Source organism: Phytohabitans sp. LZ39 (assembly GCF_059359075.1).
The window spans coordinates 57672-287273 of the sequence record NZ_JCADBM010000007.1; the positions used below are offsets into that span (position 1 = coordinate 57672).

A 229602-nucleotide genomic window follows, 5' to 3' on the forward strand; every position below is an offset into this window, starting at 1 on the left:
GCGCCGGCCGCGGTCCTGCGCGCCGCGTACGTGGCCGGCCTCGACCGGATCTTCCTGCTCAGCGCCGCGCTGGCCGCGGTCGCCGGCGTCACGGTGCTGCTGCTCCTGCGCCCGGCGGCACCCGCGGCGCCGGCGCCGGCGCGGGAACCGGTCGCCGCGGGGGCCGCCCGCGACTGAACGGGGGACCACATCGGACGGCCCGCCCGGTTACGATCCGCTCCGGTTCACCGGGGGAGTGGAGCGGATCGTGACCGAGCAGCGGGCCGCTCTTCGGCCACGGGTGAGGCTCTTCGCGGTCTCGGCGGGCGCCGTCTTCGCGCTGCTGCTCCTGCGCAACCCGGCCGTCTTCGACCGGGTCGTGTACGAGCGCGGCGACTCCGCGGCCAACTCGATCCTCGCCTCCGACGCCAAGCACTTCGAGCTGCTGGTCGGCAACTACTCACGGTTCCGGTTCCACCATCCCGGGCCGGCGTTCCTGTACGTGCAGGGGTTCGGCGAGTGGCTCTTCCACGACCTGCTCGGCGCCGTGCCCACCCCGTGGAACGGGCAGTGGCTCGCCCTGCTCGCCCTCAACTCGGTGCTCCTCGGGCTGTGCCTGGCGATCGTGCACAGCTGGACCTCGTGGCGGGCGACGGTCCTGTGCGGCGCGGCGGGCCTGCTCTACTTCGCGATGAAGCCGGCGATGCTGGCCTCCGCGTGGATGCCCGACCTGTACGTGGCGCCGTTCGTACTGCTGCTGCTCGCCGCCGCCTCGGTCGCCGCCGGCCGGGTGGCGCACCTGCCCGCGCTGGCGCTCGCCGTGGGCCTCCTCGTGCACGGACACGTGAGCTTCCTGATGTTCGGCCCGGTCGTCGCGGGCGCGGCCGTCGCCGTCTCGCTGCGCACGGCCCGCGCGGAGTGGCGCGCCGCCCGGGGCGCGGTGGCCGGTGCCGGCGCGGTGCTCGCGCTCTTCGCGCTGCCGATGGCGCTGCACCTGATCCTGCACTGGCCCGGCGAGTTCGGCCGCTACCTGCGGTACGGCGGGGCCGGCGGGATCCCGCACCCGGCCGACGTCGCCCGCTACGTGCTCGGCTACTACGCCACCGGCACCGTGCTCGGCGCGGTCGCGTTCGTCGGGTACTTCGGCGGCGCTGCCCTGCTCGTGCGCCGGCTGGCGCCCGGACCACCGCGCCGGTTTCTCGCCGCCGGCGTGTGCGCCGCCGCCCTGGCCACGATCCTGTTCCTCGGGTACGTGGTCCGCGGCGTCGACGACCTGAGGCTCACCTACGTCGGGCAGTTCACCCGGGCGGTCCCGCTGGTGCTGCTGCTCGTGATCGTGGCGGCCGCCGCCTCCGCACCCGCCGCGCGCCGGGCGCACCCGTGGCTGGTGGCCGCCGTGCTGATCGGCGCGCTCGGCGTCGGGAGCGGGGCGCCCGCACTGGGCAAGCTGCCCGAGCACGCGCCGGGCATGCCCGTAGTGATGGCCGAGCTGGGTCGCTACACCGGCGGCCGGCCGGCGGTGATCGAGGTGGGACACGAGGCGTGGCCGGCGCTGACCGCACTTGTCGTGCAGGGCGAGCGGCTGGGCCCGCGGGTGTGCGCCCGCGACCCGCGGTGGGAGTTCATGCTCACCGCGCGGTACATCTGCACGCCCGACGACCTCGCCCACGGCCGCCGCGCCCACCTGACGGCGGCCCCGCCCGCGGGCGCCACGGTGATCGCCCCGGTCGACGACTCGGTGCTCGTCGCTTCATGATCGTTAGCCCAACAGCCGGAGTCTCTCCGGCGTGTCGTCCGGTTTCCGGGCTTACGATCACCACGCATTCCAAATCCTGCCCCGATTGTCCCGCCACGTGGGAGCTGCGGCGCCGCGGCGGCCGCATCGCATGATCGTTCGCCCGATACCCGCACTCTTCCCGGCGTGTCGTGTCGTTTTCGGGCGAACGATCATGGCGCCGCCCACATGCTGAGCTACATCCCAATCGGAACGGGTGGTCCGACGATCCGCCGGTCGTTCACGATCCTTGCTGGCACCCCGATCCCCACGGGTCCATGGTGGACGTCCGGAAAGGCTTGTCCGGCGGAGCTGGCAGCGGAGGTCGGGGATTTCGGCGAGCCCTGGCGAGCCGCCGACCGGAGCGGTGCCCGCGGGAGCATACGGTCCGCGGCTGACGCGGACGGGGGCAAATCTGCGTGGAAGCGTCGCCGCGTGACCTCGACTCCGGAAGCTTCCTGGGCCAAGGCGCGGCAGTGACATCGGGCGGTCACAAGAGGAAGATGCGTCGCGGGTTGCCGCACCGCGAGTGAGAAGGAGCGCACTGTCGTGCAGCTGTGGCTTACCACGTCGCCCGGGGGATCCACGACGCGGCGGCTGGTCCGCCTCGCGAAGGCCGCCGAGCACTACGGCTTCGCCGGCCTGCTCGTGCCGGCGCCGGCGACCCGGCGCGGCACCGTCCACATCGGTCGGGACGGTGAGGAGGTGTGGTCGACGATGGCGGCGATCGCGCGTGGCACCCGGCGCCTGCGGATCGGCGTGTTGCTGGAGCCCGCCCATCTCGCCTCGCCGATCGAGGTGGCGCTGGCCGCGGCGGCCGTCGACCGGCGCAGCGGCGGGCGGCTGGAGCTCGGCCTGTCCGCGGTCCGCGCCGGCGGTGGCCGGTCGCGCAGCCTGCTGCCGCCGATGCCGGAGGGGTTCACCCGGCTGGACGAGACTCTCGCGGTGCTCACCGGGCTGTGGTGGACGCCGGGCGACGAGCGGTTCACGTTCACCGGCCGCTACCACACGGTGCTCAACCATCCGGCCGTCGCGACCGCCCAGCGGCCGGGTCCGCCGCTGATCGTGTCCGGGCCGGGCCGGCGTACCACCAGCTATCTGGCCGCCCGCTGGGCCAACGAGGTCAACGTCCCGTTCCGCGGGCTCGACCGCACGGTGCGCATGTTCTGGGACGCCGACGACGCGCGGGCGCACACCGAGCGCCGCAACCCCGGGCGGTCGCCGCTGCGGCACTCCGCCGCGCTCAACGCCTGCCGGCGGCCCGGTGGCGGCCGCCGCGTCGCCGCGCTGCTGGAGCTGCTCGCCACCCTCGGGCAGTACCAGTCGATCGGCACCGCCCGGGTCTACCTGCGGCTGCCGGACAGCGGCGGGCAGGGCTTGGACGTGCTGGCGCGGCAGATCCTGCCGGTCTTCGCCGGCCTCCGCGCCCCGGCCGCCACCCAGCCGCACGCCTGCTGACCCTCAGCAGGCGTCGGTGCCGGGGCAGAGGCGGGCCGCGGCGGTACGCCCGAGGCCTTGCAGCTCCGGCCGGCTCAGGTTGGGCTTCACGAAGAACTCGGCCAGTAGGTCGCCCTGGCGCACCAGCACGTGGTAGGTCCGGAAGCCGCCGCCGTGGTCGACGGCGACGAGCAGCGCCTCCTGGCCGGCGAAGTCGCGGGCGGCGATCGAGATTTCCCGGCCGGCGCCCGGCGCGCAGCCCTCGACCCGCGCCCGCACCTCGGCCAGGTACCGGCTCGCGTCGCCGGGGCGGAACCGGGAGACGGCCTCCGACACCCGGTCGTCGGCCTGCGGCGTGCCCCGGATCAGTGCCCGCTCCGCCGACTCCAGCGGCCGCACCGGCCGGGCCGCCTGACCACAGGCGAACACCGAGGCGCTGAACTCGAACGTCCAGTCGCCCGAGCCGGCGCCGCCGCCCAGGCGGTACCCCGGTCCCAGGTCGGCCGGCCGGAGGAAGAGCGCGTCGCCCAGCGGCACGCTGGCCGGCGGCGTCGTGGGCGCGGGCGGTGTCGTGGGGGCGGGCCGCGGCGACGCCGACCGGGACGGGGCCGGCGGGCTGACCGTGGGGGAGACGCCGGGTGCCGGCGCCGCGCGGTCCCGCTGGGCCACCGCGATGCCGGCGGACGCGGCGAGCACCGCCGCCGCGGCCGCGGCGGCCACCGCGACCCGGGTGCGCCGCTCCCGCCGGCGGGCGCGGTCGCGCAGGTCGGACGCCGGCTGCCAGCGGGTCTCCGCGGTGTCGTCGAACAGCTTCTGGAACAGCGGGTCAGGCATGGCTGTACTCCCCGGGCAGGTCCCTGTCGAGCAGCGAGGCGAGCGTCCGGCGACCGCGTACCAGCCGCGACTTGACGGTGTTGACGGGCACGCCGGTCTGCGCCGCGACCTCCGCCACCGGCAGGTCGAGCAGGTGGTGCAGGGCGATGGCGAGGCGTTCCGGCTCGGGCAGCCGCCGCAACGCCTCGACCAGCGCGACGGTGTCCTCATTGGGCGGTCGCGCGGGTTCGGCGGGGCCGTGCCGGCGGTACGCGACCATCCGGTTGCGGGCCTTGCGCCACCGGTTGACGCACAGCCGGTACCCGACCGTGCGCACCCAGGCCTCCGGGTCGTCGTACCCGGACACCGTCGACCACCGCTGCCAGGCCCGCAGGTACGCCTCCTGCGCCGCGTCCTGCGCCTCGGCGCGGTCACCGCCCATGGCGTACAGGAACGTCACCACCCGGTGCCGCGAACCCAGGTAGAAGTCCTCGAAGGCGTCGTCTCCGGCCACCGCGCGCTCCCCTCCCCGTTCCCCTTCCATGGCTACACCCGCGGCGCGCGTGCCAGGTTGACGCGTTCACAGCAGTGTCGGTTGCCCGATTGATTGTCGACGTCGTCTCCCTAGCCTTCTCGGTATGCGCTGGAGGAGCCTGATCGCCGCGGTGTGCGCCGGACTCGTCGTGCTGCTGAGTGCCGCGCCCGGGGCCGCCGGGGGCGGGTTCCGGCCGGGTGCGCCGGGCCTGGGCGATCCGTACTTCCCGACGTACGGCAACGGCGGATACGACGTCCTGCGCTACGACCTCGACATCCGCTACCAGCCGGACACCGACCTGCTCACCGGCCGGGCGGTGATCCGGGCGCGGGCCACGCAGCACCTGTCGAGCTTCAACCTCGACCTCGTCGGGCTGACGGTCGACGGGCTGCGGGTCGACGGGCGGGCCGCGGCCCACGCGCGGGCCGGGCAGGAGCTGACCGTCCAGCGGAGGGTGCGCGCGGGTTCGGTGTTCACGGTGGACGTGCGCTACCACGGCGTGCCCGAGCCGTTTCCGAAGCAGTTCCCGCGCCGGATCTGGCCGTCCGGCTTCCTGCACACCGACGACGGCGCGGTCGTGGCCGGTTTCCCCGAGGTGGCCGCGAGCTGGTACCCGGTCAACGACCATCCGCTGGACAAGGCGAGCTACTCGTTCGCGGTGACGGTGCCGGCCGGTCTGGAGGCGATCGCCAACGGCGTGCCGCGGGGGCGGGACACGCGGGGCGGCTGGGCGACCTGGCGCTGGGAGCAGCGCACGCCGATGATCAGCTATCTGGCGACGGTGGCGATCGGCGAGTTCGACGTGCGGACCACGTGGCGGGACGGGCGGCCGACCGTCATCGCCGTCGACCCCGACGTGCCACCGGGCCTCGCCGACGACGTCGCCCGCACCGACGAGATCACCGACGTGCTGGCCGGCCATTTCGGCCCGTACCCCTTCGAGGCCAACGGCGCGATCGTCGACGACACCCGCGACCTCGCGTTCTCGCTGGAGCTACAGACCCGGCCGATCTACGACCTGTACAGCCTCGAGCTGGGCGACAACACATACCTGGTGGCGCACGAGGTCGCCCACCAATGGTTCGGCGACAGCGTCGGCATGCGGCACTTCGACGACATCTGGCTCAACGAGGGCTTCGCCACCTACGCGGAGTGGCTGTGGGGCGAGCACCTCGGCCAGTTCACGCCGCGGGACGCCTTCGACTACTACTACAGCCAGCCGCTGGACGCCGCGTACTGGGCGCCGCCGCCCGGCGACCCCGGCCCGGCCGACCTCGACCTGCTCGACGACTCGGTGTACCTCCGGGGCGCGATGACCCTGCACGCGCTGCGGATGACCGTGGGCGACGGCGCGTTCTGGCGGATCGTGCGCGGCTGGTACGCGGCGAAGCGGGACGGCAACGGCTCCACCGCGGAGTTCGTGGCGCTGGCCGAGCGGGTCTCGGGGCAGCGGCTCGGCCCGCTCTTCCAGGCGTGGCTCTTCACGGACACCAAGCCGCCCTACCCCGGCGGCGCCGCTCCGGCCGCCGGCCGCGCCCCGGCGGGGTTGCGCCGGTAACCGTTTCTATCGATGCTGGTCACTGTTTTGAGCCGGTGCGGCACCGCCCCGCCCCGCTAGGCGCTCTAGGCTGGCGGCGTGGCGGACGTGGCAGCGCTGCTCGACCAGGTGTGGCGGGACGAGGCGGGCAGCATGCTGGGGGTGCTGAGCCGGCGCCTCGGTGACCTCGACCTCGCCGAAGACGCGCTCCAGGAGGCGGTCGGCGAGGCGTTGCGGCGCTGGCCCGACGACGGCGTGCCGGGCAGTGCCACCGGCTGGCTGGTGACCACCGCGTGGCGTAAGGCGATCGACCGGCTGCGGCGGGAGCGGGCCGGCCGGGAGAAGCTCGCGCTCGTCGCCGGCGAGCCGCCCGCCGCGCCGACCGGGGACGACCGGCTCGCGCTCGTCTTCGCCTGCTGCCATCCGTCGCTGAGCGAGCCGCTCCAGGTGGCGCTGACCCTGCACGCGGCCAGCGGGTTGCCGGCGGAGGCCATCGGGGCGGCGTTCCTCGTGCCGACCGCGACGATGGCGCAGCGGCTGGTGCGGGCCAAGCGGCAGCTGCGGGCGGGGGGAGTGCGGTTCGAGCTGCCGCCGCCGGAGGAGTACGGGTCTCGGCTCCCGGCGGTGCTCGCCGTCGTCTACCTGGTCTTCAACGAGGGATACCTGGCCAGCGCGCGCGACACACCCCGGCGGCGCGACCTGACGCGGGAGGCGCTCGACCTGGCCCGCCAGCTCGCCACGCTCATGCCGGGAGAGCCGGAGGCGGCGGGGCTGGCCGCGTTGCTGGAGCTGCACGAGGCGCGTGCCGCCACCCGCTTCGACGGTGACGGGCGGCTGGTGCTGCTGGAGGACCAGGACCGTACCCGGTGGGACCGGTCCTTGATCGAGGCGGCGGCCGCGCGGTTGCGGGTGGCGGTGACCCGCGACCGGCCCGGTCCCTATCTTCTCCAGGCGGCGATCGCGGCCCAGCACGCGCTCGCACCCACCTACGCCCGCACCGACTGGGCGACCATCCGCGGGCTGTATGACACGCTCTACGCCGTCCAGCCGACGCCGGTGGTGCGGTTGGGGCGGGCGGTGGCGACGCGGCACACGCACGGGGCGGCCGCCGCGCTCGCCGAGGTGGAGGAGCTGGGGGAGCGGCTGGACGGCTACCGGCTATGGCACTCGACCCGCGCGGAGCTGCTGGCCGACCTCGGCCGGGACGAGGAGGCGACGGAGGCGACCCGGCGGGCGCTCGCGCTGGCCGCCAACCCGGCCGAGCGGGAGCTGCTGGCTCGGCGGCTCAGCCTGCGCGCGCGATGACGGGCCCGCGCCGCGCCGTAGCCGCCTCGGCGTCCGGCGGCGGTGTAGTTTTCTCGCCGTGGAGGAGATCGATCGCGCCATCGTCGCGGCGCTGACCGCGGACGGCCGCCTGTCGTACACCGACCTGGCGGAACGGGTGGGGCTGTCGGTGTCCGCCGTGCACCAGCGGGTGCGGCGGCTGGAGCAGCGCGGCGTCATCAAGGGGTACGGCGCGCGCGTGTCGTACGAGGCGTTGGAGCTGCCGCTGAGCGCGTTCATCGCGATCCGCCCGCTCGACCCGTCCCAGCCCGACGACGCGCCCGACCGGCTTGCCCACCTGCCCGAGATCGACTCGTGCTACTCGGTGGCGGGGGAGGACTTCTACCTGCTGCTGGTGCGCGTGGCCAGCCCGGCCGAGCTGGAGCGGCTGCTCCAGCAGATCCGCACGGCCGCCAACGTCACCACCCGTACGACGGTGGTGCTGTCGACGCCCTACGAGGGGCGGCCGCCGCGGATCACGAGTTCCAGTGGTGGATGACCGGCCGGCGGTGCTCGTACCCCAGGACGGAGATCGTGGCGGTGTCCAGCCGCAGCTTGCCGCCGCCGCTCGGGGGTAGCTCCACCCACCGCGCGCCGGCCACCCGCAGCGCGTGCCCGTGCCCGACGAGCGCCACGTCGCCCCGCTCGGCGGCCACGCGCGCCTTGGCGAGCACCCGGTCGAGGCGGGCGCCCACCCGCTCCGGGGACTCGCCGCCGGGGCAGCCGTCGGTCCACAGGTTCCACTGTGGATCGCGGGTGGCGTGGATCTCGTCGGTGGTGATCCCCTCGTACTCGCCGTAGTCCCACTCGGCCAGGTCCGCGTCGATCTCGCTGACCGCGAGGCCGGCCAGCTCCGCGGTGCGCAGGGCCCGCTTGCGCGGGCTGGAGAACACCGCCACGAACGGCCGGCCGGCGAGGCGGCGCCCGGTGGCACGGGCCTGCTCCTCGCCGTCGGGCGTCAGGTCGATGTCGGTGTACGACGTGTGCCGGTGCGCGGCGCTCCACTCGGTCTGGCCGTGGCGCACGAGAACGACTTCCCCCACGGCGCCAGTCAACCAGAGACGCCACACACCTAGCCTCCTAGGATGCCGTAGAGGGTGTGACCCGCGGGCGCCACATGGCCCCGGATCCGATACCTAGCTTCCTAGGACGCCTTACGGGATGTGCCATGCCGCACAAGGGGAGAGGTTTTCGCCAACGAAGGAGCGGGCACCTCGAAGCGGAGAGACGAGCGCTACTCAGGAGGAGTGACGATGAGCCTCGCAGATAAGGCACGCAACAAGGCCGAGGAGCTCAAGGGCACCGTGAAGGAGCGCGTCGGCGACGCCACCGACAACGAGAGCATGCAGGCCGAGGGCGCCAGCGAGCGCGCCGCCGCCAAGGCGAAGCAGGCCGGCGAGCACGTGAAGGACGCCGGGCGCGAGGCGCGGGACGCGTTCCGCGGCTGACTTTTGATCCATCTGCCATGACCGGGGTGTCCCTTGTGGACACCCCGGTCGCGTGCTATTCGCTCATTTCCTGTTTGCGCCACCACTTCTGGCCGGACTCGGGCAGGGTGTCGATCGGGTCGTAGTACGGGTAGCGGCGGGCCAGGGCCTCGTCGTCCTCCTGCTCGATGGAGGTGCGGTAGTTCTTGGTCCAGTACGAGATGCCGTGCTCGCGGTCGTACTCGGTGACCATGTGTACCCAGCGCTTGCCGACCAGCGGCACGTCGCACACGATGCGGGGCGTGGCGTAGCCGGGCAGGTAGCCCATGATGTCGTGCTGGAGCTCTTGGGCCTGCCACACCGGCACGCGCCAGTGCTCGGCGTTGGGGATCATGTCGCACATGTAGAAGTAGTACGGCAGGATGCCGGCCTCGCCCTGGAGCGCGAAGCACAGGTCGAGCAGCTCGGGCGTGGTGGCGTTGACGCCGCGCATGAGGACGCCCTGGTTGCGTACGTCGCGGACGCCGACTTCGAGCGCGGTCTGCGCGGCGCGCGCGACCAGCGGGGTGAGCGAGTTGGCGTGGTTGACGTGGGTGTGGATGGCGAGGTTGACGCCGCGGCGGGCGGCGGTGCGGGCGACCCGTTCGAGGCCTTCGACGACGTCGGGCTGGAGCCAGTGCTGGGGTAGGCCCATGAGCGCCTTGGTGGCGAGCCGGATGTCGCGGATGGTCTCGATGTCGAGCAGGCGCATGAGGTACGACTCGAGGTGGCGCCAGGGCACGTTGGCCACGTCGCCGCCGGACACGACGACGTCGCGAACGCCGGGGTGGGCGCGCAGGTAGGCGACGTGGGCGTCGTACCGGTCGGTGGGTTTGAGGGTGAGCTTGAGCTTGTCGACGGCGGGTGTGGAGTTGCCGACGAGGTCCATGCGGGTGCAGTGGCCGCAGTACTGCGGGCAGGTGGAGAGCAGCTCGGCGAGCACCTTGGTGGGGTAGCGGTGGGTGAGTCCTTCGGCGACCCACATGTCGTGCTCGTGGAGGGAGTCGCGGGCGGCGTGCGGGTGTGACGGCCAGTCGGTGCGGCGGTCGGAGGCGACGGGGATCATGTACCGCCGGACGGGGTCGCCGTAGAAGTCGTCGGTCGACATCGTGTTGAGCATCTGGGGCGGGACGAGCATCGACATGGTGGCGCGCTCGCGCTGGTCGGCGACGAGGTCGTCGTAGAAGGCGTCGGGGACGAGGTCGCCGAGGACGGCGCGGAGCTGCTTGACGTTCTTGACGCAGTGGACGCGCTGCCACTGCGCGGACTCCCACTGCTCGCGGGTGACGTCGCGCCAGCCGGGGAAGCGGGCCCAGTCGGGCTCCACGAGCTCACGCCGGCGGTACTCGTACGGCTGCCCCACGTCGCCCCCAAACTAGAAATCATCCGGTGATCTAGATAATCTACCGTAAGATTTCCCGTGGGAAGAGGGCAAGGCCAATGACTTCACCGGTGGGGCTGCATCGCGTGCTGGCGCCGAAGGGTGTGTTGCCGCAGGCGGCGGAGCGCCTCGACGCACGGCCGGAGATCGGCGCGGACGAGGTGCGGATCGCGGTCGAGCGGCTCAACCTCGACGCGGCGAGCTTCCGGCAGCTGTCGGAGAAGCACGGCGGCGACGGTGCGGCGGTGCGCGCCGAGGTCCTGGAGATCGTCGGGCGCCGGGGCAAGATGCACAATCCGGTCACCGGTTCGGGCGGGATGCTGATCGGGACGGTCGACGAGGTGGGCCCGGAGTCGCCGCTGGGCCTCGAGCCCGGCGACCGGGTGGCCACGCTCGTGTCGCTCACGTTGACGCCGCTGCACATCGCGGATACGACGTGGGACGGCCGGAGCGAGCAGGTGCCGTGCACGGGTCACGCGATCCTGTTCGCCCGCTCGGTCGCCGCGGTCCTCCCGGACGACCTCGACCCGCGCCTCGCCCTCGCGGTGCTCGACGTGTGTGGCGCGCCGGCGCTGACGGCGCGGGTGGTGCGGCCCGGCGGAGCCGTGGCGGTGCTGGGAGGGGCCGGGAAGAGCGGCTCGTTGTCACTGGCTGCCGCCCGGGCCGCGGGGGCCGCTCGTACCACGGCTGTGGTTTTGGATGACGCGGAGGCGGCGCTGCTGCGCGGAGCTGGCCTGGCCGACCGGGTGGTGGTGGCGGACGCGCGCGATCCGGTCGCGGTCGCGGCGGCCATCGGTGCACCGGTCGACGTGACGGTCGTCTGCGTGGACGTGCCGGGGTGCGAGCACGGGGCGATCCTGGCGACCGCGGCCGGCGGCACGGTGGTCTTCTTCTCGATGGCGACGAGCTTCGCGGCGGCGGCGCTGGGCGCGGAGGGGCTGGCGGCCGACGTGACGATGCTGGTCGGCAACGGGTACGTGCCCGGCCACGCCGACTACGCCCTCGACCTGCTGCGCGAAGTTCCCGCCGTCCGGAAACTATTCGAGGGCAGACTGAGCGCATGACTGCCTCGACCCTGTACCGGAATGGGACCGTCTACAGCCCCGCGGACCCTACGGCGACCGCCCTGCTGGTGCGCGACGGCGCGATCGCGTGGGTCGGCGCGTCCGCCGACGCGCCCTCCGCCGACATCGCCGTGGACCTCGACGGGGCGCTGGTGACGCCGGCGTTCGTCGACGCGCACGTGCACTGCACCGACACCGGGCTGACGCTGTCCGGCCTCGATCTGAGCGGCGCCCGTTCGGCGGGTTCGTTGTTGGACGCGGTGGCGGCGTTCGCGGAGGGGTTGCCGGGCGACGCGATCGTGCTGGGGCACGGGTGGGACGAGACCACCTGGGCGGACCAGGCCAAGCCGGACGCGGCGGCGCTGGAGCGGGCCGCCGGCGGGCGCCGGGCGTATCTGTCGCAGGCTTCCATGCATTCCGCGCTGTGCACGCCCTCGCTGCTGGCGGCGGCGCGGGGCACGCCGGGCTACGGCGAGTCCGGATGGGTTCGCCGGGACGCGCACCACGTGGTGCGGGAGCTGGCCCTCGGCTCGATCCCGGCCGCGCAGCGGACCGGGGCGCAGCGGGCGACGTTGCGGCGGGCGGCGCAGCTGGGCATCGCGGCGGTGCACGAGTGTGGTGGGCCGGGCACGTCGAGCGAGGCGGACTTCACCGGCCTGCTGGCCTTGTCGGGGCAGGGGCATGCCGAGGTGTACGGGTACTGGGGTGAGCTGCTCGCCGCGGCGAAGGCGCGGGACCTGGGCGCGGTGGGGGCGGGCGGCGACCTGTTCGCGGACGGGGCGCTGGGTTCGCAGACCGCCCACCTGTCGGAGTCCTACGTGGACGCCGAGGGGTGCGGCCACGGGTACCTGACCGCCGAGCAGGTCCGCGACCATCTGCTGGACTGCGCGGCGCACGGTGTGCAGGGCGGGTTCCACGCGATCGGGGACGCGGCGATCACGACGGTGCTGGCGGGTTTCGCCGAGGCGGCCCGCAAGCTGGGCGTGGAGCGGCTGCGGGACGCCCGCCACCGGGTCGAGCACGCCGAGATCATGAACAAGCGGCTGATCGCGGGTTTCGTGGAGTACGGGATCGTGGCGAGCATGCAGCCGGCGTTCGACCGGCTGTGGGGTGGCGAGTCGCAGATGTACGCGCAGCGGCTGGGCGTGGCCCGGTCGTTGGAGTCGAACCCGATGGGCGCGATGCACGGGGTGGGTGTGGCGCTGGCGTTCGGTTCGGATTCGCCGGTGACGCCGCTAGACCCGTGGGGCAGCGTGCGGGCGGCGGTGCGGCATTTCAACCCGGTGCAGCGGATGAGCGTGCGGGCGGCGTTCGCGGCGCACACGCGCGGCGGGTGGCGGGCCGTGCACCGCGACAACGAGGGGGTGCTGTCGCCCGGGGCACCGGCGACGTTCGCGGTGTGGTCTTTCGCAGGAGTCCTAGAGAAGGGGCTGCCGGTGCTCGACGAGCTTCCGGTGTGCCGGCGCACGGTGCTGCGCGGCGATGTGATCTACGAGGAGTGAGGCCGATGGGAAAGCTCGACCTGGACCCGGCGGTCGTCGCGCGGGCGCGGGCGCTGGCCGCCGAGGTGGGGCGGCCGGTCGTCGACCTGGCGCGTGGCCACACCACCGTCTCGGTCGAGCGGGCGGTGCTGCGGCTGGCGGGGGTGAGCGGCGCCGACCCGGACGGCATCCCGTGGGTCAACCGGCTCGTCGACGCGGTCACCGCCGACGTGGGGTTGGGGCACGGTGTGGCGGTGCCGGTGTTCGACGCGCTGCTGCGCGAGGGCCTCGACGACGTCACGCTGCTGGCCCAGAAGGCGGCGGCCGGTTCGGTGCGGTTCGCGGTGCCCGCCAGGTCCGCGGCCGCCCGGCGGCTGGCGCGTAGGCATGTCGCGGCGGGGCTGCGGCGGATCGACCGGCGCCGCGCCGAACGCGACCGGCTCGTCAAGCGGCACGGCGACGCGCCGCGCCGCCCGTGGATCTACCTGATCGTGGCGACCGGCGACATCTTCGAGGACATCCCCCAGGCGCGGGCGGCCGCCCGCGCCGGCGCGGACGTGATCGCGGTGATCCGCTCGACCGGGCAGTCCCTTCTGGACTACGTGCCGGAGGGTGCGACCCGGGAGGGGTTCGCCGGCACGTACGCGACGCAGGAGAACTTCCGCCTCATGCGGGCGGCGCTGGACGAGTCGTCGCGCGAGCTGGGCCGCTACGTGCGGTTGACGAACTACGCGTCCGGGCTGTGCATGCCGGAGATGGCGGTGCTGGCCGGCCTGGAGCGGCTGGACATGATGCTGAACGACTCGATGTACGGGATCCTGTTCCGCGACATCAACCCGATCCGCACGTTCGTCGACCAGCGCTTCTCCCGGCAGGTGCACGCCCGCGCGGGGATCGTCATCAACACCGGCGAGGACAACTACCTCACCACCGCCGACGCGGTCGAGGCGGCGCACACGGTCACCGTCAGCCAGCTGTTGAACGAGTACTTCGCGCACGAGGCGGGCCTGGCCGACCGGCAGCTGGGCCTGGGGCACGCCTTCGAGATCAACCCGGACCTGCCCGACTCGTTCCGGTTGGAGCTGGCGCACGCGCTGCTGGCCCGCGAGCTGTTTCCGGACGCGCCGCTGAAGTGGATGCCGCCGACCCGCCACATGACCGGGGACGTGTTCCGGGGCAACCTGCTGGACGGGTTCTTCAACCTGGTGGGCGCGATGACCGGGCAGGGCATCCTGCTGGTCGGCATGATGACCGAGGCGGTGGTCACCCCGTGGCTGTCCGACCGGGACATCGCCCTCCAGAACGTGCGGTACGTGCTCGACGCGGCCGGCGGCCTGCACGAGGACTTCGTGCCCGCGCCGGGCGGGCTGATCCAGCGGCGCGCACACCAGGTGCTGGCCGAGGCCGTCGGCCTGCTGGAGCGGATCCGCGACGACACGCTGCTGGCCGCGATCGGCGACGGCACGTTCGGCATCATGAAACGCCCCGCGGACCGCGGCAAGGGCCTGGACGGCGTGGCCGCCCACGAGCCCGACTACCACAACCCGGCGACCGAGCTCCTGGAGGCGGCGTCATGAGCGGGCAGATCGTGCGGCCGTACGGGGACACGACCGGGGACGGGATGGTGCAGGTGTCGTTCACGTTGCCGGTGCCGCACGACAAGCGGGCCGAGGGTGCCGCCCTCCAGTTGGCCGGGAAGATGGGGCTCGACCCGGCGATGCTGGTGCACGCCAAGCAGATCGGCGACGGCTACACGTTCTTCGTCGTGTACGGGCGGGTGCGCCACCTCGTGGACATGTCCGCGGTGAAGGCCGCCGAGCGGGACTACCCGCTGATGACGGCCAAGGACGTCAACACCGCCGTGAAGCGGCGGCTGCGGCGCAAGCTGTCGGTGGTGGGCGCGTGCATCGGCACCGACGCGCACACGGTCGGCATCGACGCGATCCTCAACGTCAAGGGGATCGCCGGCGAGAAGGGCCTGGAGTACTACCGGGAGCTGAAGGTGCGCAACCTCGGCGCCCAGGTGACCGTGCCGGAGCTGGTCGAGGCGGCCCGCGTGGAGAAAGCCGACGCGGTGCTGGTCTCGCAGGTGGTCACCCAGCGGGACGCGCACCTGCACAACGTGCGGGAGATGGCCGCCGCGTTCCGGGAGGCGTTTCCGGCCGGGCGGCGGCCGCTGCTGGTGGCGGGTGGGCCGCGCTTCGACGAGATGATGGCCGGCGAGCTCGGCGTCGACCGCATCTTCGGGCGGGGCACCACACCGCGCGAGGTGGCCAGCTACCTGGTGCACGCGCTCACGACGGCGAAGGCGGCGGCGGCATGAGTGCGGGTCTGACGGTCACCCACCGGCGGTACGTTCCCTACTCCCACGCCCACTACGCCGGCGACCTGGTCGACGGGGCGTACGCGCTGGGGCTGTTCGGCGACGTCGCCACCGAGGTGTGCATCCGGATGGACGGCGACGAGGGGCTGTTCGCGTCCTATTCGGACGTACAGTTCCGGGCGCCGGTGCGGGCCGGTGACGTGGTCGAGGCGACCGCGACGGTGACCCGGGTGGGCACGCGCAGCCGCACGCTGGAGTTCTCCTGCGTGGTGGTGTGCCGGGGCACCGGCGGGTCGGGGGCGCGGGTGCTGGACCCGCCGGTGGTGGCGGTCACCGCGGTGGGCACCGTCGTCGTGCCGTGAAGGCCGCCGTCTGCGCGGACGTCGGCTCCACCTACACCAAGGCCGCCGTCGTCGACCTCGACGCCGGCCGCCTGGTCGCGACGGCCGCGCACCCCACCACCGCCGACCCGATGACCGGGCTGGCCGCCGCGGTCCGGGCCACCGCCGTCCCGCTCGAGGCCGCGTCGATCCCTTGGTACGTGTCATCCTCAGCCGGTGGCGGACTGCGACTCGCCGTCGCGGGCTACGAGCGGCTGGTCACGGCCGAGGCCGGGCACCGGGTGGGCCTGTCCGCGGGTGCCCGGGTGGTGCACGTGGCGGCCGGGCCGCTGGACCCGGCCGGGGTGCGGGAGCTGCGCGCCGCCCGCCCCGACGTGGTGCTGCTGGTCGGCGGCACCGACGGCGGCGACGCCGACGTGCTGCTGCACAACGCGCGGCGGCTGGCCGGGTGGCGGGTGCCGATCGTGGTGGCCGGCAACGCCGACGCCCGCGACGAGGTCGCCGGTGTCCTTCGTGGAGCCACCATTGTGGACAACGTGCTGCCCCGCATCGGCGTGCTGCGGCCCGGTCCGGCGCGGGCGGCGATCCGGGAGGTGTTCCTGCGGCACGTGATCGGCGGGAAGTTCGGGCGGCGGTTCGCGCGGCTGGTGCGGGCGGCCACCCCGGACGCGGTCCTGGCCGCCGTGGAGTTGCTCGCCGACCGCACCGGGCGCGGGCTGCTCGTGGTCGACGTGGGCGGCGCCACCACCGACGTCTACTCGGCCCTCCCAGAAGGCGCCGACGGCGGCGCGGAGGCGGCCGGGTCGCTGCCGCGGGCCCGCACCGTGGAGGGCGACCTGGGCGTGCGGTGGAGCGCTCCCGGCGTGGTGGCGGCCGCCGCCCTGGAGAAGCTCCCGCACGACGAGGCGCTCGCCGAGGCCGCCCGGCTCCGCGCCGAAGACCCGACCCTGCCCAGCGACGCCCTCGAGAGGGCAGCCCTCTTGGGCGTGAATTCTGAGCAGGGCTCCCGTATACCCGTCCAGGCGGTGACCGGGCTGCCCTCTTGGGGAGCGGGCGGCTCAGGCGGCTCGGCGGACTTGCGGCTGGCCACGCTGGCGGCGGTCGTGGCGGTGCGGCGGCACGCGCGTGGGGAGGCGGGCGGGTTCGGGCGGCGGGACCTGCGCGACGTGTCGCTCGTGATCGGCTCGGGCGGGGTGCTGCGCTTTTCCTCGCGGCGGGACTCCCAGCGGGTACTCGATGCGGTTTTGTCCGATCACGGCGGCGGGTGGCCGCTGCCGCGGGCGGCGACCACAGTGGTCGATCGGGAGTATGTGCTGGCCGCGGGCGGCCTGCTGGCCGCCGACCACCCGGCGGCGGCGTTCGCGCTGCTGCGTGATCACCTGCTGGTCGGATGATCGACGAAACACGCCGGGCTTCGACACGCCGGAGTGGTTGACAGCCCACGGGGGGCGGCACGTACCGTCTTTAGGTCCTACAACGGGGAGCGGCTGTTGTTCGCTTCGTCCCTTCGCCAGCTGGCCAAGCAAGCCGACACCAGGTCCAGCGGGCGGGGGTCGGCGGGGCGGCGCGGACCGGCCGAGGAGCTGAGTCGGTGCTCAGGCAGGGGGGTGACCGCGACCAGTAGACAACGGCGGCGCGTGGGCAGCCAGCGTTCGTCCCGTCGGTCCGAAGGTCGTGGAGATCAACTGTCGCACCGGCCCCGGGTAGGGCCTGGGAGCATCGGGGTGCCGCCACGGCGGCGCCCCGATTTTCCGTTCTACGCCGTTACGCGCGTACCCTTCGGCAGGTGACCATGGTGGAGCCCGCCGAGACCCCGGCCGCCGAGGCCGACTCTCCCGAATCGCAGGTGCGGGAGGCCCCGCACCCCCTGCCGCTGGCCGCCGGCGCGGCGATGGCGGTGGCGGCCGGGGTGGCGCTGCTGCTGTCGTTCCCCACCTATGGGTTGTGGTGGCTGGCCCCGGTCGGTGTCGCGCTGCTGGCCGCGTCCGTGCACCGCCGCCGCTTCCGGGCCGGGCTGGGGTTGGGCGCGCTGGCCGGGCTGGCGCTGTTCCTGCCGCTGCTGAGCTGGACCAACCTGCACACCGGGCTGGCGCCGTGGCTGCTGCTGTCGGGGCTCCAGGCCGGGTTCGTCGCGCTGCTGGGCGGGGCCACCGCCTACGTCAGCCCGCTCGTCGACCGGTTCCGGTGGGCGTGGCCGCCGGCGACCGCGCTGCTGTGGGTGGCGCAGGAGGCGATCCGTGACCGCGGCCCGTACGGCGGGTTCCCGTGGGGGCGGCTCGCGTTCAGCCAGGAGGACTCGCCGCTGGTGCGGCTGGCCGCGGTCGGTGGCGCGCCGCTGGTCACGTTCGGGGTGGCGCTCGCCGGCGGGCTGCTGGTGACCGCCGCGTGGCGGCCGTGGAACCTGTGGCCGGCCCGCCTGGCCCGCGGCCGCCTGGTGCTGTCCGCGGCCGGGCTCGCGGTCGGCGCGGTCGCGGTGACCGCCGCCGGGCTGCTGGTGCCGACCGCGCCGCGCGAGGGCGAGCCGGTGACCGTCGCGATCGTCCAGGGCAACGTGCCGCGGATGGGTCTTGACTTCAACGCCCAGCGCCGCGCCGTGCTGGAAAACCACGTCACCGCCACGATCGCGCTCGCCGGGCGGGTCGCCGCCGGCCAGGAGCCGCAGCCGGATCTGGTGGTGTGGCCGGAAAACGCCAGCGACGTCGACCCGCTGCGCGACGCGACCGCCTCCAGCCGCATCTACGCCGCGGCCGCCGCGATCCGGGCGCCGATCCTGGTCGGCGGCATCCTGCGCGGCCCCGCCCCGGGCGAGGTGCGCAACGTGGGCCTGCTGTGGCGGGCGGACACCGGCCCCGACGTCGCGCAGACGTACGTGAAGCGGCATCCGGTGCCGTTCGCCGAGTACATGCCGCTGCGCGACGTCGCCCGCCTGGTGAGCAAGGAGGTCGACCGGGTCGCCGACATGGTCGCCGGGCAGCGGCCGGGCGTCATCCAGACCGGGCCGGTGGCGGTCGGCGACGTGATCTGCTTCGAGGTCGCCTACGACGGCATCGTGCGCGACACCGTCACCAACGGCGCCGGCATCCTGGCGGTGCAGACCAACAACGCGACCTTCAACGTCGCCGAGGCACGCCAGCAGATGGCGATGGTACGGCTGCGGGCGGTCGAGCACGGCCGCGAGTCGCTGATGGCCTCGACGGTCGGGGTGTCCGGGTTCGTGACCGCGGACGGCGAGACGCACGAGACGACCGGCTTCAACACCCAGGAGGTGGTGGTGCGGGAGATGCGGATCTCCGGCTACCGCACCCTCGCCACCCGTGCCGGTGTGTGGCCGGAGATGTTCCTGGTGGGCCTGGGGCTGGTGCTGCTGGCCGGTGCCGTGGTGGTCCGCCGCCGTGGATGACTACCTGGCGCGGATCGGCGTCGACCGGCCGCCGTCCGGGCTCGACGGCCTGCGCGTGTTGCAGCGGGCGCACCTGGGCACGGTGCCGTTCGAAAACCTCTCCGTCCACCTCGGCGAGCCGATCGACCTGACCGCCCTGCCCGACAAGATCGTGACGCGGCGGCGGGGCGGCTTCTGTTACGAGCTCAACGGCGCCTTCGCCGCCCTGCTCACCGCCCTCGGGTACACCGTGTCGTTGCACCAGGCCCGGGTCTGGGGCGGCAAGCGGTGGGGGCCCCCGTTCGACCACCTGGCCCTGCGGGTGGCGGTGGACGGCGAGCCGTGGCTTGTCGACGTGGGCTTCGGCCGCTTCGCCCACCATCCGCTGTCGCTGGCCTCACGCGCGCCGCAGCCGGACCCGGGCGGGTCGTTCGTGGTCGTCGACCGCGACCTCGGCGACCTCGAGATCGTGATGGACGGTGAGCCGCAGTACCGGATCGACCCCCGCCCGTACGATCTGGCCGACTTCGCCCCCACCTGCTGGTGGCAGTCCACGTCGCCGGACTCGCACTTCACCCGCTCGTTGACCTGCTCGATGCTGGCCCCGGACGGCGGCCGGGTCACGCTCAGCGGCGACCGCCTCATCCGCACCGACCCGGCCGGCGCCCGCACCGAAACCGTGCTGGACGGCGACGACGCGGTGCTGGCCGCCTACCGGGAACACTTCGGGCTGGTGCTGGACCGGGTGCCGCGGGTGGCGGTCTAGTGCGGGGCCACAAACGTTGGCCGGCTTCGCCGGCCTGGGTGAGCGGCGGCCTTCGGTCGCCGCTCACCCAGTGAAGGCCCCGGCGCTATATGGATTTCCCGCCCGCGGGATGGGTCGACCTCGCCGGCCACCGTCTGTGACGCAGCGTCAGCAGGCTCAGCCGAGAACGTCGAGATCTAGGACAGTTAGGGTTGATATGGCGCCCTAACTCTCCAAGATCTCGAATCTTGGGCCGGCGGCGTTTTTGTTGCCTCAGAAGGCGCGCGAGGCAACAAAACAGGGATTTTGTCGGGATCTTGGCCGGCGCGGGCGGGAGCGAGCCTTCCGGCGAGGTGGCGCTCACCGATGCGTCCGGCCGCGTGGCATTCTTGACGGATGGGACGGGCAATCGCGTTGGGCGTGCCGCTCGTAGCGGCCGCGGAGATCGCCGTCTTCATCCTGGTCGGCGGCTGGATCGGATACGGCTGGGCGCTGCTGGCGGTGCTCGCGGCCTCGTTCGTCGGGATGATGCTGCTGCGCCGTGAGGGTGTGCGCGCCTGGCGGGGCTTCGTCGCCGCCGCCAACGCCGGCCAGCACCCCGGCGAGCGGGTCATCGACGGCATCGTCGGCCTGGGCGCCGGCGCGCTGCTGAGCGTGCCCGGCTTCGTGACCACCCTCGCCGGCCTGGTGCTGCTGCTGCCGCCGGCCCGCGCGGTGGCGCGGCGCGGGGTGCAGCGCTGGACCGAGCGCCGGGTCTCCACGGCGGTCGCCGGCGACCTGTTCGGCCCGCGCAAGGTGAAGGTGCACCGGGGCGCCCCGGAGTCCGACGGCGCGATCGAGGGCGAGATCGTCTGAGCGCCCGCAGCGCCGGGGGTCTGAGCCGCCCGCTCAGCGGCGCGGGCGCGCGTTGAGCCGGGCGGCCTGGCGGGTGAGGTGCTCGCGTTCGGGCAGGTTGGGCGCCGACCGGGCGGCCTCGGCGTAGAGCCGGGCCGCGGTGACCGGGTCGCCGTCCCGCTCGTGCAGGTACGCCGCGGCGGCGGTGTAGCGGGGCAGGGTCGGGTCGAGCCCGGCCAGGGCGGCCAGGCCGGCCCGCGGGCCGTCCGCTTCACCGACCGCGACGGCCCGGTTGAGGCGGGCCACCGGATTGCCGGTGAGCCGCACCAGCTCGTCGTACCACTCGACGATCTGCACCCAGTCGGTCTCCTCGGCCGTGCGGGCGTCGGCGTGCAGCGCGGCGACGGCCGCCTGGGCCTGGAACTCGCCCAGCCGGTCGCGGGCCAGGGCCGCCTGGAGCACGCCGACCCCCTCGGCGATCATGCGGGTGTCCCACCGGCGGCGGTCCTGCTCGGCCAGCGGCACCAGGCTGCCGTCCGGGCGGGTCCGGGCCGGGCGCCGCGCGTGGTGCAGCAGCATCAGCGCGAGCAGCCCGGCGACCTCCTCGTGCGTGGTCATGGCCGCCAGCTGGCGGGTGAGCCGGATCGCCTCGGCGGCCAGGTCGACGTCGCCGGAGTAGCCCTCGTTGAAGACCAGGTAGAGCACCCGCAGCACGGTGGCGACGTCACCGGGCTGGTCGAACCGGACGCCCGCGACGGTCCGCTTGGCCCGGCTGATCCGCTGGGCCATCGTCGCCTCCGGCACCAGGTAGGCCTGGGCGATCTGCCGCGTGGTCAGGCCGCCGACCGCGCGCAGCGTCAACGCGACGGCCGAGGCCGGGCTCAGCGACGGGTGCGCGCACAGGAAGTACAGCCAGAGGGTGTCGTCCACCGCCTCGCCGGGGCCGCGCGCGGGCTCGGCCTCGACGAGCTGCTCGCGGTGCCGCCGGGAGGAGTCGGCGCGGGCCGCGTCGAGGAACTTGCGCCAGGCGACGGTGACCAGCCAGCCCTTCGGATCCCGGGGCGTGCCGTCCGGCCACAGGCGCACCGCCTCGACCAGGGCCTCCTGCACGGCGTCCTCGGCCGCCGCGAAGTCGGCTCCGCGACGGACGAGGACCCCGGTCACGGTGGGGGTGAGGGTCCGCAGCAGGGCCTCGTCCACCCGCGCCCTCACTCGGTGATGGTCGGCGGCGCGGCCAGGAACGGGCGCACCTCGAGCCACTCGTGGATCGGCTTGCCACCCACACCGGGCGCCGCGGACAGCTCGCCGGCCAGCTCGATCGCCCGCTCGTAGGTGTCGACGTCGATCACCATCCAGCCGGCGATCAGGTCCTTGGTCTCCGCGAACGGCCCGTCGGTGACCGGCGGCCGCCCCTCGCCGTCGTAGCGGACGAACGTGCCCTCCGGGGACAGCGCCTGGGCGTCGACGAACTCGCCGGTGCCTTCGAGCCGGGCGGCGAAGTCGTCCATGTACCGCATGTGGGCGGAGATCTCCTCCGGGGTCCACTGGTCCATCGGCGCCTCGTTGACCGCCGTCGGGGCGCCGCGGTAGTGCTTGAGCAGCAGGTACTTGGCCATCGTGTTCTCCTCGTCGAGGTACGGCCCATTGTGGCCGTGTCCGCCCCGGGGACGGAGCCGCCCTCGGGTTCTCGACATCCGGCACACGAAAAAGCCCCCGCCATTTTCCGGCGAGGGCCTTTTCGTTCGTGCGTGGTGTCAGGCGGAGCGGCCGCGGCGAGCGCGGACCTCCTCGAGGCGCTCGGCCAGGATGTCCTCGAGCTCGGCGATCGAACGCCGCTCCAGCAGCATGTCCCAGTGGGTGCGCGGGGGCTTGGCCTTCTTCTGCTCCGGCTCGCTGCCGTCCACCAGGCGTGCCACGCTGCCGTCGAACTTGCACTCCCAGGTCATCGGGACCTCGGCGTCAACGGCGAAGGGCACCTCGAACTGGTGGCCCTTGGCGCAGAGGTACTCGCGGGTCTGTCGCGGGGCCAGCTCGGTGTTGCGGTCGGACTCGTAGCTGACTGCTCCCAGACGGCTCCCGCGCAGCATGCGCTCGCCCATGATCGGCTTTCCCCTCGGTCGTGGTGCTGGTCTTCACTTTTGTAACGACAGGGGTCGGTCGGACGATTCCCGACCGGCCCCCAGGTGTTTCGGCTCGGTGAACGCTATCGAGGGTAGCGGGTGGATCTTCGTGGTGAGCGACACCGGCGTGACGCGCGAACGACTACGACCTATTGGTCCAAATTCTCCGTTCTACGGCGGGTGTCAGTTAGCCGACGGTGCCGGCGCCGGGCTCAGGTTGGCCAGCGCCGACGCAAGATCGGTGACCTGGCCGGAGAGCTGCGCCACCCGAGCCAGCGCGGCGTCCCGGTCGGCGAGCGCGGCGGTCAGCCGCACCCCCTGGTCGGCGAGGCGGGCCTCGGCCGACGCGGCGGTCTCCCGCGCCACCCGCAGCTCCGCGGAGAGCCGGTCCCGCTCCGCCTCGGCCTCGGCGGCGCGGGCGCGGGACTGCTCCGCGGTGGCGTTGGCCGCCTCAGCCTCGGCCCGGAACCCCTCCGCCGCCGCCCGCGCCGTCTGCGCCTCGGTGTGCGCCCGCGACGCCGCCGCGGCCGCCGCCTCGCTCTCGGCCCGGAACGCGTCCGCCTGCTCCAGCGACTCGGCCGCGGCCCGCGCCGCGTGCTCGGCCTCGGCGCGCACGGCGTCCCGCTCCCGGATGGTCTCGGCGAGCTGGCGGCGGTCGGCGTCGCGCTCCTGCCGGGTCGCCGTCGCCTCGGCACGTGCGGCGTCGCGGTCACGCTCGGCCTGGAACCGCAGCGCGTCCGCGGCGCTGGCCGCCCGCTGGGCCTCGTCCCGCGCGGCGTCGGCCGCCGCGGCCCGCTCACCCGCCGTCGCGGCCACCCGCGCCGCGTGCGCCGCCTCGGCGAGGGCACGCTCCTTTTCGTGTACCGCGGCGGCCTGCTCCTGCCGCGCCCGCAGCAGCTCCTCGGCGGCGCTGTCGGCGGCCCGGCGGGCGTCGTCGCGCTCGGCCTGCGCGGCGGCGATCTCCGCGGTCGCCTCCGCCCGCACCTCGGCGACCTGCCGCTCGACCCCGGCCGGGGACAGGTCGGCGTGCAACGCCTCGGTCAGCGTCTCCACCGCCTGGTCGAGCCGGTCGACCACCTCCCACGCGCGGGACACCTGCCCGGCCAGGCCCGGGGAGTTGCGGTGGCGCATGCGCACGTTGCGGGAGGCCTTCTGGCAGGCGCCGTCGTTGTCGCGGCAGTACCGGAACGGCCGGCCGGCGGCGGCCCGCTGCGGCACCGGCTTGCCGCAGTGCGTACAGGGGCGGGTCTCGGCTGGAGCGTCCATCGTGGCCCGCAGTCTAGTGCCGTACGGCCACCGGATAGCGCAGGCGCGCGTGGCCGGCGGACGCTACCGTGGCACCGTGATCGGGCGGGGGGCGGCGGGCGTGTGGGCGCTGTTCGGCGCGGCCGCGGTGGGGTCATCGGCGCTGGTGCTGGCCCGACCGGCCGCCGAGCGCCTCTCCGACCTGCACATCTACTACGGCGCCGCCGAGCACGTCGGGGCCGGCCAGCCGCTCTACGAGTACGTGGCGGCCAACGGTGGGCCGTTCACCTACCCGCCGTTCGCGATGGTGCTGCTGCGGCCGCTGACCGCGCTGCCCGAGGGCGCGCTCCAGGTGCTGTGGCTGGTGCTGTCCTGCGCGGCGGTGGCGGCGATCGCCGCGTCGGTGAAGGGCGCGTTCGGCGGGCGGCCGGTCGTGGTCGCGGCGGTCGCGTGCGCGGTGCTGGTGTCCGCGCCGGCGCAGAGCAACCTGCGGTTCGGGCAGGTCAGCTTCTTCGTGGTGCTGCTCGCCCTGGTCGACGCGGTGGGGCTGACCCCGGCCCGCTACCGGGGCGTGCTGGTCGGCGTCGCCGCCGCGGTCAAGCTGACCCCGCTGCTGTTCGTCGGGTACTTCCTGCTGGCCGGCCGCCCCCGCGACGCGGCCCGGGCGGCGGCCGCGTTCGCCGCGTGCGCGGTGGTCGGCGCGGTCGCGCTGCCGGCGGACAGCTGGGCGTACTGGACCGGCACCGTGACGCAGACCTCCCGGGTCGGCAACCTGGCCTGGATGGGCAACCAGTCGCTGCACGGCATGCTGCTGCGCGCCGGCGTCGACCCCGGCACGCTGCCGTTCGTCTGGGCGACGCTGGTCGCGTTGGTCGCCGGCACCGCCATGTGGCGGGCCCGGGCGCTGTGGCGCGGCGGCGAGCCGGTACGCGCGGCGGTGCTCGTCGGCTGCGCCACCGTGGTCGCCTCGCCGGTGTCGTGGACCCACCACCAGGTGTGGACGGTCCTCGCCGCGATGCTGCTCGTGGCCACCCACGGCGTCGCGCAGCGGGTCGCCGGCGCCGTGCTGCTGGTGGTGATGACGGTGTCGCTGGGCGCGGTGCTCGGCGACGTCTCCACGTACCCCGGTGTGCAGTTCCTGTTCGAGAACGCCCGCGCGTTCGGCGTGGCCGCGGTCTGCCTGGCCGGCTGCGGCGGCGTGGTGGCCGCCGCGGCGCGGATCCGGTCCCGGCGGCGGGCGGGTCTGCGGGTCGCGGTGGTGGGCGCGGCGGTGCTGGCCGGCTTCGCGGTGCTGCCGCTGCCGGCCGGCGCCGACCCCACCTTCAAGGCGTACACAATGGACGACGCCGCCAACCCCCGCTACTTCTTCGCCAGCCGCGCCTGGGCCGGCGGTCTGGTGGTCCGCCCCGAGGTCCCGGTGCGCTTCGACGTCGCCCGGGAAAAGACCAAGATGCGGGTGAACGGCGTGGTCGGCGACGCGGTCGCCCGGCTGGAGTACCGGTCCGCGCCCGGCGGCTCGGCCCGCGCCATCCCGCTGCTGGCGGTGGTGGCGCCGGGGCCGCGCGAGTTCTCGTTCCGCGGCGCCAACCTCACCCACGGGCGGCTGACCGCCTACGCCGCGGACGGGCGGGAGCTCGCCGCGTTCACCGAACTGACCGAACGGAGCGACCCGTGACCCCCGACACCGAAACCCTCCTGCGCCGCGCCATCGCCCTCGCCGCCGAGGCACGGCGGGCCGGCAACCCGCCGTTCGGGTCGCTGCTGGCCGGCCCGGACGGCGCCGTGCTCGCCGAGGAACGCAACACCTCCCTCACCGACGACGACATCACCGCCCACCCGGAGCTCAAGCTCGCCCGCTGGGCCGCCAAGCACCTCGACCCGGGTACGGCGGCGGCGACCACCATGTACACCAGCTGCGAGCCGTGCGGCATGTGCACCGGCGCGATCGCCCGGTCCGGGCTGGGGCGGGTGGTGTTCGCGCTGTCGACCGCGCAGCTCGACGCCCTCAAGCCCGGCGGCGGCTGGCCGGTGGTACCGCAGGACGGCCCGGCCCTGCACGACGAGGCCAGCGCGGTCGTCGCCGGCTACTACTGAAGCCCCGCCAGGGCCATCGCCCGCGCCAGCTCCTCGGCCGGGTACGGCGTCGCGCGGCTCTGCCCGAACAGGCGCCGGTAGAAGGCGTTCATCACGTCGGCGACCGGCGCGTAACGGCGCACGATGGGGCCGCCGGCGCCGTTGCGTTCCAGGCGGTTGACCAGCTGGGTCAGCGTATGGCACAGGTCGTGGTGGCGATGCCGCGCGACGAACTCTCCCTCGGCCGCAGACAGCGCGAAGCGCGGTGACGTGGCCAGCCCCAGGTCACCCAGGTAGAGCCGCTCACCGTCGGTGCGGACGTTGCCGAAGTGGGCGTCGAAGTGCAGCAGGCCGGCGCCGTTCATGAACGCCACGTCGGCGCGCAGCCGCCGCTCCACCATCGCGTACGCCTCCTCCGGCTGGCCGCTGAGCCAGTCGTGCAGGTCGTGCGGCAGGTACTCCAGGAACAGCACCAGGCTCGCCGACGCCGCGGCCAGCGCGTGCAGCCGCTCCCGCACGGCCGGCGACCCCTCCCAGTAGGCGACGGCCCGCTCCACGTCCGCCGCCTCCGCCGGCGGCGCGGGGGCGCCGGGCAGGACCCGCCAGTGGTACATGAGCGGGAACGCGGCGGTGCGTCCGTCGAGCACCCAGCCGGTCGCCCACCGGTTGGCGGTCAGCTCCCGCCAGGCGCCGAAGCCGGTGCTGCCGACGCCGTACTGGTAGAACGGCGGCAGCCCGAACAGGTTCGCGGTCGACATGACGTTTTCCGGGCGGCGCTCCAGGTCGGTCAGCGGGATCCGCTTCACGAACACCGGGAAGCCGTCCACGTCCAGGACGGCCGAGGCACCCCCGATCCCGGTGGCGACATCCCGCCCCTCGGCGACCAGCTCGGCCAGCCGCCCGTCAGCGAGCGCCTCCAGCCGCGCGGAGACCTCACGATGCCACGCCAACCGCCGGGACGGCACGGTCATGTCGGCGGTCATAAACGGACACTATCCGCTGGCCGCAACCTCAGGACAGAGCCGCCTACCGATTACCGTATTGCCATTATCGGTAATCCAATAATCCGAAAAAGAGGGTGGGAGCCGCGCATCATAATGACGGTTATTGTTCGTGATGACTCAAGCTGTTGTCGCCATGCCTACGCCACCGTGACCAGCGCCGTCGCGGCGCCGGTCACGTCGAACTGGAGATCCGAGCCCGTGTACCGCAAGTGGGTGACCGTGGTGTCCGCCGGGATCTGGTACGCGACGGCGCTGTCGGCGCTTTTCGCCGAGTGCGTAGGTGCGCTCGTTGTCCGGCGTCTCGGTGTCGGCGGGCGTCGCCTCGGCGTCGACCGGCGCCGGCCGGGGCCGGCGGGCTAGGGTGCGGCGGCCGGTCGGTCCCAGCGGGCTCTCGACTCGGCAAGGCCTGCGGGGGTCATGGAGGCGGCGCGTTCGGCGGCCTGGCGTGCACGCCACCGCTGCTGGGCCTCGGCGTTGCAGGCGCGGCACTGCCGCCGTAGCCGGCCGGTGGCCGGGTCGATCTCCCGCGTGTGGCCGTTGCGGCAGGTGGCCGCCTGGGCGCGGGAGCGGCAGTTTTCGGCGTGGCTGATCTGGCGTAGGTGGGTGGGCTCGATGCAGTCCTTGACGCCGCAGGTGTGGTCGATCTCCAGGTCGGGATCGATCGGGCCGACGAATACCGCGTATGCCACGATATGGGCCCACGCGCGGCCGGCGATTTTCTGGTAGATGCCGCGCTGGGTGCCGTAGCCCTGGACGATGAGGCAGCCGTCCGGGCGGCGGGTCGATCGGGCCAGCAGCAGCGTGCGCAGCGACTCCGGTGTGTGGCGCTTGGACAGTCCCCCGACGTTTTCCAGCACGAACTCCAGCATGGGGCATCGCCGGGAGATGCGTTGACCGCGCCACGGCGGCCGGGAGGCTACCGACCGATCCGGTGCAGCTGGACGTCGCCGATGGCACCGGACGCCACCGTCGCGGTCAGGTAGGTCGCGTACGGCTGGCGGCGCCGGTCCGTCGGCGAGCCGGGGTTGAGCAGGCGCAGCCCGCCCGGCGCCACCGTGTCCCACGGGATGTGCGAGTGGCCGAAGACCAGCACGTCCACGTCGGGGAAGCGGGCGGCGCAGCGGCGCTCCCGGCCGGTGGCGGGGCCGGTCTCGTGCACCACCGCCATCCGCAGCCCGTCGAGCTCCACCCTGGCCACCTCGGGCAGGCGGGCGCGTAGCGCGGGGCCGTCGTTGTTGCCGTACACGCCGACCAGCCGGGCGGCGCGGGCCTCCAGGGCGTCCAGCGCCGCCACCGATACCCAGTCGCCGGCATGGACCACGACGTCGGCCGCGTCGACCGCGGCCCACAGCTGGGCGGGCAGGTCGCGGGCCCGCGCGGGCAGGTGGGTGTCGGAGGTGACGACCAGGCGCATGGGCCTAAGTGTGCGCCTGGACGCGTTCGCGGAACGAGCGCCGGCCAAGCGCGGACAGCACCGCGGTGAGCAGGTCGGCCAGGGGCATCGGCAGCTCGGCGTCCAGCTCGCGCATCGCCGCGGCGGTGGCCGCCCACTCGGCCTCGATGGTCGGCAGCAGCGACTTCGCCAGCGGGGTGAGGGCGACGATGCGCTGCCGGGCGTCGGCGCCGGGCGACAGGGTCACCAGGCCCGCGCGGGTCATCTGGGCGACCGTCTGGCTGGCCGCCGAATGGGTCACGCCGACCGCCGCCGCCAGGTCGCGGATCGACATCGGGCCGGCGGCGACCAGCGCCCGGATCGGCGGGGAGAACCTCGGCCGGTAGTCGGGCAGGCCGGCGTCGCGGTAGACGGTGGCGACGTCGCCGTCGAGCAGCTCCAGCACGTGCCGCATCAGCGTGCCGACGGCGTCACGATCGGGAACCGGAGGGGTCACCGCACCAATGTAACAGCGCTGTTAGATTGGGGGAGTGACCTACCCACACATCGAGCCGTACGCGAACGGCATGCTCGAGGTCGGCGACGGCCACCGCGTGTACTGGGAGACCTGCGGCAACCCCGACGGGCGGCCGGCGCTCGTGCTGCACGGCGGGCCCGGGTCGGGCTGCACGCCGTTCTGGCGGCGGTTCTTCGACCCGGCGGCCTACCGGGTGGTCCTGTTCGACCAGCGCGGCTGCGGCCGCAGCACCCCGTGGGCCGGCGACGCGGACGCCGACCTGTCCACCAACACGACCCACCACCTGCTGGCCGACATCGAGCGGCTGCGCACCCACCTCGGCGTCGACCGGTGGCTGGTGTTCGGCGGCTCGTGGGGTTCCACGCTCGGCGCGGCGTACGCGCAGCGGCATCCCGAGCGGGTGTCGGCGCTGGTGCTGTTCAGCGTGGCGGTGCGGACCCACCGCAACGTGGAGTGGATCACCGAGTCGATGGGGCGGCTCTTCCCCGCCCAATGGGCCGCGTTCAAGGCCGGCGCCGTCGGCGGTGGCCCGAGCGGGGGTCGCCTCGTCGACGCGTACGCGCGGCTGCTGGCCGACCCCGACCCGGCGGTGCGGGACAAGGCGGCCCGCGACTGGTGCGCCTGGGAGGACAGCCACGTCGCGGTGACCGCCGGCCACAAGCCGTCGGCCCGGTACCAGGATCCGCGGTTCCGGCTGATGTTCGCGCGGCTGGTGACCCACTACTGGCGGCACGGGGCGTGGCTCGACGACGACGAGATCATGCGCGGAGCCGCACGGCTCGCCGGCATCCCCGGCGCGCTGGTCCACGGCCGCCTCGACGTGAGCAGCCCGCTCGACGACGCCTGGGAGCTGGCCCGGCGCTGGCCGGACGCCGAGCTGGTCGTGGTCGACGACGCCGGCCACGGCGCCGGCTACCCCGGGATGGCGCGGGCGTGCCTCGCCGCGCTGGACCGGTTCGCCAAGGCGCCCTGACCGGCGCCGCTCAGACCCCCGACCCGGCGCACCTTGCCCTCGGCCAGGCCCGCCTCGCGGCTCAGACCCCCTGACCGGCCACCCGGCGCACGTTGCCCTCGGCCAGGCCGTAGGACAGGCCCACCACGCCGACGCGGCCGTCGGCCAGCCGGTCGGCGATCACCTGGGAGCGCCGGACCAGCAGATCCACCGTGTACCGGATGTGCTCCTCGACGGCCGCGTCCAGGTCGGGCAGCGCCTGGGAGCGGACCGCGAGGACGCTCAGCATGACCCGCTCCACCACGTCGCGGACGAAGCCGTCCGGTGTCGTGCCGTGCCGCACCGCGTCGAACGCCGCCGCGATCGCCCCGCACGAGTCGTGCCCGAGCACGGCGATCAGCGGGGTGTGCAGGGCGGCCACGGCGTACTCGATGCTGCCCAGCACCTCCGGCCCGACCACGTGCCCGGCGGTGCGGACGACGAACAGGTCGCCCAGGCCGCGGTCGAAGATGATCTCGGCGGCGAGCCGGGAGTCGCTGCACCCGAACAGCACCGCGAACGGCCGCTGCGCCGGCGCCAGCGCGGCCCGCCGGTCGGCGTCCTGGTGCGGGTGCAGCCGCTCGCCGGCCACGAACCGCTTGTTGCCCTCGACCAGAAGCTGCAACGCCGAGGCCGGCGACGCCGGAAAGTCCCTGTCGATGCCGTCATCCATCCCGCAACACACTCCCGCCGCCAGTCGGGTCCCGTACACCAAGAGTGTGCCGGTAAACCCTTGACCCTGGACCAAACTCCAAGGTTTACCTTTGCCACATGAGCACGACTACAGCCACGCTGGCGCGTGGACTGCGGGTCGGTGAGCTGGCCAAGCAGGCGGGTGTGGCGACCGACACAGTGCGGTACTACGAGCGGGCCGGCCTGCTGCCCCCGCCGCGGCGCACCGCGGGCGGCTACCGCGCGTACGACGGGGGCGCGCTGGACCGGCTGAAGTTCATCCAGGGCTGCCAGCGGCTCGGGCTGCGCCTGCGCGACATCGCCGACCTGCTGGCCATCCGCGACACCGGCACCTGCCCGTGCGAGCCGGCCGAGGAGCTGCTGCGCCGCCGGCTGGCCGAGGTCGACGCCGAGATGGCCCGGCTGTCCGCGCTGCGGGCCGAGATGGCGCGCATGGTCGACGCGCTGCCGTCGCAGCAGTGCCCGCCGCCGGCGCCGGGGTCCTGGTGCCCGTCCGAGGAAGGGAGGTGAGCGAGATGACCTGTGGTTGTGGTTGTGGCTGCTGCGGCTGCTAGCCAGTAGTGTGCGGACCGCCGAGCGCGCCGGCGGCCCGCGACGCGCGCGCCCCCAACTCGGCCAGCCGGGCGATCAGCTCGGGCGGCTCGTGCACCTCGAAGTCACAGCCGAGCGTCATCAGCCGCCACGCGATGAAGTCGAGCGTGTCGGTGTGGCCGCGCAGCAGGCAGGTGTGCGCGTCGATCGGCTCCACATCGCCGAAGAAGACGCCGGCCATCCGCTCGACCGGCGCGTGCAGCGTCGCCACCGCCTCGTACACCGGGGCCCGCTCGGTCAGCTTGCGGGTCACGAACGCGGCCGCGTCGCCGCCGTCCGGCAGCTCCCGCGCCACCGCCCGGTAGCCGATCACCGCCGGCGCCGCGATCCGGTCCACCCGGAAGATCCGCCAGTCGTCCCGGTCGGTGTCCCAGCCGACCAGGTACCAGCGGCGGCCGGCCGACACGAGGCGGTGCGGCTCGACCCGCCGCTCGGACTCGGCGCCCTCGTGCGTGCGGTATCCGAACCGCACCCGCTCCCGGTTGGTCACCGCGCCGGCCAGCAGGGTGAGCAGCTCCGGGTCGACGGTCGGCCGTTCCCAGGTCAGCAGCGGCTGGGTCGCCGCGCCCAGCGCGCCGACCCGGTGGCGCAGGCGTTTGGGCAGCACCTGTTCGAGCTTGGCCAGCGCGCGGACCGCCGCCTCCTCGATGCCCTCGACCGCGTGGCCGGCCGCGGTGCGCAGGCCCACCGCGATCGCCACCGCCTCGTCGTCCTCCAGCAGGAGCGGCGGCATCGTGGCACCGGCGGCCATCCGGTAGCCGCCGGCCGCGCCCATCGTCGCCTCCACCGGGTATCCGAGGTCGCGCAGCCGCTCCACGTCGCGCCGCACCGTGCGGAGGCTGACGCCGAGGCGGCTGGCCAGCTCGCCGCCCGGCCACTCACGCGGCGTCTGGAGCAGCGACAGCAAACTCAACAGCCGGGTCACCCGCCAACTGTGCCAGATCCTGACCTAATTGGCTTCTAGCGTGGTCCGCATGACACCTTTCCGGATCGACATCCCCGCCGCCGACCTCGACGACCTGCGCGAACGCCTCGCCCGCACCCGGTGGGCCGGCCAGCTGCCCGGCGACGGATGGAGCCGCGGCGTGCCGGTCGACCACCTGCGCGAGCTGGCCGAGTACTGGCGCACCGGCTTCGACTGGCGGGCCCGGGAGGCGGAGCTGAACGCGTTCCCGCAGTTCACCACCGCGATCGACGGGCTGGACGTGCACTTCGCGCACGTCCGCTCGGCCCGCCCGGACGCGCTGCCGCTGCTGCTCACCCACGGCTGGCCGGCCTCGATGGTGGAGTTCGTCCGTACCATCCCGCTGCTGACCGAGTCGTTCCACGTCGTGGTGCCGCACGTGCCCGGGTTCGGCTGGTCGCAGGCGCCGGCGTCGGCCGGGTTCTCCGTGGGCCGGGTGGCCCGCATGTGGGCGCGGCTGATGGCCCGGCTCGGCTACGACCGGTACGGCACGCAGGGCGGCGACCTGGGCGCCTACATAGCGCCGGAGGTCGCGATCGTCGATCCTGAGCACGTGGTGGGTGTACACGTCGACGGCGGGCTGGGCTTTCCCACCCCGGCCGACGTCGCGGAGATGAACGAGGCGGACCGCGCCGAGTACGAGCAGATCATGTCGTGGGCCGGCGCCGGCGTCGACCACCACGGGCTGCTGCGAGCCGCGCCGCAGACCTTCGCGTACGGGTGGCAGGACTCGCCGGTGGCCGCGCTGGCCTGGCTGGCGCAGAAGTTCCGCGACTTCGGCGACGAGGTCGAACGCGACGTGTTCCTCACCAACGCCAGCGTGTACTGGTTCACCGGCACGTTCGGCACCTCGTCGTGGCCGATGTACGACACGCGCGAGTCGACCTGGCCGGTCGGGCAGAAGCAGGTGCCCGGCGGCGTGTACGCGGGCGGCCCGGCGCTGTTCCGCCGGCTGGCCGAGCGGCACAACACGATCGTGCACTGGCCGGAAGGCAACCCAGGCGGGCACTTCGTGGCGATGGAGGAGCCGGCGGCGCACGCGGCCGACATCACCGCGTTCTTCGCGAAGGTGACCGCGTGAAGTGGGAGCAGGTGGTGGCGCGGCGGCTGGAACGGCACGGGCTGGCCGCGCCCACCACCGACCTGGCCGCCACCGTCAGCGCGATGTGCGGGGCGCACGCCCAGGTGATGTCCGCCGCCGAGGCCTCGATCGGGGTGCGGGTCGCCGGCGTCACCCGGGTCGACGTGCGGGAGGCGGTCTGGACCGACCGCACCGTGGTCAAGACCCGCGGGCCGCGCGGCACCGTGCACCTGCTCGCCGCCGCCGACCTGCCGATGTGGGTGGGCGCGCTCGGTGCGCTGCCCTCGCCGCCGTACGCGACCGGCGCCAACGCGCTCATGACCCCCGACCAGGTCGACCAGGTCGTCGCCGCCATCGCCGCCGCGCTGAAGGACGCCGAGCTCACCACCGAGGAGCTGACCGCCGAGGTGGTCGCCCGCACCGGGCCGTGGGCCGGCGACCGGGTGATGGACGCGTTCCAGGACAAGTGGCCGCGGTGGACGCAGGCCATGGAGGTCGCCTCCCGGCGGGGCGCGATGTGCTTCGGCCCCAACCGGGGCCGGCAGACCACCTACACCAGCCCGGCCCGCTGGCTGCCCGGCTTCACCCCGCTGCCGGCGGACGCCGCGCTGCCCGAGCTGGTCCGCCGCTACCTGCACGCGTACGGGCCGGCAACGCCCGCGCACTTCGCGAAGTGGCTGGCGATCGGGCAGCGGTGGGCCAAGGAGCTGTTCGAACGGGCCGACCTGGAGCGGGTCGACGTCGACGGCGAGCCGGCGTGGGTGGCCGCCGGCGACACCGGCGTGCCCGCGGGACCGCCGCGCGGGGTGCGGCTGCTGCCGTACTTCGACGCGTACGGGATCGGCTGCCACCCGCGGGAGAAGGTCTTCCCCGGCCGGGCCGGCGAGCGCGCGCTCAACCGGGGCCAGGCCGGCAACTTCGCGGTGCTGCTGGTCGACGGCACGGTCGCCGGGATCTGGCACCAGAAGCGGTCCGGCAAACGGATCGCGGTGACGGTGGAGGCGTTCGGCACGCTCAGCCCGGCCCGGCTCAAGCAGCTGGGGGAGCAGGTCGAACGCCTGGGCGAGATCCTGGAGGCCACGCCCACCCTCACGCTGGGCGAGGTCACCGTCGGCGGCCACGCCTAGGAGATCTTCCGTCAGTGTCGATGGGTACGGCACCGCCACATGACTACTCGATACCCGCTCGCTCCGAGTCCGACTTGATCGAATCACCCGGCGTGGCTTGTCGGCGGTCGCATAGGCTTCGTTGAACGCGAACCGGCTGCCCGGAGCGGCGGCCGAGCCGTCGTTCGCCGGTCAGGAACGCGGCGACGGTCAACAGATCGTGGTACCGAACCGCCCCTCCAGGGGCAGGAAAGTACCAAGATCTGTTAGCGCGACGACCTTACCCACGTCGATCAAGGAACTCTGCCGCCACGCGGATCGTCTAGGTGTTGTCGAGGTGCTTTTCCAGGCGGTCGAAGCTGTCGGACCACAGCCGCCGGTAGGGGGCCAGCCAGGTGTCGATCTCGGCGAGCGGCTCGGGGCGCAGCTCGTACCAGCGGCGCTGGGCGTCCTGCCGGACCCGCACCAGGCCGGCCTCGCGCAGCACCCGCAGGTGTTTGGAGGTGCCGGGCTGGGTCAGGCCGAGCCGCTCGACCAGCTCGCCGACCGGCCGGGGCCGCTCCAGCAGCAGGTCGAGGATGCGGCGCCGGGTCGGCTCGGCCAGGACGTCAAAGGTCGACAACACCTTCCAAATATAACCGGCCGGGCATATATGCCGCTAGGTCACGACCAGCACCTTCGAGGAGACGAGCGCCGCCGACCGCGAGCGGTTCGCGGGCTACCTGCGGCAACTGGTCCGCGAAAACCCGGCCGGGGTGGACCTGCGCGGCCGGCCCGGGCCCGGCTAGCGTCACCTACCGTGACCGAGTCTCCGACGCAGATCCTCGACCGGGCGGGCGTGCCCTACGAGCTGTTCTCGCACCCGGGCGCCGTGACGTTCGAGGAGGTGCTGCGGGAGATGGGCTTCCCGCCCGACCAGATGATCAAGACGGTGGCGTTCCGGACCGGGCCGGACACGCTGCTGCTGGCCTCGCTGCCGTCGCCGCGCCGGCTGTCGTACGGTGCGCTGGCCCGCGCGGCCGGTGTCTCCCGCGGGCGGATGCGGCCGGCGGACGGCGACGACCTGCGCCTGCTCGGCATGCAGGTGGGCGGGGTCAGCCCGCTGACCCGGCTCGCCGGCGTCACCACCGTCTTCGACGCGGCGATGGTCGACGCGCCGCACGCCTACCTGGGCAGCGGCCGGGCCGGCGAGTCGCTCATGGTGGAGACCAAAGCCCTGGTCGACGTCGTGCGCCCGGCGACCGCGGCGATCACCTAGTGCGGTGGCCCGGAAACGTGGGCTGGCTTCGCCGGCCGGGCTGAGCCGCGGCCTTCGGCCACCGCGCCGATCACCTCGCCGACGTCGTGCGGCGGGCGCGGGCCGCCCAGATCGCGTAGGCCGGGTCGCGGTCCAAGTTGTGCCGGTCGCGGTCGTACCGGCGGGTCGTGCGCGGGTCGGCGTGCCCCATCGCGTCCTGCACGTCTTCGAGCGGCACGCCCTCGGCCCGCGCCGTGGTCGCGAACGCGTGCCGCAGCGAGTGCGGCGACAGCTTCGCCCACGCCGGGATGCCGGCCTGCCGGGCCAGCCGCCGCACGATCCGGAACACCGCGTGCCGGTCCAGCCGCGCCCCGCTGGCGGTCAGGAACACCGCGCCCTGCGCCGGGCCGGGACGGATCGCCAGGTAGGCGTCGAGCGCGTCGGAGGTACCCGGAGTCAACGCCCGCCGGCGCGGACGGCCGCCCTTGCCGACGAACCGCACGCTGCGGTGACCCCGCTCGTACCCGATGTCGTCGAGGTCGAGGCTGACCAGCTCGCCGACCCGCAGCCCCAGGTCGGCCAGGAGCGCGACGGCGGCCCGGTTGCGCGCCGCGTGCGGCCCGGTGTCGGTGTCGGCGGCCGTAAGCAGCGCGTCGACCTCCTCCGCGGTGAGCCCGACGGTGCTGGAGTGGTCGCGGGCGACCTTGGGGCGGTCGGCGCCGGCGACCGGGTTGGCCTCGACCGCGCGCAGCTTGGTCAGGAAGTCGAACCAGCTCGACAGCGCGGACAGCTTGCGCGCCACGGTGGCCGCGCTGAGCGGGCGGCCGCTGCGCGGGTCGACGGTCGCCTCCAGGTCGCGGCCGTACGCGTTGACGTCCAGGAACGAGGCGCGCAGCGGCTCCAGCTCGCGGGCCGCGCACCAGGCCAGCCAGCCGGCGACGTCCCGGCGGTACGCGGCGCGGGTGTGCTCGGAGAGCCGCCTGTTGCGCAGCCACGCCTCGGTGAAGTCGTCCCCACCAGCGGCGACCGGGAGCGCGCTGGGCAGCACAGCCGGGTACATGGGCACGATCATCCCAGCGGCGGGGCGCCGAGCGGGTACCTGACACGCGCTGTCAGGGACCTCGGCTAGTTTCTTCAAGTGTGCGAGCCAGCCGCCTGCTCTCCCTGCTTCTGCTCCTCCAGACGCGGGGGCGGATGACCGCCCAGGAGCTCTCCGACGAGCTCGAGGTGTCGATCCGCACCATCTACCGCGACGTCGAGTCGCTGTCCGGCGCCGGCGTCCCGGTGTACGCGGACCGCGGCCCGGCCGGCGGCTACCAGCTGCTCGACGGCTACCGCACCCGGTTGACCGGCCTGACCGTCGACGAGGCGGAGACGCTGTTCCTGTCCGGGGTGCCCGGCCCGGTCGCCGAGCTGGGCCTCGGTGCGGTCCTGACCGCCGCCGAGCTCAAGCTGCGCGCCTCGCTGCCACCGGAGCTGGGCGCCCGCGCCGGTCGGATCCGCGAGCGTTTCCACCTGGACGCGCCCGGCTGGTTCCGCCGCGACGAGCAGACCCCGCACCTGTCCGCGCTGGCCGGCGCGGTCTGGGACGAGCGCCTGGTCCAGGCCCGCTACCTGCGGTGGAAGGCACCCCGCGAGGTCACCCGCACGCTCGCCCCGCTCGGCGTGGTGCTCAAGGCCGGCCGCTGGTACCTGGTGGCCGCGCCCGCCGACGACCTTTCCCGGCCGTTGACCTACCGGGTCAGCAACGTGCTCGGCGTCGACGTGCTCGACCAGACGTTCGGCCGGCCGGAGGGCTTCGACCTGGCCGGGTTCTGGCAGGCCTGGGCCAAGCGCTACGAGGACAGCGTCTACGTCGACGAGGCCACGGTCCGGATGACCACCGAGGCGCTGGGCCTGATGCCGCACATCTTCCCGCCGGCGATGAGCCGCGCCGCGATCGCCAACGCCGGCCCACCCGGCGACGACGGCTGGCTGCACACCACCGTGCCGATCGAGTCGGTCAAGCACGGCCTGGTCGAGCTGCTCAAGCTCGGCGCCGACGTCGAGGTGCTCGGCCCGCCCGAGCTGCGCGAACGCTTCGCCGAAACCACCCGCGGCATGAGCCGCCTCTACCTGGGGGACCAGTCATGACCATGCCAAGCGACATGAAGGCGCACAACCGCGAGCTCGTCGAGCAGTTCCGGGCCAACGGCGGCACCGCGCCGGACAACCGGCCGCTGCTGCTGCTCACCACCACCGGCCGGCGCACCGGCCAGCGGCGCACGACCCCGATGATGTTCATCCCGGACGGCGACGACCTGCTGGTGATCGCCTCCAACGCGGGCGCGCCGAAGCATCCGGACTGGTTTCGCAACCTGGTCGCCGACCCGCACGTCCTGGTCGAGGTGAAGGGCGAGACCTTCGAGGCCACCGCGGTGGTCCCGGAGGGCGGCGAGCGCGACCGCATCTTCGCCGGCGTCGTCGAGCGGTACGCGTTCTTCGCCGACCACCAGGCCAAGGCCGGCCGCACCATCCCGGTCGTCATATTGCGGCGTGATCGTCCGTGACCTGAAGGACCACATATCCTCTGTTACCGGTGGTCCGGACCGCTGCTCCGGTGATTGCGGACAAGCCAGTTCGGTACCGTCACCCAGCACGGGTTCCCGTCGGTCGGAGGTGCCGCTTTGCACCCTGCTCACTCTCCAGCGCTCCGGCGATGGTTCTTCGCCTCCTTGACGCTCGCTGCGGTGGTCATCCTTCTTCTGCGCTTCCTGCGCTTTCAGGAGTCGGTCGACGCCGATGGGTGGGAACGCACTCTTGGCGAGATTCTCGATAGTCTTCTCGCCGCAACGATCACCGGCCTTGCGATTGGTCTGGCATACGCGCTACTGGTGCCGAAGCGCGAACTGGACAGCATAGAGGTGCTCCAACCCAGGGCGATAGCCAGGGTGATCGAGACGGATGCGAGAGGCTCTACGACGTGGGCGATCCGCGCCAGAACAGCCAGCTATTTCGCCCGCGCCATCCTTCCCGTCCTCAAGGAAAATGCTCTCCGAACGGGGCGAAGCATCAAGATCAGGGTCCAACTCCTAGATCCATCGAATGCTACGGCGCTCGACGCCTACGCGCGGTTCCGGAGCAACCATCCGGGTGCTTCGGCCAAGTGGAACGCGGCAAGGGTACGAACAGAAATTCTGTCCACGATTCTGGCAGCGGCAATCTGTAGGAACGAGGCGCCCAGGCTAGAAATCGAGATCGGATTTAGTCCGGACTTTTGGGTTCTCAGCCTCGATCTTTCGGATGACTCCGCGTTCATAACCGGTCAGAATAGGGGCGAGCCGGCCCTGTGTATCCGCAGGACATCCGAACTCTTCAGTGGATGGGTCGAAGAATTCGACGCCGGATTCTCGATATGTCGGGTGGTCCGGCCGTCGGTCGAGGGTTTGACCTCTCGCGATCTTCGACGACTCTCGCCAGCAACTCTCGGAAAGATGCGAACGCTTTTCGAATCCATCGGCTTTCATGGACTCCAAGATCCTGAGCTTCGGGAGATATCCAACTACATGAAGCGGGACCACAACTATGCATGATGCCGAAGTTGCAGAGTGGCTTGCCAACTGCACTCCTCAAGACGTGCGGTCAATGCTGGAATCCGTTGAGAGGTCATACCGGCATCCGTATGGGTTTTCGGTCCACCGATTGGCGATGCGCCATCTTTTGCCATGGAACCTGCGCGTCCACTTTTGGCCGCGACCGCTGGCCTTTTATGAGCGCCTGCGTCAACACCGAACCGAATCACAGCTTATTCATGCGCACGGATGGGATCTTATTTCGGTAGTTGTCGAAGGCGAGTTGGAGGAACGTGAGTACGATTTCGACGCCGAAGAGGGCGGCCAATTTACGCTTTACGCCACGAATGCCGTCCCCGGTCAAAGTGCCAGCGTTCTCAGGGCTGTGGGTCAGAGGCTGTCAATAGGTCGAATAAAGAAGCGCGAGCGTCGGCCCGAGACGGGTGCCTATCTAATTTCCGCCGGCGCCTATCATTCAACCCTTCCCGCCAAGCGGAGCGTATCCCTCGTGGCAGCCAAGCAGCTGCCCGGACAGAGTTCGCAGGTCGCGGTGTATCGAGGCGCCAAGAATGAGCTTGTGAACGGCGCACCGGAGTTGCCCTCCGCTGAATTCGATTCGCCCCGGGCGTCGACAGAGGACAACTGGTCGTCTTTTGTGTTCTTCCTTCGCGCGAATCAAGTTCTCCTGGTGCGCACAACCGATCGCCCGCATCAGTGGCACCCCATCGGCGGTCGACGCGACGATGGAGACTCCAGCCCCATGGACACTCTTATTCGGGAAGTCGACGAGGAGGTCGGAGCTGGTATCGATCCCAGCATGGCGGTTTGGATAGGATCTCGTGCGGCCGATGTGGGGTCCGGAACGGTGTGCTTTTGGGTAGTAAGGGACCACGATCTGGTCGACCCGTTGCCGTTGCCGAAAGAAGAAATAGTCGAAGCGCAATGGTGGGACGCTTCGCGTGCGACAAAATTGCCAATGTTCTCGGCTACCGCCGCCTCTCTTCGAGAGATACTCGATCCGGCTGCACGGCAATTCATCTAGGCGCTGAGCGTGGCGCGGCGGGTCAGGCCAGGGCGTCCAAATGGTGGTGGGCGTCCACGGCGATCTCCTCGCGGCGCAGCCAGCGGCGCGACCACAGCCGCGCGGCCATCTCGGCCTGCTCGTCGCCGGTGGTGGCGTGCTCGATCAGCAGGGCGGCGGCCAGGGCGTGGCCCATGCGCAGGGCCAGGCCGCGGGCGCCGGCCACCACACCCGCCGCGGTCGGGTCGGCCGTCACGTCGGCGAGGTCGGCGCGGATCGCGGTGGTGGCCTCGTGCAGCTGGTCGGCCAGGGCCGGTGAGATGCCGCGGGCGACGTCCTGTGCGGCGTCCAGGCGGGCGAGCAGTGGGACCGCCGCGTCGTCGCGGACGGTGGCGCGGAGCGTGTCCAGTGCCAGCACGTTGGTGGTGCCCTCCCAGATCGGCAGGACTTGGGCGTCGCGGAGCAGGCGGGGGACGCCGGTGTCCTCGACGTAGCCGGCGCCGCCGAAACTTTCCACGTACTCGCTGGCCGACGCGACCGCTAGCTTGCCGGTGACCAGCTTGGCCAGCGGGGCGACGATGCGCAGCTCGGCGGCGGCCGCCGGGTCGGCGCCCACCTCGACGCGGCCTAGCAACGCGAACGCGTGCGCTGCGAGGGCGAACGCCCCAGCCGCGTCGACCGCGAGGGTGCCGAGGGTGGCGCGGTGCAGCGGGGAGCCGGCGAGGGGGCCGCCGGCGACGGTGCGGCCGGCGGCGAACGCGAGCGCGTACTGGAGGCCGCGGCGCATGCCACCGGCGGCGGCGGCCGCGTTGTGCAGGCGGGTGACCACGACCAGCGTCATCGCGCGGGTGAGGCCGCCGGGGCCGGTCGGGTCGCCCAGCGGCAGCGCGAGCGCCGAGTCCAGGCCGATTTCGGCGGTGGGCAGGGCGCGGGTGCCGAGCTTGTCCTTGAGCCGGTGCACCCGGATGCCGGGCGCGGTCGAGGAGCCGTCGTCGGCGTAGCGGGGGATCAGGAACGGGGCGAGTACCCGGCTGCCCGGCCCGGCGCCCTCCGGTCGGGCCAGCGCGACCGCGACCGCGGAGTCGGCGGCCGAGCAGAACCATTTCTCACCCGTCACATGCCACCGTCCGGAGGCAAGAGACGCCACTGTGGACGATCGGGACAGGTCGGAGCCGCCCTGCGACTCGGTCATCCACTGTCCACTGGTGACCGCGTTGGCGGGGTCGGTGGAGACGAGGCGGGGCAGCCACGCGTCGCGTACCGCGGGGTCGACCTCGGGGCGGGACAGCAGCGCGGCGGCGCCGTCGGCCATGGCGACCGGGCAGGAGAAGGTGGCGGACTCGGGACCGTACAGGTGCAGCAGCGCGTGCTGCACCACCCGCGCCGCCGCGCCCCAGGTGGCCCTGGCCTCGGGCAGGTAGGGCAGTGCCACGACCGCGTGGTGTGCGGCGGCGGCGCGCTGCTGCTCCCACCCCGGGGCGGTCACGATCCGGTCGACCCTCCCGCCCCACGCGTCGTACCTGATGAGGGTTGGTGGGTGTGTCTCGGCGTCGGTGTGCGCCGCGCGGAGGGTGTCCACGACGGCGGCCGCGAGGTCTGTCAGGCGGTCTTTGGCCGCCGCGTGACCGGCGGGGCCGAGGACGCGGTCGAGCCAGGAGCGCAGGAGGGGGTCGCCGGCGTACGGGTCGGCGGGGGCGGGCACGGCCTGTACGAAACGGTCCATGCCCGACCCTAACTAAAGAACGCGCGGCGGCCGGTTGCCGGCGGCCAGGATCGCGCGGCGCAGCGGCACCAGCATCAGCAGCACGAAGCCGACCGCGAAGAACGCGACGAGCGCGACGATGCCGACCCGGTAGCTGTCGGTGATCTGGTAGACCAGGCCGAACGCGAGCGGGCCCAGCCAGCTGGTGCCCTTGTCGCTGATCTCGTAGAAGCCGTAGTACTCGCCTTCCTTGCCCTTCGGGATCAGCTGGCTGAACAGCGACCGGCTCAGCGCCTGGCTGCCGCCCAGCACGATGCCGATCGCGGCGCCGAGCGCGATGAACGGCAGCGGTGCCTCGCCGGGCAGCCAGTACGCGGCGATCACCACCGCGGTCCACAGCACGAGGCTGAGCAGCACGGTGTTGCGGGCGCCGATCCGGGCGGCGAGGCGGCCCAGCGCCAGCGCGCCGAAGAACGCGGTCAGCTGCACCACCAGGATCGTGATGATCAGCGTGTTGGTCGCAAGGCCCAGCTCCTCGGAGCCGAACTGGCTGGCCAGGTTGATCACCGTCTGGATGCCGTCGTTGTAGACCAGGAAGGCGAGCAGGAAGAACAGCGTCAGCGGGTAGGCCCGCATGCCCTTGATGGTGCGGCCGAGCTGGCGGAAGCCGTCGGTGACCACGTTGGCGCCGGTGCTGGCGTGCACCGCCGGGTACTCGCGCATGAACTTCAGCGGCACCAGCGTGAACACCGCCCACCACACGCCGGCCGACACGATCGACCAGCGGGCGATGTCGAGGGTGCGCTGGTCGTCGTCCTCGATGCCGAAGATCTGCACGGCCACCAGGTTGAGCGCGAGCAGGATGAACCCGCCCAGGTAGCCCAGCGCCCAGCCGCGGCTGGAGATGTCGTCGCGCTGGTCGGGGCCGGACAGCTGCGGCAGGTACGAGTGGTAGACGACGATGCTGGCGCCGAACGAGATGTTCGCGATCAGGAACAGCAGCCCGCCCAGCAGGTAGCGCTCGCCGGTGACGAACGCGAACCCGCAGGTGGCCGCGGCGCCGATGAACGCGGCGCCGGCCAGCAGCCGCTTCTTGTGCGCCGAACGGTCGGCGACCGCGCCCATGACCGGCAGCACGAACACGGTGAGCAGCACCGACAGCGACACCACGTACGGGTAGTAGGAGCCGGCCGCGACCGTGATGCCGAACGGGTGCACGTCGCGGTCGCACTCGTCGGCGCCGAGCGGGCAGCCGGCGGCGACCTCGGTGACGGCGGTGAGGAACGGGCCGAGGAAGACCGCGATGACCGTGGTCTGGAAGGCGGAGTTGGCCCAGTCGTAGAAGTACCAGCCGGTGCGCTCGCGGCGGGTCGCGTACTGGCTGGTGGTGTCGGTCGTCGTCACTCGGCCCCTTCGTGCCACACGCCGCGGCTCAGGTAGACGTCGCGCAGCACGTCGACGCGATCCGTCATGATGCCATCAACACCAAGATCAAGTAAGCCGTGCATTTCGGCGGGGTCGTCGATCGTCCACACGTGCACCTGGAGCCCGAGCTTGTGCGCGTAGCGCACGAACCGCCGGTCGACCACCGGCAGCCGCCCGTACCGGGTCGGCACCTGCGCGGCCACCACCGACGGCGGCAGGCTCAGCCGCTGCCCGGTCAGCGACGCCACCCGCAGCCGGGCCACCGCCCGCATCCCCAGCGACGTGGCCACCTTCGGCCCGGCCAGCATCCGCACCCGGGCCAGCCGCGCGTCGCTGAACGACGCCAGCAACACCCGCTCACCGGCGCCCGCGCGGGTCACCGTCTCGACCGTGGGTGCGACGCCGCTGTCCGCCTTCACGTCGATGTTGAACCGGACCTGCGGCCACGCGGCGAGGATCTCGTCCAGCCGGGGTACCGCCGCCGCGCCGCCCACCCGCACGGTGGACAGGTCGGCCCAGGACATGGTGTCGATCCGCCCCGGCCGCCCGGCGACCCGGTCGAGGGTCGCGTCGTGGAAGACCACGGCCACACCGTCGGTGGTGGCGTGCACGTCGGTCTCCACGTACCGGTAGCCGAGCGCGACGGCCCGCGCGAACGCCTCCGCCGTGTTCTCGTCGCCCTCGGCGGCGCCGCCGCGGTGCGCGAACGCGATCGGGACCGGGTGGTCGAGGTAGGTCACGGCGGTTGTCCTTCGTCGGCGGGCTGCCTCGCGGCGCTTGTCGTCGGCCGGCGGGCCGGGCTCACGGCGTGCAGTATGCACGGCGACGGCGACGGTAGGGTGACGGCCATGCGGGTGCTCGGCATCGACTTCGGCACGTCGAACACGGTCGCCATGGTCCGCGGCGCGGACGGGCGGGCGCGGCCGCTGCTGTTCGACGGCTCGCCGCTGCTGCCGTCCGCCGTCTACCTCAACCCCGACGGCAAGCTGCTGGTCGGCCGCGACGCCGAGCGGACCGCCCGGCTCGACCCGGCCCGCTTCGAACCCAACCCCAAGCGCCGCATCGACGACGGCGTGGTGCTGCTCGGCGAGCAGGAGCTGCCGGTGCCCCGGGTGATCGCCGCCGTGCTCGGCCGCCTCGCCACCGAGGCCGCCCGCCACCTCGGCGGCCCGATCGAGGAGGTGCGGGTCACCCACCCGGCCCGCTGGGGCGAACGCCGCCGCGCCGTCCTGGTCGAGTCGGTCCGCGCCGCCGGGCTGCCCACCCCCCGCCTGGTGGTCGAGCCGGTCGCGGCCGCCTCCTACTACACGGCCGTGCTCGGCAGCGCCATGCCGGTCGGCCGCGCGTTGGCCATCTACGACCTGGGCGGCGGCACCTTCGACGCCGCCGTGGTGCGCCGCACGCCCACCGGCTTCGAGGTGCTGGCCGAGGCGGGCCTGTCCGACCTGGGCGGCCTCGACTTCGACCAGGCCCTGGTCGAGCACCTCGGGCGCGGCTACTCCGAGACCCGCACCACCTTGTGGAACAGCCTCGTCGCCCCCGCCGACCCGGGCCAGCGGCGGCAGCGGGCCCTGCTCTACGACGACGTGCGCGGCGCCAAGGAGATGCTGTCCCGCACCACCAGCGCCGACGTGCACCTGCCCGCGCTGGACATCTCCGCGCACATCACCCGGGAGGAGTTCGACGGGCTGATCCGCCCGTACATGCTCCAGACCGTGCACTGCCTGGCCCAGACCATCACCGCGGCCCGGCTCGCCCCGCCCGACCTGGTCGGCATCTTCCTGGTCGGCGGCTCCAGCCGCATCCCCCTGGCCGCGCACCTGCTGCACACCGAGCTCGGCGTCGCACCCACCACCCTGGAGCAGCCGGAGACGGTGGTGGCCGAGGGCGCCCTGTTCTTCGGCGGCCCGGCCAGCGCGGCCGGCCCGGTCCACTCCGGCGTGCCGCGCCCGGTCGCCCCACCCCCGCGCATGCCCGCCCCGCCGGTGGCCCGCCCACCCGCGGCCCCGGTCTCCCGCCCGCCGGCACCCGTGTCCCGCCCGCCGGTGGCCCCCGTGTCCCGCCCGCCGGTGGCCCCGGTGTCCCGGCCGCCGGTGGCGCCGCCGCGCCCCCCGGTGATCGCCCGCCCGTCCGCGCCGCCGGTGAGCGCCACCCCGGTCTCGCCGCCCCGCACGCCACCGCGCCCGCCGGTACAGCACGTGCCGCCCCGCCCGGCCCCGGTCGCCCCACCCCGCCCACCGGTGGTGGCGGCGCCCCGGGCCCGGCGGCCGTGGTTCGAGGAGCCCGCTCTGGTGTGGACGGTCGCCCTGGGCGCCATGGTCCTGATCGCGGTCGTCGTCCTGATCCTCCTCGCCGCCTGACCCCGCCCTCAGCGACGCGGCGGGTCGACGGGGCTTCAGGCGTTACCGACCGCTGCCGTTGCTGTCGTCGACCAGCCGGCCCGGCATGCTTGCCATGCTCTTGGTGGGTGGTTGCGGTGGGAGCCGTGCTCGGGCTTCGCGCGCTGGCTGCGGCTTGGGGGTGGCCGGCCGATCGGCGGGCCCTACCTTCCCACTGGTTGGGGATGTGGCTCAGCATGTGGGCGGCGGCGGACGCCTACCACTGACACGGACCTGGGAAAATCTGTGGGTCAGGTGTCGGGGGACCACCAGCGGGCCAGGGAGCTTGTCGCGGGGTCTTCGGAGGCGGACAGGGCGGTCCACGGGTCGGCGCCGGCCGGCAGGTCCTCGCCGGCGTAGGCGGCCAGCTCGGTCGCCGCCGGGCCGCCCTGGTAGGCGGCGTCGGCGTCGGGCAGCGGGGCCGCGCCGAGCGTGGTGGGGTCGGTCCACGGGAAGCCGTCGACCGGTTCGGGGGCGTCCAGGTCGAGGGGCTCCGGGAACGACTGGTCGGTCCAGGTGTCGGCGTGCGCGTCGAGGTCCGGGTCGGCGCCGACCGGGGTCAGCTCGGGTCCGCTGTCCGCGGGCTCGTCACCGCCGTCGTCGCCGGGGTCGCCGTCCAAGCCGTCGCCGCCGCCGTCGAACGGGCCGTCACCACCACCACCGCCACCACCGTCGAACGGGCCGCCGCCGGTGTCCGGGTCTTGGGCGTCGAGGTCGCCGCCCTGGGCGTCGAACGCCGCGTGTTCCAGGCCGGCGCCACCGTCCACCGTGGAGTCACCGGCGGGATCCAGCGGTGGGTCCGGTGCCGGGTCGAGCTCGGGCGGGCCGTCGGCCAGCGGGTCGTGCGCGCCGCCGTGGTCGAAGCCGCCCAGGTCGGCGGTCTCGGCATCGCCGGGCTCGGGCCCGAGGTCGCCGCCCAGGCCCGCGGTGTAGTCCGAACCGAGGTCGGGGGTGGTGTCGGGGCCCAGGTCGCCGCCGCTGTCCGGGTCGAGGTCGTCGGGCCACTCGCCGCCGCCCCAGCCGTGGTCGCTCATGGCCGTCCTCGTTTCGCCGCGGGCGGGCACGAAGCTCCAAGCGCGCCCTGCCTCATGCTCCGCTCGCTCACTGCTGCTCCTCCGTGGGCCGTGCCGGGGCGAGGGAACGCGCCCTCGCCAGTACCTCGTCGACCTGTTTGACCCGGGCGCGGAGCCCGTCGCGTTCGGCTTGCAAGGCCGCCTTGCGGCGGGCCCGGCTGGCCTTGTCTTCAGCCAGCGCCTTGTCGATCTCGGCGATGTGCGCGTCGAGCTGCTGGAGGCGGCGTTCGATGGCGTCGTCGAGGGCGAGCGTCAGCGCGTACTGAAGGTCGGTGAACCGGTGCATAATCTCGTCGGCCAGGGCGGCGCGGGCCTCGCCGAGCACCTCGCGGAGCCAGATCTTGGCCTGCTGGCGGTCGTTCTGCACGCGCCGGCGGTACAGGATGAAGGCGCCCGCCGCGAGCCCCAGGCCGAGGCCGGCGACGGGCAGCAGCAGGCCGCCGCCGATGATGGCGCCGGCGCCGAGCGCGGAGGCGCCGGCCACCGCGCCGCGCCCGGCCATGAAGGCCATGCCGCCGGCGGACATCGCGATCATCACGTTGTCGGGGCCGCCACCGTCCCGGCGGGGTTTGGTGCTCAGCGCGTGGCGGAGGGTGGCGTTGAGGCGGCGGAGCACGAACTGGAGCTCGTGCGGCCCGAACACCTGGGTGAGCGTGCGTTCGGCGACCTTGCGGAACCGGAACTCCAGGTCGTGCGAGAGCCGGACGGACAGGGCGTGCAGGGCGCGGTCGACCTCCTGCGGCAGGCCCTTGATGTCGTCGCCCTTCGCCTTCTCGATCTTGTTGAGGAAGTCTTCCTGGAGCGCGGTCACGTAGTTGCGCAGCCGGCCGGTGGCCTCCACCCGGGCGCGCTGGGTCTCGGTGTTGAGGGCCAGGCTCCACTGCCGCGACTCGGTGCGCTTGCGGGCGGCGAGCGCGGCCCGGTCGGCCTTGGCCTTGGCCATGTCGCCGGGGTCCGGGTCGGTGGCCTTCATCTTGTCGCCGACCTGGAGGTCGAGGCGGATGTACTCGGAGCGGACCGCGCGCAGCACGTTGGCCTGGCCGAGCAGGTGGCCCTTGCCGGCCAGGTCGATGAGGGCGTGCTGGAGCTCGGCGATCCGCGACTCCTTGATCAGCTCGGGTGCGGCCTCGCGGGGCAGCGTCATGGCCAGCTCGGCCAGCCGCGCGGACACCGGGTACCAGGGCGCGGAGCCGAACCGGGGCGCGTGCGCCTGGAGCTGGGCGCGGTCGTCCTCCCAGATGGTGCGCCAGCCCGGGTAGGCGTCGACCTTGGTGAGGGCGAACACGACGAAGTTGACCCGCTTGCTGGCCTCGATGAGGAACTCCAGCTCCGGCTTGGCGAACGGGGCGGCCGCGTCGACGACGAACAGCAGCGCGGTCGCCTTCTCCACCGCGTCGAGCGCCACCTCGGCGTGGGCCGGGTCGAGGCCGCCGGTGCCGGGGGTGTCCACGAGGGACAGGTACTGGAGCAGCGGCGCGGAGTGGGTCACCTCGATCCGCCGCGGCGGCCGGGCGCCTTCGGGCAGCCGCCCGAACGGGGTGGCCCACTCGCGCAGGTCGGACTGGGCCAGCGGCACCGGGTCCTCCCGGCCGGGCAGCCAGGCCCGCGCGGCGTGGTCGGTGCCGTGGCTGAACTCCAGGTAGGCGGCGGTCGCCACGGCGGCGTCCACCGGGGACAGTCCGGGCACTCCGATGAGGGCGTTGACCAGCGAGCTCTTGCCGCGTTTGGTCTCGCCGACAACCACGATGGCGGGGCGGCCGAGGTCGCGGCGGCGGACCGCGTCGAGGTCGGAGGCGGCGTCCGGGTCGGTCTTGCGCAGGAACGCCAGCGACGTGTCGACCGCGCCGGCCAGCAGCTTCTGCAACGCCTCGGGCTTCTGCGGGGAGCTCACGGCCGTCCTCGCTTCGCTGCGGGCGGCCGCGAGCCACAAATGGCGCTGTGCCTGATGATTCGCTCGCTCCGCTCGCTCATGCGGTACCCCTGACGCGCTGGCTGAGCAGGTAGAAGCCGCGGTGTGCGACGAGGGCGACCCGGGACTGGCTGGGGCTGGCCCCGGCGACCGCGTACACCCGCCATCGGGTGGCGGCGTCGAGAGCGGCCTTGACCAGCTGCTCGGTGCCGGCGGTCGGCAGGTTGAGGATCCACTGTGGATCGTTGGACAGCGCCAGGCGGGTCAGCTCCTGCTCCATCGGCTCGGGCAGCTCGACCGACCCGGTGGAGACCATCTGCGCCACCTCCAGCAGCCGCAGCCGGTGGTAGTCGGGCTGCTGGAGGACCCGTTCGATGGCGTCGCGCAGCAGCTCGCGGTCGAGCGGGCGCTCGGTGTGGCTGGCGATCTTCTCCAGGGTGGACAGTGCCCAGCCGGCCTTGATCGCGTCGGTGCGCCACCGGAACGCCTGGTCGAGGGTGTGCCGCAGCCGCGGGAACCCGGAGGCCTGGAACAGCATCCGGACCAGGTCGCCGCTGGCCAGCTGGGGTCGGGCGGCGAGCTGGGCCATGGCGAACCCGATGCCGTACAGGTCGAGCAGGCGCAGCAGCCGCTCCCGCTGCTCGCGCGGCACCTTGCACTCGCGGGAGGTGAACAGGTCGACCGAGGCCATCAGCACCAGGCGTTCGGTCTCCGGCAGCTGGGCCAGCGACCGCAGGGCCTCGCAGTCGGCGGCGGTGAGCCGGCCCGCCTCGGTGGTCTCGGCCAGCAGCCCGACCACGGGCACGACGTCGGAGACGACCCGGCGCAGCACCTTGGTCTGGTCGGCCGCGAGGGGCCCGGCGACCGGCCACGGGTCGGCGACCCCGGCGACCAGCTTGTCGACCTTGTTGAACAGGCCGAGCGAGTTGATCGGGTTGCTGGCCAGCCGGGCCGAGATGGACCGGAACGCCTCCAGCGCCTGGAGGTCGTCGTCGCGCACCGACTGGGTGAACACGTAGATGATCGCCTCGGCGCCGGAGATCGCGCCGACCGAGTCGTCGTCGATGTCGTCGTCGATGGGTGCCTCGTTGAACAGGAAGCGCCGCGCTCCCGCGCTCACCGACGTGTTGGTGGACGACAGCCCGGGCGTGTCGACGACGGTCAGCTCGCGCAGGTGGTCGCTGGTGAGGGTCACGTCCACGTAGGAGATGTCGTGGCGGGGCACGCCGAGCCGCTGCGGGATCATGCCGGACTCGTCCAGCGGCAGGCTGGAGCGGGAGCCGTCGCGTTTGACGACGTCGACCCGGTCCGCGGTGCCGTACCGGAACTGGGTCACGATTCGCGTGCATTCTCCCACTTCGGTGGGGGCTACGCGGCGGCCGATGAGCGCGTTCACAAGTGTCGACTTTCCGGCTTTCAGGCGGCCGGCGATGGCCACACGCAGCGGCTCGTCGAGTCGCCTGCGCACGCCCAGCACCTGCGTCTGGGCCGCCGGACCGACCCGCGGGCCGACGTCGTCACAGAGCGATGCCACCCGGGCACTGAGCGGACCTGGTCCCATGACTCGTCAGCCGGCGGTACGGTCGGCGACAATGGCGTGGTTCCAGCGGTCGTGCTCGCTCATCGTGTAGGTGTCCCTCCTGCCGGATCCACACTATGAATATCCTGCCGGCGCAGGATCCCATGTTCGTGCCACGGTCTGTCGCGGGAGGCCCAGTTGCGTCACGCGCCCGCCGCCACGCGGCCCGGCGCCCTCGTCGAGGAGGCGACCGCGCTGCTGGCCGCTCCCGCGCTGGTCGTCGTCGCGGGCGGGCCGGGCAGCGGGCGCTCCACCGTGCTCGCCACGCTGGGCGCCGCCTTCCGCGGGCCGGTCTTCGCCGGTGGCGGGCTGGCGATGCTCCAGGCCGTGCCGGCGTTCGCCTTGACCCGCGCGGTGCGGGTGCGGCTGCCGGCCGCCGACCCGGCGCTGCTGGCCGAGGCGGTGCGCTCCCGGGTGCGGGGTGGGCTGCTGCTCCTCGACGACCTTCAGTGGGCCGACCCGGCCACCCTATCCGCCCTGCCGGCGATCGCCGCGCACTGCCGCGTGCTGGTCGCCCTGCGCACCCCGCACCGCCTCCCGCCGGGCGTGGTCGAGGCGTTGCGTGCGGCGGCCGCCGGCTGGCTGCCGGTGCCGCCGCTGCCGGTGCGGGAGGCCACCGACCTGGCCCGCCGGGTCGCGCCGGGCCTGGATCCGGCCGCGGTCACCGCCGTCGTGGCCCGGGCCGGCGGGGTGCCGCTGGCCGTCGAGACCCTCGCCCGGCACGCCGCCGCCCGGGGTACCGCCGACGTGGCGGAGGACGCCGCACAGGTGGAGTACGCGGTGGCGGCGGCCCTGGCCGACCTGACCCGCCCGGCGCGTACCGCGATGGCGGCGCTGGGCCTGCTCGGCCGCCCGGCCACGGCGGCGGTCCTCGGCGCCGGCGTGGAGGAGCTGCTGGAAGCCGGCCTGGTGACCGCGCCGCCGGCCGTCGGCGGCGACCGGCCGGCCGGGGAGGACGAGCTCGCGCCGGTCTCGCCCTACCTGGCCGAGGTCGCGGCCGGGCTGCTCGACCCGCCCGGCCGGCAGGCGTTGCACCGGCGGCTGGCCAGCCTGGTCCCGCCCCGGGAGGCGGCCCGCCACCTCGCGGCCGCCGGTGACGGGCCGGCCGCCTACCAGGTGGCGGTCGCCGCGGCCGGCCGGATGACCACCGCCGGCGAACGGGCCGAGCTGCTGCTGCTCGCCTGCGACCTGTCCGATGTGGACCCGGCGCCGGACGTGCGGGTGGCCGCCGCGTCCGCGGCCCTGGCGTGTGGACGCCCGCGCGCCGCCGTGCACGTGCTGACCGTCTCCGGCGGGCCGCCGCTCGGCGTCGACGCGGCCGTGCTGCGCGCCGAGGCGCTGCTCCAGGTCGGCGACGTGGCCGCGGCCCGCGAGGCGGCCGCGCCGGTGCCGGACGGCGCCGACCCGGACACGGTGGCCGCCCGCGACCGGGTGCTGCTGCTGGCCCGCCTGGCCGAAGACCCGGCCGAGGCGACCGCCGCGGCCGCCCGGATCGCCGGCCGGCACGGCGACCCACCGGCCCACGCCGGCCTGCGCGCCGCCCTCGCCGCGGTACGGGCGCACGCGCGGGCCGACGGCTGGGAGTACGGGCTGGCCTCGGCGACCACCGCCGCGGGCGCCGCCGGTGACCTGCTCGCCGCCCGGTGGAGCGCCTGGCTGCTGGTGGAGACCCTGGCCGCCGACGGGCGCCTGGCCGAGGCCGCGCAGGCCGCCGGCACCGCCGCCCAGGCGTCCGCCGCCGACCTGGCCTACAGCTGGCAGACCCGGTTCCTGGCCGCCGAGCTGTGGTGCACCGCGCTGCGCGGCGCGGCCACCGACGACGTGGTCCGCCGCGCCGGCGACCTGACCGACCGCACCCTGCCGGCCCTGGCCCGCGGCTACGCGACCGCCGCCGCGAGCCTGGTCGAGGCCGACGGCGGGCTGCTGGCCCCGGCCCGTTCCCGGCTGGCCGGCGTGGCCGCGCCCAGCGCGCTGCTGGACTGGGTGGGCCGCGAGGCCGCCTGGCTGGACGGGCAGCCCGACCTCGCCCTGCGCCCGGCCCACGCCGACCTGTCCCGGGCCGGCGCGCTGGTCGCCGGCCTGCACGAGATCACCGCCCGGTGGGCCTCGGCCGACCTGGGCCTGGCCCCGCCCGCCGGCAAGGCGGCCGTCGACCGGGCCACCGCGGTCGCCGCCACCCTGGAGGCGTGGACCGCCGCCGGCGGCTTCGACCGGGCCGCGGCCGCCTGGCACGACCTGGCCGTCCGCGAGGAGGTCCGCTGCCTGCTCGCCCAGGGCCTCCACGAGAGCGACCCGGCCCTGGCGGTCCCGCCGCTGCTGGCCGCCGAGGCGCTGGCGGAGCAGGCCGGCCTGGTGGTGCTGCTGGGCCGGGCCCGGCGGGCGCTGCGCCGCCACGCGGTACGCCGCGACCAGCGCGGCCCGCGCGCCGGCACCGACCTCACCGACCGGGAACGCGACGTGCTGCGCCTGGTCGCCGCCGGCGAACCGACCCGCCGCATCGCCGGGCAGCTGGGCATCTCCGGCGAGACCGTGGAGACCCACATCCGCTCGGGCATGCGCAAGCTCGGCGCGCGCACCCGCACCGAGGCGGCCGCACGGCTGGGCCAGCTGGCATGAGCTCCGCCGGCCCGAGCCAAGCCCCCCGGTACGTGGTGCCGACCTCCGCCGACGCGACGAGCGTGCTGCGCCGGCTGGCCCGCGGCGGCTGGCAGACCCGGGAAGGCTTCGCGCTGGCCGAGGCGGCGTGGGACATGGCCGAGGCGCGGCTGGTGCTGTTCGGCCGGGTCCCGGACGCGGAGACCGCGCACCTGGCCGTCCTGGCCGCCGCGCGCGGCACCGGGATCGTCGCGATCGCCGACCCGGCCGGTGAGCTGGGCCGCGCGCTGGTCGCCGACCTGGGGCGGCTCGGCCCGGTGTACGCGGACCCGGACGCCGAACCGGAGCCGGACGGCGACGACGTGGTCGGGCAGCTGATCCCGGAGCAGCGGGCCCTGCTGGAGCGGCTGGCCAACGGGGAGACGATCGCCGCGGCCGCGGCCGCGGAGTTCCTGTCGCTGCGCACCGCGAACAGGCGGATCGCCCAGGCCCGCGAGCTGCTCGGCGTCCGCACGACCCGCGAGGCGGTGCTGGCCTACCTGCGCCAGCGCGGCCAGCCCGGCTAGCGGCGAGGCCGGAGCCCGGCGCGACCACGCCGGCCCCGGCGGGCGTCGACGTCGCCGTAGGCCGTGGTCGCGGCGCCGGGCTCAGCGGGGGCGGGAGCGGGCCGTGGTCACCGGGCGGGTGGGGTCCAGGTGCCGGGGCAGGTCCGGCTCGCCGGCGCGCAGCGGGGCGAGCGTCGCGGCGATCGCCGCCATGATCTGCTCGGTGGCCTCCCGCGGCGTGCCCGTGACCCGCACCGGGGCGCCGAAGCGGACGTGCACCCGCGGGCGGCGCAGCACCGCGCGCAGCAGCCCCCGGACCGCCCCACGAGGGGCTGAGTAGGGCACCACCTCGTGCGTACCCCATTGTGCGACCGGGACCACGACGGCGCCGGTGGCCAGGGCGAGCCGCGCGGTGCCGGTCTTGCCCTTCTCCGGCCAGAGGCCGGGGTCGCGGCCGATGCGACCCTCCGGGTAGACCAGCACGACGGCGCCGGCCGCCACCGCGGCGGCCGCGTGCCCGAGGGTCGCGGCGACCGTGGCGGTGCCGCGGGCGACCGGGATGTGGCCGGCGCGCCGCATGATCCAGCCGATCGTGCGCATCCGGAACACGGCCGCGTCGGCCAGGAAAGTCGGCGCCACGCCGCGCCGGCCGCAGGCGGCCATCAGCACGGCCGGGTCGATCGGGCTGATGTGGTTGGCGGCCAGGATGAACGCGCCGGCCGGCAGGTCGCCGCTGACCCGCAGCCGCGCGAATGGGACGAGGACCACTCGCGCCACCCCCAGGAGGGCGGACCACAGCGCACTACGATCTACTACGGGACGTAGTAATGATGGAGGTCCCGTATGGACGCGCTCGACGTCGCCCGCTGGCAGTTCGGTGTCACCACCGTCTACCACTTCCTCTTCGTCCCCCTCACCATCGGCCTGTCCGTCCTGGTCGCCGTGCTCCAGAGCGTCTGGCTGCGCACCGGCGACGAACGCTACCTGCGCCTGACCAAGTTCTACGGCAAGCTCTTCCTGGTCAACTTCGCGATGGGCGTGGTGACCGGCATCGTGCAGGAGTTCCAGTTCGGGATGAACTGGAGCGACTACTCCCGCTTCGTCGGCGACGTGTTCGGCGTGCCCCTGGCCATCGAGGCGCTGTTCGCGTTCTTCCTGGAGTCCACCTTCCTCGGCCTGTGGATCTTCGGCTGGGAGCGGCTGCCCAAGCGCGTGCACCTGGCCTGCATCTGGATCGCCGCCGCCGGCTCCACCGCCAGCGCCTACTTCATCCTGGCCGCCAACTCGTGGATGCAGAACCCGGTCGGCTACACCGTCGACGCGCAGACCGGCCGGGCCCGGCTGACCGACTTCGGCGCGGTGCTCACCAACAAGGTCACGCTCGTCACGTTCCCGCACACGATCGCCGGCTGCTTCCTGGTCGCCGGCGCGCTGATGACCGCGGTCGCGCTGTGGCACCTGGTCAAGCACGGCACTGAGGAGTTCCGGCCGGCGCTGCGCCTGGGCGCCTGGGTCACCCTCGCCGCCGCGGCCGCCGTCGCCGTCACCGGCGACACCCAAGGCAAGATCATGACCGAGGTACAGCCGATGAAGATGGCCGCCGCCGAAGCCCTCTACTCCACCGAGCAGCCGGCCGCGTTCTCCGTGCTGACCGTCGGCACCCTCGACGGCGGGCGCGAGGTGTTCGCCATCAAGATCCCCTACCTGCTGTCCTGGCTCGGCACCGGCGACACCCACGGCCGCGTCGAGGGCATCGACGACCTCCAGGCCCAGTACGCCGCCCAGTACGGCCCCGGCTCCTACAACCCGGTCATCCCGGTCACCTACTGGAGCTTCCGCCTCATGATCGGGCTCGGCATGCTCGCCGCGTTCGTCGCGCTGGTGGCGCTGTGGGCGCAGCGCCGCGGCCGGGTGCCACGGTCGCGGTGGCTGGCCCGCGCCTGCCTGGTGCTGCCCCTGCTGCCGCTGGCCGCGAACATCTTCGGCTGGATCTTCACCGAGATGGGCCGCCAACCCTGGCTGGTCTTCGGCGAGATGCTCACCCGCGACGGCGTCTCCCGCGGCGTCTCCCCGGCCGAGGTGCTCACCTCGTTCACCGCCTTCACCCTGGTGTACGCGGCGCTCGCGTTCATCGAGGTGAAACTGCTCGTCCGCTACGCCGCTGCCGGCCTTACGGCGAGCGAGGCCGCCGCCACCGCGAGCCCGGCCAAGGAGGCCTAGGCATGGAGCTCACCACCGTCTGGTTCGTCCTGGTCGCCGCCCTGTTCACCGGCTACTTCGTCCTCGAGGGCTTCGACTTCGGCGTCGGCGCGCTGCTGCCCGCCCTCGGCCGCGACGACCGCGAACGCCGCACCCTGCTGGCCACCATCGGCCCGGTCTGGGACGGCAACGAGGTGTGGGTGATCACCGCCGGCGGCGCCATGTTCGCCGCGTTCCCGGTCTGGTACGCCACCGTCTTCTCCGCCCTCTACCTGCCGCTGCTGCTGATCCTGGTGGCGCTGATCCTGCGCGGTGTCGCGTTCGAGTACCGGGGCATGCGCGACGACCCCGCCTGGCGGGCCCGCTGGGACGCCGCCATCGTGTTCGGCTCGACCGCGCCGGCGTTCCTGTGGGGCGTCGCGTTCGCCAACATCGCCCGCGGCCTGCCGCTCACCCCGGACGGCGACCACGCCGGCGGCCCGCTCGACCTGCTGCACCCGTACGCGCTGCTCGGCGGCCTGGTCACGCTGAGCCTGTTCGTCACGCACGGCGCGGTGTTCCTGGCGTTGAAGACGGTGTCACCGATCCGGGAGCGGGCCGCACGCGTGGCCGGGCGGGCCGGCCCGGCGGCGCTGCTGACCCTCGGTGCCTTCGTCGCCTGGACGCTGACGATCCGCTCGTCGCCCGGCGCCGTGGTCGCCGCCGCCGTAGGGCTGGCCGCGCTGGTCGGCGCGCTGGCCGCCAACCGGGCCGGCCGCGAAGGCTGGGCCTTCCTGGGCACCGCCGCAAGCATCGGCCTGCTGGTGGTGTGCCTGTTCGCCGCCTTGTACCCGGCCGTCCTGCCGCCGCACCTGACCGTCGACAACGCCGCCTCGTCGCCCTACACGCTGCGCCTGATGACCTGGGTGGCCGCGATCTTCGCCCCGCTCGTGCTGCTCTACCAGGGCTGGACGTACTGGGTCTTCCGCAAGCGCGTCACCACCGGCGACGCCTCGTATCACTAACGCCGGATGCGGCGCAGCCCCTGCCCGGCCCGCCACAGCTCGATCACCAGATGGTCGGCCGGCGAGCCCACCCGGGTCCACACCACCTCGTCGATGTCGAGCCGGAACCGGTGCGCGGAGCCGTCGCCGGGCACCTCCACCGCTCGGCCGGACAGCTTCGCCTCACCGGACCACGTCGACGGGTCACCCTCCGGCGGGTCCACGCTCGGGCTGTGCAGCGCGAACCGCGGGTCACGGCGCAGGTCGACCGCCTTGCGGGCCAGCCACATGCTGCCGATCCACAGGTCACCGTCGCGGAACTCGGACTCCGTGCCGCTGATCCGCGGACCGCCGTCGCGGCGCAGCGTCGCCAGGGTCTTGTGCTTGCCCGCCTCGAACAGCCGCCGCACCGCCGCCGCGAACTCCGGCGCGTCGCCCTCGACGTCAGCCCACCGCGCCATGCCGCCTCCCGTGCCCCAGCTCGTGCCGTGCCTCAGGTCCCTGCTGTGCCTCAGCCGACGTCGCGCAGCTCGGCCAGCCGGGCCTCGATCTCGGCCAGCTCGGCCCGCAGCTTTTCGGCCTGCTGCTCGGCCTCGCTGCGCTCCACCGACAGGATCTGCTCGACCGCCTCCTGCACACCGGGCACGTCGACCAGCGCCACCATCTTCAACGCCTCGGCCGGGCGGATCACGTACGGCTTGGCCAGGGACTTGGCGCCCTGCGTCGCCGACACCGTCCACTCACCCTCGGTGTACGACAGGGTGACGGTCAGGCCGGCCGGCGCCTTCGGCTTCGCCGCCTTGGCCGTCTTGCGGGCCGGCTTCTCCGCCGCCGGGGGTGCTTCGTCCACAGTGGTCACTTTCGCCTCCTCGCGCGGCGCCGGCACCGGCGACCTCGTGATCTTCAGCTCGGGCTGGGGTGGAGCCGGCTCCGGCGGCGGCGCGGCCTTCTTCGCCGGCGCCGCCTTCGCCCCCTTCGGCGGGATGATCAAGTCAGTGGGGGAGAAGGGCAGCTCGTCCTTGCCGAACCGCACCACCACCCACTCGTCGGACAGCTCCGGGTCGGTGAGCGCGACGACCTGCCCGATCTGCCCGGCGATCTGCCCGGCCGCCTCGGTGAACATCACCCGCGGCTTACGGCCCGCGGCGAGCGTGTCGCGGACGCTCTTCAGATCGTCGGTGGACAGTCCTCGAACGGCGGAGCGCGCGGCGGCCATCACAACCTCTTCCGTACACGTGTTTGATGACAGTTCCTACCAGCCCGGTCCGACAACGTCCACCGACACGCGGTCGGGCGGCCGGTCAGGATTCGAGAAGCGCCGCCCGGGACCCCGCGCGTAGCGTCTGATCAGGTAGACAGGGGACCGAACCGGTGCCGGACAGATGGAGAGACGATGACCCACCCCGCCGACAGCCACGACCTGATCCGCGTCCAAGGCGCCCGGGAAAACAACCTCAAGGACGTCAGCGTCGAGATCCCCAAGCGCCGGCTGACCGTGTTCACCGGCGTCTCCGGCTCCGGCAAGAGCTCCCTGGTGTTCAGCACCATCGCCGCCGAGTCCCAGCGGATGATCAACGAGACGTACAGCGCGTTCGTGCAGGGCTTCATGCCCACCCTGGCCCGGCCCGAGGTCGACCTCCTCGACGGCCTCACCACCGCCATCATCGTCGACCAGGAGCGGATGGGCTCCAACCCCCGCTCCACCGTCGGCACCGCCACCGACGCCAACGCCATGCTGCGCATCCTGTTCAGCCGCCTCGCCAAGCCGCACATCGGCTCACCCAACGCCTACTCGTTCAACGTCCCCTCGGTGAAGGCCAGCGGCGCCATCACCGTCGAACGCGGCGGCAAGACCAAAGCCGAGAAAGCCACCTTCACCCGCCTCGGCGGCATGTGCCCCCGCTGCGAGGGCATGGGCTCGGTCACCGACTTCGACCTGACCGCCCTCTACGACGACAGCAAGTCCCTCAACGAGGGCGCGCTCACCATCCCCGGATACAGCATGGACGGCTGGTACGGGCGGATCTTCCGCGGCGCCGGCTACTTCGACCCCGACAAGCCCATCCGCAAGTACACCAAGAAGGAACTGCACGACCTGCTCTACCGCGAACCCACCAAAATCAAGGTCGAAGGCATCAACATCACCTACACCGGCATCATCCCGGCCATCCAGAAGTCGTTCCTGGCCAAGGACGTCGAGGCGATGCAGCCGCACATCCGCGCCTTCGTCGAACGCGCCGTCACGTTCACCACCTGCCCCGAGTGCGACGGCACCCGGCTGAGCCCCGAAGCCCGCTCCTCGAAGATCAAAGGCAAGAGCATCGCCGACGTCTGCGCCATGCAGATCAGCGACCTCGCCGACTGGGTCCGCGGCCTCAAGGAGCCGACCGTCGCCCCGCTGCTGGCCGGCCTCCAGCACCTGCTCGACTCGTTCGCCGAGATCGGCCTGGGCTACCTGTCCCTCGACCGGCCCTCCGGCACCCTGTCCGGGGGAGAGGCGCAACGCACCAAGATGATCCGCCACCTCGGCTCGTCGCTCACCGACGTCACCTACGTCTTCGACGAGCCGACCATCGGCCTGCACCCGCACGACATCGCGCGGATGAACGACCTGCTGCTGCGCCTGCGCGACAAGGGCAACACCGTCCTGGTCGTCGAGCACAAACCCGAGGCCATCGCGATCGCCGACCACGTCATCGACCTCGGCCCCGGCGCCGGCACCGCCGGCGGTGAGGTCGTCTTCGAAGGCACCATCGACGGCCTGCGCGGCAGCGGCACCCTCACCGGCCGCCACCTCGACGACGGCGCCGCCCTCAAGACCGAGGTCCGCACACCCACCGGCAGCCTCGAGGTACGCGGCGCCAGCACCCACAACCTCCAAGACGTCGACGTCGACATCCCGCTCGGCGTCCTGGTCGTCGTCACCGGCGTCGCCGGCTCCGGCAAGAGCTCCCTCATCCACGGCTCGGTGTCCCCGCGCGACGGCGTCGTCACCGTCGACCAGACCGCCATCCGCGGCTCCCGGCGCAGCAACCCCGCCACCTACACCGGCCTGCTCGACCCCATCCGCAAGGCCTTCGCCAAGGCCAACGGCGTCAAACCCGCCCTCTTCAGCGCCAACTCCGAAGGCGCCTGCCCCACCTGCAACGGCGCCGGCGTCATCTACACCGACCTCGGCGTCATGGCCACCGTCGAATCCACCTGCGAGGAATGCGAAGGCAAGCGGTTCCAGGCCTCCGTGTTGGAGTACACGCTGGGCGGCCGAAACATCGCCGAGGTGCTCGCCATGCCGGTCACCGAGGCGGAGAAGTTCTTCGCCGCCGGCGAGGCCAAGACCCCCGCCGCGCACGCCATCCTCGACCGCCTCGCCGACGTCGGGCTCGGCTACCTCAGCCTCGGCCAGCCGCTGACCACCCTGTCCGGCGGCGAGCGGCAACGCCTCAAGCTCGCCACCCACATGGGCGAGAAGGGCGGCGTCTACGTCCTCGACGAACCCACCACCGGCCTACACCTGGCCGACGTCGAACAGCTGCTCGGCCTGCTCGACCGCCTCGTCGACGCCGGCAAGTCGGTCATCGTCATCGAACACCACCAGGCCGTCATGGCCCACGCCGACTGGATCATCGACCTGGGCCCCGGCGCCGGCCACGACGGCGGCCGCGTCGTCTTCGAGGGCACCCCGGCCGACCTGGTCGCCAAACGCGCCACCCTCACCGGCGAACACCTCGCCGACTACGTCGCCGCCTAAGACATTCGTTCCGGCCCGGGTCCGCGTCAGCGCCGGACCGCCGCTCCCGCCGGAGACCGCGAGGGTCGGCGGCTCGCAGACCGAGCCGAAATCCCCGACCCCCGCTGCCAGGCCCGCCCGCCAAGCCCAACCGGCGGGAGAGTTTGAGCTCGCGCCAGGCGGTGGTCGACGTTTGTCCACAATGCCTGGTCTCGGATCGGCGCGTCATAGCAGGACGAACGAGAAGTCCCGTGCCGTCTTCCGGTTCAGCGGGATATCGATCTTGACGCGGCGGGCGACCTCCTGCCGGCTCAGGCCCGACGCGTGGGCGATGAGCCACTCGGGACGGACCGGCACCGGATCGTCGAAGGTGACCGTGACCCGCAGCGGCCACGGGTCCTCGGGCAGGGGCGGCGCGAGCAGCTCCCAGCACCCGTCCCAGTCGAGCCCGAACCGGTTGCGCCGGGCCAGCCACGGGTCGAAGAGGGTCCGCGCGACAAGGGACGGCGAGTTGGCGCTGTAGCCGGCCAGGACATCGGCGGGCAGCGACCGGACCGGGACCCGGTCGTGGACGGTGAGCTTGCTGGTCCGGTCACAGTGCACGCAGTTGACCAGGAGCCAGACGTCGAGACGTTTGCCGTTGGCGTTGACGCGGAACTTGCCGTTGCCGACGGTGGCGCGGTCGGACGGGCAGTCCACGCAGCGGACGGTGAGCAGGGGCAGGCGGGTACGCCGCACCACCCAGGGCAGCACGATATGAGGACGCGAAGACATGAACTCTCTCAAGACCTGACGAAGAGCACGGAAAGCAGAGCCGACGCGGGGTCGGCGACCGATGCGCGGAAAAAGTCAGGTCTAGAGAGCAGGTGTCATGCGCGTGCGAAGTCCTCACTTCGAAAGGGCTGGTCCCGGCATCGTATGGGCCGCCGACCGGACCCGGCCACGCATATAACGGCGCCCGCTAGATGTTCGATAATGCACATTATGTCAACTAGAACGGGCGGCCCCGCTCACGCGAAAGGCCCGGCCATGGCGGCCGGGCCTTTCGAGGGGTGGAGCGGTTACGGCTTGAGCGGAGGGTGCTTCGGGTCGAGCAGGTCGTTCTCCTTCAGCAGGCCGTACAGCGGGACCTGCTCCGGGTAGTGACCCCACGCGTGGTCGCCGTCGCCGTCCTCGAGTCCGATCAGCTGCCGCTGCACCGGCGTCAGGCCCGGGAAGTCGTCGGTCGTCTCGCGGGTGTGCACCCAGCGGTACGTGTACCCGAAGAAGACGCCCTTGCGGGTGATCTCCGAGTAGTTGTTCGAACGGGCGTGCCAAATGCGGCGGTCGAAGAAGACCGCGTCGCCCGGGTTGGCGGTGACCTCGATCGCGCCCTCCGGGTTGGGCCACTCCATGTCGCGGCGCGGCGGGCCGTCGATCCAGTTGGTGAGGTGGCTGCCCGGCACGACCTGGAAGTTGCCGCGGCCGGGCTGCGAGACGTCCGACAGCCAGTACGCGATCTTCACCGACAGGCGCGCCCGCGGGTCGGTCTCGATCTCGCGGTTCTGCCGGCCGCCGTCCTGGTGCCACTCGAAGCGGAACGGCTTCTTCTCGGTCAGCGGCGGGTGCACGTCCAGGTGCGAGTGGTACACGTGCACGTTCCAGCCCAGCATCGACCACACCAGGCCGAACACCTTCGGGTGGTCCAGCAGCGGAGCCAGGTCGTGGCAGCTGCCGACCGCGTTGAGCTTGTGCAGCGACCGGTCGGCGGCGAGCTTGCCGGCGGCGGCGTGCTCCTCGTAGACCCGGTCAACAGCCGCCGCGTAGTGGGCGACCTCGTCCTCGGAGAGCACGCCGGGGACGACGATGAAACCGTCCCGCTCGAAGTCGGCGCGCTGCTCGTCGGTCATTGCGGTGCCCGGATGGGGACGGGCCGAGACAGGGGTGGTCACGAAGGGGTCCTTTCCTCCCGTGGACAGTCTTCTACGCTGCGTACGACGAGCCGCCCTCGCCGGGACGTTGCCTTCCAGGCCCATGAAGTTCCTGTGAAACAGCCACGTCTGACGGAGGGTGTCGGGCAGCTGACGTACGGTGCGTGCCGGTCATCGCCGGCGACGACCCGGAAGACTACTCGCATTACGCAACACTGATCAGCCCCGGGAGACGGGCCGTCGCATCAAAATCAGTACGGGCGCGCCGGGCTACTGGATGATCCAGTCCCACTGAGCGGCCGCGCCGCTGGTGGTGACCGTCGTCGCGGCACCAGACGTGGTGGCCGCCAGGTAGCGGGACGTCACCGAGCTGCGGATGAGGTCCCAGTCGCCAGAGACGATCGAATACCATTGGGCCGTCGCGCTGGAGCAGGCCGATGAGGTGACCGCCCCCGTGACCGCGTTGTGGCCAACGCATACCGAGCGCTGGTAGCTGCGGATGGCGTACGTAGCGCCGTCAAGCTCGGTGTACCAGAGCTGGAAGACGCCGCCGTTGCAGCTCTGCACCGAGATGACATTGCTGGTGTTGATGGCCAGGCACTTCCCGGTCAACCTGTTCTTGATCGTGAACAGGACCGGAGCGGCACTGGCCGGCGCGGCCGTCACCAGCACGCCGCCCGCGGCGGTCACCGCCGCCACCCCAAGACCGAGCCACACCCTGAACTGGCGCGCGAACCCCAGCACGATGCCTCCCCCGCGAAATCGATGAAGACATTCAAACACATCGACGCCGCGACTGTCCACTCTAGACCTTGGCGCGCAGCACCGTCACCTTTCTGTCCTTCGTCACCACAGCTAGCACGTCACCGCCGATCGCCAGCTGCTCCGGCGCCTCCGTACCCACGTCGACCGCCTTCGTCGCCTCGCCACCGACAGCCGCGACGTACACCTGCCACCGCAGCTCCGTGCCCGCAAGCCGGGTGTCGCGGATCACCATCCGCCCGCCGTGGAGAGCCTCCATCGACCCTCCGTCCGGAAGCGGCCGCAGCACCTTGCCGTCCGGGCCCAGCACACTCCCCTCGGTCACCGCCGAGAACGTCGCCTTCCCCAACACCAGACCCGCCGGCGTCACATACCAGCTGGCGTCGTCCCCGGACGCGACCAGCGCCTTCCACGCCTCCTTGCCGCTGCGCACGTCGATCGCCGACACCCGGCTCTGCGCGTCCGCGTCGATCGCCACGCACACCAGGAACTCGCCGCACGGCTTCACCCGCTCGACCGTCTGCCCGGCCGGCAGCGGCACCGTCCACGCCTTGCCGAAACCGGACAGCTTGTAGCCGGCCAGAACCTCCCGGCCCTTGCCGACATCGTCGTTCTGGACCCCGATCACCAGCCCGCCGTACACCGTCCAGTACTCGTTCTTCAACGGCAGCGTCCCCGACGACTTCGGCCGGCCGGTCGCGGCGTCCACCACCGCTCCCCTGCCCTCGTCCGCCTCCAGCTCCACCACCGCGCCGGTACCCGCGGTCAGCGCGTCGAACAGCACCCCGTCCACACCCGGCAACGCACCACCCTTGGCACCCACCCACTGCCGCACCGGCTCGACCCGGTGCTCGTCGATGGCCAGGGACTCCTCGCTGCCCGGCACCCGCTTCCACTTCTGCTTGCCGGTACGCAGGTCCACCCGCAGCAGCTGGTGCCCGTTGTGCGAGTCCTCGACGTCGACCACCACGTCGGTGCCCAGGTAGGCGACGTCGGTACGCGACTCCCACCCGCCCTTCCACCGCGGCGCGCCATCCGTGGCGGACAGCACCGCGCGCACGTCGTCGCCGCCGTCGGTGACCGAGTTGTCCCCGTCCACGACGATCAGGTCGCCGACCGCGGTCAGCTTCACACCCTCCGGCTCGAACGACACCCGCGTCGTCCACTTGGCCGTGCCGCCCTTGGCCGGCAACGCCGTCACCTCGGTGAAGCCGCTGCCCACCGCGGCCACGACCACGTTCTCCCCGGACACCGTCACCGCCGCCGCGCCCGGCTGCGACAGCGGGAACGTGCCACCCGAACCCAGGTCGCCCTTCCCGGCGCCGCTGTCGTCGTCCGGCTGCCCGAAGTTCAGGCCGCCGCCCAGGTCGCCGTCGAGCGTGCGGCTCAGCCACCTACTCCCCTGCACCACACCCGCCACCAGCGCACCCACCACCAGGAACACCACACCGGCGAACACCGCCCGGCGCACCGGCCGCTTCTTGCGTTTCACCGGCGGCACCGGGTTGACCATCGGCGGGCGCGGCGGCGGCATCCCCGGCCCCTGGTGCGGCGGTGGCGGTGGCGGAAGACTCGGCGCCGGCGAGGCCGGGATCGGCGCCGACACCACCCCCGCCGGAAACGGCGACGACACCGGATACGGCCCGGCCGGCGAACCGAACGGCCCCGACACCGGAAACGCCGCGCTCGCCGGCGCCGCCGGAGCGGCCGCCATCGCGTGCACCAGCGCCCCGTACGCCACCGGAAGCTCCGGCTGCTCCGGCACCGACGGCGCCACACCCAGGCGCGCGTGCAGCCGGCTCGCCACCATCGGGATCCGGCTCGAACCACCCACCAGCAGCAGCCCCACCAGCAGCCCCGGCTCCACACCAGCCCGCTGGAGCACCCGGCGCGTCTCGTCCACCGCCCGCGCCACCAGTGGACCCCCGACGCGTTCCAGCTCGTCGCGGGTCAGGTGCATCGGCTCCGGCCGGCCCGGCACGTGCACCGGCGCCGTCGAGGAACGGGACAGCATCTCCTTGGCCGCCCGCACCTCCGTCCAGAACGCCTGCCGCTCGCGCCGCTGCTCTCCGTCGCCCGGCTCGGCCAGCCGCCGCCACAGCTGCGGGTCGCGGACCGCGACGAGCTGTCCCAGGTGGGCGACGAGCGCGCTGTCCACGTCCAGGCCGCCCAGGTCGTCGAGGCCACCCGTCGCGAGCACCCGCAGCCCGGCCGGCTCCCGCCGCACCACCGCCACGTCGAACGTGCCGCCGCCGAAGTCGAACACCCCCAGGCAGCCACCCGGCGGCACCTGCTGGCCCAGCACCTGCATGCAGTACGTGGCCGCGGCGATCGGCTCGTCCAGCAGCGTCACCTGACCCAGCCCGGCCCGCCACGCGGCCGCGCGCAACACGTTGCGGCGCGGCTGCCCCCAGTCGGCCGGGCAGGTGAGCACCGTCGCGCCCTCCGGCGAGATCCCGGCGTTGCGCGCCTCGTCCGCCACCCGCCGCAGCGAAGCCGCGAGCAGCTGCTCGACCGGCACCTCGTGCTCGCCGAGCAGCACCGTGCCCTCGTCGACGCGGCGCTTGGGGTGCGGCTCGAACCGCTCCGGCGACGCCCCGCCCAGCCGGGTGCCGTCGCGGCCGGTGTGCAGGCCGCCGGTCGCGTCGACGAAGACGCCCGACGACAGCAGCGGCGTGCCGTCGAACAGCAGCGTCCGCGGCTCCTGCCCGCCCCGGCGTACCACCGCCACGGTGTGGGTCGTGCCCAGGTCCACCGCGAGGCGTACCGATCCGTCCACGCCGCCACCCCTCCCCTGTCGCGCCGCCGCCGGATGGTACCCGCGGGCGTCCAGCCGTCGGCGCTGAGGTCGTGCGCGTCCCGTGGCCGTAGGCACACCCTGTAGAGCGTCCTAGGATACTAGTTTCGGGAAGATGGACGCGTGCACGCCCCCGACCCGGCCGCGACCCTGACCGCGCTGCGCGGCGCCCGGCCGGATCTGGTCGTCCCGTTCGAGCGGGCGCTGCCCGGGGCGCGGGCCGCGGTCCTCGGCCGCCTCTGGGGCGCCTACACCCGCGAGCCGATCCCGGGCGTGCGGCGGCGCGAGCCGGGCGCCGTGCACCTCGACGCGGGCGTGCTGACCGGCCCGGCGGACGCGGCCGAGCCGTACGCGCCGGCACCCGACGGCCTCACCGTGCGCCTCGACGGCGTGCCGTACACCGACCCGGCCGCGCTGGCCCGCGCGCTCGGCCATCCCGGGTTCGCCGTCGAGGTCGACAACAGCGTCGCCAACCTCGCCCTCGCCCGCACCGCGCCGGCCCGCGCGCCCACCCTCACCGGCACCCTCGCCGAGCTGGAGCAGTCCGTCGTGGACGGACACCCCCTGCACCCCTGCTGCCGCACCCGGATCGGCATGTCCACACCGGAGGTGCTGCGGTACGCCCCCGAGCACCGCCCGGTCGTCCGCCTGCACGTGGTGCGGGTGCCACCGGCCCGCTGGTACGGCGGCGGCCCGCCCCTGCTGCTGGTCCACCCGTGGCAGCGCGAGCACGTCCTCGACGCGTACCCGTGGCTGGTGCCGGTGGGACGCCAGCCGGCGCGGCCGCTGATGTCCCTGCGCACGATGGCGCTGCCGGGTGGCGCCGTCCACGTCAAGACGGCGGTCGACGTGACGATGACCTCGGCCGTGCGGACCGTGTCACCCGCCGCGGTCCGCAACGGGCCGGCGGTGACCGCGCTGCTGCGATCCCTCGCCACACCCGGCCTGGACGTACTGGCCGAAGACCGGGCCGGCGCGGTGCTCGTCGACGGGGAGCCGTCGCGCAGCCTCGCCTACCTGCGGCGGCGCGTGCCCCGCCTGGCACCGGGCGAGGTGGCCGTGCCGTTCGCCGCGCTGGCCGCCGCGGTCCGCGCCGGGCACCCACTGCCCGACCCGCTCGGCTTCTTCACCGCGCTCGCCGGCGTCCTGCTCGACCCGCTGCTGCACCTGCTGCGCCACGGCGTCGCCCTGGAGGCGCACGGCCAGAACACCCTCGTCGTGCTCCGCGACGGCCACCCGACCCGCCTGCTGTACCGGGACTTCGGCGGCGTGCGGATCAGCCCGGCCGCGCTGCGCCGCGCGGGCGTGGAGGCGCCGCCGCTGCACGGCGACCTGGCCACCGACGACCCGGACGCGCTGCGCGCCAAGCTCCTCGCCGCCGCGGTCAGCGGCACCCTCGCCGAGCAGGTGGCCGCCTTCGCGCACGCGTACTCGATCATGCCGGAGCTACTGTGGACCCGGGCCGCCCGCCCCGAGCTGCGCGACGGCCCGCTGCCGGTCAAGGCCACCACCGCGATGCGCCTGGCCACCGACCCACTCACCGACGTGTGGGCGTCGCTCCCCAACCCGATGGCAGGCTAAGTGTCCGAGCTGACCGTGTGCGCCTACTCCCCCGGCACCGTCCGCGACGCGGCCGCCCACACCGAGACGCACCTCACGGTGCTCGCCCCCCACCTCCGCGCACCGTTCAAGGCCGCGCTGCCACAGGCCGCGGCCGCCGTCGGCCGCCGGCTCCTCGGCGCGCTGTGGCGTGAGGACCTCGCCGGCACCCGCCTCCGGTACCGCGGGATCGGGCGCCCGCACGCCTTCGACCGGGTCGAGTTCGACACGGTACCGGCCGACGACCCGGTCGACCTGCTGCCGCCGTCCACGGTGGAGGGTCGCGGGTGGACACTGGCCGCCGAGCTCGCCAACGCGGTCGTCAACCTGGCCATCGCCTACGCCCGGCGGCAGCACGGGGTGAGCCCGCCCGGCGACGGGCCGGACGCCGAGGCGGTGGCGCTGGAGCGGCTGGCGATCGACGGCCACAACCTCCACCCCTGCGGCCGCACCCGGATCGGCTGGGACGTCGACGACGTGCTCGCCCACGACCTGGAGGCCGGCACCACCCGGATCGGCTTCGTGGCGCTGCCCCGCGCCGCGCACGTCGGCGACGACATGGCCGCCGTCCTGGGCGGCGACGTGCCGGCCGCCCCGCCCGGCCACGTCGTGCAGCCCGTGCACGCCTGGCAGCGCGACGCCGTCCTGGCCCGCCGCTACCCCGACGTCCGGATCCTCGACGGCGACGTCCCGGCCGTGCCCACCGCCGCCCTGCGCACCCTGCTGCTGCCCGGCGGCCGCTACCTCAAGCTCTCCCTCGACATCCAGGTCACCTCCAGCCGCCGCAGCATCTCCGTCGCCAGCACCCGCAACGGGCCCGCCCTCTCCGCGCTGCTGCGCCGGCTGCTGGCCGCCGAGGAACGCGTCGTCCTGCTCGCCGAGACCGCCGGCGCGGCCCTGTCCGGCAGCCGCGACGCGTCCGCGATCCTCCGCGACGGTCTCGCCGGCCGGCTGGCCCCCGGCGAGCGCGTCGTACCCGGCGGGGCACTCCCCCTGGTGGTCGGCGACCTGCTCCGCGCGCACGGCGGCGGCCCGCTCGCGTTCCTCACCGACTACGCCCGCCTCGTGCTGCCGCCGCTGCTGCGCCTGGTCACCGGCCACGGCATCGCGCTCGAAGCCCACCTACAGAACTGCCTGCCCACCTTCGTCGCCGGCCGCCCGCACCGGCTCGTGCTCCGCGACCTGGCCGGCATGCGCCTGCACCGCCCCCGCCTGGCCGCCACCGGCGCCGAGCTGACCCTGTGGCCCGGCTCGGTGATCGGCACCGACGACCTGTACACCACGCGCGCCAAGCTCGGCTACACCGCCTTCCAGGCCCACCTGGGCGAGCTGGTCATCGCGCTGGCCGGCCACGGGCTGGACGAGACGGCCGGCTGGCGGGCGGTCCGCGAGGTGGTCGACGAGACCTACGAGCCGCTGCGCGCCGACCCGGTCACCGCCGCCGCGGCGGCCGCCGACCACGCCGCGTTCACCGCCGACCGGGTGCCGCACAAGGCCCTGGTCCGGATGCGGCTGACCGGCGACGGCGACGTGTACATCCCGGTCCGGAACCCGCTCCATGCTCCCTGACCTGACCCGGCTCCCGTCGCCGGTCTGCGCGTACGTGTACGACACCTCGGTCCTGCGGGCCACCGCGGCGGCCCTGCGCGCCGCGCTGCCACCCGGCGCGACCCTGCTGTACGCGGTCAAGGCCAACGGCCACCCCGCCGTGGTCCGCGCCCTGGCGGAAGTGTGCGACGGCCTCGAGGTCGCCTCCGGCGGCGAGCTGGCCCTGGCCGTCGACGCCGGCGCCCGCACGATCGCCTTCGGCGGCCCCGCCAAGACCGACGACGAGCTGCGCGCCGCGGTCGCCGCCGGCGCGCTGGTCCACGTGGAGAGCGTCCTCGAACTGCGCCGCCTCGCCCGGCTCACCTCGGCACCCCTGGACGTCGCGCTGCGCGTCAACCGGGCCGGCGGCGCGCCGGGCGGCACACACCGGATGACCGGCGCGCCCACCCCGTTCGGCATCGAGGAGGCCCAGCTGCCCACGGCCGCCGCCCTCGCCGCGGCCCTGCCGCACCTGCGGGTGGTCGGCTTCCACCTGCACGCCGTCTCCAACAACCTGGACGCCGACGCGCACACCGCGTTCGTCGACGAGTCGGTCCGCTGGTCCGTCGCCATGGCCGCCCGCCTCGGGATCACCCTGTCCTACGTGAACGTGGGCGGCGGGCTGGGGGTCGACTACTCGGGCCGGGAGGCTTTCGAGCTGCCCCGTCTGCGCGCCCAGCGGCCGCCGCCCGGCGTGCGGCTCGCGTTCGAACCCGGCCGCTTCCTGGCCGCCGCCGCCGGCTGGTACGCCGCCGAGGTGCTCGACCTCAAACACACCCACGGCCGCTGGTTCGCCGTGCTGCGCGGCGGCACCCACCACTTCCGGCTCCCCGCCGCCTGGGGCTACAGCCACCCGTTCCAGATCCTGCCCCGCGCCGAGTGGCCGTACGACTTCCCCCGCCCCGAGATCCGCGACGCCGAGGTCGACGCGACCGGCGAGCTGTGTACCCCGCGCGACGTGCTCACCCGCGGCCAGCACGTCGACCGGCTACGCGTCGGCGACGTCCTGGTCTTCCCGAACGCCGGCGCCTACGGCTGGGACATCTCCCACCACGACTACCTGCGCCACCCCCACCCCCAGATCCTGGTGGTGTGAGGCCGCCGACCCCGGCCGGCCGCACCGCGTCGGGCCCGCGTCGCGCCCGCCTCAGCGGGCCAGGCCGCCGAGCAGCTCCAGGTCGACGCCGGCCAGGCTTTCGAGAAGGTGCAGGCCGTCGGCCGGGTCGAGCGGCACCTCACTCGGCACCCCCAGCACCGCCGCACCCGCGGCGAGGGCACTGGTCACCCCGGCCCGCGAGTCCTCGATCGCCACGCACCGCTCGATCGGCACCCCGAGCAGCCGCGCCGCCAGCCGGTACGGCTCCGGGTCCGGCTTCGGCGCGCGCACCTCGTCACCGGCCACCACCACGTCGAAGTTGTCCCGCCCCAACGTCTCCAGGGCCACCTCGACCAGCGGCCGCGCCGTCGAGGTCACCAGCGCGGTCGGCAGACCCGCCGCCCGGACCGCCCGCAGCAGCCCCAGCGCGCCCGGCCGCCACACCAGCCCGGTGCGGAACAGCTCGGTCATCCGCCGCCCGATCCACTCCTGGCTGGGCGCCAGCTCACGCCACTCCTGACCCAGGTCGGCGTGCAGGATCCGCATCGAGGTGGCGGCGTCGCTGCCCACCATCGCCACCCGCGCCGCCTCGGACAGGCTCCCGCCGTACTCGGCGGCCAGCTCGCGCAGGGCGACATCCCACAGCCGCTCACTGTCGACGAGCGTCCCGTCCATGTCGAACAGCACCGCGGCCAGACCAGTCACAACCCCGATCTTCCCCGATCCACCCGCCCGGGGGCCGCCCGCTGTGGCCGACGCCTCACCCGACGTCGCAGGGTTCCAGCGAGCCCTCGTACCCCTCGAAGAACGCGTCCGTGCGCTGCTCGGCCGTGCCGTGCGCGCCCGGCGCGAACCACGGCACGCTCGGATCGTCACCCACCGCCAGCAGCCCCCGCCGGAACTCGTCGATGTCACCCTGGGCCAGCCTGAGGGCGCCCGCCTTGACCGAGTCGCCGATGTAGGCGCCGGCCATGCAGTCGGCCTGGAGCTCCTGCTGGATCGTGAAACGCAGCGCGATGCCCAGCCGCGCCTGGACGGCGTGCGCGTACTCGTGGCCCAGCAGGTAGAAGATGAACGCGTCGCCGACCTGCCGGAACGCGCCCACCGCGAAGTTGACGTCGTACGCGATGAAGTCGCCCGCCGAGCAGTACGCCGCGTTGTTGCGGGTCAGCGGCTGGCCCCCGCACGCCACCTCGCCCTCCTGCCGGTACGGGACGATCCGCCGCACCGGCTCGAAGCCGCGCACCCGCTGCCCCCAGTAGCCCTCCGCCACCTCGACCGCGCCCTCGACGTCACGCTCGAACTCCTCGGCGGTCATCGTGCCGTCTTCCTGCTCGCCCGGTGACTCCTCCGCCGACGCGGGCGGCGGCCCCTCCGGCGGCTCACCCTCGCCGTCGGTGCCCACGAAACAGGCCGCCGACAGCAGTGCCAGCACCAGCCCGGCCACCCGCACCCACCGCATCCTCACGTCCCGTTTGTACCCCCGGGCGGCAACCGGCAAGCGTGCGCCAAGGCCCTAGGCTGGCGCGCGTGGACGAGGCGAACGTGGCCCTCCGGCCGGCCACCGCGGACGACTTCTGGGTGTTCGAGCGGCAGGCCGTCGACCCGGACGCCGCCGGCACCTTCAACTGGTCCGGCTACCGCGACGTCCGCGCCACCCGGCGCCGCTTCGAGGAGAACGGCCTGATCACCCCCGACGGCGGCTGCCTGGTCGTGGAGCACGACGGCACCGCGGCCGGCACCGTCGTGTGGCGCAAGGTGGACTACGGCCCGCCGGCCTGGTGGTGCTGGAACATCGGCATCTCGCTGCTGCCCGACCAGCGGGGCAAGGGCGTCGGCACGATCGCCCAGAAACACCTCGTCGCCTACCTGTTCGACACCACCCCGGTCCAGCGCGTCGAGGCGTACACCGACGTGGAGAACGTCGCCGAGCAGCGCGCCCTGGAAAAGGCCGGCCTCACCCGCGAGGGCGTCCTGCGCGCCACCCAGTTCCGCGAAGGCCGCTGGCGCGATCTGGTCATGTACGCCATCGTCCGCCGCTAGTCCACCCGCCGGCTCAGATGGCGATGACGTCGAGGCCCGCGCTCTCGTACACGTCCGGGTGGGCGGTCACCACGTAGACGGCTTCGTCGTGGGCGACCGGAAGGGCGGCGCAGGCACGGCCGACGGTGCCGAGCAGATGCGCGGCCGCCGCCACCTCACGCCATTGACCGCCGTCGAGCGGCAACCACTCGGCGAACTGATGCTCGCCAAGGACCGCCAGCAACGACATGGCCTCTTTGTCGGCACCGTGAGCGGCCTCGACGAAGCAGAGGACAGGCAGCCCGAAACGCACTTTCTCGTCGCTCAGCTCCCTGATCAGCTCGCCCACCTCGAGCGAACGAGCCGCGTACAGCCGGATGGCGCTGGTGTCCAGCACCGCCCGCAACGTCACGCCGCGTCGAGGCGATCGAGGAACGCCGCGTGACGCCGCTCGCGCTCCTCGGGCGTCCACCGCGCGTCGGCGGCGGCCAGCCGCGCCCGCACGTGCTCCCGCACCCGCGCGACCTGCTCGGGCGTGGCCTGCTCGTAGGTCAACCCACGCAGCTCCTCCGGCAGCGCCGGCACCGGCTCGGTGGAGTGATCCTGAGTCGCCATGGCCACAGACTACCGGTCAACTCGCACACGACGCCAACGCCGTGGTGCCCGCGCGCCAACGACTGGACCATTGGGCGAAAGAATGTCCGCACTCCATGGCGCCCATTCCGCTCCGACAGGTTGCCATGTCGAAGTCTCGCATCACCATCTCGTTAGCGTCGAGCGCTCCGCCGACGATTCGCCCACCGGCTATCGGAATCAGCATTTGCGATCTGTCAATTGCCCCGACATAAACAGAGACGACAAGAGATACAGATTTGGGCTACCGCGATGCAGGCCGTGGTCCGGACCGCTGCTCCCGCGGCCTCACCCGTCCGCCGCTGGTTGTTCCTTGCTTTGCGGTTTCGGCTTGGCTTGTGGTTGCGGTTAGGTCGGCGCCTCCGGCGGGGCCTCCCAGGGTTTGGGGGATGTGGCTCGGCATGTGGGCGGTGCCATGATCGTTCGCCCGGAAACCACACGACACGCCGGGGAGAGCGCGGGTATCGGGCGAACGATCATGCGATGCGGCCGCCGCGGCCCCGCACCTCCCACGGGACGGGACAATCGGCTCAGGATCTGGAAGGCGTCGTGATCGTTAGCCCGGAACCCGTGTGACACGCCGGCGAGAACACGGGTTTCCGGCTAACGATCACCGAAGCGCCGTGGATACCGGACTTGCGAAGCCTTGCTTGGCCTCTGAGCCGCACGCGGTCTCAAACTCCGAAAGTCGAGAGGTTCAGATGGCCACGATCCACAAGACGGCCCGCCGTCTTGTGGATCGTCTGATCGGGGAGCGCTACTTGGCGTTGAAGTAGTTGGCGTCCGGGTGGTGTACCACGATCGCGTCGGTGGCCTGCTCCGGCACCAGCTGGAACTCCTCCGACAGCTGCACCCCGATCCGGTCCGCGCCCAACAGCTCGACCACCTTCGCCCGGTCCTCCAGGTCCGGGCAGGCCGGATACCCGAACGCGTACCGGCAGCCCCGGTAGTCGGTGCGCAGCAGGCCGGCCAGGTCGGCCGGGTCGGTGTCGGCGACCGTGCCGCCGCCGGGCAGGACCAGCTCGGTGCGTACGCGCTTGTGCCAGTACTCGGCGAGCGCCTCGGTCAGCTGCACCGACAGCCCGTGCACCTCCAGGTAGTCGCGGTACTCGTTGCGGGCGAACATCTTCGCCGTGTACTCGCTGATCGGCTGCCCCACCGTCACCAGCTGGAGCGCCACCACGTCCAGCCCCTCCGCGCGGGGGCGGAAGAAGTCGGCCAGGCACAGCCGCCGCTCCTGGCGCTGCCGCGGGAACGTGAAGCGGGCCCGCTCGGAATGCCCGTTTTCGTCCAGGATGACCAGGTCGTTGCCCTCCGAGTAGGCCGGGAAGTACCCGTAGACCACCGCGGCCTCCAGGACCTTGTCGGCGGTCAACCGGTCCAGCCAGTACCGCAGGCGGGGCCGCCCCTCGGTCTCCACCAGCTCCTCGTAGGTGGGGCCGGAGCCGCCGCGGGAGCCGCGCAGGCCCCACTGCCCCAGGAACGTGGCCCGCTCGTCCAGCAGCGCCGCGTAGTCCGCCAGCGCCAGCCCGCGCACCACCCGGGTGCCGAAGAACGGCGGCGCCGGCACGTCGACGTCGCGGGCCACGTCGGAGCGGACCGAGTCGTCGCTCAGCTCCGGCAGCGACTCGCTGACCATCGCCCGCTGCCGTTCGCGGCGCTCCCGGCGGGCGGCCAGCGCCGCCTCGCGGGCCGGGTCGACCATCGGCGCCTCGCCGCGCTTGGCGGCCATCACCCGCTCCATCAGGGACAGTCCCTCGAACGCGTCGCGGGCGTAGTGCACCTCGCCGGTGAACATCGAGCGCAGGTCGTCCTCCACGTACGCGCGGGTGAGCGCCGCACCGCCGAGCAGCACCGGCCACCGCTCCGCGACACCGCGGGTGGCCATCTCCTGGAGGTTCTCCTTCATGATGACCGTGCTCTTGACCAGCAGCCCGGACATGCCGATCGCGTCCGCCTGGTGCTGCTCGGCCGCGTCGAGGATCGCGTTGATCGGCTGCTTGATGCCGATGTTGACGACCTCGTACCCGTTGTTGGACAGGATGATGTCGACCAGGTTCTTGCCGATGTCGTGCACGTCGCCGCGGACGGTGGCCAGCACGATGCGGCCCTTGCCGCCGTCCTCGGCCTTGTCCATGTGCGGCTCCAGGTAGGCCACCGCGGTCTTCATCACCTCGGCCGACTGGAGCACGAACGGCAGCTGCATCTGCCCCGACCCGAACAGCTCGCCGACCACCTTCATGCCGTCGAGCAGGATGTCGTTGATGATCGCCAACGCCGACCGCGAGGTCAGCGCGTCATCGAGGTCGGCCTCCAGGCCGTTGCGCTCGCCGTCGACGATGCGCCGCTTGAGCCGCTCGTCCAGCGGCAGCCCGGCCAGCTCCTGCGCCCGCGTCGCCCGCGCCGACGCCACGTCGACACCCTCGAACAGCTCGATGAACCGCTGGAGCGGGTCGTAGCCCTCCCGCCGCCGGTCGTACACCAGGTCGAGCGCGACCGTGCGCTGCTCGTCCGGGATCTTCGACATCGGCAGGATCTTGCTGGCGTGCACGATCGCGCTGGTCAGCCCCGCCTCCACGCACTCGTGCAGGAACACCGAGTTGAGCACCTGGCGGGCGGCCGGGTTGAGGCCGAAGGAGACGTTCGAGATGCCCAGCGTGAAGTTCACCCCGGGGTACCGCTGGGCGATCTGCCGGATCGCCTCGATCGTCTCGATGCCGTCGCGGCGGGTCTCCTCCTGCCCGGTCGAGATCGGGAACGTCAGGCAGTCGACCAGGATGTCCGGCACCGCGAGCCCCCACCGGCCGGTGAGGTCGTCGATCAGGCGGGAGGCGACCCGCACCTTCCACTCCGCGGTACGCGCCTGCCCCTCCTCGTCGATGCAGAGCGCCACCACGCCGGCGCCGTGCTCCCGCACGATCGGCATCACCCGCGCGTACCGCGACTCGGGCCCGTCGCCGTCCTCGAAGTTGACCGAGTTGACCACGCAGCGGCCGCCGAGCATCTCCAGCCCGGCCTCGATGACAGCCGGCTCGGTCGAGTCCAGCATGATCGGCAGGGTGGAGGCGGTGGCGAAGCGGCCGGCCAGCTCGCGCATGTCCTCCGCGCCGTCCCGCCCCACGTAGTCGACGCACAGGTCGAGCAGGTGCGAGCCGTCCCGCGCCTGCCCCCGCGCGATCTCCACGCACGACTGGTAGTCACCGGCGAGCATCGCCTCGCGGAACGCCTTCGACCCGTTCGCGTTGGTGCGCTCACCCACCATCAGCACGCTCGCGTCCTGCGCGAACGGCACGTGGTGGTAGATCGACGACACGCCGGCCTCGGTGGTCGGCCGGCGTGGCGCGGCGTGCGCCCCGCCGAGGCGCTCCGACACCACCCGGACGTGCTCGGGCGTGGTGCCGCAGCAGCCCCCGATCAGCGACACGCCGTACTCGTTGACGAACCGGTCCAGCGCCTCCGCCAGCTCGTCCGGGGTCAGCGGGTAGCGCGCCCCGTCGGCCGTCAGCTCGGGCAGGCCGGCGTTCGGCATCACCGACAGCGGCACCCGCGCGTGCTGCGACAGGTAGCGCAGGTGCTCGGTCATCTCGGCCGGCCCGGTCGCGCAGTTGAGCCCGATCAGGTCGACGCCCAGCGGCTCCAGCGCGGTCAGCGCGGCGCCGATCTCGCTGCCCAGCAGCATCGTGCCGGTCGTCTCCACCGTCACGTGGCAGATCAGCGGCACGTGCCGGCCCGCCTCCGCGGCCGCCCGGCGCACCCCGATCACCGCCGCCTTGGTCTGGAGCAGGTCCTGGCAGGTCTCCACGATCAGCGCGTCGGCGCCGCCGGCGATCAGCCCGGCCGCGTTCAGCTGGTACGCGTCGCGCAGCGCCGCGTACGGCACGTGGCCGAGCGTCGGCAGCTTGGTGCCCGGCCCGATCGACCCGAGCACGAACCGCGGCCGCTCCGGCGTGGCGAACCGGTCGGCCGCCTCCCGCGCGATCCGCGCCCCCGCCTCCGACAGCTCGAAGATCCGGTGCGGGATGTCGTACTCACCGAGCGCGGCGAGGTTGGCGCCGAACGTGTTGGTCTCGACACAGTCCGCGCCGGCCGCGAAGTAGGCCTCGTGCACCTCCCGTACCACGTCCGGACGGGTCACGTTGAGCACTTCGTTACAACCCTCGAGACCCTGGAAGTCGTCGTCAACGTCCAGGTCAGCGGCCTGAAGCATCGTGCCCATCGCCCCGTCGGCGATGAGGATGCGGTCGGCGAGCGCGTCAAGCAGCGAGTTCGGCACGCTCCAAGGTTAGTGCCCCGCCATACCGCCGCGCGTCTTGGTTCGAGGCACGCTGGACACACCCTCGACCCGCCCGGCGGGGAAGGCTACCGAGTCAGGCCACGCTCAGGCACGTAGTCTGAGACCTGTGACCGAGTTTGACGGCCTGCCGGTGCTGCGCTCGCCCGTGGCCATCGCCGCGTTCGAGGGGTGGAACGACGCCGCCGACGCGTCCACGGCGGCGGTCGAGCACTTGGAACAGGTGTGGGAAGCCAAGCAGATCGCGGCGCTCGATCCGGAGGACTTCTACGACTTCCAGGTGAGCCGCCCCACCATCACGATGGCCGACGGCGAGACCCGCCGCATCGAGTGGCCCACCACCCGCTTCATGCGCGCCAACCCGCCCGGCACCGAGCGCGACGTGGTGCTCATCCGCGGCATCGAGCCGAGCATGCGGTGGCGCACGTTCTGCGAGCAGGTCCTCGAGCTGTGCCACAGCCTGGAGATCGAGCGGGTGGTGCTGCTCGGCGCCCTGCTGGCCGACGTCCCCTACACCCGCCCCCTGCCGATCAGCGGCAGCGCCTCCGACAAGGACGCCGCCGAGCGCTACCGCCTCACCCCCACCCGCTACGACGGCCCCACCGGCATCGTCGGCGTGCTCCAGGACGCCTGCACCCGCGCCGAGGTCGACGCCGTCTCCTTCTGGGTGCACGTGCCCCACTACGCCAACAACCCGCCCTGCCCCAAGGCCACCCAGGCGCTGCTGCACCGCGTCGAGGACGTGCTCGACCTCCCGGTGCCGATGGCCGACCTGGCCGAGGAGGCGGCCGAGTGGGAGCAGCGCGTGCGCGCCGCCGCCGAGCAGGACGCCGAGCTCGGCGAGTACGTGCGCGAGCTGGAGGAGCGCGTCGGCGACGCCGGCATCCAGCCCCTCACCGGCGACGAGATCGCCCAGGAGTTCGAAAAGTACCTGCGCCGCCGCGGCGGCTCCGCGGGCCCCACCGCCGGCTCCTGGTAAAACCCGCCAAGATTTGGGCTACCGCGACGTCCGCGGTGGTCCAGACCGTCGCTCCCGCGGCCTCACCCGTCCGCCGCTGGTCACGCTGACCCCTGGTCAACCGCTCCCCCGCGTCGACGACCGTCGGCGTGTCGGGTGCGGCGCGGCACAACCTCTAGGGCATCCTAGGAAACTATGAGTATCAACCCTGGCGCCGCGGAGTTCCCGCATCGGCAGATCGCGGCGCAGTTGCGGGAGCGGATCCGGCGCGGCGACTGGGCGCCCGGTGAGCGGCTGCCCTCCATCCCGGCCATCGCGGAGATGTTCGGGGTCGCCAAGCAGACCGTGCAGCGCACCGTCGACCAGCTGCGGGTCGAAGGGTTGCTGATCACCAAGCCCGGGTCCGGCACCTACGTGCGGGGCACCCGCCGGCGGCTCAACCGGCTCTCCCGCGGCCGCTACGGCGCCCACCGCGGCTACCACGCCGACCTCGCCGCCCGCTACCGCCAGCACCTCACCGAGGTGGGTCGCGCCCCCGCGCCGCCCGAGGTGGCCGACGCGTTCGGGATCCGCGACGGCGCCGACCTCGTGGTCCGCCGCTACATCGTGCGCACCGACGACGTGCCGGTCGAGGTGGGCGCCTCCTGGTTCCGGGTGGACGACGCCGCCGGCACCGGCCTGGAGCGGCGCGAGGCCTTCGGCCGCCCGCTCTACCAGGAAGCCGAGGAGGTCACCGGCCGCCGGTACGTCTCGGCCACCGACACCATCAGCGCCCGCCAGCCCAGCCGCGAGGAGGCGGAGATCCTCCAGATCCGGCCGGACACGCCGGTACTGCACCTGCTGCACGTGGCGTACGACGAGGACCACCGGCCGATCGAGGTGGCCCAGGCGACCTGGCCCGGCCCGATGACGACCCTCACCGAGGAGTACAAGATCCCCGCCCCGACACCCGACCCCGACCCGGATCCGGGCCTGGCGCTCGGCTAGAGCTTCGGAGCCAGGGCTGGCCGCGGTCCCGAAACCTCGACGACCTCACCCTAAGCAACCGCCGCGACCGCGCGAACGGCGTCACGCCGCTGCGGCGGCTACTGCTGGTGACGGCGCCTCGATTTGGTCTGTCTCCATCGCGTCAGCAACGGGCATTGCGGACAACTGACCCTCGCGGGGTAACGCCCCCGGGTGCGCGACCCTGATCCCAAAAGTCGCTAGAGGCGCACGCCGAGCAGCGCGTCGACGGTGCGCGCCATCAGGGCGGGCGCGTCGGCGTCCTCGGCCGAGCCCGCTCCGGCCAGAGCGCGGTCGGCCCACTCGTCGACGAGCGCGAGCGCGCCCGGAGTGTCGAGATCGTCGGCCACCCTGGCCCGTACCCCGGCCAGGAGATCGGCCCCCGACGGGCCGCTGCCGGCCGCGGCGGCCGAGCGCCACCGGGTCAGCCGCTGCTGTGCGATCTTGAGCAGGTCGTCGGTCCACTGGCGGTCGGCGCGGTAGTGGTCGGCGACCAGCGCCAGGCGCAGCGCCATCGGGTCGACGCCGTCGGCCCGCAGCCGCGACACGAAGACCAGGTTGCCCTTCGACTTCGACATCTTCTCGCCGTCGAGGCCGATCATGCCGGCGTGCACGTAGTGCCGCGCGAACGGCGCCGCGCCGGTGAGGGTCTCGGCATGCGCGGCGGAGCACTCGTGGTGCGGGAAGAGCAGGTCGTTGCCGCCGCCCTGCACGTCGATGGTCTCGCCGAGCAGGTCGAGCGCGATCGACGCGCACTCGATGTGCCAGCCCGGCCGGCCCGGCCCGAACGCCCCGCCGGCCCACGCCGGCTCGCCCTCGCGGGCGCCGCGCCACAGCAGCGGGTCGAGCGGGTCGCGCTTGCCGGCCCGCTCCGGGTCGCCGCCGCGCTCGGCGAAGAAGGCGATCATCTGCTCGCGGGACAGGTTGGACTCGTACCCGAAGTCGGGCGCGGCGGCGATGTCGAAGTAGACGTCGCCGGTGCCGTCGTCGAGGCGGTACGCCGCGCCGCGGTCGACCAGCGCCGCCACCTTCTCCACGATGGCCGGGATCGACTCGACCGCGCCCACGTAGTGCGCCGGCGGGATCATCCGCAGCGACTCCATGTCTTCGCGGAACAGGGCCGTCTCGCGCATGGCGAGCACGATCCAGTCTTCGCCGTCGCGGGCCGCGCGCTCGAGCAGCGGGTCGTCGATGTCGGTCACGTTCTGCACGTACGTGACGGAATGCCCGGCGTCCCGCCACGCCCGCTGCACCAGGTCGAACGTGATCATGGTGGCGGCGTGGCCGAGGTGCGTCGCGTCGTAGGGTGTGATGCCGCACACGTACATGCCGCGCGCGGCGGACCGGCCGCCCGAGAGGTGCACGCCGCGGCGCGCCGAGTCGAACAACGCGAGGGGCTGGCCGCTACCCGGCAGCCGCGGCACCTCGTGGCCGGTCCAAGAGTCCATGACGGCCAGCCTATCCAGCGCGCCGGCCGGTCTAGCTCTTGCGGCCCTCCACCGCCAGGCCGACACCCAGCCCGACCATCGTCAGGCCGGCCGCCCCGCCGACCATGTCGAGGCGCCGCGCCGAGCGGGCGAACCAGGCGCGCGCGGTGCCGGCCGCCAGCCCCCACACGGTGTCGGAGGCGAGCGCGATCAGCGCGAACACCCCACCCAGCACCACCATCTGGAGCTCCGCGTGCCCGGCCGCCGGATCGACGAACTGCGGCAGGATCGCCGCGAAGAAGACCACCGTCTTGGGGTTGGTGACGCCCACCACATACCCCTGGAGGAACGTGCGCCGCCCCGCCACCGGCGCCGCCTTCGCCGCGAACGCCTCGCGCAGCGCCTTGCGGTGCCGGATCGCCTGGACGCCGAGGTAGATCAGGTAGGCGGCGCCGGCCAGCTTCATCGCGGTGTAGACGACCGCGGAGGTCTGCACGATCGCGCCCACGCCGACCGCGACGAGCACCGCGGCCGTGAAGCTGCCGCACGCCCCACCGGCGATGCTGGTGAACGCGACGAGGCGGCCGTACGCCAGCGCGCGGCTGATCGCGAAGAGCACGGCCGGGCCGGGCACGACGATCAGCAGCAGGGCGGCCAGCGAGAACGTCAACAGGTGTTCGGGCGACGGCATAGGCCGAGGCTACCGTGCCGCCGCGGGTCGACTGGCGGACCCGGCGCGCAGGACGTAGGCAGGGACCATGCACACGATCACGCTCGACGAGATCGAGGGCTGGACCGGCCAGCCGCTCGTGGTGTTCGTCGGGGTCAGCACGGGTGGCTCGCTCGCGCACGCCGTGTTCGACCGGTGGGCGGCCGCGCTGGACCGGCCGTGGCGGCTGCGCGGCCTCGACCTGCCCATCGACACCCCGCCCGAGACTTACCGGCGGTTCCTCGCCGCCGTGCGCGGCAACGCCGCGGTCGCGGGCGCCGTCGTCACCGCCCACAAGCTGCGCCTGTACCGCGCCTGCGCCGCCGGCATCACCCTCGGCGACGACCTCGTCGAGGTCACCCGCGAGGTCAACACCCTCGCCGCGCGGGACGGCCTCGTCCAGGGGTACGCCCGCGACGCGCTCGCCCTCTCCCACGTGCTGCCGCCGGCGACGGACGTGCTGTGCCTCGGCGCCGGCGGTGCCGGGACCGCGCTGCTGCTCGCGCTCCAGGGCCGGGACACGGCCAGCGCCACGTTCGCCGACACGTCGCCGGAGGCCCTCGACGACCTGCGCGCGGTCGCCGAACGGGCCGGCGCCAACGGGGCGCGGCTGGCCTACGTGCCGGTGCGGGGGCCCGGCGACTGCGACGCGCTCGTCGCCGGCCCGCCCGCCCCGGGGCTGGTCGTCAACGCCACCGGGCTGGGCAAGGACGCGCCGGGCAGCCCGGTGACCGACGCCGCGCCGTTCGGGCCGTCCACATTGGCGTGGGACTTCAACTACCGGGGCGGGCTGGAGTTCCTGCGCCAGGCGGCCGCGCGCCGGGCACCCACGGTGGACGGCTGGGACTACTTCGTCGCCGGCTGGACCGGCTGCCTGACCGCGATCGCGGACGTGCCGTTCACCGCCGGGGTCCTGGCCGACTTCGCCGCGGCCGCCGCCCCGTACCGTCCGGAGGAGAGGCGATGATCGACGTTCCCCAGTCCGAACTGGACGACCTGCGCGACCGGCTGCGCCGCACCCGGTGGCCGGAGCCGGAGACCGTCGACGACTGGTCGCAGGGCGTCCCGCTGGCGTACCTGCGCGACCTGTGCGACCACTGGGCCACCGGGTACGACTGGCGCCGCGCCGAGTCGCGGCTCAACGCGATCCCCCAGCTACGCGTGGAGATCGGCGGCCTGGGCATCCACGTGCTGCACGCCCGCTCGCCCCACCCGGACGCGCTGCCGCTCGTGCTCACCCACGGCTGGCCGGGCTCCGTCCTGGAGTTCCTGAAGGTGATCGGGCCGCTGACCGACCCGCCCGACCCGGCGGACGCCTTCCACGTCGTGTGCCCGTCCCTGCCCGGGTACGGCTTCAGCGACAAGCCCACCGCGCCCGGCTGGGGCGTCCAGCGGATCGCGGCGGCCTGGGCCGAGCTGATGGCGCGGCTCGGCTACACCCGGTACGGCGCGCAGGGCGGCGACTGGGGCACCAGCGTCACCACCAGCCTCGCCCAGCAGGACGCCGCGCACCTGGCCGGCATCCACCTCAACCCGCCGATCGCCGCGCCCGACCCGGCCACGTTCGGCGACCTGACCGACCGCGAACGGGAGAGCCTGGCCGCGCTGGAGAACGCCCAGCGGTGGGAGGACGGCTACTCGATGGTGCAGGCGACCCGCCCGCAGACCGTTGGGTACGGCCTGGTCGACTCCCCCGCCGGCCTGTGCGGCTGGATCGTGGAGAAGTTCCGGGCGTGGAGCGACTGCGATGGCCACCCGGAGAACGTCTTCACCCGCGACGAGATGCTCGACGACGTCACGCTGTACTGGCTGACCGGCACGGCCGCCTCCGCCGCCCGGCTCTACTGGGAGAGCATCCGCCAGGTCCAGGAGTGGTTCACCAAGTCCACGACGGACACGGTGGACGTGCCGACCGGCTGCTCGGTGTTTCCCAAGGACCTGCCCCGCCCGTCGCGACGGTGGGCGGAGAAGCGCTACACCGACATCCGGTTCTGGAGCGAGCCGGAGCGGGGCGGCCACTTCGCCGCGCTCGAACGGCCGGAACGCTTCGTCGAGGACGTGCGGGCGTTCTTCAGGCTGGTCCGCTGACCGGCTCCAGGGCCGCCCGGAAGCGGGCCGGGGTGTCGTGCTTTTCGATGGCGGTGGCCAGCTCCCCGGCGCGGACCCGGGCGGACTCGGCGGCCAGGGCGCGCCGGACGGCGGCCCGGATCGCGGCCCCGGACGCCCGGCCGCCGCGCAGCAGCCAGCCCGCGCCGGCCCGCTCCACAAGGGACATGTTCAGGTACTGGTCGAGGTTGTCGCAGATGCCGAGCACCGGCACCCCGGCCGCCAGGGCCTGGTAGGCGCTCGGGCTGCCGCCGTTGCCGATCGCCAGGCGGGCGCGCGGCAGCATCTTGGCGGCCGGCAGCATCGCGGCCACGCGCGCGTTGGCCGGCACCCGCGGCGGCGCGGGCCGGCCGGCCGTGGCGGCGACCACGGTGACCGGCAGGCCGGCCAGCGCGCGCAGCACCCGGGCCAGCAGCGGGGCACGCCCGGAGCTGCCCGGCGTCACGTACACGACCGGGCGGTCCGCCGGCAGCCCGTCCCACCACGGTGGGCAGGGCAGGTCGGGCGACCAGGTGACCGGTCCCACGAAGCGGTGCGTGGCCGGCAGCCCCGCCACCGGCACCAGCTCGGGCAGGTCGGCGTAGAGGGTGGTGTCGGCCCGGGTGTACGCGTCCCGGACGTCGGCCGGGCCGGGCGGCAGGCCGTGGCGGCGCCGCAGCTCGCGGAACACCCCGCCGTGCCACCGGCTCACCGCCTCCCGGCCGCGGTCGAAGAGGCGCTGCGCGAGCCGCACCCCGACCAGGCGGGTCAGCGTGATGTCCGGCACCGGCGGGAGCACCCGCGCGTACGGGCTCCAGTAGGCGTTCGTCACGGCCAGGTACGGCACGCCGGCCAGCCGCGCGCTCACGTCGAGCGACAGCCGGAAGTCGCCGACCACCACGTCGGGCCGGAACCGTTCGATGAGCGCCAGGTCGTCGGCGACGTACCGGCGCAGGTCCGACCCCCGGTAGAGGGGCGTGCCCCGGGCCAGCGCGCGGGCGAAGCGGGCGGCGGGGATCGTGCGGATCGGCAGGTACGCGCGCGGCGGCGCGCCGGTCAGCCCGTTGTAGCGGGGGTCCCAGGCGTGGCACACCTCGTAGGCGGCCGGGTCGAGGGCCCGCGACAGCGCGAGGCTCCGCGTCACGTGCGCGAGCGTGACCGCCTCCGCGACGAAGAGCACCCTCCTCATGGGACGGCGGTCCCGGCCTCGCCGCGGCGCAGGGCGGCGATCAGGTCGGCGTGCTTGGCCTCGATCAGGGGGCGCTTGAGCTTGCCGGTGTGGGTCAGCTCCTCGGCCCGGCCCGGCTCCCACCGCTCGGCGAGCACCGCGAACCGGGCGATCCGCTCGCCGGCCGGCAGCCGCGTGTTGGCCGCGGCCACCACCGCCGCCACGTCGTCGACGGTCCACCGGTCCGGCGGCGCGGCGACGACCAGGAGCGCGTGCGGGTCGGGCTCGCCGGCGCCGACCACGCAGGCCTGGTCGACCAGGAGGTTGGCGCGCAGGTGGCTCTCCACCCGCGTGGCCGGCACCGGCTGGCCGCCGGCGAGCCGGAAGACCTCCTCCCGCCGGCCGTGCACGCGCACGTACCCGTCGCCGTCGATCGTGCCGAGGTCACCGGTGTGCACCCAGCCGTCGCCGTCCACATGGGAGGGTGTGTCGACGTACCCGAGCATCCGGCTGCCGGAGCGCACGAGCAGCTCGCCGTCGCCGGCGGTGCGCACCTCGACGCCGGGCAGCGCGCGCCCCGCCGTGCCGATCCGGATCCGGTCCGGGTGGCCGCAGGTGGCCGCGGAGACGAGCTCGCTCTGCCCCCAGCCCTCGACCAGCGGCACGCCGGCGCCGACGAAGTACTCCTGGACGGGCTCGGCGAGCGCCCCGCCGCCGCTGAACGCGAACCCGCACTCCTCCAGCCCGGCGAGCGCGCCGGCGGCGTAGAGCTTCTCCCACACCCGCAGCACCCCGCCGAAGAACTGCGGCCGCACCTCCGGCAGGTAGGCGGGCAGGCGGCTCGGGTCGGGGCACAGGTGGACGGTGCCGGCCCGCACCAGCGGGTACCAGGTGGTGACGAACCGCTCGGTGGCGTGCGCCCGCGGCAGGTACGCCAGGAACCGGGTGCCCGGCGCCACCGGCCGGAAGCGGGCGAACGACTCGGCGTGCCACAGCACGTTGGCGTGCGTGTGCTGGACGCCCTTGAGCCCGCCGGTGGTGCCGCTGGTGTAGTTGACCGACACGACGTCGTCCGGGCGCGCGGCCCGCCGGAGCCGGTCGAACGCGCCGCCGTCGCCGCCGCGGCCGGCCACGACCCGCGCCCAGCCGCCGTCGTCCACCACGACGACGCGCGGCGCGCCGGCGGGTGTCGCGGAGGCCAGCCGGGCGGCGGCGGCACCGTCCTCGACGACGGCGAGCCGGATGCCGAGGGTACGCAGCACAGTGGACAGCTGCGCGTCGGTGAAGCTGTCGAACAGGCACACCGGCACCGCCCGCGCGTGCAGCAGCGCGAGGTCGGCGACCGCGAGCTCGGGCCGGTTGGACATGAGCAGGCCGACCCGGTCGCCGGGGCGTACGCCCGCCTCGACCAGGCCGAGCGTGGCGGCCTCGACCTCGGCCCGGTACTCCCGCCAGGTGTACGCCCGCCACTCCTCGCCGTCGCGCCATTTCAGCGCGGGCCGGTCCGGGTGGTCGCGGGCGTTGTCGTGGAACGCGTCCAGCAGCGTCCGCCCCGCCACCGCCCGGGTGATCTCCGCCGCCTCGCGGCGAGCCCCGTTGTTCACTCTGCCTCCAGGTTCGCTCGCTCGCGCGGCGCTGAAGGCGACGTCTTCCTCCGCCGCCCCGAAACCCCGACTTCGTCGGCGGGACGGCTCCGTCCAGACGCCGCCGCGCCAGCTCCCTCGCTCACTGTCCCTCCTGGATGGTCGTGAACGTCTGCCACGGCCGGCGCAGCGCCCGCACGGCCGGTGGCGGCGCCGTCGAGAGCCGGAACACGAAGACCGGCCGGGCCTTGGCCGGCACGTCGAAGGCGGCGCGCAGCAGGCCGCCCATCCACGCGACGGCCCGCTGCTCGGACGGCGTGAAGCCCTCGCCGCGAAACGCCTCCAGCCGCAGCAGCTCCAGGGTGCTCACCGTCCACGGGTGCACGGCCACGCCGGCCCGGGTGGCCTCCAGCCACAGCCGCTGGGTGGCCCGGCCGGCGGCGACCATGGCGTCCGGTGTGGACCCGGCGGTGGTGTACAGGCAGCAGACGTGCGAGCAGCCGCGCACCAGCGCCCGCGCGGTGTCGCCGAGCCGGGCGGCGGGCAGCAGCCGGCGCACCCAGGGCAGGCGGCGCAGCACCGGCAGCAGCGCGCGGGTGGCTGCGGGCAGGTCGAGCGAGCGCACGTCGAGGCCGTCGAGCCGGCCCCGCGCCTCCCGCTCGGACCAGCGGATCTCCCGCACCATGTCGTCGAACATGGCGCGGTGTCGCATCCGCACCGCGTCGGCGAGGCCGAGCGCCTCGGCCACCACCCGCTTGCCGTCCGGGTCGGAGACGGCGCTGACCGCGCTGGACGGGTCGGCGGCCGAGGCGGCGGCGGCGAGCCGGCGCACCCGCTCGTCGTCGAGCGGCGGTCCCTTGTGGAGGCGGCGGTTGGTGACCCGCTCCGGCACCGCCGCGGCGAGCGGCTCGGGCGCGGCGTCGCGGCGGCCGGTGAAGGTGAACACGACCGTGCCCTCGCGGACCGCCACCGTGTGGTCCAGCCCGCGGGCCCGGGCGGCGACCGCGACGTTTTCGGCGAAGCAGCCGACCGCGAACGCCGAGGCGTACCCGCCGACGTCGAGGAAGCTGCCCCGGGCCGGGTCGGCGCCGACCTCCAGCCGGTCGCCGGCCACGGTCACCCGCCACGGCTGGGCGTTGCCGCCGGACGGCGCGGCGACGCCGGCCGCGCAGAGGTCCGCGATCTCCTCGCGGGTCAGGCTCGTCGTCACTGCCGCGTCCTCCTCAAGGCGGCCTCGACCGCGGCGCCGATGGCGGCGAGCGGTCCCGGCGCGAGCATCTCGAAGTGTCCACAGGGGACGTGGTGGCTCTCCACCCGCCCGGACACGTAGGGCGTCCAGTCGCCCCGGGTCGTCGCGAACAGCAGCAGGTCGCCGTCGAAGACCTCGGGCGTGAACGCCGCGGCCAGCCTGGTGTGGTGGGTGGCCGCCGCCAGCAGCGCGGCCACCGTGTCACCGTCGAGGTGGGACAGCCCGGGTATCCGGTCGGGGACCTCGGGCGGGGCGGCGTGCGGGTAGGCGTCGAGGATCGCCAGCAGGCCGACCCGCTCGCCGGCGGCCCGCAGCGCGGTGGCGGCGGCGTGCGCGAGGTAGCCGCCGAACGACCAGCCCAGCAGGTGGTACGGCCCGGCGGGCCGGATCGCGCGGATGCGGGCGGCCAGGGTGGCGGCGAGCGCGCCGACGCCACGCGCCGGCTCACCGTCCGGGAGCTGGAGGCCGTACACCGGGCGGCGCGGGTCGAGGTGGTCGCGGAGCCCGGCGTAGCACCAGGCGAGCCCGCCGGCGGGCGGCAGGCAGAAGATCGGGGCGAGGTCGCCGGCCGCCCGGATCGGCAGCACGCCGGCGCGCCGCCCGCCGCCGGCGGCCAGCCCCGCGACGGTGGGTGTCTCGAAGACGTCGTGGACGGTCATCGACAGGTGGCGGGCGAGCCGGGCGGCGTGCAGCGAGTCGCCGCCGAGGTCGAAGAAGTCGTCGTCCGGGCCGACCCGCTCCAGGCCGAGCAGGTCCGCGACGACCCGGCACAGCTCGGCCTCCAGCGCCGAGGCCGGCGCTCGGCCGGGCGCGCCGGTCGGGGGCGGCGGCAGCGACCGGTGGTCGAGCTTGCCGTTGGGCGTCAGCGGCAGCCGGTCCAGCGCCACGACCGCCGCCGGCACGAGGTGGCCGGGCAGCGAGCGGGCCGCGAAGCGGCGCAGCGCCCCGCCGTCGACGGTGTGGCCGGGAGCCGGCACGGCGTAGCCCACGAGGCGGCGGTCGCCGGGCCGGTCCTCCCGCACCACCACGGCGACCCGCGCCACCGCCGGGTGCGCGGCCAGCGCGGCCTCGACCTCGCCCGGCTCGACCCGGTGCCCGCGCACCTTCGCCTGGCGGTCGACCCGCCCCAGGAAGTCGAGCTGCCCGTCCGGCCGCCACCGGGCCAGGTCGCCGGTGCGGTACATCCGGGAGCCCGGCGGGCCGAACGGGTCGGCGACGAACCGCTCCGCCGTCCGGCCGGGCCGGCGCAGGTAGCCGTGTGCCAGGCCGGCGCCGGCCAGGTACAGCTCGCCGGCGACACCGGGCGGCAGCGGCCGCAGGGCGGCGTCCAGCACGTACGCGCCGGTGCCGGCGATCGGGCGGCCGATCGGTGGCGCGCCGTCCTCTATGGACAGTGGCTGGCTCATGGTGGCGCAGACGGTCGCCTCGGTGGGACCGTAGGCGTTGACCATGCGCCGGCCGGGCGCCCACCGGGCCACCAGCTCGGGCGGGCACGCCTCGCCGGCCACGACGAGCGTGGCGGTCTCCGGCAGGTCACCGCGCCGCAGGGTGGCCAGCACCGACGGCGGCAGCGTCACGTGCGTCACGTCGGCACCGTCGAGCGGCGCGATCACGAGCGTCGCGCCGGCGACCAGCGTGGTCACCACCTCGGCGACCGCCGCGTCGAAGCTCGGCGAGGCGAACTGGAGCACCCGGCCGCCGGGCGCGATCCCGAACCGCTCGATCTGCGCGGCCGCCAGCCCGGCCAGCCCGCGGTGCGGCACCAGCACGCCGTTGGGCCGGCCGGTGCTGCCCGAGGTGTAGACGAGGTACGCCGGGTCGTCCGGCCCCGGCGGCGGCGAGGGCGGTGGGGCGGGAGCGTCGCGGACCGCGCGGACCCGCGGCGGGGTGAGCGTCAGCACCGGGCCGGCGTCGGCGAGCAGGGCCGCGATCCGCTCCGCCGGATAGTCCGGGTCGACCGGCAGGTACACGGCGCGGGCGCGCATGACGCCGAGCATGCCCACGACGTTTTCCACCCCGCGCGGCGCGCGCAGCGCCACCACCGCGCCCGGCCGGACGCCGGCGCCGGCGAGGTGGTGCGCCAGCCGGTCGGCCCACGCGTCGAGGGCGGCGTAGTCGAGCCGGCGCGGGCCGTCGACCACCGCGACCGCGCCCGGCGTCGCGGCGGCCCGCCGGGCGACGAGCTCCGGGAACGACACCGCCCGGACCGGGGTGCGCCCGCCCGCCGCGGCGGCCGTCCACGGCGGACGGACGGCGGTGGGGTCGGCGGGGCCGCGCGCCGGGCCGGAAGGCGCACGCGGGTCGAGGTCGCCGACCCGCCGCTTCGGGTCCTCGGCCGCCGCGGCGAGCAACCGCAGCAGGGCGTCCAGGTGCGCGGCGACGCCGTCCGGGCCGTAGCCGCGGCCGGTCACGTCGACCTGCGTGCCGCGCCCGTCCGGCCGCCCGAAGGCGAACACCGCCAGGTCGCCAGACGGCCCGTTGGCGAGGTTGTGCCGCACCGCCGGGTGGCCGCCGAAGCGCAGCCCGTCTTCGAAGGACATCACGTTGACGGCCGGGCCGAGAAAGCCGGTGTCACCGGTCACATCGAGGTCGCGCCGCAGGTCCTCGTACCGGTACCGCTGGTGCGCCAACGCCCGCCGCACCTCGCCGGACACCTGGTCGACCAGCTCCAGCACGGGCGTGCCGGGGCGCACGGTGAGGCGCAGCGGCACCACGTTCGCCGCCTGGCCGGGCGTGCGGCGGGCCAGCGGGGTGGTGCGGGCGGCGACGGGCAGCGCGAGCAGCACGTCGTGCTCGCCGGTCACCCGGTACAGGTACGCCGCCACCGCGGCGATCACCAGCCGGGACCAGCCGACCCCGGCCCGCGCCGCCGCGGCCGGCAGGTCGGGCAGGAAGCCGGTCCGGGTGACCGCGGCCCCCGGGGTGCCGCGCCCGGGCGGGGCCGGCGGCTCCGGGCGGCCCGCCAGCCGCTCCAGCCAGTACGCCCGGTCACGCCCGCGCTCGGCGGACTCCTGGTACGCGGCCTGCTCGGCCAGCAGGTCGGGCAGGCGTCCGAACCCGGACGGCGGGACGGGTAGGCCGCCGGCCAGCGCGGTGTAGACCTCGGCCAGCCGGGCCGTGGTCAGCACCACGCCGTAGTAGTCGGTGGCCGCGTGGTGAAAGCGCTGGTACCACCAGAAACGGTCGGCGGCGACCCGGAGCAGCGCGAACGTGGCCGGCTCGGCGGACGGCCGGTCGAGGTCGGCCCGGGTCCACGCGACCGCGGCCGCCTCGCCGGGCAGGTCGACGAAGGGCAGGTCGCGCTCGGTGTACCCGACGAGGGTCTGCTCGGGGGTCTCGCCCGCGAACCGCGATCGCCAGGCGTCGGTCTCGGCGAGGACGACCCGCCACGCCCGCTCCATCAGCGCCCGGTCGACCGGCCCGCGGATCTCCAGGTACTCCGCGAGGGTGGCGGCCCGCCCGGTGGGGTCGAGCCGGTCGGCGAGCCAGAGCCCCTGCTGCGCGGCGGACAGCGGAAACCGCGCGCCGCCGACGGCGCCGTGGCCCTCCCCCATGGCCCGCCACGCTACCTCCCCCGTGCGACACCGCCACTCAGTCGGCGACGCGCATGCTGAGCTGGGTCTCCCACTTGGTCTTGCGCGGCTCGACGCGCGGGTCGGTGAGGTAGGCCTCGTACCGGCAGCCGAAGGCGTCACCCTCCGCCGTCTCCCGGCGGTCGAGCGCCACCCCGTTGTCGCGGACCCACTGGAGCAGCGTCTTGTTGGCCCGCAGCGAGTGGTTGCGGTAGGTCAGCGTGGCGTACCGGCCGGCGGGCAGGGTGCCCGCGCGCACCCGGTCGGCGGCGTGCGGGGGCCGCTCCGCCGTGACCGCGCCGACCTCGATGTCCATCGGGCCGGCCATGTCGATGACGTGCAGCCGGAAGAAGAGCGGGCCGGCGTCGCGCCCGTCCAGCCACGCGACGAGGTCGTCCATGAGGGTGTCGCGCACCCGCAGCATGCCGCGAAACGGGGTGACCACGCGGATCCCGACGTACGGGACGGCGGGCCGCTCCTCGACCCTCGGTGGGGTGATGAGGTCCACAGGAGACTCCTCAGGGTTTTCCGCGGATGTCGTAGCGCAGCACGAGGAACGGCAGCCCGAAGACCCAGAAGGCGTGCTCCGCGCGGAGCTCACCGTCGCGCACGTAGACCTCCAGCCGTTCGGCGAAGCCGTGCACGGCGAGCGTGGTCAGCTCCCCCGACTCCGGGTCGATGTGGGTGAGGTAGTGGCCGGGCTGGTCGAGGTCGCTGCGGCTGGTCAGCACAAGACCGCCGCCGGGGCGCGCCTCGGGCACCAGTGTGGCCGTGAAGCTGGCCCGCGGCAAGGGAAACCCGACGCTCACGTAGCCCCGCCCGGCGTGCCGGTAGGTGGTGTAGACGCCGACGTAGATCGGCTCGTCGGTGTCGGCGAACGAGCGGATCCACCCGCGGATCCCCACGACGCCGTCGCCTTCCGGGCTGATCGTGTCGATCCGGCTGCGGATGCCGCGCTGCGTCTCCCGCTGGTTCATCGGCACGTTGGCCTGGCCGAGCGGGCGGGCCAGCAGGCTGCGGTAGAGCAGGTAGCCGGGCCGCACCCAGAGCCGCCACTCGGGCACGATGTCCAGCGCGAAGCGGGTGGTGTGCTCGTAGAACTCGCGCACCCGCGGGTCGACGCCGGCCGGGTCGAAGCCGGGGCCGGACAGGTCGTCGAAGTCGGCCACGATGCCGACGTCCGGGGCGTCCGCGCGGAAGTCGCCGCCGATCGCGGCGGCGAGGTCGCGCACGTAGCCGGTGCCGACGTAGCGGGTGCGGGCGGCGAGCGGCACCACGAACGGGAGGTCCGCGGCCGCCACCCGCTCCGCCAGCAGGCTCACCTGCGGGTCGCGGAAAATCAGGGCCGAGGCCGTCCGGTACACCAGGACGGTCGCCGCGGCCGCGACGGCACCGGGCGCGGACCACCACAGGGAGAGCGCGAGCCCCACGGCGACGCCGGCGACCGGGCCGAGGAGCACCTTCTGCGGCCGGACGCCGAGGAGCCCGACCACCACGCCGGTGCCGGCGGCGACGAGCAGCGGTCCGGCGCCGAGCCGGCCGGCCAGCCAGCCGAGCGGCGCGGCGAGCGCGACGCTCGTCGCGATCCGCGCCCACAGCGCCGGGATCCGCCCGGGCCGCTGCCGGGCCCGGGCGGCGGCCTCGACGGCGGCGAGCCCGGCCGCGCCGGCGACGCCCCCGCCCCAGTGCCCGGCCAGCGCGGCGCCGCCCAACGCGCCGAACACCACGGCGAACCCGACGGCCCCGGCTTTCTCGTGTGCCACGGGCGGCAATCTACCCCGGAAAACAGGCGTGGCGGCGGGGCCGACCGGGCAGACTCAGGCATGGCGTCCTACACGGTCAACCCCGATGCGGTGGCCCGGGCCCGCGAGCTCATCGAGGCCCGGCAGTACGTTCTGGACAGCGACTGGGGCGACGCGCAGCCGGCCGCAGCCGCGCAGAACGCGTACCTGGAGTCGCACTCCTGGGAGGACTACGCGCGCTGGCACCTCGGCCTGACCGACGGCGCGGCCGACGAGACCAAGGCCCGCTACGCGTTCGTGTACGGCGACTTCCGCCGCGTGCACCGCACCGCGCTCATCGCCTGCGTCTACCGGGCCTCGGAGTGGCGCCACAAGGACGTGGAGCTGGCCGCGCACGACCTGCTCCAGCTGCTGGACGCGAAGAGCGGCTAAGGCTCCACGGTTTCGTCCGAGGTGCGGTGGTCGATCCGCAGGCCGGGCGCGGGTTCGGCGTACTCCTCGCGGGCGTCGGACTCGTCGAGGATCGCCTCGGCCTGCGCCTCTGGGTCGGCGCTGCCCGCCTCCCGCTCCTCGGGCAGCAGGTGCTCGGCCCGCCGCTCGACGCGCTCAGGTTCGCTCATCCGCCTGCCATACCCCGGGTGGCACCGGGCCAACCGTGGCGCCCCGCCGCGCGGGCGGGGCGCCACTACCTGATCGGCGGATCAGGTGTACGGGAGCCGCAGCACCGACTGGTTGCCGGCACCGAGCGTGGTGGGCGCGTTGCCGATCGCGCTCCACACCTCGACCCGCACGGTGCCGTTGCCCAGGTCGCCGAGCGCGCCGGTGGCCGACGCCAGCCCCGCGGCCTGGGTGTAGTGCTCGTAGCCGGTCACCGGGTCGGTGGCGAAGTAGCGGTAGGTCTCCACCCGCTCGAAACCGCCGTTTCCGGTCAGGTCGTAGGAGACCCGCACCTGCGTGCCGTTGCCGACCGCGCCGCCCGCGTCGAGGAACAGGTCGAACCCGGTCGCCCCGCCGTTGTACGCCATCGTCAGCCCGGTCGCGGTGAAGGTGACCGGGTTGGCCGGCGTGCCGTCGTGGTTGGTCCCGCCGGCGGAGGGGACCGTGACCGTGCTCGCGGTGCCGGCCCCGGCGAGCCCGCCGCCGCTGAGCAGGTAGCGGGTAGGCGACCCGGTGGGCGGCGCGGTGGTCGGCGGCGCGGTGGTCGGCGGTGCCGTCGTGGGCGGTGCGGTGGTGGGGGGTGCCGTCGTGGGCGGGTTCGTGGGGTTGCTCCCGCCCCCGCCGCTCCACGAGAACGCCCCGGTGGTCACCGTCCGCCTCGCCGGCACGTTCACCGTGACCCCTGTGGAAAACGCCACGGTGATCGGCGAACCGGTCACATTCGACGCGACGTACGTGCGGGCGCCGTTCTTCACGAACGTGGCCGACAGCGGGTGGTTAGCCGACACCGACGTGTCCACCGTGCCCAGTGCGGCGAGGTTGCGGATCCAGTGGAACGTGTGCGCCTTGCTCTCCCCCTCCTCGGAGGTGAAGCCGCTGTTGGCCCGGAAGTTGGCCAGCGCCGCGTCGCCGTCGCCCAGCGCTTGGAACTCCCACAGGATGTCCTGCCACACGGTCGGCGGCCCGCCGTTGTTGCGCACCAGCTCGGCGTAGTTGGTGTTCACATAGGACGGGTGGTAGCCGAGGTAGAGGTGGCCGCCGGTGATCGGCAGCATGTTGATGCCCTGGATCATCTCCGGCTCGCCGCTGAACCAGGTCGCGTACGCGCCGCCGTCGCCCCACACCATGCCGACCGTCGCGTGGCCGAACGCGGCCGGGAAGTTCTCGTTCGCCGCGTCGAACCAGTACTCCTGGATCGCCGCCGCCTGCGTGGTGTAGAGGAAGACGCCCGCGTCACGCACGGCCGTGTTGCCGGTCGCCTGGCCCCACTGGATGAGCGCGTTCGCGAAGTTCTGCCCCTCGGACGACGACTCCTGGTTGTTGCCGGCGCCGAACGAGCCGTGCCCGGAGGCCCAGTCGTGCCCGGCGTAGATGTCGAAGTCGCGCAGGTACGGGAAGCGGTTGTCGCCCCGGTCGTAGTTGTTCGCGTCCCGGATCAGCAGGTCGACCATGCCGCCGTACTGCCCCGAGGTGGCCCACGCCGGGTCGAACTTGGCCAGCGTCGCCGCCGCCGCGACGAAGTACCCGTAGTGGAAGTGGTGGTCGTTGAGCTCCTGGTCGGAGCCGTACGACGCGGGGTAGCCGATCAGCGTGCCCCAGTTCGCGTTGTAGTAGAACAGCTGCCCGACCTCGCCGGAGGAGGCGGTGAGCCAGTTGTCGAGCCGGTCGCGGATCGCGGCCAGCGCGCTGTCGCGCACCGCGGTGTTGCCCACCTGGTCGGCGATCTCGGCGATCCGGGCGGCCCGGCCCAGGCCCTTGCCGGCCCAGTACGTGTCGCCGCCGGACGGCCCCTCGGGGTTGTCCCGCACCGCGGCGAGGTATGTGTTGAGCGTGTTCAAGTCCGCGCCCGTGCTGTCCGCGACCGCCGGCACCTCGGGCAGCACCCCGCGGAACGTCATCGCGGTCCGGAAGCTGGACACCCCGACGAGCGTCCGCATGGCGCCCCGCGCCGACGTGTAGGTCTCCGGCAGCGGTGAGCCGCCGCTCAGGTACCGCCACTGGTGCGGGTAGAGGCTCACGACGGTGCCGGTGGCGCTCCCCTCCCGGGCCGTGGTGGTGAACGCGTAGGTGGTGGTCAGCCCGTTGTTCGCCGGGTCGTACGCGTACGACAGCCGGGTGCCGGTGACGTGCGCGTGCGCGTACTGCCCGTACCGGTTGGCCAGGTCCACCCTGGACCCGCCGCTGGGCAGCAGCGCCACCGAGAAGTACCCGCGCCCGCCCAGCGTGGAGGTGATGGTCGAGCCGCTCACCGTCCACGTGGCACCGGCCGGCGCGTACGCCACGTAGTCGCTCCCGCCGGCCGTGAAGCCGAGCGTGGCCCCGCCGTCGAGCCACACCGCGGGCGTGCCGGCGGCGGTGATCTGGGCGTTGCCGCCGGTCGCCTGGAAGTACGCGAACGGCAGCCCGTGCCCGATCGTCGCGCGCAGCGTGCGGGTGCCGTCGGTCCAGTACGGCGACACCGTCCAGTCGCTCCAGCCGTCGACCCGCACGACCGGCGCGTTCAGGCCGGCGACCCCGACGAGGATGTCCTGGACGTACGGGTAGTGGTACTCGCCGACGCCGGTCGCGGTGCCGCTGATCGCCGCCGTGGTGGTGTAGGAGAAGCCGAGGCCGTTCGCGAACGTGTCGTACGAGACGGGATGCGCGTGCAGCGGCAGGCTGTACGCGCAGTCCGAGCGCTTGAACACCAGCGACGACCACCAGTCGTTGGTGGGCACGGCGCCGGCCGGCGCGTTCGCGGTGAGAAACTGGCGCGGGTTGCTCGAGATGGTGCCGCAGCCGGACGGCAGGGCGGCGCCGGCCGGGAGCGTCTCGGTGTAGCTGCCCGCACCGACCGGCGCGGCGTCCGCGGCGCGGGCGGCGGCGACCGCGAGGAGGCCGGCGGCGAGGAGCACCACCGCGCCGGTCGCGAGCAGTCTTCGGGGTCGTCGAGTCGTCGTCGGCGGTCCGGCCCTCATGTTGACCCCTTCAGGTCGACGGTGACGGGAAGCCGGGACGCGCCCTGACCCGCCGACGTGAGAGCGCTCTCCCAGCGGGACCAGAGTGACGGTTGTCGTTGCCGGATGTCAAGGAATTGTTGCCGGGCTGTTGCCGTCCCGATAACCGGCCAGGGCGCGCTCGGCGTCCTCGTTCACCAGGTCCATGTTGACCGCGGCGGCCGCCATCACGCCCTGCGCGGCCGCGGTCACGACCTGCGCCATCACGTCGGTGGCGTTTCCGGCGACCCAGACCCCGGGCACGTCGGTCTGCCCCATCGGCCCCGCCGGGTACGCCGCGCCGAGGCCCATCGGATGTTCCACCGGCTTCAGCCCCAGGTCGGCCAGGACCGGCGAGGACGCCACCATCCGCGACGTCACGGCGACGACCTCGCGGGCCACGACGGTGCCGTCGGAGAGCCGCAGCCCGGTGACCCGGTCCCCGGAGACCTCCACGGCGGCCACCCGCCCCTCGACGACCCGGACGCCCCGGGCGGCCAGCCGCTCGGCCTCCTCCACGGTCGGCGGCGCCGCGGTGTGGGTGAAGAGCACCACGTCCGCCGACCACTGCCGGAACAGCAGCGCCTTGTCGACCGCGTGTGTCCCGGCGCCGAGCACCCCGATCGGCTTGTCGCGCACCTCCCACCCGTGGCAGTACGGGCAGTGCACGGCGTCCCGGCCCCACCGCTCGCGCAGGCCGGCGACCTCGGGCAGCTCGTCGACCAGCCCGCTGGCCACCAGCAGCCGCCGGCCGGCGAGCCGGCCACCGCCGTCGAGGTCGACCTCGAAACCCTCCGCCGTGCGGCGGGCGCCGCGCGCCACACCGTCCACGACGGTGCCGCCATAGCGGGTCACCTCGGCCCGCCCCGCGGCGAGCAGGTCCGCCGGGGGCATCCCGTCCTGGCTGAGGAAGCCGTGCACGCCCTCGGCGGGCGCGTTGCGCGGCTCTCCCGCGTCCACCACGACCACCGCACGCCGCGCGCGGGCCAGGGTCAGCCCCGCGCTCAGCCCCGCGGCGCCGCCACCGATCACGATCACGTCGTATTCCATGCGCCCGACGATGCCTCGTTACCGGCGCACCGGCAAAGGTTCTTGCCGCTGTGGCAAACTGGCCGGGTGGACGGTGACCTGGAGGGCGTGCTGGCCGCGGTCGGCCCCCGGCTGCGGGAGCTGCGGCGGCGGCGCGGCACCACCCTGACCGACCTGTCCGCCGCCACCGGCATCTCCGTCTCCACGCTCTCCCGGCTGGAGTCCGGCCAGCGCCGGCCCACGCTGGAGCTGCTGCTGCCGCTGGCCCGCGCGCACGGCGTGCAGATCGACGAGCTCGTCGGCGCGCCGGAGACCGGCGACCCGCGGGTGCACCTGCGCCCGATCCACCGTGGCGACATGACGATGGTGCCGCTGACCCGGCGGGCCGGCGGCGTCCAAGCCTACAAGCTGATCATCGCGAGTGGACGGTCCACACCGGACCCCAAGACCCACGAGGGGTACGACTGGATGTACGTCCTCAATGGACGGCTAAGGGTCATCCTCGGCGACCGCGACTTCGTGATGGAGCCCGGCGAGGCGGCCGAGTTCGACACGCGCGTGCCGCACTGGTTCGGCAGCGTCGACGGCGAGCCGGTCGAGGTGTTGAGCCTCTTCGGCCCGCAGGGCGAGCGCGCGCACCTGCGGGCCAGGTCGGTCACCCGGGATCGGTGAAGCCCTCACCGGCCCGTTCCCGGCGCAAGTGGGCCGCGGCACGGCGGGCCAGCGGGGTGTCCTCGGCGGCGAGCCCGGTGTACATCGGCTCGATCTTCTCGTACGGCTGGAGCGGCGGCAGCAGCGGCACCGCCGGGTCGACGACGGCGTCGATCACGAACGGCCGGTCCGCCGTCAACGCCTCGTCCCACGCGGCTTCGACCTCGTCCGGCGAGGTAACCCGGACCCCGCGCAGGCCGAGCAGCTCGGCCCAGCGGGCGTACGGCACGTCCGGCAGGTGCTGCGACGCGTGGAACCGCGGCTCGCCCTCCGTCTCCCGCTGCTCCCAGCTCACCTCGGCCAGGTCGCCGTTGTTGAGCACGCACACGGCGAAGCGCGGGTCGGCCCACTCCCGCCACCGGGCGGCGACGGTGATCAGCTCGGCGAGGCCGTTCATCTGCATCGCCCCGTCGCCGGCCAGCGCCACCACCGGCCGGTCGGGATAGGCCAGCTTGGCGGCCAGCCCGTACGGCAGCGCGGAACCCATCGAGGCGAGCGTGCTGGACAGGTGCGCCGGCACGCCCGGCGGCAGGCGCAGGTGGCGGGCGTACCAGTAGGTCACCGACCCGACGTCGACGGCCACCATCGCGTCGCCGGGCAGCCGCCCGTTCAGCGCACGCACGAGGCCCTGCGGGTTGACCGGGTCGGCCGGCGCTTCGGCCCGCCCGGTCGCGATCGCGTCCCATTCCCGCACCCAGGTCTCCACCCGCTCGCGCCACGCCCGCCGGTCGCGGCGGCCGACCACCGCGAGCAACGCCGCGACCGTCTCGGCCGCGTCGCCGAGCAGCGGCACCTCCACCGGGTACCGCACGCCGAGCCGCCGCCCGTCGATGTCGATCTGCACCGCGCGCGCCTGGCCGGGCGCCGGGTAGAACTCGGTCCACGGGTCGTTGGTGCCGACCAGCAGCAGCGTGTCGCACTCGCGCATCAGCCGGGCGCTGGCGGTCGTGCCGAGGTGGCCCATGACCCCGGTGTGGAAGGGCAGCCGCTCGTCGAGCACCGGCTTGCCCAGCAGCGACGCGGCCACGCCGGCGCCGAGCCGGTCGGCGAGCTCGACCAGGCCCTCGGCGGCGCCGTACGCGCCCTGGCCGGCCAGGATCGCCACCCGTTCACCGGACGCCAGCAGGTCGGCGGCGGCCCGGACGTCGCTGTCGCGCGGCACCACGCGGGCCGGGCGGACGCCGGCGCTGGTCGTCACCACGCCGTGCTCGTGCCGCGCCGGTTCCGGGGCGGGTCTGGTCTGCACGTCGTGCGGCAGCACGACGCAGGTCGGGCTGCGGGTGGCCAGCGCGGTGCGGAAGGCCCGGTCGACGAGCATCGGCACCTGCTCCGCCGTGTGCGCGGCCTGCACGAACTGGGCGCACACGTCGCCGAAGAGCCGCACCAGGTCGATCTCCTGCTGGTACGCGCTGCCGAGCACCGTCGACACCTGCTGCCCGACGATCGCCACGACCGGCTTGGAGTCCAGCTTGGCGTCGTAGAGCCCGTTGAGCAGGTGCACCGCGCCCGGCCCCTGGGTGGACAGGCAGACGCCGACGCCGCCGGTGTACTTGGCGTGACCGACCGCCATGAACGCGGCCGTCTCCTCGTGCCGCGCCTGCACGAACACCGGCTTCCCCGCGCGCCGCATAGCGCCGAGCACCCCGTCGATGCCGTCCCCGGAGTACCCGAAGACCCGGTCCACCTCCCACGCGCGGAGGCGTTCGACAAGGACGTCGGAGACGGTGCGCTCGGCCATGCCCTGGAGGTACCCCGCGCCTACGGCCGCCACACGATCAGCGACACATCGTGGGAACGCTCGGCGAACCGCCCCGGCGGCGACGCCGAGCGCAGCAGCGCGCGCAGGTCACGCTCGAACTCGGCCACCCGCTCGCCGAACAGGTGCGGCGCCGACCAGGACAGCGAGAACACCGACGCCACCACCTCGTCGACCGACCGCACGTGCACCGCGCCGCCGCCGACCGGCAGCACCTCCGGACCGGTGTAGCCGGCCGCCCGCATGACCTCCGCCTCACCGGACGGCGTGCCCTGCGGCAACAGGCCGGTGCCGGCCCGCCGCACCGGCCCCAGGTACCGCTTGACCAGCGCGTCGATCGCCTCGCGCGGCGGCTCGGGGTGCGGCAGCGGGCCGTCGCCGGGCGCGCTGAAGTGCGTCTTGGTGTCGACGTGGACCCAGGCGCCGCCGGGGTCGAGCATCCCGCGGACCCGCCGGGCCACGAGCGGACGATCCATCCAGTGGAACGACTGTGCGAACGTCGCCACCCGGAACGTGCCCAGCCCGGCCGGAAGCTCCTCGGCCCGCAGCTGCCGCCACTCCACGCCGTCGGCACCCGACCGCCGCGCCTCGGCGATCATGCCGGGGTCGGCGTCGACGCCCACCGCGCCCGCGAACAGCGGCGCCAGCAGCAGCGTCACCGTGCCCGGCCCGCACCCCACGTCGAGCAGCCGCCCGCGCCCGTCGAGCCCCAGCCCGTCGCGGAGCACCTCGGCGATCCGCGCCGGGTAGGGCAGCCGGCCGGCCGCGTAGTAGCGGGCGCTGCCGGTGTAGAGAGCCTCGTTCACCCGCCGAACCTAAGCCAGATCCCGTCCCCCCGCGCCCCGATCAGCTCCAGGTTTCCGTCGCGTACCTGGAACGTCGCGTCACCGGCGAGGACCCGCACCAGGTCCGGCGCGCAGGCGGAGGTCGCCGGTGCCGCGCCGGTGAAGTGGATCCGGCCGCCGGCCACCCCGTCCTTCGTGTACCTGCCACTCACCTCCTCGCACCCGGTCGAGCCGGTCAGCGTGCCGTCGCCGGCGAAGAACAGGTAGCCCGCGCCGGGCGCTGGCGACCGCTCCCCGCCGGCCACCACGCCCCGCACCTCCCAGCGGTTGTCGGTGAGCGTCAGCCCGGGGTCGACGATCGGCTCGTCGCCGCAGGCCACGCAGAGGAAGGCGGCGGCGAACACACCGGCGAGGCGGGGCGAGCGCATGGGTCTTCGACGGGCCCGGCCAGCCGGCCGTTCCCCCGCCGGTACGGTGATCGGATGGACGACGACGGCAGGCACCCCGACCTGGTCCGGCTCGACGTGTTCGTGGGCCGCTGGACCGTGCGGCCCACGGTGGCGGGCCTCGGCGCCGGGTGGTGCGAGTTCACCTGGGTGGAAGGCGGCAAGTACCTGCGCCAGTACGCGGACGCCGAGATACCGGAGACCGCGCCGGCCGCCTGGCGGGAGGGCGCGCCGTTCCCCACCACCGCGCTCATCGGCCTCGACGACACCACCGGCCGGTACACGATGATGTACGCCGACGGGCGCGGCGTGCACCGCGTCTACCAGATGACGTTCGACGGTCGCGTGTGGACGGTGTGGCGCGAGGCACCCGGCTTCAACCAGCGCTTCACCGGCACGCTCGGCGACGGCGGGCGGGTCGTCGACGGCCAGTGGGAGATGTCCCGCGACGGCGAGACCTGGAACGTCGACTTCGGGCTCACGTACACCCGGGAGGGTTAGCGGCCGCCGCCGATCACCGGCTTGACGTCGACGACGGGCGTGCCGTCGACGGCCTCCAGGTCGCTCACCCGCACGCGCGGCAGGTCGACCGCCAGCACCCGCACCCGGTGCAGGCCGACCGGGTTGGGCCGGTCCTGCGAGCGCGTGCTGAAGACGCCGGTCAGCGGGTTGGCCGGGTCGTCGCGCGGGTGCACGGCGAGCACGTCCCGCCGCGCCACGTGCAGCCAGGTCAGCACCCACACGTCGGCGCCGGCGGCCAGGTCGCGCAGCCCGTCGACCACCTCGGGCCGGAACGCCAGCGTCGCCTCCGGCGCCCCCTCCACACCCTGCTTGGGCGCCGCGGCGGGATCCACGAGCGGCGACTCCACGTACCCGATGGGCTCGATCTCATAGCCGGACGTCATGGCCGCTCATTCTGCCCGGTGCCGCCCGACCGGGCGGCGATCCCGCCACGTACGATCACTGCCTTACCGGGCGAAACAGAAGGAACTCCGGCGTGTCAGTAGAACAGGTGCTCGACAGCCACCGCACAGCCGACCAGGCACCCGAGGAGCACACCGAGGCGAGACCACCCGCGTGGCGGCGCGGCGTCTCGGTCGCGGTCACCGTCCTCGCCGGCGTCCTCGTCTTCGCCGCCTTCGTCGCACCCGGCGACCTGGAGCTGCTGCGCCCCGGCATCCTCGCCCGGATACCGGTGGAGGCCCTGGTCGGGTGCGTGGTGCTGCTCCTGCTGCCGGCGACGCCGCGCCGGGCGGTGGCGGTGGTCGCCGGCGCCACCTTGGGACTCCTCGCCGTCGTCCGCCTGCTCGACATGGGCTTCCTCTCCGTGCTCGACCGCCCGTTCGACCTCGTGCTCGACTGGGTGCTGTTCGACGACGCGCTGGTGGTGCTCCGCGACTCGGTCGGCCAGGCGGGCGCGGTCGGCGCGGTCGTCGGCGCGCTCGTGCTCGCCTTCGCGGTGCCGATCCTCGTGACGCTCTCCGTCCTGCGACTGTCCACTGTGGCCGGCCGCCACCGCACCGCCGCCGCCCGCGCGGTCGGCGTGGTGGCCGCCGCGTGGGTGGCCTGCGCGGTCGCCGGCGTGGAGGTGGTGCCGGGCCAGCCGGTCGCCGCGCGGGACACCGCGGTGCTCGCGTACGACCACGGGCGGCAGCTCGTGACGAGCCTGCGCGACCGCGAGGAGTTCGCCGGCGAGGCGGCGGTTGACAAGTTCCGGGACACCCCGGGCGACCAGCTACTGGGCGGCCTGCGCGGCAAGGACGTCGTGCTCGTGTTCGTGGAGAGCTACGGCCGTGACGCGGTGGAGGACCTCGAGTTCGCCCCGCGGGTGGGCGCGCTGCTCGACGACGGCAGCCGCCGCCTCGCCGCCGCCGGGTACGGCTCGCGCAGCGGCTGGCTCACCTCACCCACGTCGGGTGGCGGGAGCTGGCTGGCCCAGTCCACCCTCCTGTCCGGCCTGTGGGTGAACAACCAGCAGCGGTTCCGCACCGTGACCTCCAGCGACCGGCTCACGCTGACCGGCGCGTTCGGCCGGGCGAGCTGGGAGACCGTCGGCGTCATGCCGGGCATCACACGCGCCTGGCCCGAGGGGCGCTTCTACGAGTTCGACCGGATCTACGACGTGCACGACCTCGGCTACCACGGCCTCGGCTTCAGCTGGGCCACCATGCCCGACCAGTTCACGATGCTCGCGTTCGAGCGCCTGGAGAACGCCAAGCCCGCCCACCCGCCGCTGATGTCGGTGATCCCGCTGGTCTCCAGCCACGGCCCGTGGACACCGCTGCCCGCCTGGCTCGACTGGGACGAGGTGGGCGACGGCTCCATCTACATCAACGACGCGCGGGTCGGCGACACGCCGGAGGAGGTGTGGAAGGACCCGGCCCGGGTCCGCACGCAGTACCGGCTCTCCATCGAATACTCGCTCAAGACGCTCATCTCGTACGTGGAAAACTACGGCGACGACAACTTGGTGATGATCTTCCTCGGCGACCACCAGCCGGCCCGGATCGTGACCGGCCCCGACGCCACCCGCGACGTGCCCGTGTCGATCGTCGCCCACGACCCGGCCGTCCTCGACAAGATCTCGTCGTGGGGCTGGCAGGACGGGATCAGGCCCGGCCCGCGGAGCCCGGTGTGGCGGATGGACGCCTTCCGGGACCACTTCCTGACCGCCTACTCACGGTGACGGCAGCCCGGCCGGGGCAACCCGCCGGCGGCGCCCATCCCACGGCCAGGCCGACACCCGTTCAGCTCGCGCCGCCAGGCCGACACCGCCTCAGCTCGCGCCGCACGCCCAGGCCCCGACACTCCGCTCAGCTCGCGCCGCCAGGCCGACACCGCCTCAGCTCGCGCCGCACGGCCAGGCCGACAGCGCGTCAGCTCGCGCCGGACGGCCGGGTCCGGCGGCGCGGCGTCAGCTTTTGCGTGGGTGAGCGGCGAAGAACCGCCACACCAGGTCGGTCGCCACCACCCCCGCGTCCGGCGCGGCCATCGCACCCGCGGTCGCCCCGGGCCAGGAGTGCCCCATCCCCCCGATCGTGTACACCTCGACGTCACTCCCGTCCGCGCACCGCGCCCGGCTCAGCGCCACGTTCCGAGCCGGCCGCTTCGGCGCCGGTTTCACCTCGACGCAGCGCAACCGTTCCCGCCAGTTCTTGATGCCTGCCTCAAATTCGCCCGCGTAGCGGTCCTGGTCGCCGATGAAGGTGATCACCGAGACGGGACTCTTCGGCGCGTAGCTCTCCCCCGCCGGAAGCGCGCCGATGAAGCCGCCGCTCACCGCGCCGATCGCCGCGAAGACCCCGGTCGCCTCCACCGCCGCGCGGAAGCTGAGGTCGCCACCATTGGAGATGCCGGTCAGGTACACCCGGTCGGCGTCCACCTTCCACTCCCGCACAAGCTGGGCGGCGAGCGCGGTGAGGAAGCCGACGTCGTCGGCCTGTCCACAGCAGACGAACGCGTTGAAGCCGCCGTTCACCCCGTCCGGGTACGCGGCGAGGAAGCCCTCCCGCTCCGCGAGCGCGTCCAGGCCGACCATCTCACTCATCGACAGGCCGTCACCGGGGAACGGATGCAGCGCGATCACCAGCGGCACCGGCCGCGTCCCGTCGTAGCCGGCGGGCGCGTGCAGGCGGTAGCGGCGGGCCGTGCCGCCGTGGTCCAGGGTGAGCGCGTGCTTCCCGGGCGCCGGCCGCACCGCGGCGGCGGAGGTGGGCGGCGGCGCGCTCGGGGCCGCCTCGCCTCCACGGGGCGCCCCGCCGCCGCCGGGCGGCTCGTCACCGCACGCGGCGAGGGCGAGCAGCAGCCCGACTGACATCGCACCCAGAGCAGTCCGTCGCACCGGCATACCGTGCGTGACCGGTCACGCTGGGGTCAACCCTTTCGGCGAGCGCCGAACACCGGCAAGCTGCATGGATGATCACGTTGCGGCTCTCCCCCGCCGACCTGGGCCGGGTACGGTTCGGTGCCCGCCCGCACCCGGTCGGCGCGGCCGCGCTTGCGAGCCAGGTACTGCGCGGCGCCACGGTGCCGGGCCCGCTGCGGCACCTGCTCCCGGAGCGCGGGCTGCTGCCCGACTTCGTCACGCCGTACCAGGGTCTCGACTCGGTCGAGGCGGGCGTCGACGCGATCCGCTCCACACCGCGGCGGCGGGTGCGGGCGGACGTGACGCGGGCGTACGCCCGCCTACCCGCCACCCCGTGGCGGCGCCGGCTCGCCGACGGCGACCGCGAGACGGTGGAGCTGCTCGCGTCCGCGCTCGGCGCCTGGTTCGACACCGAGCTGCGTCCACAGTGGAACGCCGTCGCGCTCGCCCACCGGCGGTGGGTGGACCGGGCCGCCCGTCAATGGGCACTGTCCGGTGTGGACGGCGTGCTGGCCGGCCTGCACCCGTCGGTGCGGTGGCGCGCGCCGGTGCTCGAGGTGGACACCTGGTGGAGCGCCGACCTGGACGGCACCGGTGCGGGAGTGGTGCTCGTGCCCAGCCCGTTCGCCGGACCGCGCCCGCGCCTGCTGGTGGAGCGCGGGCGCCCCGCGTTGCTCGTCTTCCCGGTCGCGCCGCCACCAGCCGCCGGCGGAGACGCCCTGGCCCGGCTGCTGGGACGGACCCGGGCGGCGGTGCTGCGCCAGCTCGGCGAGCCGGGCCGCCACACGACGACCACCCTGGCCCGCGCGGCGGGCGTCAGCCTGCCCTCGGCGTCCGAACACACGGCCGCACTACGGGCCGCCGGCCTACTCACCAGCGAACGCGAAGGCTGCGCGGTCGTGCACCGCCTCACCCCGCTAGGCGTCGAGATGCTCGGCGGCGCCGGCTGACCGCACCGGCCCGCGCTCGACCGCGACCCCGCGGAGCATGCCCGCGGCCCGACAGGTGCCCGGCCTGGCGGGGCCGGGCCGGTCCCCCGCGGCCCGACGCCTGCCCAGCGGAGCATGCCGGTTCCCGCGACCCCGCGCGTGCCCGGCCGAGCGGGCCGGTCCCCCGCGGCCCGACGCCTGCCCAGCGGAGCATGTCGGCCCCCGCGACCCCGCGACCCCGCGCGTGCCCGGCCGAGCGAGGCCGGTCCCCGCGGCCCGACGCCTGCCCAGCGGAGCATGCCGGTCGCCGCGACCCCGCGACCCCGCGCGTGCCCGGCCGAGCGAGGCCGTCCCCGCGGCTCGGCGGGTGCCCGGCGGAGCGCCCGCACCGCGCCGGTGCCAGATACTTCCCGTTGACCGGCATCTATCCGGTTTTCGCCCGGCGGTCACGCGCGCGGCGCCGCGGACCGCGAAGATTCCTCGCAATCGATCCATCCGGATTGTGGGGAGGAACCATGCTCAACAGATCCACAGTGGCCGCCGTCGCCACCGCGGCGCTCGTGGCCATGGGGCTGGCGGTGCCGTCGCCGGCCGCCGCCGCGCCCAGCCGGGCGCAGCTCGCACTGCGCTGGGCGCCGATCCACCACCAAGACGTGGACGCCACCGGCACCCACGCGCTCAGCGGCCGCGCCGACTACATCACGCGCGTCGACTTCGACGGCGACCTCAACGGCCGCAACAACTGGGACCGCGCCGGCCAGTCGGGCACCTCGCTCGCCGCGCACGCGTACTACTCGGTGGCCGAGACGAGCACCCACTGGTACATCACGTACCTCTTCTTCCACCCCCGCGACTGGGTCGACCACCCGTTCTTCGAGACCGAGCACGAAAACGACGGCGAAGGGGTGATGCTCGCCATCGAGCGGGACGGCTCGGAGTACGGCGTGCTACGCGGCGCGGTGACCGTCGCGCACACCAACTTCTACTCGTACACGACGGCGGGCAGCACCTGGTCGGGTGGGCGGGAGAATGTTGACGGCACCCTCAACTTGGCCGCCTCACCGCACGACTCGTTCCTGCACCCGGTGACCGCGCAGGAGGCGCAGGGACACGGGCTCAAGGCCCACCCGCAGTACGCCATCAACGGCGACGGCATCGTCTACTACCCGTCCACCGTGGCCGAGACGCCGAGTGGCGGAAACGACCGCGACGTGCGCTACCAGCTCGTCGACATCTTCGCGGCCGGCGGCCTGTGGGCGGAACGCGGCAACACGAGCCTCTTCGCCAACCTGGGCACCTTCGCCGGCGACACCACCGGCGGCTGCGGCACGGGCACCTTCGGCTGCGGCACCAACTCGGCGAACGCCCCGTGGGGCTGGGACGACGGCGACGACCTGCCCGGCCGTGGCGAGATCGCCACCAACCCGGCCAAGCTCTCCGCCGAGTACTTCACGATCCCCGGCGGCGTCTCCCGCACCTACACCTACAACCCCTACGCCAGCGAGGCCGCCGCCCTCAGCGCCGCGGCGAAGACCGCGCCACGCGTCGTCGACTGACCGGACAGTCAGCGCGGCCGGGCGGCGACGCCCGGCCGCGTCCCGGCGCCGCCGGGCGGCAGACGGTGACAACCTCGAGTCGCGCCGCCCGGCCGTGAGGCCCAACCGCACAGGCGAGAGGCCCGCGACCGCACGGGACCGCGGCGGCGACTCGGCCGGCAGGGCCGACCCCACCCGCCGGTCTCCAGGTCGGACTCGGGCGGTAAGGCTCAGCGGCGGAATGCGGTCCAGGCCGCCACACCGAGCGCGGCGACGACCGCGCCGAGCTTGACCGCGGCGTGCACCGGCAGGACGTAGACGATGACGGCGACCGAAGCGGCGGCGAGGACGGCCGGCACGGCCGCCCAGACCACCCGCGACGGCGCCCGGCGGCCGCGCACGACCAGCGCGATCACGACGGTCAACACCAGCAGCGCCATCGAGGCGAACACCCAACCCTGGCTCACCGCCTCCGCCCGCCCGCCGGACACGGTCGGGCCGTCCTCCCGTGCGAAGAGCACCACGCCGCCCAGGACGACGAACACCGTCGCCACCCCGACCACGGCCACCCACGGCAGCCACCCCCCGGCACGGGCCGCCGCCGGCCTCTCCTGCGCCCCGGGCCACACCTGCGCGCCACCATCCGAAGGCGGGACCGGGTAACCAGGCTGCCCCCGGCCCGCCGGCCCGGCCGCACCTTGTCCCGGCGGCCACGCGGACGGCAACGGCGACGCCGGCGCGGCCGGCTCCCGCGCCGGAGGCCACGGCGACTCGGGCCCGGCCGCACCCTTCCCCGGCGCCCGCGACGAATCCGGCCCAGCCGCGCCCTCTCCGGGCGCCCGCGACGAATCCGGCCCAGCCTCTCCGGGCGCACGCCGCGACTCCGGCCCAGCCGTCCCCGGCGCCCCTTCGCCGGACGGCCGCGCGTAAGGCGACGGCGACTCCGGCCCGACGGTCCACGGCGCCCCCGGCGGCGAGGCGGCTGGTGCGGGACCCGGCGGACCGGACGCCGTCGCCGGGCGCGGCAGGGGCGCGGTCACCGGCGGCACGTCCGCCGGCGGGCTAGTGAGGTCCGGCGGAGCGCACACCGGCGGCTGGGCGGCTGGCGGCGGGACGCTCGCCGGCGGCAGCGGCGGGACCGGCGACGGCTCGAGCGGCACCGCCGTGGCCGTCGCGACCGGCAGGTGCGGTGCCGGCGCCGGTGGAGGCGGGCCGCTCCCGTCGCGGCCGACCCGCTGGAGCCGGGCCTCCCGCAGCGCCAGCGCCGACACCGCCAGGCTGGCGACCCCGGTGGCGACCTGGATCACGTCGGTCGTGGACGGCATCCCGCCAGTGTCCACTCTCCACCCAACCGGCGCGACGCCTCATCCGGGTTTAATCTGGGCGAGCTGCACCAGCAGCTGCACCATCCGGTACGCCTCGGGAAGGTCCGCCGCGCCGAAGGCCACCGTCCGGCCGCCCGCGGCGCGCTCCACGCCGGGCACCAGCATGGCCAGATCCACTGTGTACGGTCCGAACAGGTCGACCTCCAGCCGCACCGGGCCGGGCAGCACCAGCGGCCGCACCTCGGCGCGCCGGGAGACGGCCGTGGCCGCCGCCTCGCGCAGCCGTTCGCGGGCCTCCTCCGGGTGGAGGGTCTCGGCGGCGGACTGGCCCAGCGCGCGCTTGACCGGCACGGTCAGCGCGTCCGGCACCAGGTCCGCCAGCTCGGCGCAGGCCGCCTCGTCGCCGCTGAGCAGCACCACCGGCGCGCCGGCGTGCCCGGCCAGGGCCGCGTTGAGGCCGATCTCCCCCATGGGCCGGCCGTCCAGCCGGACGTCGAGCAGCGCGTCGCTGCTGGTGTGGGCGAGCACCGCGGGTCCGGTGCCGGCGCGGGCGTGGTATCCGACGAACAGCACCGCGCCGGTCGCGCCGTCGAGGCCGGCCATCATGCCAAGCGGGCGCGGCTTGCCGCGCACCAGCCGCACCCGCCGGTCGAGCCGCTCGGGCAGCAGGTTGCGGAACGGCCCGTGCGCGTCCGCCACCAGCACCGTGGCGGATGGCTCGGCGGCCAGCACGCCGGCGACTGCCGCGTTGACCTCCGCGGTCATCAGCTCGCGGCTCCGCTCGTAGTCGTACCCGCCGGGGTTCGTCTCGGTCGGGTGGACGATCCCGGAGACGCCCTCCAGGTCCGCGGAGATCAACACCCTCGGTGAACCAGCCATCCGCCAACCTTATGGCGGCGCCAGATACCGTCGGCGGGTGAGTCGATCAAGGAGACTGGCCGCCTACGGGCTGACGTTGCTGGCCCTGGTGGTCCTGTTCGGGCTGTTCATCGGGTTCCGGGACAACGGCGCACTGGTGGGTGCGCTGGAGGCGGCCGGGACGGTCGCGGCGGCCGGGTTCGCCGCGGTGGCGGCGCTCGGCTCGATGCGCGCGGCCGCCGAGAGCAGCGCCACCGCCCGCCGGTCGCGAGACGCAGGCCCGCTCGGTGCGCCCGCGGGTGTACCCGACCCTCACCCGCGTCGACGGCCGCGTCTTCGGCGCGGTGCGGTGCGGCACGGGACAGCCCGCCGTCGACGTGTTCGCGGTGTGGTCGCGCCCCGACCGCGGCCCGGTCACCTCGCGGGCGGCCCGCCTCGAGTCGGTGCGCTCGGACATCCCGCCCGACGTGGTCACCGAGTCCACCGTGGACCTCGACGTGCCCGAGTCCGCCGACCCGCGCGAGGCGGTGAGTCTGGTGTGGATCGAGTACTGGGACGGCGGCCGCGTCGGGCAGTGGCGGGACACCTGGGAGGTGGCCCCCGACTCGGGCACGCTCGTGTTGACCGACTCCGACCTGGTGGACTAGGCGAGCAGCATCTCGTCGACGTGGCGCCGCAGCGTGCCGTCGCGCAGCTGGGCGGCCAGGTCGGCGGGGAGCACCGCGGCGTAGACGTCCACATGCGACTCCAGCACCGCGAGGACGCCGGCGCCTAGGCGGGCCGCCGCCGCGTACACCTCCTCTGTGGAGGGACCGTCGCCGAGGCCGAGGCACGCGGTGAGGTCCCGGGCGTACCCGGGCGGAGCGACATGGACCGACAGCGCGGCTGTCAGCGCCGCGCGGCGGCTGGCCACCGCGGGCGCGGGGTTGACCGGTGCCAGCAGCGCGGGACAGGACCGGGCGAGGTCCTGGGCCGCGAGCCGCAGGCCGAGCCCGTCGCCGGCGTGGCGGGCGTTGGCCACCTTCGCCAGGTCGCCGAGGAAATGGTCCAGCTCGGGCACGCCGGCCGGGTGGGTCACCTCGGTGCGGTCGAGCCGGTCGCGCCACTCCTGAGTGGCGGCCCAGCACAGGCGCAGGCGCTGCACGGCGGGCAGCCCGAAGGCCCATTCCTGGGCCTCGTCGGGCTCGGCGCGCCACCGTTCGACGTCGCGCACCCACACCGAGACCCGCAGCGGGCCGTCGAACCAGCCGGCCGACTCGTCGCGCGGCCCCTCCGGCAGGAGCGCGTCGAAGTCGAGGTCGCTGTGCGGTCCTGAGTCGCCGCGCAGTCTGCTGCCGCACAGGAACACCGCCACGACGTCCGGCATGTCCCGCCGGATGCGTGCCAGTACCCGCTCGACCGTTCCGTCCATGTTGGTCATTATCTTGGTTGAGGATTGAACCATCCGCGCCCGCCGCGCGTGGTACCCGTACGCTAACGCGCAGCCCGACCGAGGAGGCACCGTTGTTCGAGGAGTTCATGGGGATTCCCGCCCATCCCCTGCTGATACACGCGGCCGTGGTCTTCGTGCCGCTGCTCGCTCTGGCGGCGGTGGCGTACGCGCTGCTGCCCTTCCTGCGCCCGCACATCCGGCTGGTACTGGCCGGTCTCGCGGTCGTCGGCCCGCTCTCGGCGCTGGCGGCGAAGCTCTCCGGCGACGCGTTCTTCGACCGGATGCGGGAGCGGGGCCGGGTAACCGAGGAGTTCATCCCGACCATCGAGCGGCACCAGGGCTTCGGTACGAACACGATGTGGGCGGCGATCGCGCTGGGCGTGGTCACGCTGGCCCTGGTGTACTTCGTCGGCCCGACCGGCGCCGTGGCTCGCACCGCGGGCGGCCCGGGCGGCACGCGGGTGGTGTCGCTGGCACTGACCGTGCTGTCGGTCGTGGCGGCCGCGTTCGCGCTGTACTACGTCGTCCGCACCGGCGACTCCGGCGCCAAGGCGGTGTGGGAGGGCCAGTGACCGACCGGTCGCCCAGGCACGGCTCTCCTGAGCGACCGATCAGTCAGCGGTGGCTCAGCCGCGACAGGCTGAGCCACCGGTCAGCAACGCGGCGGCTCAACCCGCGCCGGGTTGAGCGACCGGTCAGCAACGCGCCAGCTCAGCCCCGCCGGGCTGAGCGACCGATGAGCAAGGCGGCGGCTCAACCCACATCGGGCTGAGCGGCCGATCAGGCACACGCGGCGGCTCAACCCGCGCCGGGCTGAGCCGCCGCCCGGTGCTCCTGCGGGCTCACCCCACGCACCCGCTTGAACGCGGCGCTCAGCGCGAACGGGCTGCCGTATCCCACCTGCCGCGCCACCGCGCCCAGCGTCGCGTCCGGCTCGCGGAGCAGGTCGGCGGCCAGGGCGAGGCGCCACGACGTGAGGTATGCCATCGGCGGCTCGCCGACCAGGTCGGTGAAGCGCCGGGCCAGCGCGGCGCGAGACACGCCGAGCCGCCCGGCGAGGCCGGCGACCGTCCACGGGTGGGCCGGGTGGTTGTGCAGCATCCGCAGCGCCCGACCGACCACGGGGTCGGCCTGCGCGCGAAACCACCCCGGCGCCGACTCGGCCCGCGCGAACCAGGCCCGGAGCACCGCGATGAGCAGCAGGTCGAGGAGGCGGTCCAGGACCGCGGACTGGCCCTGGTCGTCTTTGGTGATCTCGGTGGCGAGCAACGGGACGAGCGGGCTGTCCCACTCGTCGCGGGCCAGCACGAGCACCGGCGGGAGCGCGCGCAGCAGCCGGTCGCTGATCTCGCCGGCGCTCTGGTAGGTGCCGACGAGCATCACCGACGCGCCGTCGTCGGCGTTGCCCCACGTGCGCACGCCGCGGTCCATCGCGACGCTCAGATCCTCGCCGTACAGCGTCGTGCAGCGCTCGTCCGGATGGATGATCACCTGCGGTGGCGTCGCCGGGTCGTCGGCCACCGTGTACGGATCCGGCCCGCGCACCACGACGACGTCGCCGGCGCGCGCCTCGACGGGGTCGCGGCCGGCGGTCATGAGCCAGGCGGTGCCGCGCGCGACGGCGAAGACGGCCAGCGGCGCGCGATCCCGCACGCGGACCGACCAGGGCGGGTCGAGCACCACGCGGAGCAGGAACGCCCCGCGGGCACGGGGGCCGTCGAGCAGACCGGCGAGCGCATCCACCCGCCCAGCGTAGACGATCGCGTATGGTCGTGCGCTCGTCGGCCATGGTCCGCGCGGACGCCCGCCGGTCCAATGAACACATGACTTTCCTGCTGATTGGCGGCACCGGCAAGACCGGCCGCCGGGTCAACGACCGTCTCACCGCGCGCGGCCTGCCGGTCCGCGTCGGCTCGCGCTCGGGGCAGCCGCCCTTCGACTGGAACGCCGAGCCCGACACCTGGATCCCGCTGTTCGACGGCGTCGCCGCCGCCTACGTCACCTACTACCCCGACCTCGCGTTCCCCGGCGCCGCCGAGTCGATCCGGGCCTTCGCGGAACGGGCCACCGCCGCCGGTGTACGCCGCCTGGTGCTGCTGTCCGGCCGCGGCGAGGAGGAGGCGGAGGTTTCCGAGCACGGGCTGTGCGCGGTCGCTACAGAGTGGACGGTGGTCCGGGCGAGCTGGTTCGCGCAGGACTTCAACGAGTACTTCCTGCTCCCGCCGGTTCTGGCCGGCGAGATCGCGCTGCCCACCGACGTTCCCGAGCCGTTCGTCGACCTGGAGGACGTGGCGGACGTGGTGGTGGCGGCGCTGACCGAGGACGGGCACCACGGGATGACCTACGAGCTGACCGGCCCGCGGCCGGTGACGTTCGCCGAGGCGGCGGCGGAGATCTCGGCCGCGTCCGGGCGGGCGGTGCGCTTCGCGCACGTCACGCCGGCCGAATGCACCGCGCGGATGCTCGCCGGTGGCGTGCCGGTCGAGGAGGCGGAGGCGCTGACCGACCTGTTCGTCCGCATCCTCGACGGCCGCAACGCCCACGTCACCGACGACGTCAAGCGTGTGACCGGTCACGAGGCCCGCGACTTCGGCGACTTCGTCCGGGCCGCCGCCGCGACCGGCGTGTGGACTCCGCGCTGACCGCTCCTGTGGACGGCGAACACAGTGGCCGCCGTCCACAGGTGGACAGAGGCGCGGCCCCCGTGGCCGCGCCTCTCCGCCACCGCTACTCGACCGTCAGCGGCTCCCCGGTCTCCAGCAGCGTCTTGAGGCTGGACAGGATCGGCGGCCAGCCCTCGGAGACACCGCCGAGGATCACGCTGCCGGGGTCGAAGTCGTCGTGCGTCACGGTGAGCTTGACCAGGTCGCCGGCGGGCTCGATGTCGAACGTCACCTTCGACCGGCGCTCCGCCGAGGCCTTCTCGAGAAAGTCGTGGTCGTCGCCGAACGCCGCCACGAACTCCGGTGTGACCGTGTGCCACGAGTAGCTCAGCTTGCGCGGCGGCTCCGCGGCGAGCACCACCGAGCCGCCGTCGGCGATCGTCACCTTGTCGAGCTCCCAGGTGACCGCGCTGCCCACCTGCCAGTCGGACTTGAGCGCGACGCCCCAGTAACGCTTCGTGAAAGCCGGATCGGTGAGCGCGGCCCAGGTGCGCTCCGGCGTGGACTTGATGTACGTGATGTAGACGAACCTGTCGTCCATCGTCTGCTCCTCCAGGGCGTGCTTGAGATCGGCGAGGGCGTCGGCCCGCGCCCGGTCGTACCGGTTCATCCACCGGTCGGCGATGGCGTTGATCGGCTCGGCGTTGAGAAAGTGCAGCTTCTCCCGGCCGCGACGCTGTGTGGTGACCAGCCGGGCCGCCTCGAGCACCGCGAGGTGCTTGCTCACCGACTGCCGCGCCATCGCAAGGCCCGCGCAGAGCTCCTGAAGCGTCTGGCCGTTGCGCTCGTTGAGCCGGTCGAGCAACCGGCGGCGGCTGGGGTCCGCGAGTGCCTTGAATACCTCGTCCATCGTCGCCATCCGTTAGGCAGCCATCTGGCTGCCTTTGACCTTAGGCAGCCAGATGGCTGCATGTCAACCGCGGCACATACATCGGAGCTATATCGATCGAGCCTTGTTTCTTGTCGATATCGTCCGTAATCTTTCGGACGAAACATCGGATGGCAGGAGTTGACACATGCGCGTCCTCTCCCATCATCGCCTGCGGCGGCTGCTGGCCACCTGCGTCGCCGCCACCCTCGTAGCGGTCGCCCCGGCGTGGGGCCCCTCCCCCGCCGCCGGCACTGTGACCGGTCCCACCGCCACCGGAGACCCCATGACCCTCTGGTATGACGAGCCCGCCACCAACTGGGAGACCCAGGCACTGCCGATCGGCAACGGCGCGCTGGGCGGCATGGTCTTCGGCGGCGTGGCCACCGAGACCGTGCAGTTCAACGAGAAGACACTGTGGACCGGCGGACCCGGCTCGACGCAGGGATACAACTTCGGCAACTGGACCTCGCCCCGCCCCGGCGCCATCGAGCAGGTGCGGCGCGACCTCGACGCGCGCCTGCGGATCAGCCCGCCGGAGGTGGCCGACCGGCTCGGACAGCCCAAGAGCGGTTTCGGCTCGTACAACACGTTCGGCGACCTCACCCTCCGGCTGCCCACCGACCCGGGCACCGTGCGGGAGTACCGCCGCGAGCTGGACATCGCGCACGCCGTAGCCCGCGTGTCCTACGTGGACGGCGACGTGCGCTACACCCGGGAGTACTTCGCCAGCTACCCGGACGGCGTGCTCGTCGTGCGGGTGAGCGCGGACCGGCCGGGCAAGGTGGCCTTCACCGCCGGCGTCACCGCGCCCGGCAACCGGTCGAAGACCACCACCGCCGCGGGCGGGCGCATCACGTTCGCCGGCACGCTCGACGACAACAAGCTCACGTTCGAAAGCCAGATCCTGGTACGCAACGAGGGCGGCACGCGCGGCGACAACGCGGACGGCACCGTGACCGTCAGCGGCGCCGACGCGGCCGTCGTGATCCTGGGCGCGGGCACCGACTACGCCGACCGGTACCCGACCTACCGCGGCCCGGACCCGCACGCCGCGGTCACCGCCACCGTCGACGCGGCCGCCGTGAAGTCGTACGACGACCTGCTGGCCGCCCACCGCGCCGACCACGCGGCGCTCTTCGCCCGGGTCTCGCTCGACATCGGACAGTCGATGCCGGCGATACCGACCGACGAGCTGCTCAGGTCCTATGTGGGCGGCACGAGCCCGGCCGACCGGGCCCTGGAGGCGCTGTACTTCCAGTACGGCCGCTACCTGCTGATCGCCTCGTCCCGGGACGGCTCGCTGCCGGCCAACCTTCAGGGCGTGTGGAACAACTCGACGAACCCGCCGTGGGACGCCGACTACCACGTCAACATCAACCTACAGATGAACTACTGGCCCGCCGAGACCACCAACCTGTCGGAGACCACGGGACCGCTCTTCGACTACGTGGACGCGATGGTGCCGCCCGGCCGCCACACGGCGCGGTACATGTACGACAACCGGGGCTGGGTCGTCAACAACGAGACTAACCCGTGGGGCTTCACCGGCGTGCACAGCTACCCGCAGTCGTTCTGGTTTCCGGAAGCGGGCGCGTGGCTGGCGCTGCACTACTGGGAGCACTACCAGTTCACAAGGGACACCGCGTTCCTGCGGCAGCGGGCGTACCCGCTGATGCGCGAGCTGGTCGAGTTCTGGCTGGACGAGCTGGTGGTCGACCCGCGCGACGGCAGGCTCGTGGTGTCGCCGAGCTACTCGCCGGAGAACGGCGAGTTCACCGCGGGCGCCTCGATGTCGCAGCAGATCGTGTGGAGCCTGTTCACCAACCTGCTGGAGGCGGGCAAGGTGCTCGGCGGCGACGGACCGTTCCGCGCCACCGTCAAGACCACGCTGGCGCGGCTGGATCCGGGCACCCGGATCGGCTCCTGGGGCCAGCTCCAGGAGTGGAAGGGTGACTGGGACAGCCCTACCGACCAGCACCGGCACGTCTCGCACCTGTTCGCACTGCATCCCGGCGACCAGATCGCACCGCTCACCGACCCCGAGCTCACGGCGGCCGCCAAGGTCTCGCTGACCGCGCGCGGCGACGGCGGCACCGGCTGGAGCAAGGCCTGGAAAGTCAACTTCTGGTCCCGCCTGCTGGACGGCGACCACGCCCACAAGATGCTGACCGAGCAACTGCGGTTCAGCACGCTGCCCAACTTGTGGGACACGCACCCGCCGTTCCAGATCGACGGCAACTTCGGGGCGACCGCCGGTGTGGCGGAGATGCTGCTACAGAGCCACACCGGAGACGTGCACGTGCTGCCGGCCCTGCCGGGGGCCTGGCCGGACGGCTCGGTCGAGGGGCTGCGGGCCCGCGGCGACCTCACCGTCGACGCGCGGTGGGCCAGCGGCGCGGCCCAGGAGATCGCGGTGACCGCCGGCACTACCGGCGAGGTGACGCTGCGCAGCCCGCTGTTCGCCGGCCCGTACCGCCTCGTCGACACCACCACCGGCCGTACGGTGCGGCCGGAGGGCGCCGGCGAGCGGATCACGTTCACCGCGCGCGCGGGGCACCGGTACGTGGCCACCGCCGACGTGACCGTGGCCGTGTCGGCTCCGTCCACACTGGAGGTCGGTGGGTCGGCGCCGGTGACCGTGACGGTGGGCGCCGCGGCGAACGTCCCCGCGTCGAGCCTGCGCCTGGCCGCACCGGCGGGGTGGACCGTCCGCCCCGGCACCGTGCGGGTGCCGCGCCTCCAGGCCGGTGACTCGCAGGTGTACCGCTTCACCGTCGAGGCGACGTCCGACGCGGCTCCCGGCCGGGCGCGACTGAGCGCCAGGCTCACCGGTCCGGGCTGGCGGACGGCCGGGTTCGCCACGGTACGGCTGCCCGTGCCGCCACCCTGCCCGGTCCCCGACCCGGCGGCGGGTCCGCTCGTCGCGTGGGACCCGGCGAGCGGCGACACCATCGTGGACGCCTCGTTCTACGGCCGTGACGCCACCGTCCAGGGTGGAGCCGCCTACACGACCGGCGGCGCGCTGATACTCGACGGCGCCCGGTTCCTGCGCACCGCGCCGACGACGCTGGGATACCTGCCGAGCGCCACGTTCGCGGCGGAGGTGAAGGTGACGACCAGCGGTGGCTACCGCCGCCTTTTCGACTCCCAGCCGAGCGGCGACCCGGGCACCGACGGCGTCCTGATCGACCTGACGCCGTCCAACCAGGTGCGCTTCATCGGCGCCGGCCAGGGCGTCACGACGAACGCGGTCGTGCCGACCGGCCGGTACGTCGACGTGGTCGTCACCCTCGACGAGGGCGACCTGACCGTCTACCTGGACGGCCAGGTGGCCGCGACGGCCCAGGTGGGCCCGGCCGTCTTCGGGTGCAACCATCGGGAGCTGCGCTTCGCGGCCGACCAGGGCGGCGGGCAGCGCCTGACCGGCGAGGTGGACCGCATTGCCGTCTTCCCGTCGGCACTGTCCACAGCCGACGTGGGCCGGTGGCAGGCGCTCGCCTTCGGCGAGGGTGCGGGATCCTAGACGGACGGATCCAGTGGACGGTAGCGCGGGTTGTCGCCGAACTCCAGATAGGAGTAGTACGCGTTCGGCTTCGCCTGCCCCGCCAGCTCGCGGCGCAGCCAGCGCGCGTAGAACGTCGGGAAGTCGACCTCCAGGCAGTACAGGCCCGTGCCGCCGTCCACACTGTCCACCCACACGGTGCCGCGCCGCGGGCCGCGCACCACGAGGAAGAACCAGTCGCCGCACCCGTAGTCGACGAGGGGAAGCCGGCCGTCGACCCACGGCGACGCCACGTAGGTCTCACTGAGACGGTCGTAGTGTTCCTGGTACGAGGGGTCCGACTCGAGGCGGGCCACGTGCGCGTCCCAGTCGTCGGGCTGGCCGGTCAGCTCGCCGAAGTCGACGTCCGCCGACAGTGGACAGTCGCGGCCGAGGGCGGTGAGGCCGTCCTCCAGGCGTTCGAGCGCCTCGCCGAGCGGGACGACGCCCCAGTACGGACCGGCGCCACCGTCGCCGACGGCGGACACGAAGTGCCGGTACCCCTCGGGAAGCGGAGCCCCGATGGCGCGCTCCGCGCGGTCGAGGGTCGCGGTGTCGACCGGCTCGCGCAGCCGGTATCCGTGTGCCCGGCTGGCCAGCGACGGCGAGTCACCGGGCTCGCGGGCGGCGAGTGTCGCGAGCCCTTCGCGCACCCAGGCGATGTCCAACGTCACGGACGGAATAGTAGGCGGCCGGCGCACTTCCGGGAGGCCTAGTCGGGCAGCAGCCCGTGGTCGTGCGCGTACACGGCGGCCTGGGTCCGGTCGCGCAGACCGAGCCGGCCGAGGATGCGCGATATGTGGTTCTTGACTGTGCCCTCACTCAGGAAGAGCCGCCCGGCGATCTCCCGGTTGGTCGAGCCGGTGGCGACGAGGCGCAGGATGTCTATCTCGCGGGCGGTCAGCACCTCGTCGGGGCGGGGCGCGGGCGGCGGCGCGACCGGGCGGGCGCCACCGCGGGCGAGCGCGGCGGCCAGGCTGGCGGTCACCGACGAGTCGAGCTGCGCGACGCCGGCGTTGGCCAGCCGCACCGCTTGGGCGAGGTCGGCAGCGGGCAGGTCCTTGAGCAGGTAGCCGCTCGCGCCCGCGCGCAGCGCCTGCAACACGTACTCCTCGTCGTCGAACGTGGTCAGCATGATGACCCGCACCTCCGGCGCCCGCCGGTGCAGGATGGCGGTCGCCTCCACACCGTCCATCTCGGGCATGCGCACGTCCATCAGCACCACGTGCGGCGCCAGTTCGGCGGCCGCGTTGACGGCGGCCTTCCCGTCCGCCGCGGTGCCCACGACGGTGATGCCGGGCTGGATGCCGAGCAGCGACGCGATGCCCTCGCGCACGAGCTGCTGGTCGTCGACGACGAGCACCCGCACCGCGTCGCTCATGCCGCGCTCCAGGCCGGCGCCGGCGGGATCGTCACGGTGATGACCGTGCCGGCGCCCGGTCCACTGTCGACGCTCACCGCGCCGCCGACGAGCTCCACCCGCTCGCGCATGCCGAGCAGGCCGAACCCCTCGCCCGGCGTCGCGAACCCGCGCCCGTCGTCCGCGACGACGAGCCGCGCGCCCGCCTCGTCGAACGCCGCCGACACCGTCACCACGCTCGCCTTCGCGTGGCGGCGCGCGTTGGTCAGCCCTTCCTGGGCGGCGCGGTACAGCGCGGTGAGCGCCGCGGTGTCGTACCGGTCGGGCTCGCCGGTGACCGTGACGGTGACCGCCGGCTCACCCCCGTCGCCGGCGAGGCCGGTGAGCGCGTCCCGCAACGAGAACGGCGGCCGCTCCTCGCGCAGCGCGCGCACCGAACGGCGCACGTCGGCCAGCGCGTCCCGGGCCGACGCCCGCGCGTCGGCGATGGCCCGCTCGGCGAGCGCCGGGTCGCGGTCGGCGAACGCGGTGGCCTTCTCCAGCTGGATCGCGATCGCGGTGAGGTGATGGCCGAGGCTGTCGTGGATGTCGCGCGCCACCCTGTTGCGCTCCATGGCGGCGGACAGCTCCGCGACCCGGTCGAGCGTGCTCTCCAGCCGGCCACGGGCCTCGCGCTCGGCGCTGGCGACAGCCGCCATGCAGACGGCGAGCACCAGCCCGATCGTGAACATGAGGAGGTCGGAGACGTACTCGGCGTCCCGGTACCAGTCCGGTGTGGACAGGCTGAACCCGGTGACGATGAACGCGAGGCAGGCGGCGGCGAGCGCGACGCTGGTGGCCCGGCCGAAGGCGAAGTACGCGACGAACGGCACGAGCACGAACAGCGCCCGCGAGGTGCCCGACCCGTCGAGCGACGCGGCGGCCGCGAAGAGCCCGATCCGCGCGGCGAGCAGGACGCCGGGGTGGACCGGCGTGCGCCACTCGACCAGCTCGACGCCGAAGAGGAGGGCGAGCACGAGTACGAAGCCGGCGAGCCGGCCCGGATGGTCGAGGCCCTCACCGACCAGCGACCAGTAGACGCCGCCGGCGAGCACGGCGCCGTACACCACGGCCACCGCCCACGGGACGGGCCGCCGGGGACGGTCCATCCGGGCCTCCTTCCACGCCACCTGCAAGTGCAGGCTACGGCCCGGCGCCCGGATCCGGACCACCCGCGACCGCTTTCTGGCCGTTCCGCACGTGCCGTCCGACTGGCTGCTCGGCACTTACCCCGACCGGCCGCGCGCACCTACGGTCGCCGCAAACACGTATCCAGAAGGAAGGTGCCGCCATGTCCACAACCTGGTTGCTGCGCTTCGGGGCCGCCTGCGGCGTTGTCCTCGGGTTGTCCACAGCCGTGCCGGGCCTCGTCGAGGCGTTCACCGGCGAGACCGCGGCGACGAGCTTCGTCATCGGTGTCGGCGCGGCGTTCGGGGCGCCCGCCCTGACCGCCCTCTACCTGCGTCAACGCGTCGAGTCGGGCCACTTCGGCGCGATCGCGTACGCGGTGAACGTGATCGGTCTCGGCCTGTTCGCCGGAGTTGCCTTCGCCCTCAACTTGGTGCTGTTCTACGTCGACGAGGCGGTCGCCGACGAGGTGCTGGCCGGACCGACCCGCTTCGCGGTGCTCGGCAGCGCGCTGGTCTTCGTGGCCGGCACGATCCTGTTCAGCGTGTCGATGGTGCGCGCCCGGGTGCTTCCGACCGTGCCGGCGGCCGGGTACGGCGCCGCGTTCACGCTCCTGGCGCTGCTCGCCCCGCTGCCCGACTCGCCGCTGACCAGCGCGGTGCACGTGCTCGCCGGCGGATCGCTCATCTGGCTGTGCGTGGCGGTACGCGCCGCGACGGGCGGGCAGGCGGCCGGGCGCGGCGGCGCACAGCCGGAACGCACCGGGGCGGACGTGCGGACGCGGTAGCCGGCTGGTGACGCGGAGCGGTAACGGCCGGCTACGGCGGCGGACGCCGTAGCCGGCTAGTCACGCGGAGCGGTAACGGCCGGCCCGACGGCGGGCGGACGCCGTAGCCGGCTAGTCACGCGGAGCGGTAACGGCCGGCCCGACGGCGGGGGACGTCGTCCGCCGCGCGGTGGCGGCGCACGATCCCGGCCGACGTCGTCCACCCGGCGGTGGCGGCGCACGGCGCCGGCGGTGTGGTGCCGCGCGGCACCCGTAGACCGGCTCGGGAGCGGTGTGGCGGGCTCGTCAGCCCACCCACCGCGGCCGCTCCCGCTCCGCCTCGGCGACGCGCCGCGGTCCTCAATGGACCCGCCCGCCGCCGACGTAGGTGGCCACGACACGCGCCCTGTCGATCTCCTCCGGCGGCCCGGCGAACGGGTCGCGGTCGAGGACGGCGAGGTCCGCCGCGAGCCCCACCTCGAGCGCCCCGCACACGTGCTCGTGGTGGTTGACCCAGGCGCTGCCGGCCGTGTACGCGGTCAGCGCCGCCGACAGGTCCAGCGCCTGCTCGGCCAGGAAGGGTGCCGCCGACTCGCCCGGCGCCACCCGGGTCACCGCCACCTTCACGCCCCACAGCGGGTCGGGGCTGCTGACCGGCCAGTCGCTGCCCGCCGCGAGGTGCGCGCCGGCACGGTGGAGGTCGCCGAACGGGTACTGCCGGGCCGCAAGCCCTTCGCCGAGGAACGGGATCGTCAGCTCGTCCATCTGCGGCTCGTGGCAGGCCCACAGCGGCTGCATGTTGGCGGCCGCCCCAAGGTGGCCGAAGCGCGGCACATCCGCCGCCTGTACGACCTGGAGGTGGGCGAGGTGGTGCCGCCCGCCGCGCGGACCGTTGCGGTGGCGGGCGGCTTCGACCGCGTCGAGGGCCTCGCGCACGGCGCGGTCGCCGAGCGCGTGGAAATGCACCTGGAAGCCCTCCGCGTCGAGCCGGGTGACATACTCGCGCAGCGCCGCCGGGTCCACGAAGGACAGGCCGGCGTTGCCGGTGTCGTGACCGTGCCCGTCGCGGTAGGGCCGGGTCATCGCGGCGGTGAAGTTCTCCGCGACCCCGTCGAGCATGATCTTCACGGCCGGGGTCGCGAAGCGCCGCCCGGCGGCCGCAGCCGAGCGGCGCTCGCGCAGGTCGTCCAGCTGGTCGAGGCCGCGCTCGCGGTCCCACCAGAGCGCACCGGTCACCCGCGCCCGCAGCCGCCCGGTGGTGTCCGCGCGCAGGTAGGTGTCGAGCGGGTCGGGCTGGCCCAGGTAGGAGCCGACGATCGCGTCCTGCCAGCCGGTCACGCCGAGGGCGAAGAGGTGCCGCTGCGCGAGGTCGAACGCGGTGTCCAGGTCGTGGTCGGTGAGTGCCGGCAGCAGCCGGCCGACCAGCAGGGCAGCGCCCTCGTGCAGCATGCCGGTCGGCTCGCCGCCGGGGTCGCGCTCGATACGGCCGTCGGGCGGGTCGGGTGTGTGGCGGTCGATGCCGGCCAGGGCCAGCGCGCGGCTGTTGACCCAGGCGCCGTGGTAGTCGCGGTTGGGCAGGTAGACCGGGCGGTCCGGCACGGCCTCGTCCAGCGGCACTTTGCGCGGCGTGCCGCCCGGAAAGGCCTCCATCGACCAGCCACCGCCGCGTATCCACAGCTGGTCGGGGTGGGCGGCCGCGTAGGCGCGCACGCTCTCCACATACCCCGCCGCGTCGCTGTCCCGGTCGAGCGTGCAGCCGAGCAGCTGGATGCCCGCGTACACCGGGTGCACGTGGGCGTCGGTGAACCCGGGCAGGAGCAGTCCGCCGGCGAGGTCGACGACCGTGGTGCCCGGACCGGCGAGGTCGCGTACGTCCGGGCCGACGGCGACGATCCGCCCGCCGCGGACCGCGACCCCGCCGGGCCGGGAGCGACCGCCGGCGAAGACCGAGCCGCCCACGAAGACGAGGTCAGGCCTGGACACGACGCAACTTTAGGCCAGGCTGAACTTCTCGGCGTGCACCTGCCGCCGCGGGACGCCGAGCACGCGGAGGCTGTGGACGACCGCGTCCGTCATCGCCGGCGGGCCACAGACGAAGACGTCCCGCAGCACGATGTCCGGGATGGCGGCGGCGAGGTTGTCCGGGGCGAACGGCACGTTCGGCGGCGTACCGGCACCGGTGCGGCCGGTGAGTACGTAGAGGTGCGCGCCCCGGGCCTTGGCCAGGGCCTGGAGCTCGGGCAGCAGCACGGCTTCCGCCGCCGTGTGCACCCGGTACAGGACGGTCGTCGGGCCGCCCGGCTCCTCCAGCAGCGCCCGGATCGGCGTGATGCCCACCCCACCGGCGATGAGCAGCGACGCCGGGCGGGTCTGGTGGATGCTCGTGAACGCGCCGTACGGCCCCTCGACGAAGACCCGGCTGCCGACCGGCACGTGGCGCAGCCCGGCACTTCCCTTCCCGACTGCCTTCGCGGTCAGCCGCAGCGAGCGGCCATTGGGCGCCGCCGAGAGCGAGAACGGGTTGGCCCGCCACCAGCCGTGGTGGCCGGGAAACCGCCAGATGAAGAACTGCCCGGCCCGGGCCGGCAGCCGGTCGAGGTGGCGGCCGGTGACGTGGACGGAGACCACGTCGTCCGACTCGGGTATCACCGCCGCGACCCTGAACCTGTGGTGGAGGTTGCGCCACACCGGCAGGAGCAGGCGGCCGGCGAGCAAGGCGGCGATCACGAGCCCCCACACCGCCCACCAGTACGCCGTGGCCCACGTCGAGTCGAAGGTGGTTCCCTCCATCGCCTGGTGCACCAACCCGATGCCCAGCGCCACGTAGATCAGCAGGTGCAGGGCGTGCCAGGCCTCGTACGGCAGGCGGCGGCGCACGTATCGGATGGAAATTGAGGCGACCACCAGGATGATCGCGGCCGCCAACATGCCGAGCAGCGAAGCGGTCACACCGACCAGGCTGAGGAAGGTGTCCCACGGCGAGTCCGAGCCGAGGTCCGAGTAGCCGGCGACGATGAAGGTGAAGTGGAGAATGAGGGTCCAGAAGAGGCCGAACCCGATCCACCGGTGCCACACGGTGAGCCGGTCCATCCCGATGCGCCGGTCCAGCCACGGCAGGCGGGCCACCAGCACGAGCTGGAGCATCATGAGCGACGCGAGGTGCAGGCCGAAGAACTTGCCGGCGGTGAGCAGCGAGTTCTTGCCCTGGCCGTAGCGGACGAACAGGTACTCCACCACCGCGAGGTGAGCCGCGACGGCTGTCCACAGCGCCACCCGCGCCACCACGCCCACGGCCATGACAATCGCCCCCACATGATCGGCTTCCCGGCATTGTCAGTACGAGCGGGAGCGGCAGGTGAGGTCAGTCGGCTTTCCGACGCTTCGTGCTGAGCGGCGACTCAGCCGCCGGGCGCGGCGACTCAGCCCGCGGGCGCGGCGACTCAGCCCGCGGGCACGGCGACTCAGCCCGCAGGCGCGGCGAGCACGCTCATCACGTCTCGCAGGTAGGCGCGCCGGCCGTCCGCCGTGTCCGGCAGCACGCCCTCGGTGGAGTGTGCGAGCTGGGCGTGACCGAGGTACGCGCTGTAGGCGAGCAGGGCGCGCGACCGGGCCTCCGGCAGCGGGAAGCCGAGCCGGCTGAAGACCGTGACGATCAGCCCGATCCGCGCCCGGGTGACCCGGTCGATCGCCCGCGCCACCGCCGGCTGCCCGGCGGCGGCCAGCAACGCCGGACCCACACGGTCGCGCTCCGCGGCCTCGATCACCCGCACGATGAGGGCGCGGAGCTGGCCGGCCGGATCCTCGGTCGCGTTGGCGATCTCGTCGATCACGGCGGTGGTGGTCTGCTCCTCCCACCGCGCCAGCGCGGCCTCCAGCAGCGCCGCCCGGCTGGGGAAATGCCAGTAGAAGCTGCCCTTCGTGGTGCCGAGGCGGGCGGCGAGCGGCTCGACGGCCACCGCCGCCACCCCGCCGTCCGCGATCGCGACGAGCGCCGCCTCCACCCAGTCTTCCCGCGCCAGGCGGCGCTTCCCCTCGGCCATGCACATACGCTATCGTACGGCCAACCATACGGCATCGTATGGTGACTGTGGACGACAGGACGCCTGTGGACGGGGGCGCACATGACGTACGACGTGATCGTGGTCGGCGCGCGAGTGGCCGGCGCGGCCACCGCGCTCCTTCTCGCCCGCCAGGGCCTACGGGTCCTCGCGGTCGACCGCGCCGCCTTCCCCAGCGACACCCCCTCCTCGCACCAGGTCCAGCCGCCCGGCGTCGAGCGGCTGGCGCGGTGGGGCCTGCTCGACCGGCTCGGCGACGCGCCGCCCACCCGCCGGGTGCGTTTCGAGTCGTCCGGTGCGGTGCTCGACGGCACCTTCCCGGCGGGTGGCGCCATCCACAGCCCGCGCCGCACCGTGCTCGACCATGCGCTGGTCGAGGCGGCGCGGGCGGCCGGCGCCGAGGTGCGGGAGCGGTGGCGGGTGGCGGAGCTCGTCTGGGAGGACGGCCGGGTCGTCGGCGTCCGCGGAAGTTCACCCGGGGGTCAAGATACGGCCGCGCACGCGCGGCTGGTGGTCGGCGCGGACGGAAAGCGTTCGTTCGTCGCCCAGGCGGTGCGGGCCCGCGCGTACCGGCACCGCGCACCGCGCTCGTTCGCGAGCTACACGTACTGGGCCGGCGTGCCGATGACGACGGGCGAGCTGCACCAGCGCGAGGGCCTCGCCGCGGCCGCCTTCCCCACCAACGACGGGCTCACGATGGTGTACATGTCGGCGCCGCTCGCCGCCTTCGAGTCCTTCCGCGCCGACCCCGAGGGCGCCTACTTGGCGGCACTCGACCGGTGCGGCGACCTCGGCGCCCGGGTGCGGGCCGGCACCCGCGCCGAGCGGCTGCGCACGACGCCCGACCTGCCCAACCACGTCCGGCCGGCGCACGGTCCGGGCTGGTGCCTCGTCGGCGACGCGGGTGTGACCATGGACCCGGTCTCCGCGCAGGGCATAGCCAACGCCTTGCGCGACGCGGAGGGCCTGGCCGGCGCGATCACCGCCGGCCTCGGCGGCACGAGCCCGCTGCGCGCCGCGCTCGCCGCCCACCAGCGCGACCGCGACCGGGCGCTGCGCCCGATGTACGACTTCACGCTCCGGCTCGCGACCTACCACAGTGGACCAGCCGAGCGGCTCTTCCTGCGCACGCTGGCCGAGCTGCGGCGGCCGGCGGAGGTGGAGCGGCTCTTCGGGGCGTTCGCGGGGATGTCGCCGGTGGACGAGTTCTTCAACGCCCGCACCGCCCTGCGCCTCGCCGCCGCGCGCCTCACCGACAACGCCGCGAGGCGGTGGTCGTCGACCCCGGCCGGATAGGGGCTCACCCGCGGCCGCCACCGCACCAGCCAACGTACGACCGGGACCCACGGCCGAGGCTCACCGCCCCCGGTTTGGCGAATGACCGATGCGTAGGCGATTCGCACCGCCCTTCCGACGTCCACCGATATGTCGCCGTAAAGAAGACAATTAACTTCCATCAGCACTCCACAACAGGTGAACGATCGCCGACCTGTGCCCGAATACGGGATGCATTCTTCTCAATGTGTGGCTAGCTTCATTGCACCGTCGTGACGATGGAGGCCGCCGTGGCGAAGAGCGCACTTGTCGTCGGTTCCGGTCCGGTCGGCTGCACGTTCGCCCGGCTCCTGGTGAGCGCGGGGATGGACGTCACCATGATCGACGCCGGCGAGTCGAGATCGCCCGAGGTAGCTGGGCATCTACGAAATGCGGCGACCTATCAGCACAACCCGGACACATTTATCAACGTCATCAAGAGTAGTGCTACGCGGATATCGGTCCCGCCCGCCCGAAGATCCGAAAGCGATTCACACATCAACCCGGATCAGGATCCGGCGACCAATCTCGGCGCTTCCCGTGTCGCGCGGGCGATTGGCGGAATGGGCATTTTCTGGGCGTGTGCCACACCACGGGCACATCCGGTCGTCGAGCACATTCCGCTCGTCGGCGACGGCGAGCTCTCCCGGCTGTACGGCGTGGCGGAAACTCTCTTGCACACGACCGCCGACGCCTATGAAATGTCGACACAGGGCCGGATTGTCACGGAAAAGCTCGACGAGACCGGCTACGACGTACGTTGCCTCCCCCTGGCCGTCGAGCGGCTGAGCCTCGACCCTCCGCGGGTGCACTGGAGCGGGCCCGAGGTCATCCTCAAGGGCGGTGACCGCCACGGCCCGAGCGCGGCTGACGACCCCCGCTTCACGCTCCTGCCCGAGCACCTCTGCATCGGCCTCGTCCACAGTGGCGGGCGGGTCACCGGCGCGGTCGTACGCGACCTGACCACCGGCACAGAACGCACGCTCGTGGCCGACACGTACGTGGTGGCGGGCGGTTCGGTGCTCACTCCACAGCTGCTCTGGGCTTCCGGCATCCGGCCGGACGCACTCGGTCGCTACCTGTGCGAGCAGACGATGGCCACCTGCCAAGTGGCGCTCTCCGACGACCTCGCCCGGCGGCTCGACGACGGACCGGCCACAGTGGAGCCCAACCTCTGGATCCCGGTGGCGGAGGGACGGCCGTGGCACGCCCAGCTGCACCGCGGCATCTTCGGCTACGCGGCGGTACCGGCCGGCGTCGACCGGCGGACGGTCACCGACCTGGTGTGGTTCAGCACCTGCGACGTGCGGCGGGAAAACGCGGTGACCTTCTCCGCGCGGGTCACCGACCCCTACGGCCTGCCGCAGCCGACGTTCCACTTCGGACCGAGCGCGGCCGACCGGGCACGCGCCGACGACATGCTCACCGACATGACGAAGGCGGCGACAGCACTCGGCAAGTTCCTGCCGGGCGCCGAGCCCCGGTTCCTGGAAGCCGGCTTCGCCCTGCACATCACGGGGACGACCCGGATGGGCGCGGACAAGCGGGACAGCGTCATCGACCCGCATGGGAAGGTGTGGGGCCTCGACAACCTCTACCTCGGCGGCGGGGGCGTGATCCCGGCCGGTGTCGCCTGCAACACCACCCTCACGAGCATGGCCTTGGCCGTCCGCGCCGCGGAGGCCATCACCGCCGCCACGTGAGCCGGGATCTCGGCGAGCCCCGCCGGCCCGCGGACCGTGGCGCTGCCCGCGGGAGGCATCCCGAGGAGACGCTCCACGACTCATGCGGTCCCCAGGTGACGCGAAGGGGAAGGTGTGTCCCTAAATCGTCCCCACCTCGCCGAGGCGGAACATGACCTCTTCCATCTGGTCGCGGGTCAGCGGCTCGGCCTGTAGTGGGTGCGCCGCCTCGGCGCGGAGGCCGTCGAGGAGGAAGCCGACGCTGCGCCGCCACGCGTCCGGCGCGGCGCCCGTGGTGTGCCGCACGAGCATCGCGGTGGACCAGAAGACGAAGAGCATGTCCTCGCGGGTGAAGTCGGCGCGCAGCAGGCCTTCGCGCTGGGCCCGCTCGATGATGTAGCGCTCGCGCTCCTCGGTCACCCGGCAGATGACGGTGAGCTGCTCGGCGGCGTACCGACGGGAGATCACGTCGTTGAGCGCGGGGTCGCTGGCCTGGAGCTCGCATACGCCCATGACGTAGCCGGCGAAGCCGTCCCACGGGTCACGCGCGGCCTGTGCGCGCCTGGCGACCTCGCCGAGGCTCTGCGCGGCGAGCTCGGGCATGACCGCGTCGATCAGCGCCTCCCGGGTGCCGAACCGGTTGTACAGCGTGCCCGAGCTCACACCGGCCCGCTGGGCGATCTCCTCGAGGGGGGCGTGCAGCCCTTTCTCCCGGAAGACCATCACGGCGGCCACGCGGAGCTTCTCGATGTTGCGGCGCGCGTCGGCGCGCAGCGCACCCTTCGCCATGACCCTCCCCACCTAAGTTGACGGTGGCCCCAAGTTTAGTGCTACGGTTCCGACGTAAGTTGAGGCATTCGTCAAGATACCGGGGAGCGGCGTCGTGGATGACCCCGAGGTGGAGGCCCCAGAGGCACCCGAGGACGAGCAGGCGCCGGTCGCCCTCGTCATGGTAGAGGCGGACGGTTCCGACGTGTGTGCCGCCGACGGCACCTGCTGGTAACGAGGAGAAGCACGTGAAGATCGAGGTCTGGTCCGACGTCGTCTGCCCGTGGTGCTACATCGGCAAGCGCCGCCTGCGGCACGCGTTGGCCCGGTTCGACCACGCCGGCGAGGTCGAGGTCACCTGGCGCAGCTTCCAGCTCGACCCCACCCAGCGCCGCGGCGACAACCGGCTGACCACCGAGATGCTGTCCGGCAAGTACGGTGTGCCGGCCGCGGAGGCGTCCGCCATGCAGGAGCGGGTCACCGCGATCGCGGCCGAGGAGGGTCTCACCTACCACCTCGACAAGTCGCTCACCGCCAACACGTTCGACGCGCACCGGCTGACCCACTTCGCCGCGACGCGCGGCCTGGCGGACGACATCCACGAGCGGCTCTTCCAGGCCGCGCTGATGGAGGGTGAGGCGGTCGACGACACCGAGACCCTGGCGCGGATCGGCACCGACGTGGACCTTCCGGCCGACGAGGTGCGCAAGGTGCTCGACGGCGACGCCTACGCCGACGATGTCCGCGGCGACATCCGCGAGGCCCGGGCGCTCGGCGCGAACGGCGTGCCATTCTTCGTCTTCGACCGCACCTACGGCATCTCCGGCGCGCAGCCTATCGAGGTCTTCCTCGCCACGCTCGAGAAAGCCGCGGCCTAGCACCCGCCCGCACGGCCACGCGCCCGCGCCACACCCCGCGGCCCAGCGCACCCACGGCCTAGCACCGCCCGCACAGCCACGCGCCCGCGCCACACCCGCGGCCTAGCGCCCGCGCCACACCCGCGGCGCAGCGCCCGCGCCACGCTCGAAAGGCCGCGGCCCAGCGCCCACGGCCGAGCGCACCCGCCACCGTCGCGGCCCACCCCAACCGCCACATCCGCGGCCGAGCGCACCCGCCACGCTCGAGAAGGCCACGACCCAGCGCACCCGCCACGCCCACGGCTGGTTGAATGTCCCGCGCAGGCGCGCCCGCACGGGGGCGGCCCCGACATCGGAGGTCACGTGACCGACACGACGCGAGACGTCGAACGCATCTACTCCACGCCCGAGGTCGTCGCGAAGCTGCGGCGCCTGGCGGACGCGCTGGAGTCGGAGACGCCGTTCCGGATCCAGATCGCCGGGGAGCGGATCCGCGTTCCCGCCCGCGCCCAGTTCTCGATCGAGCACGAGCGGGGCGACGACGAGGAGGAGATCGAGTTCCAGCTCAAGTGGACCCTGGAAGAGGACGACGAGGACGAGGACGACGACGAGGAGTCGGACGTCTAGTGCGGTGACCACAAGCCTTCACGGGTGAGCGGGCGAAGGTCGCCGCTCACCCGGGCCGGCGAAGCCGGCCGACGTTGGCGCCGCACCGCGAGCCGGGCCCGCGGGCCCGGCTCGCTCGCGTAGTTCACGCCAGCACCGCCGGGCAGCCGAACACCGCCGCGAGCTCCGGCTCCCCGAACGCGGTGATCCGCGTGATCCGCCCGGCGGCCACCGTCAGCACGACCACGCCGTACGCCCGGAGCACGCCGTCGCCACCGTCCACATAGGCCACCATGGCCGGCTGGCCGTTGGCGCCCGTCGGCACCATCCGCCACCGCCCCGCGCCGAAGACGTGCCGGACCAGGAACGGCAGGCACGTCGCCAGCCCGGCGTACCAGGTGCGCTGCGGCGTCGCCTCCAGTACCAGGTCGTCGTGGAGGAGCCCGCGCAGCGCGTCGGGGTCGGCGTTCTCGATCGCCTCGATGTACCGGTCGAGCAGCGCCCGCCGCTCCGGCTCGCTCGGCTCCGTCACGTCCTCGGGGGCCGGCGCGACCTCGTCGAGCCGGCCGCGCGCCCGCTGGAGCGTGCTCTTCACCGCCGCGACCGTGGTGTCGAGGATGTCGGCGACCTCGGCAGCGGAGAACGCCAGCACGTCGCGCAGGATGAGCACCGCCCGCTGCCGCGCGGGCAGGTACTGCAAGCTCGCCACCACCGCCAGCCGCAGGCTCTCCCGCGACGCCACGATCTCCCCGGGGTCGACCAACGCGTCCGGCAACGGTTGCAGCCACGCCACCGACGCATCGGCCGCGAGTGGCGCCGCGGGGTCGTCCGCCGGCCCGCCGAGCCCGGACGGCAGCGCCCGCCGGTCGCGCCGCTCCAGCGCGGTGAGGCAGGTGTTGGTGGCGATGCGGTAGAGCCACGAGCGCAGCGACGACCGCCCCTCGAACCTGTCGTACGCCCGCCAGGCCCGCAGGTATGTCTCCTGCACCGCGTCCTCGGCGTCGGCGGCCGAGCCCAGCATGCGGTAGCAGTGCGCGAGCAGCTCGCGCCGCAGTGGCTCCGCCGCGGCGACGAACTCCCCCGGCGCCGCGGTTTCCGTGTCAGTCATGCCGATCCCTCCGACGGTATGACCCGGTCGGAGGGCCGAAGGAATCGCCAGGCCGCGGCGGGCGAGCGCCAGCAGGCGGCGGGCGTCCGCGGCGTCCGCGCCGGTCAGGGCCGCACCGGAGGCGAGAGCGAGGAGGTCGGCCGCCGACACGTCATCGGGTACGGCCGAGGCGGCCCGCGCCCGGTCGAGCAGTGCCGCCGCGGTGGCCCGCATCGACTCGTGCCAACGGTCGAAGTGCCGCGCGCGGCCGCCGGCCGGCACCGCGAGGGCCAGCGCTCGCTTGGTCGCCACGTGCGTGACGAAGTCGTCCAGCCACGCGAACAGCGCTTCCCCGGCTGAGTCGCCGGTCAGCAGGGCGGCGCCCCGGCGGCAGAGCGCGTCCACCTCGTCCGCGTACACGGCCGCGAGCACGTCGCCCCGCGTCGGAAAGTGCCGGTAGAGGGTGGCGTTGCCGACACCGGCGCGGCGGGCGACCTCGTCCATCGCGAACTCCGCCCCGGACTCCCCCACCACCTCGCGCGCGGCGGCCAGCAGCCGGCCGGCGTTTCGCGAGGCGTCCGCGCGCATTGGGGCTCCTTGCCAACCGGGGATGTCCCCGCTTACGGTACCAGGCAAGCGGGGATATCCCCGTTTAGGGAGGCGCGCCATGATCCTGAGCATCGCGGACCGCGAAGCCATCACCGACGTCATCAACCGGCACGGGCACCTGACCGACGACGGCGACTTCGACCGGATGCCGGAGGTGTTCACGCCCGACGTGGCGTACGACGTGACCGACCTCGGCGGGGGCGTGATCCGCGGCCTTGCCGCGCTGCGCGAGGCGGCCCTGGCGCTGGGCGCCGCCAACCCGGTCGCCCACCACGTCACCAACATCGTGCTCACCCCGGCCGGCGACGGCGAGGTGCGCGCTCTCTCGAAGGGCCTCGGCGTGCTGGCGGACGGCACCGCCGGCAGTGTGACCTACGAGGACACGCTCCTCCGCACCGGCGCCGGCTGGCGGATCAGCCACCGCGTGGTGCGCGCCCGCCGGGTGCCCCTGGGCCGGTGAAACGCCCGGCTGACACACCGGTGAAAGGTTGACGCAAGCCTCAGCTTCATAGGCTCCATCGCGATCCTTCGTCCAAGGGAGATTTCGATGTCCTGGAAGCGCGGGCTGGCCGTCGCCGGCGGCCTCGCCGTCGCCGCCACGCTCACCGCGGCCCCGGCGGCACAGGCGGCGGCGCCGACCGTGGCAGCCGCCGCACAATCCGGCACGCTCACCGCGGCCCCGGCGGCACAGGTCGCCGCCGGCTGGAGGTACGCCGGCGACTACCCCGACCGCAACGACTGCGAGGCGATGGGCCGGTACTGGATGGAGAACCGCGGCGCCCGCGCCTACTCCTGCACGCGGGTGGCCGGCCAACTCTGGGTCCCGATGGACAACTGACCGACGAGTCAGGACGGACGGCCGCCGCGACGAGCGCGCTCAGCCGATCGCCCCAGCCACACCACCCGGTCACGACAGGCGACCACCCAAGGGACACACCAGCCTCATCACCCCGGTCACGACGGGCAACCACCAACGAACACACCCAGGCACACCACCCGGTCAGGACGGGCGACCGGCGATGAGCGCGCTCAGCCGGTCGCCCAGCCGCGCGACCGGCTGGTGGAAGCGCCTCTCCCGCCGCTCGGCACGGGTCAGCTTCCGGGCCCACCGCTCACCCGTCCGGTGGTAGAACCACCGCGCCCACGGCGCCTTCGGCCGGGCCAGCCGGACCGCGCCGGCGTACAGCAGGACCGGGAAGAACAGCCCGATGAGACCGGTCCACAGCTTGCCCTTGAGAACGGTCACAGCGGCCAGGCCGAGGTTGAACGCCACGAGCGCGACGCCGGCCGCCCACCCGGCCACGCCGCCCCGTTCGTGGGCCTGGGTGAGGTCGGTGAGGTCCTTCGGTAGCACGCCGAGGACCAGCAGCCCGGTCACCGCGCAGGCGGCGAACACCGCGGTGACTGACTCCCGGCCTTCCTGCGACCAGTAGACGTCGCGCAGCCGCAGGATCAGCGCGAACTCGTCCAGCACGAGCGCCGCGCCGACCCCGAAGACCGCCGCGGCGGTGGCCCGCCAACCGGTCAGCTCCGGCGCGATCGCGAACCCGACGATGCCGCCGAGCAGCATCAGCCCGATGCCGAACACCGCGTGGTGGATGTGGAGGCCGCCGGGCGTGACGTTGCCCGGCCACCACTTCACGCCCGCTCTGATCATGCGGGTGGAGAAGCGGATGGCGACGAACCCGACCACCATCGCGGCGAAGAAGCAGAACAGCGGCAGCCGCCCGGTGTCCACAATGGTGCGCGCGAACCAGTGTCCCATGATGCCCCATATGTAACGCTATCAGCCTGGCGGCGCCACCGTTGGCGGAAACTTGAGGGCGGCCGCAGCATGGTGGGTGCGCCGTTCGTGTACATGGCAGTGCACGGCGAGAGGCGGGGGCACCGGATGCGGGACGCGGACAGTTTCGACGAGTTCTACCGCAGCACGTCGGCGCGCCTTATGCGGTACGGGTACGCCGTCGTCGGCGACCTGTCCGAGGCGCAGGACGTGGTGCAGGAGGCGTACACCCGGGCGTGGCAGCGGTGGCGGACGGTCGCCGAGCATCCACACCCGGAGGCCTGGGTGCGGCTGGTCGTCACCAGGCTGGCCACGGACCGGTGGCGGCGGCTGGCCCGCTGGCACACGGTCCTGCACCGCTCGGGGCCGCCGGAAAACGCACACCCGCCCAACGAGGACACCGTCGTGGTCGTCGCCGCGCTGCGCCGGCTGCCCGTGGCACAGCGGCAGGCGCTCGCTCTGCACTACCTGTTCGACCTGCCCGTCGCCGACATCGCCCAGGAGACCGGCGTGCCGGTCGGCACCGTGACGTCCTGGCTGTCCCGTGGCCGGGCCGGCCTGGCCCAGCTGCTCACGGACCCCTCCCCACCGGGCCGGACCCCGGCCACCACGCTCGTCAGACCACCGGAGGCACGACCCGGAGGGACACCGGCGACACACCCCGGACGGACAGCGGAGACACGGCCCGGAGGGGCAGCGAGGCAAGCCGCGACGAGGCCCGCCGCGAGCGGCGCGTGGGAGGGGAACGACGATGAGTGAGCTCGACCAGGCGTACCGCGCGCTGGCGCACGAGGCCGACACCGTGCCGCTGGCCGCGCCCGGCGCGCTGCGGGCCCGCGCCGACCGCCGCACCCGCCTCCGGGTTACCGCCGTCGCGGTCGTCGCCGCGGTCGCGGTGGGCAGCGCCATCTTCGGCACCCAGTGGATCGTCCGCGCCGACGGCACGGCGCCGCCGCCCGTGCCCCCGGGCGCGACGCAGTCCCCCACACCGCCGCCACCGACCTCCGCGCCGCCGACGTCCGCGCCACCGACCACGCCGCCTACCACCCCGCCGACGACGGCCCGGCCGACCACGCCGCCCGCGCGCAACACCCCGAAGAGCATCCCGAACAGCGCGTTCCTCCAGGTGGCCGACCTCAGCCGCGGGGAGCTGAACGGGGACACCGGGACCGACAACATCATGCCCACGCTGTGCGACGCCAGGTTCGCCAGCGACCGCTCGATCGACCTGCGGCGCAGCCGCCGGCTCACCTACTACAACGCGGGCACCCCCGTGGGCAACACGCCGGACGGCACCTTGACGCAGACCATCACCGTGTACGAGCCGGGTGGCGCGAGCCGCTTCGTCGACGAGGTACGCGACGCCGTCGCCGACTGCCCGTCGGAGGGCGACGACCGCTACCGCGTCGTCTCCGCCCCGAAGCGCGGGGACGAGTCCCTGATGTTCGAAAAGCGCTATCCCACCCTCGACGCGGAGGGCAACAAGACCGGCGGCGAGGACGTGCGGCTCGTCTCGGTGGTACGGGTCGGCGACATCGTGACGATCATCTACGAGACCGGCTGGGAGGACGGCTGGTCCGCCGAGCAGTCCGTCATGAACACCTTCACCACCAAGGCGACCAACCGCATCCGCTCCTGGTTGGACTAGGGCCTGTGACAAATCTTTGCCGGGCTGCGCCGGGCCCAGACGGCGACCCGCGGCGTCGGGCGAAAGGCCGCATACAACACCGGTGTGCGACCTCGCGCCCGCCACCACCGGACGCCGCCTGGACTCCGGCTCGCCTCGACAATCCTTTGAGCTCAGGAACGTGGGCTCGGGCGCGCCTGGCGGGGCGCACCCGGGCCCGCCGCGCGCAGGTCGCCCCGCGCGGCGAGCGCGTCCAGCGCGGCGAGGAGCCGGTCGACGTCGGCGTCGGTGTGCGCGGCCGTGAGCTGCACCCGCAGCCCCACGTCGGCCCGGGACACCAGCGGGTACGCGGCGAGCGTCACGTAGACGCCGCGCCGCCACAGCTCCGCCGCCACGTCGGCCAGGTCGCGCCCGTCGGCCAGCGGCAGCTCGACGATCGGGGTGCCGCTGGTGTTGGGCGTGGCCAGGCCCAGCGCGCGCACCCGGTCCAGCACCCGCGCGGTGAGCGCGTACAGCCGGCCGCGCAGCCGGTCGCCCCGCGCGTCGTTCACGTCGAACCCGGCCAGGACGGTGGCGAGCGACGCGGTCGGTGACGGTCCACTGTAGAGATACGGCGGGGCGGCCACCTTGAGGTGCTCCTTGACGGCGGTCGGCACGGCGATGAAGGCGAGCAGCGACGAGTAGGCCTTGGAGAAGCCGCCCACGAGCACGATGCCGTCGTAGCTCTCGCCGGACCACCGCACCACCGCGTTGCCCCGCGCGCCGTAGGGCGACGTCTCGTCCGGCCGCCGCTCGCCCAGCACGCCGAAGCCGTGAGCGTCGTCCACATAGAGCAGTGCCCCGTACTCGCCGCAGAGCCGGGCGTACGCGGCCAGGTCGGGTGGGTTGCCGGTCATGCTGTTGACCCCGTCGACGCAGACCAGCCGGGGCGCGCCGGGCGGTGCCGCCCGCAGCAGCTCCGCCAGCCGCGCGAGGTCGCCGGCGCGGAAGCGGTGCGCGGTGGCGCCGAGGCCGCGCGCGTACTGGCAGGCGTCGTAGATCGTGCGGTGCGCGTTGTGCTCGTACATGACGGTGCCCTGCCCGGCGAGGACCGGCACGACCGCCATGTGGATGAGCGTCACGGTGGGGAGCACGAGCGCGTCGGGCGCGCCGAGGAGGTCGGCGAGGCGTTCCTCGATCTGTGGATAGAGCGCCGGGCTGCCCAGCATGCGGGACCAGCTCGGGTGCGTGCCCCATTTCGCCACGGCCGGCGGGATCGCCGCCTGGATCTCCGGGTCGAGGTCGAAGCCGAGGTAGTTGCAGGAGGCGAAGTCGACGAGCCAGTGGTCGCCGACCCGGATCTCACGGCCGCGCACCTCGTCGATGACGGTGTCCATCAGCTGTCCCAGCTCGGCCGAAGTCGGCGGCGCCATCAAGCCGCCACCGGCGCGTCGGCGAGCCAGGTGAGCACGTCGGGGTGGTTCATCGGCCGGCGGAAGAGGAAGCCCTGCCCGTACCGGCAGCCGGCGGCGACCAGCGCCGCGCGGTCGGCTTCCTCCTCGATGCCCTCGGCCACGACGGTGAGCCCGAGCGTGTGCGCCAGTCGCAGGATCCCCTCGACGAGTGCCCGCTGCCGCGGCTGTGTGGACACCGCGTCGATGAACGACTTCTCTATCTTGAGGACGTCCGCGGGTACCTTGCGCAGGTAGCTCAGCGACGAGTAGCCGGTACCGAAGTCGTCGATCGCCACCCGGATCCCGGCCTGCCGCAGCCGGGCCAGGTCGTGCCGCACCCGTTCGTCGTCGCGCAGCAGCAGCGTCTCGGTGATCTCCAGGACGAGCCGGTCGGCGGGGAGCGCGCCCTCGGCGAGCCGCCGCAGCGTCCGGTCGACGAAGCCCGGGTCGCTGAACTGGCGCGCGGAGACGTTGATGCTGACGTAGGGCCCGGCTGGGCCACCCCAGTCGGCCGCGTCGGCGAGCGCCCGCTCGATCACCCAGTCGCCGATCGGCACGATCAGCCCGCTCTCCTCGGCCACGTCGATGAACCGGCCCGGCCCGAGCAGCCCGCGCGTCGGGTGCTGCCAGCGCACCAGCGCCTCCAGGCCGGCGGCGGCGCCGGTGCGCAGGTCGACGATCGGCTGGTACTGGAGCACGAACGACCGGTCCGCGACCGCCTGGTCCAGCTCCGCTCGCAGCTCCAGCCGGTCGCGCACCTGGTTGTGCAGCGCGGCCTGGTACCGCCGCCACTGGCCCTTGCCGGCGCCCTTGGCGACGTAGAGCGCGAGGTCGGCCTGGCGGAGCAGGTCGTCGCCGTCGATCGCCTCGGCGGTGGTGGCGATGCCGATGCTGGCGGGGCCGTTCACCACGCTGTCGCCGATCAGGTACGGCTTGCCGAACGCCGCGACCACGCGCTGGGCCACGATCTCCACCTCCTCCGGGTCGCGGGCGTCCTCGACCAGTGCGGCGAACTCGTCGCCGCCCAGCCGCGCGGCCGTGTCTCCGCCGGCCAGTTCGGCCGCCAGCCGCTGGGCGGCCGCGACGAGCAGCTCGTCACCGCAGGCGTGCCCCATCGTGTCGTTGATCACCTTGAAGTCGTCGAGGTCGATGAAGAGGACGCCGACCATCGTGCCGTTGCGGGCGGCCCGGCCCAGCGCCTGCTGGAGCCGGTCGTGGAAGAGCACCCGGTTGGCCAGCCCGGTGAGCGAGTCGTGGAAGGCGCGGTGGGTGAGCTCCTGCTCCAGCCGGCGGCGCTCGGTCACGTCCCGCATGGTCAGCACCAGGCCAGCCACCGTCGGCTCGGCGCGCAGGTCGCGGCAGGAGACCTCCACCTGCACCCGGGCGCCGTCCGGGCCGAGCGCCACCCAGTCGTCCTGGGTCGTGCCCCGCTCGCCGGCGCGGAGCAGGTCGAGCATCCGCCCGGCGAGCACGCGGGACGGCGGGTCGAGCAGGTCGAGCACGGGCGTGCCGGGGAGCGGGTCGGCGCCGAACATCTCGGCCGCGGACGGGCTGGCGTACCGGATGCGGTCGCCCGCGTCCAAGATGAGGATGGCGTCAGAATTGTTCCGCACGAGCGTGCGGAAGTACTCCTGGCTGCGCCGCTGGGTGATCTCCCAGGCCAGCCCGATGCGGTCGAGGGCGAGGGCGGCCTGTGCGGCCAGCACCTCGATGGCCTCGCGGAGCGTGGCGAGCGTGGTTTCCTCCGCCGCGACGAAAAGGGTGCCCGCGGTGACGACGAGTGGACATCTCGCGGCGACCTCGATGTGGCCGAGCCTGGCGGCCAGGCCGGGGTCGAGCGACGCGGTGTACACGAACCGGACGCCCGATCCGACCGGTGTGGACGGCGACGGCTCGTCGAGCGCGAGCACCACGCGGTGCGGGAGGCCGGCCGGCAGGAGGCGCCCCACCGCGTCCCGCACCGCCTCGGTCACCTCGCCGGCGTCGCTCGCGGAGACCAGCGCGGCACCCGCCTCGCGCAGCGCCCGCTCCCGGGAGACGACGCCGCGGTAGCCGCTGACCGCCCCGTAGAGCCGCGCCAGTACCAGCAGGAACATGACGGCGGCGACGAGCGCGCTGATCCCGACGTACCGGCCGTCGTCGCGGACGGCCTGGACGATCAGGACCACCGGCGCGACGAGGGTGGAAAGCGCGAGGAGCACGACCCGCCGCACGGTCAGGCCGGAACGGGCCGGCACGCGCGGGTCGGTGAGCGCGACCATCGACGGGTGCAGCGCGGCCGCGCCCCACGCGGCGTAGAAGACGATCCAGCCGATGTCGATCGGACCGCCCATCAGCCACGCCGCGCCGATGCCCAGGCGGGAGAAGCCGTACAGGACGTCCGCGACGAGCATGCCGACGCCGCCGGTCGCCATCAACAGGACGGCCGGGGTCAGCCGCATCGAAATTACGAGGCGGGTCAGGATCGCCAGGACCAGGACGTCGAAGAGGGGGTACGCGATGGAGATCGCCTTCTGCACCCAGGTGAGGTCGTCGGCGCGCACGTACGGGTCGATGAGGAACAGCCAGGACAGCAGCCCGAGCCCGACGGTGAGCGCGAGCGCGTCGAGCAGGCTGGCCCGGTCCCGCCCGGCCGCGCTCGTGCGGGCCAGCCCGATCATGCCGGCCGCGGCGAGCGGGAAGAACAGCCCCAGGTAGATCAGGTCGGCCAGCGACGGGAACGGCTGTGGATGGCCCAGGACGTCGGTCAGGAAGAGGTAGGTGGTGTCGCCCATCGCGAACGCGAAGATGCCGCCGGCCAGCAGCAGCCACGGCAGCTTGCGGCGCGGGCGGTTGCGCACCACGCCGGCCGCGACCGCCGCGGCGCTGACCGTGCCGATCGCGGTCCAGATCGCGATGTGCCAGCCGGGACGCGCGTAGTAGACCACCGTCAGCACGATCATCACCGCGGTGAACCCGGCGATGGTCCGACGGCTGGACATGGTCACCTCTCCCCCGCGCACCGGTCCGGCAAACTTTTTGCTGGCAGGCCTTACCGCTGGCCCACCTGCCGGGCCGATATCCGTAGGCTAACCCTCGGATGATCCGTTGAAGCAGCGTTCAGGGGCGGCGTGTGGACCTTCAGGTGGCGACCCTCGCCGAACGTCCCGACCTCGCTCCCCTGCTCGACGACCTCCTGGGCACCTGGCCGCGCTTCCTGCACCACCATCCGCTCTCGACCCTCTTCTACACCTCCGTCGCGCCGCGCCACCCCGGCTTCTGCCTGGTCGCGGTCGAGCGGTCGGCGCCGGACCGGCCGGTCGCCAAGGCGTACAGCTTCCCGGTCTCCTGGGCGCCGGGCCACCTGCCACCCGACGGGCACGACGCGGCGATCATGACGGCGGCCGGCGACCTGTTCGACGGCCGGCGGGGCCGCCTGGTCGTGGGCGTCGAGGTCACGGTCGAGACCGGATGGCAGGGGCGCGGGATCTCCCGGGTCATGGTCGACGCGATGCGGTCCAACGCCGCCCGCCACGGCTTCGCCACCCTCCTCATCCCCGTGCGCCCCGTCCACAAGCATCGGGAACCCGAGGTGCCGCTCGCCGGGTACGCGGCCCGCACCCGCCCGGACGGGCTCCCCGCCGACCCGTGGCTGCGCACGCACGTCCGCGCCGGCGGCCAGATCGTGGGCATCGCGCCGGCGTCGATGACGCTGGCCGCGCCGCTGGCCGACTGGCGGGAGTGGACCGGGCTGGCGTTCGACGCGCCGGGGCCGGTGCGGGTGCCCGAGGCGCTCGTGCCGGTGTGGTGTGACCCGTCACACGACAGCGCCGTCTACGTCGAGCCCAATGTGTGGGTGCGGCACGCGCTGCGCTAGACCGCCCTGCGGGCGGACAGCATGACCATCCCGGTGTATCCCCAGTCGGGCAGGTCCGGGTCCGCGTCGATGCGGCTCACGACAAGATCCATCGTGTACCCGTCGAAGGCCTCGCCGATCGTCTGAGAGTCCACCGGCACGCCCGGCCATTCGCGGCCGCCGGAAATTGAGTACCGTCCCATGTTCTCCATGAACGAGGCGACGAGGTGCTCGCCCGGCCGTACCGTCCGCGCGAACGCCCGGCAGAACGCGGCGAACTCGGCCGGGTCCTCGGTGGCGCTCTCCGCGACGAAGTTCATCGACGCCAGCGCGTACCGGCCCTCGGGCAGCCGGAACGCGTCCGCGCGGGTCACCCGTACCCGGGACAGCGCCTGTGCCAGCGACGGCGGCAGCGCCGGGTTGCGCAGCCGGCATCGCGCGTAGAACGGGTCCCAGCTCGGGTCCGGGCCGTCGCGCAGCTGGCCGCGCAGGTACGCGACGGAGGCGGCGCTCGGCTCGACCGCGTGCACGAGCCGGCTCGCCGCGGCGGCCAGCGCGAGCGGATACAGGTTGGGGCCGGCGCCAAGTTCGACGGTGCGGTCGAGGGAGCCGGCCGGGATGCGGGCGTACACCGCGCTGTGGTGGTCGATGACCGCCTCGTCGGCGCGGTGCAGGCGGCGGTAGTTTTCCGCGAGGTAGTCCGCCACCGGCCACGCGTCCCAGTCGGCGTCCCGGTTGCGCAGCATAGAGTGGATCTTAGTCGGCCTCGGTGACGGCGACCTCGACGCGCTGCACGAGGTTGTTGGCGAAGCCGCCGCGGTTCCACGGTGGACGGTCGGGCTGGGTGCGGCCGGACGCGTCGGTGGCCCGCGCGCCGAGCGTGTGGCGGCCCGGCGTGGCGGTCCACGCGAACGTCCACCGGCGCCACGCGAAGTCGTCGCCGGCCGGGTCGAGCGCGTCTCCGCCCCGCCTCGCGCCGCCCTCGGCCGGACCGGGCGCGGCCCCGCCCCACGTCGCGCCGCCGCCGACCGGATCGAGCGCGGCCTCGGCCCATGTGGCGCCGTCGGTGGTCACCTCGACCCGCTCCACCGGCGCGTGTCCGGACCAGGCGCGCCCGTCGAGGATGACGGGACCGGGGCGCAGCACCCGGACCCTCGACATGAAGTCCGGGAAGCCGGGCGGCCGCACCAGGGCCCGCGGCTCGATGCGGGTCACCGGCACGCCGGGCTCGTCGGGGCGCTGGCGCAGGCGGTAGGCGACCGCGTTCTGGAAGCCGTCGAACGGTCTGTCCACAATGGTGATCCGGCGCAGCCACTTCACGTGCGCCATGCCGTACCAGCCGGGGACGATGAGCCGCAGCGGCGCGCCGTGCTGCGGCAGCAGCGGCGCGCCGTTCATCTCGTAAGCCAGCAGCGGCTCGTCCCGCAACGCCTCGGCGACCGGCAGCGCCCGCTGGTAGTCCTGCTCGACGCCGCGCTCGATGCCGTGGTCGGCGCCGGTGAACACCACGTCGACCGCGCCCTCGCCGACGCCGGCCGCGCGCAGCAGCGGGGCCAGCGGCGTACCGGTCCACTCGGCGGTGCCGACCGCCTCGACCAGCCACGGCTGGCTGACCGGGCGCGGCTCCAGCAGCGCGCGGCCGTTGCCGGCACACTCCAGCGTGACCCGCCGGGTGACCCGCGGCCGGGCGCGCAGATCGGCCAGTCGAGCCGCAGCGGCGTGCCGACGAGGCCGTCGACGTCGAGCACGTGGGTCGCGGCGTCGGTCTCCGGGATGTCGTAGTGGATGAGCAGGTAGTGCAGCCCGGCCGGGGTGACGTCGTAGCGCAGCGCCTCGAGCGGCATGCCGTGGTTGCGCGCGGCCAGGCCGAGCTCCTCGGCGCTGATCCCCTCGCCCGCCTCGGCCAGCCGCGCCGGCCCGCTGACCGCGCCGTCTACTGTGGTCACTGGTCCCGGTCCTCTCCTCGCGCGGCGGCGCCCGGTGGGCGACCGTCGCGGGCCTCGTGCAGGCACCCCGGTGGCAGGTGGAACCAGCGCAGCGCCTCGAAGTCCGCGGCCAGCCCGGTCGGCCCCTCGTCGAGCGTCTCAGGGTATCCGGCCAGCAGCCGCCGCGCCTCGTCGAGGTATCCGGCGAGCGCCTCCTCGCCGGCCCGGCGCGGGCGGGCGGGGCGGGCGAGCGTGCCGTCCACCGCGTAGATGAGGTCGCGCAGCCGCGGCGGTGGCCGGCGGGTGCCCGCGCGGTGCCGCCACAGGCCGGTGTGCGGGTCGAAGCGGTAGTCGCCGAGCAGCCGGTGGCCGTGCCGCGCGACGAGGTCGACCGCGTCGACCAGGTAGTCGGCGACGGTGTCGGAGATGAAGTAGTTGAAGTTGATCCGGGTCCAGCCCGGCTTGATCCCCTCGCACCCGTGGCGGATCTCGTCCTGGAAGCGGTGCGAGTGCGTGGTGTCGATGGCGAGCAGCCGGTGCCCGTACGGCCCGGCGCACGAGCAGCCGCCGCGCGCCTGGATGCCGAACAGGTCGTTGAGCACCGCGACCACGAAGTTGTGGTGCAGCCAGCGGTCGCCGCGGCGGATCCGCAGCGAGACGATCGACAGCCGCCGGGCCTCCGGGTTGCCGAGCAGCTCGATGTCCGGGTTGGCTGACCAGCGGCTCAGCGCGCGCTTCCACAGCCGCTCCTCGCTGGCCTGGATCGCGTCGGTGCCGACCGCCTCCTTGAGCGCGAAGACCAGCCCGGCGCGGATCGACTCGACGATCGCCGGTGTGCCGCCCTCCTCCCGGGCGATCGGGTCGTCCAGGTACCGGTGCGAGGTGGGGTCGACGAACGCGACCGTGCCCCCGCCGGGCACGGTGGGCACCGGGTTGCGGACCAGCTCGCGGCGGACCACCAGGACGCCGGGGGTCTGCGGCCCGCCGACGAACTTGTGCGGCGACAGGAACACCGCGTCCTTGTGGTCGCCGGCGCCGGGCGCGGACTCGCGCACCCGGATCGGCACGTAGGGGCCGGCCGCGGCGTAGTCCCAGAACGAGAGCGCACCGCGCGCGTGCAGCATCGCGGCGACCCGGTCGGCGTTGGAGAGGATGCCGGTGACGTTGGAGGCGGCGGAGAAGCTGCCGATCCTGACCGGCCGGTCAGCGTACCGGTCGAGCGAGGCGGCCAGCTCGTCCAGGTCGATGTGCCCGTCGCGGTCGGCGCCGATCGGCACGACGTCGGCGATGCTCTCCCGCCAGGGCAGCTCGTTCGAGTGGTGCTCGTACGGCCCGACGAACACGACCGGCCGCAGCGCCGGACCGGGATGCCCGGCCGGCAGGCGGAGCTCGAGGATGCCGATGAGCTTGTTGACCGCGGTGGTCGCCCCCGAGCCGCAGAAGATGACCAGGTCCTCCTCGGTGCCGCCGACCGCGTCGTGGATGATCTGGCGGGCCTCCTCGCGCAGCCGCCCGGTGGCCAGGCCGGTGCCGGAGCTCTCGGTGTGCGTGTTCGCGTACCGGGGCAGCACGTGCGCCCGGATCGCGTCCTCGATGAAGTCGAGCGAGCGGCCGGAGGCGGTGTAGTCGGCGTAGGTGATGCGGCGCGGCCCGTACGGCCCGTCGAGCACCGCGCCCTCGCCGATGATGCCGGACCGGATCCGTTCCAGCAGCGCGGCCTTCGTCGGCTCCGCCGCCCGCGTCGTCGCGATCACGCCGGTCATATGTCGAGAGTGCGCCCCGAACCGCCGCCCCGCCAAGAGCCTTTCGGGCAGCCCGGCGGGCGTAAACCGGACACACCGGCCAGCCTGGGCATTCGCCTGTCGTCCCGGCCGCGCGGGCGTAGCGTGAACCGGAGGCGCACGGGGGGTCATTGCGAGGAGGCTGCCATGCTGTCGGATTGCACACCGGTCGCGACCCTGCCCACCGCGGACGTCGCGCGGGCCCGCAAGTTCTACGAGGAGACCCTCGGCCTGTCCCCGCTGCGTGAGGACTTCGCCGGCATCACGTACAAGTGCGGCGAGGGCAGGGTGTTCCTCTACCAGTCCGAGTACGCCGGCACGAACCGGGCCACCGCGCTCACCTTCCCGGTGGACGAGGACAGGTTCGACGCCGAGGTGGACGCGCTGCGCGCCAAGGGCGTCACCTTCCAGACCTTCGAGTACGAGGGCATGGAGTGGAAGGACGACGTGATGATCAGCGAGGGGATGAAGGCGGTCTGGTTCACCGACCCGGACGGCAACATCCTGAACCTCGGCACCGGCGAGCTTTGACGCCATGCTGGAGGGATGACAGACCACAGTGGAGGCGTCCTCGACGAGGCGTACGTACGGTTCTCCCGCACCGGACCGGAGTGGGGCGAGGACCAGCTGACCAACCACGGCCCGATGGCGGTGGAGGTGCTGGTGCGGCGCGGCCGCGCGGACATGGTCGACCGGTGGGTGGACCGGTACGTGCGGCGCCTGGACGAGCTGCCCGGGCCGGGCGACCGCATCACCGCGCGGACGTGGCCGGCGGCGCTGGGCGACGGGCGGCGGCTGGGCGACTGGTCGGCGTACTTCGCGCACGAGGTGACCGAGCGTCCCTGGCGGGAGGTGCTCGCCACCTGGTGGCCGCGGCTGCTGCCGGGCATCGTCGCCGGCACGACGCACGGCGTGATCCGGGTCGGTCACGTGGTGCGGGCGCTGCTGGCCGGCGCGGAGAGCCCGGCGACGCTTGCGGAGCTCGCGCACGGGCTGGCCTTCTGGGCGGCGCGGTCCCGGCCGGCACCGCGGGCCGCCGCCCCGGCCGGCCGCCTCGACCCGGACGCCGCGCTCGCCGCCATGCCGCGCATCCCCGACCAGCGGGGCACGGTCGCGGCCCGCTTCGGGCAGTTCGAGGACCTGGACGGCTGGCCGGCGTCGGTCGCGGCGCTCCGGCCGGCCGGCGCGCCGGGCGAGGTCCGCGAGCGGCTCGCCGACCTGGTCGCGGCGGCCACGCTGCGCTACCTGCGGCACGGCCACGGCAGCCCGGTGCTGCTCGTGCACACCGCCACCGCGCCGAACGCCGTCCTGCACACCCTGCCGGCGCTGCCCGAGGACCTGTGGACACCGAGCCTCGCCGCGGCGTGGACGGCGACGGCCGCCATCGACGCCGCGTACGCCCCGGCCGAGCCGGCACCCCGCGCGGCGCTCCCGGGCGCGCCGGAGAGCTCGACCGACGCCCTCCAGCGGGCGGTGGAGCACGGAGACGAGCACGTCATCAAGTTCACCGACACGGCGGTGGAGGTGTACGCCAGGACCGGTGACCCGGACGCCCTCGCCGCGGTCGCGCACATCGCCACGCTGATCGAGCCGGTCCGGGCATGACAGGGCCGCCGCGCCCGCGGCGGACGGCTCAGTCCATCCCCGCTGGCGTGTGCCACCCGCCCACCGGCGGCTTGCGCACCAGCTTGAGCACGTCGCGCCAGCGCCCCGCGCTCGGCGGCGACGCCGCGATGAGGCGATCGACGAACGCCCGCGCCACCCACTCCTCGCGGAACGCCGGCCAGCTCAGCTCGCGCCCGCCCGGCCCTCCGTCGCGGGCCCGCACCAGCCACCGGCCGCCGTCCTCGTGCAGCCAGATGTCGCGCCGCTCGGGCCCGCGGGATATCTCGTTCCACCACCGCCCCGCCAGATCCATCCCGCCAGGTTATCGAACACATGTTCTAGTCCACAACCGCGTGGCACCATGCCCCTGTGGATATCTCTCTGGTACCGCCGCACCTGGCCGGCGACGGCGCGTTCCTGACCGCGACCACCGACCTCGTCAACCGGGTGTACGCCGACGCGGAGAAGGGCCTCTGGCGCGAAGGCGCCGAGCGGACCAGCCCGGACGAGCTGGCCGGCGTCGTCCAGGCCGGCGAGCTGGCCGTGGCCCGCCTCGACGGGCACGTGGTCGGCGCGGTGCGGGTGCGGCGGCTGGACAGCGGCGAGGGCGAGTTCGGCATGCTGGTCGCCGACCCGGACCACCGCGGGATCGGGCTCGGGCGCCGGCTGGTCGACTTCGCCGAGGGCTGGGCGCGCGAGCAGGGCGCCACGACGATGCGGCTGGAGCTGCTCGTGCCGCGCGAATGGGACCACCCGGTCAAGGAGTTCCTGCGCGGTTGGTACACCCACGCCGGGTACCGGCCGGTGCGCCGCGGCAGCCTCGCCGACGACTACCCCGCGCTGGCGCCGCTGCTGGCCACGCCGTGCGACTTCGTGATCTACCACAAGCCACTGTCGGCTTAGGACACCAGCAGCAGGGCCTTGCCCACCACGGCGCGCGCCGCCAGCGCACGGTGCGCCTCGGCCGCGCACTCCAACGGGTACGTGGCGCCGACGACCGGGCGCAGGCGGCCCTCGACCGCTTTCGCGAGGGCCAGCGACACCGTCTCGCGCACCTCGCCGGCCGGCGGCGGCCCGTCCGTCAGCGGAGTCACGACCCGAAGCCCGCGCGCCGACACCGCGGACGGGTCCGGCTCGGTGAAGCCGTCGCTCGTTCCGTAGGTGACGAACCGCCCGCGTCCGCGACGGCGTCCACGGCGGCCGTCCCCAGTGGACCGCCCGCCCCGTCGTACACCAGGGCGGCGCCGCCACCCGTCGCCTCGCGTACCTCGCCGGTCCAGCCCGGGCGGGTGTGGTCGACGGTGACCCGCGCGCCCAGATCGCGGGCGAGCGCCAGCTTGGCCTCGCTGGAGGCCGCCGCCACCACCCGCGCGCCGGCGTCGACCGCCAGCCGCACCAGCAGGCAGCTCCACCGGTGTGAGCACCTCCGGGCCGCCGAAGGCGGCCACCTGGATCGCACGCGTGCGATCCAGCCCGCGACCTCGAGTGCGGTTGAGGTCAAGACAGGCGCACGGTGTCCAGCCTCACGGGCGCGGTGAAGACGAGGTACACGTCGTGCCGGCCGCCCGTGCGGCGCAGCGCCGCCGAGACGTCCGTCCACGCGTAGCGGCCGCCCGTGGCCGGCACCGCCACGGTGCCCAGCGGCCGCCCGCGGGTCGGGTGGTCCAGCCGCACCTCGACGGTCGCCGGCGCGTCCGCGGAGACGCGCAGCCAGGCACGGCCGGGTCCGGCACGGAGGTCCACATCGGAGTACCGCACCCACTGCCCCGCCGCCGTCGCCGCGACCGCCGTGCCGGCCGTCCTCGTCGTGTCGACGAGCGTGGTGCCCGCGTAGTCGTCGAACGTCCAGGCCGCCACCGGCGTCCGCAGGTCGCGGGGCGGGATCGTCTCGCCCTTCACCTTCAGCGTCGCGGTCCGCCGGATGTCCGTCGCCGAGGCGCCGACGAGCACGTCGTAGGTGCCGCTCTCCACCACCGGCCGGCCGCGGGTCACGTCCCAGTAGGACAGGTCGGCGGCGGTGAGCGGGATCCGCACCGCCTTCGTCTGGCCCGGCGCCAACGACACCCGGGCGAAGCCGCGCAGCTGCTTGACCGGCTGCTCGGCCCGCGACCGTCCGAAGTGGGTGTACAGCTGCACGGTCTCCACGCCCGCACGCGGCCCGGTATTGGTGACGTCGAGCGTGACACCGGTGCCGTCCACGCGCAGCGGCGAGTACCCGAACGTCGTGTAGCCCAGCCCGTGCCCGAACGGGTACAGCGGCGTGCCCCGGTGGTAGAGGTACGTCATCCCGGTCTTCGCGATGTCGTAGTCGAGGATGTCGGGCAGCTCCGCGTCGGAGCGGTACCAGGTCTGGGTGAGCCGCCCGCTCGGGTTGGTGTCGCCGAAGAGGGCGCCGGCGACCGCGTTTCCGGTTTCCTGCCCGGCGTGGCTGGTCCACAGGATCGCCGGCACGTTGGCCTGCTCCCAGTTGACGGTGGTGGGATAGCTGTTCTCCAGCACCACGACCGTGTTCGGGTTGGCCGCGCGGACCGCCTTGACGAGCGCGGCCTGGCCCGGCGCGAGCGCGGTCGAGACACGGTCGTTGGTCTCCCGCCCGTTGATGGCCGGCATGCTGCCGACCACGACCACCGCGACGTCCGCGCCGGTGGCGGCCGCGACCGCGCTCTCCGCCCCGCCGCGCACGACCTCCTTGGCGAACCGCGCCGCGGTCGCCGCCGTCGGCGCGCCGAGCGCCAGCCGGCCGTCTGAGTCGACGGTCAGGTACCGGTTGGCCGGGAACCAGGGCTCGCGGGTCTCGTAGCCGGCGTACCGGATCGCGAACGTGCCGTCCGCTTGCGCCTCCAGCTTGAACTGCTGCTGCACGTACCACCCGTTGGGCTGGGCGTCGCGGGTGACGAACGGCCCCCAGTTGTACCCGAGGTAGCGCCCGTTCGCCGCACTGCGCAAGGTGAGCAGCCCCTCGCCCCAGTCGAAGACGTCGAACTGGGCCGCCTCGCCGGCGGTGGCCCCGCGCACGGTGACGGCGTCGGCGTCGGTGGTGCCGGTGGCCGTGACGTACCGGCCGGTGGCCACGTCGCGCAGCGCGATCCGGTCCACGCCCTCGCCGCCCACGACGGTGGCGCCGGCGCCGAGCCGGGCGGCGATGCCCTGCCGCGGTGTGACCGTGTACGGCGGCGTGCCGCTGTACCAGTCGGTGTAGACGGTGTCGGCGAGCGGGCCGACGACCGCGATCCGGCGGGTCTTCGCCGGCGACAGGGGTAGCGTCCCAGAGGCGTTCTTCAGCAGCACCAGCTGCGCGTCGGCGGCCTCGCGGGCCAGCCGCCGGTGTGCCGGCGAGTCGATGACGTCGGGCGTGATGGCCGCGTAGGGGTTGCGCCCCGGCGGGTCGAACTCCCCGAGCCGGAACCGCACCGAGAAGATGTGCCGCAGCGCGTCGTCCACATCGGACCAGGACAGCAGCCCCCGCTCGGTGGCGGCGGTGAGCGCGGCCACCGTCGAGGCGCTGCTGGCGCCGTCCTGGGTGAAGCTGTCGACGCCCGCCCGGACCGCGGCCGCGTTCGCCTCGGCCTGGGTGGCGTAGTAGGCCTGCGGCCCGGTCAGGTTGCCTGGCGCGTACGCGTCGCTGACCACCATCAGGTCGCGGTCGGTCCAGCCGCGCACCTCCGCGTCGAGCGACGGCTCCACAGTGGCCGGTCGCCCGTTGACGAGATTGTAGGAGGTCATCACGCCGGTCGCCGCGCCGGCCGCGATCGCCGGGCGGAAGACCGCGTACTCGTAGTCGTGCAGCAGTCGCGGCGGCAGCACCGACGAGGTGGTCTCCCGGCGTACCTCGTTGTTGTTGGCGAGGTAGTGCTTGAGCGTCGGCGCGGCCTGGAGATACGTCGGGTGGTCGCCGGCGAGGCCGCGGGCGTACGCCGTGGACATCACGCCGGTGAGGTACGGGTCCTCGGAGTACCCCTCCTCGTTGCGCCCCCAGCGCGGGTCGCGCAGCGGGTTGACCACCGGCGCCCACAGGTTGAGGCCGTTGTTGGCCGGATCCTGGGCGTGGAAGCCGCGGGCCTCCCGCCCGACCGCGTCGCCGATCCGCCGGATCAGCTGTGGATCCCAGGTGGTGGACAGGCCGATGGCCTGTGGAAAGACCGTGGCCTCGCCGAGCCACGCGACTCCGTGGAGGGCCTCGGTGCCGGTCCGGAAAGCTCCGATGTCCAGCCGCGGGATCGCCGGCTGGTACTGGTGCAGGAGCGAGATCTTCTCGGCCGGGGTGAGCCGGCCGACGAGGTCGTCGATCCGCACGGCGAGGGGGAGGTCGGGGTCACGGAAGGGGTATGCCGGCTCGGCCGCCCGCGCGGGGACGGCCGGGGCGAGCAGGACGGCGGTGATGACGGCGGCCAGCCAGGCTCTCGGTGCGCGCACGCCGACGACACTTGCCGACGGCCTGGGAACGTGTCAATAGTTTAGACGCCATACGAACTATTCGGTGGAGCGAGGTTGCCGAAACCGTTACGAAATCATCGGTTGACCCCGTTGACACGGCGGCCGGTGGTCAAGTTAGCTTGCGAACGAGCAGTCGAAGCGCTTCGACTTCCCTATTCGACACGTCGCCCCGCCGGGGCGCGGGCCCGTTGACGCCGGGCCGGCGAGCCGCGCCCCGTACCCACCCCCTGTCTCGCTACGCGGGCCGGCCGGTCCGCCCACCGCTCCACGAGGAGACAGCCATGAGACTTCTTGCACCGCCCCTCAACTTCCGTGTCCACAGGCAGGACGGGCGGCGTCGCCGCCGCGCGGGGACCGTCGCCGTGCTCGCCGCCGCCTCGCTGGTCCTGGCCGCCTGCGGCGCCGACTCCGACGACGGCGCCAGCGGCGGCGACGGCAAGACGCTCAAGCTCTGGCACTACGAGGGCGCGACCAGCGCCATGGGCGTGGCCTGGGCCGAGGCGATCAAGCAGTTCGAGGCGTCCCACCCGGGCGTCAAGGTGCAGTTCGAGGCGAAGGGGTTCGAGCAGATCCGGCAGAGCGCCGGCATGATCCTCAACTCGGACGAAGCACCCGACATCATGGAGTACAACAAGGGCAACGCGACCGCCGGCCTGCTGTCCAAGCAGGGGCTGCTCACCGACCTTAGCGAGGAGGCGGGCAAGCGCGGCTGGGACAAGATCGGCCCCAGCCTCCAGACCACCTCGAAGTACGACGCCGAGGGCATCATGGGCGACGGCAAGTGGTACGGCGTGCCCAACTACGCCGAGTACGTGATGGTCTACTACAACAAGGACCTGTTCACCAAGCACAAGGTGCAGGTGCCCACCACGCTCGCCGAGTTCGAGACGGCGATGGACACCTTCGTCAAGGCCGGTGTCACGCCCCTGTCGGTGGGCGGCGCCGAGTACCCGGCGCAGCAGATCTTCTACGAGCTGGCCCTGTCCAAGGCGAACCGCTCTTTCGTGGACAGCTTCGAGCTCTACAAGGGCAAGGTGGACTTCAAGGGTCCGGAGTTCACGTTCGCGGCCAACACCTTCGCCGACTGGGTGAAGAAGGGCTACATCGCCAAGAACTCCGCCGGCGTCAAGGCCGAGGACATGGGCGTGGCGTTCACCCAGGGCAAGTTCCCGATGGTCATCTCGGGCAGCTGGTGGTACGGCCGCTTCGTCTCCGAGGCGAAGTTCCAGTGGGGCACGTTCCTGTTCCCCGGCAACACGCTGCACCCCGGCTCCGGCGGCAACATCTGGGTCGTACCGAAGAACGCGAAGAACAAGAGCCTCGCGTACGACTTCATCGACATCACCATGAAGCCGGAGATCCAGAACCTGCTCGGCAACTCCGGCGGCGTGCCGGTGCTGGCCGACCCGGCCGCGATCACCGACGCGAAGAGCAAGGAGCTCATCGACAACTTCACCAAGGTGACCTCGACGGACGGGCTGGCCTTCTACCCCGACTGGCCGGCGCCCGGTTACTACGACGTGCTCGTCGCCGGCGTGCAGCACCTCATCAACGGGACGAAGAGCCCGGACGCGGTCCTCGACGAGATCGCCAAGCCGTACAACGACAACCTCACCAGCCTCGGCAAATGAGATCCGGTCGGGGGTACGCCGCCTTCCTGATCCCCGGCGCCCTGCTCTCGCTGGTGGTCATCGTGGTGCCGCTGGTGATGAACGTGGGCATCAGCTTCACCCGGTGGCAGGGGGTGGGTACCCCCGAGTGGATCGGGCTGGACAACTACACGCGCCTGCTGGAGGACGAGAACTTCTGGGCGTCCTTCCGCAACATCATCTTCCTGATCGTGGCGATGGCGGTCGTGCCGACCCTGATCGGGCTCGTCCTCGCGGCCGTGCTGTTCGACTACGTGGCCAAGCAGATCGGCCCGCGCACCGCCAGCGCGCTCCGCTCCGGGTTCTACCTTCCACAGGTGCTTCCCGTCGCGGTGACGGGAATCGTGTGGGGCTGGATCCTCAACCCCAGCTTCGGCGCGCTCAACGCGCTGCTCACCAACGCGGGACTTGACGGCCTCGCCAAGAACTGGCTGGGCGACCCGGCCTACGCGCTGTACAGCGTCATGGTCGTCATGATCTGGTTCCAGGTCGGGTACCCGGTCGTGATGTTCATGTCCGGGCTACAGCGCGTCGACCCGGAGCTGTACGAGGCCGCGTCCATCGACGGCGCCGGGTGGTGGCGCCGGTTCACCCGCATCGCGGTCCACCAGATCAAGCCGGAGATCTACGTGGTGCTCGTGACCACCACCATCGCCGCGCTGAAGATCTTCGGGCAGATCTTCGTGCTCACCCGCGGCGGCCCCGGAAACGCCACGCTCGTGCCCGCGTACTTCGCTTACCAGAACTTCTTCGAGAAGGCACAGGTCGGGTACGGCTCGGCGATCGCCACCGTCCTCGCGCTCATCATCGTCGTGCTGTCGGTGGTGTTCCTGCGCATCCAGGCCCGCGACGAAAAGCGGGCCGAACTATGAGCCGCGCCCTTCGACCGGCCGTGCTGGCCACGCTGACCGTGCTGGTGCTGCTGGTGCTGTCGCCGTTCGCGCTGGTCGCGGTCAACGCGGTCAAGAGCCCCGACGAGTACGCCACCGACGGACCGCTCTCGCTCCCGAACGGCTTGTACCTCGAGGGGATCGCCGACTTCTGGATCCGCGTCGACTTCGGCGAGAAGCTCTTCAACAGCTTCCTCATCGCCGGCGCGGTGGCGGTGCTGGCGGTCGTCGTGTCGGTGCTCAACGCGTACGCGCTGGGCATCGGCCGGGTCCGCGGCCGGTACGCCTTCCTGGTCTTCTTCCTGCTGGCCAACCTGCTGCCCCAGGAGGCGCTGGTCTACCCGCTCTACTACCTGTCCAAAGAGGTCGGTCTCTACAACTCCCGGCTGGCGATCGTCATCATCTTCACCGCGATCCAGAGCGCGTTCGGCACCTACCTGCTGTCGTCGGTCTACGCCGCCTTTCCCCGCGAGATGCTGGAGGCGGCCGCGATCGACGGCGCCGGCAAGGTGCGCACGCTGTGGCGGGTGGTCGTGCCGATCAGCTGGCCGAGCCTGTCGGTGCTGTTCACGTTCTTCTTCATCTGGACCTGGAACGAGTTCTTCCTCCCCCTGGTCTTCCTCATCTCGAACGACAAGCAGACCGTGCCGGTCGCGCTCGGCGTGCTCCAGGGCGACCGGCTGATGGACGCCACCACGACGAGCGCCTCGGCGCTGCTCGGCATCCTGCCGGCCGTGCTGTTCTTCCTCATCTTCCAGCGGACCCTGTCCCGCGGCGTCATGTCCGGGGCCATCAAGTAGTGCGAGGGAGCATCGCGGGGAGCGCGGCGACCGAGAAGCGGAGCGAGCACGACCAAAGAGACCGATTGTGAGGCAGCGTTGAAGTTCACCGACGGCTACTGGCACATGCGCGAGGGCGTCCACCCGCTGTACCCGGCGCAGGTGCACGACCACACCGCCGACCGCGACTCGCTCACCGTGTACGCGCCCACCAAGCGCCTGGAACACCGCGGGGACACGCTCAACCGTCCACTGGTGACGGTGCGGGCCGAGTCGCCGATGCCGGACGTGATCGGGTTGACCGTCTCGCACTTCACCGGCGCCGTCTCCCGAGGGCCGCATTTCGCGCTGTCGTCGGTGGACGGCGCGGCGACCGTGGACGACCTCACCCTCACGTCCGGGTCGCTGTCCGTGCGGTTCCAGCGCGACCCGTGGCGGGTCGAGTTCACGGCCCGCGGCAAGGTGCTGACCTCCAGCGGGTACAAGGCGATGGCGCTGCTGGAGGACGGCGGCCGCCACTACGTGCGCGAGCAGCTGACGCTGGGTGTCGGCGCGTGCGTGTACGGGCTCGGCGAGCGCTTCGGCGCGTTCGTGAAGAACGGCCAGAACGTCGACATCTGGAACGCGGACGGCGGCACCAGCAGCGAGCAGGCGTACAAGAACGTGCCGTTCTTCCTCACCAACGCGGGCTACGGCGTCTTCGTCGACCACCCCGGCCTGGTCTCGTACGAGGTGGGTTCGGAGGCGGTGTCGCGGGTGCAGTTCAGTGTGGAGGGTCAGTCCCTGCGCTACTTCGTCGTCTACGGACCGACGCCGAAGGAGATCCTGCGCAAGTACACGGCGCTCACCGGCCGCCCCGCGCTGCCGCCGCCGTGGTCGTTCGGGCTGTGGCTGACCACCTCGTTCACCACCTCCTACGACGAGCAGACCGTGACGTCCTTCGTGGACGGTATGGCCGCGCGCGACCTGCCGCTGTCGGTGTTCCACTTCGACACGTTCTGGATGCGCGAGTTCCACTGGTGCGACTTCGAGTGGGATCCCCGCACGTTCCCGGACCCGCGCGGCATGCTCAAGCGGCTGCGCGAGCGGGGCCTGCGGATCAGCCTGTGGATAAACCCGTACATCGCCCAGCGTTCGGCGCTGTTCGCCGAGGGCGCGGCGGCCGGCTTCCTCGTCCGCACCCCGGACGGCGGCGTGTGGCAGACCGACCAGTGGCAGGCCGGCATGGGCCTGGTCGACTTCACCAACCCGGCCGCCCGCCGCTGGTACGCCGACAAGCTGCGCAACCAGCTCGACCTCGGCGTCGACTGCTTCAAGTCCGACTTCGGCGAGCGGGTGCCGACCGACGTGGTGTGGCACGACGGCTCCGACCCCGAGCGGATGCACAACTACTACACCCACCTGTACAACGAGACGGTCTTCGAGCTGCTGCGCGAACACCGCGGCGAGGGCGAGGCGGTGCTGTTCGCCCGGTCCGCCACCGCGGGTGGGCAGAAGTTCCCGGTCCACTGGGGCGGCGACAGCGACTCCACACTGGAGTCGATGGCGGAGAGCCTGCGCGGCGGCCTGTCGCTGGTCATGTCCGGCTTCGGCTTCTGGAGCCACGACATCGGCGGCTTCGACGGCCGCCCCGACCCGGCCGTGTTCAAGCGGTGGATCCCGTTCGGACTGCTGTCGTCGCACAGCCGCCTGCACGGCAACCAGAGCTACCGGGTGCCGTGGCTCTTCGACGACGAGGCGGTGGAGGTGCTGCGCGCCTTCACCCGCCTGAAGGCGCGGCTGATGCCCTACCTGTTCGCGGCCGCGGTCACCGCACACCGCGAGGGCGTGCCGGTGATGCGCCCGATGGTCGCCGAGTTTCCCGACGATCCGGCCTGCACCCACCTGGACCGCCAGTACATGCTGGGCGACAGCCTGCTGGTGGCGCCGGTCTTCAGCGCCTCGGGCGAGACGGCGTACTACGTGCCGGCCGGCCGGTGGACGCACCTGCTGACCGGCGAGGTCGTCGAGGGCCCGCGCTGGGTCCGCGAGGTGTGCGGCTTCGACGAGGTGCCGGTGTACGTGCGGCCGGGCACGGCGCTGCCCTGGGGCGCCCGCGACGACCGCCCCGACTACGACTACGCCGACGGCGTCACGCTGCGACTGTTCGAAGTGGACACCGAGACGACGGTGGAGATCCCGGGCCCGGACGGCGCCACGGTGGCCACGTTCACGGCAACGGCGGAGCGCGTTCGCCGCACCGGCCCGCCGGCACCCTGGCGGGTCCAGCTGCCCGGCCACGAGCCGGTCGACGTCGACGCGGGCACGGCGGAGTGGTCCGCTACGGGCTGACCGTGCCCCGCCAGCGCGACGCGAGAGAGACGGCCAGCTCGGGTATCACCCGCCGGGCGAGGTCGGGTGGCAGGTCACGCACCGCGTCCCTCCGGCGTGTCGGCGACCTCCATCCGCAGGTCCGGTGGGAGCCACTCGCGCACCTTGCGGCCGTCCCGGTCGGGGATCAGCGCGGCCAGGGCGATCGACACGGCACCCACCTCGCCGACGGCCCCGGGGTCGAGCTCGCGCAGCAGCTCGGGGAGCCAGACCACGAGCGCGCCCGCGCGCTCGCCCGCGATCGGCATCTCCGCCTCCGACGGGTCAGGCACGTCGCGCAGCGGGACGCGCACGGTGACGAACGCGTCCGTGGCGGACAGCCGGGCAGCGCAGACCTTGGTGAACAGGCTCTTGCCCAGCAGAATCTCGCGCGCGGTCTCCAATGTGTACGGCGAGGGGGCCATGCCCTCCGACCCTAGGCGACCGCCGCACCCGGCGTCAGAGCGCGATGGCGTGCTTGGCGCGCTCCATGGACTCCTCCGGCGCGGGATGTCCGGGGTTTTCGGTGGCGAGCGCCTGGTTCGCCGCGGCGAACGGGCGCATCCGGGTCTCGTACCGGTCGAGCGCGCCCTCGAGACCGGCGCCGATCTCCGACGCCAGGACGTACGCGCCGACGAGGGCGAGGCTCGTGCCCTGACCGGAGAGGGGTGAGGCGCAGTAGCCGGCGTCGCCGACGAGCGTCACCCGACCGCGTGACCAGCTGTCCAGCCGCACCTGGGCCATCGCGTCGAAGTAGAAGTCGGGTGCCTGCCACATCGCCTTGAGCAGCCGCGGGATCTCCCAGCCGAGGTCCGCGGTGCGGTCGGCGACGAGCTGGCGCTGTGCGTCGAGGTCGCGGCGGTCGTACTCCAGCGGCCCGGACATGAAGCCGAGGTTGACCCGCAGCTCGGTGTTGTCGCGGGCGGTGTAGATGCCGGCGCCGGCGTCGCCCGCGCGGATCCAGACCTGCCAGCGGTCCAGGCCCAGGACGTTCTCGGTCGTGAAGACGGACACGTAGCTGCCGAGGTGGTGGGTGAGGCGCTCCTCCGGGCCGAAGACCAGCCGCCGCACGTGGGAGTGCAGGCCGTCGGCGCCGACGACGAGGTCGAACCGGCGCGCCGCGCCGCGCTCGAAGGTGACGTCGACGCCGTCGGCGTCCTGGCGGATGTCGCGGATCGAGTCGCCGAACACGTACTCGACGCCGGCCGTCCGCTCGGCCAGCAGCGCGGTGAGGTCCTCGCGCAGCACCTCGACGTCCTCGCTGTCGAGCCGGCCGCTGCTGGCCGCGTGCTCGGTGGAGCGCATCAGCTCGTTGCCGGCACTGTCCACCATGGACATCCCGAGCATCTGGGTGCGCGCGCCGCGCAGCCGCTCCAGCAGGCCCATCCGCTCGACGACGGTCAGCGCCGCGCCGCGCACGTCGATGGCCTGGCCGCCGAGGCGGAGCGCGGGCGCGCTCTCCACGACGGTCGGGATGACGCCGTGGCGGGCCAGCCAGTACGCCAGGGCGGGACCGGCGACGCTCGCACCGGAGATGAGAACCTTCATGACTGCCTCCACACCATCTGTGTGTACGTTGTACGCATGTGACCGTACGTCGTACACACACTGGCAGCAAGCGTCAATGTGTACTATGACAAGGGCATCTGTCCTAGCTCAGGGAGGTCGGCGGTGGCACTCGCGCCGTACCAACGGATCATCAGCGACGTGCGCGCCCGGATCGCCGACGGGCGGCTGGCACCCGGCGACCGCCTGCCCTCGACGCGACAGCTGGCCAAGGACTGGGGCGTCGCGCTGGCGACCGCGACCAAGGCGATGACCCTGCTCTGCCAGGAGGGCGTGCTGGAGGCCCGCCCCCGCTCCGGCACCTTCGTGGCGACCCCCGCCCCGGCACCCGCCGGGCCCCGGCCCGGCACCACGCCCGCCTCGGCACCCGCCCAGCCAGCGTCCGGCACCTTCGTAGCGACACCCGCCCCGGCACCCGCCCAGCCGGCGTCCGGCACGTTCGTGGCGGCGCCCGCCTCATCGCCCGCGCGGCCACCGGGCGTGGGCCGGCCGGCGAGCGGCCCGCGCTCCCCCGACGGCGACCTCACCCGCCAGCGGATCATCCGGGCCGCCATCGAGATCGCCGACGCCGAGGGGCTGGACGCGCTGTCGATGCGCGGCGTCGCGGCGAAGTTGAGGGTGGCCACAATGTCGACCTACCGGCACGTGGCCGGCAAGGACGACCTGGTGCTGCTGATGGCCGACGCGGCGTTCGGCGAGCTGGGCTACCCCGATCCACAGCCGGAGGGCTGGCGGGCGCTGATGGAGCGGGCCGCCCGCACCCTGTGGACGACGTTCCGCCGCCACCCGTGGCTCGCGCAGGTCACGCCCTTGACCCGGCCGATGGTGCTGCCCAACCTGCTGGCGCACAGCGAGCAGATGCACACCGCGCTCCGGCCGTCCGGCCTCGACGCCACCAGCCGCCTCGACGTGATGGTCATGTTCTACAGCCACGTCCAGGGCCTGGCCATGCAGCTGGAGCAGGAGACCCAGGCGCGGGAGGTGACCGGTCTCACCGACGAGGAGTGGATGGACCAGCGCACCCCCGTGCTGGAGGCGGTGGTCGCCTCCGGGCGGTACCCGGGCTTCGCCGCGCTCATGACCGAGCTCGGCGAGGAGGGCTACGACCTCGACCTGGACCGGCTCTTCGAGCTCGGCCTGCGCACCCTCCTCGACGGCCTGGCGGTCACCCTCGCGAAACGGCCGTGACGACCAGGCGGCGGCGCGCCGCCGGCAACGCCGGCTAACCGGACGCTTCCGAAGCCGTCACGCCGGCTACCGGATGACTTCGGCACGCTGAGGTGGCCAGCGGGTTCACCGATCAGAAATCCTTCGCCACGTCGTCAGTTCTTGGGTAGCCCCCTCGCACCGGTGGAAGGATTGCTGACCATGACCGACGCTAGACCGCTGGGCGCCGACGAGGCCACGTTCATCGCGGCGGTCCGCTCAGGCGATACGGCGCGGTTCGCGCACATCACCGAGCGCCACCGGCGTGAGCTGCACGTGCACTGCTACCGGATGCTCGCGAACTACGAGGACGCCCAGGACATGACGCAGGAGACGTTCCTGCGGGCGTGGAACAAGCGGGAGTCGTTCAAGGGCCACGCCGCGCTGCGGACCTGGCTGTACCGGATCGCGACGAACGTATGCCTCGACTTCCTGGAGAAGCGCAATGACCGCACACCCGTAACGTTCGAGCTGCCGGACTCCGACTCCGAGGTGGTGTACCTCCAGCCGTACCCCGACCGGATGCTCCCCGAGGACCCACAGGAATCGGTGGTGGCGCGGGAGACGATCGAGCTGGCGTTCATCGTCGCCGTCCAGCACCTGCCGCCCCGGCAGCGGGCGGTGTTCATCCTGCGCGACGTCCTCGGCTGGCCGGCGTCGAAGGCCGCCGACGCCCTCGAGCTGAGCGTCGCATCGGTGACTAGCGCACTGCAACGGGCGCGTGTGACGATGCGCGAGCGGCTGCCCGACCGCCGCCTCGACTGGCGGAGCCCCGCCACCCACGAGCTGTCGCATGACGAGCGCGGCGTGGTGAAGTCGTACATCGACGCCCACGAGCGCAACGACCTGGACGGGCTGACGTCCCTGCTCCGCGACGACCTGCGCTTCGCGATGCTGCCCGATCCGGGCACCGTGATCAGGACGGCCAAGGACGCGGTGGACGGCTGGGTCTCCGGTGGGCTCTTCCAGCGCGGCTCCGACGACTGGCGCGGTATCGCCACGACGGCCAACCGCATGCCTGCCGCCGCGCTGTACCTGCGCACCCCCGACGACCCGGAGTACCGGCTGTTCGCCATCGCGGTCCTGCACATCGTCGACGGGAAGATTGCCGAGCTCACCGGATTTGACGCCACCGACAAACCCTGGTTGGGCCTGCCGCCGACCCTGTGATCACACATATCCCCATCGTCGACAGTCCAGCGCACGAGGAAGGTGCCGGGAAGGTTCCCGCACAGCCGCGGGTCGCGGTAAGCACGCCAGGAATGACTGCTCATCGCCTCGTCTCGTATCGGGTCAGCAACACGCCGCCGGGAAACGTCCGGGTCTCCACCAGGGTCAGGTACACCCAGCTGTCCAGCGCGGTGAAGAACGGCGTGCCGCCGCCCACCAAGACCGGCACGGTGACCAGCACGTACTCGTCGATCAGCCCGGCCCGCATGGCCGCCCCGGCGAGCGTCGCGCCGCAGATGTCCATCGGGCCGGCGTCCTCGGCCTTGAGCCGGGTGATCTCGGTGACCGCGTCGCCGGTGACCAGGCGGGTGTTCCAGTCGACCGTGCTGATCGTCGAGGAGAACACCACCTTCGGCATGTCCCGCCAGCGGCGGGCGAACTCGATCACCGCCGGTGTGGCGCCGGGCTGCTGGTCGGCGGTCGGCCAGTCGGAACTCATCATCTCCCACAGCTTGCGCCCGTACAGCGCCAGGCCCGTCGCCGCCACCCGGTCGGACCACCACTGGAACAGCTCGTCGCTCGGCGACGAGTCCGGTCCATCACCCACACTCCAGCCGAGGTCGTCGCCGGGCGCGGCGATGTAGCCGTCCAGGGTCACATTCATGCCAAAGGTCAATTTCCGCATGGCGTCAGCCTCCCGTAAGTCGATCTCACAGGTACAGACGGGCGCGGCGCGAAAACTTAATCGGTGCGCACGCCGGCCCGGGATCCAGGACGGCGAAGGAAAGACGGCCGGCTACCCACCCCGAACCGGCGCCTTACATTCCTCGTACATCGGCCTCGTAGGGTCGGGGCGATGGCGGACAGAGCACAGGTCGCGGCGCTGCTGCGCCGGGCCACGTTCGGGCCGACGGCGGATGAGGTCGACGCCGCCGAGCGGGCCGGATACGCGACCACTGTGGACCGGCTGCTCTCCCCGCGAGTGGCGGACGCCGGGGCGCGGGCCACGCCGCCGCCGGACCTCGGCACCGACCCGGCGGCGGCGCTCACCCAGGACTCGAGCCGCGAGCAGCGGCAGCGGGCCCGCCAGGAGCAGCGCGAGCAGGTGCGGCGGCTGACCCTCTGGTGGCTCGACCGCATGGTCGCGGCCGGGGACCAGCTCGGCGAGAAGCTCGTCTTCTTCTGGCACGGCCACTGGGCGACGAGTGTCCAGAAGGTACGGTCGGCGGTGCTGATGCGCGGGCAGCTCGACACCCTGCGCCGCCACGGGCGCGGCGAGCTGCGCGACCTGGCCACCGCGATGGTGACCGACCCGGCGCTGATCCTGTGGCTCGACGGCCACCGCAACACCCGCAAGGCGCCCAACGAAAACCTCGCCCGCGAACTGATGGAGCTGTTCACGCTCGGCCCCGGCCACTACACCGAGGCGGACGTGAAGGCCGGCGCGCGGGCGCTGACCGGCTGGACGGTCGACCGGGCGAAGGGCACAGCCACCTTCGTCCGCCGGCGGCACGACCCGGCACCGCGGACCATCCTCGGCGAGACGGCGGCGTTCGACGCGCGGTCCTTCGCGGCGCTGCTGTGCCGGCAGCCGGCGGCGCGCACGTTCGTGGCCGGCCGGCTGTGGCGGCGCTTCGCCAGTGAGGCGGTGCCACCACCGGGCGACCTGGCCGGCACGGCCACGCTCCCCCTGCTGCGGGCCGTCTTCACCCACCCCGACTTCCCCGCCGCCGCCGGGCAGCACGTCAAGGAGCCGGTGGAGTGGGCGGTGGGCGCGATGCGGCAGCTCGGCGTGCGCCCGTCCGCCCTCGGCGCGCAACGGCAGCGGCAGCTGCTGGCCGGGCTCGACGCGATGGGCCAGGTGCCGCTGCGGCCGCCGAGCGTGGGCGGCTGGCCCGCCGGCGCGGCCTGGCTGACCACCTCTTCGCTCCAGGCCCGCGCGCGGTTGGCCCGGCTGCTGGCCGAGGCCGCGAAGGTCGAGCCGCCGGACGTGGACGGCCTCGCCCCGCTGCTGGCCGTCGACGGGTGGAGCGCCCGCACCGTGGCCGCGCTGGAGACCACCCGCGACGGCACCCGACGCCTCGCCGCCGCCCTGATCAGTCCCGAGTACACCGTCTGCTGACCCATCCCACGGCCAGTCCCGACCACACCGCCCGCCAAGGAGGATCCACGATGGACAGCCTGACCCGGCGGCGGTTCCTGCTCGCCAGCGGCGTCACCGGAGCGGCGGCGCTCGCGGGCGGCGCCGCCGCGTACACGCTGAAAGACATCCTCGCGACGGCGGGCGACCGGCCCGCGGAGGCCCGCACGCTGGTGCTGGTCACGCTCTACGGTGGCAACGACGGCCTCAACACGGTTGTCCCGTACGCCGACCCGGCCTACCACGACGCCCGACCGGACCTCGCCTACGGCGCGGCGGAAGTGTTGCGTGTGGACGGTGAGCTCGGCCTCAACCCGGCGCTGGCCGGCCTGCACGAGCTGTGGGGCGCGGGCTGCCTCGCGATCGTGCGCGGCGCCGGCTATCCCAAGCCCAACCGCAGCCACTTCCAGTCGATGGACATCTGGCAGACCGGGTCGCCGGACCGGCCCGGCACCACCGGCTGGCTCGGCCGCTGGCTCGACGCGAACGGCGCCGACCCCCGCCTCGCGGTCTCCTTCGAACCGGCCCTGCCCGTGCTGCTCGCCGGCGAGCGGGGCGCCGGCGCGGCCGTACCGGTGACCCGGCAGCTGGCCCGGAAGGCGCTCGCCGACCCGGTGCTCGCCGCCTTCGGCCAGCCGCAGCCGGGCGAGCCCGCCCTGCGCGCCCGCGCGACCGCCTGCTTCGCCGACCTGCTCGCGGTCGACGCGCTGGTCGCCGGCGCCCGCGAGGCCGCGGCGACCGAGGCGGACGACGACACCGAGGGCGCGACCGCGACGGGTGGCGCGACGAGCCCTCTCGCGGCCCAGCTCGACCTCGTCGCTCAGTGCGTGGAGGCGGGCGTGGCGACGCGGGTGTTCTCGGTGTCGCTGGGCGGGTTCGACACGCACGCCGACGAGAAGCAGGCCCAGTCGATCCTGCTCGGCCAGGTGGACAAGGCGCTGACCGCGTTCGCCGGCCGGATGGCCCGCACCGACGCCGGGCGGAAGGTGGTGGTGGCGGTGTACTCGGAGTTCGGCCGCCGGGTTCGCGCCAACGCCTCGGACGGCACCGACCACGGCACGGCGTCCGACGTGTTCCTGCTCGGCGCGGGTGTCCACGGTGGACTGTTCGGAGCTCGGCCGAGCCTGACCGACCTGGACGACGGCGACCTCAAGTACACGACCGACTTCCGCGACGTCTACGCCACGCTGCTGGAGCGGGTACTCGGCACCGACCCGGAGCGGGTGCTCGGCCCCTGGCCCGGCCGCCTGAAAGGGATCCTGGACACCACCGCTTGAGCGTCCTAGGAAGATAGGCCGTGCAAGCCCGCCGGCGCGGGGCGCACCGAGCCCACTCAGGAAGACAGGCCGAGCAAACCCGCCAGTGCCGCCGCCTCCGCCGCCACCTCGTCCCGCTCCCGCGGGGTCAGCGGGCGCAGCGGATCCACCTGGAGCCTGCCGTCCGCCACCGTCCAGGTCGCGGCGACCCGCCCGTCGACGAGGACGAACCGGGCGCCCTTCACGCTCAACCCGCGATGCTCCTGGTCGATGATCCGGCTCCGGTCGTCGAAGCCGAGCACCGCGTTGTCGAACGCGGGCAGGAACCGCGGCGGCGCCGGCGTCTCCGGGTCGGGCAGCGCGCCGTCGGGCACGTCGAGCAGCTCCCGCTTGCGCTCGTCGCGGAACACGCGCAGCCGCGGCCGCAGCCGCTCGACCGACTCGCGCAGCCCGCTCAGCCCGGACCAGGCGCGGATGTCGGCGCTCGCGGCCGGCCCGAACGCCGCCAGGTAGCGCAGCACCAGCGCGTCGACCGCCTCCGGCGTCTCCTGTCCCAGAGGCCGGCCGAGCCACGAGTCGAGGGTGACGTTGTGCGCGGCGCCGCGCCGGCCCCAGAGGCCGCGGGGTGGCACCTGCACCAGCGGCACTAGGCAGCTGAGCGCGTCGCCCAGGTCGCGGGCGGCCACCCCGGGCCAGCGGTCGGCGATCTCGCGGGCCGCCTCGGTGAGCATGCGCGGCTCCCCCTCGAACAGCGGGCGCCCGTGTGCGGCCAGCACCGCCAGGTCGACGCCGGGCAGGTTGCGGCGCAGCGTCGCCCACATGCGCGCGACGAGCATCGACTGGTGCACCGGGCGCAGCGCGAGCGCGTCGGCGGCGGTGACCACGTGGAGGGTGCGGCGCATCAGCAGCGTGCGGACGGCGGCGCGCTCCTCGACGAGCTTGGACAGCTCCAGCGGGTCGAAGGCCGCCAGCCGGCTCCACAGCCCCACGAACGGCTCCTGCGGCTCCTGCGCCTGCAACCCGACCAGCCACTCGAGCGCCCCGGCGGCGCTCATCTCGTGGCGGCGCAGCAGCAGCTGGCGGGCGAGCAGGGCCCGGTTGAGGGCGCGGTTGTCCAAGACGATCACGCGCGTCACGGTAGCGCGGAGGTCCGACAGGGCGTTAAGTGACAACGGCAGAGAGGAGCACGCGAATGTGTACCGAGGAATGTCTCAAGCAGGCCTCCCGCGGCGGCGCCCTGACCCGGCGGGCGGCGCTGATCGGCGCGGCGGCGATCGCGGCCAGCGCGACCATGGCCGAGCCGGCACGGGCGTCGGCCGCCCACCGGGGCGGGCTGCGCGACCTCACCTACCCGCTGACCACCACCTTCCCCGCCTTCGCGCCGGGCGAGGAGGCGAGCCGGCGCACGTTCGTGACCATCGAGGAAAACGGCTACTACATGCAGGAGTGGCGGATCCTCGAGCACTACGGCACGCACGTCGACGCGCCCGGCCACTTCACGCCCGGCGGCCGCCTCTCCACCGAGATCCCGGCGTCCGAGCTCGTCACGCCCGCGGTGGTCATCGACATCGCGGCCCGCGCCGCCCGCGACCCGGACACGACGGTCACCGTCGACGACATCAGGCGCTTCGAACGCCGGTACGGGCGCATCCCCCGCGACGCCGCGGTCCTCATGTACTCCGGCTGGGGCGCGAAGGTCGGCGACCCGGACGCCTACCGGGGCACGGACGCGGCCGGCGTACTGCACTTCCCCGGCTTCAGCCCGGAGGCGACCGAGTGGCTGCTGCGCCACCGCCGCATCCGCAGCCTCGGCGTCGACACGCTCAGCATCGACCCCGGCACGTCGTCCACTTTCGACACCCACCTGATCCTGACCGGCGCCGACCGCTACGGCGTGGAAAACCTCGCCAACCTGGACCGGCTCCCCAGGACCGGCGCGACCGTCTTCGTCGGGCTCATTCCGTTCCAGGAGGGCTCCGGCGGCCAGGCCCGCGTCCTGGCCACCTGGTAGGCGCGGCGGCTCGCTAAGATCCACAAAGTGTTCCGACCCGCCTACCCCATCCACACGCGACGGCTGACGCTCCGCCCGTTCACGATGGGCGACCTCGACCCGCTCTGGTCCTACCAGCGGTTGCCGGAGGTGGCCGAGCACATGCTCTGGGACCCCCGCGACCTGATGCAGGTCAAGGTCGCCCTGGAACGGATGGTCAAGGAGGACCGCCTGGCCCACGAGGGCGACTGCCTCAGCCTCGCGCTCGTCGACCGGGAAAGCGGCGTGGTCGCCGGCCAGGTCGAGCTGGTGTGGCTCAGCGACCGCCACCGCCAGGGCGAGATCGGCTACGTGCTCAACCCCCGCTACCAGGGCGCCGGCCTCGCCACCGAGGCGGTACGCGAGGTGCTGCGACTGGGCTTCGAGGGGCTGCGCCTGCACCGGATCATCGGCCGCTGCTCGGCCGCCAACGCCGGCTCGGCCGCCCTGCTGGAGCGGGTCGGCATGCGCCGCGAAGCCCACTTCCGCCAGAACTCCTGGGTCAAGAACGCCTGGCGCGACGAGTACGTCTACGCCATCCTCCGCGCCGACTGGACCTAGCTTTCTGGGTCACTGCCCGTCGTGACCTTACTTCCAGGCAGGTTTGCCCACGTCCGCGTCACTTGCGGACCGTATGCTCCCGCGGGCACCGCTCCCGGCCGGCGGCTCGTATACCGAGCCGAAACCCCCGGCCGTCCACTGCCAGGCTCGCGGGACAAGCCCCCGAACGGTCTTCGCGGGACACCCCGATCACCGGCATCTCCCCCACCCTCGCCGCCGATCAAGGCCCCGCGCCCGCACTCTGGACACCACGTGCGAACGGGCGCCACACGCCCTGGACGACGATGCCGCGCGGGGCTCAGAGTGAGTGGCATTGGGTCTGGGCCACGACGGACAGTGAAGCGGTAGCTCAGATCTGTGTCAGGAGACGAGGAGGGCGGCGACCGTCGCGGCAAGGACCACGACGGCGGTCACGGCGCTGGTGGCGACGAAGCGGGGCCACGGCACGGACACGCCGGCGGCGCGGCAGCGCTCGGCCCACAGGAGGGTGGCCAGCGACGCCCACGGGGTGATCAGCGGGGCGACGTTGGTGCCGATGAGCAGGCCGAGCAGCTGGGTGTGGTTGCCGGTGGGGATGACCGCCTCCCCGGCCACGTACGCGGGGAGGTTGTTGAGCACATTGGACAGTGCGCCGCCGGTGGCCGCGGCCCGCACCACGCCTTCGGTGCCCGGGTCGGTGCCGATCAGCGTGGACATCCAGTCGGAGAGGCCGTGCCGGCCGACGGTGTCGACGACGAGGAAGAGGCCGGTCACGAAGACCAGCAGGCGCCACGGGACGAGGCTCCAGGAGAGCTCGCCGCGGTCGAACACCAGGAAGGCCACCACGAGCCCGGCCGCGCACACCGCCGAGACCACGTAGATGCTCAGGCCGACCACGATGCCGGCGATGAAGACGGCGCAGGCGGCCGAGGCGGCCAGGAAGACCACGCGGTTGTGCGGGCGGAACGGCGCGGGCGGCTCGTAGCGGGCCGGGTTGCGCCGCCAGTAGAACACCCACAGGCTGGCGGCGACCACGACCACCGCGGCCGCCTGCGGCAGCGCCATCCGCGCGGCGAACTCGAGCGGTTCGAGGCGCACCCTGTTCATGGCCAGGAGGTTGGTGAGGTTGGAGACCGGGAGCAGGAGACTGGCCGTGTTGGCCAGCCAGACGGTGGTCATGGCCAGCGGGAGCGGGGCGAGGCCGGCGCGGCGGGCGGTGGCGATCATGACCGGGGTGAGCAGCACCGCGGTGGTGTCGAGGTTGAGAAACGTGGTGGTGAGCGTGGCGAAGAGCACGGCGAGCAGGAAGAGCACGGCGTTGTGACCGCGGGCGAGGATGGTCAGCCGCACCGCGATGACGTCGAAGACCTGTGCCCGCGCGGCGAGCTCGGCCAGCACGATCACCGCGCCGAGGAAGACCAGCAGCGGGAGGATGCGCTCGCCGGTCGCGCGGGCGTCGCGCCATGGCAGCAGCCCCACCGCGACCGCGAGCAGCCCCACCGCGAGCAGGCCGATCCGGAGCCAGTCGAGGAGCGCGAGCCGGCGGGCGGGGTGTTTCGCGGCACCCTCCTGGACCTGCACGTACGGAATGATCACACACCGGCGCGGACCCCCGCAGGGGTGTCCTATGTGTCGGTAAGCCGACAGGGAGCGGGGACATGAAGGTCAACACCGGAAGATATTGGTACTGATTACGCCATGTACGCGACGGGGATGCGAACGATCATGACGCAGGCCGCCACCTCCCGGCTCGCCGGATCGGTCCACCACATGTGCTTCGTGACGGTCGGCGGCGAGTCGGTGCTGGTCACCGCGCGCAACCAGGGGCTGGAGCTGATCGACTCGGCGGACGGCACGCCGCTGCGGGTGATCGCCCCGGAGCGCATCGTCACGGCGGTCGCCGCGCTGCCCGTGCCGCACGGTGACGACGTGCTCCTCGCCGGCGCCTCCGACGGCACCCTCTGGGGGTACGACCCGGTCACCGGCGACGAGGTCTTCCACCACGAGCTCGGCGCCGGCTCGGTGCGCGACCTGGCGATCTACCCGACGCCGGACGGGCCGGCCGTCGCCGCGATCCTCGACAGTGGACTGCACGTGTGGCTCCCCGGGGGCGGCCCGCCGGCCCGGCTGCCCGACCCGCCGGAGCGCGAGGCGAGCCGCCTGTTCAAGGTCTGCTCGTACACGGCCGGCGACCGGCGCTACGTGGCGTGCGCGTACACGGACGGTTTCGTCGCCACCTGGGAGCTGGACCGGCCGGAGGCGGTGCCGATCGCGCAGCAGGCGCACGAGGGCCAAATCTGGTCGCTGATCGCGACGCAGGACGGCGACGGCGCGTCCATCGTGGTCAGTGGCGCGGCCGACCGGCGGATGCGGGTGTGGGGCGAGCCGGCCGGCGGCGCGGGCGAGCTGCGGGCGCGCGAGTCGTTCGTGGCCGACGGCACCATCCGCCGCCTCGGGCACGTCAGCGACAAGCAGACCACGATGCTCGTGTCCGCCTCGGCCACCGGGCTCGTCGCGCTGTGGCGGCTCGACGGCTCCGCCGACCGGCCCGAGCTGGAGATCAGCCGGCACGGCAGCGAGGTGTGGGCGCTGGCCTGCATGACCACCTCCGACGGCGTCGTGATCGCCTCCGGCGACATGAATGGCGACGTCCAGATCAAGCACCTCAGCACCGCCCTGCTCGACGAGGACACCATCGAGGGGATCTTCCAGACCGACACCACGATCTGGGCGGTCGCGCACGGCGACACCGTCAACGGCCCGTACGTGGCCTGCGCCGGCGTCGACCAGGTGGTCAGCGTCGTCGACCCGGCCGGCCGCCGGGGGCCGCGCGCGCTGCGGCGGCACACCAGCACGGTGCGCGCGCTCACCGCGGCCGGCGACCGGGAGCGGCCGCACCTGGTCAGCGGCGGCGCCGACCACCGGGTGCTCGACTGGGACCCGGCCACCGGCGAGCTGCGCGCCGAGCTGCCGATGGGGCACCAGGGCGAGGTGTGGGCGCTCACCACGCTCCGCGACGGCGACCAGCTGCACCTGGTCAGCGGCAGCGCCGACGGCACGGTCCGGATGATCGCGCTCGACGCCGAGGCACCCGAGGTGCGCGTGATCGCCACCGACTGCGGCGAGGTCAACGCGGTGATCCCGGTGGAGGCCGAGGAAGGGCCGCTGGTCGTCATCGGCTCCGGCAAGGGGCTGCGCGCCGTATCCCTGCGCGACGGCGGCTCGCACCCGGTCGCGCTGGCCGCGGTGAGCGTCGCGTGCGGCGTGCGGGACACCGGCCGCGACCTCGTCGTCGCCGCCCTGCACGACGGCCGGGTGCTGCTGGTCGACCCGATCGCCGGCGCGACGGTGTCCCGGTTCGCCGTCTCGCACGACGCCGGCCAGGTGCGCGCGCTGGCCACGGTCGAGGTGGGCGGCACCACGTTCGTGCTCGGCGGCTGCGACGACGGCCGGGTCGTGGTGTGGCACATCGACGGCACGCTGGTCGGCAACCCGGTGCGCGGCGGCACCGCCGGCATCCGTTCCATGGACATCGTGGCGCTGGCCACCGCGGAGGGCGAGGTGCGGCCGCGGGCCGCCGGCGGCGTCCGGTCGGGCTTGCTCACCGCCGGCCACGACGGCGCGGTGCGGCTGTGGCCGATCACAGTGGACAGTCCACTTCGCTCCGGCGGCTCGGTCGGGCGGGGCGTGCGGCCCGCCTCGATCCTGCTACAGGACCAGCCCACCGAGCGCGACTACCTGGCCCGCAACGCGCTCGTCGAGACGCTGCACGACGCGCTCGCCTCCCCGCACACCAAGCCGCCGGTGGTGGTCGGCGTGCACGCGCCGTGGGGGCAGGGCAAGTCGAGCCTGCTGCGCCAGCTGCGCGGCCGGGTCGACCCGTGGACCGACGCCGGCTCCGCGGAGCCGAGCCACCGCCTGGTGGCGACCCCGCGGGCCCGGCGCTTCGGCCGCGGGTCGACGGACGTCCGCACCCACCTCACCCGGGCCTGGGCGTGGCGGCAGATCCACCGCTCCGGCGACCACACCGCGCCGCTGGAGTACGAGATGCGTCCCCGCGAGGCGACCGGCGCGGGCGCGATCTCGGTGTGGTTCAACCCGTGGATGTACGAGCGCACCGACCAGATCTGGGCCGGCCTCACCCGCGAGATCCTCATCTCGGTCACCGAGCGCCTCGCCAAGCCCGAGCGCGAACGCCTCTGGTTCGACCTCAACCTCCGCCGCACCGACCCCAACGCGCTGCGGCGGCGGATCGTGGCCAGCTACGTCCCGCGCAGCCTGTGGGGGCTCATCGCCCTGGCGCTGCTGTTCTTCCTGCTCGTCGTGGCCGTGGTCTCGATGGGCGTGGCGGCCATCAACCACCCGACCGTCGCCGCGCTGCTCGGCCCGAGCACGCTGCTCATGCTGACCGTGCTGCTCACGATCGCGCAGCTGACGAAGGGCTCGTTCAAACACGTCCACGGCTGGGTGGCGCCCGACGAGCTCAACAGCCGCGCCGGGCCCGAACACGCCTGGAAGGGCGCCAACGACCCGCTCTCCTCCACCGACCGCGGCTACCTCTACATGCTCCAGCACGACGTGGCCGAGGTCGTCGGACTGGCCACTAGGGACAGTCCACTGTACGTGTTCATCGACGACCTCGACCGCTGCGGCCCGGCCATCGTCGCCGACACGATCGAGGCCATCAACCTGTTCCTCAACAAGGCTTTCGGCCAGTGCGTCTTCGTCATCGCCCTCGATCCGGCGACGGTGGCGGCACACCTGGAGACCGCCTTCCAGGACATCGACCGGCGCGCGGTCGACGACCCGGCCAGCTTCGGGCACCTGCGGCACACCGGCTGGCGCTTCATGGAGAAGATCATCGACCTGCCGATCCGGCTGCCGCGGGTGCCGGACACGGCGCTGAGCGCGTACCTCGACCAGCTGCTCAACCCCGTCACGGTGGCGCCGCCCGCGCCCGCACCCGCCCCGGCGCCGCCCACGCCCGCGGTGCGGCCACCGCGCCAACGCTCGGTGGCCCGGCGCCGGGTCGCCGCCACCGAGACCGCGCCACCCGCCACCACGACGGTCGAGCTCGTCATCATGCCGGACACCCCGACGACCGCGAGCAGCGTCGCGACGGTGGGCGAGCTCGAGTCCCTCCCCCCGGTACGCGACGCGCTGCGCGCCGCCGTGCTCAGCCTGCCCGGCCGCAATCCCCGGCAGACCAAGGCGTTCATCAACCTGTGGCGCTTCTACATGGTGCTCGACCACCGGATGGGCCTGTTCAGCCCCAGCCTCCTCGCGATCGAACGGCACAGCATCGAGATGGCCCGCCTCGTCGAGCTGATGGTCCGCTGGCCCTACCTGCTCGACCCGCTCGGCGAGCGCGCCGAACGCCCCGGCGACGCCCGCAACAACCTCGACAGCCTCCTCGACACCTGCGCCGAGGAGGACGAGGTGTGGGCCGAGGCGGCCAGCGCGGTGCGGCTCGACCCGGACGACCGCGCGGTCCACGGCCTGCGCGAGCTGCTGCGCCGCGCCCGCCCGCAGCGCGAGGTCTTCAGCTCCATCGCGAACCGCTATCTCTGACACATGTCCCGGGTCCGCGTCAGCGGCGGACCGCCGCTCCCGCCGGAGACCGCGGCGGCCGGCGGCGAGCTGGCGCTCGCCGAAACCCCGGCCGCCGCTGCCAGGTCCGCGGTGCAAGCCCCTTCCGTGACCAGCGGTCTCGACGCACGCACCGCGACGGAGGCTACGATGGCCGCGCGGTGGCGGACGAGCCCGGGGAGGCACCTTTGCGTACGGGCATCGTGGTCGCGGCGCGCCCTGGTGTGGAGCAGCTCGCCGTACAAGCCGAAGAGCTGGGCTTGAGCAGCTTCTGGGTCTACGACACCCCGATGGTCCACGGCGATCCGTTCGCCGCTCTGGCCTTGTGCGCGAAGGCCACCAGCCGCATCAGACTCGGCATCGGCGTGACGTCGCCGGCGTTGCGGTCGGCACCGGCCGCCGCGAGCGGGTTGGCCAGCCTCGACGCGCTGGCACCGGGCCGGATCATCTGCGGCGTCGGCACCGGAAACTCCGCCCGGCGCACCCTGGGGATGCCGCCGACCACAGTGGCCGAGCTCGAGACGTTCACCGCGTCGCTGCAAGATCTGTGCGCCGGCCGTCCGACCGGCTACCGCGAGGGTGACCGGGTCCGCGACATCCGGTTCCCGCGCGCCGCCGCCCCCATCGAGTTCGTGGTGGCCGCGCAAGGGCTGAAGGCCGCCGCCGTCGCCGGCCGTCGCGGCGCCGGCCTGCTCTCCTTCGCCGTCCTGGATCCCGCGGCCTGGCGCGCGTTCGACGATGCCCGCCGAGAAGCGGCGCAGGCCGCGGGCACACCTGTGGACGGCGACACCTATCTGATGACCTCGCTCCACCTGCTCGGCGACAGCGAGGACCCGTACGGCGCCCCGGCACGGGACGCGACCGGCCACACCGTCTTGTCCTTCCTGGTCTTCGCCGCCGACAAACCCGCCTTCGCCGAGACACTCGGCGCCGAGGAACGTGCGGCCGTGCGGCGCCTCCTCGACCGGCGCGGCACCACGGCCACCGCGCCGGACCGGTACCAGGCGCTCTACGCAAACTACCTGGGGCGCGTCGCTCCAGCGGAGCGAGACCTGGTGCTGCCGTCGCTGGTGGACAGACTCACCCTGGTCGGCACCCGGGACGACCTCCTCGCCCGGATCGCCGCCATGGAGGCGGCCGGGATCGACGAGCTCGTCATCCAGCCGGTAGTCGACCCGCCCACGGAAATAGCCGAGATCGCCAAGCTCACCGCCTGACCGAAGTGTTCGCCGACCCCGCGTTGGCGTCGGTGCGGCGCTGAAGTTTTCCTGTGTATTTCGGGCGCACCGGTCGTGGGAAGGCTCGCTGGTCGAGCCGGCGAGGCGCGGGCGCGGGCGCGGGGTCACGGGCGCGGGGGGTCGCGGGCGCGGGGCGCTCTCAGAAAGCTCACAGAAGCTCCCCGGAGCCGGCCATCTCGGCCCGCCACCATCGGCGGCATGATCGAGCTGCGAGGGTTGACCAAACACTTCGGCCGCGCCATGGCCGTCGACGACCTCACGTGCACCGTCACACCCGGGCAGGTGACCGGTTTCCTCGGCCCCAACGGCGCCGGCAAGACCACCACCATGCGCATGATCCTGGGTCTGGACGCACCCACCAAGGGCACCGTGACCGTGCGTGGCCGGCGGTACGCGGACCTGCCCGTACCCATGCGCGAGGTCGGTGCCCTGCTGGACGCGCGGGCGGCGCACGGCGGCCGCACCGCGTACCACCACCTGCTCTGCCTCGCCCAGAGCAACCGTATCCACAGGCGCCGGGTCGACGAGGTGCTCGGCCTGGTCGGACTTGAGGCGGTCGCCAAGAAGCGGGTGGGGCGCTTCTCGCTGGGCATGAGCCAGCGCCTCGGCATCGCCGCCGCGCTGCTGGGCGACCCGGCCGTGCTGCTGTTCGACGAGCCGGTCAACGGCCTCGACCCGGACGGCATCCGCTGGATCCGCAACCTCATGCGGGACCTGGCCGCCGAGGGGCGCACCGTGCTGGTGTCCAGCCACCTGATGAGCGAGATGGCGCTCACCGCCGACCACCTGGTCGTGATCGGCCGGGGCCGGCTGATCGCGGACACCGCTCTGGACGCGTTCATGCGGGACAGCGCCGACCCGGCGGTGGTCGTGCGCACCAGGGAGGCGGCGACGTTCGCCGACCGGCTCCGCGCCGCCGGCGCCGCCGTCCGGCGCGACAAGGCCGACGAGCTCGTCGTGTCCGATCTGGACAGTGCCGAGATCGGCCGGCTCGCCGCGCTCGACGGCGTGCCGCTGATCGAGCTCACCCCCCGCACCCAGTCGCTGGAGGAGGCGTTCATGGCGCTGACCCGCGAATCAGTCGAGTTCGGAGTGGAACGATGACCGGGATCCTGCTCTCCGAGTGGACGAAGCTGCGCTCGCTCCGCTCCACCGCGTTCACCCTGCTCGCCCTCGCGGTCCTCGCGATCGGGCTCGGCGTGCTCATCAGCTCCGGCGCGGGTGCCGGGTACGCGGAGCTGCCCGAGGCCGAGCGGGCGGCGTTCGACCCCACGCAGGTGAGCACGCAGAGCTACCTCGCCGCGCAGCTGGCCCTCGGCGTGCTCGGGGTGCTCGTCATCAGCGGCGAGTACGCCACCGGGATGATCCGCACCAGCCTCACGGCGGTACCCCGGCGGGCCCGGCTGCTCGCCGCGAAGGCGGCGGTCTTCACGGCGGTCGCGCTGGTCTCCGGGCTGGTGGTGGGTTTCGGGGCGTTCCTGCTGGGCCAGGTCACGCTCGCCGGCACGGACGCGCCGCACACCACGCTCGCCGAACCGCACGTGGCACGCGCCGCCGCCGGCGCCGGCCTCTACCTGGCGGCGATCGGCCTGCTCGGCGTCGCCGTCGGCACGATCGTGCGGTCCACAGCCGGCGGGATCACCGTGTTGGTAGCGGTCACACTGCTGGTACCGGCGTTCGGCCAAGGGCTACCCGGCGGGTGGGGCGAACGCCTCGTGCGGTGGTGGCCGACCACCGCCGGTTCGCGGGTGATGACCGTAAAGTCGGATCCGGACCTGCTCGGACCCTGGGCGGGCTACGGGGTGCTCTGCGTCGCGGTGGCGGCCACGCTCGTGGCGGCGTTCGCGGTGCTGCGTGCCCGCGACGCCTAGGGCCGGAGCCCTGGGTGCGGGCGCCATCCCGGGGCGGGCACCACCCGGGCGCGGGCACCACCCGGACAGGGCCGGAGCCCGGGCGCGGGCACCACCCGGACAGGGCCGGAGCCCGGGCGCGGGCGCCACCCGGACAGGGCGCCACCCGGCGCGGGCGCCACCCGGCGCGGGCGCCACCCGGCGCGGGCGCCACCCGGGCCGGCGCGGAAGGTGACACCGGCATCAAGAAAGCGAGGACGGATGGACGGCGTGGCGCGACTGCTGGTGGTGGACGACGAACCGACCCTGCGCGAGTTGCTGTCGGCGACGCTCCGCTTCGCCGGCTTCACGGTCGCGTCGGCCGCCACCGGCGCCGAGGCCCTCACCGCGGCCGCCCGCCAGGCGCCCGACCTCGTGCTGCTGGACATCATGCTGCCCGACATGGAGGGCTTCGACGTGGTGCGGCGGCTGCGCGAGCGGGGGCGGCCGGTGCCGGTGCTGTTCCTCACCGCCCGGGACGCGCCCGAAGACAAGATCAACGGACTGACGCTGGGCGGCGACGACTACGTGACCAAGCCGTTCGACCTGGAGGAGCTGATCGCCCGCATCCGCGCGATCCTGCGGCGCACCACCGGCGCCGGCGGCGACCTCACCGTCGGCGACCTCACCCTCGACCCGGAGGGCCGCCAGGTAACGCGGGGCGGGCGGCCGGTGCGGCTGTCACCCACCGAGTTCCGCCTCCTGCACTACCTGATGGCGAACGCGGGACAGGTTGTCCACAAGGCCCGCATCCTGGACGAGGTCTGGCGCTACGACTTCGGCGGCGACCCCAGCATCGTCGACACGTACATCAGCTACCTGCGCCGCAAGGTGGACACGAGCGAGCCGAAGCTCATCCACACCGTGCACGGCGTCGGGTACGTGCTGCGGAAGCCCCGCCCGTGAGGCGCCTGTCGCTGCGGGCGCGGCTGCTGCTGATCTGCGTGGCGCTGCTCGCGGTGGGTTTCACGGTGAGCGGGGCGGTGGTCTCGGAGGTGTTGCGGGGCCACCTGGTCAAGCGGGTCGACTCGCAGTTGACGCAGCTGACCACTCTCCTGTCCGGGGTGTCGCCGGCCGCCATCCCCGGCTTCGATCCTGCGGTCCTGCCGGCCGAGCTGAGCACCCGTCTCGACCTCGTCGACGGGATCGAGATCGTGTACCTGCGCGCGGACGGCGGTGTCGAACGCGTTATGCACAACGCCGGAACGGGCCGGCCGGACCTGCCCCGGCTGGACGCGGCGGGGGTGGCGGCCCGGGGCGGGCACCCGTTCACGGTGGCCGATGTGGACGGTGGGGCGGAGTGGCGGGTGGTGGCGCTCCCCCGCTCGGCAACGCCGCTGCTGGGCGAGCCTCCGCCGCCCGGCGCCGGCATCGCGGTGGCCGCCTCGACGTCCACTGTGGATGGCACGCTCACCCGCCTGCGCGTGGTCTGCCTCGTCACCGGGCTCGGGCTGGTCGCGGTGCTCGCGGTGGCGGGCTGGTTCGCGATGCGCGCCGGCTTGCGGCCGCTACGCAGGATCGAGCAGACTGCGGCCGCCATCGCGGTGGGCGATCTCTCCCGGCGGGTGCCGGACGAGGCCGCCCCGGGCACCGAGATCGGGCGGCTCGCCGCGGCGCTCAACGGCATGCTGGGCCAGATCGAGGCCGCGTTCGCGGCCCGCGCCGCGTCGGAGGCGCGGATGCGGCGCTTCGTCGCGGACGTGAGCCACGAGCTGCGCACGCCGCTGTTCGGCATCAAGGGCTTCACCGAGCTGTACCGCATGGGTGGCGTCGCCGGGGAAGTCGAGGTAGGCCTCACCATGGCCCGGATCGAGAGCGAGTCGGCGCGGCTGGCCCAGCTGACCGAGGATCTGCTGCTGCTGGCCCGGCTGGACGAGGGCGACGCCGGCCTGCCGCTGCACCGCGCGCCGATGGACCTGCGCACCCTCGCCGCCGACGCCCGCCGCGACCTCACCGCGCTGGACCCCACCCGCACGGTGACGGTGACCGGTCCGGGCGGCGCGGGTCCCGCGGGTCCGGCGCCGGTGAGCGGCGACGAGGCACGGCTGCGCCAGGTGGTCGCCAACCTCGTGGGCAACGTGATCGGTCACACCCCCGCCGGCAGCCCGGTCCGCATCGGTGTGGGTATCGCGGACGGCGCGGCGGTGCTGGAGGTGGCCGACAGCGGCCCGGGCCTGGCGCCGGCGGAGGCCGAGCGGGTCTTCGAACGCTTCTACCGCGCCGGCGAGTCCCGCAGCCGCACCGCCGGTGGGGGCGCGGGCTTGGGCTTGGCGATCGTCGCGTCCCTGGTGGAGGCCCATGGCGGCACGGTCGCGGCGACACGGCCCGAGGGCGACGACACCGCCTCTGCCACGCGGCCCGAGGGCGACGACACCGCCTCGCCGACGCGGGCCGACGGCGGCGGTGCGCTCTTCCGGGTCTCGCTCCCGCTCCTCCACCCCCAACTGGGTGATCGCTGACAGCGCCGCCGCTGGTGCGCGGACCATGGTCGTGTGCGAGGCTGGCGAGGTGACTGAGGTGCACCGCGCCGCGCGGATCGAAGACGCGGTGCACGACGTGCTCGAGGGCTGGCTGCGCAAGCGGGGCTGGTCGGCGACCGTCGTGCCGTACACGGGGTACGGCGCCCCCGGCTGGGTCCGGGTGATGGGCCGGGTGATGGTCAGCCGCCCCGACCACGGCCGCCCCCGCAAGGCCGGCAAGTTGCGTGGCTGGCGCAGCTTCACCACCGTCTCCGCCAAGGACGCGCCCGTCACCGTCGAGGTGGCCGGGCGGCGCCACGAGGCGGTCGCGGACCGTGGCGGGTTCATCGACACGGTGGTCAAGGCGGACCTCGAGCCCGGCTGGCGCACCGTCCGGCTCAGCAGCGGCGATGGCGAACCGGTCGAGGCGCCGGTGCGCGTCGTCGACCCCACCGTCACCTTCGGCGTCGTGTCCGACATCGACGACACCGTGATGGTCACCGCGCTCCCCCGGCCGCTGCTCGCGGCGTGGAACACGTTCGTGCTGGACGAGCACGCCCGCGCGGCCGTGCCCGGGATGGCCGTGCTGTACGAGCGGCTCATCACCGCGCACCCCGGCACACCGGTCCTCTACCTGTCCACCGGCGCGTGGAACGTGGCGCCCGCCCTCACCCGCTTCCTCTCCCGCCACCTCTACCCGCCGGGTCCGCTGCTGCTCACCGACTGGGGTCCGCAGAAGGACCGCATCTTCCGCAGCGGGCGTGCCCACAAGCTGGCCGCGCTCAACCGGCTGGCCGAGGAGCTGCCGTGGATCCGGTGGCTGCTCGTCGGCGACGACGGGCAGCACGACCCGGAGATCTACCGCACGTTCGCGGAGACCCATCCGGACCAGGTCGCGGCGGTCGCCATCCGCGCGCTCTCCCCCACCCAGGCGGTCCTGGCCGGTGGCCTGCCGTCGCCGGCGGGCCACCAGCTGACCGCCTCTGACCAGGCCGGCAAGCGGTGGTTCTCCGCCCCGGACGGCGCGGGCCTGTGGAAACTGCTGGCCGAGTCGAAGGCGCTCGACCCCGACTAGCCCGCCTCGGCGCGGGCGCGCGGCAGCGCGTGCGGGCGGTGCCACAAACCTTCACCGGGTGAGCGGCGGCCTGCGGCCACCCCACTAGCCCGCCTCGGCGCGGGCGCGCGGCAGTGCGTGCAGGCGGTCCCGCGGGTCGCCCGTGCGGGAGCTTCTCCACGGCGGCGGCCGCTCGGTGCCACGAAGCTCGCCGGCTGACGGCCGCCGCTCACCCGGCGCGCCCCGCGCGATTGGCACGCGCCCGCTACGATCCCCTGCGATGATCGCCACCCGGATCCGTGTGACCGTTCTACTGGCGGCGACCCTCCTGGGGACGGGCGCCTGTGGACAAGGCGACCCGCCACCCCCGCCACCCGCTCCCGCCGGAGCTGTGGACGGGCTCGGCGAGGGGGACGCCGTCATCGCCGCCCAAGTCGCGATGGTCGACCTGCGCCGCCGGATGGACAAGCACTTCGACGGGCCGTGGGACCACAGCGGGTTCCACCTGCCGGCCGGCACCACGTGGGACACGGTCGCCGCGCACTACGCCCGGGAGCTGGGCGACGGCTGGGCCGAAGACACCCGCTTCCCGCCGGACGGGGGCCCCGGCTACCGCTCCAGGGTGTGGCGCGACGGCGACTTCTCGACCGGGATCGCGCTGGTCGACGGGCGGCCGCCGGAGAACTACCCGGTGCTCGTCGTGCTGGCGTCCGAGAAGGACTGACACCGGCGTCCACTTCGGAGCGTGACGCGCAGGCCGCGACCGGCGGACCACGCTCACCGCAACCGGCGGCTACCGCAGCGCACCACGCCCACCGCGACCAGCGGCTACCACGCCGCACCACGCTCACCGCGGCCGGCTGCTACCACGGCGCGCCGTACGCGGCGCGGCCGACGTCGTGGGCACCCCCGCGGCCGACGTCGTGGACACTCCCCGCGCGGCCGTGCGGGCCGCCCTCCTCGGAAACCACCTCCGGGCGGGTGGTTCACAAACAGCGATCGATGTTGCTACCTTGTTGCGACGACGTCTGCAACTTCTTGCAAAGATCGCAAGTGCCTCCATCTCCCACACCCCTGGAGTGCGCAGTGAACCCACGAAGAAGGGCCGCGGCCAGCTGGGCAGCGGCCGCGACCGTCCCGTTGCTCCTGCTCACCGCCGTCGCCGTCACGGTCGCCACCGCGCCGGCCGCCCACGCCGCCGTCGCGAACGGGTCGTCCATCGTGCACCTGTTCCAGTGGCGGTGGAGCTCCGTGGCGCGCGAGTGCGAGACCACGCTCGGCCCGAACGGCTGGGGCGGCGTGCAGGTCTCCCCGCCGCAGGAGCACGTGGTGCTGCCGAGCGCGGAGGGCGCCACCTACCCCTGGTGGCAGGACTACCAGCCGGTCTCCTACCGGCTGGACCAGACCCGGCGCGGCACCCGCGCCGAGTTCGTCGACATGGTCAACCGGTGCCGCGACGCCGGCGTGAAGATCTACGTCGACGTGGTGCTCAACCACATGAGCGGCACCGGCTCGGCGGGCAGCGGCCCGGGCAGCGCCGGCACGGTGTACAGCAAGTACGAGTACCCGAACCTGTTCGACGACGGCTCCGGCGACGCGTACACCTACCCGAACTTCGGGCCCTGCTACACGACGATCAGCAACTGGGGAAACAAGGCCGAGGTGCAGGACTGCGAGCTGCTCGCGCTCGCCGACCTCGACACCGGCGATCCTGAGGTGCGCCGCAAGATAGCCAAGTACATGAACGCGGTGATCGACCTGGGCGTGGCCGGCTTCCGGGTCGACGCGGCCAAGCACGTGCAGGAGGCACACCTGGCGGACATCATCTCCCGCCTGCACGACGTGCCCGGCTTCGGCGGCCGACCGGACATCTTCCACGAGGTGTACGGGGACGCGACGATCCCGTACACCGCGTACGCGCCGCTGGGCAAGGTGACCAACTTCGACTACCAGCGCGCGGTGTCCAGCGGCTTCCAGGGCGGCAACATCGCCCAGTTCGCCAACCTGCCGGACTACGGCGGGCTGTCCGGCGGCCAGGCGGTGGTGTTCGTCGACAACCACGACACCCAGCGGGCGAGCCCGACGCTCACGTACAAGAACGGCGACCGGTACTACGTCGCGGACGCGTTCATGATGGCCCACCCGTACGGCACGGTGCAGCTGATGTCGAGCTACGCCTTCACCGCGCAGGCGCAGGGCCCGCCCAGCTCGTCCAACGGCACCACCAACGCCACGGACTGTGCGAACGGTCAGTGGGTCTGCGAGCATCGCCACGAGCAGGTCGCCGGCATGCCCAGCTTCCGCAACGCCACCGAGGGCACCGGCATCTCCAGCACGGTCACCGACGGCAACGGGCGGCTCGCGTTCGCCCGCGGCGGCCGCGGGTACGCCGCGTTCAACGCCACCGGCGAGGCGTGGAGCCGCACCTTCGGCACCAGCCTGCCGGACGGGACGTACTGCAACGTCGCGCGCGGCACGTTCACCGCGGCCACCGGCGCGTGCACGGGCGGCACGATCGCGGTCTCCGGTGGCGCGTTCACCACGACCATCCCGGCCAACCGCGGGGTGGCACTGCACGTCGACGCGCGCACGAGCGGGAGCACCACGCCGCCACCGGCCGGCGACACCACGTTCCAGGTCACCGCGCCCACCGGGCAGGACGTATACGTCGTCGGCTCGATCGCCCAGCTCGGCTCGTGGACGCCGGCGAACGGGCTGCGCCTCACGCCGGGCGCGACGGCCGGCTCGTTCGGCGGCGGCGTCTCCATCCCGGCCGGCACCGCCTTCGAGTGGAAGCTGGCACGGATCAGCGGCGGCACCGTCACGTGGGAGAGCACACCCAACCGCTCGGGCACGGCCGGCGCGGCGCACACCGCGACGTGGAGTCAAACCGGTGGCACGGCGGCCGTCACGTTCGACGCCACCGCCACCACCTACTTCGGACAGAACGTCTTCCTGGTCGGCTCCACGCCCGCCGTGGGCTCCTGGAACCCCGCCGACGCCGTCGCACTGGACCCGGCCAACTATCCAGTGTGGACAGGGACGGTCCGCCTGCCGCTCGACCAGACCATGGAGTACAAGCTGATAAAGAAGAACCCCGACGGCACGGTGACCTGGGAGACCGGCGCCAACCGGACGCTCACGCCGGCCGCAGGCACCACGGTGACCATCACCTGGCGGTGACCCCGGCGGTGCCCGCCCGTCCCCCGTGCGGGCGGGCACCGCACCGCTCAGTCGCGGGCCGGACCGGTCTCCTCCGCCGCCTCGCCGACCGCGACCATCCGCCGGACGTGCTCCAGCCGGTGCACGACGAGGACACCGAGCGCGAAGGCCAGCAGCGGGCCGGCGGTCAGCACCACCCACTGGATCGGCGCGAGGTAGATCGGGTGTCCCATGTGTCCATTCGAGTACGCCCAGCCGTCCAGCCCCCGCTCGATGACGGCCAGCGCCACGGCGATCGGCGCGACCATCGCGAGCACGCGCCAGCGGACCGGCCGGGGCAGCGTGGCGGGTACGAGCAGGGCGGCGATCCCGGCGACCGCGACGAGCCCCAGCAACAGGTAGAGCCCGGCGTCCGACCCGGACTCCAGGCCGAACCAGACGTAGAACGCCTCGCCGTCGTACAGCCGGTCGCGACCGCGCTGGTTGTTGAGGTAGACCCCGTGCACCGTGGCGAGGGCCGAGGCGAACACGGCGATCCGCGCCCAGCCCAGCAGGGCGAGCGCGCGCCGGCGCGGTGCGGGCAGGGTAAGCCCGGCGGCGACCAGGACGCCGAGGGCGAGCGGGACGAAGGTGCCCATCGCGGCCACCGGCATGTCCTGGTACTGCCGCGCGAACAGCACCGCCTCCGCGGCCACCGTCAGCCACGCGCAGGTGGCCGCGAGCACGCGCCAGCCGGCGAGGGCGACCGCGACGACCGCCGTCCAGGCGAGCGCGCGCAGCCACAGCGTGGGCGTCGGCGCCGGGCCGGGCAGCACCAGGTGTTCGGCGATCCGCGACACCCGCTGGGAGAGCAGGACCAGCGCACCCAGCAGCGCCGTCACCGCCGCGGCCTCGGCCCACGCGGGGGCGGCCAGGCCGGTGCCCGCCGCGCCGAACCGCGTGCGCAGGCCGTGCCCGACGAGGTTTGCCGTGTCGCGGGCCGAGGGCCACCGCTGCTCCGGCCGGGCGCCGGCCATCAGCACCGCGAGCATCTCCCGCTCGTACAGCCGGCGGTGCTCCCACGGATACCAGACCGCGAGCAGCCGCCGGTATCGCCGCTCCAGGACCTCGGTCACGCTGGCCCTCCCTCGGCGAGCAGCCCGCTGCGGCGCAGGCGCGTGGTGGCGGCGCTGGTGTTGCGGCGCAGCCACGCGGTCTCCTCGGCCAGGCGCTGGGCACCGGCGGCGGTGAGCCGGTAGTAGCGGCGCAGTCGAGATTGGACGATCTCCTCCCGGTCGACCTCGATGAGGCCGTCGGCGCGCAGCCGGTCGAGCACCGCGTAGAGCGTGCCGGCGCGCAGCCGCACCCGCCCCTCGGAGATCTGGGCGACGTCTTCGATGACGCCGTATCCGTGCTGGGGCGCCGCGGCCAGCGCGGTGAGGACGAGGAACGCGGGGTCCCTCGAGGGTCCGTTGCTCATGGCCGAGGCATATACCGCGTCGCGATATATGCCGCGACCCCGGCCCGTCTGGCGAAAGCGTAACCGATGGGTTACGCTTCTGCCCGTGGACGAAGTGGCCGGAGCGATCGCCGACCCCGTGCGGCGCGAGATCCTGGCGATGATCCGCGAGCGGCGGATGTCGGCCGGGCAGATCGCCGACCGCTTCGCGATCAGCCGGCCCGCCGTCAGCCGCCACCTGCGGGTGCTGCGCGAGAGCGGGCTCGTCCACGACGAGCTCACCGGCCGGCAGCGGTTCTACCGGCTCGATCCGGCGCCGCTGGACGCGCTGGCGCGGTGGCTCACCCCGTTCCTGCGCGACGATCGGGCGGCCGCCTGGGAGGGCCACTTCGACGCGCTGGAGACCGAGGTCTACCGCACCCGCCGCGAGCGGCGCGGCGCCACCGCCACCGCCACCGAGACCACCGAACGAACCCGCGAGCGGCGCGGCGCCGCCGCGAAGACGGCCGAACGAACCGAGGTCCACCACACCCGCCGCGAGCGGCGCGGCGCCGCCGCCGAGACCACCGAACGAACCCGCGAGCGGCGCGGCGCCGCCGCCGCCGAGACCACCGCACGAGAGGAACGCAGCGCATGAGCCCTGTACCCACCGGCCGGCTGTTCGGCACCGACCTGGTCCTGACCCGCACCTTCCGGGCGCCCGCCGAGGACGTGTGGGCGAGCCTCACCGAGCCGGCCCGCACGGCGCGGTGGTTCGGGCCGTGGGAGGGCGAGGCCGCGCCGGGGCGGTCCATCAAGGTGCGGCTCGAGTTCGAGGACGGCAAGCCCTGGATGGACATGCGCGTCGAGGCCTGCGAGCCACCACGGCGGCTGGCACTGTCCGCTGTGGACGAGGCCGGCAGCTGGCGCACCGAGCTCCAGCTGTCCGACGTGGACGGTGGCACGGAGCTGCGCTTCACGCACCACCTCGACACGACCGAGGGCCTCGGCGACGTCGGCCCGGGCTGGGAGTTCTACCTGGACCAGCTGGTGGCGGCCCGAAACGACGCGCCGCCGGTGGCGTTCGACGACTACTACCCCGCGTTGAAGGGCTACTACGACGGCCTCAGGTGACCTTCACGTACACCCACGCCTCCGCGCCCGAGCCGAGCCGCGCGAGCACCCGCTCGTAGTCGTCCACCTCGTACTCGTCGGCGGAGACGAGCTCCCCGTCGGTCACCTCGAACACCACGCCCGCCACGGTGTCGCGCGCGTCGCCGGTCTCCACCACGATCGGGTGCTCGGCCAGGCCGCTGAGGTCGAGCACGTGCGGGTCGCTGATCTCCAGCAGCTCCAGCCGGTACCCGGGAAGGTCGTCCTCCCGCCCGGAGAGCTCGCGGCCGAAGCTGGCCCGCTGCACCGCGGGGTCGCGGAGGGTGCCGTACGAGAAGAGCAGTGGCATATTTCCCCTAGACTTCGGGTCCTACGCTGAATGGATGTTCAATTTACGCGAGTGGAAGGCCCGTCGGGCCCAGAAGCGCGCGGCGAAGATCGCCGCGATGGCCGACCGCACCGCGAAGCGGGCGGCGAAGGAGTCGGAGCGGATCGCCGACCAGGGCCGCACCGCCCGTGACCCGGGCCCGTGGGGCGGCGTCGGCGCCTAGGGCCTGCTGACAAATCCTTGCCGGGCAGCGCCGGGCCCAGACGACCAGCGACGTCGGGCGAAAGGCCGCATGCAACACCGTTATGCGACCTCGCGCCCGCCACCACCGGACGCCGCCTGGACTCCGGCTCGCCTCGACAATCCTTTGAACAGGCCTAGCCCCTACCGGGTGCGCGGCGGCGCGGTGCTCTGCCGGACGATGAGGTCGGTGGTCAGCTCGACCCGGCGCTCGCGGGGCACCTGCCCGGAGGCGAGCGCGACGAGCATCGCGGCGGCCGTGGTGCCCATGCGCTTGAGCGGCTGCCGCACGGTGGTCATCGGCGGCCCGGCCCACCGGGTGAAGGGCAGGTCGTCGAAGCCGACGACGCTCAGGTCGTCGGGCACACGCACGCCGGCCTGGCGGGCCGCCTCGTAGACCCCGTGCGCCTGGAGGTCGTTGGTGGCGAAGATGGCGGTCGGCGGCTCGGGCAGTGCGAGCAGGACGGCCGTCTCGCGGGCCGCTCCCTCGACGTAGAGCGGGCCGACCCGGACCAGGTCGGGGTCGACCGGCACGCCCGCCTGGTCCATCGCGGCGCGGAAACCGTCGAGCCGGGCCCGGCAGAAGGGCCATTTCAGGTTGCCGCAGAGCATGCCGATGCGGCGGTGGCCGAGCTCGATCAGGTGGCGGGTGGCGACGAGCGCGCCGCTGTAGTTGGCCGCGCCGACCGAGGGCGTGTCGTGCAGCGGCTCGCCGGTCGGGTCGAGCGTGACGAGCGGGATCGAGCCGGTGGCCAGCTGGGCCTGCTGGTGCGCGGTGATCTCGGAGATCACCGCGATCACGCCCATCGGGCGGCGGGAGAGGACCTGCTCGGTCCAGCCGGCGCCGGGCGTGAGGCGGCCCTGCATGGTGGTGAGGACGACCGCGAGCTTCTGGTCGCGGGCGACCTCCTCGACACCCTCGATGATCTCCAGCGCCCACAGGCTGTCGAGCGCGTGGAAGACGAGCTCGATCAGCGGCGCCTGGGTGACCGCGTCGCCGCGCTGGTAGCCGTGCTCGTGCAGCACCGCCTCGACCCGCCGGCGGGTGCTGAGCGCGACGCCGGCCTGCCCGTTGATCACGCGGGAGACGGTGGGCGCGGAGACCCCGGCCAGCCGGGCGATCGTGGCCACGGTGACCTTGCCGCGGCGACGGCCGTCGCCGACGGATGCGGCGGCGCCGATCCCGGTCACGCCCGGCATTGTACGATGCGGGCCTTGCGGCCGTCTTTCCGGAACTCGCCAGAAACGTTGCCCTTCCACACCACCTCCGGAACCTCAGAACGACGCCGTCACCGCCCCCGAGCAGAGCATATAGATGCATGTTTGCGCGTTGATGCGTTCCGGTACATACTACGGAATGTTTCAGCGCTCTGGGCATCGACGGTTCGGGAGGACCACCCCGCATGAGACTCAGAAGCATCATGATCGCCGCCGCGGGCCTCGCGACCGCGCTCGTGGCCGCCACCCTCACCCTCGCCCCACCGGCATCGGCGGCGTCGCTCGTCGAGGTCACCGGCTTCGGCACCAACCCGAGCAACCTGCGCATGCACCTGTACGTGCCGGACCGGGTGCAGGCCCGCCCCGGCATCCTCGTGGCCGTGCACTACTGCACCGGCAACGGGCCGGCGTTCTACTCCGGCACCCAGTTCGCCCAGCAGGCCGACCAGTACGGCTTCATCGTCATCTACCCGTCGGCGACCCGCAGCGGCAACTGCTTCGACGTGTACTCCCCGCAGGCGTTGCGCCGCGACGGCGGCAGCGACCCGGTCTCGATCCGCTCGATGGTCAGCTACGTGCAGCAGCGGTACAACGCCGACCCCAACCGAATCTTCGCCACCGGCGTCTCCTCGGGCGCCATGATGACCAACGTGCTGCTCGGCCTCTACCCGGACGTGTTCAAGGCCGGCGCCGCCTTCGCCGGCGTGCCGTTCGGCTGCTTCGCCACCACCGACGGCTCCACCTGGAACAGCCAGTGCGCCAACGGCCAGATCATCCGCACCGCGCAGCAGTGGGGCGACACGGTCCGCAACGCGTTCCCCGGCTACACCGGCGCGCGGCCGCGGATGCAGCTGTGGCACGGCACGAATGACGAGACGCTGCGCTACCCGAACTTCGGCGAAGAGATCAAGCAGTGGACCAACCTGCACGGGTTGAGCCAGACGCCCACGTTCACCGACACGCCGTCCTCCGGCCAGACGCGCACACGGTACGGGGGCAGCGGCGGCCAGGCGCCGGTCGAGGCGATCAGCATGCAGGGCGTGCCGCACAACCTCCCGGTCAACGCGGCCGAGGCGATCCGCTTCTTCGGCCTCAACACCTCGACGCCGCCTCCTACGACGTCGCCGCCGCCGCCCACCTCCGGCCCGCCGCCCACGACTGGCCCGCCGCCCACGACGTCGCCGCCGCCCACCGGTGGCGCCTGCCGGGTCGGCTACACGGTCAACTCCTGGAACACCGGCCTGACCGCGTCCATCACCATCACGAACACGAGCACCAGCACGGTCAACGGCTGGACGCTGGCCTTCACCCTCCCCAGTGGACAGACGATCACGTCCGGCTGGAACGCGTCCTACTCACCGAACAGTGGGGCGGTGACCGCCCGCAACGCCACGTACAACGGCACGCTGGCGCCGAACGCGTCGACGGGTATCGGCTTCCAGGCCACCCACACGGGTAACACCGGACGGCCCGCCGCGTTCACCCTCAACGGCACCGCCTGCACCGTCGCCTGAGGGCGGCTCGACCTCCCGCACACCGCCGCCGGCCCGCGCGCCGGCGGCGGTGTCGGGCTTGTAGATGAAGCGCGCCAGCATCGCGCGCAGCAGGTTGAGGTCGTCGTAGGTCAGCTCGGGGTAGCCGTGCTTGACCAGCACCGCGCGCACGTCGGTCACGAGGTCGAGCGACAGCCGGTGGTCGCCCGTGTGCCCGGGCACCGGGTAGTTGTTCATGCCGGCCAGGGTCCGTGCCGGGCCGGCCGCGGCGTCGCACGCGGTGTCCGCATCTGAACCGATATGGCCAGGGTGACCGGTCGCCTGGTCCGGCCCCACCACCGTCGGGATGGGCAGCCTGTCTCGGGCTTTTCCAGACCGAAAACGTGAGCTACCGCGACGTCCGTCGTGGTCCAGACCGTCGCTCCCGCGGCCTCACCCATCCGCTGTTGGTCACGCGTCGCTTTCGCGACACGGCCGCCGGTCAGGCGGTGGGGTCGGTGACCGTGCCGATGAAGGCGGGCGTCCGCGTGGGCGTGTGCATTATCGCGAACGCGAACGGCCGGTCGGCGCGGAACGTCACCTCCGGCCGCGGGCCGGCGGACACCGGCATGGCCATACCGGTCACCGCGGCCGCTTCCGTGCCTTCCTCGTCGACCGTGATGGTCGCGCGGTGGACGGCCTGGCCCAGGTAGAGGTGCGGGTTGATGCCGGAGAAGTCGCCGACAGCGGTGAATCCCAGCTCGCGCATCACGGCGAGCAGGTCGAAGCTGGCGTCGAACTCCCACTTGGGCATCGTCATGTCGACGAACGCGGGGCGCAGCCCTTTCCCGACGGCGGCCAGGGTGTCCGGCGCGAGCAGGTCGAGCGGCGCGCCGCCGGACGGCTCCGGGAGCAGCACCCACATGGCGTAGTCGCCGGTCTTGTAGGGCACCTCGACGGCGCGCCAGCCCGGCCCTTCCGCGTACGCCAGCGAGGCGACCTGGTTCATCATCGGCGCCTTGACGGTGCTCCCGTCCGGCCGGGTGAACGACGCGCCCGGATCGGTGCTGAGGAAGGCCGTGCGCCAGTCGGCCTTGAAGTAGATCGCGTTGGCCAGCACCGCCTTGGTGTCCGGGTCGAGCCGGTCGAAGAGCTTGCGGATGCGGCCGTTGGTCTGCTCCCGCACCCAGGCGTCGATCGCCTCCGTGGCACCGGGCGAGCGGAAGTCCACTGTGCGCACTCCGCTGCCGTACTGCTCGGCGAGCGTACGCAGGAACGGCTTTCCGATGGGCAGGCCGGGCTGGGCCCAGAGCGCGTTGGCGATCCGCAGCGGGCCGCCGTCCGGCGCGAGCTGGCGGTCGAGCGCGTTGAACGCCTCGTGGGTGCCGGCCGGCGGGAAGTGGAAGATCCGGTCGAGCTGGGCGGCCGTCTCGCCGCCCGCGCCGGCCCGCGCCATCGCGAACGCGCACGCGATGCTCAGCGGCGACATCACCCAGTTGCCGTCGGGGGCGGCCGCGCGGCGGCTCAGCTGGTACCCGACATCGGTGAGGCCGTCGACGACGGCCGGTGCGGGTCCGCCGGGTGGGGGCGCCTGCCGGGCCAGGTCGGCGGTGACGAGGCCCCGCGGCGCGGCCGTGACCGGGCCGGCGGCGGCCGCGCAGGTGGCGACCAGCACGGCCGCGAAGCCGAGGAGGAGGGGCCGGGTCACGGAGGTCCGCCGCGCACGCATACCGGGTTGGATGCGCGCCGCCGGCCCTCGGTTCCCGGACCGGGTTAGGTCGCGATGCCGGCGTACTTGATGTTCAGGTACTCGTCGATGCCCTCGGCGCCGCCCTCGCGGCCCATGCCGGACCACTTGACGCCGCCGAACGGCGCGGCCGGGTTGGAGACCAACCCCTTGTTGAGGCCGACCATGCCGCTCTCCAGGCCTTCGACGACGCGGAGCGAGCGCTTGAGGTCGCGGCAGAAGGCGTAGGCGACCAGGCCGTACTCGGTGTCGTTGGCCAGGCGCAGCGCCTCGTCGTCGGTGCGGAACTGGTAGATCGGCGCGACCGGCCCGAAGATCTCCTCGCGGTGCATGTCGGCCTCGGTCGGCACGCCGGTGAGGACGGTGGGCGTGAAGAAGTAGCCGTCGCGCTCGGGCGGCCCGCCGCCGGTGAGCACCTGGGCGCCGCGGCGTACCGCGTCGTCGACGAGCTCGACCACCTTGCCGCGCTGCTTTTCGTCGATCAGCGGGCCGACCTTGACGCCCGGCTCGGTGCCGCGGCCGACGGGCATGTCGGCGAGCGCGGCGGCGAGCCGCTGCGCGAACTCCTCGGCCACCGACTCGTGCGCGTAGAACCGGTTGGCCGCCACGCACGACTCGCCCATGTTGCGCATCTTGGCGATGACCGCCTGCTCGACGGCCAGCTCCAGGTCGGCGTCTTCGAAGACCAGGAACGGCGCGTTGCCGCCCAGCTCCATCGAGAGCCGCAGCAGGTTGCCGGCGGACTGCTCGACGAGCGTCTTGCCCACCTCGGTCGAGCCGGTGAACGACAGCTTGCGCAGCCGGCGGTCGCCGATGATCGGCTTGACCACGCGACTGGCCGAGGAGGCGGTGAGCACGTTGAGCACACCGGCCGGCAGGCCCGCCTCGACGAACAGCTGGACCATCAGGTTGTTGGACAGCGGGGTGAGCTGTGCGGGCTTGACCACCATCGTGCAGCCGGCCGCGACGGCCGGGCCGATCTTGCGGGCGCCCATCGCGAGTGGGAAGTTCCACGGGGTGATCAGCAGGCACGGCCCCACCGGCTGCTTCATGGTGAGCAGGCGGCCGGCGCCGTTGGGCTCGTCGGACCAGCGGCCGCTGATCCGCACCGCCTCCTCGGAAAACCATCTGAAGAACTCGGCCGCGTACTTCACCTCGGCGGCCGCCTCGGCGATCGGCTTGCCCATCTCCAGGGTCACCAGCACGGCGAGCTCGTCGACCCGCTCGTTCATCAGCTCGAAGACGCGGCGCAGGATCTCGCCGCGCTGCCGGGGCGGGGTGGCCGCCCACGACGACTGCGCGCCGGCGGCGGCGTCCAGCGCGGCCACCGCGTCGTCCGCGGTGGCGTCGGCCACCCGGGTCAGGGGCCGGGTGGTCGCCGGGTCGACCACGTCGACCCACTCGCCGCCCGACGCCGGCCGCCATTCACCCCCGATGAAAAGCCCATCTGGTACGGAGGCGACAAGTTCTTTCTCGTCGACACTCATCGCGCACCTCCCTCCCTGTCCGTTCACAGGATATGGGTCTTGAGGGTGCTGCGCCCGGGTGCGGCTAGCGGGCTTTGACCAGCCCACGCACGTAGGCGGCCTGGCCGACGTGCTGGTCGTCGTCGTTGAGCACGCTGACCAGGCGCACGCCGACCGTCACCGGCGGATCCCAGCCCTCGTCGACGACCCGGTCGAGGTCCTTGGCCGACAGGCCGCGCAGGAAGTCGGCGGTGCGGGCGGAAACCGCGTCGAAGTACGCGACGAGCGCCTCCGCGCTCTCCGGGCGGACCCGGTCGACCTGGGCGGCGCTGTGCCCGTACCCGGTGTCGCCGGAGTCGGGGTCGAGCCCGAAGCGGCGCGCCCAGCCGTCGCGGACCCACAGCTGCTGCTCGCCCATGAGGTCGGCGACGTGGTCGTCCTGGATCCGGGTGAGGTGCCAGACCAGCCAGCCCACCGAGTTGGCACCCGGCGCGGGCACCCAGTGCAGCTCCTCGGGGGTCAGCCCGTCGACGGCGGATCGGACCAGGTCGGGAAGCCGGTCGAACGCCTCGATCAACATCTCTCGTGCGTCCACAGTGGCCACCCTATCCCAGCGGGTTGATCTGGCTCGCTACCGTCGCGGCATGGACCGCGCCGGCCTCCCCCTGCGTACCGGACCGGAATCCGTCGACCTGGTGATCGCCGACATCGGCCGCCGCGGCCTGCGTGGCGAGGTCAGCTTCGACCCCCTCATCGCCGCGGTGGCGGCCCTCGTCTGCGGCGGCCTGGTCACCGCCGTGACGCTGTTCTTCGGCCAGTTCTCGTGGGTGGCCGTGCTCGGCACGATGGGCGGCGTCTTCGCGATCGCGACGCCCGTGCTGGTCTGGCAGACGCTGTCCGGCATCCGGCGGATCGAGTTCCGGCCGCCGGACGCGCCCGACCTGGTCCGCGTCGTGCGGAGCGTGGGCGCCGACGAGTACCCGGTCACCCGGCTGCGCCGGATCCTGTTGCGGCACAAGGTCCACCAGTCCCCCACGTACCCGTTCACGCTGCGCCCGTTCGGGTACGCGGAGCTGCACCTCGTGTTCGACGGCGGCACCGTCCGCGCGTCGCTGCCCGCCGACTTCGACGTGCCCGCGCTGGGCGACCGGGTGCGCGCACTGCTGGCCCGCGATCGCGTACCGGTGCGGGTGGAGACCGAGCGGCCGGGCCTCTACGACCCGGAGGTCGCCGACGACGTCCTGCCCCGCGGCGGCGTGGTGCTGGAGGTCATGGAGCGGCGCGACCGCCGCCTGCTGGCGCCGATGCCGGGCTACATGTCCCTGACCGAGCTCGGCCTCGCCTGGCCGGTCGCGTGGCACGTGTCGAAGGTCGCCGAGGCCAACGGTGTGCGCACCAAGCTGCGCCGCTCCTCCACCGCGGGTGGCGGCCAGACCAGCTGGTGGGAGTACCGCGCGGTGGACGTGCAACGGGTCGCGGACGCGATCGCCGGCGGGACGGCGGTGCTCGAGCCGGTCTGGCGCCGGGACACCGACGAGGGGCGGGCGGCATACGCCGCGCTGACCGCCCCACGGCGCACGCGGATACGATAGTGACGAGTCGGGCAAACTGACCATAGTGGACAGTAGTCCGAACTGGCCGTGGTCCTCCGGCTACAGTTCGCGTTCCCCCTCCCTAGCGGCCTGTGAGCTTGGTAATCTGCCGCTCTCACGCCTGGTAATCTGCCGCTCTCACGCCTGGGATCCAGGAGGTCGTGCAATGACTGACAGTGGGATGAGAGGTCGTGTGAAAGGACTACTCGGCGGGCCCACGCCCTTCGTCAACGACACCCTGGAGCCGATGGACGTGTCTCCCAACCCCAACGACGCCAACGCCCAGCATCACGCCCTACAGGTGCTCACGCTCGCCCAGCGCACGGGCGAGGAGCACATCGCCAGCGCCCGGCGCGAGTCCGACCGCATCATCGCCGAGGCCCGCGCGCAGGCCGAGCAGGTGATGCGCGACGCGCAGTCGCACGCGCAGGTCCTCCAGAAGGACGCGGAGAAGGCGCTCGCCGACGCGCACTCGTCGGCCGCCCAGATCACCGAGGCGGCGCAGGCCCACTCGGACGCCGCGCAGCGCAGCGCCGACGACATCCTCGGCGACGCCCGCGAACGCGCCGACGAGCTGGTCAAGGCCGCGCAGGCCAACGCCGACGAGCTCAAGCACCAGGCACACCAGCGGTACGAGGACGTGGTGGGCAGCCTGGCCGCCAAGCGGGAGGCGCTCCAGCGGCAGATCGAGGCGCTCGAGCAGTTCGACCACGACTACCGGGCCCGGCTCACCTCGTTCATGCAGCACCAGCTGCGCTCGCTGTGGGTCGACGAGCCGCGGGTCGAGACCGAGGCGATCGAGGGCTTCGAGGAGTACGACGAAGAGGAGGAGCACCCGCGGGCCGCGCTCGAAGAAGCGACGGTCGCGGTGCCCACCCAGGGCAGCAAGTCGGAGCTTTCCTAAACCCGCGGGCACCGCGGAGGTCGGCGGGTCGAGCCCTCCCGCGACGACCTCCGCCGCCCCGGCCCGCCGGGGCGAGATCGTGGGCGCGAGGTCCCTCAGCGGTGCCGGCGGGTGCCGATCTCGGCGACGTCGGGCAGCGGGCCGCGCTCGCCGGTGAGCTCCTGGAGCGTCTCCCACAGCGCGTCGAAGCGCACCTGGCCGACCCGGTCGCGCCACCCCTCCAGCACCGCCGCGATCGCGCGGTGGACGTCGCGCTCCAGCGCGCGCCCGGCCGGCGTGAGGTGTAGCGGGCGGGCCCGCGTGTCGGCGGCGTCGGGGCCACGGCCGAGGTAGCCGTGCCGCTCGAGGTGGACGACCAGCTCGTGCATGGACTGCTTGGTCATCCCGGCGTGGACGGCCAGCTCCGCCGTCGTCGAGCCCTCGATCCCGTCGAACCGGAAGAGCAGCAGATGCGCCCGCCGCAGCGCGGGGTGGGCCGGTCCCACGCCGGCCAGCACGGCGTCGAGCGCCTGATCGAGGGCGACGCGGAGCAGACCCAGCCGGCGGCCGGTGCGAACGCTTGACATGGTGGTCAGGTTACCTTACCGTCCTGAGTCAGGTAACCTGACCGTTAGGACGCTCGCATGACCACCACCACCGCCGCCCGTGACGAGCTGATGCGCATGCTCACCGCCAAGTGGCAGCCACCCGTCGTGGCCGTGCTGGCGGAGCTCGGCGTGGCCGACCACCTGACCGGTGGCCCGCGCACCGCGGCGGAGCTGGCCGGCGCGGTCGGCGCGCACCCGCGGGCGCTGCACCGCGTGCTGCGCGCGGCCGCCGGCCTCGGACTGTTCACACAGGACGGTGCCGGCCGCTTCGGGCTCACGCCGACCGCCGAGTGCCTCCGGTCCGACGTGCCGGGCAGCCTGCGGCCGGCGGCGATGATGTTCGCGCTGGAGCCGTTCTGGTCGCCGTATGCGCACATCCGCCACAGCGTGCTCACCGGCGAGCCCGCTTTCGACAAGGCCTTCGGCACGACCGTCTACGCCTACCTGGCCGAGCACCCGGAGCACGCGGCGGTCTTCGGTGCGGCGGCCGCCGCGTTCCACGGCCAGGGCATCGAGGAGATCGCCGCCGGGCACGACTGGTCGCGCTACGGCACGGTGGTCGACGTCGGCGGCGGCACCGGCGCGCTGCTCGCCGCGATCCTGGGCCGGCATCCGGGCGTGCGGGGCGTGCTGTTCGAGCTGCCCGAGGTGGTGGAGCGGGCCCGCACCACCCTCGCCGAGCTGGCCGGCCGGGTCGACCTGGTCGCCGGCGACTTCTTCGCGGGCGTGCCCGCCGCCGACGCGTACCTCGTGAAGAGCTGCCTGCACAACTTCGCCGACGACCAGGCGGTGGCCCTGCTGCGGGTGATCCGGCGGGCCATGCCCGCGGGCGCCCGCCTGCTCGTCGCGGAGACAGTCGTGCCGGCCGGCGACGGCCCGCACTACGCCAAGCTCGACGACATCGAGATGCTGGTGATCGCCGGCGGGGCCGACCGCGACGAGGGCGAGTACGCGGACCTGCTCGCGGCCGGCGGCTTCACGGTGACCGCCCTGACGCCGTGCGGCGACCGCTTCACGCTGATCGAGGCCGAGCCGCGCGGCTAGCTGGCGCCGTGCCACCACCGCCGGCACCCCCGGCCGCCGCCTGTGGTCGCCGCGCCTGCGCGTAGGTGTACCCGCGCGGCCGCGGCGCTCACCGGGCGTACGCGGCCGCGCGGCGCAGGCACGGGGCCACGTCGCCGGCGTGGTAGGGACGCTCGGACGGTTCGATCCGCGCCAGGAACGCGGCGTAGACGGCGGCCAGGTACAGCTCGGCCACCGGCCGCCACAGCCGCACCGCGCGTTCCGGGTCGCAGCCGGGCACCGCGCCACGCCAGCGCGCGGCCCACGGGCCGACGAGCGCGGCCTCGTCGGCCCGGTCGAGGCGGTCGGCGAGGCGGAGGATGTCCGCGGCCGGATTGCCCACAGTGGAGTCTCCCCAGTCGATGACCACGGGCGGGCCGCCGCCGAGGCGGGTGTTGCCGGGGTGCAGGTCGCCGTGCACGAGGGCGTCCGGGAGGCCGCAGGCGGTCATCGCCGCGATCCGGGCGTCCATGTCGGACAGCAGCGCCGCGACGTCGGGCACCACCTCCCCGGGTGCCGGGCGCCACGCGGCCAGCCGCTCGCGGACCCACCGCCCGAGCAGCGGTCCGCGGCGGTCGGGTACGCCGGCCGCGGCGAGCGCGTCCACCGCGCCGAGCGAGGCCAGCTGGATCCGGTGGTGGGCGGCGGCGATCGCCTCCCGCTCGGCCGGGCTGGCGTTCCACCCGTCCTCGCCGGGCACGTCGTGCATCAGGATCCGCCCCTCGTCGCCGGCGGCGGCGAGCGGCGGCGCGGCCCCGGGCACGGCCTCGCCGAGCCAGCGCAGCACCGCCGCCTCGTGCCCGAAGAACGCCGGCACCTGCTTGAGCCAGGCCCGGCGCGGCCGGTCGACCTCGTCGAACCCCCGCTCGCCCGCGCACTCGTCGAGGCGCCAGATCGCGGAGAGGTTCCAGGTGCGGACCTGGGTGGCGGTCACCCCGGACCAGCCGGCGCCGGCGAGCGCGGCGGTCGCCCAGGCGACGCTGCGGGCCGGGCCGCCCGGCTCGGCGTAGGGCGCGCGGAGCGGGTGCGGCGACAGGTCGAGGCCGTCGACCGGCAGCAGGTCGGGCGGTGGCGGCCCGTCGAGCTCGGCCAGCATCGTGAGCGCGCCGCCGGGCGGCTCGGGCAGCTCCGCGCGGAGCAGCCGCAGCACCGCGACCCGGACGCCGAACCGGGCGTGTGCCTCGGCGACGACGCCGCCCACCTCCTGCCACCACGGCTCGGGCCGGCCGAACGGCGGCAGCGCGCCGAGTGGCTCGCCGGCCCGGTCGACGAGCACCAGCCGCACCGTACTGTCCACGATGCGGGACGGTAGTCCCAGCCGGCCCGGTGGCGCTACCGACTTCCCGCGCAGTGGTCGACACCGTTTAGGGTGGCTTTGTGGGGGGCGAGGGGTATCGGGTCGGCGTCGACTTCGGCACCTCGAACACCGCCGCCGTGCTGTCCTTCCCCGACGGGCGGGTGCGCCCGCTGCTGTTCGAGGGCTCTCCCCTGCTCCCGTCCGCCGTCTGCGCCGACCCGTCGGCCGGGCTGCTGGTCGGTCGCGACGCCACGCACGCGGCCCGGACCCGCCCGGACTGCTTCGAGCCGCACCCCAAGCGCTGCGTCGACGACGGCACGGTCCTGCTGGGCGGCCGGCCGGTGCCGGTACCCGAGATGATCCGGGCGGTGGCGCGGAGGGTGGCGGGGGAAGCGGCGCGGGTGGCCGGCGGACCCGTGTCCCGGGCGGTCTTCACCTGCCCGGCCGGCTGGGGCGCGGCGCGGCGGGAGGTGCTGCTGGCCGCCGCGCGAGCCGAGTTCGGCGAGGTGACGCTGGTGGCCGAGCCGGTCGCCGCGGCCACCTACTTCGTCGACGTCGTCGCGCACGAGCGGGTGCCGGTCGGCGCCAGCCTGATGGTGTACGACCTGGGCGCCGGCACCTTCGACGCGTCGGTGGTCCGGCGCACGGCGGACGGCTTCGCGGTGCTCGCCGCCGAGGGGCTGCCCGACGTGGGCGGGCTCGACATCGACGCGGCCGTCTTCGCGGCGCTCGGCGAGGCGTACGGCGAGCGCGATCCGGCCGCCTGGGCGCGGCTCGCCGGGCCTGTCGACCGCGCCGACCAGCGGGCCGCGCGGACGCTGTGGGACGACGTGCGCGCCGGCAAGGAGATGCTGTCGCGGGTGCCGCGCACGACCGTGCACGTGCCGATCTTCGACGACGACGCGCCGCTGGGCCGGGAGCAGGTCGAGGAGCTGGCCGGCCCGGTCCTGGAGCGCACGGTCGCGCTGAGCGGGCGGGTGCTGGCCGCGGCCGGCGTCGCGCCGGAGGAGCTGGCCGGGCTGTTCCTGGTCGGCGGTTCGAGCCGGATGCCGCTGGCCGGGATGCTGCTGCACCGCCACCTCGGCGTGGCGCCGACGGTCGTCGAGCAGCCCGAGCTCGTGGTGGCCGAGGGCAGCCTGCGGGCCCGGCCGGCGGGCACGCGACCGCCGGAGGGCCCGGTCTGGCCGGACGAGCCACCGCCGCCGCCGGATCCGGTGGAGCCGTCCCGGTGGCTGTCGCCGCGGGTGCTCGCCGCGGCCGGGCTCGCCATCGCGCTGCTCGCCACCAGCGCGATCGTGCTGCTGCACCGGTGGCGCGAGGCCCCGGGCGTCGACCTGGGGCGGATACCGCAGAAGCTGGCCGCCACCTGCCACCGCGGCACGGCGTCCGACGTGCCGGGCGCCGCCACCGCGCTGCGCTGCCCGAGCCCGGCCGGCGACGCGGTGGTCGGGCTCTTCGCCAACCGGGCCGCCGTCGGCGCCGCCTACGACAAGGTGGTACGGGAGGCCGGCGCGACCACCGGCGAAGGCGACTGCGTGGCCGGGGCGCGCGGCGAGCACCGCTATCCGGACGCCGGTCCGGCCCGCGGCCGGGTGCTCTGCTACGGCGACGGCGAGACGGCGACCGTCGTCTGGACCGACGACACCACCGCCACCCTCTCCCGCGCCGTGTCGTCCGCAGGGGACGCCGCCGCGCTCCGGAAGGCGTGGCTGTCCTGGACCGGCCGGCCGGCGTTTCCCACGGCGGGCGAGCGCGAGGTCGCCGACCTCGTCGGCCTCGCCGACTGCCGCCGCGCCGGGATCGCCGACCTGGACGACTTCGACGGCGCGGTGGCCGGCGTCGCGTGCCGGCCCACCGGCGCGGGCGCGAGCGCGGTCTCGTTCTACCGGTTCGAGACCCTGGACGGCCTGCGCGGCGCGATGGACGCGCGCGCGGCGCGGACCGGGGCGCCGGCCGGCGTCGAATGCCAGGACGGCGAGGCGGACGGGTTCCGTGGCAGCCGCCGCTACGACCTGCGCAGCGTTGACATCGGCGTGCTCGTCTGCTACCAGGGTCCACAAAGCACACTGGTGCTGGAGTGGAGCGTCGAGGCGCTGCTGCTGGCCGGCCGCGCGGTGGGCACCGACGCGAAGGCACTCGCCGGCTGGTGGCGCTACGACTCCCGCCCGGTGCCCGCGCGCGTCGTCGAGGCCGTCAACGCCGCCTCGACACCGCCGTTTCCGACGGCACCGGAGCGGGCTCTCCTCGACCGCGTCCCGGCGCGCTCCCGCAACAACTGCCTGCGCCCCTCACCCGAGCAGAAACGCCAGAACGTCGGCGAGGAGCAGGTCGTGGCGGTCGTGTGCGGACCGACCAGCGGCGCGGCGATCGTCTTCTACTACAAGTTCGCCGACCGGGACGCGATGCGCCGCAGCTTCGGCGACGCGGAGTCCACAGAGGAGCCGTGCACCGCGCTCCCCGACGGCTTCCGCGCCCACACCTCGTACCGCCGCGGCGCCGCCACCGGCCGGCTGCGCTGCGGCACGGCGGAGAACGGCAACCGCTGGCTGGAGTGGACCGACGACAAGCTGCTGATCCAGGCGTTCGCCTTCCAGGGCGGCGACCCGTTCGCGATGATCGACTGGTGGCGCCACGACGCCGGCCCGCGCTGACCCGCCCGCGCCGCGACAACCTGGCGCCGGCGCTCGGCCCGGCCGGTAGTCAGCCCAGGACCGAACCGCCGGCGCCCGGCCGGGCCGGTGGTCAGCCCAGGACCGAGCCGCTGGCGCTCGCCGTGCCGACGCCCGACGTGCTGCCGCGGGCGGTGCCCACGACCTGGCCGTTGAAGATGGCCCGCACGTCGACGTTGCCCTTGCCGTGGATCACCTCGACCCGCCACGTGTGCCGCAGGCCGTCGGAGGGCACGTCGATCGACATCCGCCAGGGCAGCTTCACGGTGTTCACCTTCGTGGGCTTGCCGTCCAGCGCGTAGGTGAGCGACGTGACCCGGGCGGTGCCGGTCGCGGTGACGACCAGGATGTGCGGCTGCCGGGCCGCGGGCGTGGACGGGGCCGCCGAGGCGCTCGGCGAGGAAGCGGCCACGCTGGGCGGGTCCGCCGCGGCGGGCGGCTCGCCGGCGTCGTCGCCGCCGCATCCCGCGGCCAGGAGGACCACGGCGGCGGCGGTGGGGACAAGTCGGGCTATAGGCGGCATGCGCCACACCCTATCCACCGGCCGCCACCCCGGCGATCTTGCGCCCGCCGGGCGGCGGGGTCCGGCGGAGCGGAGCGGCCGCGGCCGGCCACCGTGACCTGGATGTCCGGCACGAGGTCGCGGTCGCCGAGGGCGGCTCACGCGCTGGGCTCGGCGGGTCGGCTCTCCGCGGTGGGCGACACGAGGTGGCTCAGGTGGGCGGCGCCGTCCAGGAGGGCGGCCGAGCGGCGGGTCAGCTCGGCCTGGCGGCCGGCGACGGCCTCGCGCAGCGCAGCGCTGCTCCCGGTGCGGCGCAGGCCGTCGAGGATGGGGCCGATCCGCGGCAGCGGGTACCAGCTCTGGCGCAGCATCCGGATCATCCGCGCGTCCCGCACCTCCGCCGGGCCGTAGCGGCGGTATCCGGTGACCCGCTCGCGGCGCGGCGCCAGCAGGCCGGCCGCCTCCCACACGCGCAACGCCGACGTCCGCACGCCGAGCTGGGCGGCCAGCTCGCCCACGCTCAGCTCCGGCCCGCCGGCGTCCGCCGGGACCGGAGGGACCGCCTCCAGCGCGGCGGCCGTGGTCTGTAGCGCGACGCGTTCCTGGTGCAGGGCGGCGTGGCCGGCGTCCATCAGCGCGAGCGCCCGCGGCACCTCGCCGGCCAGCACCGCGCGCATGATGGCGCGCGCCGGCTCCGGGCCGTGGCCGGCCGCCAGGCCGCGGTAGGCGAGCACCGCGCGCAGGTGGCGCTCGTCGAAGGTGCGGTAGCCGCTGCCGGTGCGGGGCACCGGGGGCAGCACGCCGGCGTCCTCGTAGTTGCGGATCTGCTGGGTCGAGACGCCCGCCGCGCGCGCCAGGTCGACCGTCCGCACGCCACCGCCTCCTTCACCACGGGAGTTGAGGGTTGGTGCACAGCATACGGCCACTTTTCGCGAAAACCCTCTACAGGAGCTTCAATGAGAGACTTTAAGCATGGAATGGATCACGGTTACCGGGGCGCGGCTGCACAACCTCAAGAACGTCACGCTGGCCGTACCCAAGCGGAAGCTCGTCGTCCTCACCGGACTGTCCGGCTCGGGCAAGTCCACTCTCGCGCTCGACACCCTGCACCGGGAAGGGCAGCGGCAGTACATGGAGTCGCTGGGCATGGTGACCGCGTTCGTGAGCAAGCCGGCCGTCGACTCGATCACCGGGCTCTCCCCCTCGATCAGCATCGACCAGCACCTCACCAACCGCAGCCCGCGTTCCACCGTGGGCACCGCCACCGAGGTGTTCACCTACCTGCGGCTGCTCTGGGCCCGGATCGGCCACCGGCCGTGTCCGGAGTGCGGCGGCGACGTGCCGCCGGCGTACGACGTGGCCAGCGACGACGACTGGGACGAGGCGGACGCCGGCGCGCTGCCCTGCCCGCACTGCGCGGCGCCGGTGCCCGGCCTGGTGATGGGCGACTTCTCGTTCAACAAGCCGGCCGGCGCCTGCCCCACCTGCACCGGCATCGGCACCGTGCACCGCGCGGCGGCCGACCGCCTGGTGGACGAGGAGCGCGGCGTCGAGGCGGGCGCGGTGCGCGGCTGGCCGCCGGCGCTCGTCGAGCACAACGTCCGGGTCCTGCGGGCCGCGGCCCACCACTACGGCTTCGCGTTCTCCCCCGCCGTGCCGGTCAAGGACCTCGCGCCGGCCGCCCGCGACCTGCTGCTGCACGGCGTCGGCTCGGCGGAGTTCGGCCGGTACTTCCCGGACACGCCGCCACCCGCGACGGCCGCCAAGGGCCGCTTCGAGGGGGTGCTGACGAACGTGCTGCGCCGGTACGCGGACCGGATCGAGGACACCGCATACCGGGAGAAGATGGAGCAGGTGCTCACCACCGAGACCTGCCCGGACTGCGCGGGCACCCGGCTGCGGCCGGAGAGCCGCCGGGTCACCGTCGCCGGACTGTCCATCGTGGACGCGACCCGGATGCCGCTGGACGGCCTCGCCGCGTGGATCTCCACGATCGGCGCGGCCGCCGGCGAGGAGGAGCGGCGCTTCGCCGAGCCGGTCGTCGAGGACCTCCGGGAGCGGGTGCGGCGCCTGGTCGACGTGGGCGTGGAGTACCTGACGCTGGACCGCTCGACGCCCACCCTCTCGGCCGGCGAGGCGCAGCGGCTGCGGCTGGCCGCGCTGCTCGGCTCCGGGCTCACCGGCGTGCTGTACGTGCTCGACGAGCCCACCATCGGCCTGCACCCGGCGGACACCGAGCGGCTCGTCGAGGTGCTGCGGCGGCTGCGGGACCTCGGCAACACCGTCCTGGTCATCGAGCACGACCTCGACGTGCTGCGCGCCGCCGACCACATCGTCGACGTCGGGCCCGGGGCGGGACGCGACGGCGGGCGGATGGTCGCCGCCGGTACCCCGGAAGAGGTGGCCGCCACCGCGGGCTCGGTGACCGGCGACCACCTCGCGGGCCGGCGGAGCGTGCCGGTGCCCGCGGCCCGGCGGGTGCCCGGCGACCGCGCCCTGGTGGTCCGCGGCGCCCGCGCCCACAACCTCAAGGACGTCACCGTGCGGCTGCCGCTCGGCGTGCTCGTCGCGGTGACCGGCCCGTCCGGCTCGGGCAAGTCGTCGCTGCTGCTCGACGTGCTCGACCGGGCCGCCCGGCGGCACTTCCACGGCGCCGGCGACCCGCCCGGCCCGCACGACGGCATCGACGGGTGGGAGCACCTGGACAAGGTGGTGACCATCGACCAGCAGGCGATCGGCCGGGTGCCCCGGTCGAACGCGGCGACCTACTCGGACCTGTTCACGCCGATCCGGGAGGCGTTCGCGGCGACCGCCGGCGCGCGGGACGGCAAGCTGACCGCCGGGCACTTCTCGTTCAACGTGGCGGGTGGGCGGTGCGAGCGGTGCACCGGCGCGGGTGTGCTCAGCGTCTCGATGCACTTCCTGCCGGCGGTGGAGGTACGCTGCCCGTCCTGCCGGGGGCGGCGCTTCAACCGGCGGGTGCTCGCCGTGAAGTACCGGGGCCACGACATCGCCGAGGCGCTCGACATGACCGTCGCGGACGCCCTCGACGTCTTCGCGGACGTGCCCGGCGCGGCCACCCGGCTGCGGCTGCTCGCCGACGTCGGGCTCGGCTACCTGCCGCTGGGGCAGCCGGCGACCACGCTGTCCGGTGGCGAGGCGCAGCGGATCAAGCTGGCCAAGGAGCTGGCCCGCAGGGCGACCGGGCGGACGCTGTACCTGCTGGACGAGCCGACGACCGGGCTGCATCCGGCGGACACGGCCCGGCTGCTCGGCGTGCTCCAGCGGCTCGTCGACGCCGGCAACACGGTGCTCACCATCGAGCACGACCTCGACGTCGTCCGCGCCGCCGACTGGGTGGTCGACCTCGGGCCCGGTGGCGGCTCCGCGGGCGGCGAGGTGGTCGCCGAGGGTCCGCCCGAGCGGATCGCGGCCAGTGGGTCGCGGACCGGGAAGTACCTGGGCATGGCAGGCTCGCACGCATGAGCGAGTTGATCGAGGCACGCTTCGAGATCCTGGACGAGCGCTTCGCCGGCTACGGCGGCGACGCCTACCTCACCCGGCTGCACACCGGCGGCCGCTGGCTGGAGGGGCCGGCGTACTTCGCCGCCGGGCGCTACCTCGTCTTCAGCGACATCCCCAACGACCAGATCCTGCGGTGGGACGAGACGACCGGCGCGGTCGGCGTCTTCCGCGCACCGTCCGGGTACGCCAACGGCAACACCGTCGACCGGCACGGCCGCCTGGTCACCTGCGAGCACGGCAACCGGCGGGTGACCCGCACCGAGCACGACGGCTCGGTCACCGTGCTCGCCGACCGCTACCGGGGCCAGCGGCTCAACAGCCCCAACGACGTGGTGGAGCGGGCGGACGGCTCGATCTGGTTCACCGACCCGAGCTACGGCATCGACAGCGACTACGAGGGATACAAGTCGGAGAGCGAGATCGACGCCTGCAACGTCTACCGGGTCGACCCGTCGAGCGGCGAGGTGCGGCTCGTCGCCGGCGACTTCGTGCGGCCGAACGGGCTGGCGTTCACATTGGACGAGCGCCGGCTGTACATCGTGGACACCCGGGAGAAGCACGTGCGGGTGTTCGACGTAGGCGACTCCGGCGACCTGCGGGGCGGCGAGGTCTTCGCCACCTGCACCGCCGGCAGCTTCGACGGGATGCGCCTGGACCACCGCGGCAACGTGTGGGTCTCCGCGCACGACGGCGTGCACGTCTTCGCGCCGGACGGCACGCTCATCGGCAAGCTGCTGGTGCCGGAGATCGTCTCCAACCTGACGTTCGGCGGGCCGCGCCGCAACGACCTGTTCGTCACCGCCACCAGCGCCGTGTACACGCTGCGGGTCAACGTCACGGCCGGCCGCTACCCGTAGGAGAGGCCCGCCGCCCCGGTCACCAGCCGGGGCGGCGGGCGGTCACCCTAGGGCGCCCAGGGCGCGACGACGTTCCACGTCGCGTCGGCGGCCCATGGCGTGGGTGAGTTCCAGGCGGCGCCGCCCGCGCCGTCGCTCATCCACACCTCCGCGTTCGCGTGCCGCAGGTACGAGCCGCGGTAGTTGTACGACTCCAGCGAGACGCCGCTCCCGGTCAGCCCGCCGCGGGCACACCAGGTCGCGTCCGCCCGCAGCAGCGCGCTGCCGTCGTCGACCGAGTTTCGCACCCGCGAGTCGGCGTGCCGCAGGAACTGTCCGGGGAAGTTGACCGACTCGAACGAGTAGCAGCTCCCGTCGGCGAGGCCGGCCCGCACGGTGTACGTGGCGTCGTTCTTCAGCGGCGCGGGGCTGGCCCCGTCGACCACGTCCGTGTACGCCAGGCTGTTCTGGTGCCGCAGGTACCGGTTGGTGAAGCCGGGCGTGGTGACCTGGAACGAGACCCGGCCGCCTACCGGCAGCTGCACGCGCGCGGTGCTCGGCAGGGCGCGGGACGCGTCGATCAGCGCCTGGTTGGCCGCCCGCACCCGGGCCTGGTCCATCTTGACCACCTGCCGGTCGTACGTCAGGAAGCCGTTGAGCTCGCCCTCCAGGTCGGTGATCTCGGTGTAGACCGCGGCGCTCAGGCCCTTGCCGATCATCAGGTTTCGCACGCCCTGCACGAGGCCGACGTACCGGTTGGTGAGCGCGGTCGCGTCGGTCTGCCACTCGTACGCGAAGAAGCCGCCGCTCGGGCTCCACTCGTGGCCGGGCGTGTGCAGGCCGAGCCCGCCGAACTCGCCGAGCACCGCGACCCGCGTCGCGGACGGCAGCGGCGAGGCGGGCCCGAGGTACATGTGCCAGTCGTCGATGTCGCCGTTGCCCGGGTTGCCCAGCGACTGGCAGCAGTTGTGCCCACTGTGGACGTTGACCAGGCGGGTCGGGTCCTGGCTCTTGACCGCGTTGCCGACCCGCTGGGTGTCGGCGAGGGCCCGCTCGCCCCAGCCCTCGTTGTACACCGTGTACGCGACGACCGACGGCGAGCTACGGTGCTCGTCGACGATCTCCCGCGCCTCCGCCTCGAACTGCGCCTGCTGGGCGTTGTCGGCGTTGACGTCCTGCGCGGTCAGCGACGGGATGTCCTGCCAGACCAGCAGCCCGAGCCGGTCGGCGTGGTAGAACCACCGCTGCGGCTCCACCTTGATGTGCTTGCGCACCATGTTGAAGCCAAGGTCCTTGTGCTTCTGGAGGTCGAAGGCGAGGGCCGCGTCGGTGGGCGCGGTGTAGACGCCGTCCGGCCAGTACCCCTGGTCGAGGGTGCCGGTCTGGAAGACGAACTGTCCGTTGAGCAGTGGCCGGAGCACGCCGTTGACCATGCCGACGCCGACCTGCCGCATGCCGAAGTAGTGCGTGGTCCGGTCCACCGTGGACCCGGAGCCGTTGCGCAGGCTGACCCGCAGGTTGTAGAGGAACGGGTCGTCCGGCGTCCAGCGGCGGGCGTTCGGCACCGGCACGGCGAACTCGGCGAAGCCGCCGGTCGCGCTCCCGACCACCGTGGCGCCGTTGAGCGCCTCGGCGAGCACGCTGTGACCGGTCACGTCACCGCGGGTGAAAACCCGCACCCGGATCGTGTTGTTGGCGAGGTTGGGGTACAGGTCGACCCGGCTGATCGACGAGACCGGGGTCGGCTCCAGCCACACCGTCTGCCAGATGCCGGAGCTGGGCGTGTAGAAGATGCCGTTGGGCGTCTTGGTCTGCTTGCCGATCGGCGGCAGGCTGCCGTTCTGGCGGGTGTCGCTCGGGTCCCACACCTTCACGACGACCTCGTTGGTGCCGCCGTTGAGCTGCGGCGTGACGTCGAAGGTGAACGCGTCGTAGCCGCCGCTGTGCGTGCCGACCTGCGTGCCGTTGACCCACACGGTGGCCTGCCAGTCGACGGCGCCGAAATGCAGCTGCACCCGCCGGCCGGACCAGCCCGCCGGCACCGTGAACGTGCGGCGGTAGAACAGGTAGTTGCGGTTGTCGTTGGCCGCGCGCATCACGCCGGACAGCGCCGACTCGACCGGAAACGGCACGTTGACGCGCTCGGGCAGGGTGGTGTTGAACTGCGGGGCGTCGTTGGTGGCCGACTGGCGCAGCTGCCACTCGCCGTTGAGGTTGAGCCAGTCGGGGCGGGTCATCTGCGGGCGGGGGTACTCGGGCAGGGGTGTGCCGTTGAGTGCCTGGGCGGTCCAGGGGGTCGTGAGGGGCGGGGTCTTGGCGGGTGCGGCCTGCGCGGGCGAGGGGATGGCCAGCAGGCCGGCCACCAGGATCATGACGGCGGGCAGGGGTCGTCTCATGGGGGCCGTCCTTAGAGGATCAACCAGTCGTGGTCGGGGGTGCCGTTGTCCTGGAACTGCTCCACGTTGGCCGAGTCCAGCGTGGACATGTCGTGTACGGCGAGAACCTTGCCGCTGTGCCTGTTCTGGATCCGGACGGTGCCCGGCCCGCCGGCGACCACGCGCAGCCGCCACTGGTGGTCCGCGGTGCCGTTGTCGTCGAACTGCACCACCTGCGCCGAGTCCGCGGTGGACATGCCGGCGACGCCGAGCACCTTTCCGGAGTGCTGGTTGCGGATCCGGTACCAGCCGTCCCCGTCGGGCAGGAACGCCCAGACGTGGTCGGCGCCACCGGTGTCCGCGTACTGCTGGACCCGCGCGGAGTTCACTGTGGACGTGCCCTCCACCGCGAGCACCTTCCCCGAGTGCCCGTTCAGGATCTTGACCGGGCCGTCGGGTACGAGCCGCCACTCGTGGTCGGCGGTCCCGTTGTCGTCGAACTGCACCACCTGCGCGGAGTCCGCCGTGGACATGCCGGTGACGCCGATCACCTTGCCGCTGTTGGCGTTGCGCAGGCGGAAGTGGCCGTCGCCGCTGTCGACGAGCTGCCACCTCTGATCCGCCGAACCCACATCGGCGAACTGCTGCACGCGGGCCGAGTTCGCCGTGGACATCCCCTCCACGGCGAGCACCTTGCCCGAGTTGGCGCACTGGAGCTTCACGTACCCGCCACCGGCGTCGACGATCCGCCAGAGGTGGTCGGCGGTGCCGCTGTCGGCGAACTGCACCACGTTCGCCGAGTCGCCGTGTGACATGCCGTCGACGCCGAGCACCTTGCCCGAGTGCTTGTTCCAGATCCGGAAGGCGGCACCCGGGCGCTGCCACGCGCGGGTGCCGCCGGTCTGCGGGAAGCTCGTGATCCGCAGCCGGGCCGCGCCCATCGGGATGAGCGTGACCTGCTCGACCGGCGCGGTCGAGGCGACCGGGCCGTCCTGGAGCGGGGCGACCACCCGCTGCTGGTCGGCCTGCCAGGCGGCGATCCGCTGCCCGCTGGTGGTCAACCGCACCGGCGCGTTCGGGACCGTGAACGGGTCGGTGAGGCTGCCGCCGCCGGACGTGACCGTGACCGCGGCGCCCGGCACGAGCCCGTAGTTCCACGGCGAGCCGGCGTGCACGTCGTACTCCGGGAACTGGTCGGTGCCGCCGGTACGGGCCCACTGCTCGGTGATCCGCAGCGAGAAGGCGAGCGCGCCATAGTGGACGGACGCCGCGCCGTGCTGCCGCGGCCAGGTGCGCACGACCGGCCGCATCGGCAGCCGCAGGGTGATGGTGTCGCCGTCGCGCCAGGTGCGGTGGACGGTCACGTAGCGCGGGCCGGGGCCGGCGGCCACGACCGCGCCGTTGATCCGCAGCTCGGGATCGAGGCACCAGCCGGGGATCCGCATCGAGAACGGGAAGCCGACGGCGGACGGCGCGCGGAGCCGGAACGTGACCGTGTCGCCGAACGGGTAGGCGGTGTCCTCCGTGACGGTGACGGAGACCCCGGTGCCCACGCGGGCCGTCACCGTCGACGGGCCGAGCAGCGCCGCGCACAGGCCGCCGTCCGGGGTGGACAGCCACATCTCCTCCACGTAGTACGGCCAGCCCATGCCGTAGTTGTGCGGGCAGCAGCGGTACCGTTCGATCCCGGGCCGGTAGGACTGCATCTCGAACGGGTTGTCGAACTGCCCCTGCGTCTTCGGCACGTTGTCCAGGTCGACGCTGTTGGCGCTGGTGACGTAGTGCACCGCCCGGCCGGACGGGTCGAGCGCGGCGGGCAGCGAGTTGAACGCGAGCTCCTCGGTGCGGTCGCCCCACACCGGGTCGCCGGTGATCCGGGTGAGGATCTCGTGGCTGAGCATGTACTCGACGATCCCGCAGGTCTCGAACCCCTGCCGCGGGTCGACCAGCGCGGGCCGCATGTTCTCGTCGCCGGCGAAGCCGCCGCCGGGAAACTGCCCGTAGTCGCGCTGGATGGCGTCGTAGAGGCCGTAGGTGGCCGCCCGGTCGCCGTCCACACCGGACAGCACCCAGTACTGCGCCGGTTCGCGGAAGCCCTGCGCGACGTTGACGTTGTGCCGGTTGGGCAGCCCGGCGCGCCAGCTGGGCGAGTTGGCGTGGATCTTGCGCACGAGGTCGAGCAGGAACGCGGCGCCGGTGCGGTTGTAGAGCCAGTAGACGACGTCGATCGTGTCGCCCCAGCGCCAGGCGCCCCAGCTGTACCCGAAGACGGCGGTGGGCTGCGCGTCCAGGTACCGGAAGAAGCGGGTCAGGAACGGGTCGACCCGCGGGTCACCGGTGTACTCGGCGTGCGAGCGGAGGGCGGCGAGCATCGGCATGTGCGGCCACAGGTCGGGGTGGCCGGCGGGCGTGGTGCGCAGCGCGTCCGGGCCGAAGAAGCCGTCCGCCGCCTGGGTCGCGATGACCCCGTTCATCCAGCGGCGGGCGGCCGCCAGCACGGTCGGGTCGCCGGTGACGTAGCCGAGGTCGACGTACCCGCGCAACCAGTACGGCACCTCCTCCCAGCCGCCGAGCGCCGGGTTGGTCCAGCCGGTGCCGTCGTACCGCAGGTAGCGGGACACCTCGGCGAGGCGCCCGTTGAGGCCGTTCACCTGCTTGGCCAACTGAGTGCTCAACCAGCCCCGGGCGCGGACCGCGCCGGGTGGCAGGCGGAGGAACGCGGCCGGGCGCAGCGGGGCCCGGTTGGCGAGGTAGTGGGTGGCGGCGGACGCGGGCGCGCCCGGGACGGCCGCGGCGACGGCGGCGCCGCCCGCGACCGCCAGCAGATGACGTCGACGGATTGACATGTCCAGATCCCTTCGGGGTAGAGCTCCGCCCGTGCGGCGGGCGGAGATCGGGTCAGGACAGGCGCTGGGCACGGTGCAGCAGCCGCTGCACCACGACGACGAGCGCGAGGAAGGCACCGCTTACCACCTGCTGGAACGAGGAGGTGAGGGTGCCGACCTGGTTGATGAGGCTCTGGATGACGCCGAGCAGCAGCACGCCGGCCATCGTGCCGGTGAGCCCGCCGGCGCCGCCGGTCAGCAGGGTGCCGCCGATGACGACGGCGGCGATGACGTCGAGCTCCAGCCCGGCGCCGAGGATGGTGACGCCGGAGGAGAGCCGGGCCGCGTTGAGCGCGCCGGCGAGGCCGGCCAGGAGCCCCGAGACGAGGTACACCGTGGCCTTCACCCGCGCCACGGGCACGCCCATCAGCGCGGCCGCCTCCTCGCTGCCGCCGATCGCGTACACGGTCTGCCCGAAACCGGTGCGCTGCAACAGGATCGCGCCCACCACGAACAGGCCGAGCGTGATGTACACCGGCACGGTCAGGCCGAGGAACGACGCCTGGCCCAGCGAGGCGAACGCGTCGGACTCGACGAGGTAGGTGTTGGCGCCCTCGCCGGACACGGCGAGCATGAGCCCGCGCATGCCGAGCAGCCCGGCGAGCGTGACGATGAACGGCGCCATCCCGGTCCGCGCGATGATCAGCCCTTGGAGCAGGCCGATGGCGCCGCAGACGGCGAGCGGCAGCAGGAGCGCGACGAGCACGCCGTACCGCGAGCCGTAGGCGGCGAGCACGCCGGCGAGCACGAACGACGACCCGACCGACAGGTCGATGCCGCCGCTGATGATCACGAACGTCATGCCGATCGCGATGATGGCGACGAACGAGGAGGAGACCGCGATGTTCGCCGCGTTCCGCGGGGTGGCGAACGAGTCGAACGCGATCCCTCCGATGAGGACGGTCGCGGCGAGCACCATGAGCGCGCCGTGGTGCTGGAGGATCTGGCTGGCCCGCTCGCCCCGGGCCGGCGCGGCCGGAGCCGCCTCGACGGTCGTCGTCACTTCTTCCTCCCCCGAGCGGCGTAGACGGCGGCCAGGATGATGACGGCCTGCACCATCTGGGTCCAGGACTGCGGCAGGTTGTGCTTGATGAGCGTCGCTTGGAGCAGCTGGATGAGCAGCGCGCCCATCACCGTGCCGAGCACCCGCACCCGCCCGCCGGTGAGCGGGGTGCCGCCGACCACCACGGCCGTGATGGCGGACAGCTCCATGAGCAGGCCGAGCGAGGTGGGGTCGCTGGCCTGGAGCCGGGCCGTGGCGAGCACGCCGGCGATCGCCGCGAGCAGTCCACTCAGGACGTACACGGTGACGAGGATGCGCCGTACCGGGAGGCCGGAGAGCTTGGCGGCGGCCCGGTTGCCGCCGACGGCGACGAGCTGGCGGCCGAAGATGGTGCGCTTCACGACGAACGCCACGACGGCGGTGAGCGCCGCCGCGATGATCACCACGAGCGGCAGGCCGAGGACCGAGCGGCTGCCGAGCGTGATGAGCGTGGGGTTGCGAAACTCGGTGAGCTGCGGGACGAGCACGTTGGCCAGGCCGCGGACGCCGACCAGCAACGCCAGCGTGGCGACGATCGGCTGCACCCCGGCGTAGGCGACCAGCGCTCCCCCGCCCGCGCCGACCACCGCCCCGGCCACCAGCGCGGCGACGATCGCGACCGGCGCGCCGTAGCCGAGGTAGAGCACCACCATCGCCGACGACAGCGCCATCACCGAGCCGACCGACAGGTCGATCCCCTCGGTGCCGATGACCAGCGCCATGCCCAGCGCGGTGATGACGATCGGGGCGACCTGGATGAGCTGGGTGCGGAAGTTGGCGACCTCCAGGAAGTGCGGGGTGAACGCCACGTTGAACAGCAGCAGCGCGAGCACCGAGGCGTAGACCCCGTACCGCTGGAGCCAGGCCAGCACGCGGGTGCGGCTCCCGAGCGGCTGCGGGAGGGCCGCCGCCGCCGTCGTCTCAGCCATCGACCCCTCCCCCGTCCGCGATCGCGTTCATGATCGCCTCTTCGGTCACCTCCGCGCCGAGGAGCTCTCCGACGACCACCCCGTCGCGCAGCACCACGACCCGGTCCGAGCCCTCGACCAGCTCCTCCAGGTCGGAGGAGATGAGCAGCACGCCGAGCCCTTCGGCCGCCAGCTCGTCGATCAGCGCCTGCACCTCGGCCTTGGCGCCGACGTCGATGCCCCGGGTCGGCTCGTCGAGCAGCAGCACCTTGGCGCCGGTGGCGAGCGAACGGGCCAGCAGCACCTTCTGCTGGTTGCCGCCGGACAGCTCGGAGACCAGCTGGTGCGGGCTGGTCGCCTTGATGCGCAGCCGCTTCATCAGCGTCGCGACCACCCGGTCGACCCGGGCCTCGGAGACGATCCCGGCCCGGGAGAGGCGGGGCAGCGCGGCGAGCGCGATGTTGTCGCGGACCGACATCGTCGGCACGATCCCCTCGGCCTTGCGGTCTTCGGGCAGCAGGCTGGCGCCGGCCCGGATGGCCGCCGCCGGCGAGCCCTTGCGCACCGGGTGGCCTGCCACGACCACCGCCCCGCCGTCGAACGGCAGCGCGCCGGCGATCGCCTTCGCGGTCTCGCTGCGCCCGGCGCCGAGCAGCCCGCCAAGGCCGACGACCTCGCCGGGGCGTACCCGGACGGAGACGTCGTGGAGCTGATGGCGCCGGGACAGCGCGCGGGCCTCGACCACCGGCTGCCCGTTCTTGGCGGCGTGCTCACCGGAGAACTCGGTCTGGCCACGCAGCCGCACGTCGGTGGTGTCGCGGCCGAGCATGAGCGCGATCAGCTTGACCCGCTCCAGCTCGTCGAGCGGGCCGGAGTGCGCCACCCGCCCGTCCCGCAGCACGGTCACCCGGTCGCAGATCCGGTACAGCTCCTCGAGGCGGTGGCTGACGTACACCACCGCGATGCCGTCGGCGCGCAGCCGGGCGATCACCCCGAAGAGGGTGTCGACCTCGCGCGGTTCGAGGGCGGAGGTGGGCTCGTCCATGATGACCACGCGCGCGTCGACCGAGACCGCGCGGGCCAGCGCCACCATCTGCTGCGCGCCCATGCCGAGCGAGCGCAAACTGCGGCGCACGTCAAGTTTCAGTCCCAGGCTGGTCAGGACCTCGGCGGCGCGCGCGTGGAGACCGGTCACGTCGATGACCCCGAGCCGGCCGCGCGGCTCGCGGCCGAGCAGCAGGTTGTGCGCCACGCTCATCTGCGGGACGAGGTTGACCTCCTGGTAGATGGTGGAGATCCCGGCGCGCTGCGCTTCGAAGGGCGTGCCGAACGACACCGGCCCACCGTGCAGGCGGAGCTCCCCCCGGTCCGGCTGGTGCACTCCGGTCAGGACCTTGATGAGGGTGGACTTGCCGGCGCCGTTCTCGCCGACCAGGGCGTGCACCTCGCCCGCGCCGAGGGCGAAGGAGACGCCGTCCAGGGCGAGGACGCCGGGGAACCCTTTTGAGATTCCCCGGGCCTCGAGTACGGGAGTCGCGCCGTTCATCAGTACGCGTGCCCCAGGCTGTCCTTGGCGTTCGCCGTGGTGTACTCCCGGTCGCTGATGATGGTGGTGGCCGGGATGGCCTCGCCGGCGACGAACTTCTGGGCGGTCTGGAAGGCGAGCGGCCCGAAGCGCGGGTTGGACTCGATCACCGAGTACAGCCAGCCGTCCACGATCCCCTGCACGGCCGCGCGGGTGCCGTCGATCGACACGATCTTGACCTGCCCGGCGGTCTTGCCCGCGCCCTTCAGCGCGGTCACCGCGCCGAGCGCCATCTCGTCGTTCTCCGCGTAGATCCCGCTCGTGGTCGGCCGGGACTGGATCAGCTGCTCGGTGACCTGCTGGCCCTTCTCGCGGGTGAACTCGCCGGTCTGTTCAAAAGTGATCTTGATGTTGGGCGCCTTCTCCGCGATCCGGTCCTTGAAGCCGGCGGTGCGGTCGGTGGTGACGTTGTTGCCCGGCGCGCCGAGCAGGATCGCCACCTCGCCGGTGCCGTCGAGGGCCGCGATCATCTGGTCGGCGGCCCGCTTGCCCTGCTCGTAGAAGTCCGAGCCGATGAACGTGAGGTAGTCCGTGCACGGCTTGGCGTTGATCTTCCGGTCGATGGTGATGATCGGGATCTTCTTCTCCGCCGCCTGCTTGAGCACCGGCTCCCAGCCGTCGGAGTTGAGCGGGGCGATGACCAGCAGCTTCGCGCCCTGCGCGATGAGCTGCTGCACGTCCGAGATCTGCTTGGAGAACTGGGACTGCGCGTTGGTGACCCGCAGGTTGGCCACGCCCAGCGCCTTCGCCTCATCCTTGATCGACTGGGTCTCGGCGATCCGGAACGGGTTGGCCTCCTTCTCCGACTGGGAGAAGCCGACCGTCGCCGTCTTCACGTCGAACGCCTGGCCGCCGAAGGCCTGGAGCGTGCAGGTGGGGCCGTCGGCCGCGGCGCTCTGCGCCACCTGCTGGCCCTCGCTGCCCACCGGAGCCGGTGTATCGGAGGTGTCCTCGCCCCTGGCACACGCGCCGGTCGCGAGGAGGGCGGCCATCGCGAGCGCCGCCCATCCACGTGTTCTGGCCATGGTGATCCTTTCGTGGTGGGGGGCCGACGCGCGCCATCGGTTGGACTCAATCAAGCACCCGGCGCCGAACAAAGTCAATACCAACCGATCAGATTCGGTCGCGAATCCGATCGGAACCGATCGCGGGCGTGGTGTGACCGGTCGCCTCACGGACCTGAGTACGATCAGAACCGAAGTCATCCGATCACAAGGGGTGGAGCGTGGCGGCGGACGACTCCCGGGGACCGGTGGAGACGCGGCGGGCGATGTTCGCCGCCGAGCGGCGCCAGCGCATCCTCGAGGTGATGCGGGCCAACGGCGCCGCCTCCCTGCGCGACCTCGCCGAGGCGGTGCAGTCCTCGGAGGTCACGGTCCGGCGCGACCTGCGCGTGCTGGAGGCGGATGGGCTGCTCAACCGGCACCACGGCGGCGCGACACTGCCCGGCGCCCTCTCCCGCGAGCCCACGTACGCGCAGAAGGCGCACGTCGCCTCCGCCGAGAAGGCCGCGATCGGCGAGCTCGCCGCGTCGCTGGTGGAGGACGGCGACGCGATCGTGATCGGCGCCGGCACCACCACCCAGGTCTTCGCCCAGCACCTGGCCCGGCACACCGAGCTCGCCGTGGTCACCAACTCGCTGCTGGTCGCCCAGGCGCTGGCCGCCGCGCCGCGGATCGAGGTGGTGCTCACCGGCGGCACGCTGCGCGGCTCGATCCTCGCGCTGGTCGGCAGCGCGGCCGAGCGCTCGGTGGCCGGGCTGCGGGTGCGGCGGGCGTTCATCTCCGGCAACGGGCTCACCCCCGAGCGCGGCGTCTCCACCCCGAACATGCAGGTCGCCAGCATCGACCGGGCCCTGGCGGCGGCCGCCGAGGAGATCGTCGTCCTCGCCGACCACACCAAGATCGGCGTCGACACGATGGTCCAGACGGTACCCACCGACGAGATCGACCACCTGGTCACCGACGACGACGCACCCCGCGACGTGCTCGACGAGCTGGCCAACCGCGCGGTCCGCCTGCACGTCGCCCGCTTGTAAAGGGCTCTTTACGATTCCGCTCGCATAGGGAATCATTCGGTCAGTCTTCTGCGAGGGTGCCGCCGCCCGCAGACCCCACCAAGCGAAGGGAGCGCAGCGACCGGAGCGACCGGGGTCTACAGGGCGGCATCCAAGGCACCCGAGCCGCCCTCGCGGAGCGAGGGCCGGTGTCATAGAGGGGGCACCCGTGGTGGACGCGATACTCGACATGGCGGGTGTGGTCCGGGACTTCCCCGGCACCCGCGCGCTCGACCACGTCTCGTTCACCCTCGGCCGCGGCGAGGTGCACGCGGTCGTCGGTGAGAACGGCGCCGGCAAGTCCACATTGGTCAAAGTGCTCGCCGGCGTCCACCAGCCCGACGCCGGGATCCTGCGCGTGGCGGGCGAACGGATCCGCTTCGCCTCGCCGCGCGACGCCGAGCGGGCGGGGATCAGCGCCCTACACCAGGACGCCAACCTGGTGCCGCAGATGAGCGTCGCCCGCAACCTCTTCCTCGGCCGCGAGCCGCGCCGCCGCGCCGGCCTCATCAACGTCGGCCGGATGCACGCGCTCGCCGCCGACATCGTCGCCGGGCTCGGACTGCGGGTGGACGTGCGCCGGCCGCTCGGCGCGTACGAACCAGGCGTCCGGCAGATGGTGGCCGTCGGCCGGGCGCTTTCCGCCGGTACCCCCGTGGTCGTCCTGGATGAACCGACGGCGGGCCTGGAGGCCGCGGAGGCCGGCCGGCTCTTCGCGGCGATCGCGGCTCTTCGGGCCGAAGGCCGCTCGGTGGTCTACGTGACCCACAAGCTGTCCGAAGTGGAGGCCGTCTGCGACCGGGTAACCGTGCTGCGCGACGGGCGGATCGTCCACACCGGACCGGTCGCCGGCCTCGACCGGCTGCGGCTGGTGTCGCTGATGCTGGGCCGCCGCGTCACCCCCGGGCCGACCGCGGTGCTCGGCGCGGCCGCGGACGAGCCGGCCGACGAGCCGATCCTCCAGGCGACCGGGCTCACCCGCCGGCACGTGCTCACCGACGTCTCCATCAACCTGCGCCCCGGCGAGGTGGTCGGGCTCAGCGGGCTGCTCGGCGCGGGCCGCACCGAGACCGCGCGGGCGATCGCCGGCGCGCTGCCGCTCGACTCGGGGCAGGTGACGGTCTCCGGAGCCCATCTACGCAGGCGTTCGATCGCCGGCGCGATCCGGGCCGGCGTGGGACTGCTGCCCGACAACCGCAAGGCCGAGGGCATCGTCGGCACGCTGTCGGTCCGCGACAACATCGCGCTCGCCGCCCTGCCCCGCCTGGCCCGCGCCGGCATCGTGTCCGAGGCGCGGCTCGACAAGGTGGTCGGCGCGCTGATGAGCCGCCTGCGCATCAAGGCGACCAGCCCGCACCAGCCGGCGTCCGAGCTGTCCGGCGGCACCCAGCAGAAGGTGCTGCTGGCCCGGTGGCTGGCCACCCATCCCCGGGTGCTCATGCTGGACGAGCCCACCCGCGGTATCGACGTGGGCAGCAAGGCCGAGGTGCAGTCGCTCATCGACGACCTGGCGGTCGACGGCCTGGCGGTCATGCTGATCTCGTCCGACCTCGACGAGATCGTGAGCACCTGCGACCGCGTGGTGGTGCTCCGCGACGGCGCGATCGTCAGCCAGCTCACCGGCACCGACATCACCGAGAAGAACATCATGTCCCTGCTCGCCGGCTGAGCGCCGACCGTCTCGACCTCCGCGCGCGTAGGCTGAGGTTCCCCACCGGACGGGAGCACCACCTCATGCCCTACCTCAGCGACGTCAACCTGCGCGCGATCCTGGTCGTGCTCGTCGCCCGGTCGGGCGGATCGGTCGAGATCAGCAACGAGGAGCTCTACGACGCGATGATGCCCGACAGCGGCGAGAGCGAGCGCTTCGTGGTCACGGAGACCACCGGAGGGGTCCGGGTCTCGATCCACGGGTCCCGGCAGGGGCAGGCCCGGTCCAACTGACGCCTCCGCGCGGCGGGCGCGGGTAGGGGTAGCGACCACCAACCGGCGGCTGTCCGACGTGGCCGAGGCCGTGGTCGACGGTAGCGAGCAGATCCCGCCGGCGCCATAGGGGGTTGACCGCGACCAAACGCGAGGGTGGTCTCCCGCCGCCGCCTCGGCATTGAGCAATGTGGACAGACCTGGCCCCGCGCTGCCCGGGAAAGGCCGTGACCAGCGGGCGACGATCTGGGCGCGAGGCGGGCCGGAGTCGAGGCCTAGCGGGATCGTCCGCCGGATCGGCGGGTCGCGCCGACCCGGCTGCCGGCGGAGAAGGCGGCCGCGCCGGACACCGGTGGCGCCGCGTTTCGGCCACCGCTCGAACGGCTCTGGCGGCGGGGTTTGGCCGCGGCGGGTGCGGCCTGCCGCCGGGCACCGCCGCCGCGGGCCGGCCGGGCCTCCTCGACGCGCGCCACCCGCGGCGGATCGACGAGGGTACGGGGGCCGGGGGCGATCTGGTCGAGGAGCGGATGTCCGGGCCGCAGCCGCGTCGTCGTCGGGGCGATGCCGGCCTGGCGCGCGAGCTGGCGGACGCCGTCGACCTGGTCGTCGGTCATCAGCGTCACGACCGTGCCGGTCGCGCCGGCGCGCGCGGTGCGGCCGGAGCGGTGCAGGTACGCCTTGTACTCGGCGGGCGGGTCGGCGTGCACGACCAGCGCGACGTCGTCGACGTGGATACCCCGCGCGGCGATGTCGGTCGCCACGAGCGTGGTCGCGCTGCCCGCGGCGAACGCGGTCAGGTTGCGGCTGCGCGCGGCCTGGGCCAGGTTGCCGTGCAGCTCGATGGCCGGCACGCCGGCTTCGACGAGCTGGCGGGTCAGCGCCTTGGCCCGCCGCTTGGTGCGGGCGAACACCAGCGTGCGGCCCGGAGCGGCGGCCAGGTCGACCAGCACGGCCAGCCGGTCGTGGTGGGCGATGTGCAGCATGTGGTGCGGCACGGCCGCCGGGGATGGCGCGGCGTCGACGCTGTGTGTCACCGGGTCGGTCAGGTATCGCCGGACAAGGACGTCGACGCCGGCGTCGAGCGTCGCCGAGAAGAGCAGCCGCTGGCCACGCCTCGGGGTCGCGTCGAGCAGCCGCCGCACGGCCGGCAGGAAGCCGAGGTCGGCCATGTGGTCGGCCTCGTCGAGCACGGTGATCTCGACCGCGTCCAGGCTGGCGTGCCCGCTCTCGACGTGGTCTTCGAGCCGGCCCGGACAGGCGATGAGCACGTCGACGCCCGACCGCAGCGCGGCGATCTGGCGGCCGGGGGCCACCCCGCCGAACACCGTCAGGGTGCGCAGGGACATGGCGGCCGCCAGCGGCGCGATCGACGCCTCGATCTGGGCGGCGAGCTCGCGGGTGGGCGCGAGGACCAGGGCCCGCGGCCGGCCTGGACGGCGCGGCGCGGAGGCCGCCGCCAGCCGGGCGAGCAGCGGCAGCGCGAACGCGTAGGTCTTGCCGGAGCCGGTGCGGCCGCGGCCGAGGACGTCGCGCCCGGCGAGGGCGTCGGGCAGCGTCGCCGACTGGATCGGGAACGGCGCGGTGACGCCACCCGCCGCAAGCGCCTCGACGAGGCGGGCGGGCACGCCGAGCTGGGCGAACGTGGTGGAGGGTGCGGTGGAACGAGGGCGGCGGACCGCCATATGGTCTCCGAACGTTGGGAAGTGAACGGCCCGGCGTGGGGCCCTGGTGGCCGCTTCGGCCCCAAGACTATCCGACCGGCTCGGGGGCCGGGCGGCCCACGCGCTCGAGGTGGCCCAGCGCCTGGGCGTAGGAGTCGAAGAGGCCGGTCTCCAGGTACGGCAGGCCGTACTCGCGGCAGTGGGCGCGCACCAGCGGCTGGGCGTGCTTCAGGGCCGGCCGGGGCATGTGGGGAAACAGGTGGTGCTCGATCTGGTAGTTGAGCCCGCCGAGCAGGAAGTCGAGCACGCGGCCGCCGCGCACGTTGCGCGAGGTGAGCACCTGGCGGCGCAGGAAGTCGCTGTCGTCGTCGCGGGCCAGGATGGGCATGCCCTTGTGGTTGGGCGCGAAGACCGACCCGAGGTAGAGGCCGAGCAGGCCTTGGTGCACCACGAAGAAGGCCAGCGCCTGCCACGGCGACAGCACCAGCAGCAGCGCGGCCAGGTAACCCACGACGTGCACGGCGAACAGCACCGCCTCGGGGACGCGGGCGCGGTAACCGGGGCGTACCAGCGCCTTGAGACCGGTCACCCGCAGGTCGATCGCGAGCAGCAGGAGCATCGGGAAGAACAGCCAGCCCTGGTGGCGCACGACCAGCCGGCCGAACCACGTCTTCCGGGCCGCCACCTGCCCGTCCGTGTACGCCAGGTTGTCCCCGTTGATGTCCGGATCGAGCCCCTCCTGGTTGGGGTGGGCGTGGTGGCGGTGGTGCTTGTCCACCCACCAGCCGAACACCAGCCCGATCGCGAGGTTGCCCGCCACCAGCCCGACGAGCTGGTTGGCCCGGCGGGTGCGGAAGATCTGCCGGTGCCCGGCGTCGTGCGCGAGGAACCCGGTCTGCGCGAACACGGCGGCCAGGAACGCCGCGGTGAGCAGCTGCCACCACGAGTCGGCGAGCAGCGCGAAGGCCACCCAACCGGCGAGCATGGCGCCGAGGGTCGCGGCGATCTTGGCGCCGTAGTAGCCGGGCCGCCGGTCGAGCAGGCCGGCTTCGCGTACGCGGGACAGCAAGTCGGCGTAGTCGCTGCCGCGCTTTCGTGTACGCGGTCGGGGCAGGGTGACGGTGGACTCGAACGTGCTCACGGGTCTCCTCGTGGCAAGCGGCACTGGGTACGCCGCCGAGGTCCGGAGCAGACGTTCCGTTCAGGCTACCCGCCCCACCCGCTACCCGCCCGGCGCCGCGGTCAGGCGGGCTGAGCGGCGAGCTGGGGGTACAGCGCGGCCACCTCGGCCGCCAGGCCCCGCTTCACGTCCCGGGTGACCTCGTCGGCCAGCACCTCGTGCGCACCCGACTCGACGCCGTCGAGGGCCTGCCGCACCACCTCCCGCGGGTCGCTCTTGGGCGCCTGGACCGCGGCGGCCATGTCGGTGTCCACGTAGCCGACGTGCAGGCCGGTCACGCCGACGCCGCTGGGTGCCAGGTCCAGGCGGAGCGAGTTGGTCATGGACCACAGCGCCGCCTTCGTCGCGCTGTACGAGCCGTTGAGCGCGATCCACGACAGCACGGAGTGGACGTTGAGCACGTGACCGCCGTTGGCGACCAGGGCGGGGGCGAACGCGCGGGTGACCAGCAGCGGGCCGTAGAAGTTGACCTCGAACTCGCGGCGCACGTCATCGACGGGTGAGGTCAGGAAGTTGGCGGCGACAAGCGCGCCGGCGTTGTTGACCAGCAGCGTCACGTCGCCGGCCGTCGCGGCGGCCGCGGCCACCGAGTCCGGATCGGTGACGTCCAGCGCCAGCGGCACCGCGCCGGCCGTGGTGACCGCGCGCGGGTCACGGGCGGCCGCGTACACCCTGGCGGCGCCGCGGGCGAGGGCCTCCTCCACGAACGCCCTGCCGAGCCCGCGGTTGCCACCGGTGACCAGTACGACCGAGTTCTCGATCTTCATTCTCTGCTCCCTCGAATGCGGTAAACCGATCGGTTTCCAGGCCACCGTAAACCGATCGGTTTTCGAGCGCAAGGGATCGCGTTAAGCTGCTGGCGTGACCGTTCCCACCACCCGCGAGCGCCTGCTCCGCACCGCCGCCGACCTCTTCTACCGGGAAGGCGTCGCCCCCGTCGGCGTGGAGCGGCTGTGCCAGACGGCGGGCGTGTCGAAGCGCTCGATGTACCAGCTCTTCGACACCAAGGACGACCTCGTCGCGGAGACCCTGCGCACGCACGGCCCGGCCATCGTCGCCGACTACTTCCCCGCCGCGGACGCCGGACTGAGCCCGCGGGAGCGGATCCGGTACGTGTTCCAGCGCCTCGACGAGCAGAGCGGCACGCCCGGCTTCCACGGCTGCCCGTTCGTCAACACGGCGGTCGAGACCCGCGACCCCGACCACCCGGCGACGGTGGTCGCCCGCGGCTTCAAGGAGCAGCTGGCCGCCTACTTCGCGACCCACGCGGCCGCCCTGGGCGTCGCCGACCCGGAGGCGCTGGCGGTCCAGCTCACGATGGTCTTCGACGGCGCCTCGGTACGCGCGGTGATGCGCGGCACGGGCCTCGACGGCGCCGCGACCCGCACCGCGGACGCCCTGCTGGCCGCCGCCGGCGCCCCCTGACCGGTGCGACTCCGCGTCCTCGCCACCGTCGCCGACCGCGTGCCCGAGCCACCGGACCGGGCCTGCGTACGCGTCGGCGTGGACGGCCCCGACGGCTCGGGAAAGACCGTGTTCGCCGACGACCTGGCCGCCCTGCTCCGCGAACGCGGCCGGCCGGTCGTCCGCATCTCGCTCGACGACTTCCACAACGTACGCGCCGTACGCTACCGCCGGGGCCGCGACTCCCCGGAGGGCTTCTGGCGCGACTCCTACGACTACGCCCGGTTCCGCGCCGACGTCCTCGACCCGTTCGGACCGGGCGGCTCGCGCCGCTACCGCGCCGCCGCGCACGACCTCGCCACCGACGCGGTCCTGACCCCCGAGCCGCGACTCGCCCCCGAGGGCGCGGTGCTCGTCGTCGACGGCCTGTTTCTGCACCGCGACGAACTGGCGAACGTCTGGGACCTGTCCGTCTTCCTCGACGTGCCGTTCGCCGTGACCGTCCGGCGGATGGCGCTCCGCGACGGCACCAACCCCGACCCCGACCACGCCGACGTGCGCCGGTACGTGGAGGCCCAGCGCATCTACTTCGCCGCTTGCACCCCACAGCGACGGGCCACGGTCCTGCTCGACAACACCGACTTCCACCAACCCCGGATCCTGCACCGACGCGCGGCCGAACCGGACCGGCCGACGTAACGCGGCCGCATCGCACCCGCGCCGGCGAGCCTCACCCGTCCACCGCCGGTGCCCGCGGAGCGTTCCGTCGACCGCGGACGCGGACGAATAGGCCTCGAAGCAAAGCCACGACGGGCGGCGCCCCTGACCGGCGCGCGACTACAGGGACTTGGCGATCACCAGGCGCTGGATCTGGTTGGTGCCCTCCACGATCTGGAGCACCTTGGCCTCGCGCATGTAGCGCTCCACCGGATGGTCCGACACGTACCCGTAACCGCCGAGCACCTGGACCGCGTCGGTCGTCACGCGCATGGCCATGTCCGTCGCGAAGAGTTTGGCCTTCGCGGCCTCGGACGAGTACGGGCGGCCGGCGTCCTTGAGCCTCGCCGCCGCCAGCACCAGGGCGCGCGCCGCCGCTATGCCCGTCGCGGCGTCCGCGAGCATGAAGCGGATGCCCTGGAAGTCCAGGATGGAGGTGCCGAACTGCGCTCGCTCGCGGGCGTATCCCACCGCGTAGTCGAGGGCCGCCTGGGCCAGGCCGACCGCGCAGGCGGCGATGCCCAGCCGGCCCGAGTCGAGGGCCTCCATCGCGATCCGGAAGCCGGTACCTAGGGAACCGACCAGGCGGTCGGCGGGGACGCGGGCGTCGTCGAAGGCGATCTGGGCGACCGGCGACGAGCGCAGGCCCATGGTCTTTTCCGGGGCCTGCGGGACGATGCCGGGGGTGGCCGCGTCGGCCAGCAGGCAGGAGATGCCGTGCGGGCCGGGGCCGCCGGTACGGCAGAAGATGTTGTAGAAGTCGGCCTTGCCGGCGTGGGTGATCCAGGCCTTGGTGCCGGTGACCACGTAGGCCTCGCCGTCGAGGACGGCCTTGGTCGCCAGCGCGGCCGCGTCGGAGCCGCCCTGTGGCTCGCTCAGGCAGTAGGCGCCGAGCAGCTCGCCGCCGAGCATGTCGGGCAGGAGCTTGCGCAGCTGCTCGCCGCCGTGCGCGTACACCGGATAGCAGGACAGCGTGTGGACGCTGACGGCCTCCGCGACGGCCAGCCAGCGACTGGCGAGGAGCTCGACCACCTGGAGGTAGACCTCGTAGGGCTGGCCGGATCCGCCGGCGTCCTCGGGGTAGGGCAGGCCGAGCAGGCCGGCGCGCCCGATCGTGCGGATCACCTCGCGCGGGAAGACGCCGCGCGCCTCGAAGTCGTCCACGCGCGGGGCCAGCTCCCCGTCGGCCAGCTCGCGGGTGAGTTCCAGCAGGTCGTACGCCTCGGGGGTGGGCAGGAGCCGATCCATGCCCCTAAGCTTAACGGTCGTTAGGGTTACAGCTCCACCAACGACGTGGAAAGCGTGTTGAGGCGCTCGACGCCCCCGGCCGTGCAGACGACGATGTCCTCGATCCGGGCGCCGTGGCGTCCGGCCAGGTAGATGCCGGGCTCGACGGAGAAGGCCATCCCGGGCTCCAGCGGCAGGTCGTTGCCGGCCACGATGTAGGGCTCCTCGTGCCCGTCGAGGCCGATGCCGTGGCCGGTGCGGTGCAGGAACGCCTCGCCGTAGCCCGCGTCGGCGATCATCGATCGGGCGGCGGCGTCGACCGACGAGGCCGGCACCCCCGGGCGGACCGCGGCCACCGACGCGCGCTGCGCCGCGAACAGCACCTCGTAGTAGTCCGAAAACTCGCGCGGCGCGGCGCCCACCGCGTAGGTGCGGGTCGAGTCGGAGCAGTAGCCGGACGGCATGGTGCCGCCGATGTCCACGACCACCGGGTCGCCCGGCTGGATGACCCGGTCGGAGGTGGCGTGGTGCGGGCTGGCGCCGTTGGGACCGGACGCGACGATCACGAAGTCGACCGTGTCGTGGCCGGCGTCGCGGATCGCGCCGGCGATGTCGGCGCCGACCTCGGCCTCGGTGCGGCCGGCGCGCAGCCACTCGCCCATCCGCGCGTGCACCGCGTCGATGGCCGCGCCGGCCTCGCGCAGCGCCGCCACCTCCGCCGGCGACTTGCGCATCCGCATGGGCGCGAGCACCTCGCCGGCCAGCCGCTGCCGCGCCTCCGGCAGCGCGTCGCGCAGGGCCAGGACCTGCGTGGCCCACATCCGGTCGGCCAGGCCGACCGCACGCACGGGTCCGCCGAGCGCCTTCCGCACCAGGGGGTACGGGTCGGTGCCGTCCTCGTGGTCGACGACGCGCACCCCGGTGCCGGGCGCCGGGGAGGCCTCGGCCGCCGGGCGCTCCAGGCGCGGCACGATCAGCGTCGCTTCCCCTTGCGCGGGCAGGACCAGGCAGGTCAGGCGCTCGAGCGCGTGGGCGTGGTAGCCGGTCAGGTAGCGCAGGTCGGAGCCGGGCGTGAGCAGGAGCGCGTCGAGGCCAGCGGCATTGACGGCCTTCTGTGCGTCGGCGAGGCGTCGCGGTGGGTAGAGCACGGGCCGAGCGTAATGTACGCTCGCCTCTACGCATCACGTGAGCGCGGCCGGGCGGCGTCGCTCACACCGGTCTCGCACCGGTTACGCCCGGTCCCCCACGTAGGAGTTACGCGATGCGCAAACCCCTAGCCGCGGGCGTGGTCGCTGTCCTCGCGGCCGCGCTGCTGGCCTCCCCCGCCAGCGCCGCCCAAACCATCGGTTATCCGAGCTTCGGCAACAGCGGGTCGATCCCGCAGCCGCCGGTCGGCTACAACACCGGCAACACCATGCAGGCCATCTACGACGCGGAGAGCGGCGGCACCGACTTCTGGGTCGACCGCCTGCTGTCCCGGTCGGGCAGCGACCCGTCCGACGCCGACGGCGGCATCCTGATGACCCGCGGCCGTGGTGCCTTCATGAAGATCCACACGCCCGGCACCATCGGTTTCGCCGGGCGGCTCGCCTACTTCGAGAGCATCAGCGACCAGGCCGCGTACACGGTCGCGGTCACCCCCGGCACGTTCACCGAGCAGGTCGCGCAGCGGTGGCAGGCACCCAGCCACTGGCGAAGCGTGCACACCTCCGGCTCGGTCCGGATCAACCAGACCAAGTTCATCACCGACAACAACGTGCTGGTGACCAACCTGTCGATCACCAACACCGGCTCGGCGTCGACGACGCTCCAGCTGCGGGCCACCTCGCCGTACGCGACGACCGCCAGTGGCACCGAGCTGACCGGCAGCCGCGCCTCGTACAACAGCCTGACCACGCTCTTCCCGCGGCTGAGCGGCGACAGCGGGTTCGCCGTCAACAGCGGCGGCCTCAACCGCTCGGTCACGGTCGGCGCCGGCCAAACCGTCGAGGCGAAGGTGCAGCTGGGCCTGGTGGTCAACGAGATCCCGGCGTCGCTGTCCGAGTACAACACCTACCGCGGCTTCAACAACGCCACCGCCTTCGCCACCCACGTGCGCGCGTACAACAAGTGGTGGGCGGACAACGTGCCGTACATCGACGTCCCCGAGGCGGCGATCAAGAAGAACATCTTCTACCGCTGGTGGTTGATGCGCTACAACAACTTCGACGGCGACATCCCCGGCCAGACCTTCCAGTTCCCGTCGTCGGTCGAGGGCGCGCTGGGCTACAACAACGCGATCGTGCTGACCCAGCCGATGCACATCGACGACCTGAAGTACCTGCGCAACCCGGCCTACGCCTACGGCGACTGGCTCAACGTCGGCACGGTGTCGCGCAACGGCCGCTACATGGACAACCCCGGCGACCCGGCGAACTGGAGCAACTCCTACACCCAGTACATCTCCGAGGCCGGGTGGCGGGCGTACCAGATCCACGGTGGACAGCCGGCCATGCTCGCCAACTTCGCCCGGTACGCCGAGCAGGACGTGAAGGGCCAGCTGTCCTTCTACGACCACGACAACGACGGCGTGATCGAGTACGACTGGGGCGCGCTCACCGGCAACGACGCCGACGCGGTGTCGTTCCACTGGCGCTCGGGCTGGCTCGACCGGGCCGAGGGCGCGTACGTGTACAGCAACGCGCTCGCCGCGGTGCAGGCGTACCAGGCGCTGGGCAACACGGCCAAGGCGAACGAGATGCAGACGATCGCCGACCGGGTGCGCAACGGCATCATCAACCAGCTCTGGAACCCGTCCCGGCAGATGCTGGAGCACCGCCACGTGTCGAGCAACGAGTTCGTGCCGTGGAAGGAGATCAACAACTTCTACCCGTTCGCGGTCGGCCTGATGCCCAACACCGACCAGTACAAGCAGGCGCTGCGCCTGTTCGACGACCCGGCCGAGTACCCGATCTTCCCGTTCTACACCGCGAACCAGCGGGACAAGGCGGCGTCCGGCACGGGCAGCAACAACTTCTCCACGATCAACTCGACCGTCCAGTTCAGACTGCTCTCGCAGGTGCTGCGCAACTACCCCAACCAGTGGATCAACACCGAGTGGTACAAGAAGCTGCTCTACTGGAACGCCTGGGCGCAGTACGTCGGCGGCAACACCGCGTGGCCGGACGCCAACGAGTTCTGGGCCAACTGGAACGGCAGCTCGATCACGTACCGGTCGTGGATCCACCACAACATCCTCGGCAGCAGCAACTGGACCGTGATCGAGGACGTCGCCGGCCTGCGGCCGCGCAACGACGCGCAGGTCGAGCTCTGGCCGATCAACATCGGCTGGTCGCACTTCGCGGTCAACAACCTGCGGTACCGCGACACCGACCTGTCGATCGTGTGGGACGACCCGGCCGACGGCGTGACCCGGTACGCGGGCGTGCCGCAGGGCTACTCGGTGTTCGTCAACGGGCAGCGGGCGTTCACGGTGGACCGGCTGACCCGCGTGGTCTACAACCCGGCGACCGGCGCGGTGTCGCTGCCGGCCGGCGGTGCGGTCAGCTTCAACACCACCTCGTCGGTGAAGGCGCCGGGTGCGGTCAACCAGAACTCGCCCCGCATGGTGGACATGTTCGCCAAGGCCGGCGTCGACCTCACCTCGACGCTGCCCAACCTGGCGCAGGGCGCGTCGACGTCCGCGTCGTTCACCGCCTCGGGCACCTCGACCGGCGCGGCGGTGGACGGCTTCACGATCAACGACCCGATCTGGGGCGCGGCGGGCTCGCCGAACGCCCAGGACTGGTACGAGATCAACTTCGGCCAGTCGCGGGCGGTGGACGAGCTACGGATCCACTTCCGGGACAGCCGGCCGCAGAACGCCACCTACCGGGCGCCGTCGTCGTACAACGTGCAGTACCTCGACGGCAGCACCTGGACCAACGTCGCGGCACAGGTCAAGACACCGGCGACACCGCAGGGCAACTACAACAACGTGCGGTTCACGCCGGTCAACACCCAGCGGATCCGGATCCAGATGACCAACGCGTCCGGGTCGAAGGTGGGCCTGACCGAGGTGAAGGCGTACAACCGGGGCGGCACCAACCCCGACCCCGGGCCCGGGCCGACCGGCAACGTCGCGCCGTCGGCGACCCCGACCGCGTCGTACACCTCGTCCTGGGAGTCGGTGGCGGCGCTCAACGACAACGTCGACCCGCCGTCGTCCAACGACACGGTCAACCCGCGCTGGGGCACCTGGCCCAACGAGGGTGAACAGTGGGCGCAGCTGACCTGGTCGTCGGCCGTCTCCCTCAACCGCGCCGAGGTCTACTTCTTCGACGACGGCCAGGGCATCGACCTGCCCGCGTCGTGGAAGCTCCAGTACTGGAACGGGAGCGCCTTCGTGGACGTGCCCGGCGGCAGCGGCTATCCGGTCGCGGCCAACCAGTACAACAACGTCACCTTCAACACGATCAGCACGACCCAGCTGCGGGTGGTGCTCCAGAGCGCCGCCGACTCGGTGGGCCTGCTCGAAGTGAAGGCGTACACCCCGGCGTAACCCGCCCGAAGTGCCGGCGGCGGCGCGGCCGTGCCGCCGCCGCCGGCATAGGGTGAGAATCATGGACTACGTACGACTCGGCTCGACCGGCCTCAAGGTCTCGCGGATCTGTCTCGGCATGATGAGCTACAGCTCGAAGCCGTGGCGGGAGTGGACGCTCGACTACGACGCGGCCGAGCCGATCGTGCGCCGCGCGGTCGACCTCGGCGTGACCTTCTTCGACACCGCCGACATGTACTCGGTGGGTGGCAGCGAGGAGGTGACCGGCAAGCTGCTCGGCGCCTACTTCGCCCGGCGCGACGACTACGTGCTGGCCACGAAGGTGTACAACCCGATGGGTGACGGCCCCAACGACCGCGGCCTGTCCCGCAAGCACATCATGGCCTCGATCGACGACTCGCTGCGCCGGCTCGGCACCGACCACGTCGACCTGTACCAGATCCACCGGTGGGACTACGACACCCCGATCGAGGAGACGATGTCGGCGCTGCACGACGTCGTCAAGGCCGGCAAGGCCCGCTACATCGGCGCGTCGAGCATGTGGGCCTGGCAGTTCGCCAAGGCCCAGGAGGTGGCGCGGGCCAACGGCTGGACGCCGTTCGTGGCGATGCAAAACCACTACAACCTGATGTACCGCGAGGAGGAGCGGGAAATGCTGCCGCTCTGCCTCGACGAGGGCGTCGGCGTCATCCCGTGGAGCCCGCTCGCCCGCGGCCTGCTCGCCCGCGGCCGCGGCACCGGCACCACCCGGTCCGGCAGCGACCAGTACGTCCGCGAGCTCTACGCGGCGTCCGCCGCCTCCGACGACAAGGTCGTCGACGCGGTCACCGCCGTCGCGTCCGCCCGCGGCATCCCCAACGCCCAGGTGGCGCTCGCCTGGCTGCTGCGCCAGCCCGCCGTGACCGCACCGATCGTCGGCGCCACCAAGCTCCCGCACATCGAGGACGCGGTAGCCGCGGCCGCCGTCGAGCTCACCGACGACGAGGCGGCCTCACTCGAGGCCCCGTACGTACCACACGCCGTCTCCGGCCACGAGTAGAGAGCTTCCGGTCCGGGTCGCCCCTCCGTGGTTTCGAAAACCTTGGTGCGACAAGGAGATGGGGCTACCTCCGAGGCAGAATTTTCCCAGGTCCGCGTCAGCGGTAGACCGTATGCTCCCGCGGGCACCGCTCCCGGCCGGCGGCTCGCCAGGGCGAGCCGAAATCCCCGGCCGTCCACTGCCAGCTCCGCGGGGCAAGCCCCTACCGACGGCATCCTGACGCAGCGTCACCAGCGTCGGGGGGTCGGGCTTTGAGATCTAGGAGACTTAGGGTTGATATGGCGCCCTAACTCTCCAAGATCTGGCATCGGACGCCGTTCACATCGCTGTGGCGGTTACTCGCGGTGACGGTGCCCCTGTCCGGTCTGGGGCCCGTCGACTCGGCACGCGGCATTGTGGACAAACGAACCGTGCGCGGCACGACCTCGGGGTGAGAGTGACCAGCGGCGGCCGGCGTCTGCGTCGATCGAGGGAAGGGCTTGTGTCGCGGACCTGGCAGCGTAGGTCGGGGATTTCGGCGAGCGCCAGCTCGCCGCCGACCGGAGCGGTGCCCGCGGGAGCATACGGTCCGCAGCCGACGCGGACCGGGGAAAATCAGGGTGGAAATCGCCCACGACGCGTGGGACTCGCCATCCGGTCGACGGTGACCACGACTGGCGGTGGCACGGGGTCAGATGACCCGTTCGTTGCCGCCGTCGATGGGGATCTGGGCGCCGGTGGTGGCGCCGAAGGCGTCGGAGCACATCACCGCCACCAGGTCGGCGACCCGGGCGCTGGTGATCTCCGTGTGCAGCAGGTTGCGCCGCTTGTACTCCTCGACGGTCATGGCGTAGTGGCGGGCCCGCTGCTGGAGGATCTCGTCGGTCCAGAGGCCGGTGTCGAAGACGGCGTCGGGATGGACGACGTTGACGCGGATGCCGTCGCCCGCCCACTCGAGCGCGGCCACCCGGGCCAGTTGGACCGCGGCGGCCTTGGAGGCCGAGTACGGTGCCGCACCCGGGCCCGGTGCCGGCGCGTTCTTGGAGGCGACGACGACCGCCCGGCCGCCGCGGGGGGCAAGCGCCAGGAAGGGGTGGAGGCGGGAGAACAGGTAGGCGATGGAGTCGACGTTGACCGACATGGTGCGGCGCCACGTGGACATGTCCAGCTCGGCCAGCCTGCGGCTCCGCGGGAAGACGCCGGCCGCGGCCACGACCATGTCGATCCCACCGAACCGGTCGACGGCGCGGCGGACGGCGGAGTCGATCGCCTCCGGGTCGGTGACGTCGGCGTGGGCGCCCAGGAAGTCGTCCTCGTCCAGCTCGGCTATCCCCGGGTCGACATCCACGCCGACGACCGCGGCGCCGCGCGCCCGGAGGGCGTCGGCGCAGGCCCGCCCGATGCCGGAGGCCGCTCCGGTCACGAGGGCCACCTCGCCGGCGAAGTCGGGCACCGCGCGTCCGCGCCGCAGCTTCGCTTGCTCCAGCTCCCAGTACTCGACGTCGAAGATGTCCGCCGCGGGTAGCGCGCGGTAGGTGCCGATCCGCTCGGCCAGCTCGATGATGTCGATGGTGTGCCGGTAGATGTCGTACGCGACGTGTGCTTCCTTGGCGCGGCGTCCGGCGGTCAGCAGGCCGAGCTCCGGGTCGAGGATCACTCGGGGCGCGGGGTCCAACATGGTCAGTGCGGTGCCCCGCCGCTCCCGGTGTTCTTCGAAGTAGCGCCGGTAGTCGCGCGCGTAGCCGGCCACGTCGGCG

The 229602-nt window shown here is 73.4% G+C and carries 199 protein-coding genes and 4 pseudogenes (2 of these 203 running past the window's edge); 101 read left to right on the forward strand and 102 right to left on the reverse strand.

What is annotated here, in order from left to right:
• The 3 genes from AC5L36_RS15680 to AC5L36_RS15690 form a co-directional block, all read left to right on the forward strand.
• Positions 1 to 177, forward strand: partial view of an MFS transporter gene (locus tag AC5L36_RS15680; protein WP_441216398.1) — the final stretch only. The gene continues 1320 nt to the left of window position 1, outside the view; the window shows 177 of its 1497 coding nt (coding positions 1321-1497); the start codon falls outside the window, past its left edge; the stop codon is at positions 175 to 177.
• 70 nt (positions 178 to 247) lie between these two features.
• Positions 248 to 1735: a hypothetical protein gene (locus AC5L36_RS15685; RefSeq protein WP_441216399.1), complete on the forward strand. Its 1488-nt coding sequence runs from the start codon at positions 248 to 250 to the stop codon at positions 1733 to 1735.
• A gap of 567 nt (positions 1736 to 2302) precedes the next feature.
• Entirely contained in the window at positions 2303 to 3211 is a 909-nt protein-coding gene (locus AC5L36_RS15690) for an LLM class flavin-dependent oxidoreductase (protein WP_441216400.1), read from the forward strand.
• A 3-nt stretch (positions 3212 to 3214) separates the two neighbouring features.
• Here AC5L36_RS15690 and AC5L36_RS15695 read toward each other — a convergent pair whose 3' ends face one another.
• On the reverse strand, positions 3215 to 4024 hold the full coding sequence (locus AC5L36_RS15695; protein WP_441216401.1) for a hypothetical protein: 810 nt from the start codon (positions 4022 to 4024) through the stop codon (positions 3215 to 3217).
• Positions 4017 to 4517 (reverse strand): sigma-70 family RNA polymerase sigma factor, encoded by a 501-nt coding sequence (locus tag AC5L36_RS15700; protein WP_441216403.1) that lies wholly within the window; start codon positions 4515 to 4517, stop codon positions 4017 to 4019. Before AC5L36_RS15700 ends, AC5L36_RS15695 begins: the two co-directional genes overlap by 8 nt.
• 124 nt (positions 4518 to 4641) lie before the next feature.
• On the opposite strand from AC5L36_RS15700, the gene AC5L36_RS15705 reads away from it, so the two are divergent.
• The 3 genes from AC5L36_RS15705 to AC5L36_RS15715 all read left to right on the forward strand — a co-directional run bounded on the left by AC5L36_RS15705 (position 4642) and on the right by AC5L36_RS15715 (position 7897).
• The gene (locus AC5L36_RS15705) at positions 4642 to 6096 is read left to right on the forward strand and encodes a M1 family metallopeptidase (protein WP_441216405.1); all 1455 of its coding nucleotides are present in this window, start codon (positions 4642 to 4644) and stop codon (positions 6094 to 6096) included.
• A 78-nt stretch (positions 6097 to 6174) separates the two neighbouring features.
• A complete protein-coding gene (locus AC5L36_RS15710) occupies positions 6175 to 7380 on the forward strand; it encodes an RNA polymerase sigma factor (protein WP_441216406.1) in 1206 nt (401 codons plus the stop codon).
• Positions 7381 to 7438: 58 nt separating this feature from the next.
• Positions 7439 to 7897, forward strand: coding sequence for an Lrp/AsnC family transcriptional regulator (locus tag AC5L36_RS15715; RefSeq protein ID WP_441216408.1), 459 nt, complete (start codon positions 7439 to 7441; stop codon positions 7895 to 7897).
• Here AC5L36_RS15715 and AC5L36_RS15720 read toward each other — a convergent pair.
• Positions 7875 to 8441, reverse strand: a complete 567-nt coding sequence (locus AC5L36_RS15720) for a histidine phosphatase family protein (RefSeq protein ID WP_441216409.1) — start codon at positions 8439 to 8441, stop codon at positions 7875 to 7877. The genes AC5L36_RS15715 and AC5L36_RS15720 overlap by 23 nt on opposite strands.
• 210 nt (positions 8442 to 8651) lie before the next feature.
• Between AC5L36_RS15720 and AC5L36_RS15725 the strand changes: the two genes are divergently transcribed.
• Positions 8652 to 8846, forward strand: coding sequence for a CsbD family protein (locus AC5L36_RS15725; protein WP_441216410.1), 195 nt, complete (start codon positions 8652 to 8654; stop codon positions 8844 to 8846).
• A gap of 55 nt (positions 8847 to 8901) precedes the next feature.
• Here AC5L36_RS15725 and AC5L36_RS15730 read toward each other — a convergent pair whose 3' ends face one another.
• Positions 8902 to 10227, reverse strand: coding sequence for a KamA family radical SAM protein (locus tag AC5L36_RS15730; protein ID WP_441216412.1), 1326 nt, complete (start codon positions 10225 to 10227; stop codon positions 8902 to 8904).
• Between the two features lie 77 nt (positions 10228 to 10304).
• Between AC5L36_RS15730 and kdd the strand changes: the two genes are divergently transcribed.
• From kdd to AC5L36_RS15775, 9 genes are all read left to right on the forward strand, one after another.
• Positions 10305 to 11309 (forward strand): L-erythro-3,5-diaminohexanoate dehydrogenase, encoded by a 1005-nt coding sequence (kdd, locus tag AC5L36_RS15735; RefSeq protein WP_441216413.1) that lies wholly within the window; start codon positions 10305 to 10307, stop codon positions 11307 to 11309.
• Complete coding sequence (locus AC5L36_RS15740) at positions 11306 to 12811, forward strand: amidohydrolase (RefSeq protein WP_441216415.1); 1506 nt, start codon at positions 11306 to 11308, stop codon at positions 12809 to 12811. Before kdd ends, AC5L36_RS15740 begins: the two co-directional genes overlap by 4 nt.
• Before the next feature lie 5 nt (positions 12812 to 12816).
• Complete coding sequence (gene kamD / locus AC5L36_RS15745; RefSeq protein WP_441216417.1) at positions 12817 to 14367, forward strand: lysine 5,6-aminomutase subunit alpha; 1551 nt, start codon at positions 12817 to 12819, stop codon at positions 14365 to 14367.
• Positions 14364 to 15113, forward strand: a complete 750-nt coding sequence (gene kamE, locus AC5L36_RS15750) for a lysine 5,6-aminomutase subunit beta (RefSeq protein WP_441216419.1) — start codon at positions 14364 to 14366, stop codon at positions 15111 to 15113. The genes kamD and kamE overlap by 4 nt, the downstream gene beginning before the upstream one ends.
• On the forward strand, positions 15110 to 15475 hold the full coding sequence (gene kal, locus AC5L36_RS15755; RefSeq protein ID WP_441216421.1) for a 3-aminobutyryl-CoA ammonia lyase: 366 nt from the start codon (positions 15110 to 15112) through the stop codon (positions 15473 to 15475). Before kamE ends, kal begins: the two co-directional genes overlap by 4 nt.
• Positions 15472 to 16848, forward strand: a complete 1377-nt coding sequence (locus AC5L36_RS15760; protein ID WP_441216423.1) for a glutamate mutase L — start codon at positions 15472 to 15474, stop codon at positions 16846 to 16848. Before kal ends, AC5L36_RS15760 begins: the two co-directional genes overlap by 4 nt.
• Positions 16849 to 17246: 398 nt before the next feature.
• Positions 17247 to 18854, forward strand: coding sequence for an apolipoprotein N-acyltransferase (lnt, locus tag AC5L36_RS15765; protein WP_441216841.1), 1608 nt, complete (start codon positions 17247 to 17249; stop codon positions 18852 to 18854).
• A complete protein-coding gene (locus AC5L36_RS15770; RefSeq protein WP_441216424.1) occupies positions 18847 to 19599 on the forward strand; it encodes an arylamine N-acetyltransferase family protein in 753 nt (250 codons plus the stop codon). Before lnt ends, AC5L36_RS15770 begins: the two co-directional genes overlap by 8 nt.
• Before the next feature lie 375 nt (positions 19600 to 19974).
• The gene (locus AC5L36_RS15775) at positions 19975 to 20433 is read left to right on the forward strand and encodes an FxsA family protein (protein ID WP_441216425.1); all 459 of its coding nucleotides are present in this window, start codon (positions 19975 to 19977) and stop codon (positions 20431 to 20433) included.
• A 33-nt stretch (positions 20434 to 20466) separates the two neighbouring features.
• Here the strand turns inward: AC5L36_RS15775 and AC5L36_RS15780 are convergent, their stop codons facing one another.
• From AC5L36_RS15780 to AC5L36_RS15795, 4 genes are all read right to left on the reverse strand, one after another.
• The gene (locus tag AC5L36_RS15780; protein ID WP_441216842.1) at positions 20467 to 21612 is read right to left on the reverse strand and encodes an RNA polymerase sigma factor; all 1146 of its coding nucleotides are present in this window, start codon (positions 21610 to 21612) and stop codon (positions 20467 to 20469) included.
• Positions 21613 to 21620: 8 nt separating this feature from the next.
• On the reverse strand, positions 21621 to 22028 hold the full coding sequence (locus tag AC5L36_RS15785; RefSeq protein ID WP_441216843.1) for a YciI family protein: 408 nt from the start codon (positions 22026 to 22028) through the stop codon (positions 21621 to 21623).
• Positions 22029 to 22166: 138 nt separating this feature from the next.
• A complete protein-coding gene (locus AC5L36_RS15790) occupies positions 22167 to 22511 on the reverse strand; it encodes an RNA polymerase-binding protein RbpA (RefSeq protein WP_173036160.1) in 345 nt (114 codons plus the stop codon).
• Positions 22512 to 22715: 204 nt separating this feature from the next.
• On the reverse strand, positions 22716 to 23798 hold the full coding sequence (locus tag AC5L36_RS15795) for a hypothetical protein (protein ID WP_441216427.1): 1083 nt from the start codon (positions 23796 to 23798) through the stop codon (positions 22716 to 22718).
• Positions 23799 to 23874: 76 nt separating this feature from the next.
• Here AC5L36_RS15795 and AC5L36_RS15800 point away from each other — a divergent pair, with 76 nt between their 5' ends.
• Entirely contained in the window at positions 23875 to 25452 is a 1578-nt protein-coding gene (locus AC5L36_RS15800; protein ID WP_441216429.1) for a glycosyltransferase 87 family protein, read from the forward strand.
• Positions 25449 to 25871: a nucleoside deaminase gene (locus AC5L36_RS15805; protein WP_441216431.1), complete on the forward strand. Its 423-nt coding sequence runs from the start codon at positions 25449 to 25451 to the stop codon at positions 25869 to 25871. The genes AC5L36_RS15800 and AC5L36_RS15805 overlap by 4 nt, the downstream gene beginning before the upstream one ends.
• Here AC5L36_RS15805 and AC5L36_RS15810 read toward each other — a convergent pair.
• From AC5L36_RS15810 to AC5L36_RS15825, 4 genes are all read right to left on the reverse strand, one after another.
• Positions 25865 to 26833: a serine/threonine protein phosphatase gene (locus AC5L36_RS15810; RefSeq protein WP_441216433.1), complete on the reverse strand. Its 969-nt coding sequence runs from the start codon at positions 26831 to 26833 to the stop codon at positions 25865 to 25867. The two genes, AC5L36_RS15805 and AC5L36_RS15810, sit on opposite strands and share 7 nt — an antisense overlap.
• Positions 26834 to 27210: 377 nt before the next feature.
• A complete protein-coding gene (locus tag AC5L36_RS15815; protein ID WP_441216435.1) occupies positions 27211 to 27723 on the reverse strand; it encodes an HNH endonuclease signature motif containing protein in 513 nt (170 codons plus the stop codon).
• 47 nt (positions 27724 to 27770) lie between these two features.
• Complete coding sequence (locus AC5L36_RS15820) at positions 27771 to 28268, reverse strand: metallophosphoesterase family protein (protein ID WP_441216437.1); 498 nt, start codon at positions 28266 to 28268, stop codon at positions 27771 to 27773.
• A 4-nt stretch (positions 28269 to 28272) separates the two neighbouring features.
• On the reverse strand, positions 28273 to 28743 hold the full coding sequence (locus AC5L36_RS15825) for a MarR family winged helix-turn-helix transcriptional regulator (RefSeq protein ID WP_441216438.1): 471 nt from the start codon (positions 28741 to 28743) through the stop codon (positions 28273 to 28275).
• A gap of 34 nt (positions 28744 to 28777) precedes the next feature.
• Here AC5L36_RS15825 and pip point away from each other — a divergent pair, with 34 nt between their 5' ends.
• Positions 28778 to 29737, forward strand: a complete 960-nt coding sequence (gene pip / locus AC5L36_RS15830) for a prolyl aminopeptidase (protein ID WP_441216439.1) — start codon at positions 28778 to 28780, stop codon at positions 29735 to 29737.
• A 61-nt stretch (positions 29738 to 29798) separates the two neighbouring features.
• Here the strand turns inward: pip and AC5L36_RS15835 are convergent, their stop codons facing one another.
• Positions 29799 to 30428: a carbonic anhydrase gene (locus tag AC5L36_RS15835; protein ID WP_441216441.1), complete on the reverse strand. Its 630-nt coding sequence runs from the start codon at positions 30426 to 30428 to the stop codon at positions 29799 to 29801.
• A 98-nt stretch (positions 30429 to 30526) separates the two neighbouring features.
• Between AC5L36_RS15835 and AC5L36_RS15840 the strand changes: the two genes are divergently transcribed.
• Entirely contained in the window at positions 30527 to 30958 is a 432-nt protein-coding gene (locus AC5L36_RS15840) for a heavy metal-responsive transcriptional regulator (protein ID WP_441216442.1), read from the forward strand.
• Positions 30959 to 30998: 40 nt separating this feature from the next.
• Here AC5L36_RS15840 and AC5L36_RS15845 read toward each other — a convergent pair whose 3' ends face one another.
• The gene (locus AC5L36_RS15845; RefSeq protein WP_441216444.1) at positions 30999 to 31964 is read right to left on the reverse strand and encodes a helix-turn-helix transcriptional regulator; all 966 of its coding nucleotides are present in this window, start codon (positions 31962 to 31964) and stop codon (positions 30999 to 31001) included.
• Between the two features lie 49 nt (positions 31965 to 32013).
• Here AC5L36_RS15845 and AC5L36_RS15850 point away from each other — a divergent pair, with 49 nt between their 5' ends.
• Together AC5L36_RS15850 and AC5L36_RS15855 are read left to right on the forward strand one after the other, a co-directional pair.
• Entirely contained in the window at positions 32014 to 33084 is a 1071-nt protein-coding gene (locus tag AC5L36_RS15850; RefSeq protein ID WP_441216445.1) for an epoxide hydrolase family protein, read from the forward strand.
• Positions 33081 to 34211 carry a winged helix DNA-binding domain-containing protein gene (locus tag AC5L36_RS15855; protein WP_441216446.1) on the forward strand — a complete coding sequence of 377 codons (1131 nt, stop codon included), beginning with the start codon at positions 33081 to 33083 and terminating at the stop codon, positions 34209 to 34211. Before AC5L36_RS15850 ends, AC5L36_RS15855 begins: the two co-directional genes overlap by 4 nt.
• A 301-nt stretch (positions 34212 to 34512) precedes the next feature.
• Here AC5L36_RS15855 and AC5L36_RS15860 read toward each other — a convergent pair whose 3' ends face one another.
• Positions 34513 to 34815, reverse strand: coding sequence for an ArsR/SmtB family transcription factor (locus tag AC5L36_RS15860; protein ID WP_441216448.1), 303 nt, complete (start codon positions 34813 to 34815; stop codon positions 34513 to 34515).
• Between the two features lie 174 nt (positions 34816 to 34989).
• Here AC5L36_RS15860 and AC5L36_RS15865 point away from each other — a divergent pair, with 174 nt between their 5' ends.
• A complete protein-coding gene (locus tag AC5L36_RS15865; protein ID WP_441216449.1) occupies positions 34990 to 35448 on the forward strand; it encodes an aminoacyl-tRNA deacylase in 459 nt (152 codons plus the stop codon).
• A gap of 70 nt (positions 35449 to 35518) precedes the next feature.
• On the opposite strand, the gene AC5L36_RS15870 is transcribed toward AC5L36_RS15865, so the two are convergent.
• Positions 35519 to 36487 carry a tyrosine-type recombinase/integrase gene (locus AC5L36_RS15870; protein WP_441216451.1) on the reverse strand — a complete coding sequence of 323 codons (969 nt, stop codon included), beginning with the start codon at positions 36485 to 36487 and terminating at the stop codon, positions 35519 to 35521.
• Positions 36488 to 36567: 80 nt separating this feature from the next.
• Here AC5L36_RS15870 and AC5L36_RS15875 point away from each other — a divergent pair, with 80 nt between their 5' ends.
• The 4 genes from AC5L36_RS15875 to AC5L36_RS15890 all read left to right on the forward strand — a co-directional run bounded on the left by AC5L36_RS15875 (position 36568) and on the right by AC5L36_RS15890 (position 40020).
• Positions 36568 to 37560 (forward strand): helix-turn-helix transcriptional regulator, encoded by a 993-nt coding sequence (locus tag AC5L36_RS15875; RefSeq protein ID WP_441216453.1) that lies wholly within the window; start codon positions 36568 to 36570, stop codon positions 37558 to 37560.
• Positions 37557 to 37976: a nitroreductase family deazaflavin-dependent oxidoreductase gene (locus AC5L36_RS15880; RefSeq protein WP_441216455.1), complete on the forward strand. Its 420-nt coding sequence runs from the start codon at positions 37557 to 37559 to the stop codon at positions 37974 to 37976. Before AC5L36_RS15875 ends, AC5L36_RS15880 begins: the two co-directional genes overlap by 4 nt.
• Before the next feature lie 180 nt (positions 37977 to 38156).
• On the forward strand, positions 38157 to 38999 hold the full coding sequence (locus tag AC5L36_RS15885; RefSeq protein WP_441216456.1) for a hypothetical protein: 843 nt from the start codon (positions 38157 to 38159) through the stop codon (positions 38997 to 38999).
• The gene (locus tag AC5L36_RS15890) at positions 38992 to 40020 is read left to right on the forward strand and encodes an NUDIX domain-containing protein (protein ID WP_441216458.1); all 1029 of its coding nucleotides are present in this window, start codon (positions 38992 to 38994) and stop codon (positions 40018 to 40020) included. The genes AC5L36_RS15885 and AC5L36_RS15890 overlap by 8 nt, the downstream gene beginning before the upstream one ends.
• A 22-nt stretch (positions 40021 to 40042) precedes the next feature.
• Here the strand turns inward: AC5L36_RS15890 and AC5L36_RS15895 are convergent, their stop codons facing one another.
• The 3 genes from AC5L36_RS15895 to AC5L36_RS15905 are packed head-to-tail and all read right to left on the reverse strand — an operon-like array spanning position 40043 to position 43866.
• A complete protein-coding gene (locus AC5L36_RS15895; RefSeq protein ID WP_441216460.1) occupies positions 40043 to 41722 on the reverse strand; it encodes an acyl-CoA dehydrogenase family protein in 1680 nt (559 codons plus the stop codon).
• Between the two features lie 12 nt (positions 41723 to 41734).
• Positions 41735 to 43105, reverse strand: a complete 1371-nt coding sequence (locus tag AC5L36_RS15900; protein ID WP_441216462.1) for an MFS transporter — start codon at positions 43103 to 43105, stop codon at positions 41735 to 41737.
• Positions 43102 to 43866 carry a glycerophosphodiester phosphodiesterase family protein gene (locus AC5L36_RS15905; RefSeq protein ID WP_441216463.1) on the reverse strand — a complete coding sequence of 255 codons (765 nt, stop codon included), beginning with the start codon at positions 43864 to 43866 and terminating at the stop codon, positions 43102 to 43104. Before AC5L36_RS15905 ends, AC5L36_RS15900 begins: the two co-directional genes overlap by 4 nt.
• A 108-nt stretch (positions 43867 to 43974) precedes the next feature.
• Between AC5L36_RS15905 and AC5L36_RS15910 the strand changes: the two genes are divergently transcribed.
• Positions 43975 to 45486 (forward strand): Hsp70 family protein, encoded by a 1512-nt coding sequence (locus tag AC5L36_RS15910; protein ID WP_441216464.1) that lies wholly within the window; start codon positions 43975 to 43977, stop codon positions 45484 to 45486.
• A 269-nt stretch (positions 45487 to 45755) separates the two neighbouring features.
• On the opposite strand, the gene AC5L36_RS15915 is transcribed toward AC5L36_RS15910, so the two are convergent.
• The 3 genes from AC5L36_RS15915 to AC5L36_RS15925 form a co-directional block, all read right to left on the reverse strand.
• Positions 45756 to 46538 (reverse strand): hypothetical protein, encoded by a 783-nt coding sequence (locus tag AC5L36_RS15915; RefSeq protein ID WP_441216465.1) that lies wholly within the window; start codon positions 46536 to 46538, stop codon positions 45756 to 45758.
• A 67-nt stretch (positions 46539 to 46605) separates the two neighbouring features.
• A complete protein-coding gene (locus AC5L36_RS15920) occupies positions 46606 to 48468 on the reverse strand; it encodes a dynamin family protein (RefSeq protein ID WP_441216466.1) in 1863 nt (620 codons plus the stop codon).
• A 76-nt stretch (positions 48469 to 48544) separates the two neighbouring features.
• On the reverse strand, positions 48545 to 50020 hold the full coding sequence (locus AC5L36_RS15925; RefSeq protein ID WP_441216468.1) for a dynamin family protein: 1476 nt from the start codon (positions 50018 to 50020) through the stop codon (positions 48545 to 48547).
• Positions 50021 to 50203: 183 nt separating this feature from the next.
• Here AC5L36_RS15925 and AC5L36_RS15930 point away from each other — a divergent pair, with 183 nt between their 5' ends.
• Both AC5L36_RS15930 and AC5L36_RS15935 read left to right on the forward strand, forming a co-directional pair.
• On the forward strand, positions 50204 to 52681 hold the full coding sequence (locus AC5L36_RS15930) for a LuxR C-terminal-related transcriptional regulator (RefSeq protein ID WP_441216469.1): 2478 nt from the start codon (positions 50204 to 50206) through the stop codon (positions 52679 to 52681).
• Entirely contained in the window at positions 52678 to 53226 is a 549-nt protein-coding gene (locus tag AC5L36_RS15935; protein WP_441216471.1) for a LuxR family transcriptional regulator, read from the forward strand. Before AC5L36_RS15930 ends, AC5L36_RS15935 begins: the two co-directional genes overlap by 4 nt.
• 81 nt (positions 53227 to 53307) lie before the next feature.
• On the opposite strand, the gene AC5L36_RS15940 is transcribed toward AC5L36_RS15935, so the two are convergent.
• Positions 53308 to 54078: a lysophospholipid acyltransferase family protein gene (locus tag AC5L36_RS15940; protein ID WP_441216844.1), complete on the reverse strand. Its 771-nt coding sequence runs from the start codon at positions 54076 to 54078 to the stop codon at positions 53308 to 53310.
• On the opposite strand from AC5L36_RS15940, the gene AC5L36_RS15945 reads away from it, so the two are divergent.
• Complete coding sequence (locus AC5L36_RS15945; RefSeq protein WP_441216473.1) at positions 54049 to 55425, forward strand: cytochrome ubiquinol oxidase subunit I; 1377 nt, start codon at positions 54049 to 54051, stop codon at positions 55423 to 55425. The genes AC5L36_RS15940 and AC5L36_RS15945 overlap by 30 nt on opposite strands.
• A 2-nt stretch (positions 55426 to 55427) precedes the next feature.
• Positions 55428 to 56408, forward strand: a complete 981-nt coding sequence (cydB, locus tag AC5L36_RS15950; protein ID WP_441216475.1) for a cytochrome d ubiquinol oxidase subunit II — start codon at positions 55428 to 55430, stop codon at positions 56406 to 56408.
• Here cydB and AC5L36_RS15955 read toward each other — a convergent pair.
• Positions 56405 to 56848 carry a pyridoxamine 5'-phosphate oxidase family protein gene (locus AC5L36_RS15955; RefSeq protein ID WP_441216477.1) on the reverse strand — a complete coding sequence of 148 codons (444 nt, stop codon included), beginning with the start codon at positions 56846 to 56848 and terminating at the stop codon, positions 56405 to 56407. The two genes, cydB and AC5L36_RS15955, sit on opposite strands and share 4 nt — an antisense overlap.
• Before the next feature lie 50 nt (positions 56849 to 56898).
• A complete protein-coding gene (locus AC5L36_RS15960; protein ID WP_441216479.1) occupies positions 56899 to 57603 on the reverse strand; it encodes a hypothetical protein in 705 nt (234 codons plus the stop codon).
• Between the two features lie 177 nt (positions 57604 to 57780).
• Between AC5L36_RS15960 and AC5L36_RS15965 the strand changes: the two genes are divergently transcribed.
• Positions 57781 to 60135: an ATP-binding cassette domain-containing protein gene (locus AC5L36_RS15965; RefSeq protein WP_441216481.1), complete on the forward strand. Its 2355-nt coding sequence runs from the start codon at positions 57781 to 57783 to the stop codon at positions 60133 to 60135.
• A 204-nt stretch (positions 60136 to 60339) separates the two neighbouring features.
• Here AC5L36_RS15965 and AC5L36_RS15970 read toward each other — a convergent pair whose 3' ends face one another.
• The 4 genes from AC5L36_RS15970 to AC5L36_RS15985 form a co-directional block, all read right to left on the reverse strand.
• Positions 60340 to 60888, reverse strand: a complete 549-nt coding sequence (locus AC5L36_RS15970; protein WP_441216483.1) for a DUF1062 domain-containing protein — start codon at positions 60886 to 60888, stop codon at positions 60340 to 60342.
• Between the two features lie 287 nt (positions 60889 to 61175).
• The gene (locus AC5L36_RS15975; protein ID WP_441216485.1) at positions 61176 to 62045 is read right to left on the reverse strand and encodes a phytanoyl-CoA dioxygenase family protein; all 870 of its coding nucleotides are present in this window, start codon (positions 62043 to 62045) and stop codon (positions 61176 to 61178) included.
• Between the two features lie 249 nt (positions 62046 to 62294).
• Complete coding sequence (locus AC5L36_RS15980; RefSeq protein ID WP_441216487.1) at positions 62295 to 62828, reverse strand: ricin-type beta-trefoil lectin domain protein; 534 nt, start codon at positions 62826 to 62828, stop codon at positions 62295 to 62297.
• Between the two features lies 1 nt (position 62829).
• Positions 62830 to 65565: an Hsp70 family protein gene (locus tag AC5L36_RS15985; protein ID WP_441216488.1), complete on the reverse strand. Its 2736-nt coding sequence runs from the start codon at positions 65563 to 65565 to the stop codon at positions 62830 to 62832.
• Between the two features lie 141 nt (positions 65566 to 65706).
• Here AC5L36_RS15985 and AC5L36_RS15990 point away from each other — a divergent pair, with 141 nt between their 5' ends.
• Genes AC5L36_RS15990 through AC5L36_RS16000 form a run of 3 tightly spaced genes read left to right on the forward strand, consistent with a single transcriptional unit; the run spans position 65707 to position 69865 of the window.
• Complete coding sequence (locus AC5L36_RS15990; protein WP_441216490.1) at positions 65707 to 67164, forward strand: IucA/IucC family protein; 1458 nt, start codon at positions 65707 to 65709, stop codon at positions 67162 to 67164.
• Positions 67165 to 68751 carry an IucA/IucC family protein gene (locus AC5L36_RS15995; RefSeq protein WP_441216492.1) on the forward strand — a complete coding sequence of 529 codons (1587 nt, stop codon included), beginning with the start codon at positions 67165 to 67167 and terminating at the stop codon, positions 68749 to 68751.
• Entirely contained in the window at positions 68741 to 69865 is a 1125-nt protein-coding gene (locus AC5L36_RS16000) for an alanine racemase (RefSeq protein ID WP_441216494.1), read from the forward strand. The genes AC5L36_RS15995 and AC5L36_RS16000 overlap by 11 nt, the downstream gene beginning before the upstream one ends.
• Positions 69866 to 69916: 51 nt before the next feature.
• Here the strand turns inward: AC5L36_RS16000 and AC5L36_RS16005 are convergent, their stop codons facing one another.
• The gene (locus tag AC5L36_RS16005) at positions 69917 to 70552 is read right to left on the reverse strand and encodes an HAD family hydrolase (protein WP_441216845.1); all 636 of its coding nucleotides are present in this window, start codon (positions 70550 to 70552) and stop codon (positions 69917 to 69919) included.
• Between the two features lie 73 nt (positions 70553 to 70625).
• The gene (locus AC5L36_RS16010; RefSeq protein ID WP_441216846.1) at positions 70626 to 71327 is read right to left on the reverse strand and encodes a neutral zinc metallopeptidase; all 702 of its coding nucleotides are present in this window, start codon (positions 71325 to 71327) and stop codon (positions 70626 to 70628) included.
• 68 nt (positions 71328 to 71395) lie between these two features.
• On the opposite strand from AC5L36_RS16010, the gene AC5L36_RS16015 reads away from it, so the two are divergent.
• On the forward strand, positions 71396 to 71908 hold the full coding sequence (locus AC5L36_RS16015; RefSeq protein WP_441216496.1) for a GNAT family N-acetyltransferase: 513 nt from the start codon (positions 71396 to 71398) through the stop codon (positions 71906 to 71908).
• Positions 71909 to 71921: 13 nt separating this feature from the next.
• On the opposite strand, the gene AC5L36_RS16020 is transcribed toward AC5L36_RS16015, so the two are convergent.
• From AC5L36_RS16020 to metH, 3 genes are all read right to left on the reverse strand, one after another.
• On the reverse strand, positions 71922 to 72284 hold the full coding sequence (locus AC5L36_RS16020; protein ID WP_441216498.1) for a hypothetical protein: 363 nt from the start codon (positions 72282 to 72284) through the stop codon (positions 71922 to 71924).
• A gap of 11 nt (positions 72285 to 72295) precedes the next feature.
• The gene (locus tag AC5L36_RS16025; RefSeq protein WP_441216500.1) at positions 72296 to 72502 is read right to left on the reverse strand and encodes a hypothetical protein; all 207 of its coding nucleotides are present in this window, start codon (positions 72500 to 72502) and stop codon (positions 72296 to 72298) included.
• 775 nt (positions 72503 to 73277) lie between these two features.
• Positions 73278 to 76781 carry a methionine synthase gene (gene metH, locus AC5L36_RS16030; RefSeq protein ID WP_441216847.1) on the reverse strand — a complete coding sequence of 1168 codons (3504 nt, stop codon included), beginning with the start codon at positions 76779 to 76781 and terminating at the stop codon, positions 73278 to 73280.
• Between the two features lie 139 nt (positions 76782 to 76920).
• On the opposite strand from metH, the gene AC5L36_RS16035 reads away from it, so the two are divergent.
• On the forward strand, positions 76921 to 77790 hold the full coding sequence (locus AC5L36_RS16035; RefSeq protein WP_441216502.1) for a PAC2 family protein: 870 nt from the start codon (positions 76921 to 76923) through the stop codon (positions 77788 to 77790).
• A 174-nt stretch (positions 77791 to 77964) separates the two neighbouring features.
• Positions 77965 to 78756: a GntR family transcriptional regulator gene (locus AC5L36_RS16040; RefSeq protein ID WP_441216504.1), complete on the forward strand. Its 792-nt coding sequence runs from the start codon at positions 77965 to 77967 to the stop codon at positions 78754 to 78756.
• Positions 78757 to 78974: 218 nt separating this feature from the next.
• On the opposite strand, the gene mshC is transcribed toward AC5L36_RS16040, so the two are convergent.
• Complete coding sequence (mshC, locus tag AC5L36_RS16045) at positions 78975 to 80222, reverse strand: cysteine--1-D-myo-inosityl 2-amino-2-deoxy-alpha-D-glucopyranoside ligase (protein WP_441216506.1); 1248 nt, start codon at positions 80220 to 80222, stop codon at positions 78975 to 78977.
• 31 nt (positions 80223 to 80253) lie between these two features.
• On the reverse strand, positions 80254 to 80892 hold the full coding sequence (locus tag AC5L36_RS16050) for a LysE family translocator (RefSeq protein WP_441216508.1): 639 nt from the start codon (positions 80890 to 80892) through the stop codon (positions 80254 to 80256).
• 67 nt (positions 80893 to 80959) lie between these two features.
• Here AC5L36_RS16050 and AC5L36_RS16055 point away from each other — a divergent pair, with 67 nt between their 5' ends.
• Positions 80960 to 81877, forward strand: a complete 918-nt coding sequence (locus AC5L36_RS16055) for a hypothetical protein (protein ID WP_441216509.1) — start codon at positions 80960 to 80962, stop codon at positions 81875 to 81877.
• On the forward strand, positions 81874 to 82998 hold the full coding sequence (locus AC5L36_RS16060) for an epoxide hydrolase family protein (protein WP_441216511.1): 1125 nt from the start codon (positions 81874 to 81876) through the stop codon (positions 82996 to 82998). The genes AC5L36_RS16055 and AC5L36_RS16060 overlap by 4 nt, the downstream gene beginning before the upstream one ends.
• Here the strand turns inward: AC5L36_RS16060 and AC5L36_RS16065 are convergent.
• The 6 genes from AC5L36_RS16065 to AC5L36_RS16090 form a co-directional block, all read right to left on the reverse strand.
• Positions 82982 to 84184, reverse strand: a complete 1203-nt coding sequence (locus tag AC5L36_RS16065; RefSeq protein ID WP_441216512.1) for a glycosyltransferase — start codon at positions 84182 to 84184, stop codon at positions 82982 to 82984. The two genes, AC5L36_RS16060 and AC5L36_RS16065, sit on opposite strands and share 17 nt — an antisense overlap.
• Positions 84181 to 85767 (reverse strand): AMP-dependent synthetase/ligase, encoded by a 1587-nt coding sequence (locus tag AC5L36_RS16070; protein ID WP_441216513.1) that lies wholly within the window; start codon positions 85765 to 85767, stop codon positions 84181 to 84183. Before AC5L36_RS16070 ends, AC5L36_RS16065 begins: the two co-directional genes overlap by 4 nt.
• A gap of 121 nt (positions 85768 to 85888) precedes the next feature.
• Complete coding sequence (locus AC5L36_RS16075) at positions 85889 to 86956, reverse strand: nitroreductase family protein (protein ID WP_441216515.1); 1068 nt, start codon at positions 86954 to 86956, stop codon at positions 85889 to 85891.
• Positions 86953 to 90549, reverse strand: coding sequence for a non-ribosomal peptide synthetase (locus tag AC5L36_RS16080; RefSeq protein WP_441216517.1), 3597 nt, complete (start codon positions 90547 to 90549; stop codon positions 86953 to 86955). Before AC5L36_RS16080 ends, AC5L36_RS16075 begins: the two co-directional genes overlap by 4 nt.
• 37 nt (positions 90550 to 90586) lie before the next feature.
• Positions 90587 to 91075, reverse strand: coding sequence for a GyrI-like domain-containing protein (locus AC5L36_RS16085; RefSeq protein WP_441216518.1), 489 nt, complete (start codon positions 91073 to 91075; stop codon positions 90587 to 90589).
• Positions 91076 to 91085: 10 nt separating this feature from the next.
• Positions 91086 to 92330, reverse strand: coding sequence for a hypothetical protein (locus tag AC5L36_RS16090; RefSeq protein ID WP_441216520.1), 1245 nt, complete (start codon positions 92328 to 92330; stop codon positions 91086 to 91088).
• A 60-nt stretch (positions 92331 to 92390) separates the two neighbouring features.
• On the opposite strand from AC5L36_RS16090, the gene AC5L36_RS16095 reads away from it, so the two are divergent.
• Positions 92391 to 92741, forward strand: a complete 351-nt coding sequence (locus AC5L36_RS16095; protein ID WP_441216522.1) for a hypothetical protein — start codon at positions 92391 to 92393, stop codon at positions 92739 to 92741.
• Here the strand turns inward: AC5L36_RS16095 and AC5L36_RS16100 are convergent.
• The 3 genes from AC5L36_RS16100 to AC5L36_RS16110 form a co-directional block, all read right to left on the reverse strand.
• Positions 92738 to 92929: a hypothetical protein gene (locus AC5L36_RS16100; RefSeq protein WP_441216523.1), complete on the reverse strand. Its 192-nt coding sequence runs from the start codon at positions 92927 to 92929 to the stop codon at positions 92738 to 92740. The two genes, AC5L36_RS16095 and AC5L36_RS16100, sit on opposite strands and share 4 nt — an antisense overlap.
• An 81-nt stretch (positions 92930 to 93010) precedes the next feature.
• On the reverse strand, positions 93011 to 95923 hold the full coding sequence (locus AC5L36_RS16105; RefSeq protein ID WP_441216525.1) for a glycosyl hydrolase: 2913 nt from the start codon (positions 95921 to 95923) through the stop codon (positions 93011 to 93013).
• Between the two features lie 108 nt (positions 95924 to 96031).
• Positions 96032 to 96991 carry an NAD(P)/FAD-dependent oxidoreductase gene (locus AC5L36_RS16110; RefSeq protein WP_441216527.1) on the reverse strand — a complete coding sequence of 320 codons (960 nt, stop codon included), beginning with the start codon at positions 96989 to 96991 and terminating at the stop codon, positions 96032 to 96034.
• 66 nt (positions 96992 to 97057) lie between these two features.
• On the opposite strand from AC5L36_RS16110, the gene AC5L36_RS16115 reads away from it, so the two are divergent.
• On the forward strand, positions 97058 to 97642 hold the full coding sequence (locus AC5L36_RS16115) for a helix-turn-helix domain-containing protein (protein WP_441216529.1): 585 nt from the start codon (positions 97058 to 97060) through the stop codon (positions 97640 to 97642).
• On the opposite strand, the gene AC5L36_RS16120 is transcribed toward AC5L36_RS16115, so the two are convergent.
• Genes AC5L36_RS16120 through AC5L36_RS16130 form a run of 3 tightly spaced genes read right to left on the reverse strand, consistent with a single transcriptional unit; the run spans position 97626 to position 100650 of the window.
• Positions 97626 to 99419, reverse strand: a complete 1794-nt coding sequence (locus AC5L36_RS16120; protein WP_441216530.1) for a thiamine pyrophosphate-requiring protein — start codon at positions 99417 to 99419, stop codon at positions 97626 to 97628. The genes AC5L36_RS16115 and AC5L36_RS16120 overlap by 17 nt on opposite strands.
• A 20-nt stretch (positions 99420 to 99439) precedes the next feature.
• Positions 99440 to 100243: a class I SAM-dependent methyltransferase gene (locus AC5L36_RS16125; protein ID WP_441216532.1), complete on the reverse strand. Its 804-nt coding sequence runs from the start codon at positions 100241 to 100243 to the stop codon at positions 99440 to 99442.
• Positions 100240 to 100650: an META domain-containing protein gene (locus tag AC5L36_RS16130; RefSeq protein ID WP_441216534.1), complete on the reverse strand. Its 411-nt coding sequence runs from the start codon at positions 100648 to 100650 to the stop codon at positions 100240 to 100242. Before AC5L36_RS16130 ends, AC5L36_RS16125 begins: the two co-directional genes overlap by 4 nt.
• A 54-nt stretch (positions 100651 to 100704) precedes the next feature.
• Here AC5L36_RS16130 and AC5L36_RS16135 point away from each other — a divergent pair, with 54 nt between their 5' ends.
• Positions 100705 to 101169: a hypothetical protein gene (locus AC5L36_RS16135; RefSeq protein WP_441216536.1), complete on the forward strand. Its 465-nt coding sequence runs from the start codon at positions 100705 to 100707 to the stop codon at positions 101167 to 101169.
• On the opposite strand, the gene tsaA is transcribed toward AC5L36_RS16135, so the two are convergent.
• Positions 101166 to 101573: a tRNA (N6-threonylcarbamoyladenosine(37)-N6)-methyltransferase TrmO gene (gene tsaA, locus AC5L36_RS16140; protein ID WP_441216538.1), complete on the reverse strand. Its 408-nt coding sequence runs from the start codon at positions 101571 to 101573 to the stop codon at positions 101166 to 101168. The two genes, AC5L36_RS16135 and tsaA, sit on opposite strands and share 4 nt — an antisense overlap.
• Before the next feature lie 92 nt (positions 101574 to 101665).
• Here tsaA and AC5L36_RS16145 point away from each other — a divergent pair, with 92 nt between their 5' ends.
• Positions 101666 to 103354, forward strand: coding sequence for an alkaline phosphatase family protein (locus tag AC5L36_RS16145; RefSeq protein ID WP_441216540.1), 1689 nt, complete (start codon positions 101666 to 101668; stop codon positions 103352 to 103354).
• Between the two features lie 228 nt (positions 103355 to 103582).
• Here AC5L36_RS16145 and AC5L36_RS16150 read toward each other — a convergent pair whose 3' ends face one another.
• On the reverse strand, positions 103583 to 104485 hold the full coding sequence (locus tag AC5L36_RS16150; protein WP_441216541.1) for a CE1 family esterase: 903 nt from the start codon (positions 104483 to 104485) through the stop codon (positions 103583 to 103585).
• 98 nt (positions 104486 to 104583) lie between these two features.
• Between AC5L36_RS16150 and AC5L36_RS16155 the strand changes: the two genes are divergently transcribed.
• Together AC5L36_RS16155 and AC5L36_RS16160 are read left to right on the forward strand one after the other, a co-directional pair.
• Positions 104584 to 105483 (forward strand): ArsR/SmtB family transcription factor, encoded by a 900-nt coding sequence (locus AC5L36_RS16155; protein WP_441216542.1) that lies wholly within the window; start codon positions 104584 to 104586, stop codon positions 105481 to 105483.
• 494 nt (positions 105484 to 105977) lie between these two features.
• Positions 105978 to 107018 (forward strand): hypothetical protein, encoded by a 1041-nt coding sequence (locus tag AC5L36_RS16160; protein WP_441216544.1) that lies wholly within the window; start codon positions 105978 to 105980, stop codon positions 107016 to 107018.
• Between the two features lie 209 nt (positions 107019 to 107227).
• Here AC5L36_RS16160 and AC5L36_RS16165 read toward each other — a convergent pair whose 3' ends face one another.
• The 3 genes from AC5L36_RS16165 to AC5L36_RS16175 all read right to left on the reverse strand — a co-directional run bounded on the left by AC5L36_RS16165 (position 107228) and on the right by AC5L36_RS16175 (position 109435).
• Positions 107228 to 108322, reverse strand: coding sequence for a hypothetical protein (locus tag AC5L36_RS16165; protein WP_441216545.1), 1095 nt, complete (start codon positions 108320 to 108322; stop codon positions 107228 to 107230).
• A gap of 39 nt (positions 108323 to 108361) precedes the next feature.
• Positions 108362 to 109201, reverse strand: coding sequence for a M55 family metallopeptidase (locus AC5L36_RS16170; RefSeq protein WP_441216546.1), 840 nt, complete (start codon positions 109199 to 109201; stop codon positions 108362 to 108364).
• Positions 109202 to 109264: 63 nt separating this feature from the next.
• A complete protein-coding gene (locus AC5L36_RS16175; protein ID WP_441216547.1) occupies positions 109265 to 109435 on the reverse strand; it encodes a hypothetical protein in 171 nt (56 codons plus the stop codon).
• Between the two features lie 32 nt (positions 109436 to 109467).
• Here AC5L36_RS16175 and AC5L36_RS16180 point away from each other — a divergent pair, with 32 nt between their 5' ends.
• Complete coding sequence (locus AC5L36_RS16180; RefSeq protein WP_441216549.1) at positions 109468 to 109827, forward strand: hypothetical protein; 360 nt, start codon at positions 109468 to 109470, stop codon at positions 109825 to 109827.
• Here the strand turns inward: AC5L36_RS16180 and AC5L36_RS16185 are convergent.
• A complete protein-coding gene (locus AC5L36_RS16185; RefSeq protein ID WP_441216551.1) occupies positions 109824 to 110591 on the reverse strand; it encodes a nucleotidyltransferase domain-containing protein in 768 nt (255 codons plus the stop codon). The two genes, AC5L36_RS16180 and AC5L36_RS16185, sit on opposite strands and share 4 nt — an antisense overlap.
• Positions 110592 to 110683: 92 nt before the next feature.
• Between AC5L36_RS16185 and AC5L36_RS16190 the strand changes: the two genes are divergently transcribed.
• The gene (locus AC5L36_RS16190; protein WP_441216553.1) at positions 110684 to 111184 is read left to right on the forward strand and encodes a DUF2231 domain-containing protein; all 501 of its coding nucleotides are present in this window, start codon (positions 110684 to 110686) and stop codon (positions 111182 to 111184) included.
• A 226-nt stretch (positions 111185 to 111410) separates the two neighbouring features.
• Here AC5L36_RS16190 and AC5L36_RS16195 read toward each other — a convergent pair whose 3' ends face one another.
• Positions 111411 to 112355, reverse strand: a complete 945-nt coding sequence (locus AC5L36_RS16195) for an AraC family transcriptional regulator (protein WP_441216554.1) — start codon at positions 112353 to 112355, stop codon at positions 111411 to 111413.
• A gap of 80 nt (positions 112356 to 112435) precedes the next feature.
• Here AC5L36_RS16195 and AC5L36_RS16200 point away from each other — a divergent pair, with 80 nt between their 5' ends.
• Positions 112436 to 113254, forward strand: a complete 819-nt coding sequence (locus AC5L36_RS16200) for a Rossmann-fold NAD(P)-binding domain-containing protein (RefSeq protein ID WP_441216556.1) — start codon at positions 112436 to 112438, stop codon at positions 113252 to 113254.
• 85 nt (positions 113255 to 113339) lie between these two features.
• Here AC5L36_RS16200 and AC5L36_RS16205 read toward each other — a convergent pair whose 3' ends face one another.
• Positions 113340 to 114125: an ArsR/SmtB family transcription factor gene (locus AC5L36_RS16205; RefSeq protein ID WP_441216558.1), complete on the reverse strand. Its 786-nt coding sequence runs from the start codon at positions 114123 to 114125 to the stop codon at positions 113340 to 113342.
• A 166-nt stretch (positions 114126 to 114291) separates the two neighbouring features.
• Between AC5L36_RS16205 and AC5L36_RS16210 the strand changes: the two genes are divergently transcribed.
• Positions 114292 to 117669, forward strand: coding sequence for a glycosyl hydrolase family 95 catalytic domain-containing protein (locus AC5L36_RS16210; RefSeq protein ID WP_441216560.1), 3378 nt, complete (start codon positions 114292 to 114294; stop codon positions 117667 to 117669).
• Here AC5L36_RS16210 and AC5L36_RS16215 read toward each other — a convergent pair.
• From AC5L36_RS16215 to AC5L36_RS16225, 3 genes are read right to left on the reverse strand one after another with little or no spacing between them, the layout of a single operon-like run.
• Entirely contained in the window at positions 117666 to 118361 is a 696-nt protein-coding gene (locus tag AC5L36_RS16215) for an SMI1/KNR4 family protein (protein ID WP_441216562.1), read from the reverse strand. The two genes, AC5L36_RS16210 and AC5L36_RS16215, sit on opposite strands and share 4 nt — an antisense overlap.
• Before the next feature lie 38 nt (positions 118362 to 118399).
• Positions 118400 to 119068: a response regulator gene (locus tag AC5L36_RS16220; protein WP_441216564.1), complete on the reverse strand. Its 669-nt coding sequence runs from the start codon at positions 119066 to 119068 to the stop codon at positions 118400 to 118402.
• On the reverse strand, positions 119065 to 120195 hold the full coding sequence (locus AC5L36_RS16225) for a sensor histidine kinase (protein WP_441216566.1): 1131 nt from the start codon (positions 120193 to 120195) through the stop codon (positions 119065 to 119067). The genes AC5L36_RS16220 and AC5L36_RS16225 overlap by 4 nt, the downstream gene beginning before the upstream one ends.
• Positions 120196 to 120377: 182 nt before the next feature.
• Between AC5L36_RS16225 and AC5L36_RS16230 the strand changes: the two genes are divergently transcribed.
• The gene (locus AC5L36_RS16230) at positions 120378 to 121001 is read left to right on the forward strand and encodes a hypothetical protein (RefSeq protein ID WP_441216568.1); all 624 of its coding nucleotides are present in this window, start codon (positions 120378 to 120380) and stop codon (positions 120999 to 121001) included.
• A 339-nt stretch (positions 121002 to 121340) separates the two neighbouring features.
• On the opposite strand, the gene AC5L36_RS16235 is transcribed toward AC5L36_RS16230, so the two are convergent.
• The 3 genes from AC5L36_RS16235 to AC5L36_RS16245 form a co-directional block, all read right to left on the reverse strand.
• Positions 121341 to 122963, reverse strand: a complete 1623-nt coding sequence (locus AC5L36_RS16235; RefSeq protein WP_441216569.1) for an amidohydrolase — start codon at positions 122961 to 122963, stop codon at positions 121341 to 121343.
• Positions 122964 to 122972: 9 nt separating this feature from the next.
• Positions 122973 to 124292, reverse strand: a complete 1320-nt coding sequence (locus AC5L36_RS16240) for a ferredoxin reductase family protein (RefSeq protein WP_441216571.1) — start codon at positions 124290 to 124292, stop codon at positions 122973 to 122975.
• A 149-nt stretch (positions 124293 to 124441) separates the two neighbouring features.
• Complete coding sequence (locus AC5L36_RS16245) at positions 124442 to 125020, reverse strand: TetR/AcrR family transcriptional regulator (RefSeq protein WP_441216572.1); 579 nt, start codon at positions 125018 to 125020, stop codon at positions 124442 to 124444.
• Between the two features lie 81 nt (positions 125021 to 125101).
• Here AC5L36_RS16245 and AC5L36_RS16250 point away from each other — a divergent pair, with 81 nt between their 5' ends.
• From AC5L36_RS16250 to AC5L36_RS16260, 3 genes and pseudogenes are all read left to right on the forward strand, one after another.
• Positions 125102 to 126334, forward strand: a complete 1233-nt coding sequence (locus AC5L36_RS16250; protein WP_441216574.1) for an NAD(P)/FAD-dependent oxidoreductase — start codon at positions 125102 to 125104, stop codon at positions 126332 to 126334.
• Between the two features lie 257 nt (positions 126335 to 126591).
• Positions 126592 to 126741, forward strand: a pseudogene (locus AC5L36_RS16255) (FAD-dependent monooxygenase); the annotation flags it as partial.
• 174 nt (positions 126742 to 126915) lie between these two features.
• The gene (locus AC5L36_RS16260) at positions 126916 to 128055 is read left to right on the forward strand and encodes a GMC oxidoreductase (RefSeq protein ID WP_441216848.1); all 1140 of its coding nucleotides are present in this window, start codon (positions 126916 to 126918) and stop codon (positions 128053 to 128055) included.
• A 120-nt stretch (positions 128056 to 128175) separates the two neighbouring features.
• Here AC5L36_RS16260 and AC5L36_RS16265 read toward each other — a convergent pair whose 3' ends face one another.
• A complete protein-coding gene (locus tag AC5L36_RS16265; RefSeq protein ID WP_441216576.1) occupies positions 128176 to 128823 on the reverse strand; it encodes a TetR/AcrR family transcriptional regulator in 648 nt (215 codons plus the stop codon).
• A 227-nt stretch (positions 128824 to 129050) separates the two neighbouring features.
• Between AC5L36_RS16265 and AC5L36_RS16270 the strand changes: the two genes are divergently transcribed.
• The gene (locus tag AC5L36_RS16270) at positions 129051 to 129680 is read left to right on the forward strand and encodes a DsbA family oxidoreductase (RefSeq protein ID WP_441216577.1); all 630 of its coding nucleotides are present in this window, start codon (positions 129051 to 129053) and stop codon (positions 129678 to 129680) included.
• A 342-nt stretch (positions 129681 to 130022) separates the two neighbouring features.
• Positions 130023 to 130286, forward strand: a complete 264-nt coding sequence (locus AC5L36_RS16275; RefSeq protein ID WP_441216579.1) for an amphi-Trp domain-containing protein — start codon at positions 130023 to 130025, stop codon at positions 130284 to 130286.
• 124 nt (positions 130287 to 130410) lie between these two features.
• On the opposite strand, the gene AC5L36_RS16280 is transcribed toward AC5L36_RS16275, so the two are convergent.
• Together AC5L36_RS16280 and AC5L36_RS16285 are read right to left on the reverse strand one after the other, a co-directional pair.
• A complete protein-coding gene (locus AC5L36_RS16280) occupies positions 130411 to 131379 on the reverse strand; it encodes a sigma-70 family RNA polymerase sigma factor (RefSeq protein ID WP_441216849.1) in 969 nt (322 codons plus the stop codon).
• Between the two features lie 51 nt (positions 131380 to 131430).
• Positions 131431 to 132063 (reverse strand): annotated as a pseudogene (locus AC5L36_RS16285) (TetR/AcrR family transcriptional regulator); the annotation flags it as partial.
• Here AC5L36_RS16285 and AC5L36_RS16290 point away from each other — a divergent pair.
• Together AC5L36_RS16290 and AC5L36_RS16295 are read left to right on the forward strand one after the other, a co-directional pair.
• Positions 132020 to 132421 (forward strand): nuclear transport factor 2 family protein, encoded by a 402-nt coding sequence (locus AC5L36_RS16290; RefSeq protein ID WP_441216581.1) that lies wholly within the window; start codon positions 132020 to 132022, stop codon positions 132419 to 132421. The pseudogene AC5L36_RS16285 and the gene AC5L36_RS16290 sit on opposite strands and share 44 nt — an antisense overlap.
• An 87-nt stretch (positions 132422 to 132508) precedes the next feature.
• Positions 132509 to 132799, forward strand: coding sequence for a hypothetical protein (locus AC5L36_RS16295; protein WP_441216583.1), 291 nt, complete (start codon positions 132509 to 132511; stop codon positions 132797 to 132799).
• Between the two features lie 162 nt (positions 132800 to 132961).
• On the opposite strand, the gene AC5L36_RS16300 is transcribed toward AC5L36_RS16295, so the two are convergent.
• Entirely contained in the window at positions 132962 to 133726 is a 765-nt protein-coding gene (locus AC5L36_RS16300; protein WP_441216585.1) for a hypothetical protein, read from the reverse strand.
• A gap of 126 nt (positions 133727 to 133852) precedes the next feature.
• Between AC5L36_RS16300 and AC5L36_RS16305 the strand changes: the two are divergent.
• Together AC5L36_RS16305 and AC5L36_RS16310 are read left to right on the forward strand one after the other, a co-directional pair.
• Positions 133853 to 134317, forward strand: a pseudogene (locus AC5L36_RS16305) (SigE family RNA polymerase sigma factor); the annotation flags it as partial.
• 178 nt (positions 134318 to 134495) lie between these two features.
• The gene (locus tag AC5L36_RS16310) at positions 134496 to 135392 is read left to right on the forward strand and encodes a hypothetical protein (protein WP_441216586.1); all 897 of its coding nucleotides are present in this window, start codon (positions 134496 to 134498) and stop codon (positions 135390 to 135392) included.
• Between the two features lie 152 nt (positions 135393 to 135544).
• Here AC5L36_RS16310 and AC5L36_RS16315 read toward each other — a convergent pair whose 3' ends face one another.
• Positions 135545 to 136747, reverse strand: a complete 1203-nt coding sequence (locus AC5L36_RS16315; RefSeq protein WP_494908318.1) for an aminotransferase class I/II-fold pyridoxal phosphate-dependent enzyme — start codon at positions 136745 to 136747, stop codon at positions 135545 to 135547.
• 35 nt (positions 136748 to 136782) lie between these two features.
• A complete protein-coding gene (locus tag AC5L36_RS16320; protein WP_441216591.1) occupies positions 136783 to 139785 on the reverse strand; it encodes a putative bifunctional diguanylate cyclase/phosphodiesterase in 3003 nt (1000 codons plus the stop codon).
• A 131-nt stretch (positions 139786 to 139916) separates the two neighbouring features.
• Between AC5L36_RS16320 and AC5L36_RS16325 the strand changes: the two genes are divergently transcribed.
• Positions 139917 to 140660, forward strand: coding sequence for an N-acetyltransferase (locus AC5L36_RS16325; protein WP_441216593.1), 744 nt, complete (start codon positions 139917 to 139919; stop codon positions 140658 to 140660).
• Here the strand turns inward: AC5L36_RS16325 and AC5L36_RS16330 are convergent.
• The 3 genes from AC5L36_RS16330 to AC5L36_RS16340 all read right to left on the reverse strand — a co-directional run bounded on the left by AC5L36_RS16330 (position 140657) and on the right by AC5L36_RS16340 (position 144327).
• A complete protein-coding gene (locus AC5L36_RS16330; RefSeq protein WP_441216595.1) occupies positions 140657 to 141385 on the reverse strand; it encodes a hypothetical protein in 729 nt (242 codons plus the stop codon). The genes AC5L36_RS16325 and AC5L36_RS16330 overlap by 4 nt on opposite strands.
• A 10-nt stretch (positions 141386 to 141395) precedes the next feature.
• Positions 141396 to 142343, reverse strand: a complete 948-nt coding sequence (locus tag AC5L36_RS16335; RefSeq protein ID WP_441216850.1) for a molybdopterin-dependent oxidoreductase — start codon at positions 142341 to 142343, stop codon at positions 141396 to 141398.
• A 238-nt stretch (positions 142344 to 142581) separates the two neighbouring features.
• A complete protein-coding gene (locus AC5L36_RS16340) occupies positions 142582 to 144327 on the reverse strand; it encodes an aminotransferase class V-fold PLP-dependent enzyme (RefSeq protein WP_441216597.1) in 1746 nt (581 codons plus the stop codon).
• Positions 144328 to 144492: 165 nt separating this feature from the next.
• Here AC5L36_RS16340 and AC5L36_RS16345 point away from each other — a divergent pair, with 165 nt between their 5' ends.
• Complete coding sequence (locus tag AC5L36_RS16345; protein ID WP_441216599.1) at positions 144493 to 144876, forward strand: VOC family protein; 384 nt, start codon at positions 144493 to 144495, stop codon at positions 144874 to 144876.
• Between the two features lie 15 nt (positions 144877 to 144891).
• Positions 144892 to 145950, forward strand: coding sequence for a questin oxidase family protein (locus AC5L36_RS16350; RefSeq protein ID WP_441216601.1), 1059 nt, complete (start codon positions 144892 to 144894; stop codon positions 145948 to 145950).
• Positions 145951 to 145978: 28 nt separating this feature from the next.
• Here AC5L36_RS16350 and AC5L36_RS16355 read toward each other — a convergent pair whose 3' ends face one another.
• Positions 145979 to 146263 (reverse strand): hypothetical protein, encoded by a 285-nt coding sequence (locus AC5L36_RS16355; RefSeq protein ID WP_441216603.1) that lies wholly within the window; start codon positions 146261 to 146263, stop codon positions 145979 to 145981.
• 56 nt (positions 146264 to 146319) lie between these two features.
• Here AC5L36_RS16355 and AC5L36_RS16360 point away from each other — a divergent pair, with 56 nt between their 5' ends.
• Positions 146320 to 146853 carry a GNAT family N-acetyltransferase gene (locus AC5L36_RS16360; RefSeq protein WP_441216604.1) on the forward strand — a complete coding sequence of 178 codons (534 nt, stop codon included), beginning with the start codon at positions 146320 to 146322 and terminating at the stop codon, positions 146851 to 146853.
• Here the strand turns inward: AC5L36_RS16360 and AC5L36_RS16365 are convergent.
• Both AC5L36_RS16365 and AC5L36_RS16370 read right to left on the reverse strand, forming a co-directional pair.
• Positions 146850 to 147352 (reverse strand): annotated as a pseudogene (locus AC5L36_RS16365) (zinc-binding dehydrogenase); the annotation flags it as partial. The gene AC5L36_RS16360 and the pseudogene AC5L36_RS16365 sit on opposite strands and share 4 nt — an antisense overlap.
• Positions 147353 to 147447: 95 nt before the next feature.
• Positions 147448 to 150363 carry a glycoside hydrolase family 3 protein gene (locus AC5L36_RS16370; RefSeq protein ID WP_441216606.1) on the reverse strand — a complete coding sequence of 972 codons (2916 nt, stop codon included), beginning with the start codon at positions 150361 to 150363 and terminating at the stop codon, positions 147448 to 147450.
• Between the two features lie 302 nt (positions 150364 to 150665).
• Here AC5L36_RS16370 and AC5L36_RS16375 point away from each other — a divergent pair, with 302 nt between their 5' ends.
• From AC5L36_RS16375 to yicI, 4 genes are all read left to right on the forward strand, one after another.
• Complete coding sequence (locus AC5L36_RS16375) at positions 150666 to 152015, forward strand: ABC transporter substrate-binding protein (protein WP_441216608.1); 1350 nt, start codon at positions 150666 to 150668, stop codon at positions 152013 to 152015.
• Positions 152012 to 152905 (forward strand): carbohydrate ABC transporter permease, encoded by an 894-nt coding sequence (locus tag AC5L36_RS16380; protein ID WP_441216610.1) that lies wholly within the window; start codon positions 152012 to 152014, stop codon positions 152903 to 152905. The genes AC5L36_RS16375 and AC5L36_RS16380 overlap by 4 nt, the downstream gene beginning before the upstream one ends.
• Positions 152902 to 153723 carry a carbohydrate ABC transporter permease gene (locus AC5L36_RS16385; protein WP_441216612.1) on the forward strand — a complete coding sequence of 274 codons (822 nt, stop codon included), beginning with the start codon at positions 152902 to 152904 and terminating at the stop codon, positions 153721 to 153723. Before AC5L36_RS16380 ends, AC5L36_RS16385 begins: the two co-directional genes overlap by 4 nt.
• 78 nt (positions 153724 to 153801) lie before the next feature.
• Positions 153802 to 156033, forward strand: a complete 2232-nt coding sequence (gene yicI / locus AC5L36_RS16390; RefSeq protein ID WP_441216614.1) for an alpha-xylosidase — start codon at positions 153802 to 153804, stop codon at positions 156031 to 156033.
• Between the two features lie 74 nt (positions 156034 to 156107).
• Here the strand turns inward: yicI and AC5L36_RS16395 are convergent, their stop codons facing one another.
• Positions 156108 to 156476 carry a hypothetical protein gene (locus tag AC5L36_RS16395; protein WP_441216616.1) on the reverse strand — a complete coding sequence of 123 codons (369 nt, stop codon included), beginning with the start codon at positions 156474 to 156476 and terminating at the stop codon, positions 156108 to 156110.
• A 34-nt stretch (positions 156477 to 156510) separates the two neighbouring features.
• On the reverse strand, positions 156511 to 157599 hold the full coding sequence (locus tag AC5L36_RS16400) for an FAD-dependent monooxygenase (protein ID WP_441216618.1): 1089 nt from the start codon (positions 157597 to 157599) through the stop codon (positions 156511 to 156513).
• A 123-nt stretch (positions 157600 to 157722) separates the two neighbouring features.
• Here AC5L36_RS16400 and AC5L36_RS16405 point away from each other — a divergent pair, with 123 nt between their 5' ends.
• On the forward strand, positions 157723 to 158805 hold the full coding sequence (locus AC5L36_RS16405; RefSeq protein WP_441216620.1) for a TetR/AcrR family transcriptional regulator C-terminal domain-containing protein: 1083 nt from the start codon (positions 157723 to 157725) through the stop codon (positions 158803 to 158805).
• Between the two features lie 180 nt (positions 158806 to 158985).
• Complete coding sequence (locus tag AC5L36_RS16410; protein WP_441216622.1) at positions 158986 to 159993, forward strand: RNA polymerase subunit sigma-70; 1008 nt, start codon at positions 158986 to 158988, stop codon at positions 159991 to 159993.
• 100 nt (positions 159994 to 160093) lie between these two features.
• Here the strand turns inward: AC5L36_RS16410 and AC5L36_RS16415 are convergent, their stop codons facing one another.
• Positions 160094 to 160678 (reverse strand): dihydrofolate reductase family protein, encoded by a 585-nt coding sequence (locus tag AC5L36_RS16415; protein ID WP_441216624.1) that lies wholly within the window; start codon positions 160676 to 160678, stop codon positions 160094 to 160096.
• 171 nt (positions 160679 to 160849) lie between these two features.
• On the opposite strand from AC5L36_RS16415, the gene AC5L36_RS16420 reads away from it, so the two are divergent.
• Positions 160850 to 162115, forward strand: coding sequence for a DUF1800 domain-containing protein (locus AC5L36_RS16420; protein WP_441216626.1), 1266 nt, complete (start codon positions 160850 to 160852; stop codon positions 162113 to 162115).
• Positions 162116 to 162165: 50 nt separating this feature from the next.
• Complete coding sequence (locus AC5L36_RS16425) at positions 162166 to 163410, forward strand: DUF1501 domain-containing protein (protein ID WP_441216628.1); 1245 nt, start codon at positions 162166 to 162168, stop codon at positions 163408 to 163410.
• 56 nt (positions 163411 to 163466) lie between these two features.
• Here AC5L36_RS16425 and AC5L36_RS16430 read toward each other — a convergent pair whose 3' ends face one another.
• Positions 163467 to 164516 (reverse strand): winged helix DNA-binding domain-containing protein, encoded by a 1050-nt coding sequence (locus tag AC5L36_RS16430; RefSeq protein WP_441216630.1) that lies wholly within the window; start codon positions 164514 to 164516, stop codon positions 163467 to 163469.
• A gap of 65 nt (positions 164517 to 164581) precedes the next feature.
• Here AC5L36_RS16430 and AC5L36_RS16435 point away from each other — a divergent pair, with 65 nt between their 5' ends.
• Positions 164582 to 165400 carry a cyclase family protein gene (locus tag AC5L36_RS16435; protein ID WP_441216632.1) on the forward strand — a complete coding sequence of 273 codons (819 nt, stop codon included), beginning with the start codon at positions 164582 to 164584 and terminating at the stop codon, positions 165398 to 165400.
• Between the two features lie 27 nt (positions 165401 to 165427).
• Positions 165428 to 165979: a GNAT family N-acetyltransferase gene (locus tag AC5L36_RS16440; protein WP_441216634.1), complete on the forward strand. Its 552-nt coding sequence runs from the start codon at positions 165428 to 165430 to the stop codon at positions 165977 to 165979.
• A gap of 360 nt (positions 165980 to 166339) precedes the next feature.
• Here AC5L36_RS16440 and AC5L36_RS16445 read toward each other — a convergent pair whose 3' ends face one another.
• Positions 166340 to 167539, reverse strand: coding sequence for an SLC13 family permease (locus tag AC5L36_RS16445; RefSeq protein ID WP_441216636.1), 1200 nt, complete (start codon positions 167537 to 167539; stop codon positions 166340 to 166342).
• 132 nt (positions 167540 to 167671) lie between these two features.
• On the opposite strand from AC5L36_RS16445, the gene AC5L36_RS16450 reads away from it, so the two are divergent.
• The 9 genes from AC5L36_RS16450 to AC5L36_RS16490 all read left to right on the forward strand — a co-directional run bounded on the left by AC5L36_RS16450 (position 167672) and on the right by AC5L36_RS16490 (position 181370).
• Entirely contained in the window at positions 167672 to 171529 is a 3858-nt protein-coding gene (locus AC5L36_RS16450) for a P-loop NTPase fold protein (RefSeq protein WP_441216638.1), read from the forward strand.
• Positions 171530 to 171735: 206 nt separating this feature from the next.
• Entirely contained in the window at positions 171736 to 172764 is a 1029-nt protein-coding gene (locus AC5L36_RS16455; protein WP_441216639.1) for an LLM class flavin-dependent oxidoreductase, read from the forward strand.
• Between the two features lie 219 nt (positions 172765 to 172983).
• Entirely contained in the window at positions 172984 to 173889 is a 906-nt protein-coding gene (locus tag AC5L36_RS16460) for an ATP-binding cassette domain-containing protein (RefSeq protein ID WP_441216641.1), read from the forward strand.
• Entirely contained in the window at positions 173886 to 174656 is a 771-nt protein-coding gene (locus AC5L36_RS16465; RefSeq protein ID WP_441216643.1) for an ABC transporter permease, read from the forward strand. Before AC5L36_RS16460 ends, AC5L36_RS16465 begins: the two co-directional genes overlap by 4 nt.
• A 240-nt stretch (positions 174657 to 174896) precedes the next feature.
• Positions 174897 to 175580 (forward strand): response regulator transcription factor, encoded by a 684-nt coding sequence (locus tag AC5L36_RS16470; RefSeq protein WP_441216645.1) that lies wholly within the window; start codon positions 174897 to 174899, stop codon positions 175578 to 175580.
• Complete coding sequence (locus AC5L36_RS16475; protein WP_441216646.1) at positions 175577 to 177133, forward strand: sensor histidine kinase; 1557 nt, start codon at positions 175577 to 175579, stop codon at positions 177131 to 177133. The genes AC5L36_RS16470 and AC5L36_RS16475 overlap by 4 nt, the downstream gene beginning before the upstream one ends.
• Positions 177134 to 177182: 49 nt before the next feature.
• A complete protein-coding gene (locus tag AC5L36_RS16480) occupies positions 177183 to 178208 on the forward strand; it encodes an App1 family protein phosphatidate phosphatase (protein ID WP_441216647.1) in 1026 nt (341 codons plus the stop codon).
• A 259-nt stretch (positions 178209 to 178467) separates the two neighbouring features.
• Positions 178468 to 178911 (forward strand): hypothetical protein, encoded by a 444-nt coding sequence (locus AC5L36_RS16485; protein ID WP_441216648.1) that lies wholly within the window; start codon positions 178468 to 178470, stop codon positions 178909 to 178911.
• Between the two features lie 362 nt (positions 178912 to 179273).
• The gene (locus AC5L36_RS16490) at positions 179274 to 181370 is read left to right on the forward strand and encodes a carbohydrate-binding module family 20 domain-containing protein (RefSeq protein ID WP_441216649.1); all 2097 of its coding nucleotides are present in this window, start codon (positions 179274 to 179276) and stop codon (positions 181368 to 181370) included.
• Positions 181371 to 181417: 47 nt separating this feature from the next.
• Here AC5L36_RS16490 and AC5L36_RS16495 read toward each other — a convergent pair whose 3' ends face one another.
• Positions 181418 to 182464, reverse strand: a complete 1047-nt coding sequence (locus AC5L36_RS16495; RefSeq protein ID WP_441216650.1) for a hypothetical protein — start codon at positions 182462 to 182464, stop codon at positions 181418 to 181420.
• Entirely contained in the window at positions 182461 to 182808 is a 348-nt protein-coding gene (locus tag AC5L36_RS16500; protein ID WP_441216651.1) for a PadR family transcriptional regulator, read from the reverse strand. The genes AC5L36_RS16495 and AC5L36_RS16500 overlap by 4 nt, the downstream gene beginning before the upstream one ends.
• An 85-nt stretch (positions 182809 to 182893) precedes the next feature.
• Here AC5L36_RS16500 and AC5L36_RS16505 point away from each other — a divergent pair, with 85 nt between their 5' ends.
• Together AC5L36_RS16505 and AC5L36_RS16510 are read left to right on the forward strand one after the other, a co-directional pair.
• Entirely contained in the window at positions 182894 to 183424 is a 531-nt protein-coding gene (locus AC5L36_RS16505; protein WP_441216652.1) for a metalloregulator ArsR/SmtB family transcription factor, read from the forward strand.
• Entirely contained in the window at positions 183421 to 183900 is a 480-nt protein-coding gene (locus tag AC5L36_RS16510; RefSeq protein WP_441216653.1) for an SRPBCC family protein, read from the forward strand. Before AC5L36_RS16505 ends, AC5L36_RS16510 begins: the two co-directional genes overlap by 4 nt.
• Here AC5L36_RS16510 and AC5L36_RS16515 read toward each other — a convergent pair.
• Positions 183893 to 184228, reverse strand: coding sequence for a gamma-glutamylcyclotransferase family protein (locus AC5L36_RS16515; RefSeq protein WP_441216654.1), 336 nt, complete (start codon positions 184226 to 184228; stop codon positions 183893 to 183895). The genes AC5L36_RS16510 and AC5L36_RS16515 overlap by 8 nt on opposite strands.
• A 34-nt stretch (positions 184229 to 184262) precedes the next feature.
• Here AC5L36_RS16515 and AC5L36_RS16520 point away from each other — a divergent pair, with 34 nt between their 5' ends.
• Positions 184263 to 184430, forward strand: a complete 168-nt coding sequence (locus tag AC5L36_RS16520) for a hypothetical protein (protein ID WP_441216655.1) — start codon at positions 184263 to 184265, stop codon at positions 184428 to 184430.
• Between the two features lie 161 nt (positions 184431 to 184591).
• Here AC5L36_RS16520 and AC5L36_RS16525 read toward each other — a convergent pair whose 3' ends face one another.
• Complete coding sequence (locus AC5L36_RS16525) at positions 184592 to 185638, reverse strand: LacI family DNA-binding transcriptional regulator (protein ID WP_441216656.1); 1047 nt, start codon at positions 185636 to 185638, stop codon at positions 184592 to 184594.
• A 212-nt stretch (positions 185639 to 185850) separates the two neighbouring features.
• On the opposite strand from AC5L36_RS16525, the gene AC5L36_RS16530 reads away from it, so the two are divergent.
• On the forward strand, positions 185851 to 187179 hold the full coding sequence (locus AC5L36_RS16530; RefSeq protein ID WP_441216657.1) for an extracellular catalytic domain type 1 short-chain-length polyhydroxyalkanoate depolymerase: 1329 nt from the start codon (positions 185851 to 185853) through the stop codon (positions 187177 to 187179).
• Between the two features lie 460 nt (positions 187180 to 187639).
• Here AC5L36_RS16530 and AC5L36_RS16535 read toward each other — a convergent pair whose 3' ends face one another.
• The 3 genes from AC5L36_RS16535 to AC5L36_RS16545 all read right to left on the reverse strand — a co-directional run bounded on the left by AC5L36_RS16535 (position 187640) and on the right by AC5L36_RS16545 (position 190945).
• Positions 187640 to 188845, reverse strand: coding sequence for a serpin family protein (locus AC5L36_RS16535; protein ID WP_441216658.1), 1206 nt, complete (start codon positions 188843 to 188845; stop codon positions 187640 to 187642).
• 65 nt (positions 188846 to 188910) lie between these two features.
• Positions 188911 to 190371, reverse strand: a complete 1461-nt coding sequence (locus AC5L36_RS16540; RefSeq protein ID WP_441216659.1) for an NAD-dependent succinate-semialdehyde dehydrogenase — start codon at positions 190369 to 190371, stop codon at positions 188911 to 188913.
• A 64-nt stretch (positions 190372 to 190435) separates the two neighbouring features.
• A complete protein-coding gene (locus AC5L36_RS16545; protein ID WP_441216660.1) occupies positions 190436 to 190945 on the reverse strand; it encodes a mycothiol transferase in 510 nt (169 codons plus the stop codon).
• A gap of 49 nt (positions 190946 to 190994) precedes the next feature.
• Here AC5L36_RS16545 and AC5L36_RS16550 point away from each other — a divergent pair, with 49 nt between their 5' ends.
• Positions 190995 to 191942: a hypothetical protein gene (locus AC5L36_RS16550; protein ID WP_441216661.1), complete on the forward strand. Its 948-nt coding sequence runs from the start codon at positions 190995 to 190997 to the stop codon at positions 191940 to 191942.
• A 193-nt stretch (positions 191943 to 192135) separates the two neighbouring features.
• Positions 192136 to 192846, forward strand: coding sequence for a DivIVA domain-containing protein (locus tag AC5L36_RS16555; protein ID WP_441216662.1), 711 nt, complete (start codon positions 192136 to 192138; stop codon positions 192844 to 192846).
• A gap of 95 nt (positions 192847 to 192941) precedes the next feature.
• Here the strand turns inward: AC5L36_RS16555 and AC5L36_RS16560 are convergent, their stop codons facing one another.
• Positions 192942 to 193412, reverse strand: a complete 471-nt coding sequence (locus tag AC5L36_RS16560) for a MarR family winged helix-turn-helix transcriptional regulator (RefSeq protein ID WP_441216663.1) — start codon at positions 193410 to 193412, stop codon at positions 192942 to 192944.
• Between the two features lie 57 nt (positions 193413 to 193469).
• Here AC5L36_RS16560 and AC5L36_RS16565 point away from each other — a divergent pair, with 57 nt between their 5' ends.
• Positions 193470 to 194477 carry a methyltransferase gene (locus AC5L36_RS16565; protein WP_441216664.1) on the forward strand — a complete coding sequence of 336 codons (1008 nt, stop codon included), beginning with the start codon at positions 193470 to 193472 and terminating at the stop codon, positions 194475 to 194477.
• Between the two features lie 88 nt (positions 194478 to 194565).
• On the opposite strand, the gene AC5L36_RS16570 is transcribed toward AC5L36_RS16565, so the two are convergent.
• The gene (locus AC5L36_RS16570) at positions 194566 to 195792 is read right to left on the reverse strand and encodes a phosphotransferase family protein (protein ID WP_441216665.1); all 1227 of its coding nucleotides are present in this window, start codon (positions 195790 to 195792) and stop codon (positions 194566 to 194568) included.
• A gap of 80 nt (positions 195793 to 195872) precedes the next feature.
• Between AC5L36_RS16570 and AC5L36_RS16575 the strand changes: the two genes are divergently transcribed.
• Complete coding sequence (locus tag AC5L36_RS16575; RefSeq protein WP_441216666.1) at positions 195873 to 198443, forward strand: Hsp70 family protein; 2571 nt, start codon at positions 195873 to 195875, stop codon at positions 198441 to 198443.
• 91 nt (positions 198444 to 198534) lie between these two features.
• Here the strand turns inward: AC5L36_RS16575 and AC5L36_RS16580 are convergent, their stop codons facing one another.
• Both AC5L36_RS16580 and AC5L36_RS16585 read right to left on the reverse strand, forming a co-directional pair.
• A complete protein-coding gene (locus AC5L36_RS16580; RefSeq protein WP_441216667.1) occupies positions 198535 to 198984 on the reverse strand; it encodes a hypothetical protein in 450 nt (149 codons plus the stop codon).
• 137 nt (positions 198985 to 199121) lie between these two features.
• Positions 199122 to 199835, reverse strand: coding sequence for a MerR family transcriptional regulator (locus AC5L36_RS16585; protein WP_441216668.1), 714 nt, complete (start codon positions 199833 to 199835; stop codon positions 199122 to 199124).
• 100 nt (positions 199836 to 199935) lie between these two features.
• Between AC5L36_RS16585 and uvrA the strand changes: the two genes are divergently transcribed.
• Together uvrA and AC5L36_RS16595 are read left to right on the forward strand one after the other, a co-directional pair.
• On the forward strand, positions 199936 to 202449 hold the full coding sequence (gene uvrA, locus AC5L36_RS16590; protein ID WP_441216669.1) for an excinuclease ABC subunit UvrA: 2514 nt from the start codon (positions 199936 to 199938) through the stop codon (positions 202447 to 202449).
• Positions 202446 to 203345 (forward strand): SMP-30/gluconolactonase/LRE family protein, encoded by a 900-nt coding sequence (locus tag AC5L36_RS16595; protein ID WP_441216670.1) that lies wholly within the window; start codon positions 202446 to 202448, stop codon positions 203343 to 203345. The genes uvrA and AC5L36_RS16595 overlap by 4 nt, the downstream gene beginning before the upstream one ends.
• A 47-nt stretch (positions 203346 to 203392) precedes the next feature.
• Here the strand turns inward: AC5L36_RS16595 and AC5L36_RS16600 are convergent, their stop codons facing one another.
• The 6 genes from AC5L36_RS16600 to AC5L36_RS16625 are packed head-to-tail and all read right to left on the reverse strand — an operon-like array spanning position 203393 to position 213144.
• Positions 203393 to 205720: an AbfB domain-containing protein gene (locus tag AC5L36_RS16600; protein WP_441216671.1), complete on the reverse strand. Its 2328-nt coding sequence runs from the start codon at positions 205718 to 205720 to the stop codon at positions 203393 to 203395.
• Between the two features lie 11 nt (positions 205721 to 205731).
• The gene (locus AC5L36_RS16605; RefSeq protein ID WP_441216672.1) at positions 205732 to 208545 is read right to left on the reverse strand and encodes an RICIN domain-containing protein; all 2814 of its coding nucleotides are present in this window, start codon (positions 208543 to 208545) and stop codon (positions 205732 to 205734) included.
• A gap of 52 nt (positions 208546 to 208597) precedes the next feature.
• Positions 208598 to 209587 carry an ABC transporter permease gene (locus tag AC5L36_RS16610; RefSeq protein ID WP_441216673.1) on the reverse strand — a complete coding sequence of 330 codons (990 nt, stop codon included), beginning with the start codon at positions 209585 to 209587 and terminating at the stop codon, positions 208598 to 208600.
• Entirely contained in the window at positions 209584 to 210555 is a 972-nt protein-coding gene (locus AC5L36_RS16615; RefSeq protein WP_441216674.1) for an ABC transporter permease, read from the reverse strand. The genes AC5L36_RS16610 and AC5L36_RS16615 overlap by 4 nt, the downstream gene beginning before the upstream one ends.
• Positions 210548 to 212080, reverse strand: coding sequence for a sugar ABC transporter ATP-binding protein (locus AC5L36_RS16620; RefSeq protein WP_441216675.1), 1533 nt, complete (start codon positions 212078 to 212080; stop codon positions 210548 to 210550). Before AC5L36_RS16620 ends, AC5L36_RS16615 begins: the two co-directional genes overlap by 8 nt.
• Positions 212080 to 213144, reverse strand: a complete 1065-nt coding sequence (locus tag AC5L36_RS16625; RefSeq protein ID WP_441216676.1) for an ABC transporter substrate-binding protein — start codon at positions 213142 to 213144, stop codon at positions 212080 to 212082. The genes AC5L36_RS16620 and AC5L36_RS16625 overlap by 1 nt, the downstream gene beginning before the upstream one ends.
• Before the next feature lie 200 nt (positions 213145 to 213344).
• On the opposite strand from AC5L36_RS16625, the gene AC5L36_RS16630 reads away from it, so the two are divergent.
• The 3 genes from AC5L36_RS16630 to AC5L36_RS16640 all read left to right on the forward strand — a co-directional run bounded on the left by AC5L36_RS16630 (position 213345) and on the right by AC5L36_RS16640 (position 216119).
• Positions 213345 to 214157 (forward strand): DeoR/GlpR family DNA-binding transcription regulator, encoded by an 813-nt coding sequence (locus AC5L36_RS16630; RefSeq protein ID WP_441216677.1) that lies wholly within the window; start codon positions 213345 to 213347, stop codon positions 214155 to 214157.
• A gap of 187 nt (positions 214158 to 214344) precedes the next feature.
• On the forward strand, positions 214345 to 215844 hold the full coding sequence (locus AC5L36_RS16635) for a sugar ABC transporter ATP-binding protein (RefSeq protein WP_441216678.1): 1500 nt from the start codon (positions 214345 to 214347) through the stop codon (positions 215842 to 215844).
• A gap of 65 nt (positions 215845 to 215909) precedes the next feature.
• Positions 215910 to 216119 (forward strand): hypothetical protein, encoded by a 210-nt coding sequence (locus AC5L36_RS16640; RefSeq protein WP_441216679.1) that lies wholly within the window; start codon positions 215910 to 215912, stop codon positions 216117 to 216119.
• A 254-nt stretch (positions 216120 to 216373) separates the two neighbouring features.
• Here AC5L36_RS16640 and AC5L36_RS16645 read toward each other — a convergent pair whose 3' ends face one another.
• The 3 genes from AC5L36_RS16645 to AC5L36_RS16655 all read right to left on the reverse strand — a co-directional run bounded on the left by AC5L36_RS16645 (position 216374) and on the right by AC5L36_RS16655 (position 219706).
• Positions 216374 to 217780 carry a DEAD/DEAH box helicase gene (locus tag AC5L36_RS16645; RefSeq protein ID WP_441216680.1) on the reverse strand — a complete coding sequence of 469 codons (1407 nt, stop codon included), beginning with the start codon at positions 217778 to 217780 and terminating at the stop codon, positions 216374 to 216376.
• A 67-nt stretch (positions 217781 to 217847) separates the two neighbouring features.
• On the reverse strand, positions 217848 to 218900 hold the full coding sequence (locus AC5L36_RS16650) for a fatty acid desaturase family protein (RefSeq protein WP_441216681.1): 1053 nt from the start codon (positions 218898 to 218900) through the stop codon (positions 217848 to 217850).
• 101 nt (positions 218901 to 219001) lie between these two features.
• Positions 219002 to 219706, reverse strand: a complete 705-nt coding sequence (locus tag AC5L36_RS16655) for an SDR family oxidoreductase (RefSeq protein WP_441216682.1) — start codon at positions 219704 to 219706, stop codon at positions 219002 to 219004.
• A gap of 94 nt (positions 219707 to 219800) precedes the next feature.
• On the opposite strand from AC5L36_RS16655, the gene AC5L36_RS16660 reads away from it, so the two are divergent.
• Complete coding sequence (locus tag AC5L36_RS16660; protein WP_441216683.1) at positions 219801 to 220364, forward strand: TetR/AcrR family transcriptional regulator; 564 nt, start codon at positions 219801 to 219803, stop codon at positions 220362 to 220364.
• Positions 220365 to 220367: 3 nt separating this feature from the next.
• Positions 220368 to 221042 (forward strand): nucleoside/nucleotide kinase family protein, encoded by a 675-nt coding sequence (locus tag AC5L36_RS16665; protein WP_441216684.1) that lies wholly within the window; start codon positions 220368 to 220370, stop codon positions 221040 to 221042.
• Between the two features lie 138 nt (positions 221043 to 221180).
• Here the strand turns inward: AC5L36_RS16665 and AC5L36_RS16670 are convergent, their stop codons facing one another.
• Positions 221181 to 222308 carry an acyl-CoA dehydrogenase family protein gene (locus tag AC5L36_RS16670; RefSeq protein ID WP_441216685.1) on the reverse strand — a complete coding sequence of 376 codons (1128 nt, stop codon included), beginning with the start codon at positions 222306 to 222308 and terminating at the stop codon, positions 221181 to 221183.
• A gap of 26 nt (positions 222309 to 222334) precedes the next feature.
• Positions 222335 to 223435, reverse strand: a complete 1101-nt coding sequence (locus AC5L36_RS16675; protein ID WP_441216686.1) for a M24 family metallopeptidase — start codon at positions 223433 to 223435, stop codon at positions 222335 to 222337.
• A gap of 113 nt (positions 223436 to 223548) precedes the next feature.
• On the opposite strand from AC5L36_RS16675, the gene AC5L36_RS16680 reads away from it, so the two are divergent.
• A complete protein-coding gene (locus tag AC5L36_RS16680; RefSeq protein WP_441216687.1) occupies positions 223549 to 226827 on the forward strand; it encodes a discoidin domain-containing protein in 3279 nt (1092 codons plus the stop codon).
• A 61-nt stretch (positions 226828 to 226888) separates the two neighbouring features.
• Positions 226889 to 227866 carry an aldo/keto reductase gene (locus AC5L36_RS16685; RefSeq protein ID WP_441216688.1) on the forward strand — a complete coding sequence of 326 codons (978 nt, stop codon included), beginning with the start codon at positions 226889 to 226891 and terminating at the stop codon, positions 227864 to 227866.
• A 670-nt stretch (positions 227867 to 228536) separates the two neighbouring features.
• Here the strand turns inward: AC5L36_RS16685 and AC5L36_RS16690 are convergent.
• Positions 228537 to 229602 carry the 3' portion of a bifunctional aldolase/short-chain dehydrogenase gene (locus tag AC5L36_RS16690; protein ID WP_441216689.1) on the reverse strand. It continues 899 nt past the right edge of the window, so 1066 of the gene's 1965 nt are visible here — the last part of the coding sequence; its start codon lies off the right edge, out of view; the stop codon is at positions 228537 to 228539.

Excerpts from the sequence above, each read along its gene's own strand:
- AC5L36_RS15895 (WP_441216460.1), bottom strand. The coding sequence starts at position 41,722 with ATGGACCGTTTCGTACAGGCCGTGCCCGCCCCCGCCGACCCGTACGCC.
- AC5L36_RS16160 (WP_441216544.1), top strand. The coding sequence starts at position 105,978 with ATGCTCAACAGATCCACAGTGGCCGCCGTCGCCACCGCGGCGCTCGTG.
- AC5L36_RS16060 (WP_441216511.1), top strand. The coding sequence starts at position 81,874 with ATGATCGACGTTCCCCAGTCCGAACTGGACGACCTGCGCGACCGGCTG.
- AC5L36_RS16625 (WP_441216676.1), bottom strand. The coding sequence starts at position 213,144 with ATGGCCAGAACACGTGGATGGGCGGCGCTCGCGATGGCCGCCCTCCTC.
- AC5L36_RS15795 (WP_441216427.1), bottom strand. The coding sequence starts at position 23,798 with ATGGACGCTCCAGCCGAGACCCGCCCCTGTACGCACTGCGGCAAGCCG.
- tsaA (WP_441216538.1), bottom strand. The coding sequence starts at position 101,573 with ATGACGTCCGGCTATGAGATCGAGCCCATCGGGTACGTGGAGTCGCCG.
- AC5L36_RS16600 (WP_441216671.1), bottom strand. The coding sequence starts at position 205,720 with ATGAGACGACCCCTGCCCGCCGTCATGATCCTGGTGGCCGGCCTGCTG.
- AC5L36_RS16450 (WP_441216638.1), top strand. The coding sequence starts at position 167,672 with ATGCGAACGATCATGACGCAGGCCGCCACCTCCCGGCTCGCCGGATCG.
- AC5L36_RS16315 (WP_494908318.1), bottom strand. The coding sequence starts at position 136,747 with ATGGACACCGTCATCGACGAGGTGCGCGGCCGTGAGATCCGGGTCGGC.
- AC5L36_RS16670 (WP_441216685.1), bottom strand. The coding sequence starts at position 222,308 with ATGGATCGGCTCCTGCCCACCCCCGAGGCGTACGACCTGCTGGAACTC.
- AC5L36_RS16250 (WP_441216574.1), top strand. The coding sequence starts at position 125,102 with ATGACGTACGACGTGATCGTGGTCGGCGCGCGAGTGGCCGGCGCGGCC.
- AC5L36_RS16655 (WP_441216682.1), bottom strand. The coding sequence starts at position 219,706 with ATGAAGATCGAGAACTCGGTCGTACTGGTCACCGGTGGCAACCGCGGG.
- AC5L36_RS15725 (WP_441216410.1), top strand. The coding sequence starts at position 8,652 with ATGAGCCTCGCAGATAAGGCACGCAACAAGGCCGAGGAGCTCAAGGGC.
- AC5L36_RS16640 (WP_441216679.1), top strand. The coding sequence starts at position 215,910 with ATGCCCTACCTCAGCGACGTCAACCTGCGCGCGATCCTGGTCGTGCTC.
- AC5L36_RS16350 (WP_441216601.1), top strand. The coding sequence starts at position 144,892 with ATGACAGACCACAGTGGAGGCGTCCTCGACGAGGCGTACGTACGGTTC.
- AC5L36_RS16595 (WP_441216670.1), top strand. The coding sequence starts at position 202,446 with ATGAGCGAGTTGATCGAGGCACGCTTCGAGATCCTGGACGAGCGCTTC.
- AC5L36_RS15935 (WP_441216471.1), top strand. The coding sequence starts at position 52,678 with ATGAGCTCCGCCGGCCCGAGCCAAGCCCCCCGGTACGTGGTGCCGACC.
- AC5L36_RS15815 (WP_441216435.1), bottom strand. The coding sequence starts at position 27,723 with ATGCTGGAGTTCGTGCTGGAAAACGTCGGGGGACTGTCCAAGCGCCAC.
- AC5L36_RS15965 (WP_441216481.1), top strand. The coding sequence starts at position 57,781 with ATGACCCACCCCGCCGACAGCCACGACCTGATCCGCGTCCAAGGCGCC.
- AC5L36_RS15790 (WP_173036160.1), bottom strand. The coding sequence starts at position 22,511 with ATGGGCGAGCGCATGCTGCGCGGGAGCCGTCTGGGAGCAGTCAGCTAC.
- AC5L36_RS16400 (WP_441216618.1), bottom strand. The coding sequence starts at position 157,599 with ATGAAGGTTCTCATCTCCGGTGCGAGCGTCGCCGGTCCCGCCCTGGCG.
- kal (WP_441216421.1), top strand. The coding sequence starts at position 15,110 with ATGAGTGCGGGTCTGACGGTCACCCACCGGCGGTACGTTCCCTACTCC.
- AC5L36_RS16420 (WP_441216626.1), top strand. The coding sequence starts at position 160,850 with ATGGCGGACAGAGCACAGGTCGCGGCGCTGCTGCGCCGGGCCACGTTC.
- AC5L36_RS16515 (WP_441216654.1), bottom strand. The coding sequence starts at position 184,228 with ATGCCACTGCTCTTCTCGTACGGCACCCTCCGCGACCCCGCGGTGCAG.
- AC5L36_RS16680 (WP_441216687.1), top strand. The coding sequence starts at position 223,549 with ATGCGCAAACCCCTAGCCGCGGGCGTGGTCGCTGTCCTCGCGGCCGCG.
- AC5L36_RS16345 (WP_441216599.1), top strand. The coding sequence starts at position 144,493 with ATGCTGTCGGATTGCACACCGGTCGCGACCCTGCCCACCGCGGACGTC.
- AC5L36_RS16435 (WP_441216632.1), top strand. The coding sequence starts at position 164,582 with ATGTGTACCGAGGAATGTCTCAAGCAGGCCTCCCGCGGCGGCGCCCTG.
- kamE (WP_441216419.1), top strand. The coding sequence starts at position 14,364 with ATGAGCGGGCAGATCGTGCGGCCGTACGGGGACACGACCGGGGACGGG.
- AC5L36_RS16200 (WP_441216556.1), top strand. The coding sequence starts at position 112,436 with ATGACTTTCCTGCTGATTGGCGGCACCGGCAAGACCGGCCGCCGGGTC.
- uvrA (WP_441216669.1), top strand. The coding sequence starts at position 199,936 with ATGGAATGGATCACGGTTACCGGGGCGCGGCTGCACAACCTCAAGAAC.
- AC5L36_RS16025 (WP_441216500.1), bottom strand. The coding sequence starts at position 72,502 with ATGGCGACTCAGGATCACTCCACCGAGCCGGTGCCGGCGCTGCCGGAG.
- AC5L36_RS16375 (WP_441216608.1), top strand. The coding sequence starts at position 150,666 with ATGAGACTTCTTGCACCGCCCCTCAACTTCCGTGTCCACAGGCAGGAC.
- AC5L36_RS16530 (WP_441216657.1), top strand. The coding sequence starts at position 185,851 with ATGAGACTCAGAAGCATCATGATCGCCGCCGCGGGCCTCGCGACCGCG.
- AC5L36_RS16470 (WP_441216645.1), top strand. The coding sequence starts at position 174,897 with ATGGACGGCGTGGCGCGACTGCTGGTGGTGGACGACGAACCGACCCTG.
- AC5L36_RS16150 (WP_441216541.1), bottom strand. The coding sequence starts at position 104,485 with ATGTCAGTCGGGCTGCTGCTCGCCCTCGCCGCGTGCGGTGACGAGCCG.
- AC5L36_RS16330 (WP_441216595.1), bottom strand. The coding sequence starts at position 141,385 with ATGCTGCGCAACCGGGACGCCGACTGGGACGCGTGGCCGGTGGCGGAC.
- AC5L36_RS16385 (WP_441216612.1), top strand. The coding sequence starts at position 152,902 with ATGAGCCGCGCCCTTCGACCGGCCGTGCTGGCCACGCTGACCGTGCTG.
- AC5L36_RS16340 (WP_441216597.1), bottom strand. The coding sequence starts at position 144,327 with ATGACCGGCGTGATCGCGACGACGCGGGCGGCGGAGCCGACGAAGGCC.
- AC5L36_RS16540 (WP_441216659.1), bottom strand. The coding sequence starts at position 190,371 with ATGAGTGTCGACGAGAAAGAACTTGTCGCCTCCGTACCAGATGGGCTT.
- AC5L36_RS16155 (WP_441216542.1), top strand. The coding sequence starts at position 104,584 with ATGATCACGTTGCGGCTCTCCCCCGCCGACCTGGGCCGGGTACGGTTC.
- AC5L36_RS16050 (WP_441216508.1), bottom strand. The coding sequence starts at position 80,892 with ATGCCGTCGCCCGAACACCTGTTGACGTTCTCGCTGGCCGCCCTGCTG.
- AC5L36_RS15955 (WP_441216477.1), bottom strand. The coding sequence starts at position 56,848 with ATGGCGCGGTGGGCTGACGTCGAGGGCGACGCGCCGGAGTTCGCGGCG.
- AC5L36_RS16130 (WP_441216534.1), bottom strand. The coding sequence starts at position 100,650 with ATGCGCTCGCCCCGCCTCGCCGGTGTGTTCGCCGCCGCCTTCCTCTGC.
- AC5L36_RS16320 (WP_441216591.1), bottom strand. The coding sequence starts at position 139,785 with ATGTCCAGCCGTCGGACCATCGCCGGGTTCACCGCGGTGATGATCGTG.
- lnt (WP_441216841.1), top strand. The coding sequence starts at position 17,247 with ATGGTGGAGCCCGCCGAGACCCCGGCCGCCGAGGCCGACTCTCCCGAA.
- AC5L36_RS15820 (WP_441216437.1), bottom strand. The coding sequence starts at position 28,268 with ATGCGCCTGGTCGTCACCTCCGACACCCACCTGCCCGCGCGGGCCCGC.
- AC5L36_RS15705 (WP_441216405.1), top strand. The coding sequence starts at position 4,642 with ATGCGCTGGAGGAGCCTGATCGCCGCGGTGTGCGCCGGACTCGTCGTG.
- AC5L36_RS16170 (WP_441216546.1), bottom strand. The coding sequence starts at position 109,201 with ATGGCTGGTTCACCGAGGGTGTTGATCTCCGCGGACCTGGAGGGCGTC.
- AC5L36_RS16410 (WP_441216622.1), top strand. The coding sequence starts at position 158,986 with ATGACCGACGCTAGACCGCTGGGCGCCGACGAGGCCACGTTCATCGCG.
- AC5L36_RS15695 (WP_441216401.1), bottom strand. The coding sequence starts at position 4,024 with ATGCCTGACCCGCTGTTCCAGAAGCTGTTCGACGACACCGCGGAGACC.
- AC5L36_RS16185 (WP_441216551.1), bottom strand. The coding sequence starts at position 110,591 with ATGGACGGAACGGTCGAGCGGGTACTGGCACGCATCCGGCGGGACATG.
- AC5L36_RS16120 (WP_441216530.1), bottom strand. The coding sequence starts at position 99,419 with ATGGCCGAGCGCACCGTCTCCGACGTCCTTGTCGAACGCCTCCGCGCG.
- AC5L36_RS16580 (WP_441216667.1), bottom strand. The coding sequence starts at position 198,984 with ATGCCGCCTATAGCCCGACTTGTCCCCACCGCCGCCGCCGTGGTCCTC.
- AC5L36_RS15945 (WP_441216473.1), top strand. The coding sequence starts at position 54,049 with ATGGACGCGCTCGACGTCGCCCGCTGGCAGTTCGGTGTCACCACCGTC.
- AC5L36_RS15890 (WP_441216458.1), top strand. The coding sequence starts at position 38,992 with ATGCATGATGCCGAAGTTGCAGAGTGGCTTGCCAACTGCACTCCTCAA.
- AC5L36_RS16460 (WP_441216641.1), top strand. The coding sequence starts at position 172,984 with ATGATCGAGCTGCGAGGGTTGACCAAACACTTCGGCCGCGCCATGGCC.
- AC5L36_RS15775 (WP_441216425.1), top strand. The coding sequence starts at position 19,975 with ATGGGACGGGCAATCGCGTTGGGCGTGCCGCTCGTAGCGGCCGCGGAG.
- AC5L36_RS16065 (WP_441216512.1), bottom strand. The coding sequence starts at position 84,184 with ATGAGGAGGGTGCTCTTCGTCGCGGAGGCGGTCACGCTCGCGCACGTG.
- AC5L36_RS16080 (WP_441216517.1), bottom strand. The coding sequence starts at position 90,549 with ATGGGGGAGGGCCACGGCGCCGTCGGCGGCGCGCGGTTTCCGCTGTCC.
- cydB (WP_441216475.1), top strand. The coding sequence starts at position 55,428 with ATGGAGCTCACCACCGTCTGGTTCGTCCTGGTCGCCGCCCTGTTCACC.
- AC5L36_RS15850 (WP_441216445.1), top strand. The coding sequence starts at position 32,014 with ATGACACCTTTCCGGATCGACATCCCCGCCGCCGACCTCGACGACCTG.
- AC5L36_RS16260 (WP_441216848.1), top strand. The coding sequence starts at position 126,916 with ATGGGCATTTTCTGGGCGTGTGCCACACCACGGGCACATCCGGTCGTC.
- AC5L36_RS16500 (WP_441216651.1), bottom strand. The coding sequence starts at position 182,808 with ATGAGCAACGGACCCTCGAGGGACCCCGCGTTCCTCGTCCTCACCGCG.
- AC5L36_RS16510 (WP_441216653.1), top strand. The coding sequence starts at position 183,421 with ATGAGCCCTGTACCCACCGGCCGGCTGTTCGGCACCGACCTGGTCCTG.
- AC5L36_RS15915 (WP_441216465.1), bottom strand. The coding sequence starts at position 46,538 with ATGAGCGACCACGGCTGGGGCGGCGGCGAGTGGCCCGACGACCTCGAC.
- AC5L36_RS16225 (WP_441216566.1), bottom strand. The coding sequence starts at position 120,195 with ATGGACCGTCCCCGGCGGCCCGTCCCGTGGGCGGTGGCCGTGGTGTAC.
- AC5L36_RS16100 (WP_441216523.1), bottom strand. The coding sequence starts at position 92,929 with ATGAGCGAACCTGAGCGCGTCGAGCGGCGGGCCGAGCACCTGCTGCCC.
- AC5L36_RS15880 (WP_441216455.1), top strand. The coding sequence starts at position 37,557 with ATGACCATGCCAAGCGACATGAAGGCGCACAACCGCGAGCTCGTCGAG.
- AC5L36_RS16645 (WP_441216680.1), bottom strand. The coding sequence starts at position 217,780 with ATGGCGGTCCGCCGCCCTCGTTCCACCGCACCCTCCACCACGTTCGCC.
- AC5L36_RS16165 (WP_441216545.1), bottom strand. The coding sequence starts at position 108,322 with ATGCCGTCCACGACCGACGTGATCCAGGTCGCCACCGGGGTCGCCAGC.
- AC5L36_RS16205 (WP_441216558.1), bottom strand. The coding sequence starts at position 114,125 with ATGGACGAGGTATTCAAGGCACTCGCGGACCCCAGCCGCCGCCGGTTG.
- AC5L36_RS16550 (WP_441216661.1), top strand. The coding sequence starts at position 190,995 with ATGGACCGCGCCGGCCTCCCCCTGCGTACCGGACCGGAATCCGTCGAC.
- AC5L36_RS15785 (WP_441216843.1), bottom strand. The coding sequence starts at position 22,028 with ATGGCCAAGTACCTGCTGCTCAAGCACTACCGCGGCGCCCCGACGGCG.
- AC5L36_RS16380 (WP_441216610.1), top strand. The coding sequence starts at position 152,012 with ATGAGATCCGGTCGGGGGTACGCCGCCTTCCTGATCCCCGGCGCCCTG.
- AC5L36_RS16290 (WP_441216581.1), top strand. The coding sequence starts at position 132,020 with ATGATCCTGAGCATCGCGGACCGCGAAGCCATCACCGACGTCATCAAC.
- mshC (WP_441216506.1), bottom strand. The coding sequence starts at position 80,222 with ATGGACTCTTGGACCGGCCACGAGGTGCCGCGGCTGCCGGGTAGCGGC.
- kamD (WP_441216417.1), top strand. The coding sequence starts at position 12,817 with ATGGGAAAGCTCGACCTGGACCCGGCGGTCGTCGCGCGGGCGCGGGCG.
- AC5L36_RS16300 (WP_441216585.1), bottom strand. The coding sequence starts at position 133,726 with ATGGGACACTGGTTCGCGCGCACCATTGTGGACACCGGGCGGCTGCCG.
- AC5L36_RS16245 (WP_441216572.1), bottom strand. The coding sequence starts at position 125,020 with ATGGCCGAGGGGAAGCGCCGCCTGGCGCGGGAAGACTGGGTGGAGGCG.
- kdd (WP_441216413.1), top strand. The coding sequence starts at position 10,305 with ATGACTTCACCGGTGGGGCTGCATCGCGTGCTGGCGCCGAAGGGTGTG.
- AC5L36_RS16310 (WP_441216586.1), top strand. The coding sequence starts at position 134,496 with ATGAGTGAGCTCGACCAGGCGTACCGCGCGCTGGCGCACGAGGCCGAC.
- AC5L36_RS16685 (WP_441216688.1), top strand. The coding sequence starts at position 226,889 with ATGGACTACGTACGACTCGGCTCGACCGGCCTCAAGGTCTCGCGGATC.
- AC5L36_RS16485 (WP_441216648.1), top strand. The coding sequence starts at position 178,468 with ATGATCGCCACCCGGATCCGTGTGACCGTTCTACTGGCGGCGACCCTC.
- AC5L36_RS16565 (WP_441216664.1), top strand. The coding sequence starts at position 193,470 with ATGACCACCACCACCGCCGCCCGTGACGAGCTGATGCGCATGCTCACC.
- AC5L36_RS16220 (WP_441216564.1), bottom strand. The coding sequence starts at position 119,068 with ATGAGCGACGCGGTGCGGGTGCTCGTCGTCGACGACCAGCAGCTCGTG.
- AC5L36_RS15810 (WP_441216433.1), bottom strand. The coding sequence starts at position 26,833 with ATGACCGCCGACATGACCGTGCCGTCCCGGCGGTTGGCGTGGCATCGT.
- AC5L36_RS16110 (WP_441216527.1), bottom strand. The coding sequence starts at position 96,991 with ATGGAATACGACGTGATCGTGATCGGTGGCGGCGCCGCGGGGCTGAGC.
- AC5L36_RS16415 (WP_441216624.1), bottom strand. The coding sequence starts at position 160,678 with ATGCGGAAATTGACCTTTGGCATGAATGTGACCCTGGACGGCTACATC.
- AC5L36_RS15835 (WP_441216441.1), bottom strand. The coding sequence starts at position 30,428 with ATGGATGACGGCATCGACAGGGACTTTCCGGCGTCGCCGGCCTCGGCG.
- AC5L36_RS16295 (WP_441216583.1), top strand. The coding sequence starts at position 132,509 with ATGTCCTGGAAGCGCGGGCTGGCCGTCGCCGGCGGCCTCGCCGTCGCC.
- AC5L36_RS15870 (WP_441216451.1), bottom strand. The coding sequence starts at position 36,487 with ATGTACCCGGCTGTGCTGCCCAGCGCGCTCCCGGTCGCCGCTGGTGGG.
- AC5L36_RS15740 (WP_441216415.1), top strand. The coding sequence starts at position 11,306 with ATGACTGCCTCGACCCTGTACCGGAATGGGACCGTCTACAGCCCCGCG.
- AC5L36_RS15970 (WP_441216483.1), bottom strand. The coding sequence starts at position 60,888 with ATGTCTTCGCGTCCTCATATCGTGCTGCCCTGGGTGGTGCGGCGTACC.
- AC5L36_RS16560 (WP_441216663.1), bottom strand. The coding sequence starts at position 193,412 with ATGTCAAGCGTTCGCACCGGCCGCCGGCTGGGTCTGCTCCGCGTCGCC.
- AC5L36_RS15910 (WP_441216464.1), top strand. The coding sequence starts at position 43,975 with ATGCGGGTGCTCGGCATCGACTTCGGCACGTCGAACACGGTCGCCATG.
- AC5L36_RS16465 (WP_441216643.1), top strand. The coding sequence starts at position 173,886 with ATGACCGGGATCCTGCTCTCCGAGTGGACGAAGCTGCGCTCGCTCCGC.
- AC5L36_RS16615 (WP_441216674.1), bottom strand. The coding sequence starts at position 210,555 with ATGGCTGAGACGACGGCGGCGGCGGCCCTCCCGCAGCCGCTCGGGAGC.
- AC5L36_RS16355 (WP_441216603.1), bottom strand. The coding sequence starts at position 146,263 with ATGGATCTGGCGGGGCGGTGGTGGAACGAGATATCCCGCGGGCCCGAG.
- AC5L36_RS16040 (WP_441216504.1), top strand. The coding sequence starts at position 77,965 with ATGAGTATCAACCCTGGCGCCGCGGAGTTCCCGCATCGGCAGATCGCG.
- AC5L36_RS16620 (WP_441216675.1), bottom strand. The coding sequence starts at position 212,080 with ATGAACGGCGCGACTCCCGTACTCGAGGCCCGGGGAATCTCAAAAGGG.
- AC5L36_RS16395 (WP_441216616.1), bottom strand. The coding sequence starts at position 156,476 with ATGGCCCCCTCGCCGTACACATTGGAGACCGCGCGCGAGATTCTGCTG.
- AC5L36_RS16105 (WP_441216525.1), bottom strand. The coding sequence starts at position 95,923 with ATGAGGGCCGGACCGCCGACGACGACTCGACGACCCCGAAGACTGCTC.
- AC5L36_RS16605 (WP_441216672.1), bottom strand. The coding sequence starts at position 208,545 with ATGTCAATCCGTCGACGTCATCTGCTGGCGGTCGCGGGCGGCGCCGCC.
- AC5L36_RS16210 (WP_441216560.1), top strand. The coding sequence starts at position 114,292 with ATGCGCGTCCTCTCCCATCATCGCCTGCGGCGGCTGCTGGCCACCTGC.
- AC5L36_RS16230 (WP_441216568.1), top strand. The coding sequence starts at position 120,378 with ATGTCCACAACCTGGTTGCTGCGCTTCGGGGCCGCCTGCGGCGTTGTC.
- AC5L36_RS16520 (WP_441216655.1), top strand. The coding sequence starts at position 184,263 with ATGTTCAATTTACGCGAGTGGAAGGCCCGTCGGGCCCAGAAGCGCGCG.
- AC5L36_RS16055 (WP_441216509.1), top strand. The coding sequence starts at position 80,960 with ATGCACACGATCACGCTCGACGAGATCGAGGGCTGGACCGGCCAGCCG.
- AC5L36_RS16425 (WP_441216628.1), top strand. The coding sequence starts at position 162,166 with ATGGACAGCCTGACCCGGCGGCGGTTCCTGCTCGCCAGCGGCGTCACC.
- AC5L36_RS15960 (WP_441216479.1), bottom strand. The coding sequence starts at position 57,603 with ATGGCCGCCGCGCGCTCCGCCGTTCGAGGACTGTCCACCGACGATCTG.
- AC5L36_RS16095 (WP_441216522.1), top strand. The coding sequence starts at position 92,391 with ATGGCGTCCTACACGGTCAACCCCGATGCGGTGGCCCGGGCCCGCGAG.
- AC5L36_RS16010 (WP_441216846.1), bottom strand. The coding sequence starts at position 71,327 with ATGCGGTGGGTGCGGGTGGCCGGGCTGGTGCTGGCACTGCTGTCGGCG.
- AC5L36_RS15840 (WP_441216442.1), top strand. The coding sequence starts at position 30,527 with ATGAGCACGACTACAGCCACGCTGGCGCGTGGACTGCGGGTCGGTGAG.
- AC5L36_RS16135 (WP_441216536.1), top strand. The coding sequence starts at position 100,705 with ATGGACGACGACGGCAGGCACCCCGACCTGGTCCGGCTCGACGTGTTC.
- AC5L36_RS16265 (WP_441216576.1), bottom strand. The coding sequence starts at position 128,823 with ATGGCGAAGGGTGCGCTGCGCGCCGACGCGCGCCGCAACATCGAGAAG.
- AC5L36_RS16000 (WP_441216494.1), top strand. The coding sequence starts at position 68,741 with ATGCTCCCTGACCTGACCCGGCTCCCGTCGCCGGTCTGCGCGTACGTG.